The organism is Jiangella gansuensis DSM 44835, from assembly GCF_000515395.1.
GTDB classification, from domain to species: Bacteria; Actinomycetota; Actinomycetes; order Jiangellales; family Jiangellaceae; genus Jiangella; species Jiangella gansuensis.
The window spans coordinates 4736497-4962171 of record NZ_KI911782.1; the positions used below are offsets into that span (position 1 = coordinate 4736497).

General features: G+C 71.2%; 221 protein-coding genes, 4 tRNA genes and 3 pseudogenes (2 of these 228 cut by a window edge). 84 read left to right on the forward strand and 144 right to left on the reverse strand.

Annotated features, from left to right (window positions below; all coding sequences use genetic code 11):
- Positions 1 to 793, reverse strand: the 5' portion of a protein-coding gene (locus JIAGA_RS31750; RefSeq protein WP_169738924.1) for a winged helix DNA-binding domain-containing protein. The gene continues 353 nt to the left of window position 1, outside the view; 793 of the gene's 1146 nt are visible here — the first part of the coding sequence; its start codon is at positions 791 to 793; the stop codon falls past the left edge of the window.
- A gap of 95 nt (positions 794 to 888) precedes the next feature.
- Between JIAGA_RS31750 and JIAGA_RS31755 the strand changes: the two genes are divergently transcribed.
- Positions 889 to 2121: a hypothetical protein gene (locus JIAGA_RS31755; protein WP_051426400.1), complete on the forward strand. Its 1233-nt coding sequence runs from the start codon at positions 889 to 891 to the stop codon at positions 2119 to 2121.
- A 21-nt stretch (positions 2122 to 2142) separates the two neighbouring features.
- Positions 2143 to 2661: an NUDIX hydrolase gene (locus JIAGA_RS31760; protein WP_051426401.1), complete on the forward strand. Its 519-nt coding sequence runs from the start codon at positions 2143 to 2145 to the stop codon at positions 2659 to 2661.
- A 23-nt stretch (positions 2662 to 2684) separates the two neighbouring features.
- Here the strand turns inward: JIAGA_RS31760 and JIAGA_RS0122310 are convergent, their stop codons facing one another.
- On the reverse strand, positions 2685 to 4058 hold the full coding sequence (locus JIAGA_RS0122310; RefSeq protein WP_026877353.1) for an NAD(P)H-quinone dehydrogenase: 1374 nt from the start codon (positions 4056 to 4058) through the stop codon (positions 2685 to 2687).
- A 66-nt stretch (positions 4059 to 4124) separates the two neighbouring features.
- Here JIAGA_RS0122310 and JIAGA_RS31765 point away from each other — a divergent pair, with 66 nt between their 5' ends.
- From JIAGA_RS31765 to JIAGA_RS0122345, 7 genes are all read left to right on the forward strand, one after another.
- Complete coding sequence (locus JIAGA_RS31765; RefSeq protein ID WP_211239795.1) at positions 4125 to 4715, forward strand: signal peptidase II; 591 nt, start codon at positions 4125 to 4127, stop codon at positions 4713 to 4715.
- 56 nt (positions 4716 to 4771) lie between these two features.
- A complete protein-coding gene (locus JIAGA_RS0122320) occupies positions 4772 to 5587 on the forward strand; it encodes a purine-nucleoside phosphorylase (protein WP_026877354.1) in 816 nt (271 codons plus the stop codon).
- 70 nt (positions 5588 to 5657) lie between these two features.
- A complete protein-coding gene (locus tag JIAGA_RS0122325) occupies positions 5658 to 7343 on the forward strand; it encodes a phosphohexomutase domain-containing protein (RefSeq protein ID WP_026877355.1) in 1686 nt (561 codons plus the stop codon).
- A 465-nt stretch (positions 7344 to 7808) separates the two neighbouring features.
- The gene (locus JIAGA_RS34075; protein WP_157553426.1) at positions 7809 to 8459 is read left to right on the forward strand and encodes a helix-turn-helix domain-containing protein; all 651 of its coding nucleotides are present in this window, start codon (positions 7809 to 7811) and stop codon (positions 8457 to 8459) included.
- Positions 8456 to 9436, forward strand: a complete 981-nt coding sequence (deoC, locus tag JIAGA_RS0122335; protein WP_051426403.1) for a deoxyribose-phosphate aldolase — start codon at positions 8456 to 8458, stop codon at positions 9434 to 9436. Before JIAGA_RS34075 ends, deoC begins: the two co-directional genes overlap by 4 nt.
- Before the next feature lie 13 nt (positions 9437 to 9449).
- Complete coding sequence (locus tag JIAGA_RS0122340; protein ID WP_026877357.1) at positions 9450 to 10895, forward strand: aldehyde dehydrogenase family protein; 1446 nt, start codon at positions 9450 to 9452, stop codon at positions 10893 to 10895.
- 40 nt (positions 10896 to 10935) lie between these two features.
- Complete coding sequence (locus JIAGA_RS0122345) at positions 10936 to 11808, forward strand: aldehyde dehydrogenase family protein (RefSeq protein ID WP_026877358.1); 873 nt, start codon at positions 10936 to 10938, stop codon at positions 11806 to 11808.
- A 7-nt stretch (positions 11809 to 11815) separates the two neighbouring features.
- Here the strand turns inward: JIAGA_RS0122345 and JIAGA_RS0122350 are convergent, their stop codons facing one another.
- Entirely contained in the window at positions 11816 to 13021 is a 1206-nt protein-coding gene (locus tag JIAGA_RS0122350; protein ID WP_026877359.1) for an HAAS signaling domain-containing protein, read from the reverse strand.
- A complete protein-coding gene (locus tag JIAGA_RS0122355) occupies positions 13018 to 13353 on the reverse strand; it encodes a helix-turn-helix transcriptional regulator (protein WP_026877360.1) in 336 nt (111 codons plus the stop codon). Before JIAGA_RS0122355 ends, JIAGA_RS0122350 begins: the two co-directional genes overlap by 4 nt.
- A gap of 574 nt (positions 13354 to 13927) precedes the next feature.
- Between JIAGA_RS0122355 and JIAGA_RS0122360 the strand changes: the two genes are divergently transcribed.
- Positions 13928 to 15070 carry a CapA family protein gene (locus JIAGA_RS0122360; protein WP_026877361.1) on the forward strand — a complete coding sequence of 381 codons (1143 nt, stop codon included), beginning with the start codon at positions 13928 to 13930 and terminating at the stop codon, positions 15068 to 15070.
- Here JIAGA_RS0122360 and JIAGA_RS0122365 read toward each other — a convergent pair.
- From JIAGA_RS0122365 to JIAGA_RS0122380, 4 genes are read right to left on the reverse strand one after another with little or no spacing between them, the layout of a single operon-like run.
- The gene (locus JIAGA_RS0122365) at positions 15054 to 17291 is read right to left on the reverse strand and encodes a heavy metal translocating P-type ATPase (RefSeq protein ID WP_026877362.1); all 2238 of its coding nucleotides are present in this window, start codon (positions 17289 to 17291) and stop codon (positions 15054 to 15056) included. The two genes, JIAGA_RS0122360 and JIAGA_RS0122365, sit on opposite strands and share 17 nt — an antisense overlap.
- Positions 17288 to 18250, reverse strand: a complete 963-nt coding sequence (locus tag JIAGA_RS0122370; RefSeq protein WP_026877363.1) for a hypothetical protein — start codon at positions 18248 to 18250, stop codon at positions 17288 to 17290. Before JIAGA_RS0122370 ends, JIAGA_RS0122365 begins: the two co-directional genes overlap by 4 nt.
- 23 nt (positions 18251 to 18273) lie before the next feature.
- Positions 18274 to 18483 (reverse strand): heavy-metal-associated domain-containing protein, encoded by a 210-nt coding sequence (locus JIAGA_RS0122375; protein WP_026877364.1) that lies wholly within the window; start codon positions 18481 to 18483, stop codon positions 18274 to 18276.
- A 35-nt stretch (positions 18484 to 18518) separates the two neighbouring features.
- The gene (locus JIAGA_RS0122380) at positions 18519 to 18830 is read right to left on the reverse strand and encodes a metal-sensitive transcriptional regulator (protein WP_026877365.1); all 312 of its coding nucleotides are present in this window, start codon (positions 18828 to 18830) and stop codon (positions 18519 to 18521) included.
- A 161-nt stretch (positions 18831 to 18991) separates the two neighbouring features.
- Here JIAGA_RS0122380 and JIAGA_RS31775 point away from each other — a divergent pair, with 161 nt between their 5' ends.
- The 3 genes from JIAGA_RS31775 to pta all read left to right on the forward strand — a co-directional run bounded on the left by JIAGA_RS31775 (position 18992) and on the right by pta (position 22022).
- Positions 18992 to 19594 carry a uridine kinase family protein gene (locus JIAGA_RS31775; RefSeq protein ID WP_211239797.1) on the forward strand — a complete coding sequence of 201 codons (603 nt, stop codon included), beginning with the start codon at positions 18992 to 18994 and terminating at the stop codon, positions 19592 to 19594.
- A 71-nt stretch (positions 19595 to 19665) separates the two neighbouring features.
- Positions 19666 to 19881 carry a PspC domain-containing protein gene (locus tag JIAGA_RS0122395; protein WP_051426404.1) on the forward strand — a complete coding sequence of 72 codons (216 nt, stop codon included), beginning with the start codon at positions 19666 to 19668 and terminating at the stop codon, positions 19879 to 19881.
- Positions 19882 to 19955: 74 nt separating this feature from the next.
- Positions 19956 to 22022 carry a phosphate acetyltransferase gene (gene pta / locus JIAGA_RS0122400; protein ID WP_026877367.1) on the forward strand — a complete coding sequence of 689 codons (2067 nt, stop codon included), beginning with the start codon at positions 19956 to 19958 and terminating at the stop codon, positions 22020 to 22022.
- Between the two features lie 110 nt (positions 22023 to 22132).
- On the opposite strand, the gene JIAGA_RS0122405 is transcribed toward pta, so the two are convergent.
- Positions 22133 to 23095 (reverse strand): LLM class flavin-dependent oxidoreductase, encoded by a 963-nt coding sequence (locus JIAGA_RS0122405; RefSeq protein WP_211239798.1) that lies wholly within the window; start codon positions 23093 to 23095, stop codon positions 22133 to 22135.
- A gap of 44 nt (positions 23096 to 23139) precedes the next feature.
- Here JIAGA_RS0122405 and JIAGA_RS0122410 point away from each other — a divergent pair, with 44 nt between their 5' ends.
- Positions 23140 to 24327, forward strand: coding sequence for an acetate/propionate family kinase (locus JIAGA_RS0122410; RefSeq protein ID WP_026877369.1), 1188 nt, complete (start codon positions 23140 to 23142; stop codon positions 24325 to 24327).
- 43 nt (positions 24328 to 24370) lie between these two features.
- Here the strand turns inward: JIAGA_RS0122410 and JIAGA_RS31780 are convergent, their stop codons facing one another.
- Positions 24371 to 25678, reverse strand: a complete 1308-nt coding sequence (locus tag JIAGA_RS31780; RefSeq protein ID WP_051426405.1) for a hypothetical protein — start codon at positions 25676 to 25678, stop codon at positions 24371 to 24373.
- Positions 25679 to 25819: 141 nt separating this feature from the next.
- Between JIAGA_RS31780 and JIAGA_RS0122420 the strand changes: the two genes are divergently transcribed.
- A complete protein-coding gene (locus tag JIAGA_RS0122420) occupies positions 25820 to 26662 on the forward strand; it encodes a DUF427 domain-containing protein (protein ID WP_026877370.1) in 843 nt (280 codons plus the stop codon).
- Here JIAGA_RS0122420 and JIAGA_RS31785 read toward each other — a convergent pair.
- Both JIAGA_RS31785 and JIAGA_RS0122430 read right to left on the reverse strand, forming a co-directional pair.
- On the reverse strand, positions 26613 to 27542 hold the full coding sequence (locus tag JIAGA_RS31785) for a phosphotransferase enzyme family protein (protein WP_051426406.1): 930 nt from the start codon (positions 27540 to 27542) through the stop codon (positions 26613 to 26615). The genes JIAGA_RS0122420 and JIAGA_RS31785 overlap by 50 nt on opposite strands.
- On the reverse strand, positions 27539 to 28897 hold the full coding sequence (locus JIAGA_RS0122430) for an NsdA family TPR-like regulatory protein (RefSeq protein WP_211239799.1): 1359 nt from the start codon (positions 28895 to 28897) through the stop codon (positions 27539 to 27541). Before JIAGA_RS0122430 ends, JIAGA_RS31785 begins: the two co-directional genes overlap by 4 nt.
- A gap of 283 nt (positions 28898 to 29180) precedes the next feature.
- On the opposite strand from JIAGA_RS0122430, the gene JIAGA_RS0122435 reads away from it, so the two are divergent.
- Positions 29181 to 29354, forward strand: coding sequence for a hypothetical protein (locus JIAGA_RS0122435; RefSeq protein ID WP_157553428.1), 174 nt, complete (start codon positions 29181 to 29183; stop codon positions 29352 to 29354).
- A 451-nt stretch (positions 29355 to 29805) separates the two neighbouring features.
- Complete coding sequence (locus tag JIAGA_RS0122440; protein WP_035812867.1) at positions 29806 to 30327, forward strand: hypothetical protein; 522 nt, start codon at positions 29806 to 29808, stop codon at positions 30325 to 30327.
- Positions 30328 to 30705: 378 nt separating this feature from the next.
- Here JIAGA_RS0122440 and JIAGA_RS0122450 read toward each other — a convergent pair whose 3' ends face one another.
- Positions 30706 to 32280 carry an amidohydrolase family protein gene (locus JIAGA_RS0122450; RefSeq protein WP_051426722.1) on the reverse strand — a complete coding sequence of 525 codons (1575 nt, stop codon included), beginning with the start codon at positions 32278 to 32280 and terminating at the stop codon, positions 30706 to 30708.
- Between the two features lie 146 nt (positions 32281 to 32426).
- On the opposite strand from JIAGA_RS0122450, the gene JIAGA_RS0122455 reads away from it, so the two are divergent.
- On the forward strand, positions 32427 to 33101 hold the full coding sequence (locus JIAGA_RS0122455) for an FMN-binding negative transcriptional regulator (protein ID WP_051426407.1): 675 nt from the start codon (positions 32427 to 32429) through the stop codon (positions 33099 to 33101).
- 27 nt (positions 33102 to 33128) lie between these two features.
- On the opposite strand, the gene JIAGA_RS0122460 is transcribed toward JIAGA_RS0122455, so the two are convergent.
- The 3 genes from JIAGA_RS0122460 to JIAGA_RS0122470 are packed head-to-tail and all read right to left on the reverse strand — an operon-like array spanning position 33129 to position 36188.
- A complete protein-coding gene (locus tag JIAGA_RS0122460) occupies positions 33129 to 34460 on the reverse strand; it encodes an aminotransferase class I/II-fold pyridoxal phosphate-dependent enzyme (RefSeq protein WP_026877376.1) in 1332 nt (443 codons plus the stop codon).
- A gap of 39 nt (positions 34461 to 34499) precedes the next feature.
- Positions 34500 to 34853 (reverse strand): cupin domain-containing protein, encoded by a 354-nt coding sequence (locus JIAGA_RS0122465; protein ID WP_026877377.1) that lies wholly within the window; start codon positions 34851 to 34853, stop codon positions 34500 to 34502.
- An 18-nt stretch (positions 34854 to 34871) separates the two neighbouring features.
- Positions 34872 to 36188 (reverse strand): thymidine phosphorylase, encoded by a 1317-nt coding sequence (locus tag JIAGA_RS0122470; protein WP_051426408.1) that lies wholly within the window; start codon positions 36186 to 36188, stop codon positions 34872 to 34874.
- A gap of 43 nt (positions 36189 to 36231) precedes the next feature.
- Here JIAGA_RS0122470 and JIAGA_RS0122475 point away from each other — a divergent pair, with 43 nt between their 5' ends.
- Complete coding sequence (locus JIAGA_RS0122475) at positions 36232 to 36867, forward strand: maleylpyruvate isomerase N-terminal domain-containing protein (RefSeq protein ID WP_026877379.1); 636 nt, start codon at positions 36232 to 36234, stop codon at positions 36865 to 36867.
- A gap of 109 nt (positions 36868 to 36976) precedes the next feature.
- On the opposite strand, the gene JIAGA_RS0122480 is transcribed toward JIAGA_RS0122475, so the two are convergent.
- The 10 genes from JIAGA_RS0122480 to JIAGA_RS0122525 all read right to left on the reverse strand — a co-directional run bounded on the left by JIAGA_RS0122480 (position 36977) and on the right by JIAGA_RS0122525 (position 47810).
- On the reverse strand, positions 36977 to 37933 hold the full coding sequence (locus JIAGA_RS0122480) for a chymotrypsin family serine protease (protein ID WP_026877380.1): 957 nt from the start codon (positions 37931 to 37933) through the stop codon (positions 36977 to 36979).
- Positions 37934 to 37964: 31 nt separating this feature from the next.
- On the reverse strand, positions 37965 to 38360 hold the full coding sequence (locus JIAGA_RS0122485; RefSeq protein ID WP_084469973.1) for a cytidine deaminase: 396 nt from the start codon (positions 38358 to 38360) through the stop codon (positions 37965 to 37967).
- Positions 38357 to 39628, reverse strand: coding sequence for an ABC transporter permease (locus JIAGA_RS0122490; RefSeq protein ID WP_026877382.1), 1272 nt, complete (start codon positions 39626 to 39628; stop codon positions 38357 to 38359). Before JIAGA_RS0122490 ends, JIAGA_RS0122485 begins: the two co-directional genes overlap by 4 nt.
- Entirely contained in the window at positions 39625 to 40761 is a 1137-nt protein-coding gene (locus JIAGA_RS31790; RefSeq protein WP_051426409.1) for an ABC transporter permease, read from the reverse strand. Before JIAGA_RS31790 ends, JIAGA_RS0122490 begins: the two co-directional genes overlap by 4 nt.
- Positions 40758 to 42287 carry an ABC transporter ATP-binding protein gene (locus JIAGA_RS0122500; RefSeq protein WP_026877383.1) on the reverse strand — a complete coding sequence of 510 codons (1530 nt, stop codon included), beginning with the start codon at positions 42285 to 42287 and terminating at the stop codon, positions 40758 to 40760. The genes JIAGA_RS31790 and JIAGA_RS0122500 overlap by 4 nt, the downstream gene beginning before the upstream one ends.
- A 79-nt stretch (positions 42288 to 42366) precedes the next feature.
- Positions 42367 to 43407 (reverse strand): BMP family lipoprotein, encoded by a 1041-nt coding sequence (locus tag JIAGA_RS0122505; protein ID WP_425402771.1) that lies wholly within the window; start codon positions 43405 to 43407, stop codon positions 42367 to 42369.
- 186 nt (positions 43408 to 43593) lie between these two features.
- A complete protein-coding gene (locus tag JIAGA_RS0122510; protein ID WP_026877385.1) occupies positions 43594 to 44697 on the reverse strand; it encodes a hypothetical protein in 1104 nt (367 codons plus the stop codon).
- A gap of 84 nt (positions 44698 to 44781) precedes the next feature.
- Positions 44782 to 45462, reverse strand: a complete 681-nt coding sequence (locus JIAGA_RS31795) for a hypothetical protein (RefSeq protein ID WP_035812871.1) — start codon at positions 45460 to 45462, stop codon at positions 44782 to 44784.
- Positions 45463 to 45523: 61 nt separating this feature from the next.
- Positions 45524 to 47101: an acyl-CoA mutase large subunit family protein gene (locus tag JIAGA_RS0122520; protein WP_035812873.1), complete on the reverse strand. Its 1578-nt coding sequence runs from the start codon at positions 47099 to 47101 to the stop codon at positions 45524 to 45526.
- 133 nt (positions 47102 to 47234) lie between these two features.
- Positions 47235 to 47810 (reverse strand): hypothetical protein, encoded by a 576-nt coding sequence (locus JIAGA_RS0122525; protein WP_026877387.1) that lies wholly within the window; start codon positions 47808 to 47810, stop codon positions 47235 to 47237.
- 190 nt (positions 47811 to 48000) lie between these two features.
- On the opposite strand from JIAGA_RS0122525, the gene JIAGA_RS0122530 reads away from it, so the two are divergent.
- From JIAGA_RS0122530 to JIAGA_RS0122550, 5 genes are all read left to right on the forward strand, one after another.
- Positions 48001 to 49134, forward strand: a complete 1134-nt coding sequence (locus JIAGA_RS0122530; protein WP_026877388.1) for a glycosyltransferase family 4 protein — start codon at positions 48001 to 48003, stop codon at positions 49132 to 49134.
- Between the two features lie 176 nt (positions 49135 to 49310).
- Positions 49311 to 49688 (forward strand): succinate dehydrogenase, cytochrome b556 subunit, encoded by a 378-nt coding sequence (gene sdhC / locus JIAGA_RS0122535; protein ID WP_026877389.1) that lies wholly within the window; start codon positions 49311 to 49313, stop codon positions 49686 to 49688.
- Positions 49689 to 49691: 3 nt separating this feature from the next.
- Positions 49692 to 50144 carry a succinate dehydrogenase hydrophobic membrane anchor subunit gene (locus tag JIAGA_RS0122540; RefSeq protein ID WP_026877390.1) on the forward strand — a complete coding sequence of 151 codons (453 nt, stop codon included), beginning with the start codon at positions 49692 to 49694 and terminating at the stop codon, positions 50142 to 50144.
- Positions 50145 to 50172: 28 nt separating this feature from the next.
- Positions 50173 to 51918 (forward strand): succinate dehydrogenase flavoprotein subunit, encoded by a 1746-nt coding sequence (sdhA, locus tag JIAGA_RS0122545; protein ID WP_026877391.1) that lies wholly within the window; start codon positions 50173 to 50175, stop codon positions 51916 to 51918.
- Positions 51918 to 52670, forward strand: a complete 753-nt coding sequence (locus JIAGA_RS0122550; protein WP_026877392.1) for a succinate dehydrogenase iron-sulfur subunit — start codon at positions 51918 to 51920, stop codon at positions 52668 to 52670. Before sdhA ends, JIAGA_RS0122550 begins: the two co-directional genes overlap by 1 nt.
- Positions 52671 to 52899: 229 nt before the next feature.
- Here the strand turns inward: JIAGA_RS0122550 and JIAGA_RS31800 are convergent, their stop codons facing one another.
- Positions 52900 to 53262, reverse strand: coding sequence for a hypothetical protein (locus JIAGA_RS31800; protein WP_051426410.1), 363 nt, complete (start codon positions 53260 to 53262; stop codon positions 52900 to 52902).
- A 743-nt stretch (positions 53263 to 54005) separates the two neighbouring features.
- Here JIAGA_RS31800 and JIAGA_RS0122565 point away from each other — a divergent pair.
- Positions 54006 to 54347 (forward strand): PadR family transcriptional regulator, encoded by a 342-nt coding sequence (locus JIAGA_RS0122565; RefSeq protein WP_026877393.1) that lies wholly within the window; start codon positions 54006 to 54008, stop codon positions 54345 to 54347.
- A 5-nt stretch (positions 54348 to 54352) separates the two neighbouring features.
- Positions 54353 to 55075: a DUF1700 domain-containing protein gene (locus JIAGA_RS0122570; protein WP_157553432.1), complete on the forward strand. Its 723-nt coding sequence runs from the start codon at positions 54353 to 54355 to the stop codon at positions 55073 to 55075.
- On the opposite strand, the gene pcrA is transcribed toward JIAGA_RS0122570, so the two are convergent.
- A complete protein-coding gene (pcrA, locus tag JIAGA_RS0122575; RefSeq protein ID WP_026877395.1) occupies positions 55051 to 57363 on the reverse strand; it encodes a DNA helicase PcrA in 2313 nt (770 codons plus the stop codon). The two genes, JIAGA_RS0122570 and pcrA, sit on opposite strands and share 25 nt — an antisense overlap.
- A 196-nt stretch (positions 57364 to 57559) precedes the next feature.
- On the opposite strand from pcrA, the gene JIAGA_RS0122580 reads away from it, so the two are divergent.
- Positions 57560 to 58261, forward strand: coding sequence for a YwaF family protein (locus JIAGA_RS0122580; protein ID WP_026877396.1), 702 nt, complete (start codon positions 57560 to 57562; stop codon positions 58259 to 58261).
- A 5-nt stretch (positions 58262 to 58266) separates the two neighbouring features.
- Here JIAGA_RS0122580 and JIAGA_RS0122585 read toward each other — a convergent pair whose 3' ends face one another.
- From JIAGA_RS0122585 to JIAGA_RS0122605, 5 genes are all read right to left on the reverse strand, one after another.
- Complete coding sequence (locus tag JIAGA_RS0122585) at positions 58267 to 59166, reverse strand: hypothetical protein (protein WP_157553434.1); 900 nt, start codon at positions 59164 to 59166, stop codon at positions 58267 to 58269.
- A 26-nt stretch (positions 59167 to 59192) separates the two neighbouring features.
- Positions 59193 to 59618 carry a peptidase inhibitor family I36 protein gene (locus JIAGA_RS0122590; protein ID WP_026877398.1) on the reverse strand — a complete coding sequence of 142 codons (426 nt, stop codon included), beginning with the start codon at positions 59616 to 59618 and terminating at the stop codon, positions 59193 to 59195.
- Between the two features lie 94 nt (positions 59619 to 59712).
- Positions 59713 to 60069, reverse strand: coding sequence for a hypothetical protein (locus JIAGA_RS0122595; protein WP_026877399.1), 357 nt, complete (start codon positions 60067 to 60069; stop codon positions 59713 to 59715).
- A 199-nt stretch (positions 60070 to 60268) separates the two neighbouring features.
- On the reverse strand, positions 60269 to 60952 hold the full coding sequence (locus tag JIAGA_RS0122600; protein WP_051426411.1) for a LuxR C-terminal-related transcriptional regulator: 684 nt from the start codon (positions 60950 to 60952) through the stop codon (positions 60269 to 60271).
- Positions 60949 to 62349 carry an ATP-binding protein gene (locus JIAGA_RS0122605; RefSeq protein WP_157553436.1) on the reverse strand — a complete coding sequence of 467 codons (1401 nt, stop codon included), beginning with the start codon at positions 62347 to 62349 and terminating at the stop codon, positions 60949 to 60951. The genes JIAGA_RS0122600 and JIAGA_RS0122605 overlap by 4 nt, the downstream gene beginning before the upstream one ends.
- A gap of 123 nt (positions 62350 to 62472) precedes the next feature.
- Between JIAGA_RS0122605 and JIAGA_RS0122610 the strand changes: the two genes are divergently transcribed.
- Together JIAGA_RS0122610 and JIAGA_RS34790 are read left to right on the forward strand one after the other, a co-directional pair.
- Positions 62473 to 63819: a PspC domain-containing protein gene (locus JIAGA_RS0122610; protein WP_169738926.1), complete on the forward strand. Its 1347-nt coding sequence runs from the start codon at positions 62473 to 62475 to the stop codon at positions 63817 to 63819.
- The gene (locus tag JIAGA_RS34790) at positions 63816 to 64022 is read left to right on the forward strand and encodes a hypothetical protein (protein WP_157553438.1); all 207 of its coding nucleotides are present in this window, start codon (positions 63816 to 63818) and stop codon (positions 64020 to 64022) included. Before JIAGA_RS0122610 ends, JIAGA_RS34790 begins: the two co-directional genes overlap by 4 nt.
- An 87-nt stretch (positions 64023 to 64109) precedes the next feature.
- Here the strand turns inward: JIAGA_RS34790 and JIAGA_RS31805 are convergent, their stop codons facing one another.
- Both JIAGA_RS31805 and guaA read right to left on the reverse strand, forming a co-directional pair.
- Positions 64110 to 65141 carry a glycerophosphodiester phosphodiesterase family protein gene (locus tag JIAGA_RS31805; RefSeq protein WP_051426412.1) on the reverse strand — a complete coding sequence of 344 codons (1032 nt, stop codon included), beginning with the start codon at positions 65139 to 65141 and terminating at the stop codon, positions 64110 to 64112.
- A 107-nt stretch (positions 65142 to 65248) separates the two neighbouring features.
- Complete coding sequence (gene guaA, locus JIAGA_RS0122625; protein WP_026877403.1) at positions 65249 to 66823, reverse strand: glutamine-hydrolyzing GMP synthase; 1575 nt, start codon at positions 66821 to 66823, stop codon at positions 65249 to 65251.
- A 104-nt stretch (positions 66824 to 66927) separates the two neighbouring features.
- On the opposite strand from guaA, the gene JIAGA_RS31810 reads away from it, so the two are divergent.
- The 4 genes from JIAGA_RS31810 to JIAGA_RS36245 all read left to right on the forward strand — a co-directional run bounded on the left by JIAGA_RS31810 (position 66928) and on the right by JIAGA_RS36245 (position 74113).
- Complete coding sequence (locus tag JIAGA_RS31810) at positions 66928 to 69294, forward strand: OmpL47-type beta-barrel domain-containing protein (protein WP_051426413.1); 2367 nt, start codon at positions 66928 to 66930, stop codon at positions 69292 to 69294.
- A gap of 112 nt (positions 69295 to 69406) precedes the next feature.
- Entirely contained in the window at positions 69407 to 71140 is a 1734-nt protein-coding gene (locus JIAGA_RS0122635) for an ABC transporter ATP-binding protein (protein WP_026877404.1), read from the forward strand.
- On the forward strand, positions 71137 to 72936 hold the full coding sequence (locus JIAGA_RS0122640) for an ABC transporter ATP-binding protein (RefSeq protein WP_051426414.1): 1800 nt from the start codon (positions 71137 to 71139) through the stop codon (positions 72934 to 72936). Before JIAGA_RS0122635 ends, JIAGA_RS0122640 begins: the two co-directional genes overlap by 4 nt.
- Before the next feature lie 772 nt (positions 72937 to 73708).
- The gene (locus tag JIAGA_RS36245; RefSeq protein ID WP_342673668.1) at positions 73709 to 74113 is read left to right on the forward strand and encodes a type II toxin-antitoxin system VapC family toxin; all 405 of its coding nucleotides are present in this window, start codon (positions 73709 to 73711) and stop codon (positions 74111 to 74113) included.
- Position 74114: 1 nt separating this feature from the next.
- Here the strand turns inward: JIAGA_RS36245 and JIAGA_RS0122650 are convergent, their stop codons facing one another.
- The 3 genes from JIAGA_RS0122650 to guaB are packed head-to-tail and all read right to left on the reverse strand — an operon-like array spanning position 74115 to position 78388.
- Positions 74115 to 75683, reverse strand: a complete 1569-nt coding sequence (locus JIAGA_RS0122650; RefSeq protein ID WP_051426415.1) for a succinic semialdehyde dehydrogenase — start codon at positions 75681 to 75683, stop codon at positions 74115 to 74117.
- Between the two features lie 54 nt (positions 75684 to 75737).
- Positions 75738 to 76847, reverse strand: coding sequence for a GuaB3 family IMP dehydrogenase-related protein (locus tag JIAGA_RS0122655; protein ID WP_026877407.1), 1110 nt, complete (start codon positions 76845 to 76847; stop codon positions 75738 to 75740).
- A gap of 26 nt (positions 76848 to 76873) precedes the next feature.
- Positions 76874 to 78388, reverse strand: a complete 1515-nt coding sequence (gene guaB / locus JIAGA_RS0122660; protein ID WP_245597224.1) for an IMP dehydrogenase — start codon at positions 78386 to 78388, stop codon at positions 76874 to 76876.
- Between the two features lie 179 nt (positions 78389 to 78567).
- On the opposite strand from guaB, the pseudogene JIAGA_RS35805 reads away from it, so the two are divergent.
- Positions 78568 to 79914: pseudogene (locus JIAGA_RS35805) on the forward strand (AfsR/SARP family transcriptional regulator); the annotation flags it as partial.
- Positions 79915 to 81904: 1990 nt separating this feature from the next.
- On the opposite strand, the gene JIAGA_RS35810 reads toward JIAGA_RS35805, so the two are convergent.
- Together JIAGA_RS35810 and JIAGA_RS0122675 are read right to left on the reverse strand one after the other, a co-directional pair.
- Positions 81905 to 83296 (reverse strand): FAD-binding oxidoreductase, encoded by a 1392-nt coding sequence (locus JIAGA_RS35810; RefSeq protein WP_026877409.1) that lies wholly within the window; start codon positions 83294 to 83296, stop codon positions 81905 to 81907.
- Positions 83297 to 83384: 88 nt separating this feature from the next.
- The gene (locus JIAGA_RS0122675) at positions 83385 to 83927 is read right to left on the reverse strand and encodes an AMIN-like domain-containing (lipo)protein (protein ID WP_026877410.1); all 543 of its coding nucleotides are present in this window, start codon (positions 83925 to 83927) and stop codon (positions 83385 to 83387) included.
- 169 nt (positions 83928 to 84096) lie between these two features.
- Here JIAGA_RS0122675 and JIAGA_RS0122680 point away from each other — a divergent pair, with 169 nt between their 5' ends.
- Positions 84097 to 84648, forward strand: coding sequence for a hypothetical protein (locus JIAGA_RS0122680; RefSeq protein WP_026877411.1), 552 nt, complete (start codon positions 84097 to 84099; stop codon positions 84646 to 84648).
- 7 nt (positions 84649 to 84655) lie between these two features.
- Here JIAGA_RS0122680 and JIAGA_RS0122685 read toward each other — a convergent pair whose 3' ends face one another.
- Positions 84656 to 85003 carry a VOC family protein gene (locus tag JIAGA_RS0122685; RefSeq protein WP_026877412.1) on the reverse strand — a complete coding sequence of 116 codons (348 nt, stop codon included), beginning with the start codon at positions 85001 to 85003 and terminating at the stop codon, positions 84656 to 84658.
- 52 nt (positions 85004 to 85055) lie between these two features.
- Between JIAGA_RS0122685 and JIAGA_RS0122690 the strand changes: the two genes are divergently transcribed.
- Positions 85056 to 85565, forward strand: coding sequence for a TetR/AcrR family transcriptional regulator (locus tag JIAGA_RS0122690; RefSeq protein WP_026877413.1), 510 nt, complete (start codon positions 85056 to 85058; stop codon positions 85563 to 85565).
- Here JIAGA_RS0122690 and JIAGA_RS0122695 read toward each other — a convergent pair.
- Entirely contained in the window at positions 85555 to 86691 is a 1137-nt protein-coding gene (locus JIAGA_RS0122695; protein ID WP_035812875.1) for a pyridoxal phosphate-dependent aminotransferase, read from the reverse strand. The genes JIAGA_RS0122690 and JIAGA_RS0122695 overlap by 11 nt on opposite strands.
- Positions 86692 to 86787: 96 nt before the next feature.
- On the opposite strand from JIAGA_RS0122695, the gene JIAGA_RS0122700 reads away from it, so the two are divergent.
- From JIAGA_RS0122700 to JIAGA_RS0122760, 13 genes are all read left to right on the forward strand, one after another.
- A complete protein-coding gene (locus JIAGA_RS0122700; protein ID WP_026877415.1) occupies positions 86788 to 87366 on the forward strand; it encodes a 1,2-dihydroxy-3-keto-5-methylthiopentene dioxygenase in 579 nt (192 codons plus the stop codon).
- 235 nt (positions 87367 to 87601) lie between these two features.
- Positions 87602 to 88648, forward strand: coding sequence for a BMP family ABC transporter substrate-binding protein (locus tag JIAGA_RS0122705; protein WP_051426416.1), 1047 nt, complete (start codon positions 87602 to 87604; stop codon positions 88646 to 88648).
- Entirely contained in the window at positions 88645 to 90204 is a 1560-nt protein-coding gene (locus JIAGA_RS0122710; RefSeq protein WP_026877417.1) for an ABC transporter ATP-binding protein, read from the forward strand. The genes JIAGA_RS0122705 and JIAGA_RS0122710 overlap by 4 nt, the downstream gene beginning before the upstream one ends.
- Positions 90201 to 91301 (forward strand): ABC transporter permease subunit, encoded by a 1101-nt coding sequence (locus JIAGA_RS31825; protein WP_084469978.1) that lies wholly within the window; start codon positions 90201 to 90203, stop codon positions 91299 to 91301. Before JIAGA_RS0122710 ends, JIAGA_RS31825 begins: the two co-directional genes overlap by 4 nt.
- Entirely contained in the window at positions 91302 to 92204 is a 903-nt protein-coding gene (locus tag JIAGA_RS0122720) for an ABC transporter permease (RefSeq protein WP_026877418.1), read from the forward strand.
- Positions 92201 to 93256 carry a s-methyl-5-thioribose-1-phosphate isomerase gene (locus tag JIAGA_RS0122725; RefSeq protein ID WP_026877419.1) on the forward strand — a complete coding sequence of 352 codons (1056 nt, stop codon included), beginning with the start codon at positions 92201 to 92203 and terminating at the stop codon, positions 93254 to 93256. Before JIAGA_RS0122720 ends, JIAGA_RS0122725 begins: the two co-directional genes overlap by 4 nt.
- On the forward strand, positions 93253 to 94233 hold the full coding sequence (locus JIAGA_RS31830; protein ID WP_051426417.1) for a nucleoside hydrolase: 981 nt from the start codon (positions 93253 to 93255) through the stop codon (positions 94231 to 94233). Before JIAGA_RS0122725 ends, JIAGA_RS31830 begins: the two co-directional genes overlap by 4 nt.
- Positions 94230 to 95459: an S-methyl-5-thioribose kinase gene (gene mtnK / locus JIAGA_RS31835; RefSeq protein WP_051426418.1), complete on the forward strand. Its 1230-nt coding sequence runs from the start codon at positions 94230 to 94232 to the stop codon at positions 95457 to 95459. Before JIAGA_RS31830 ends, mtnK (JIAGA_RS31835) begins: the two co-directional genes overlap by 4 nt.
- Positions 95456 to 96172, forward strand: coding sequence for an acireductone synthase (gene mtnC, locus JIAGA_RS0122740; RefSeq protein ID WP_026877420.1), 717 nt, complete (start codon positions 95456 to 95458; stop codon positions 96170 to 96172). The genes mtnK (JIAGA_RS31835) and mtnC overlap by 4 nt, the downstream gene beginning before the upstream one ends.
- Positions 96169 to 96828 carry a methylthioribulose 1-phosphate dehydratase gene (gene mtnB / locus JIAGA_RS31840; RefSeq protein ID WP_211239804.1) on the forward strand — a complete coding sequence of 220 codons (660 nt, stop codon included), beginning with the start codon at positions 96169 to 96171 and terminating at the stop codon, positions 96826 to 96828. Before mtnC ends, mtnB begins: the two co-directional genes overlap by 4 nt.
- Before the next feature lie 121 nt (positions 96829 to 96949).
- The gene (locus JIAGA_RS0122750) at positions 96950 to 97993 is read left to right on the forward strand and encodes a putative F420-0 ABC transporter substrate-binding protein (RefSeq protein ID WP_026877421.1); all 1044 of its coding nucleotides are present in this window, start codon (positions 96950 to 96952) and stop codon (positions 97991 to 97993) included.
- Entirely contained in the window at positions 97990 to 99072 is a 1083-nt protein-coding gene (locus JIAGA_RS0122755) for a putative F420-0 ABC transporter permease subunit (RefSeq protein WP_026877422.1), read from the forward strand. Before JIAGA_RS0122750 ends, JIAGA_RS0122755 begins: the two co-directional genes overlap by 4 nt.
- Positions 99069 to 99878: an ABC transporter ATP-binding protein gene (locus JIAGA_RS0122760; RefSeq protein ID WP_084469980.1), complete on the forward strand. Its 810-nt coding sequence runs from the start codon at positions 99069 to 99071 to the stop codon at positions 99876 to 99878. Before JIAGA_RS0122755 ends, JIAGA_RS0122760 begins: the two co-directional genes overlap by 4 nt.
- A gap of 12 nt (positions 99879 to 99890) precedes the next feature.
- On the opposite strand, the gene JIAGA_RS0122765 is transcribed toward JIAGA_RS0122760, so the two are convergent.
- The 4 genes from JIAGA_RS0122765 to JIAGA_RS0122785 all read right to left on the reverse strand — a co-directional run bounded on the left by JIAGA_RS0122765 (position 99891) and on the right by JIAGA_RS0122785 (position 107039).
- The gene (locus JIAGA_RS0122765) at positions 99891 to 100886 is read right to left on the reverse strand and encodes a TIGR03557 family F420-dependent LLM class oxidoreductase (protein ID WP_026877424.1); all 996 of its coding nucleotides are present in this window, start codon (positions 100884 to 100886) and stop codon (positions 99891 to 99893) included.
- A 654-nt stretch (positions 100887 to 101540) separates the two neighbouring features.
- On the reverse strand, positions 101541 to 103526 hold the full coding sequence (locus tag JIAGA_RS33435) for an HNH endonuclease signature motif containing protein (protein WP_026877425.1): 1986 nt from the start codon (positions 103524 to 103526) through the stop codon (positions 101541 to 101543).
- A gap of 228 nt (positions 103527 to 103754) precedes the next feature.
- Entirely contained in the window at positions 103755 to 104978 is a 1224-nt protein-coding gene (mtnK, locus tag JIAGA_RS0122780) for an S-methyl-5-thioribose kinase (protein ID WP_026877426.1), read from the reverse strand.
- A 168-nt stretch (positions 104979 to 105146) separates the two neighbouring features.
- On the reverse strand, positions 105147 to 107039 hold the full coding sequence (locus JIAGA_RS0122785; RefSeq protein ID WP_026877427.1) for a sialidase family protein: 1893 nt from the start codon (positions 107037 to 107039) through the stop codon (positions 105147 to 105149).
- A gap of 148 nt (positions 107040 to 107187) precedes the next feature.
- Between JIAGA_RS0122785 and JIAGA_RS31850 the strand changes: the two genes are divergently transcribed.
- Positions 107188 to 108456 carry a galactose oxidase gene (locus JIAGA_RS31850; RefSeq protein WP_051426419.1) on the forward strand — a complete coding sequence of 423 codons (1269 nt, stop codon included), beginning with the start codon at positions 107188 to 107190 and terminating at the stop codon, positions 108454 to 108456.
- A gap of 30 nt (positions 108457 to 108486) precedes the next feature.
- Here the strand turns inward: JIAGA_RS31850 and JIAGA_RS31855 are convergent, their stop codons facing one another.
- The 3 genes from JIAGA_RS31855 to groES form a co-directional block, all read right to left on the reverse strand.
- Complete coding sequence (locus JIAGA_RS31855) at positions 108487 to 109131, reverse strand: hypothetical protein (RefSeq protein WP_157553442.1); 645 nt, start codon at positions 109129 to 109131, stop codon at positions 108487 to 108489.
- Between the two features lie 92 nt (positions 109132 to 109223).
- Entirely contained in the window at positions 109224 to 110837 is a 1614-nt protein-coding gene (groL, locus tag JIAGA_RS0122800; RefSeq protein WP_026877428.1) for a chaperonin GroEL, read from the reverse strand.
- Between the two features lie 117 nt (positions 110838 to 110954).
- Positions 110955 to 111254 (reverse strand): co-chaperone GroES, encoded by a 300-nt coding sequence (gene groES, locus JIAGA_RS0122805; RefSeq protein WP_026877429.1) that lies wholly within the window; start codon positions 111252 to 111254, stop codon positions 110955 to 110957.
- A 221-nt stretch (positions 111255 to 111475) separates the two neighbouring features.
- Here groES and JIAGA_RS0122810 point away from each other — a divergent pair, with 221 nt between their 5' ends.
- Positions 111476 to 112654: a class I SAM-dependent methyltransferase gene (locus JIAGA_RS0122810; protein WP_026877430.1), complete on the forward strand. Its 1179-nt coding sequence runs from the start codon at positions 111476 to 111478 to the stop codon at positions 112652 to 112654.
- 25 nt (positions 112655 to 112679) lie between these two features.
- Complete coding sequence (locus JIAGA_RS0122815; protein ID WP_026877431.1) at positions 112680 to 113147, forward strand: NUDIX hydrolase; 468 nt, start codon at positions 112680 to 112682, stop codon at positions 113145 to 113147.
- On the opposite strand, the gene JIAGA_RS0122820 is transcribed toward JIAGA_RS0122815, so the two are convergent.
- On the reverse strand, positions 113095 to 113850 hold the full coding sequence (locus JIAGA_RS0122820) for a glycerophosphodiester phosphodiesterase (protein ID WP_026877432.1): 756 nt from the start codon (positions 113848 to 113850) through the stop codon (positions 113095 to 113097). The genes JIAGA_RS0122815 and JIAGA_RS0122820 overlap by 53 nt on opposite strands.
- A gap of 229 nt (positions 113851 to 114079) precedes the next feature.
- Between JIAGA_RS0122820 and JIAGA_RS0122825 the strand changes: the two genes are divergently transcribed.
- Positions 114080 to 115213, forward strand: a complete 1134-nt coding sequence (locus tag JIAGA_RS0122825) for a glutamate--cysteine ligase (RefSeq protein WP_026877433.1) — start codon at positions 114080 to 114082, stop codon at positions 115211 to 115213.
- A complete protein-coding gene (locus JIAGA_RS0122830) occupies positions 115214 to 116398 on the forward strand; it encodes an amidohydrolase (RefSeq protein WP_026877434.1) in 1185 nt (394 codons plus the stop codon).
- A 36-nt stretch (positions 116399 to 116434) separates the two neighbouring features.
- Here the strand turns inward: JIAGA_RS0122830 and JIAGA_RS31860 are convergent, their stop codons facing one another.
- Complete coding sequence (locus JIAGA_RS31860) at positions 116435 to 118063, reverse strand: glycoside hydrolase family 3 protein (RefSeq protein ID WP_211239805.1); 1629 nt, start codon at positions 118061 to 118063, stop codon at positions 116435 to 116437.
- Between the two features lie 80 nt (positions 118064 to 118143).
- On the opposite strand from JIAGA_RS31860, the gene JIAGA_RS0122840 reads away from it, so the two are divergent.
- Positions 118144 to 119445: a cytochrome P450 gene (locus tag JIAGA_RS0122840; RefSeq protein WP_026877435.1), complete on the forward strand. Its 1302-nt coding sequence runs from the start codon at positions 118144 to 118146 to the stop codon at positions 119443 to 119445.
- Positions 119446 to 119465: 20 nt separating this feature from the next.
- Positions 119466 to 120113 carry an HAD family hydrolase gene (locus JIAGA_RS0122845; RefSeq protein ID WP_026877436.1) on the forward strand — a complete coding sequence of 216 codons (648 nt, stop codon included), beginning with the start codon at positions 119466 to 119468 and terminating at the stop codon, positions 120111 to 120113.
- 7 nt (positions 120114 to 120120) lie between these two features.
- Here the strand turns inward: JIAGA_RS0122845 and tsaD are convergent, their stop codons facing one another.
- From tsaD to tsaB, 3 genes are read right to left on the reverse strand one after another with little or no spacing between them, the layout of a single operon-like run.
- Positions 120121 to 121170 carry a tRNA (adenosine(37)-N6)-threonylcarbamoyltransferase complex transferase subunit TsaD gene (gene tsaD, locus JIAGA_RS0122850; protein ID WP_026877437.1) on the reverse strand — a complete coding sequence of 350 codons (1050 nt, stop codon included), beginning with the start codon at positions 121168 to 121170 and terminating at the stop codon, positions 120121 to 120123.
- 9 nt (positions 121171 to 121179) lie between these two features.
- Positions 121180 to 121647: a ribosomal protein S18-alanine N-acetyltransferase gene (gene rimI, locus JIAGA_RS0122855; RefSeq protein WP_026877438.1), complete on the reverse strand. Its 468-nt coding sequence runs from the start codon at positions 121645 to 121647 to the stop codon at positions 121180 to 121182.
- A gap of 10 nt (positions 121648 to 121657) precedes the next feature.
- On the reverse strand, positions 121658 to 122314 hold the full coding sequence (tsaB, locus tag JIAGA_RS0122860; protein WP_026877439.1) for a tRNA (adenosine(37)-N6)-threonylcarbamoyltransferase complex dimerization subunit type 1 TsaB: 657 nt from the start codon (positions 122312 to 122314) through the stop codon (positions 121658 to 121660).
- 96 nt (positions 122315 to 122410) lie between these two features.
- Between tsaB and JIAGA_RS0122865 the strand changes: the two genes are divergently transcribed.
- Positions 122411 to 122650 (forward strand): hypothetical protein, encoded by a 240-nt coding sequence (locus tag JIAGA_RS0122865; RefSeq protein ID WP_157553444.1) that lies wholly within the window; start codon positions 122411 to 122413, stop codon positions 122648 to 122650.
- Positions 122640 to 123086, forward strand: a complete 447-nt coding sequence (locus JIAGA_RS0122870) for a PIN domain-containing protein (RefSeq protein WP_051426421.1) — start codon at positions 122640 to 122642, stop codon at positions 123084 to 123086. Before JIAGA_RS0122865 ends, JIAGA_RS0122870 begins: the two co-directional genes overlap by 11 nt.
- A gap of 11 nt (positions 123087 to 123097) precedes the next feature.
- Here JIAGA_RS0122870 and JIAGA_RS0122875 read toward each other — a convergent pair whose 3' ends face one another.
- The 6 genes from JIAGA_RS0122875 to JIAGA_RS0122900 all read right to left on the reverse strand — a co-directional run bounded on the left by JIAGA_RS0122875 (position 123098) and on the right by JIAGA_RS0122900 (position 128533).
- Positions 123098 to 123826 (reverse strand): pentapeptide repeat-containing protein, encoded by a 729-nt coding sequence (locus tag JIAGA_RS0122875; RefSeq protein ID WP_084469985.1) that lies wholly within the window; start codon positions 123824 to 123826, stop codon positions 123098 to 123100.
- Positions 123823 to 124299 carry a tRNA (adenosine(37)-N6)-threonylcarbamoyltransferase complex ATPase subunit type 1 TsaE gene (gene tsaE, locus JIAGA_RS0122880; protein ID WP_084470422.1) on the reverse strand — a complete coding sequence of 159 codons (477 nt, stop codon included), beginning with the start codon at positions 124297 to 124299 and terminating at the stop codon, positions 123823 to 123825. The genes JIAGA_RS0122875 and tsaE overlap by 4 nt, the downstream gene beginning before the upstream one ends.
- On the reverse strand, positions 124299 to 125456 hold the full coding sequence (locus tag JIAGA_RS31865) for an alpha/beta fold hydrolase (protein ID WP_211239806.1): 1158 nt from the start codon (positions 125454 to 125456) through the stop codon (positions 124299 to 124301). Before JIAGA_RS31865 ends, tsaE begins: the two co-directional genes overlap by 1 nt.
- Complete coding sequence (gene alr / locus JIAGA_RS0122890; protein ID WP_425402792.1) at positions 125453 to 126637, reverse strand: alanine racemase; 1185 nt, start codon at positions 126635 to 126637, stop codon at positions 125453 to 125455. Before alr ends, JIAGA_RS31865 begins: the two co-directional genes overlap by 4 nt.
- Positions 126638 to 126740: 103 nt before the next feature.
- Positions 126741 to 128177 (reverse strand): bifunctional ADP-dependent NAD(P)H-hydrate dehydratase/NAD(P)H-hydrate epimerase, encoded by a 1437-nt coding sequence (locus JIAGA_RS0122895; protein WP_026877445.1) that lies wholly within the window; start codon positions 128175 to 128177, stop codon positions 126741 to 126743.
- Positions 128174 to 128533, reverse strand: coding sequence for a holo-ACP synthase (locus tag JIAGA_RS0122900; RefSeq protein ID WP_026877446.1), 360 nt, complete (start codon positions 128531 to 128533; stop codon positions 128174 to 128176). Before JIAGA_RS0122900 ends, JIAGA_RS0122895 begins: the two co-directional genes overlap by 4 nt.
- A gap of 74 nt (positions 128534 to 128607) precedes the next feature.
- On the opposite strand from JIAGA_RS0122900, the gene JIAGA_RS0122905 reads away from it, so the two are divergent.
- Positions 128608 to 129126 (forward strand): GNAT family N-acetyltransferase, encoded by a 519-nt coding sequence (locus JIAGA_RS0122905; RefSeq protein WP_026877447.1) that lies wholly within the window; start codon positions 128608 to 128610, stop codon positions 129124 to 129126.
- 1 nt (position 129127) lies between these two features.
- Here JIAGA_RS0122905 and glmS read toward each other — a convergent pair whose 3' ends face one another.
- Complete coding sequence (glmS, locus tag JIAGA_RS0122910; protein ID WP_026877448.1) at positions 129128 to 130975, reverse strand: glutamine--fructose-6-phosphate transaminase (isomerizing); 1848 nt, start codon at positions 130973 to 130975, stop codon at positions 129128 to 129130.
- A gap of 71 nt (positions 130976 to 131046) precedes the next feature.
- Between glmS and coaA the strand changes: the two genes are divergently transcribed.
- Complete coding sequence (gene coaA, locus JIAGA_RS0122915) at positions 131047 to 131994, forward strand: type I pantothenate kinase (RefSeq protein ID WP_026877449.1); 948 nt, start codon at positions 131047 to 131049, stop codon at positions 131992 to 131994.
- Between the two features lie 49 nt (positions 131995 to 132043).
- On the opposite strand, the gene JIAGA_RS33440 is transcribed toward coaA, so the two are convergent.
- The 5 genes from JIAGA_RS33440 to JIAGA_RS0122940 all read right to left on the reverse strand — a co-directional run bounded on the left by JIAGA_RS33440 (position 132044) and on the right by JIAGA_RS0122940 (position 136904).
- On the reverse strand, positions 132044 to 133036 hold the full coding sequence (locus JIAGA_RS33440; RefSeq protein ID WP_169738927.1) for a GNAT family N-acetyltransferase: 993 nt from the start codon (positions 133034 to 133036) through the stop codon (positions 132044 to 132046).
- A gap of 74 nt (positions 133037 to 133110) precedes the next feature.
- Positions 133111 to 134457: a phosphoglucosamine mutase gene (glmM, locus tag JIAGA_RS0122925; RefSeq protein WP_026877450.1), complete on the reverse strand. Its 1347-nt coding sequence runs from the start codon at positions 134455 to 134457 to the stop codon at positions 133111 to 133113.
- A gap of 96 nt (positions 134458 to 134553) precedes the next feature.
- Positions 134554 to 135030: a 30S ribosomal protein S9 gene (rpsI, locus tag JIAGA_RS0122930; protein ID WP_026877451.1), complete on the reverse strand. Its 477-nt coding sequence runs from the start codon at positions 135028 to 135030 to the stop codon at positions 134554 to 134556.
- Positions 135031 to 135038: 8 nt separating this feature from the next.
- The gene (rplM, locus tag JIAGA_RS0122935) at positions 135039 to 135482 is read right to left on the reverse strand and encodes a 50S ribosomal protein L13 (RefSeq protein WP_026877452.1); all 444 of its coding nucleotides are present in this window, start codon (positions 135480 to 135482) and stop codon (positions 135039 to 135041) included.
- 270 nt (positions 135483 to 135752) lie between these two features.
- Positions 135753 to 136904 (reverse strand): citrate synthase/methylcitrate synthase, encoded by a 1152-nt coding sequence (locus tag JIAGA_RS0122940; protein WP_026877453.1) that lies wholly within the window; start codon positions 136902 to 136904, stop codon positions 135753 to 135755.
- A gap of 77 nt (positions 136905 to 136981) precedes the next feature.
- On the opposite strand from JIAGA_RS0122940, the gene JIAGA_RS0122945 reads away from it, so the two are divergent.
- Positions 136982 to 138250, forward strand: a complete 1269-nt coding sequence (locus JIAGA_RS0122945; protein WP_035815035.1) for a citrate synthase — start codon at positions 136982 to 136984, stop codon at positions 138248 to 138250.
- 16 nt (positions 138251 to 138266) lie between these two features.
- On the opposite strand, the gene JIAGA_RS0122950 is transcribed toward JIAGA_RS0122945, so the two are convergent.
- Entirely contained in the window at positions 138267 to 138623 is a 357-nt protein-coding gene (locus JIAGA_RS0122950) for a winged helix-turn-helix transcriptional regulator (RefSeq protein ID WP_026877455.1), read from the reverse strand.
- An 84-nt stretch (positions 138624 to 138707) separates the two neighbouring features.
- Between JIAGA_RS0122950 and JIAGA_RS0122955 the strand changes: the two genes are divergently transcribed.
- From JIAGA_RS0122955 to JIAGA_RS0122965, 3 genes are all read left to right on the forward strand, one after another.
- Positions 138708 to 139811: an NAD(P)/FAD-dependent oxidoreductase gene (locus JIAGA_RS0122955; RefSeq protein WP_035812881.1), complete on the forward strand. Its 1104-nt coding sequence runs from the start codon at positions 138708 to 138710 to the stop codon at positions 139809 to 139811.
- 96 nt (positions 139812 to 139907) lie between these two features.
- A complete protein-coding gene (locus JIAGA_RS0122960; protein ID WP_026877457.1) occupies positions 139908 to 140207 on the forward strand; it encodes a type II toxin-antitoxin system Phd/YefM family antitoxin in 300 nt (99 codons plus the stop codon).
- 29 nt (positions 140208 to 140236) lie between these two features.
- Positions 140237 to 140488 carry a type II toxin-antitoxin system RelE family toxin gene (locus tag JIAGA_RS0122965; RefSeq protein ID WP_211239807.1) on the forward strand — a complete coding sequence of 84 codons (252 nt, stop codon included), beginning with the start codon at positions 140237 to 140239 and terminating at the stop codon, positions 140486 to 140488.
- A 34-nt stretch (positions 140489 to 140522) separates the two neighbouring features.
- Here JIAGA_RS0122965 and JIAGA_RS36250 read toward each other — a convergent pair whose 3' ends face one another.
- The 10 genes from JIAGA_RS36250 to JIAGA_RS0123020 form a co-directional block, all read right to left on the reverse strand.
- The gene (locus JIAGA_RS36250; RefSeq protein WP_026877459.1) at positions 140523 to 142199 is read right to left on the reverse strand and encodes an ATP-binding cassette domain-containing protein; all 1677 of its coding nucleotides are present in this window, start codon (positions 142197 to 142199) and stop codon (positions 140523 to 140525) included.
- Positions 142200 to 142261: 62 nt separating this feature from the next.
- Positions 142262 to 142684: a response regulator gene (locus JIAGA_RS0122975; RefSeq protein WP_051426424.1), complete on the reverse strand. Its 423-nt coding sequence runs from the start codon at positions 142682 to 142684 to the stop codon at positions 142262 to 142264.
- An 83-nt stretch (positions 142685 to 142767) separates the two neighbouring features.
- A complete protein-coding gene (locus JIAGA_RS0122980) occupies positions 142768 to 143457 on the reverse strand; it encodes a response regulator (RefSeq protein WP_026877461.1) in 690 nt (229 codons plus the stop codon).
- A gap of 118 nt (positions 143458 to 143575) precedes the next feature.
- A complete protein-coding gene (locus JIAGA_RS33445) occupies positions 143576 to 145156 on the reverse strand; it encodes a sensor histidine kinase (RefSeq protein ID WP_051426425.1) in 1581 nt (526 codons plus the stop codon).
- A gap of 13 nt (positions 145157 to 145169) precedes the next feature.
- Positions 145170 to 147578 carry an ABC transporter permease gene (locus JIAGA_RS0122995; RefSeq protein WP_026877462.1) on the reverse strand — a complete coding sequence of 803 codons (2409 nt, stop codon included), beginning with the start codon at positions 147576 to 147578 and terminating at the stop codon, positions 145170 to 145172.
- Positions 147578 to 150028: an ABC transporter permease gene (locus JIAGA_RS0123000; RefSeq protein WP_026877463.1), complete on the reverse strand. Its 2451-nt coding sequence runs from the start codon at positions 150026 to 150028 to the stop codon at positions 147578 to 147580. Before JIAGA_RS0123000 ends, JIAGA_RS0122995 begins: the two co-directional genes overlap by 1 nt.
- On the reverse strand, positions 150028 to 152490 hold the full coding sequence (locus tag JIAGA_RS0123005) for an FtsX-like permease family protein (protein WP_026877464.1): 2463 nt from the start codon (positions 152488 to 152490) through the stop codon (positions 150028 to 150030). Before JIAGA_RS0123005 ends, JIAGA_RS0123000 begins: the two co-directional genes overlap by 1 nt.
- Positions 152487 to 153239: an ABC transporter ATP-binding protein gene (locus JIAGA_RS31880; RefSeq protein WP_051426426.1), complete on the reverse strand. Its 753-nt coding sequence runs from the start codon at positions 153237 to 153239 to the stop codon at positions 152487 to 152489. Before JIAGA_RS31880 ends, JIAGA_RS0123005 begins: the two co-directional genes overlap by 4 nt.
- Entirely contained in the window at positions 153239 to 154594 is a 1356-nt protein-coding gene (locus JIAGA_RS33450; protein ID WP_051426427.1) for an adenylate/guanylate cyclase domain-containing protein, read from the reverse strand. The genes JIAGA_RS31880 and JIAGA_RS33450 overlap by 1 nt, the downstream gene beginning before the upstream one ends.
- A gap of 100 nt (positions 154595 to 154694) precedes the next feature.
- Positions 154695 to 155186, reverse strand: a complete 492-nt coding sequence (locus tag JIAGA_RS0123020; protein ID WP_026877465.1) for a hypothetical protein — start codon at positions 155184 to 155186, stop codon at positions 154695 to 154697.
- Positions 155187 to 155368: 182 nt separating this feature from the next.
- Here JIAGA_RS0123020 and JIAGA_RS0123025 point away from each other — a divergent pair, with 182 nt between their 5' ends.
- A complete protein-coding gene (locus JIAGA_RS0123025; protein WP_026877466.1) occupies positions 155369 to 156388 on the forward strand; it encodes a cyclic nucleotide-binding domain-containing protein in 1020 nt (339 codons plus the stop codon).
- A gap of 14 nt (positions 156389 to 156402) precedes the next feature.
- Here the strand turns inward: JIAGA_RS0123025 and JIAGA_RS0123030 are convergent, their stop codons facing one another.
- The 38 genes and pseudogenes from JIAGA_RS0123030 to rpsL all read right to left on the reverse strand — a co-directional run bounded on the left by JIAGA_RS0123030 (position 156403) and on the right by rpsL (position 179789).
- The gene (locus JIAGA_RS0123030) at positions 156403 to 156813 is read right to left on the reverse strand and encodes a hypothetical protein (RefSeq protein WP_026877467.1); all 411 of its coding nucleotides are present in this window, start codon (positions 156811 to 156813) and stop codon (positions 156403 to 156405) included.
- A 34-nt stretch (positions 156814 to 156847) separates the two neighbouring features.
- Positions 156848 to 157750, reverse strand: a complete 903-nt coding sequence (truA, locus tag JIAGA_RS0123035; RefSeq protein ID WP_051426428.1) for a tRNA pseudouridine(38-40) synthase TruA — start codon at positions 157748 to 157750, stop codon at positions 156848 to 156850.
- A 20-nt stretch (positions 157751 to 157770) separates the two neighbouring features.
- Positions 157771 to 158364, reverse strand: coding sequence for a 50S ribosomal protein L17 (gene rplQ, locus JIAGA_RS36255; RefSeq protein ID WP_026877469.1), 594 nt, complete (start codon positions 158362 to 158364; stop codon positions 157771 to 157773).
- Between the two features lie 28 nt (positions 158365 to 158392).
- Entirely contained in the window at positions 158393 to 159406 is a 1014-nt protein-coding gene (locus tag JIAGA_RS0123045; RefSeq protein ID WP_026877470.1) for a DNA-directed RNA polymerase subunit alpha, read from the reverse strand.
- Between the two features lie 91 nt (positions 159407 to 159497).
- Complete coding sequence (gene rpsD / locus JIAGA_RS0123050) at positions 159498 to 160103, reverse strand: 30S ribosomal protein S4 (protein WP_026877471.1); 606 nt, start codon at positions 160101 to 160103, stop codon at positions 159498 to 159500.
- Positions 160104 to 160135: 32 nt separating this feature from the next.
- Entirely contained in the window at positions 160136 to 160534 is a 399-nt protein-coding gene (rpsK, locus tag JIAGA_RS0123055; RefSeq protein WP_026877472.1) for a 30S ribosomal protein S11, read from the reverse strand.
- A gap of 91 nt (positions 160535 to 160625) precedes the next feature.
- Entirely contained in the window at positions 160626 to 161003 is a 378-nt protein-coding gene (gene rpsM, locus JIAGA_RS0123060) for a 30S ribosomal protein S13 (protein WP_026877473.1), read from the reverse strand.
- 197 nt (positions 161004 to 161200) lie between these two features.
- Complete coding sequence (gene rpmJ / locus JIAGA_RS0123065) at positions 161201 to 161314, reverse strand: 50S ribosomal protein L36 (protein ID WP_015883600.1); 114 nt, start codon at positions 161312 to 161314, stop codon at positions 161201 to 161203.
- 69 nt (positions 161315 to 161383) lie between these two features.
- Positions 161384 to 161605, reverse strand: a complete 222-nt coding sequence (gene infA, locus JIAGA_RS0123070) for a translation initiation factor IF-1 (RefSeq protein ID WP_026877474.1) — start codon at positions 161603 to 161605, stop codon at positions 161384 to 161386.
- A gap of 226 nt (positions 161606 to 161831) precedes the next feature.
- On the reverse strand, positions 161832 to 162278 hold the full coding sequence (locus JIAGA_RS0123075; protein WP_084470000.1) for a DUF1707 SHOCT-like domain-containing protein: 447 nt from the start codon (positions 162276 to 162278) through the stop codon (positions 161832 to 161834).
- 73 nt (positions 162279 to 162351) lie between these two features.
- On the reverse strand, positions 162352 to 163158 hold the full coding sequence (map, locus tag JIAGA_RS0123080; RefSeq protein ID WP_026877476.1) for a type I methionyl aminopeptidase: 807 nt from the start codon (positions 163156 to 163158) through the stop codon (positions 162352 to 162354).
- An 18-nt stretch (positions 163159 to 163176) separates the two neighbouring features.
- Entirely contained in the window at positions 163177 to 163755 is a 579-nt protein-coding gene (locus tag JIAGA_RS0123085) for an adenylate kinase (protein ID WP_026877477.1), read from the reverse strand.
- A complete protein-coding gene (gene secY / locus JIAGA_RS0123090) occupies positions 163752 to 165056 on the reverse strand; it encodes a preprotein translocase subunit SecY (RefSeq protein ID WP_026877478.1) in 1305 nt (434 codons plus the stop codon). The genes JIAGA_RS0123085 and secY overlap by 4 nt, the downstream gene beginning before the upstream one ends.
- Before the next feature lie 161 nt (positions 165057 to 165217).
- Entirely contained in the window at positions 165218 to 165667 is a 450-nt protein-coding gene (gene rplO / locus JIAGA_RS0123095; RefSeq protein WP_026877479.1) for a 50S ribosomal protein L15, read from the reverse strand.
- A gap of 47 nt (positions 165668 to 165714) precedes the next feature.
- Positions 165715 to 165894 (reverse strand): annotated as a pseudogene (gene rpmD / locus JIAGA_RS31895) (50S ribosomal protein L30); the annotation flags it as partial.
- Positions 165891 to 166511 (reverse strand): 30S ribosomal protein S5, encoded by a 621-nt coding sequence (rpsE, locus tag JIAGA_RS0123105; RefSeq protein ID WP_026877480.1) that lies wholly within the window; start codon positions 166509 to 166511, stop codon positions 165891 to 165893. The pseudogene rpmD and the gene rpsE, both read right to left, overlap by 4 nt.
- 78 nt (positions 166512 to 166589) lie before the next feature.
- Positions 166590 to 166973 carry a 50S ribosomal protein L18 gene (gene rplR / locus JIAGA_RS0123110; RefSeq protein WP_035812888.1) on the reverse strand — a complete coding sequence of 128 codons (384 nt, stop codon included), beginning with the start codon at positions 166971 to 166973 and terminating at the stop codon, positions 166590 to 166592.
- A 2-nt stretch (positions 166974 to 166975) separates the two neighbouring features.
- Positions 166976 to 167515, reverse strand: coding sequence for a 50S ribosomal protein L6 (rplF, locus tag JIAGA_RS0123115; RefSeq protein WP_026877482.1), 540 nt, complete (start codon positions 167513 to 167515; stop codon positions 166976 to 166978).
- A gap of 19 nt (positions 167516 to 167534) precedes the next feature.
- Positions 167535 to 167942, reverse strand: coding sequence for a 30S ribosomal protein S8 (gene rpsH / locus JIAGA_RS0123120; RefSeq protein ID WP_026877483.1), 408 nt, complete (start codon positions 167940 to 167942; stop codon positions 167535 to 167537).
- Between the two features lie 128 nt (positions 167943 to 168070).
- Positions 168071 to 168256, reverse strand: a complete 186-nt coding sequence (locus JIAGA_RS0123125; RefSeq protein ID WP_026877484.1) for a type Z 30S ribosomal protein S14 — start codon at positions 168254 to 168256, stop codon at positions 168071 to 168073.
- A 1-nt stretch (position 168257) separates the two neighbouring features.
- On the reverse strand, positions 168258 to 168827 hold the full coding sequence (gene rplE, locus JIAGA_RS0123130) for a 50S ribosomal protein L5 (RefSeq protein ID WP_026877485.1): 570 nt from the start codon (positions 168825 to 168827) through the stop codon (positions 168258 to 168260).
- Positions 168827 to 169171, reverse strand: coding sequence for a 50S ribosomal protein L24 (gene rplX, locus JIAGA_RS0123135; protein ID WP_342673669.1), 345 nt, complete (start codon positions 169169 to 169171; stop codon positions 168827 to 168829). The genes rplE and rplX overlap by 1 nt, the downstream gene beginning before the upstream one ends.
- Positions 169168 to 169536 (reverse strand): 50S ribosomal protein L14, encoded by a 369-nt coding sequence (gene rplN, locus JIAGA_RS0123140; RefSeq protein WP_026877487.1) that lies wholly within the window; start codon positions 169534 to 169536, stop codon positions 169168 to 169170. Before rplN ends, rplX begins: the two co-directional genes overlap by 4 nt.
- 7 nt (positions 169537 to 169543) lie before the next feature.
- A complete protein-coding gene (gene rpsQ, locus JIAGA_RS35820) occupies positions 169544 to 169837 on the reverse strand; it encodes a 30S ribosomal protein S17 (RefSeq protein WP_026877488.1) in 294 nt (97 codons plus the stop codon).
- Positions 169838 to 169860: 23 nt separating this feature from the next.
- A complete protein-coding gene (gene rpmC, locus JIAGA_RS36260; RefSeq protein ID WP_026877489.1) occupies positions 169861 to 170205 on the reverse strand; it encodes a 50S ribosomal protein L29 in 345 nt (114 codons plus the stop codon).
- A complete protein-coding gene (rplP, locus tag JIAGA_RS0123155) occupies positions 170205 to 170624 on the reverse strand; it encodes a 50S ribosomal protein L16 (RefSeq protein ID WP_026877490.1) in 420 nt (139 codons plus the stop codon). Before rplP ends, rpmC begins: the two co-directional genes overlap by 1 nt.
- 4 nt (positions 170625 to 170628) lie before the next feature.
- Positions 170629 to 171465 carry a 30S ribosomal protein S3 gene (gene rpsC / locus JIAGA_RS0123160; protein WP_026877491.1) on the reverse strand — a complete coding sequence of 279 codons (837 nt, stop codon included), beginning with the start codon at positions 171463 to 171465 and terminating at the stop codon, positions 170629 to 170631.
- Positions 171465 to 171830, reverse strand: coding sequence for a 50S ribosomal protein L22 (gene rplV, locus JIAGA_RS0123165; RefSeq protein WP_026877492.1), 366 nt, complete (start codon positions 171828 to 171830; stop codon positions 171465 to 171467). Before rplV ends, rpsC begins: the two co-directional genes overlap by 1 nt.
- Positions 171831 to 171863: 33 nt before the next feature.
- Positions 171864 to 172145: a 30S ribosomal protein S19 gene (rpsS, locus tag JIAGA_RS0123170; protein ID WP_026877493.1), complete on the reverse strand. Its 282-nt coding sequence runs from the start codon at positions 172143 to 172145 to the stop codon at positions 171864 to 171866.
- A 17-nt stretch (positions 172146 to 172162) separates the two neighbouring features.
- On the reverse strand, positions 172163 to 172999 hold the full coding sequence (rplB, locus tag JIAGA_RS0123175; protein ID WP_026877494.1) for a 50S ribosomal protein L2: 837 nt from the start codon (positions 172997 to 172999) through the stop codon (positions 172163 to 172165).
- Between the two features lie 40 nt (positions 173000 to 173039).
- On the reverse strand, positions 173040 to 173345 hold the full coding sequence (gene rplW / locus JIAGA_RS0123180; protein ID WP_026877495.1) for a 50S ribosomal protein L23: 306 nt from the start codon (positions 173343 to 173345) through the stop codon (positions 173040 to 173042).
- Entirely contained in the window at positions 173342 to 174007 is a 666-nt protein-coding gene (gene rplD / locus JIAGA_RS0123185; protein ID WP_026877496.1) for a 50S ribosomal protein L4, read from the reverse strand. Before rplD ends, rplW begins: the two co-directional genes overlap by 4 nt.
- Positions 174004 to 174678 carry a 50S ribosomal protein L3 gene (gene rplC, locus JIAGA_RS0123190; protein WP_035812891.1) on the reverse strand — a complete coding sequence of 225 codons (675 nt, stop codon included), beginning with the start codon at positions 174676 to 174678 and terminating at the stop codon, positions 174004 to 174006. The genes rplD and rplC overlap by 4 nt, the downstream gene beginning before the upstream one ends.
- Before the next feature lie 14 nt (positions 174679 to 174692).
- On the reverse strand, positions 174693 to 175001 hold the full coding sequence (gene rpsJ / locus JIAGA_RS0123195) for a 30S ribosomal protein S10 (protein WP_026877498.1): 309 nt from the start codon (positions 174999 to 175001) through the stop codon (positions 174693 to 174695).
- Positions 175002 to 175476: 475 nt separating this feature from the next.
- A complete protein-coding gene (tuf, locus tag JIAGA_RS0123200) occupies positions 175477 to 176673 on the reverse strand; it encodes an elongation factor Tu (protein WP_026877499.1) in 1197 nt (398 codons plus the stop codon).
- A 118-nt stretch (positions 176674 to 176791) separates the two neighbouring features.
- Entirely contained in the window at positions 176792 to 178897 is a 2106-nt protein-coding gene (gene fusA, locus JIAGA_RS0123205) for an elongation factor G (RefSeq protein ID WP_026877500.1), read from the reverse strand.
- A 47-nt stretch (positions 178898 to 178944) separates the two neighbouring features.
- Positions 178945 to 179415, reverse strand: coding sequence for a 30S ribosomal protein S7 (gene rpsG, locus JIAGA_RS0123210; RefSeq protein ID WP_026877501.1), 471 nt, complete (start codon positions 179413 to 179415; stop codon positions 178945 to 178947).
- Complete coding sequence (rpsL, locus tag JIAGA_RS0123215; protein ID WP_026877502.1) at positions 179415 to 179789, reverse strand: 30S ribosomal protein S12; 375 nt, start codon at positions 179787 to 179789, stop codon at positions 179415 to 179417. Before rpsL ends, rpsG begins: the two co-directional genes overlap by 1 nt.
- Before the next feature lie 477 nt (positions 179790 to 180266).
- Between rpsL and JIAGA_RS0123220 the strand changes: the two genes are divergently transcribed.
- The 3 genes from JIAGA_RS0123220 to JIAGA_RS0123230 are packed head-to-tail and all read left to right on the forward strand — an operon-like array spanning position 180267 to position 182109.
- On the forward strand, positions 180267 to 181304 hold the full coding sequence (locus tag JIAGA_RS0123220) for an ADP-ribosyltransferase (protein ID WP_026877503.1): 1038 nt from the start codon (positions 180267 to 180269) through the stop codon (positions 181302 to 181304).
- A complete protein-coding gene (locus tag JIAGA_RS33455; RefSeq protein WP_051426430.1) occupies positions 181301 to 181621 on the forward strand; it encodes a hypothetical protein in 321 nt (106 codons plus the stop codon). Before JIAGA_RS0123220 ends, JIAGA_RS33455 begins: the two co-directional genes overlap by 4 nt.
- Positions 181618 to 182109: a hypothetical protein gene (locus JIAGA_RS0123230; RefSeq protein WP_026877504.1), complete on the forward strand. Its 492-nt coding sequence runs from the start codon at positions 181618 to 181620 to the stop codon at positions 182107 to 182109. The genes JIAGA_RS33455 and JIAGA_RS0123230 overlap by 4 nt, the downstream gene beginning before the upstream one ends.
- A gap of 282 nt (positions 182110 to 182391) precedes the next feature.
- Here the strand turns inward: JIAGA_RS0123230 and JIAGA_RS0123235 are convergent, their stop codons facing one another.
- From JIAGA_RS0123235 to JIAGA_RS0123280, 10 genes are all read right to left on the reverse strand, one after another.
- The gene (locus JIAGA_RS0123235) at positions 182392 to 186303 is read right to left on the reverse strand and encodes a DNA-directed RNA polymerase subunit beta' (protein ID WP_026877505.1); all 3912 of its coding nucleotides are present in this window, start codon (positions 186301 to 186303) and stop codon (positions 182392 to 182394) included.
- Positions 186304 to 186393: 90 nt separating this feature from the next.
- Positions 186394 to 189861, reverse strand: coding sequence for a DNA-directed RNA polymerase subunit beta (gene rpoB, locus JIAGA_RS0123240; protein WP_051426727.1), 3468 nt, complete (start codon positions 189859 to 189861; stop codon positions 186394 to 186396).
- Positions 189862 to 190315: 454 nt separating this feature from the next.
- Positions 190316 to 190711: a 50S ribosomal protein L7/L12 gene (gene rplL, locus JIAGA_RS0123245; protein ID WP_026877507.1), complete on the reverse strand. Its 396-nt coding sequence runs from the start codon at positions 190709 to 190711 to the stop codon at positions 190316 to 190318.
- A 75-nt stretch (positions 190712 to 190786) separates the two neighbouring features.
- Positions 190787 to 191458, reverse strand: a complete 672-nt coding sequence (gene rplJ, locus JIAGA_RS0123250) for a 50S ribosomal protein L10 (protein WP_026877508.1) — start codon at positions 191456 to 191458, stop codon at positions 190787 to 190789.
- Between the two features lie 254 nt (positions 191459 to 191712).
- Complete coding sequence (locus tag JIAGA_RS0123255; protein ID WP_169738929.1) at positions 191713 to 193413, reverse strand: alpha/beta hydrolase; 1701 nt, start codon at positions 193411 to 193413, stop codon at positions 191713 to 191715.
- A gap of 159 nt (positions 193414 to 193572) precedes the next feature.
- Positions 193573 to 194283 (reverse strand): 50S ribosomal protein L1, encoded by a 711-nt coding sequence (gene rplA / locus JIAGA_RS0123260; protein ID WP_026877510.1) that lies wholly within the window; start codon positions 194281 to 194283, stop codon positions 193573 to 193575.
- A gap of 81 nt (positions 194284 to 194364) precedes the next feature.
- Positions 194365 to 194796 (reverse strand): 50S ribosomal protein L11, encoded by a 432-nt coding sequence (rplK, locus tag JIAGA_RS0123265; RefSeq protein WP_026877511.1) that lies wholly within the window; start codon positions 194794 to 194796, stop codon positions 194365 to 194367.
- Positions 194797 to 194875: 79 nt separating this feature from the next.
- A complete protein-coding gene (gene nusG, locus JIAGA_RS0123270) occupies positions 194876 to 195661 on the reverse strand; it encodes a transcription termination/antitermination protein NusG (protein ID WP_245597228.1) in 786 nt (261 codons plus the stop codon).
- 45 nt (positions 195662 to 195706) lie between these two features.
- Positions 195707 to 195955: a preprotein translocase subunit SecE gene (gene secE / locus JIAGA_RS0123275; protein WP_026877513.1), complete on the reverse strand. Its 249-nt coding sequence runs from the start codon at positions 195953 to 195955 to the stop codon at positions 195707 to 195709.
- 77 nt (positions 195956 to 196032) lie between these two features.
- Positions 196033 to 196105 (reverse strand) — tRNA-Trp (locus tag JIAGA_RS0123280).
- 169 nt (positions 196106 to 196274) lie between these two features.
- Between JIAGA_RS0123280 and JIAGA_RS31905 the strand changes: the two genes are divergently transcribed.
- The 5 genes from JIAGA_RS31905 (at position 196275) to JIAGA_RS0123305 (ending at position 200378) form a co-directional block, all read left to right on the forward strand.
- Positions 196275 to 196643, forward strand: a complete 369-nt coding sequence (locus JIAGA_RS31905; RefSeq protein WP_051426432.1) for a hypothetical protein — start codon at positions 196275 to 196277, stop codon at positions 196641 to 196643.
- A 70-nt stretch (positions 196644 to 196713) separates the two neighbouring features.
- Positions 196714 to 197205, forward strand: coding sequence for a hypothetical protein (locus JIAGA_RS0123290; protein ID WP_026877514.1), 492 nt, complete (start codon positions 196714 to 196716; stop codon positions 197203 to 197205).
- 100 nt (positions 197206 to 197305) lie between these two features.
- A complete protein-coding gene (locus JIAGA_RS0123295) occupies positions 197306 to 197938 on the forward strand; it encodes a hypothetical protein (protein ID WP_026877515.1) in 633 nt (210 codons plus the stop codon).
- Positions 197939 to 198058: 120 nt separating this feature from the next.
- Positions 198059 to 199288: a pyridoxal phosphate-dependent aminotransferase gene (locus JIAGA_RS0123300; protein ID WP_425402772.1), complete on the forward strand. Its 1230-nt coding sequence runs from the start codon at positions 198059 to 198061 to the stop codon at positions 199286 to 199288.
- 10 nt (positions 199289 to 199298) lie between these two features.
- Positions 199299 to 200378: an adenosine deaminase gene (locus tag JIAGA_RS0123305; protein WP_211239809.1), complete on the forward strand. Its 1080-nt coding sequence runs from the start codon at positions 199299 to 199301 to the stop codon at positions 200376 to 200378.
- 74 nt (positions 200379 to 200452) lie between these two features.
- Here the strand turns inward: JIAGA_RS0123305 and JIAGA_RS31910 are convergent, their stop codons facing one another.
- Positions 200453 to 201283 carry a PIG-L deacetylase family protein gene (locus tag JIAGA_RS31910; RefSeq protein WP_051426433.1) on the reverse strand — a complete coding sequence of 277 codons (831 nt, stop codon included), beginning with the start codon at positions 201281 to 201283 and terminating at the stop codon, positions 200453 to 200455.
- A gap of 296 nt (positions 201284 to 201579) precedes the next feature.
- Positions 201580 to 202011, reverse strand: a complete 432-nt coding sequence (locus tag JIAGA_RS0123315) for a winged helix-turn-helix transcriptional regulator (RefSeq protein WP_026877518.1) — start codon at positions 202009 to 202011, stop codon at positions 201580 to 201582.
- An 88-nt stretch (positions 202012 to 202099) separates the two neighbouring features.
- Here JIAGA_RS0123315 and JIAGA_RS0123320 point away from each other — a divergent pair, with 88 nt between their 5' ends.
- The 3 genes and pseudogenes from JIAGA_RS0123320 to JIAGA_RS36425 all read left to right on the forward strand — a co-directional run.
- On the forward strand, positions 202100 to 202852 hold the full coding sequence (locus tag JIAGA_RS0123320; RefSeq protein ID WP_026877519.1) for an SDR family oxidoreductase: 753 nt from the start codon (positions 202100 to 202102) through the stop codon (positions 202850 to 202852).
- Entirely contained in the window at positions 202849 to 203301 is a 453-nt protein-coding gene (locus JIAGA_RS0123325; protein WP_051426434.1) for a nitroreductase family deazaflavin-dependent oxidoreductase, read from the forward strand. The genes JIAGA_RS0123320 and JIAGA_RS0123325 overlap by 4 nt, the downstream gene beginning before the upstream one ends.
- Positions 203302 to 203420: 119 nt before the next feature.
- Positions 203421 to 203515, forward strand: a pseudogene (locus JIAGA_RS36425) (winged helix-turn-helix transcriptional regulator); the annotation flags it as partial.
- On the opposite strand, the gene JIAGA_RS34795 reads toward JIAGA_RS36425, so the two are convergent.
- Positions 203511 to 204257 carry a hypothetical protein gene (locus tag JIAGA_RS34795; RefSeq protein ID WP_026877521.1) on the reverse strand — a complete coding sequence of 249 codons (747 nt, stop codon included), beginning with the start codon at positions 204255 to 204257 and terminating at the stop codon, positions 203511 to 203513. The pseudogene JIAGA_RS36425 and the gene JIAGA_RS34795 overlap by 5 nt on opposite strands.
- 53 nt (positions 204258 to 204310) lie before the next feature.
- Between JIAGA_RS34795 and JIAGA_RS0123340 the strand changes: the two genes are divergently transcribed.
- The gene (locus JIAGA_RS0123340; RefSeq protein ID WP_035812897.1) at positions 204311 to 204934 is read left to right on the forward strand and encodes a TetR/AcrR family transcriptional regulator; all 624 of its coding nucleotides are present in this window, start codon (positions 204311 to 204313) and stop codon (positions 204932 to 204934) included.
- A gap of 26 nt (positions 204935 to 204960) precedes the next feature.
- On the opposite strand, the gene JIAGA_RS0123345 is transcribed toward JIAGA_RS0123340, so the two are convergent.
- The 6 genes from JIAGA_RS0123345 to JIAGA_RS0123370 all read right to left on the reverse strand — a co-directional run bounded on the left by JIAGA_RS0123345 (position 204961) and on the right by JIAGA_RS0123370 (position 207504).
- Positions 204961 to 206028 (reverse strand): UDP-N-acetylmuramate dehydrogenase, encoded by a 1068-nt coding sequence (locus JIAGA_RS0123345; RefSeq protein WP_026877523.1) that lies wholly within the window; start codon positions 206026 to 206028, stop codon positions 204961 to 204963.
- A gap of 14 nt (positions 206029 to 206042) precedes the next feature.
- Positions 206043 to 206474, reverse strand: a complete 432-nt coding sequence (locus JIAGA_RS36030; RefSeq protein ID WP_026877524.1) for a MaoC/PaaZ C-terminal domain-containing protein — start codon at positions 206472 to 206474, stop codon at positions 206043 to 206045.
- A gap of 17 nt (positions 206475 to 206491) precedes the next feature.
- Entirely contained in the window at positions 206492 to 206947 is a 456-nt protein-coding gene (locus JIAGA_RS0123355) for a MaoC family dehydratase N-terminal domain-containing protein (RefSeq protein ID WP_026877525.1), read from the reverse strand.
- 94 nt (positions 206948 to 207041) lie between these two features.
- Entirely contained in the window at positions 207042 to 207173 is a 132-nt protein-coding gene (gene rpmG, locus JIAGA_RS35835) for a 50S ribosomal protein L33 (protein WP_221441588.1), read from the reverse strand.
- Between the two features lie 143 nt (positions 207174 to 207316).
- Positions 207317 to 207390 (reverse strand) — tRNA-Met (locus JIAGA_RS0123365).
- A 41-nt stretch (positions 207391 to 207431) separates the two neighbouring features.
- Positions 207432 to 207504 (reverse strand) — tRNA-Thr (locus JIAGA_RS0123370).
- A gap of 260 nt (positions 207505 to 207764) precedes the next feature.
- On the opposite strand from JIAGA_RS0123370, the gene JIAGA_RS0123375 reads away from it, so the two are divergent.
- Complete coding sequence (locus tag JIAGA_RS0123375; protein ID WP_051426435.1) at positions 207765 to 209891, forward strand: alpha/beta hydrolase; 2127 nt, start codon at positions 207765 to 207767, stop codon at positions 209889 to 209891.
- Between the two features lie 107 nt (positions 209892 to 209998).
- Here JIAGA_RS0123375 and JIAGA_RS0123380 read toward each other — a convergent pair.
- A tRNA-Tyr gene (locus JIAGA_RS0123380) sits at positions 209999 to 210080 on the reverse strand.
- Between the two features lie 130 nt (positions 210081 to 210210).
- On the opposite strand from JIAGA_RS0123380, the gene JIAGA_RS0123385 reads away from it, so the two are divergent.
- Positions 210211 to 210705 (forward strand): YajQ family cyclic di-GMP-binding protein, encoded by a 495-nt coding sequence (locus JIAGA_RS0123385; protein ID WP_026877528.1) that lies wholly within the window; start codon positions 210211 to 210213, stop codon positions 210703 to 210705.
- Between the two features lie 11 nt (positions 210706 to 210716).
- On the opposite strand, the gene JIAGA_RS0123390 is transcribed toward JIAGA_RS0123385, so the two are convergent.
- A complete protein-coding gene (locus JIAGA_RS0123390) occupies positions 210717 to 211556 on the reverse strand; it encodes a M48 family metalloprotease (protein ID WP_026877529.1) in 840 nt (279 codons plus the stop codon).
- Between the two features lie 189 nt (positions 211557 to 211745).
- On the opposite strand from JIAGA_RS0123390, the gene JIAGA_RS31915 reads away from it, so the two are divergent.
- From JIAGA_RS31915 to JIAGA_RS0123410, 4 genes are all read left to right on the forward strand, one after another.
- A complete protein-coding gene (locus JIAGA_RS31915) occupies positions 211746 to 213671 on the forward strand; it encodes a 2-oxoacid:acceptor oxidoreductase subunit alpha (protein ID WP_084470004.1) in 1926 nt (641 codons plus the stop codon).
- Complete coding sequence (locus JIAGA_RS0123400; protein ID WP_211239812.1) at positions 213668 to 214726, forward strand: 2-oxoacid:ferredoxin oxidoreductase subunit beta; 1059 nt, start codon at positions 213668 to 213670, stop codon at positions 214724 to 214726. Before JIAGA_RS31915 ends, JIAGA_RS0123400 begins: the two co-directional genes overlap by 4 nt.
- Positions 214727 to 214854: 128 nt before the next feature.
- Positions 214855 to 215781, forward strand: coding sequence for an EamA family transporter RarD (gene rarD, locus JIAGA_RS0123405; RefSeq protein ID WP_026877531.1), 927 nt, complete (start codon positions 214855 to 214857; stop codon positions 215779 to 215781).
- 83 nt (positions 215782 to 215864) lie between these two features.
- A complete protein-coding gene (locus tag JIAGA_RS0123410; protein WP_281172759.1) occupies positions 215865 to 217022 on the forward strand; it encodes an MFS transporter in 1158 nt (385 codons plus the stop codon).
- On the opposite strand, the gene JIAGA_RS0123415 is transcribed toward JIAGA_RS0123410, so the two are convergent.
- Positions 216952 to 217227 (reverse strand): GntR family transcriptional regulator, encoded by a 276-nt coding sequence (locus tag JIAGA_RS0123415; RefSeq protein WP_026877533.1) that lies wholly within the window; start codon positions 217225 to 217227, stop codon positions 216952 to 216954. The genes JIAGA_RS0123410 and JIAGA_RS0123415 overlap by 71 nt on opposite strands.
- A gap of 81 nt (positions 217228 to 217308) precedes the next feature.
- On the opposite strand from JIAGA_RS0123415, the gene JIAGA_RS0123420 reads away from it, so the two are divergent.
- A complete protein-coding gene (locus tag JIAGA_RS0123420) occupies positions 217309 to 217563 on the forward strand; it encodes a hypothetical protein (RefSeq protein ID WP_157553448.1) in 255 nt (84 codons plus the stop codon).
- An 878-nt stretch (positions 217564 to 218441) separates the two neighbouring features.
- Here the strand turns inward: JIAGA_RS0123420 and JIAGA_RS0123425 are convergent.
- The 7 genes from JIAGA_RS0123425 to nuoI form a co-directional block, all read right to left on the reverse strand.
- Complete coding sequence (locus JIAGA_RS0123425; protein WP_035812899.1) at positions 218442 to 219407, reverse strand: polyprenyl synthetase family protein; 966 nt, start codon at positions 219405 to 219407, stop codon at positions 218442 to 218444.
- 77 nt (positions 219408 to 219484) lie between these two features.
- Positions 219485 to 221011 carry an NADH-quinone oxidoreductase subunit NuoN gene (gene nuoN / locus JIAGA_RS0123430; RefSeq protein ID WP_026877536.1) on the reverse strand — a complete coding sequence of 509 codons (1527 nt, stop codon included), beginning with the start codon at positions 221009 to 221011 and terminating at the stop codon, positions 219485 to 219487.
- Positions 221008 to 222534, reverse strand: coding sequence for an NADH-quinone oxidoreductase subunit M (locus tag JIAGA_RS0123435; protein WP_245597229.1), 1527 nt, complete (start codon positions 222532 to 222534; stop codon positions 221008 to 221010). Before JIAGA_RS0123435 ends, nuoN begins: the two co-directional genes overlap by 4 nt.
- Before the next feature lie 11 nt (positions 222535 to 222545).
- The gene (gene nuoL, locus JIAGA_RS0123440) at positions 222546 to 224408 is read right to left on the reverse strand and encodes an NADH-quinone oxidoreductase subunit L (RefSeq protein ID WP_026877538.1); all 1863 of its coding nucleotides are present in this window, start codon (positions 224406 to 224408) and stop codon (positions 222546 to 222548) included.
- Positions 224409 to 224523: 115 nt separating this feature from the next.
- Positions 224524 to 224823: an NADH-quinone oxidoreductase subunit NuoK gene (nuoK, locus tag JIAGA_RS0123445; protein WP_026877539.1), complete on the reverse strand. Its 300-nt coding sequence runs from the start codon at positions 224821 to 224823 to the stop codon at positions 224524 to 224526.
- Positions 224820 to 225659: an NADH-quinone oxidoreductase subunit J gene (locus JIAGA_RS31920; protein WP_084470005.1), complete on the reverse strand. Its 840-nt coding sequence runs from the start codon at positions 225657 to 225659 to the stop codon at positions 224820 to 224822. Before JIAGA_RS31920 ends, nuoK begins: the two co-directional genes overlap by 4 nt.
- Positions 225659 to 225675, reverse strand: the end of a protein-coding gene (nuoI, locus tag JIAGA_RS0123455) for an NADH-quinone oxidoreductase subunit NuoI (RefSeq protein ID WP_026877540.1). 523 nt of this gene lie beyond the right edge of the window; only the last 17 of its 540 coding nucleotides appear in the window; the start codon falls outside the window, past its right edge — the gene reads right to left on this strand; its stop codon occupies positions 225659 to 225661. Before nuoI ends, JIAGA_RS31920 begins: the two co-directional genes overlap by 1 nt.

The window sequence follows — 225675 nt, forward strand, 5'->3', positions numbered from 1 at the left end:
CCGGGGTGAGCCAGGAGGCGATGCCGTCGAGGTCGACCTCGACAATGACGTCGGCGTGGTCGGCGAACAGCCGGCGTGCCGCCGCCGGATCGATGCCCCACCAGCGACTGAAGTCGGTGTGCGTGGCCGGACCGTAGGTGTCGAGGAACCGGCCGATGACCGCGGCCATGGCGGTGTGCTCGTCCGGCTGGGAGTCCCAGGGAGCGTCCGGCAGCCAGCCGCGCGGGTCGGTGAACGTGACGTTGCGGTCTCGGTCTGGACCCGAGCACAGCAGGCCACCGGCCGCGGCCGGCTTGAAGATCTGACCCCAGCCCGACCGCATCGCCTTCTCGACCGCCGGCTTGCGCACCACCCGCAGGACCTCGGCCGACAACTCCTCCCGGGTGAGCACCCGGCCCGGCAGCACCTCGCCGATGACGTCGGTGACCCGGCGCAGGTCGGCACCGGTGATGCCGTGGTAGCGCTCCCAGGCGGGCGTGAGCTTCGGGAACTGGCGTTGCGCGAACGCGGCGACCAGCAGCGGCAGCTCCTCGGCCGGGAACAGGTGCAGGGTGCCGCGCATGCCCCAGGTGCGGACCAGCGTGCGGTCGGTCCACAACGCGGCCGCGGTGTCGCCGAGCGCATACGACGGGGTGCGCACCGCGGCGATCAACTCCGCCGTTGACGCCACTTGGGCATGCAGCCCCACCAGTCGCGACGCGGTGGCGAGCAGCCCCGGCGACGCCTCGGCGACATACTGCCGGCGCAACCGCCACGCCAGCGCCTGACCCCACGAGACCTTCTCCACAGCCACCATCGAACCACGCGGCACCGACAACGCCGAGCGCTGCGATCTTTTGCACAGGACCTGGCCGTGGCAGGACGCCGAAGACCGTGGATGATGGGTATATGTCGAGCGTCTACGACGATGCAGCCCAAGCCCTCCGCAACTCCAGGCTGTATGTCGCCCCGGAGGCGGCACGAGAACTCGAGGACGCCGGCCGTCCCTTCGACCGTTCGGCGCGAGCTGCTGCGGAGCAGACGCTGAGCAATGCGGACACACCCGTTTACATGGCGGTTCTCCCGGCCAGCGCCGAGAATGTCCGCAACGGTCTGCGCGACATGGCTCGAGGAGTCGGTGCTGATGGCACCTATGTCGCCGTGCTTCCGGACCTGCGGGCCAGCATCGACTCTACGGTCCTCAACTCCAGCGCGGTCCAGGAAGCGAGAGATGACGCCACGAACCTGGCGCGCGATGTCACCGGGTTCGTCGACGAGCTTGTCCCTCGGCTGGAGGAGCTCGCGGCTGACGGCGGCGCTGGTGGTGGCGGGGGCGGCGCACCGGCGGGCAACGGCGGTGGCGGGCTGCTTCCCCTGGCCATCCTGGCCGCCGCGGGCGGTGGCGGTTTCCTGCTGTACCGCCGCAACAAGCGCACCAAGGAACGCGCCCAGCTCGAGCAGGTGCGCGGCGCCTTGGAGGAGGACATCACCGCGTACGGCGAGCGGCTGTCCGCCATCGACCTGGACGTGCGCGACGACTCCCGGGCGCCGATCGAGGCGCGCCACGAGTACAGCCGCGCTCTCGACCTCTACGAGAACGCCAAGCTGTACTCCGAGCGTGCGGAGCGGCCCACCGACCTGAAGCCGGTCACCACGGCGCTGGAAGAAGGCCGCTGGCTGCTGGCCTGCGTCGATGCCCGGCTGAAGAACGAGCCCATCCCGGAGCGGCGGCTGCCGTGCTTCTTCGACCCGGGCCACGGTCCGTCGATCGAGGACATCGAGTGGGCGCCGCCCTACGGCGCGCCGCGCACCGTGCCGGCCTGCGCCGCCGACGCGCTGCGCATCAAGAACGGCGGCGACCCTGACGTGCGCATGGTGCCGGTCGGCGACGGCGAGCGGCGGCCCTACTACGACGCGGGGCCCGCGTACGGGGGTTGGGCCGGCGGCTACTACGGCGGCCTGCTGCCCGGCATGCTCATGGGCACGATGCTCGGTTCCGCGATGGCCGGCCCGGTCTACGTCGACGGCGGCGGCGACTTCGGTGGTGGCGGCGACGGTGGCGACTTCGGCGGCGGGTTCGACGGGGGCGACTTCGGCGGCGGATTCGGCGGCGGCGACTTCGGCGGCGGATTCGGCGACTGACCCGGATCCGGACGTAGACGCATGCCGACTCCTGACTTCATCCTGGCCCTGCGCGAGCACGTCGGCCACGACCTGCTGTGGCTGACCGGCGTGACCGCGATCGTCGTCGACGAGGACGGGCGGGTGCTGCTGCATCAGCGGTCCGACACCGGCGAGTGGTCGCTGGTCTCCGGCATCCTGGAGCCCGGTGAGCAGCCGGCGCACGCCGTCGTCCGCGAGGCGTACGAGGAGACGGGCGTGCACGTCGCTGTGGAGCGGATCACCAGCGTGGTCACCGACCCACCGGCGAGCTATCCGAACGGCGACCGCGTGCAGTTCCTCGACATCGCGTTCCGGTGCCGGCCGGTCGGCGGTGAGGCGCGGGTGAACGACGACGAGTCGCTGGCGGTGGCGTGGTTCGCGCCGGACGAACTGCCGGAGCTGTGGCCGCGTCATCGGCAGCGCCTCGAGCATGCGCTGAACGGCACCGGCCCGGACGCCTGGTTCGACCCGCCGCCGTCCCAGGTGATCGACAGGCCCTCGCTACCGCCGGCGGGGTAGCAACCCGCTGTCGATCACGTCGGTCAGGTGCGCAGGTGCAGCCGCCGGGCCGCTTCGGCCACCGACCCGGACAGCGACGGGTACACCGTGAAGGCCCGTGCCATCTGGTCCACGGTCAGGGACGCCTCGACCGCCAGCGAGATCGGGTGGATCAGCTCGCTGGCCCTGGGCGACACGACCACCCCGCCGACGATGATCCCGGTGCCGGGCCGGCAGAACAGCTTCACGAAACCGTCGTGGATGCCCTGCATCTTGGCCCGGGCGTTGGTGGCCAGCGGCAGCTTGACCGCGCGGGCGTCGATCTCGCCGGCGTCGACGGCGGCCTGACTCCAGCCCACGGTGGCGATCTCGGGCGCGGTGAAGACGTTGGCGGCGACGGTCTTGAGGTCCAGCGGTGTGACGGCGTCGCCGAGGGCGTGCCACATGGCCGTACGACCTTGCATCGCCGCGACAGAGGCGAGCATGTTGACGCCGGTGACGTCGCCGGCGGCGTAGACACCGCGGGCGGACGTGCGCGAGACCCGGTCGACCTTGACGAAGCCGCGCTCGTCCAGCGCGACCCCGCACTCGTCCAAGCCCAGGTCCTCGGTGTTCGGCACCGAGCCGACCGCCATCAGGCAGTGCGAGCCGCGCACGGTCCGTCCGTCGGTGAGGCTGACCAGGACGCCGTCGCCGTCGCGCCGGACCGACGCCGCGCGCGACCGGGACAGCACGGTGAGGCCCCGCCGGGCGAACACCTCTTCCAGGACGTAGGCGGCGTCGGCATCCTCTCCCGGCAGGACCCGATCGCGCGACGACACCAGCGTGACTTCGGAGCCGAGCGCGTTGTAGGCGCTGGCGAACTCCGCGCCGGTGACGCCGGAGCCGACGACCACCAGCCGCTCCGGCAGCTCGGTGAGGTCGTAGACCTGCTCCCAGGTCAGGATGCGCTCGCCGTCGGGCTCGGCCTCCGGCAGGATGCGTGGGCGCGCGCCGGTGGCGAGTAGCGCGACGTCGGCGACGAACTCGTGCGCGCCGTCGTCGACGACGACGCGGTCGCCCGGCGCCAGCCGGCCGGTGCCGCGCACGATCTGCACGCCGGCCTTCTCGACCGCAGCCGTCGTGTCGGCCGACTGTGCCTTGGCCAGCTCCAGCACCCGATGGTTGACACGGGCGAGGTCGACGCCGACCGGACAGTCGATGACCACACCGAGTTCGTCGGACTCCGCCGCCTCGGTGACCACCTCCGCCGTCGCGATCAGCGTCTTGCTGGGGACGCAGTCGGTGAGGACCGCCGACCCGCCGACGCCGTCGCGATCGACCAGGGTGACCTCCGCTCCGAGCTGCGCGGCCACCAGGGCCGCCTCGTAACCGCCAGGTCCGCCGCCGAGAATCGCCACACGTGTCACGTGGGCCATTGTTCCCCACTCGCGCCGATCCACCCCGTCGGTGCCCGACACGGCCCGGCATGGCACCCTGTCTTCGTGCCGTCGATACCCGATGACGACGCCGGCGAGGCCACGTCCGACGCCGGCGAGCCCACCGTGCGGCGCCGCAACTGGCGGCTGATCGGCTGGCTCGCCGCCATCACGATCGTGATCACCACGATCGACCAGCTGACGAAGGTTTGGGCGGAGTCCTCGCTGGCCGGCCGCGAGCCCATCGAGATCGTCGGCGACCTGCTGCAGCTGCGGCTGCTGTACAACTCCGGCGCGGCGTTCTCGATCGCGACCGGTATGACCTGGCTGCTCACGCTCATCGTCGCGATCGTCATCGTGGTGGTCCTGCGGGCGTCGGCCCGGCTCGGATCACCGGGCTGGACCGCAGCGCTGGGGATGCTGCTCGGCGGCGCGTTCGGCAACCTCATCGACCGGCTCTTCCGCGACCCCGGTTTCCCGGAGGGTCACGTCGTCGACTTCATCGACTACGGCGGCCTGTTCGTGGGCAACATCGCCGACATCGCGATCACCGGGGCGGCCGTGCTCATAGCGATCCTGACGTTGCGCGGCAGCACCATCGACGGCGTCACGCGGACCCCCGCCTCGGCGCCCGGCGGCACCGACGATCCCTCCTGACGGCTTCGTGCCTGTTCGTGAGTGGCCCTCTGAGCCGCCCGAGGTACAGTCGCCCGGTGACCGACGCCCTGGACGACCCCGGCCCGGCCGCCCGCGCCGCCGCCGACCACCTCGCCGCCGTCACCGGAGTGCCGCGCCATGACATCGCGCTGGTGCTCGGTTCCGGCTGGGGCGGCGCCGCGGACCTGATCGGCGAGACCGTCGCGGAGCTCCCCAGCACCGACGTCCCCGGCTTCGCCGCACCTGCTGTCGGCGGCCACGTCGGCACCATCCGCTCGATCCGGGTGGGCGACACCGGGCGGCACGCCCTGGTGCTGGGCTCGCGCACCCACCTGTACGAGGGCCGGGGTGTACGCGCGGTGGTGCACGGGGTGCGGACGGCCGCCGCGGCGGGGGTCTCCACGCTGGTGCTGACCAACGGCTGCGGCGGGCTGCGCGAGGAGTGGCCGGCCGGCACACCGGTGCTGATCAGCGACCACATCAACCTCACCGCGACATCGCCGCTCGAAGGCGCGACGTTCGTCGACCTCACCGACCTGTACGCCGCCCGGTTGCGCGCCGTGGCCCGCGAGGTCGACCCGTCGCTGCCCGAGGGCGTGTACGTCCAGTTCCGCGGGCCGCACTACGAGACGCCGGCGGAGGTGCGGATGGCCCAGCGCATCGGCGGCGACCTGGTGGGCATGTCGACGACGCTCGAGGCCATCGCCGCGCGCGAGGCCGGGGTGGAGGTGCTGGGCCTCTCGCTGGTCACCAACGCGGCCGCCGGCATCAGCGCGACCCCGCTGAGTCACGAGGAGGTCATCGAGGCCGGCCGCGCCGCCGGGCCTCGCATCAGCGCGCTGCTGGCCGCCGTGGTCGCCCGCCTCGTCTGAGGCGTCATGCCGGGGCAGGCTGGTCGGGGCCCTAGGATCGTGCGGAGCACGAGCGAGAGGACGACTGCCGGTGATGAGCGACGTGATCGACCACGCCCGCGCCTGGCTGGCCGACGACCCCGATCCGGTCACCCGTGCCGAACTGCAGGCTTTGGTGGAGCTGGCGGCGGACAGCGACGCGGAGGCTCAGGCCGATCTGGCCGATCGGTTCGCCGGCTTCCTGCAGTTCGGCACGGCCGGGCTGCGGGGCGCGATCGGCGCCGGCCCGAACCGGATGAACCGCGCCGTCGTCATCCGTACTGCCGCCGGCCTGGCCTCGTACCTGACCGACTCGCGCCCTCCGGTCGGCGGCAGCCGGCACCGGGTGGTCATCGGCTACGACGCCCGCTACGGCTCCTACGATTTCGCCGTCGACACCGCCGCCGTCATGACCGCGGCCGGGATCGAGGCGCTGGTCATGCCGCGGACGCTGCCGACGCCGGTGCTGGCGTTCTCGGTTCGGCAGCTGAACGCGGACGCCGGTGTCATGGTCACCGCGAGCCACAACCCGCCACAGGACAACGGCTACAAGGTGTATCTCGGCGGTCCGGACGGCGGTTCTCAGATCGTCTCTCCGGCCGACGCCGAGATCGCCGCGCGCATCGACGCCGTCGCCTCGGTGGCGTCGGTCCCGCGCGCCGAGAGCGGCTGGACGGAGATCGGCGAGGACGTCGTCGACGCCTACCTGGATTCCGCCGCCGCGGTCGCGGCGGCGGACGGTCCGCGCGGCGTGCGCATCGTCCTCACGTCCTTGCACGGTGTCGGCGGGGCGTCCGTCGTCGAGGCGCTGCGGCGGGCCGGCTTCACCGACCTGCACGCCGTGGCCGAGCAGGCTGAACCGGACCCCGACTTCCCCACCGTCGCGTTCCCGAACCCCGAGGAGGCCGGCGCCATCGACCTCGCGGTCGCGCTGGCCCGCGACGTCGATGCCGACCTCGTCGTCGCCAACGATCCCGACGCCGACCGGTGCGCCGTCGCGCTGCCCGTTCCAGCTCGTGACGGCGGCGGCTGGCGGATGCTGCACGGCGACCAGGTCGGCGCACTGCTGGGCGAGCACCTGGCGGCGACCGGCCGCGGCGGCGTGTTCGCGAACTCCATCGTCTCGTCCCGGCTGCTCGGCCGGATCGCGGCGGGCCATGGCGTGGACCACGCCGAGACGCTCACCGGGTTCAAGTGGATCTCCCGGGTGCCGAACCTGCGCTACGGCTACGAGGAGGCACTGGGTTACTGCGTCGACCCGGAGTCCGTGCGCGACAAGGACGGCATCTCCACCGCCGTGCTGGTGGCCGAGCTGGCAGCGGCCACTGCCGCGGCCGGCCGGACGCTCTGGGACCTCCTGGACGACCTCGCGCTGCGCCACGGCCTGCACGCGTCCGACCAGCTGTCGGTGCGCGTGGACGACCTGTCGCTGATCGCCGGCGCGATGGCCCGGCTGCGTGCCGCGCCGCCGGCGCGACTGGCCGGCTCCCCCGTCACAACCGCCGACGACCTCCTGGCCGGTGACGGCGGGCTACCGCCCACCGACGGGCTGCGCTACCTGACCGCCGACAGCTCCCGCGTCATCGTCCGGCCCAGCGGCACCGAACCCAAGCTGAAGTGCTACCTCGAGGTCGTCGTCCCGGTCACCGGACCGACCGACCTGGCCACGGCACGCGACGAAGCAGCCGGCCGGCTCGCCCAGCTCCGCACCGACGTCAGCGCCTCGCTGGGACTCTGACCCGGGCCGCCGAGTCGACGGCTGGTCCACCGGTTCGGGTTCTCGGTCCTGCTCGTGCCTGGCCCATCGACCTCTGGTCCGGGCGCGTGCAGGTCTGAACGCATCGGCGCGCTCAGACTCTCCCGCGCCGGTGGCGACCGCATGATCCTGACCGGCCACGCGGCCCCGGCCGCGCGACTCGGTCAGCGGCTGGCTGTGAACCGCCACCGTCCCGGATCCGTCGCCAGGAGGTCACTCAACCGCTGACCAGCCGCGCGGGGCCGCATGTCCATAGCAACAGCGTGGCCACTGATGGCGCCAGCGCGCTCAGACCTGCAGCGGGTCGGCATCCATGGTGAGAACCCCGCCCCCCGGGCGCCGACCGCGAGAGCCGCCGCTGTCCACAGGCACCCGAGATCGATGCCGTTGTCCACATTTCGTCTGTGCGCGCCGCCAAGGCCTCGACACGGGTGGTCGAATCGGTCCATGAGCGATGTGACCAGCACTTCAGACTCTCGAAACCCCGAGTTCGCCGGCTCGGACGAGCATACGAGTGATGCTGACCATGACACCTTTCCCTGGCGGGATCGGACCGTCGGAGACGGCAAGGCGGCGCCGCTCTGGACGGGTGGCGACAAGCCGGAATGGGGCCACCCGGCCGTCCGCGAAGGGTCGTTCGTGAATCCGTTGTTGTCGGCAGGTTCGGTGCTGCGTACTGCTCGTGCCTACGCCGGTTTGAGTCAGCGTGAACTCGCGGCGCGGACGGGCCATGCGCAGTCAACCATCGCGCGCATCGAGGCCGGCAGAACGTCGGCGCACTGGCCGGTGTTGTTCAGCTGCCTCGTCGCGTGCGGTCTGACCTTCGGCCTGCTCGCTCCGGACGGCGAGGTGATCGGCCATGAACCACTGGTTGTCGACCGGGACGCAGCGGGTCGCCGGTACCCCGCTCACCTGCGGGTCAGCCGGGTCGGGCACTGGGGGCAACCGTGGCGGTTCCGCCACTACGTTCCGGATGTGCGGGTGAAGACCCCGCCGTTCGCGTATCGGCGGCGACGCCGCAGCGGCGCGCCGAACCCGGTCCTCGCCCGTCGCCGTCTGCGGAGGATGGCACTGCGCGGCCTAGACTCGGCAGGGTGACCGTGCTTTCCGCGCTCGACGACGCGCGCCTGTCCGACATCACCTCCTCGGAGGCGTCGCTGCGGCGCTTCCTCCATGGGCTGCCCGGGGTCGACCAGGTCGGCGCCGAGGCCCGAGCCGCCACGCTGGCCACCCGTTCCATCAAGACCACCGCGAAGCAGTTCGCCATCGACCTCGCCATCTCGATGATCGACCTGACCACGCTGGAAGGCCAGGACACTCCGGGCAAGGTCCGGGCACTGTGCTCGAAGGCGCTGCGGCCTGACCCGTCCGACCGTGACGTCCCGCGCGTCGCCGCCGTCTGTGTGTACCCGGACCTGGTGGCCACCGCGGTGGAGGCCCTGGGCGGCGCCGAGCGGACGGTCAAGGTGGCCAGCGTCGCCACCGGGTTCCCGTCCGGTCGCACCAGCCTCGCGGTCAAGGAGGCCGACACCCGCGATGCGGTCGCCGCGGGCGCCGACGAGGTCGACATGGTCATCGACCGGGGCGCGTTCCTGGCCGGCCGGTACGGTCAGGTCTTCGACGAGATCGTCGCGGTCAAGCGGGCCTGCGCCCGCGACGGCGCGGATGGTGCGCACCTGAAGGTGATCCTCGAAACCGGCGAGCTGGCGACGTACGACAACGTGCGCCGGGCGTCGTGGCTGGCCATGCTGGCCGGGGCCGACTTCATCAAGACCAGCACCGGCAAGGTGGCGCCGGCCGCCACCCTCCCGGTGACCCTGGTGATGCTAGAGGCGGTACGCGACTTCCGCGACACCACCGGGCGCCAGGTCGGGGTCAAGCCGGCCGGCGGCATCCGCACCAGCAAGGACGCCATCAAGTATCTGGTGCTGGTGAACGAGACCGTGGGCGAGGACTGGCTGGATCCGGACTGGTTCCGCCTCGGGGCCTCCAGCCTGCTCAACGACCTGCTCATGCAGCGGCAGAAGCTGCGCACCGGCCGCTATGCGGGTCCCGACTACTTCACGCTCGACTAGAGGCGGCACCACGATGACGAAGTTCGAGTACGCGCCCGCACCGGAGTCCCGCGCGATCGTCGACATCAAGAGCTCGTACGGGCTGTTCGTGAACGGCGAGTTCGTCGAGCCGGTGGACGGCACGTCGTTCAAGTCGGTGAACCCGGCTACCGAGGAGGTCCTCGCCGAGATTGCGCAGGCCGGGGCGGCCGACGTCGACGCCGCCGTGCAGGCCGCCCGTCGTGCTCACGATAAGGTCTGGTCGAAGCTGTCCGGGCGCGACCGCGGCAAGTACCTGTTCCGCATCGCCCGGATCATCCAGGAGCGTGCCCGCGAACTGGCCGTGCTGGAGTCCATCGACAACGGCAAGCCGATCCGCGAGTCCCGCGACGTCGACGTCCCGCTGGTCGCCGCGCACTTCTTCTACTACGCGGGCTGGGCGGACAAGCTGCGCTGGGCCGGCGCCGGTCCCGAGCCGCGGCCGTACGGTGTCGCCGCACAGGTCATTCCGTGGAACTTCCCACTGCTCATGCTGGCGTGGAAGATCGCGCCGGCGCTCGCGGCCGGCAACACCGTCGTGCTCAAGCCGGCCGAGACGACACCGCTGACCGCGCTGCTGTTCGCCGAGATCTGCCAGCAGGCCGAGCTGCCGCCGGGCGTCGTGAACATCGTGACGGGCGCCGGCGACACCGGGCGGTCGCTGGTCGAGCACCCGGGGGTGGACAAGGTCGCGTTCACCGGATCGACGGAGGTGGGCAAGCAGATCGCCCGCAGCGTCGCCGGTACGGCGAAGACGGCCACCCTCGAGCTGGGCGGCAAGGCGGCGAACATCGTGTTCGACGATGCCCCGATCGACCAGGCCATCGAAGGCATCGTCAACGGCATCTTCTTCAACCAGGGCCACGTGTGCTGCGCCGGGTCGCGGCTGCTGGTGCAGGAGTCCGTCTACGACGACGTGCTCGACCGGCTCAAGCGGCGGCTGACCACGCTGCGAGTCGGCGACCCGCTGGACAAGAACACCGACATCGGCGCGATCAACTCCGCCGAGCAGCTCACCCGCATCCGGGAACTGTCCGAGGTGGGCGAGGCCGAAGGCGCCGAGCGGTGGTCGCCCGAGTGCGACCTGCCCGCCCGCGGCTACTGGTTCCCGCCGACGCTGTTCACCGGCGTCAGCCAGGCGCACCGGATCGCCCGCGAGGAGATCTTCGGGCCGGTGCTGTCGGTACTGCCGTTCCGTACCCCGGCCGAAGCGGTCGAGAAGGCGAACAACACGCCGTACGGATTGTCCGCCGGCGTGTGGACCGACAAGGGCTCCCGCATCCTCTGGATGTCGCAGCAGCTGCGCGCCGGCGTCGTCTGGGCCAACACGTTCAACCGGTTCGACCCGACGTCGCCGTTCGGCGGATACAAGGAGTCCGGTTACGGCCGTGAGGGCGGCCGGCACGGTCTGCTGGCATACCTGAAGTCGGAGGCCGCGTGATGGCTGGAGCAGCGACGAGCGAGAAGCGGGGCGTGACCGAGTGACAGAGCGACTCGCGGTGAAGAAGACCTACAAGCTGTACGTCGGCGGCAAGTTCCCGCGCTCGGAATCGGGCCGGTCCTACGAGGTCACCGACGCCAAGGGCCGGTTTTTGGCCAACGCGGCCTGGGCATCCCGCAAGGACGCCCGCGACGCCGTCTCCGCCGCCCGTAAGGCGTTCGCCGGCTGGTCCGGCGCGACGGCATACAACCGCGGCCAGGTGCTCTACCGGGTGGCAGAGGTGATGGAGGGCCGGCACGGGCAGTTCGTCGACGAGGTCGCCGCCGGTGAAGGGCTGGCCCGAGGGAAAGCCGAGAAGCTCGTCGACGAGGCCATCGACCGCTGGGTCTGGTACGCGGGCTGGTCGGACAAGATCGCCCAGGTGGTCGGGTCCAGCAACCCCGTGGCCGGGCCGTACTTCGACTTCTCCGTGCCGGAGCCGACCGGCGTGGTCGCGGTGCTGGCACCGCAGCGCTCGTCTTTGCTCGGGCTGGTGTCGGTGCTGGCGCCGGTCATCGTCGGCGGCAACACCGCGGTGGTGACGGCGTCGCTGGAGCGGCCGCTGCCGGCCATCACGCTGTCGGAGGTGCTGGCGACGTCCGACGTCCCCGGCGGCGTGGTGAACATCCTCACCGGCCGGGTCGGCGACACCGCCCCGACGCTGGCCGCGCACATGGACGTCAACGCCGTCGACCTCACCGGAGCCGCCGGCGACCCCGAGCACGCCCGCGAGCTCGAGCTGGCCGCCGCCGACAACCTCAAGCGGGTAGTGCGCACGCCCGAGGCCGAGCCCGACTGGACCGTCGAGCCCGGTCTGGAGCGCATCACCGCTTACCTGGAGACGAAGACCGTCTGGCACCCCGTCGGCAGCTGAACCGCTGTCATTCCACCGGAGCCGGGACCGGCGTCTCCACCGGAGCCGGGACCGGCGTCTCTACAGGGGCCGGAGTTTCGACCGCGCCCGGCAGCAGGTCGCCCAGTGGCGGCTCCAGAACCGGCTCGGCACAGCTGCCGTCCGGCTCGACGCCGACGGTGAACCGCGGGAACACGTGCTCACCCCACGGGTTGGCTTCGACGAACGTCTGCTCCGGGTAGGCGCCGTCATAGCACTGCTCGACCCAGCCGAGGTCGATCGGCCTCCCGTCCTGGTCGTAGAGGCGGACGTTCTCCAACAGAGTGCCGTCGGCGCCGTAGGCGAAGATGTTCGTCACCGCGACGCCGTCAGTGGTGTAGAAGCCGGGCTCGAACTGGTTGTAGCCGCTGTCCACGTACTCGACCCGCGGAACCGCAAACCCGCCGATCACATTGACGGCTACCAGCAGCCCGCCGACGGCCAGGCCGGCGTTGGCCAGCTGCATCGCCAGCCGCGTCCGGCCCTCGACCTGCCCGTCGACGGTGCGGCGGCCGAGCCACACCGAACCGACCAGCGCGGCCAGGAACACCAGCGCCCCGGTCGAGGCGCTGCTGGTGATGTACGCGACGATCAGGCCGAGCGCCACCGCCCTGGCCACCCACCAGGCCGGACGCAGCGACCGGCCGAATTCGATGGCCGGGGTACCCCATGGCGTCCCCCGCATCCACTGCTCGACCTGCATGAGCAACGACGCGCCGGGGAGCTGGCGCAGTTCGGCCATCGGGTCGTCGCGGCCGGCCACCAGCAGTTGCGCCCCCGCCATCGCCAGCACCCCGGCGACCAAGGCCGGCACCGCGAAGAACGCGGGTGCACCGCTCAGCCCGAGCACCACGTCGATCAGCGACAGCGCCCCGAGTCCGAGCGCCACCACGGTGAAGAACGACACCAGGAACCGGAACAACCGGCGGCCGAACCCAGTGCCCTGGGCCGTGCCGGCCGGCGTCGGCTCCGGCAACCCGGCGGCGGAACGCAGCTCGGCCGCGTATGCCGCCGGCGCTCCCAACCGCTCGACCAGTTGGCCGAGCGTGACGTCGTCGCCGAACTCGGCCGCCACCTGTTCCAGGTGTTCGCGGACGTCTTCGGCGATCTCTGCGATCTCGTCCGCCGGCAGGTCGACGAGTTCCTCGCGGACCGTCGCGACATAGCTCGCGACAGCCGGGTGGGTGGTCCTCACGCCGCCTCCTTCGTGGCTTGGTCGACCAGGTCCGTCAGTACCCCGGCGAACTCCCGCCAGGTCTTGGCCGAGCGCCGCAGCAGGTCCCGGCCGGTGCCGTTGAGGCTGTAGTACTTGCGGTGCGGGCCCTCCTCGGAGGGGACGACGTACGTGGTGAGCGCGCCGGCGCTGTAGAGCCGCCGCAGTGTCCCGTACACCGAGGCGTCGCCGACCTCGGTCAGCCCGGCCGCTCGCAGCCGCCGGACGACGTCGTAGCCGTAGCCGTCCTCCTCGCGCAGCACGGCGAGCACAGCCAGGTCGAGAACCCCCTTGAGCAACTGACTGGTGTCCATGGTCATCCCCTCTCCTGTGCGGAGGACAGTATTACGCGAACCGCAGTACTGCGTAGTCGACACGCCGCCTCGTGAGTAGCCGCGAGCTGCCTGGTCGGCGATGGGTGCCGGGCACCTTTGCAATGAGCACCTATACGCACCAGCCCCGCCGACTCGCCGGACGCCGTGATGGCGGGTGGTTTGGTGGTGCTCTGGCGCCACCAAACCACCCGCCATCGCCCAGCTTCGTACGCCTGCGGCCGCCTAAGACGACCGCCGGCCTGCCGGCGCTGCACGGCTCATGCTGGTCGTCACGGACGAATCCGGCAAAGTCATCCGCCCCATGGAGGTCTGGGACGAGACTCGCGACGGGGGGTGGGAAGGCGGTTCCAGGCGCACCTCGACCTCATCCTCGATCCGCGCGCCGGCGACTGATGGGCCGATCGTTACGGCCTGGCTCGTCCGCCGGAGACCTATCACCGCAGCAGGGCGTGGCGCGACGCTCGCCGCCGCCGATGGGAAGTGCGAGTCGAACAGTTCCGCAACCATCCGCCGCCACCGATCGTGTGAGGCGCCCCGACCATAGGCTCGGGGCATGCGCGGACGCGGGTTGTTGCTGGCGGCGCTCGTCGCCGTCACGGTGGCCGGCTGTGCGGACGAAGCCGGCCCCGACGACGACGCCGGCTCGCCGCCCGCGCCTCCCCCGACACCCACGACCACGCCGACGGCGACGGCACTGTCGCCGCCGCACACACCGGCACCCACCGCAGAGCCGGAGACCGGGCCGGTCACGCTGGCGTTCGCCGGCGACATCCACTTCGAAGGGGTGCTGCGGGCGCGGCTCGACGACCCGGCCACGGCGCTCGCCCCCATAGCCGGCCAACTCGGCGCCGCGGACCTCACCGTCGTCAACCTGGAGTCGTCGGTGGGCAGCGGTGGCACGCCGGAGCCGGGCAAGCGCTACACCTTCCAGGCACCGCCGGCCGCACTGGCCGCCCTGCAGAGCGCCGGCGTCGACGTCGTGACCATGGCGAACAACCACGCCATGGACTTCGGCCCGGACGGTCTGAGCGACACGCTGGCGGCGGCCGCGGCGGCCTGGCCGGGCCTGGACGTCGTCGGGGTCGGCGCCGACGCGGCCGAAGCGTTCGCGCCCGCGATCCGCGACGTCGGCGGCACCACGGTCGCGGTCCTCGGCGCCAACGTCCCCGACGACCCGGGCGCCGACCCGACCGCCCACTGGGCCGCGACCGACACGTCCGCCGGGGTGGCGACGGCGTTGGATCCGGCGCCGCTGCTGAGCGCGGTCGCCCGGGCGCGGGCCGTCGCCGACATCGTCGTCGTCTACCTGCACTGGGGCGTGCAGGGCGACAGCTGCCCGAGCCCGTCACAGACCGCGCTGGCGGCATCCCTCAGTGAGCCCGCGACCGGCGCGGACGTCGTCGTCGGCAGCCACACCCACCGGCTGCAGGGCGCCGGCCGGCTAGGAGCGGACGGCGCCTACGTGGCGTACGGGCTGGGCAACTTCGTCTGGTACACGCAGAGTTCCGACGCCGCCGCGACCACCGGAGTGCTGACCCTCACCGTCGACGACGGCGCGGTGACCGGCGAGGCGTGGGCCCCGGCCCGGATCGGCGCCGACGGACTTCCGGTGTTCGCCAGCGGCGCCGCGGCCGAGCGGTTGACCGCCGACCGCGACGCGCTGCGCGAATGCGCCGGGCTCACCGCGCTGCGGTGAACCGCCGCAGCCGCAGGCTGTTGGACACCACGAACACCGAGGAGAACGCCATCGCCGCACCGGCCAGCATCGGGTTCAACAGGCCGGCTGCCGCGAGCGGCAGCGCCGCGACGTTGTAGGCGAACGCCCACACCAGGTTGCCCTTGATGGTGGTCAGGGTGCGCCGGGCCAGCCGGATGGCGTCGGCCGCGGCGTGCAGATCACCGCGGACCAGCGTCAGATCCGACGCCTCGATCGCGACGTCGGTGCCGGTGCCCATGGCCAGGCCGAGGTCGGCCTGGGCGAGCGCGGCCGCGTCGTTGACGCCGTCGCCGACCATCGCGACGACCTTGCCCTCCGCCTGCAGCCGCTTGACGACGTCGACCTTGTCGGCCGGCAGCACCTCCGCCACGACGTCATCGATACCGACCTGCCGCGCCACGGACTGTGCGGTCGCCTCGTTGTCGCCGGTCAGCAGGATCGGCGTGAGCCCGAGGGCGCGCAGCCGGGCCACGGCGTCCGCGGAGGTCGGCTTGACCGCGTCGGCGACCACGATGACGCCGCGGGCGGCGCCGTCCCAGCTGACGACGGCCGCGGTGCGGCCTTGCGCCTCGGCCCGTTCCATCGCCTCGGCGAGCGACGGCGGCACCGGCTGCGACCACTCGGCCAGCAGACGGGGGCGCCCGACCAGGACCGCGCGGCCCTCGACCACACCCTGTACGCCCAGGCCCTCCAGGTTGCGGAAGTCCTCCACGCCAGGCAGGGCACCCAGCCGCGACTCGGCCCCGTCGGCGATCGCCCGGGCGATCGGGTGCTCGGAGGCGCTCTCCAGCGCGCCGGCGACCCGCAGCACCTCGTCAGGGTCCGCATCGTCGGCAGCCACCACATCGAGCAGCGCCATGGTCCCGGTGGTGACGGTTCCGGTCTTGTCGAGGACGACGGTGTCGACCCGGCGGGTGGACTCCAGAACCTGCGGGCCCTTGATGATGATGCCGAGCTGGGCGCCGCGACCGGTGCCGACCAGCAGCGCCGTCGGCGTGGCCAGGCCCAGCGCGCACGGGCAGGCGATGATCAGCACCGCGACCGCGGCGGTGAAGGCGGCGGCCGCGCCGCCGCCGGTGCCAAGCCAGAACCCGAGCGTCCCCGCGGCCAGCGCGATGACGATCGGGACGAAGATCCCGGAGACCCGGTCGGCGAGCCGCTGCACCTCGGCCTTGCCGCTCTGCGCGTCCTCGACCAGCTTCGCCAGCTGTGCGAGCTGAGTGTCCGAACCGATGCGGGTGGCCCGCACGACCAGCCGGCCGTGCGCACTGACGGTGGCGCCGACGACGGTGTCACCGGGACCCACCTCGACGGGGACGGACTCGCCGGTGAGCATGGAGACGTCGACCGCCGACGCGCCCTCGGTGACGACACCGTCGGTGGCGATCTTCTCCCCCGGCCGGACCACGAACACGTCGCCGACGGCGAGTTGGTCGGCCGGGATGCGCTCCTCGCGGTCGCCGCGCAGGACGGAGACCTCCTTCGCGCCCAGCTCCAGCAGAGCGCGCAGTGCGGCACCCGCCCGCCGCTTCGACCTGGCCTCGAAATAGCGCCCGGCCAGGATGAACGTGGTGACCCCGGCGGCGACCTCGAGGTAGATGTTGCCCTCGCCGTCACCGCGGGAGATGGTCAGTTCGAACGGGTGCTCCATGCCCGGCATGCCGGCCGTGCCGAGGAACAACGCATACAGCGACCAGCCGAGGGCGGCCAGCGTGCCCATCGACACCAGTGTGTCCATGGTGGCGCTGCCGTGCCGCAGGTTGGCCCAGGCGGCTCGGTGGAAAGCCGCGCCGCCCCAGACCACCACGGGCGCCGCGAGCGTGAGCGACAGCCACTGCCAGTAGTCGAACTGCAGGGCCGGGATCATCGACATCGCGACGACCGGAACGCTGAGGACCGCGGTCACGATCAGCTTGTCGCGCAGCGCGCGCACCGGGTCCGGGCGGCCGTCATCGTCGGCGGTCGCACCGGCATCGGCGGCCGGCGGCTCGGGCAGCCGGGCGGTGTAACCCGCGGCCTCGACGGCCGCGATGAGCTGCGCGGTCTCGACGCCGTCGCCGTAGCTCACGCGCGCTTTCTCCGTCGCGTAGTTGACACTGGCCTCGACGCCGTCGAGCCGGTTGAGCCGCTTCTCCACCCGGGCCGCGCAGGACGCGCAGGTCATGCCGCCGATCTCGAGGTCGACGGTGGCGAAGCTCATGAATCCTCCCCGTAGGTCGCGGCGCCGTCGGCGTGCATGGTGAACTCGGCGGTACGCACGACGCCGTCGTGCTTGAAGTCCAGGAACAGGCGGTAGTCGCCGGCCGATGCGGCGGTGGCGTAGAAGGCGATGTCCGGCCCGGGCGCGGTGGTGCCGTCGCCGGGTTCGCCCTCCGGGTGGACGTGCAGGTAGGCGAGGTCGCCGTCGCGCAGCGCCACCAGGTGGCCATAGGCACCCAGGTACGGCTCCAGGTCGGTGACCGGTTGACCGTCGCGGCTGACCGACAGGGTGAGTTTGGACTCCTCACCCGGGTGCAGGTCGCCGTCCAGGGTGACGGTGTAGCCGTCGACCTCGGCGGTGGCGGACGGCGCCGGCAGCGCGGCCGGCTGGTAAGCACCGGCGACGGCGAGGTCCACGCCCAGCACCAGCCCGTCGTCCTCGCCGGCGGGGACGAAGTCGGCGAACAGCTTCCATTCGCCCGGCGTCAGGGCCAGCGGGATGCTCCAGGTGCCCGCGGCGTCGCGGACCGGGTGCACGTGCTGGTAGCCGGTGAGGTCGCGACGGACGGCGATGAGGTGCAGCTCTTCCTCGTGGGACTCGGTGAACGCCGTGACGGCGTCGCCGTCGGGTCCGAGGATCCGGAAGGACAGCGGCGTGGCCGGTCCGGCCGGCAGGGCGGCGGCATCGAGCGCGAATGTGTAGCCGTTCTCGGACACCATGAGTCCTCCGGGCAGGTGGGCCGCCGCTGCCTCGCCGCCGTGGTCGCCGCCACCGTCGTCGTGGGTGTCTGCAGGCTCGTCGCCGTGGGCGTCGGCAGGCGCGTCGTCGTGTTCGGCTTCGGCCGCGGCGGGTTCGTCGTCGACGCCGATCGGCCCGGCCGCGCGGCCGAGGCCGGCGGCCAGACCGAACACGCCGGCCAGGCAGAGTGCGTAGACGCCGAGCTTGGCGGGAGCGTTCATGAGGTGCGCTCCTCGCCCGCGGCTCAGGACCCGGCGAGCTGGTAGCCGGCCTCTTCGACCGCAGCCCGCACAGTGTCGTCCGTCAGTGGAGCGTCACTGGTGACGTCGACCGCGCCACTGGCGAGGTTCACGTCGACCTGGGTGACACCGTCGATGCGGCCCACCTCTTCGCGGACCGAGCTCACGCAGTGCCCGCAGGTCATGCCGACGACGGTGTAGGTGGACGTGGTCATGGCGAAACCCCTTCTGCCGTGATGGTGTGGGATGGTCAGGACCGCACGAGACGGGCGATGGCGTCCGACGCTTCCTTGACCTTGATGTCGGCCTCCGGACCACCGGCCCGCGCGGCCTCGACCACGCAGTGCGCCAGGTGCTCCTCGAGCAACCCGAGCGCCACCGACTCCAGCGCCTTCGTCATGGCCGACACCTGCGTCAGGATGTCGATGCAGTACTTCTCCTCCTGCACCATGCGCTGCAGCCCGCGAGCCTGCCCCTCGATGCGGCTGAGCCGCTTGAGGTAGTCGTCCTTGCGGTTGATGTAGCCGTGCGTGGCGTGTGCATCGGCCGGCGTCTCGGTCATGGCGGTCCCTTTCCTTCGAGCGATACCCACCAGAACCATACCCCGGTGCGGTACCCCTCACTGCTTTGAACCGTACACTACCCCCCTAGGGTATGTCGAGTGGTGTGGCTCACCGGTACGACGCGGCAGGCCGGCCGGGTGGCGTGCCAGACTTGGGGCCCGTGCACCGTGTCGTCCTCCTCGCCGGCCCGTCAGGCAGCGGCAAGTCCAGGCTGGCCCGCGAGAGTGGGCTGCCGGTCCTGAACCTCGACCACTTCTACCGCGACGGCGACGACCCCGACATGCCCCGCCGGCTCGATCTCGGCATCGTCGACTGGGACGATCCGCGCGCGTGGGACGCCGGGCGCGCCGTCGACACGCTCACCGAGCTGTGCCGCACCGGCTCGGCGCGGATCCCGGTCTACGACATCGCGCACGACCGCACCACCGGCAGCGAGCCGTTCACCGTCGGGGCCGCGCCGGTGTTCGTCGCCGAAGGGCTGTTCGCGGCGGAGATCGTGCGCGAATGCCGCTCCCGCGGCATCCTGGCCGATGCCATCGTCCTGCACCGCAAGCCGTGGAAGAACTTCGTGCGCCGCCTCACCCGCGACCTCGCTGAGCGCCGCAAACGGCCGCTCACCCTGCTGCGCCGAGGCCTGGCCCTGCTCCGGGCCGAGCGGGCCGTGCTGCGCCGGCAGCGCGAGCTCGGCGCCCGCCCGGCCGACGCCGCACACGCGCGGGAGGCCCTCAGGGTCGCTGCCGAGTCGCCGTCCGGGATGCCCTGACCGGGGATATCCGGGTCCGCCCATCCTCGAGGGGGACGTTTGAGATGCCGTCCGCGGCCTACCGTTGAGGTATGAGTACAAGCGACTACTACCCCACCGCCAGCCGCGGCGGGTTGGTGCGTCCGCGCGGTAACCGGATGATCGCCGGTGTGTGCGCGGGCCTGGCCCACCGCTTCGGCATGAAAACCCGAACCGTCCGCATCCTGGCCCTGGTGTCGTGCCTGCTGCCCGGCCCGCAGGTGCTGGCCTACATCGCCATGTGGATCATCATGCCCAACGAGGACTGACCACCGCCCGAGCACCTGCGTGACTCGCCGCACAGGACCACCGATCGCCGCGTATCCCGAGATAGCCTCACGAGGTGGTTCGCAGCGTCTACGTGGCCTCGGTGACCGGTGAGACCGGAAAGTCCACCGTGGCGCTAGGCACGCTGGAAGCGCTGACCCGGCGCATCGGCAGGGTCGGGGTGTTCCGCCCGGTGGTGCGCTCCGGCCGGCAGCCGGACTACGTGCTCGAGCTGTTGCTCGCGCACGACGGCGTTGACCTGCCCTACGACGACTGCGCCGGTGTCACGTACGAGGACGTGCACGCCGACCCCGATGCAGCCATGAGCACCATTCTCAGCCGCTACCGCGCGGTGGCGTCGCAGTGCGAGGCCGTGGTCGTCGTCGGCAGTGACTACACCGACGTCGACAGCCCGACGGAGTTCTCCTTCAACGCCAGGGTGGCGGCCAACCTCGGCGCGCCGGTCGTGCTGGTGCTCAACGGCCACGACCGCACCGCCACCGACCTGGCCGCCGTCGCCGAGCTGGCGACCTCGGAGCTCGCCGCCAACTACGGCACCCTGGCCGCGGTGGTGGCCAACCGGGTGCCGCCGGCGGCCCTCGACGACGCCCGCGCGGCGCTGAGCGGGTACGGCCCGGCGTTCGCCCTGCCGGAGGAGCCGCTGCTGTCCGCGCCCACCATGGGCGATCTCGTCCAGGCCGGCGGCGGCGCGCTGTTCCGTGGCGCCCCGGAACGTCTCGGCCGCGAGGTGAGCGGCCTGGTGGTAGCCGGGATGACGTTGCCGAACGTGCTGGACCGGCTGGCCGACGACGCCGTCGTCATCACTCCGGCCGACCGCAGCGACGTGCTGCTCGGGGTCCTGCTGGCGCACGCGTCGAAGACCCTGCCGACGCTGGCCGGCATCGTGCTCAACGGCGGATTCGACCTGCCGCCGCAGGTGGTGCAGCTCATGGACGGCCTGGACCTGGAGCTGCCGATCGCGACGATGCCCGGCGACACCTTCGGCACTGCGACCCGGCTGGCGGCGGTCCGCGGCCGCCTCACCCACGGCGCCACCCGCAAGGTGCAGACGGCGCTGGCCCTGTTCGACCGGCACGTCGAGGCCGGTGACCTGCTGGACCGCCTCGACGTCACCCGCAGCAGCGTCGTGACGCCCCTGATGTTCGAGCACGACCTCATCGACCAAGCGAAAGCTCAGCGCCAGCACATCGTGCTCCCCGAGGGCGAGGAGGAGCGGGTGCTGCGGGCCGCCGACACGGTGCTGCGCCGCGGCATCGCCGAGCTCACCTTGCTGGGCCGCCCTGACGACGTCCGCGCTGCCGCCGACCGGATCGGGGTGGACATCGGTGTCGCCGACGTCATCGACCCGCGTGAGAGCGAGCTGCGCGGCCGGTTCGCGCACGAGTACGCCCGGCTGCGCGCCCACCGCGGTGTCACTCAGGAGGCCGCCTGGGACCAGGTGGCCGACGTGTCGTACTTCGGCACGATGATGGTGCAGCAGGGTCTGGCCGACGGCATGGTGTCCGGCGCGGCGCACACCACCGCGCACACCATCCGGCCGGCGTTCGAGGTGGTCAAGACACCGCCCGGGGTGTCCATCGTGTCCAGTGTCTTCTTCATGTGCCTGCGCGACCGGGTGCTGGTGTACGGCGACTGCGCGGTCAACCCGGACCCGACAGCCGAGCAGCTGGCCGACATCGCCATCTCGTCGGCGGCCACCGCGGCGCAGTTCGGGGTGGAGCCGCGGGTCGCGATGCTGTCGTACTCGACCGGGGAGTCCGGCACCGGGTCGGACGTGGACAAGGTGCGGGCGGCGACGGCACTGGTTCGCGAGCGCCGGCCGGACCTGGAGGTCGAGGGCCCGATCCAGTACGACGCCGCGGTGGACGCGAGCGTCGCCCGCGCCAAGCTGCCCGGCAGTGAGGTGGCCGGCCGGGCCACGGTGTTCGTGTTCCCCGACCTGAACACCGGCAACAACACCTACAAGGCCGTACAACGCAGCGCCGGCGCGGTGGCGGTGGGGCCGGTGCTGCAGGGTTTGAACCGGCCGGTGAACGACCTGTCGCGCGGCGCGCTGGTACGCGACATCGTCAATACGATCGCGATCACGGCGATCCAGGCCCAGTCGGCGAGGGCCTCGTGAGCACGAGAGCCGCCGGTTGGTGGGCGGATGCCGTCCCCGCCCGCCTCGCTCGTTCCTCGCTCGGACGCCCGCGCCTACCCCTGACGGCATCCGCCCACGAACCGGCTACGCTAACCGCGGGCCAGCGCCAGGATGTCGTTCACCTGCGCCCGCGCGATCTCGACGTCGGGCATCGGGTACAGCCCGACGCTGCGCACACCGGCGTCGTCGAGCGCCTGCAGGTGCGCGGCGGCGTCGTCCAGGGTGCCGACCGGCGCCATCTCGGCCCACCAGTGCGGCGGGATGGTGGCCAGCCCGTCCAGGCCCTTCTCGGCGTAGCGGGCGGCGAGGTCGGCGTGGAACGGCAGCGTGGTGAGGCTGGGCGAGGGGTGGTCGAGCTGCCGGCCCAGCCATGGCGCCATGGTGCGGTACGCCTCGGCGCGTTCCCTGGCCACGCACAGCACGCCGAACACGGCGACGTGGAAATCGTCGGCGCTGCGGCCGGCCTGCTCCAGCGACCAGCGCACGTACGACGCGCCGGCCGGCTCGGCCAGCACCAGGCCCCCGGCAACCCGGCCGGCCATGGCCAGCGACTTCGGCCCGCGCACCCCGGCCAGCAGCGGCGGCGGCTCGGCCGGCGGCTGGTCGAGCTGGACGTCGTCGAGGTGCACGTACTGACCATGCATGGTCAGCTTCTCACCCGCCAGCAGCCGGTCGACCGCGACCATGACCTCTTCCAGCGCGGTGAGCGGGGAGGCCGGACGCACGCCCATCTGGCCCATCCACGACTGCACGCCGTGCCCGATGCCCGGCAGCAACCGGCCCGGGCCGAGCCCGTCGAGGGTGGCGATCTCCATGGCCGTGACGGCGGCGGTGCGCACCACCGCGGGCAGGATACCCACGCCGACGGTGAGCCGTTCGGTGACGCTCAGCGCCGCCGCGGCCAGGCTGGGCCCGGAGGTGAAGAAGCAATCCTCGATGACCCACAGCTGACCGGCGCCGCCCTGGTCGAGCGAATGGGCGACCTCGGTGACGAAGCCGGGTGGGAACGTCCGGTCGAAGCACATTCCGATCTGGAGCTGGTTGCTCGGCATGCCGGCAGACTAACGCTCCCCTCCGACAGGAACGGACGACACCGATGACCTCGACCGTCCTCGTGCTGAACTGCGGCTCGTCGTCGATCAAGTACCAGTTGATCGACCCGTCCGGGCCGACCGTCCTGGCCAAGGGCATCGCCGAACGCATCGGCGAACCGGACGGACGAGTCCGGCACGAAATCGGCGACGACGTCGACGAACGCGACGCCGAGCTGGCCGACCACGCCGCCGCCCTGGACGACATCGTCACGGCGTTCGACGCGACCGGCGGGCTGGCCGAGCGCGACCTCGCCGCCGTCGGACACCGGATCGTGCACGGCGGGGACCGGTTCTCCGAGCCCGTGCTGGTGGACGATGACGTCGAAGAGGTCATCGAGGAGCTGGCGCCGCTGGCCCCGCTGCACAATCCGCCCGGGCTGACCGCGCTGCGGCTGGCCCGGCGCGCGCTGCCGGACCTGCCGCACGTGGCGGTCTTCGACACCGCGTTCCACCAGAGCCTGCCGCCGTCGGCATACACGTACGCCCTGGACCGCGAGCTGGCCTCGACGCACCGGGTGCGCCGGTACGGTTTCCACGGCACGTCGGTGTCCTACGTCAGCCGCGAAGCCGCTCGGTTGCTGGAGCTGAACCCGGACGATGCCAACCTCATCGTGCTGCACCTGGGCAACGGCGCGTCCGCGACCGCGGTGCGCGGCGGCCGCTCCGTCGACACGTCGATGGGGCTGACCCCGCTGGAGGGCTTGGTGATGGGCACCCGCGGCGGCGACGTCGACCCCGGGGTGCTCACATACCTGCACCGCGAGGCGGGGCTGTCGGTCGACGAGCTCGACGAGATGCTCAATCGCCGCAGCGGCATGCTGGGCCTCGCCGGCGCGAACGACATGCGCGAGGTGCACCGCCGCGCCCGCGCCGGCGACGAGTCCGCCCGGCTGGCCCGCGAGGTGTACTGCCACCGCATCCGTCGTTACGTGGGCGCCTACCTCGCCGTTCTCGGACACGCGCACGCCATCGTGTTCACCGCCGGTGTCGGCGAGAACGACTCCTGGGTGCGGTCGCACGCGCTGGCCGGGATGCGCCGCCTCGGCGTCGAGGTCGACCATGTCCGAAACTCCTTCGTCAGCAGCCGGGCGCACGTCATCTCCCCCGACGGCGCCGACGTCCGGGTGATGGTGGTGCCGACCAACGAGGAGCTGGAGATCGCGCGGCAGGCGGCCGAGCTCGTCGGCTGACCGCCCCCGCCCCCAGCCCGTTGATCTTGGAGTTTCCGCGGATTCACCGCCCGATTTGCCCGATTGATTCCGCGAGAACTCCAAGATCAACCGGCTGGGCGCGGCGGATGCGGTAGCGCAGCACCAGGAACGGCAGGCCGAACACCGAGAACGCGTGGTCGGCACGCAGCTCGTCGCCGTCGGGGTACACGTCCAGCGTCTCGCCGAAGCCCGTCACCGCCAACGACGTCAGCTCGCCACGATCGTCGTCGACGAAGGTCAGGTAGTGACCCGGGTGTGCCAGGTCGCTGCCGCTGGTGAGGACGAGCCCGCCGCCGGCCCGGTTCCGCGGCTCCAGGGTGGCGGTGAAGTTCGACTCCGGCAGCGGGAATCCGACGCTGACGTAGCCGCGGCCGTCGTGGCGGTAGGTGGTGTAGACGCCGACGTAGATGGGCGCGTCGTCGTCGGCGTAGGAGCGGATCCAGCCCCGCACCAGCGGTGCGTCGTCACCGCGGTCGACGGTGTCGATGCGACTGACCACGCCGCGCAGCGCCTGCCGCTGGTTCATCGGGACGTTGGCCTGGCCCAGTGGCCGGGCCATCAACGCGCTGTAGAGCAGGTAGCCCGGCCGAACCCACATCCGCCACTCCGGGACGATGTCGAGGGTGAACCGGGTGGTGTGCTCGTAGAACTCGCGCACGAGCGGATGGACGAAGGCCGGATCGAACTGCGGCCCGGCGAGGTCGGCCAGAGTGTCGACGATGCCGACGTCACGGGCGTCGCGGGTGTAGGCGCCGCCGGTCCGGTCGGCCAGTTCACGCATGTAGTCGGTGCCGACGTAGCGCCCCCGCGCCGCTAGCGGGACGACGAACGGCAGCGCACCCGCGTCGGCACGCTCGGCCAGCAGCGTCACCTGAGGGTTCCGGAACAGCGCCGCCGCGGTGACCCGGTAGGCGACGACGGCGGCCGCGGCGGCCACCGCCGGCGAACTGCCGTACCGCCCCAGCGCCCGGCCGGCGAGCAGCCCGACCACCGGCCCGAGCAGCACTTTCTGCGGCCGCACGCCGAGCGCACCCGCCACGGACCCGGCAGCCAGCGCCACCCGGGACGCCGGCTGCCGGGCGACGGCGCCCGCGACCCAGCCGGCCGGTGCCGCGATGGCAGCGCTGGCGAGGATCCGATGTGGGAGCACCGGGATCTCGTCCGGCCGCTGCCGTCGCCGCGCGACCAGCTCCGACGCGCCCAGGACAGCCGCGCCGGCCAGGGCGGCCAGGCCGGTTGAGCGCCGGCCCCGGCCGGCACCGAGGGCCGCGCCGGCCAGCGCTCCGAGCCCGGCGGCTGTCGTCACCTGCTCGACGAGCTTCGGCGCCACGGCTCACCTCCGACGGGTTCGGCTGCGGCCATGCTGTCACGCGTTGCGGTTCGCCGGCCGACCGGTGGCGCCCACCGGTTCGCACCAGTAGTCGGGCGGACGTGCGTTGACGTGGCGCGACGCCGGCCGGATAGTGGCCGCATGGGCATCCGGGTCAGCGAGGAGCTGGTGCGCGGCTGGAGCGAGCTGCGCTACGAACCGACCGCCAAGCGGGTCCGGGCCCGCGTCGGAGGGCAGACGTGGGTCGACTCCACCCGGGCCGTGCTCGTGTGGGAGCCGGGCCGCATCGTGCCCTCGTACGCCGTCCCGGACTCCGACATCGACGCCGACCTGCTGCCTGCGCTGCCCGGCGACGCCCCGTTCCACCCGGTGTCGGTGAGCGCCGGTGGTCCGCCGGTTCTCGACCCTCGAACGGAGTTCGCCGCCCACACGTGTGCCGGCGAGCCGCTGTCGCTGCGGCGACCGCAGCCAGACCGCGCCCTGGTGCTCGACGGCGCCGGCTTCCGGCCCGCGGACGCCGGCCTCGCGGATATGGTCGCCCTCGACTTCGCGATCTTCGACGAATGGCTGGAGGAGGACGAGCCGATCGTGGGCCACCCGCGCGACCCGTTCAAGCGCATCGACGTGCGCCGGAGCGGACGGCGCGTGGTGGTCGGGGTCGGCGGCGTGACGCTGGCCGACTCCACCCGTGCCCAGGTGCTGTTCGAGACGTGGCTGCCACCGCGGTTCTACCTGCCCCGCGACGACGTCCGCATGGACCTGCTCGAGCCCAGCACCACCCGGACCACCTGCGCGTACAAGGGGCACGCGGCGTACTTCTCGGCCACCGTCGACGGACACACCCATCGCGACCTCGCCTGGACCTATGCGCATCCGCTGTCCGACGCCACGCAGGTCTGCGACCACGTCGCGTTCTTCAACGAGCGGGTCGACGTCAACCTCGACGGGGAACCGCTGAGTCGCCCGGTGACGCCTTGGTCGTGACGATGCGCCGCCAGTGCCACGGGCGCTCGCCGGCTCGCCCGCGCAGGCAGGCGACGCGCCGGTCCGCTTCCGCCCGGGCGGCCGCGCCGCTGGCCGCGTGCTGCAACATGTACGAGCAGGCGCGCAGCTCCCGGATGTCCCGCAGCGTCTCGTAACCGGCCCAGGCGGTGACGTCGTAGCCGTAGGCGTCGCAGAACTGCCGGTAGCCGACGGCGTCGAGGGTGCCGAACGACGTCATACGCACCGCAGTGGACACCAGGTCCCACTCCGGCGGGCCGACGGAGAACCGCTCCAGGTCCACGATCCACGCGGTACCGGTGCCGTCGACGGCGACGTTGCCGGCCCAGGCGTCGCCGTGCACGACACCCGCGTCGCGGCCACCGGGCAGCTCGGCGTGCCTGGCCTCCAGGTCGTCGGCGTAGGCGAGCAACCAGGCGCGGTCGGCCGGCGACACCGTCGGCGCGGTGGCGATACGATCGCGCACGCGGACGAACGGCGCCAGCGGCGGCAGCCGGAAGTCCGCCGGCGGCTCCAGCGCGTGCACGCGCCGCAGGACCTCGGCCACCTGCAGGTTCTCCGCATCGTGGTGGTCGGGTAGCTCCACCCAGAAGGTGACGGGCGCGCCGTCGACCTCGACCGGCTGGGCCACCCCGGTCAGCGCCCGAACGGCCGGTAGCCCGGCGCGTTCCAGCCAGCGCGCGACCCGCACCTCGTTGCCGGCGGACCCGCGCTGTCCGGGCCGCCCGACCCGGGCGACCACGCCACCGCGCAACCGGTAGACGGAGTTTTCGGCCGAGCTCACCAGGCAGGCGCCGGCGGCGTCCAGGCCGGCGATGCGGCAGGCGCGGAGCAGAACGCGACCGGAGCCCTCCGCCGTCACGACGCCAGGGCGGTGGTGAGGCGGTGCCGCAGCTCGGCCACCTCGGGGCGGTCGGCGTGCGCGCTCGCATAGTCGCGCAGCTCGGCGAGGTCCATCGCGGCTCGGCGGGAGTGCAACCGGCCGGCGTCGGCGACGGCGGCCAGGCCGATGTGGGCCGCCTGGTCCGGGTCGCCCGCCGCCATGGTGAGGGACGCCAGCTTGGTCTGCGACATCGCCCGCGACCGCACGTAGTCGGCGGTGTGCCCGTCGATCGCGGCGCGCAGCCGGCCAGCCGCGTCGGTGCGGTGCCCGAGGACCGACAGGTCGAACAGCGCGTGGCCGGTGTCGCCCGCATGCTGAGCGGCGTCGTAGTAGGCCATCCACGCCGGGTCGCCAGCCGGGTCGGACTCGGAGAACGCCTCGTCGGCCAGGCCGACCGCCCGCAGGGTCTCCTGCCGCCGGCCGAGCTTCGCCAGCGCCCTGGCCCGGGCGGTGTGCAGCATGGCCCGCTCGGTGGCGGTGAGCCGGTCGGCGCGGACCAGTGCGAGCTCGGCGTAGGTGAGGCCCAGGTCGGCTTCCCCGCGCCAGATCTCCTGCCTGGCCAGCGACGAGAGCACCTTGGCGCGCAGGTGCCAGCTACCGACCTCCTCCGAGCACGCGAGCGAGAACTTGAAGATCTGCCGGGCGTCGTCGTAGGCGCAGGCGTCGAAGGCCATGTGCGCGGTCGCATGGCCGAGCAGGCCGACCGCCTCGTGCAGCTCGACCCTGACCGGGCCGGAACTCTGCGCGTTGAGCAGCTGCGCGAACCACCGCAGTTGGGCGTTGGCGGCCTCGCGGACCCCGACACCGCCGTGGCTGTGGCCCCAGCTGATCAGCAGGTCGGCGGCGCCGCGCACCTGCTCGATCTCGTCGCGCCCCACCCGCTTCGGTGCGTCGCTGGGGCGCAGCGGCGCGAGCAGGTCGAGCAGCACGGACGGCGACGCCAGCGCACCGACCCCCACGAACGCGGCGCGCAGGAACTCCTGCCGCTTCACGTCCGGCCCACTCTCAGGGTGGACGGCGAGCAGCTCGCCCCGGTTCTCCGGCCGCCGGGTGTCGGTGAGCCGCCGGGTGTTGACGAAGCCCAGGTCACGATCAGAATCCACTCCGAGTACCGCTCGGAGGGCTTCCCGGTAGTCCGCCTGAGGCCACCGGATGACGCCCCGCTCGAGCTTGCCGATGTAGTTGTCGTCCAGCTCGTGGACCCGCCCGGTGGTGCGGTGCAGATAGGCGTTGACCAGATCCGCGAGTTCCTGACGTGACATCGCGGCTCCGGGCACGTCAGGGGACGGCGAGCTCTCGCGGGCCTGACGCAGGTGCTCATTCGCTTCGCGCACGATGTCTCCACGTAAGCGGGGACGAACATATTGGCATTCTCGGCGGATTGCAGTCAGGAGTTCCGGAGGTTCCCGAACCATCCCTACTCGCCTCCCCCGATGATCCCACCTCGATGCCCTACTGATCACCCAAATGAGACGAAATGATCGGAGCACGAGTCATGGCCGGTGCCTTACTCCCGATTCGACACCGTTCATGGATGCCGTGACTTGAGGCGGGTTGCCGGAAGACCACCCCGACCCGGCAACCCGCCGAAGAACCTCACGGAGAGGGTTGGCCATCATGCTGCGCCGGGACACCGAATACGTTCTGACCTGGAACGCCGCCGACCACAGCTGGGAAGCTCGCCCCATCCGGCGTGAGGGTAGCCGCATCGTGCCGCTGGGCCCGGCCGCAGGGGAGGGCCGGGCCGCGGCGGTCGTTCCGGACGCCGCCCGCATCGGCTGGGACGACTGATCCTGACGGCAATTCCACCGCCATTCAGATTGACAATTGGTCCGAATTGTCACGCTTTTCCGCTGCTTCGCCACCGGCTTGCCGGACCGTCCCCAGCATGACATCGGTGCAATTCCACCGTATTGCCGGAAGAACTGACCGAACGGATGATTGCCGTATCCCGGCCTTCCGGTCGCGCTCCCGCCCGGTCCTTCCCGCGAGCGCCGCGCCCACCACGCCCCGAGGTTCCCTGAGTCGCCCCTGACGCCTGCGGGGGCACTCGTACGCCGAGGACCGTACGGCGAATGACGCCGCTGGGCTGACGACCTGCGTACGTCCGCGTCCATACCGTGATGCCACCGATCGACGCAGATCGGGCGGGCCGCCGGAGCGGCAACTCCGGCGGCCCGAGAAGCAGACCGGTCCAGTCCCGGACATCGGTTCAGGCGCTCCTCGCGAAGGATGGTAGATCATGCAGGCGACCACTCCCGGCCCTCGACAGACCCAGCCGGCCCCCGCGCGGCGGTCCCCCGCCGGACGACCCGACCCGGCAGCGGCCATCACCCGGTGGCTGTCCCGGCACAGCGTCCAGGCGCTCCAGATCAGTCTCGGCCTCGTCTTCCTCGCCTTCGGCGTCCTGAAGTTCGTCCCGGGTGCCAGCCCGGCGGAAGCCCTGGTCGAGCGGACCATCGACACGCTCTCGCTCGGCCTGGTCAGTGGTCAGGCAGCGGTGGTCGTGACCGCCGTCGTGGAGTGCTTCATCGGCCTCACCCTCATCACCGGTGTGCTGCTGCGGACCGGTCTGGTGGTGCTCGGCGGCGCCTTGATCGGCATCATGTCGCCGCTGGTGCTGTTCGCGGGTGACCTGTTCGCTGACGGGACACCCACGCTGGAAGCCCAGTACGTGGCCAAGGACATCGTGCTGGCCGCGGCCGCCCTCGTGGTGACCGCGAAGGCTCTCGGTGCCCGGATGACCCCCGAGCGAGCGGCCTGACGCCGCCGACGCCACTCACCCGCAGCGCCGGGCTCGCCACTCGCGAGCCCGGCGCTTCGTGTCGCGCTAGTCGACCGAGAGATCCCGAGTGCGACGCGGGCCGTTCGTCTGCGCATCGCCGCCAGCGGCCTCGGCCGCCGGCGCGCTACCGCCGACGGGTTCCGGCGCCTGCTCCGGCTGCGACAGGCCGAGGAGATAGCCCGCCCCCAGCGTCCTGAACACCATGCAGTCCACGGTTCCAGTCGCGTGACGACGACACATCGACCCAGCAGCGGATGAACCACGTACGCCGCTGGGCGTAGGGGTACTCCCGTACGGGTCCTCCCGGAGGCCCCGGACCGCTTCGTACGGAGGCCCCGCGACGCCGGCGCCGCGCGGTCAGAGCGAGCCGTGGACGACCTCGCCGCCGAGCACCGTCGCCAGCACGGGGATCGCGGCGATCTCGGACGGGTCCGCGTCGTGTGGGTCGGACCCGAGCACGACGAGGTCGGCGAGCGTCCCGGCGGCGAGCCGGCCGGCGACGTCGTCGAGGCGGCACGCGTAGGCGCTGCCGGTGGTGTAGGCGGCCACCGCCTCGGCGACGGTGACGGCCTCGTCCGCGCCCACCGGTGCGCCGCCGGAACTAGCCCGCTCGACCATGAACTGGATGGCCCGCAGCGGTGCTCCGTCGGCCACCGGGCGGTCGGAGCTGCCGGCCAGGGTGACGCCGTGGTCGAGGAAGGAGCGCCCGCGGTACATCCAGCCGCTGCGCTTCTCGCCCATGATCGTCGAGTAGTCGTCGCCGAAGGCATGCAGGAAGGTCGGCTGCACCACGGCGGTGAGGCCGGCGGCAGCCAGCCGCGGCAGCTGCTCGGGCCGGACCAGCCCGCAGTGCTCCACCCGGTGCCGGGCCTCCGGCCGCGGGTGTGCCGCCTGCGCCGCCGTCACCACGTCGATGGCCTGGTCGACCGCGGCATCGCCGATGGCGTGGATGGCCAGCTGCCAACCGGCCCGGTGCGCGTCGAGAACCAATGCGGCCAGCTCCGCGTCGTCGAACAGGAGCTGGCCGGTGCCGCCGTCGTCGTCCTCGTAGGGCTCGGTGAGCGCGGCGGTGCGTGCCATCATGCCGCCGTCGAGCCACATCTTGAGCGCACCGATGGACAGCATGTCGTCGCCCAGGCCGGTGCGCAGGCCGAGGTCGACGGCGCGGGCGATGCCGTCGGCCGGGTCGGCGCCGGACGGGCGCAGCAGCGAGGCGGGGATCATGGCCTGCACGCGCACGGGCAGCCGACCCTGTTCGCGCGCGGCCTGGTACGCGGCCAGCTCGACCGGCGAGAACCCGGCCAGGTCGGCCACGATGCCGGCGTCGGCACACGTCGTGACACCTTGGGAGAGGCACTGCCGCCCGGCCGCCTCGATCGCGTCGACCAGCTCCGCCACGCTGTACGGCAACCGGCGCGAGCGAGCCAGCTCCATGGCGCCCTCGGTCAGCAGGCCGATGGGCCGCCCCGCATCGTCGCGGACGACACCCTCGCCGGCGGCGGCGAACTCCTCCTCCGTCACCGTGTCGAGGACGGCGTTGGACACCAGGCAGGCATGGCCGGATGCGTGCGTCATGAAGATCTTGCGACCCGGCGCGGCCAGCTCGAGGTCGTCCCGGGTCAGGTGACCACCGAGCGTGCGCTGGTCGTAACCGGCGAGGTCGACCCAGCGCCCGTCCGGGGTCGCCGCGGCCGCCTGCCGGACGGCGTCGAGGACGGCGTCGCGGGTGCGCAGCGCGGACAGGTCGGGCATCCCGGAGGCCAGGCCGGTCCAGCTCAGGTGGGTGTGGGCGTCGACGAAGCCGGGCAGCACGGTGGCGCCCCCGAGGTCGACGCTGCGCCGCGCCGGCAGCCCGTCGACCTCCTCGTCCAGGCCGACGATGCGGCCGCGCCACACGCCGATGCGCGACGCGGCCGGGCGCGCCGGGTCCATGGTCCGCGCCCGGCATCCGGTCACCAACAGGTCGAGCTCCACCGCGCCTCCATCGGCAGTCCGTGCGTGAACGGCACGAGTCTGGCAGTGTGACAGCCGTTGCGTTACGGTCACTATAGGCGTACTAGTACAGTTCAGGAGGACCGATGCAGACGCCGCGCCACTTCCGCGCGGACAGCCCGGCCCGCGAGGCCCGGCTGATCCGCGAGAACCCTTTCGGCCTGATCGTGAGCGCTGGCACTCCTGGCGAGAACGCTGCCGCGGCGCCGGTGGCCACCCACGTGCCCATGCTGCGCCGGCCCGGCCCCGGCGGCCCGCCCGCCGACGACGAGCCGTTGGCCGGCGGCAGCATCATCGGGCACCTGGCCCGGGCCAACCCGCAATGGAAGACGCTGCTCCCCGGGCAGCCGGTGCTGGCGGTGTTCCTCGGCCCCGACGGCTACGTGTCGCCGACGGTGTACGACGCGGCTGCGAACGTCCCGACCTGGAACTACGCCGCCGTGCACGTCACCGGCACGATCCGGCTGATCGACGACCGCGACGAGGCACTGGCGGTCATCCTGGCCAGCATCGACGCCACCGAGGCCTACGCCGGCACCGGCTGGGACCGGGGCGAGTCCATGGGCTACGTCGAGCAGCTGCTCGGCGGCATCGTCGCGTTCGAGATCACCGTCACCGACGTCCGCAGCACGTTCAAGCTGAGCCAGAACAAGCCGGCGGAGACGCAGCAACGGGTGCGCGCCGCCTTCGCCGCCAGCGACCACGGCCGCGATCGCGAAGTCGCCGCGCTCATGGCCGACGTGCTCGACCTGCCGGGCTGAGCCGACGGGACGATCAGGGCCCTCCGATCACGCCAGCTGGGTCAGCCGCGACGGTGCCAGCACCGCGGCCAGGTCGCCGGCCAGCCGCCGTGCCTCCTCGGCACCGAGCGTCGACGTCGTGATCCGGACGAACGGGTCGCTGCGCAGGCGGTGCGGCTCGCCGGCCCGGACCGCCCAGCCGAGTTCCTGCAGCCGCTGCACGACGGCGATCTCGTGCGCCACCGGCACACAGACGTTCAGCCCGGAGCGGCCGCGGGCCACCACGCCACGTTCGCCCAGCGCCGTCAGCAACCCCTCCCGGCGCTCTCGGTACACCTGGGCCGCGGACCGGGTGGCCGAGCGGACGCCGTCGTCGCTCCACAGCTCCACCACCAGCCGCTGCAACACGTGACTGACCCACCCGGCGCCGACCAGCTGGCGCTCCGCCACGCGCCGTGAGGTGCGCTGATCGGCCAGCAGGAACCCCACCCGCAGGTCGGGGCCGAGCACCTTGCTCGTGGTGCGCACGATGGCCCAGGCCCGCCGGCCGGCCGCTACGGCCACGTACGCGGCGCCGGCGATGAGGGAGGCGTGGTCGTCCTCGATCACCAGGACTTCGGGATGCCGGTCGAGGAGCCGGCGCAAGTCGCGGGCGCGCCGGGCGGAGACGGCCGCCCCCGTCGGGTTCTGGGCCCGCGGCGTCACGACGAACGCCGCGACCCGCGTCTCCAGGGCCGCGGCGAGCGACGCAGTCACCGGGCCGTCGTCGTCGACCGCCACCCCGACCGGCACCATGCCCATGGCCCGCACCAACTCCAGCACACCGGGATAACCGGGGTCCTCGACGGCGACCCGGTCGTTCGGCCGGGCCCTGCTGCCCAGCACCCGCTCCACACCGTCCATCGCGCCGCCGACCACGCCGATCGGTCCGGCACCGGCGCGCACCGACGCCGGGACGTCGTCGAACTGCTCCTCGGCGACGGCGGCCAGCTCCGGCAGCACCGTCGGGTCGCCGTAGCGGAACCGCGGCACGCTCATGCGCGACAGCGCGGTACGGGGGTCGGGCAGCAGGTCAGGGGCGGGGTTGCCGTCGCTGAGGTCACGCACCCCCGCCGCGACCCGGCCGAACTGGCGAGCCTGCGGCGCCGAGCGGACACCCACCCTGGTGGCGCGACCCGCCTCGCTGGTGACGACGCCGCGCAGCCGCAGGTCGCGGTAGGCCGCCGACACCGTCGACGGGCTCACCCCCAGGCCGGCGGCGAGACCGCGCACCGACGGCAGCGGTTGCCCGGGGGTCAGCTCGCCGCGTTCGATCGCGCTCTCGACGCTGTCGGCGATGTCGCGCGAGGTGCGGCCGGCGATGGCGGGCTCGGCTGCCATGCCGCCAACTGTACTGGTACAGCAGCGCCCGGCCGGCCGTTACTCCTCGCGGTGCACCAGGTCCGGCCCGAACGCCGGCATGCAGACGGCGACGTACTCGGCGCCCTGCGGACCGGCGAGATACCGCACCCGCCGGCCGGCCGGGGTGACCACCGCCTCACCCGCGCCGACCTCGGTCCGGCCGTCATCGTGCTCGACGACGACGCTGCCACTCAACACGAGCGTGATCTCGTCGAACTCCGGTGTCTGCGCCGGCTCGTCCCAGCCGGGCGGCGCTGTCATCCGGGCCACCGAGACGCTGGTGCTCTCGGTGGCGACTCGGCCCACGAACTCCTCGATCAGCTTGCCGCCCGGCACCGGGATGCGGGTCGGGGCGTCGATGTGTCGCACCATGAACGCGAGCGTACGCCGTCAGCCGATGCGGTCGATCACCAACGGCGGCAGGTCCGGCCGGGCGCCCTCGGGGGCCACGACGTACGCACCCTCCAAAGCCTCCAACGCCCGGTCGAAGCGGGCCGGCTCGTCGGTGTGCAGGGTCAGCAGGGGCTCACCGGCCCGCACCGAGGCACCGGGCTTGGCATGCAACTCCACCCCGGCCGCCGCCTGCACCGGCTCGTCCTTGCGCGCCCGGCCGGCTCCCAGCCGCCAGGCCGCGACACCGACCAGGTAGGCGTCGAGCGTCGTCAGCACACCGTCGGCGGGAGCGAGCACGGTGTGCGTCTCACGCGCCTCCGGCAACGCGGCATCCGGGTCGCCGCCCTGCGCGGCGATCATGCGCCGCCACACGTCCATGGCGGCGCCGTCCGTCAGCGCGTCGGCCGGATCCTTGCCGCCGTCGAGCCCGGCCGCCGCCAGCATCTCCCTGGCCAGCCGGACGGTCAACTCGACCACATCCTCCGGCCCGCCGCCCGCCAGCACCTCCACCGACTCTCGCACCTCCAGGGCGTTGCCGGCGGTGAGCCCGAGCGGGGTCTCCATGTTCGTCAGCAGAGCCACCGTGCGCACCCCGGCATCGGTGCCCAGCGCCACCATCGTCTCGGCGAGCTCACGCGCGGATTCGACGTCCTTCATGAACGCGCCGGAACCGACCTTGACGTCCAGCACGAGAGCACCGGTGCCCTCGGCGATCTTCTTGCTCATGATGGACGAAGCGATCAGCGGGATCGCCTCGACCGTGCCGGTGACGTCGCGCAGCGCGTACAGCTTCTTGTCCGCCGGTGCGAGGTCGTCGCCGGCCGCGCAGACGACGGCACCGGTGTCGCGCAGCACACCGAGCATCTCGTCGGCCGACAGCGACGCCCGCCAGCCCGGGATCGACTCCAGCTTGTCCAGTGTGCCGCCGGTGTGCCCGAGACCGCGCCCGGACAGCTGCGGCACCGCGGCGCCGCAGGCCGCCACCGTCGGGGCCAGCGGCAGCGTGATCTTGTCGCCGACGCCGCCGGTGGAGTGCTTGTCGGTGGTGGGCCGGCCGACGCTCGACCACTCCATGCGCCGGCCGGAGCGGATCATCGCATCGGTCCACCGGGCGATCTCACGCCGGGACATCCCGTTCAGGAGGATCGCCATGGCCAGCGCCGACATCTGCTCGTCAGCGACGACACCACGCGTGTACGCGTCGACCATCCAGTCGACCTGACCGTCGGACAGCTCGTCCCGGTCGCGCTTGGCCCGGATGACGTCGACGGCGTCGAACGGCTCCGGCGAGTTCGGGTTCGCTGGTGCGGACATGCTGGGATCATCGCACCGATCGGCCCGCCGTACGCTGGCGGGCATGACCCGGACCCGACAGACCTACCTCGAGGCCGCCGAGACCGTGCTCCTCCTGCTGCGGGACCCCGCGGTGGCGGCGGCATGGGACACACCCAGCGCGCTGGCGTCGTTCCAGGTGTCCGGGCTGGCCGGGCACCTCGCCGGCCAGATCCTCGCCGTCCCCGGGGTGCTCGCCGCACCGGTCCCGGACGAGCCCCCCGCGGCGCTGCTCGACCACTACACCCGGGCCTCCTGGATCGGCGCCGACCTGGACTCCGACACCAACGTGGCCATCCGGACCGCCGGCGACGACCACGCCGCCGACGGTCCCGCCGCGCTTGCCGAGCGGACCGCCGCGACGCTGGAATCCCTGCGCCGGACGCTCCCGGCCGAACGGCCCGACCGGGTCATCCACCTGACCGGCCGGTGGTCGCTGTCGCTGGACGACTACCTGACCACCCGGCTGCTCGAGATCAGCGTCCACGGCGACGATCTCGCCGTCAGCGTCGGCGTGCCCACCCCGCCCCTGGCCGACGACGCCCTCTACCCGGTGTTCGCGCTGCTGACGAAGCTGGCGGTGCGCAAGCACGGCGCCCCCGCGGTGCTGCGCGCCTTCAGCCGCGCCGAGCGCGCCCCGTCGTCGATCGCCGCGATCTGATCGCCGTCGGAAACCGAAATGATCACGTGGCGTTGGGGTACACCCGCATCACCATGCATGCTTGCCTGGTGACGCGGGAGCACCCATGGTCCACGTGATCATTTGGGGCTCACAGGAGGCGGACGCGAAGGGACTCCAGAACGGCGCCGATGGGGTTGCAGTACGTGAGGCCCTGGCCGTTCTCGCCGCCGTACTCGCTGCCGGCGAAGAGCAGCCCGATCGCCTCCCGGGTGTCGGGACGGTACACGACCGAGCCGCTGTCGCCGCCGGCGGAGAACCCGGTCGCGGCGGCCCCGGTGACCTCGATCTGGTCGTCGAAGTCGATGACGCCCGACGGGTACTGCACGCTGATGCCGTCGAGTTCGATCGCGCTCACGCGGCCCCTGGTGAGCCCGGTGGTGCGGCCGGCCTTCTCCACCTCGAGATCGTCGATGACGGTGCTCCAGCCGGTCAGCTCACCGGCGGGGTGCACGGCCTCGACCTGGACGCCGTCGTCCAGCTTGGCGGTGGCGGCGTCGACGAGGTTGGGGCGGTCCGGGTCGAGCGTCACGGCGAGGTCCAGGGCGCCGATCCGGTCGTCCGGTGCGGCGCCGCCGTCGGCGGTCCCGGGCTGGACGACGACGTCACCCGCCGCGCCGCGATCGGAGTCGGCCAGCACGTGGTTGTTCGACAGGACGGCCACCACCGAGCCGTCGCCGTCGGCGGGCGTCACGAACGCGCCGATGGTCCCGGCGCTCACGTCCAGGTGCGAGATGGACAGCCCGGGTCGTAGTGGGCGGTGTCGTCCCTGCAGCTCACCGGGATCCCACTGCAATGCCCGCACCATGCCGACGTCGCGTACGTCGCACTCGTCGCCGGCCAGTTCGCGGCTGGCGTCGGCGATGCCGCTGGCCAGCTCGGACTGCCCGAACGTGCGGACGGCGACGCCGTAGGTGCCGGAGCCGAGCACGCAGATGCCGGTGGCGACGCCGCCGACGGGTTCGCGCGGCGGTTGCAGTTGCTGATGCAGCACCACCGTCCGGCGCCGCAGTTCTGCCTTGATCTCTCGCGCCGTCTCGATCCGCATCGCCCCACTCTAGGGCGACATGATCACCGGGTCACGGTAGCTGTTCGGGTCCGAACGCCTGCGGCAGCATCCGGTCCATCGTCAGCACGCCGCCGGGTGTCTCGACCAGGAGCTCGGGACCGCCGTGCTCCCACAGCAGCTGCCGGCACCGCCCGCACGGCGTCGTCAGCCGGCGTTCCGCCCCGCCGACGCAGGTGAACGCCACGAGGCGGCCTCCCCCACCGGCCACCAGGGAGGACACCAGCCCGCACTCGGCGCACAGGGTCACGCCGTAGGCGGCGTTCTCGACGTTGCAGCCGGTGACCACCCGCCCGTCGTCGACCAGGGCGGCCGCGCCCACCGGGAACGACGAGTACGGCGCGTAGGCGCGGGCGGCCACCTCGACGGCCGCCGCCCGCAACGCCTCCCAATCGATCGCGGCGGTCACCGTGCCTCGCCGCGCCGATATCGCAGGCCGTCGGCCGCGGGTGGTCGCAGGCGTTGGGTCGCGCTCGCGAGCACCACGAGGGTCACGATGTACGGCGTCATCGACGTGAATTCGGTCGGCAGCGAGTCAGCGAGCGCCCAGACGGCCACGGCCACGCCGGAGAGCACCAGCAGCACGCCAGCCAGGACGTAGCGCCCGGCCAGGACGTCACGCAGGCCGATGGCCGCGAGAATCATGGCCACCAGCAGCACGAGAGCCAGCACCGCCAGCGACGACGACGCCCGCAGCCGCACCGCGTCGGAATAGCCGAACAGCCCGGCACCGGTGGCGAGGCCACCCGGCCGCCAGTTGCCGAAGATCATCGCGGCCAGGCCGATGTATCCGCGCCCGCCGGTCTGCCCCTCGCGGTAGCCGCCCGTGAACAGCACCAGGAACAGCCCGCCGAGGCCGGCCAGGGCACCGCTGACGACGACGGCCAGGTACTTGATGCGGTACACGTCGACGCCGAGGGTCTCGGCTGCGAGCGGGTTCTCGCCGGCTGACCGCCACCGCAGGCCGAGCGCCGTACGCCACAGCACGAACCACACCAGCGGCAGCAGCAGGACGCCGATGACCGCGAAGACGGTCAGGCCGGTGGTGAGGCCGTGCAGGACGCCCGCGGCGTCGGACAGGACCGGGACACCGGTGTCCTCGAGCCTGCCGAGGAGGTTCGGCCCGGAGGAGAGGACGGGGACGTCGAACGTCGCCGGGCCGGAGCTCATCTGCGGCGACTGCGTCGGGCCGCCACCGGAGTCGTTGCCGACGTAGACGCCTTCGGAGAGGAAGCGCACCAGGCCGGCAGCGACCAGGTTGATCGCCACACCGCTCACGATGTGGTCGACACCGAAGGTCACCGTGGCGACGGCGTGAAGCAGACCGCCCAGCGCACCGCCGATGACGGCGCCCGCGAACGCGCCCCACGGCCCGGCGTGCCAGCCGCCGAAGCCGGCGCCCCAGGTGCCGAGGATCATCATGCCCTCGAGGCCGATGTTGATGACGCCGGCGCGCTCGGCCACCAGTCCGCCCAGGGCGGCCATGGCGATCGGCAGTGCGAGGATCAGCATGGCCCGAGCGGTACCGCTGCTGGTCAGGACATCCTGGTCGGTGATGACCCGGACCAGGGACAACGCCACGAAGCCCAGCGCCGCCACCAGCAGCACCCGGCGCCAGCGGGAACCCGCCGGTTCGCTCTCCGGCCGCCGCATGATCATCTGGGTGAGGCTCGTCACGACGACACCTCCTCGGTCACCGTCTGCGGATCTTCGACCCGGGCCCGGCGCTCCTCGGCCCGCAGCAGCCGGCGTCGTCCGACCTCGTCGACGATCACCACACAGAGCACGATGATGCCCTGCATGATGACGACGGCGGCCGGCGGAATGCCCTCGGACTGCAGCCGCGGCCCGGCGCGGTCGAGGAAGGAGAACAGCAGCGCGGCGCCGGCGATGCCGAGCGGGCGGTTGCGGCCCAGCAGCGCGACGGCGATACCGGTGAAGCCGTAGCCGGCCACGAACGACTCGCCGGAGAACCGGAACGACTCGCCCAGCAGCTCCGGCAGCCCGACCAGCCCGGCGAGAGCGCCGGACAGCAGCATCGCCTTGATGGTCATCGCGCCGGCGGAGACACCGTTGGCGGTGGACGCCGACGGGTTCAGGCCGCTGCTGCGCAGTTCGAAGCCGAACCGCGTCCGCGACAGGACCACCGCCATGACGATGCCCACCAGGATGGCGACGAAGACGAAACCGTAGACCGGCCGGCGTGGCTCCTCGAGGCCGAGCAGGCCGAAGAGCTCGTTGATGCCGGGGACGCGGCCGGACTCCGGCAGCTCCCGGCTGGACGTGTTCTCGCCCGCGCCGAGGTCCGGGTCGGCGAACGGCCGGCGGATCAGGTAGGCGGCGATGCCGATGGCGATCGAGTTCAGCATGATCGTCGAGATGACCTCGCTGACACCGCGGGTCACCTTGAGCACGGCGGGAATCGCCGCGTAGGCCGCGCCGGCCAGCATCGCCACCACGATGATCACCAGGACGTGCAGCGGGGCCGGCAGCACGACAGCGGCACCCACACCGGCCGCGATGACGGTCGCGATGCGGTACTGCCCCTCCACGCCGATGTTGAACAGGCCCATCCGGAACCCGACGCTGACCGCGAGCCCGGACAGGAACAGCGGAGCCGCCCGGTTGATCCACACGCCCAGCGAGTTGGCCTGGGCCGTCGGCGACTCACCGAAGTCGAACAGTGCCCCAAGCGCCGCGAGCGGGTTCTCCCCGATGATCAGGATGAACAGCGCCGTCACAAGCAGGGCGACACCGAGCGCCACCACGGTCGGAGCGAATCCGCGCGCCCATGCGACGACCCGCGTCATGCCTTCTCCTCCAGCGCCGCGCCGGTCATGTACGAGCCGAGGATCTCCGGAGTGACCTCGGCCGGGTCGAGTTTCGCGACGAGCCGGCCGCGCAGCACGACGTAGAGGGTGTCGGACAACCCCAGCAACTCCTCGAGGTCGGCCGAGATGAGCACCGTGGCCAGGCCCGCCGCGCGAGCGTCGCGGATGCGGTCCCAGATGGCCGCCTGTGCTCCGACGTCCACGCCGCGGGTGGGGTGAGCCGCCACCAGCATCGCCAGGTCGGTGCTCATCTCCCGGCCGATGACGAGCTTCTGCTGGTTGCCGCCGGACAGTGCGCCGGCCAACGTCTCGGGGCCCGGAGCGCGCACGTCGTACTCGTCCATGACCCGGCGGGTGTCGGTGCGAGCCGCGGCGGGGTTGATCCAGAACCGGCCGCCGAACGGTGCCTGGTCCTGGTGCCCGAGCATCCGGTTCTCCCAGAGCGGCGCTTCGAGCAACAGCGCCTGCCGGTGCCGGTCCTCCGGAACGAACCCGATGCCGGCACGGCGGCGGCGCTGCGCCGGCCAGTCGGTCATGTCCTCGCCACCGAGCTGGATCGTCCCGGCGCTGGGCTTGCGCAGCCCCATGATCGCCTCGACCAGCTCGCTCTGGCCGTTGCCCTCGACGCCGGCGAACCCGACGATCTCACCGCGGCGGACCAAGAAGCTCACGTCCGACAGCAGGTCGAAGCCCTCGTCGCTGGTGACGGTGAGCCCGTCGACGCGCAGCGCCACCACGTCGGCCACCGTGGACTCGCGGGTCTCGGGCGTGGGCAGCTCGCTGCCCACCATCAGCTCGGCCAGCTGCCGGGGCGTCGTGGCCGACGGTTCGACCGTCGCCACCGTCGTGCCGCGGCGGATGACGGTGATGGTGTCGGCGACCTTGAGAACCTCGTCGAGCTTGTGGCTGATGAACACCACGGCCAGGCCCTCGGCACGCAGTTCGGCGAGGTTGGAGAAGAGGGCGTCCACTTCCTGCGGCACGAGCACGGCCGTCGGCTCGTCGAGGATGATCACCCGGGCGCCGCGGAACAGCACCTTGGCGATCTCGACACGTTGCCGGTCGGCCACGGACAGCTCCGCCACCAGCCGGTTGGGGTGCAGGCTCAGGCCGTAGCGCCGCGAGAGCTCGTCGATGCGCTCGCGCGCCGCCGCGGTGTCGAGCCGGCCGCCGCCCTTGCGCGGCTCGGCACCCAGGACGATGTTCTCGAGGACCGTCAGGTTGTCGGCCAGCATGAAGTGCTGGTGCACCATGCCGATGCCGGCGGCGATGGCGTCGTTCGGGCTGTGGAAGTCGACCGGCGCGCCGTCGACCCGGATGGTTCCCTCGTCCGGGCGGTGCATGCCGTAGAGGGTCTTCATCAGGGTCGACTTGCCAGCGCCGTTCTCACCCACGATGGCGTGAACCTCGCCGCGCAGCACGGTCAGGTCGACGTCGTGGTTGGCGACGACTCCCGGGAAACGCTTGGTGATGCCGTCGAGTTCGACGACGGGTTCCGCGGTCACGGTGCTCCCTCCGACACACACGTCGCCGGGCCGCCCGGGCAAATGCCGCGGGCTCCCGGCGACGTGGCCACGGCTCGCGTCACTCGGTCGGGCTGACCTCGATCTCACCGTCGATGATCTGCTGCTTGTAGTCGTCCAGCTGATCGGTGATGTCGTCGATGAACCCACCGCTGGTGGCATAGCCGACACCGTCGGAGGACAGGTCGTAGGCGGTGGACTCCAGCGAGCCCTCCTCGAGGTACGTGTTGATGCTCTCGAACACCGCGTTGTCGACCCGCTTGAGCATGGACGTCAGGATGTGGTCCTGCAGCTCCGGGTCACCCGCGGTCTCCCACTGGTCGGAGTCGGTGCCGATGGCCCACGCGTCGGCAGCGGCCGCCGCCTGGAACGTGCCGATGTTCGACTGACCGGCCGGCGTGTAGATGATGTCGATGCCGGACTGGTACATCGCCTCGGCGGCCACGCGGGCAGCCGCGGCGTTGTCGAAGCCGCTGGGGTCCTCACCCGGGGCCAGCCGCTGATCCTGCACCTGGATGGCCGGGTCGACGGCGGCGACACCCTGCTTGAAGCCGGCGGCGAAGGCGTTGATGACGGCGCCCTCGTTACCACCGACGATGCCGAGCTGGCCGCTCTCGGACTTCAGCGCGGCGGCGACACCCATCAGGAACGAGCCCTGCTCGTCCGCGAACGTCATGACGGCGACGTTCTCCAGCTCGCTCGGCCCGCCGTCGATGCGGACGAACTGGACGTCCGGGTACTCCGCGGCGACGGTGTCCATGTCGGCGCCGAACGCGTACCCGATGCCGATGACGGGGTCGTGGCCCTCGTCGGCGAGCTGCCGCAGCAGGTCGGCGCGGTTCGAGCCGTCCTCGTTCGGCGACAGCTCCTGGAACGTGATGCCGAGCTCGTCCGCGGCGCGCTCGATGCCGGCGGCAGCGGAGTCGTTGAACGACAGGTCGCCTCGGCCACCGACGTCGAAGGCCAAGCCGACGCTGGCATCCTCCGAACCGCCGGTCTCCGACGTGCCGGCGTCGCCGTCGTCGTCGCTCGCGCAGCCCGTAAGCATCACAGCCGCGGCAGCGAATCCCGCGGCGAGTTTCATGACCCGACGCACGGGCATGCTCCCTTCGATCACCCGGCTCAGCCTGCTGAGCCCGAACGCGTGGATGCTATCCGCATACCGAGACTCCGGCGAGCGCCGAACGCCGTCGTTACCAGAACGAGAGTGAACTGCCGACCTGCCGTTTTCCATCTCGCCGCACCTGGGCAGGTTTCGACCGCTGCCCGGCGGGGCATTTCGTCAGGTTCAGCCGTCGCCCTGCACGACGGACTGCACCTCGGCGACCGGGACGTTGACCGTGACGCTCTGCTCGAGCGCGTCGAGGTCACCGCCCACCTCAGTGCCGTCCTGGTCGACGCCTTCCCACGTGGCGTTCCAGAACGTCGACGCCGTCACCGGGTAGCCGCCCGGGTACGCCACGGAGGCCCGCGAGAACGACACGGTGCATCCGGCGGTGTCCGCGACGCCCGGCTGCCATTCCTGGACGGCCAACGGAGGTGCGCACTCGCGTGAGCCGGCCGGTGAGGCGAGCGACAACCCACCGGTCGTGGCGGTGACCTCCGCCCACACCGGGGAGCCGACGATCTCGGCCCGGACGCTCAGCTCGCCCTCTTCGCCACCGACCGACTGCGGGTCGGTGACCCAGAACCACGTCGGCAGGTTCACGAACGTCGCACCGGCCGGACCGTTGGTGATCTTGGGATTGCGGTCGATCTCGGGCGCGGGGATCTCCAACACTTCACGCGCCTCGATAGCCAGGTCCTCCGGATCCACGTATGGAGCCGGAGGGTCGACTGTGACCTCCCACGCGTCGAGCACGATGGGGATCTGTCCGAGCCAACTGCCTCCGTCATGGACGTCGGTGTACCCGAGTTCTACGAGTAGCGGCCAGTCGTTGTCGCCCACACATTCCGGCGTATAGAACGTCACATCCGTACCTGCGGCTTCCAGCGCGACCTGCTGTTCGAACCACTCTCGACTGGGGAGACTGTAGTACCACCCGGCGCCGGTGCCGGACGAGCCTAGCGACGCGACGTACTCGTCACGCCACTCGAGCATCTGCTCGGCGTCGGTTCCGTCGGCGGCCATGACGGAGTCACCGCCCAGTTCCCAGCCGTCGTAGGAGAACTGTTCCCACCAACACAGAGCTGGAACCGAGATGGTGTATCCGCCGCCGCCGTCGGGGGCACCGTCGCCGGAGAAGACGACCTGGACTTCGACCTCATAGCCGGTGCCGGTGTTGCCACCACCGCCATCGTCGCCATCTCGCGCCTGTGCCGGAGCGGTCGTGCCCACCGCAAGGATCATCGCCGCGCCGGCCGTGAGACCGGCTCGTGCCAGCTTGGACATCAGTCCCGCCACTCCATCGGGTTCGCGGTCACGGATTTCGCAGGATACCAGGCGACAATGCACCAGTCGCCGGCAAATCGGGCCTCATGAGCACGCCGTGGCGCCCTTCTGAGTCGAGTTCGACACCAGCCAGCGGCCGTCGACGTTCTCAACCGTCAGCACCTGCCGCTCCACGGCGTCCAGCGGTTCCGGCTCGCCGCGCACGTACTGCACCCAGTTCGCCATGGTGATGCAGGCATCGACCTCGGCGGTGGTGCCGTCGACGGAGACGTCGCGTACCTCGATGACCGTGGGCTCGCCGACGGTCACCCGCTGCTCCAGCACCGACTCGGCGGAGTACTGCACCAACCGGCCGAGCTGCGGGTTGGTGGCGGACTCGGCCAGCCGGGCGGTTTCGGGGTCGGCGCCGAAGAGGATGGCGTCCCAGGCGGCCATGAAGCGGCCGACGACCTCGAGGACCGCTTCCTCCTCTGCGGTGGCGTCGCCGGGGATCTCGACCGGCAGCTGCGGCGCCAGTTCGATGACGCTCTCCTGGCCGTCGGGCAGGAACGGCTGGGTGAAACCGTCGCTGGGCTCGGTGGCCGGGGGCTCGTCGTCGCCGCGGGGGGTCTCGGCCGGCTCCGAGTCGGTGGGGTCCGCGTCGGCCGGCGTGGATTCGGTGGTGGTCGGATCGGACAGCCCGGCCGGTTCCTCAGCGGGTGACGAGCATGCCGCCAGGGCGGCGACAGCCGTCAGCGTGGCGAGTTTGACGCCTCGTCGGCTCATGCGTCCCCTCCGTCGGTTGCCGGCCAGGCACATCGTACGAGGCCTGCGCCGCGGCAGAGGATCAGATGCCGGCTGTGGGCGTGTACGTCCCCCACACCTCGCGTAGCACGTCGCACACCTCGCCGACGGTCGCGCTGGCGGCCAGGGCAGCACGCATCGGGTCGAGCACGTTGTCCTGGCCGGACGCCGCGGCGCGCAGCCCGTCGAGGGCCCGGTCCACGGCGGCGGCGTCGCGGGAGGCGCGCAGCCGCGCCAGCCGGTCGGCCTGCGCGGCCTCGATTGCGGGATCGACCCGCAGCGGCTCGTACGGTTCCTCGTCGTTGGTGACGTAGCGGTTGACGCCGACGACGGTGCGCGCGCCGGCGTCGATCTGCTTGGCGATGTCGTAGGCGGACTGCTCGATCTCGTTCTTCTGGAAGCCGCGTTCGATGGCCGCGACGGCGCCGCCGAGGTCCTCGACTCGCGTCATGAGGTCGACGGCGGCGGCTTCGAGTTCGTCGGTGAGCGACTCGACGGCGTACGACCCTGCGAACGGGTCCACCGTGTCCGTGACGTCGGTCTCGAATGCAAGTACCTGCTGGGTGCGCAGCGCCAGCCTGGCCGCCTTCTCGGTCGGCAGCGCGATGGCCTCGTCGTAGGAGTTGGTGTGCAGCGACTGGGTTCCGCCGAGGACCGCCGCCAGCGCCTGCACCGCGACCCGGACCATGTTCACTTCCGGTTGCTGTGCCGTCAGCTGCACTCCCGCGGTCTGCGTGTGGAACCGCAGCATCTGCGCCTTCGGATTGGTGGCACCGAACTCGTCGCGCATCACCCGTGCCCAGATGCGCCGGGCGGCCCGGAACTTCGCCACCTCCTCCAGCAGGGTGGTGCGGGAGACGAAGAAGAACGACAGCCGCGGGCCGAACTCGTCGACGTCCAGGCCGGCCGAGAGCGCCGCCCGGACGTACTCACGCGCGTTCGACAGCGTGAACGCGACCTCCTGTACAGGCGTCGCCCCGGCCTCGGCCATGTGGTAACCGGAGATGGAGATGGTGTTCCAACGCGGGATCTCGCGGTGGCAGTAGGCGAAGATGTCGCTGGTCAGCCGCAGTGAGGCGGCCGGCGGGAAGATGTAGGTGCCGCGGGCGATGTACTCCTTGAGCACGTCGTTCTGGACCGTGCCGGTGAGCCGGTCGCCCGGCACGCCCTGCTCCGCCCCGACCAGCTGGTACAGCAGCAGGAGCAGCGCGGCCGGCGCGTTGATGGTCATGGACGTCGACACCTCGCCCAGGGGGATGCCGTCGAACAGCACCCGCATGTCCTCGATGGAGTCGATCGCCACGCCGACCTTGCCGACCTCGCCGGCCACGACGGGCGAGTCGGAGTCGTAGCCCATCTGCGTCGGCAGGTCGAACGCGACCGAGAGACCGCCGGTGCCGGCCTCGACCAGCTGGTGATAGCGGGCGTTCGATTCCGCGGCCGTGCCGAAGCCGGCGTACTGGCGCATCGTCCAGGGCCGCCCGGTGTACATGGTCGGGTAGACACCGCGGGTGAACGGGTAGCCGCCCGGCTCGCCGAGCCGTTGTTCGGCCGGCCAGCCCGCCAGGTCCCGGGGCCCGTAGACCGGCTGGATGGGCAGGCCGGATTCGGTCGTGCTCATGGCCACCTCCTCGTCGCCGGCGATGAGCCCACGGTAGTGACCCCGCGACGGTGCCGGGTGGTGACTTTGTGCACACGAGCCGTGCACGTGATTTTCTGCACACCGGCGTAGGCCGGCCCCGCGGCGGCCGGTGTCAGCCGAGCTGGTGCACCGTGGTCTCGTTGTCCGCCTCGACGACGAGGAACCGCTCGCCCCGCCCCACCCGGCGGCCGAGCGGGACGCGCTGCCGGCCACGGTCGAGCGGACCGGTGTAGACGTCGGTGTGGTGCACCCGGTAGAGCGGGTCGAGCCGGTGCAGGGCGACATCGACGTGCGCCGGGCGGCGCAGCACGAGCACGATGCTGTTGTCGCCGGCTTCGTACGCGGCGGCGCCGACGATCCGGGTGTCGCGGTTGGGCGCGGTGACGACTTCACGCACCTGTGCCACCAGCAACGACGGGATGGGCGCGAGGCCGTCGACCACCCTCAGCGTGGGGTTCTGCGCCTTGAGCGCGGCGATCATGCGCTCGCGTTTCGGCCCGGTGACCGCCCGTCCGAGCGCCAGGATGTCGATGCTGGAACCGTCGACGCCGTATCGGACCCGCTCGGCGTCGGTCTCCTCACGGACGACCATGCCGGCCTCGCGCAACGCCCGACCCAACTCGTCGAGAACGCGGACCCGCTTTCCGACGAGTAGGACACGTGCAGGAGTCCCGATCTCGGTCGTCACGCAGTACTCCCCTTGTCGACGTCACCACCCGCCGTCTCCTCGATCTTGCGGGCTTTCGTCACTCAGAGTCACGGTCCATCTCTGATGCTGAGACCGTTGCGTCTCGAAACTGTTGCCCGGTCGCCAGAGCGTCATCCGCCATTCATGCCGGTCTCGCCGATGCGCCACCGGGCGCCTCCACCGTGGAGTCATGCGGGTAGCGATCGTCGCGGAGTCGTTCCTTCCCCAGATCAACGGGGTGACGAACTCGGTCTGCCGAGTCGTCGAACACCTCACCCGGCATGGCCACGCCGCGCTCGTCGTCGCACCTGGCGAGGGCGTGACCGAGTACGCCGGACAGCCCGTGGCGCGGGTGCCGTCGTTTGCCCTGCCCGGCAACGACGACAGCATCGTCGGGCTCTCCACCCGTCGCCGGGTCGGGCGCCTGTTGCGCGACTTCGAGCCCGACGTCGTCCATCTCGCCTCACCGGTGTGGCTGGGCAAGGCGGGCATGAGCGCGGCAGCCAGGCTCGGGCTACCGACGGTAGCGGTCTTCCAGACCGATGTCGCCGGGTTCGCCCGCGGCTACCGACTATGGCGCACCATCGGCGACGACGCCATCTGGGCCTGGCTGCGGCGCATCCACGAACAGGCGGACCTGACGCTGGCGCCGTCGTCCGCGACGCTCGCCCAGCTGGGCCGGCACGGGATCCCGCGGCTGGCGCGGTGGGGCCGCGGCGTCGACCTCGTCCGGTTCCATCCGGCGCACCGTGACGAGGACCTGCGTCGCGAACTGGCACCGAACGGCGAGGTCATCGTCGGCTACGTGGGCCGGCTGGCGCCGGAGAAGCAGGTCGCCTCGCTGACGGCGTTGCGCGATCTCCCCGGCATCAAGCTGGCCATCGTGGGCGGCGGGCCCAGCGAGGACGCGCTGCGCACTGCGCTGCCCGACGCGGCGTTCCTGGGGTTCCGCACCGGCGAGCCGCTCTCGCGCGCCTACGCGAGCTTGGACGTCTTCGTGCACACGGGACCGGCCGAGACCTTCTGCCAGGCCGTGCAGGAGGCGCTCGCCTCCGGGGTGCCGGTCGTCGCGCCCAACGCCGGCGGCCCGATCGACCTGATCGACCACGGCTGGTCCGGCTATCTCGTCGACACCGGCGACGGATCGGAACTGCGGGCCGCGGTGGAACGGATCGCCGCCGATCCGGTCCGGCGGGTCCGGATGGCCGCGGCCGCCCGGGAGTCGGTGTACGGCCGATCGTGGGACGCGGTGTGCGATCAGCTCCTCGGCCACTACACCGCCGCGATGGCCCGGCAGGCCCAGCGTGCGGCGCCGGCGGCGTAGGATCTGCGGCGGCTTAGGGTAGCCTCAGTGAGACATCTCACTGCTGATTCATGGCCCTGAACAGGTCAGACGTGAGATTAGCCACGGACTGACGGTCCCCGGCAGGGCTACCATGAGCCACGGCCGGAGCCGTGGATGCGCCGGCACTCGCCGACACATCGGAAGGCAACAGATCCGTGCCCAAGGCACCAGCTGGCACGCTCTACCGCGGCCGCGAAGGCATGTGGTCATGGGTGGCCCACCGGGTCACCGGAGTGGGCATCTTTTTCTTCCTCTTCGCGCACATCCTCGACACCGCGCTCGTTCGCGTGTCGCCGGAGGCGTACAACGAGGTCATCGCGACCTACAAGAACCCGATCGTCGGGCTGATGGAGGTCGGCCTGGTGGGCGCGGTGGTGTTCCACGCGTTCAACGGCCTGCGCATCGTCCTGGTCGACTTCTGGTCCAAGGGTCCGCGCTACCAGCGGCACATGTTCGTCGCGGTCGGCGTGCTGTGGGTGGCCCTCATGGTTCCGTTCGTCATCCGTCATCTCTCGCACGTGTTCGGAGGCTGAGCGATGACCACGACCATCCCCTCGCCCCGGTCGCCACGCACCACCCGGCGGCTGCGCGGGCGCACCAACACCGAGCTGTACTCGTGGCTGTTCATGCGGGCCTCGGGCGTGCTGCTGCTGATCCTGGTCTTCACGCACCTGTTCGTGAACCTCATGACCGGCGACGGCATCAACGCGCTGGACTTCGCGTTCGTCGCCGGCAAGTGGGCCGACCCCGTGTGGCAGGTGTGGGACCTCGTCATGCTGTGGCTGGCGATGATCCACGGCACCAACGGAATGCGCACCGTCATCAACGACTACGCCGAGCGCGACCAGGTGCGGATGTGGCTCAAGATCGGCCTGTACACAGCCACCACCATCACGATCGTGCTCGGCACGCTGGTCATCTTCACCTTCGACCCGTGCCCGCCGGACGCAGCCGCCGACCTGCTGCCGTCGTTCTGCTCGGCTTCATAGCCGTCCCCGCTGTTCAGAGAGGCAAGTCATGCAGACCCACAAGTACGACGTGGTGATCGTGGGCGCCGGTGGGGCCGGGATGCGCGCGGCCCTCGAGGCCGGCCAGCGCGTACGCACAGCCGTCCTGACCAAGCTGTACCCGACCCGGTCGCACACCGGCGCGGCCCAGGGCGGCATGTGCGCCGCGCTGGCCAACGTCGAAGAGGACAACTGGGAGTGGCACACCTTCGACACCGTCAAGGGCGGTGACTTCCTGGTCGACCAGGACGCCGCCGAGGTGATGGCCAAGGAGGCCATCGACGCCGTCCTCGACCTGGAGAAGATGGGGCTGCCGTTCAACCGCACCCCGGACGGGCTCATCGACCAGCGCCGCTTCGGCGGGCACACCCGCAAGCACGGTGAGGCCGCCGTCCGCCGCTCCTGCTACGCCGCGGACCGCACCGGCCACATGATCCTGCAGACCCTCTACCAGCAGTGCGTCAAGCACGACGTCGAGTTCTTCAACGAGTTCTATGTCCTCGACCTGCTGTTCACCGAGGTCGACGGCGTCCGGCGCACCGCCGGCGTGGTCGCCTACGAGCTGGCGACCGGCGAGATCCACGTCTTCCAGGCCAAGTCCGTCGTGTTCGCAACCGGCGGCGCCGGCAAGGTCTACAAGACGACCTCCAACGCGCACACGCTGACCGGCGACGGCATGGCCATCGCCTACCGGCGCGGACTGCCGCTGGAGGACATGGAGTTCTTCCAGTTCCACCCGACGGGCCTGGCCGGCCTGGGCATCCTGCTGTCCGAGGCCGCCCGCGGCGAGGGCGCGATCCTGCGCAACAGCGAGGGCGAGCGGTTCATGGAGCGCTACGCCCCCACCCTCAAGGACCTGGCTCCCCGCGACGTGGTCGCCCGGGCCATGGCCAACGAGGTCCGCGAAGGCCGCGGCTCCGGCCCGAACAAGGACTACGTACTGCTCGACCTCACGCACCTGGAGCCGGCGCACATCGACGCCAAGCTCCCCGACATCACCGAGTTCGCCCGCACGTACCTCGGTGTCGAGCCCTACACCGAGCCGGTGCCCGTCTTCCCCACCGCCCACTACGCGATGGGCGGCATGCCGACGACGGTGGACGCGGAGGTGCTGGCGGACAACGACCACGTGGTGCCAGGGCTGTACGCCGCCGGAGAGGTCGCCTGTGTCAGCGTCCACGGCGCCAACCGGCTGGGCACCAACTCGCTGCTGGACATCAACGTGTTCGGCCGCCGGGCCGGGCTGGCCGCGGCCAAGTTCGCGGCCACCGCACCATGGGTGGAGCTGCCGTCGTCGCCGGCGGACGAGACGGTGGCACTGCTGGACGGAATCCGCGACCGCGCCGACGGCGAACGCGTCGCCGTGCTGCGTCGCGAGCTGCAGGAGACCATGGACGCCAACGCCCAGGTCTTCCGGTCAGAGGCGACCCTGAAGCAGGCGCTGTCCGACATCCACGCACTCAAGGCCCGCTACCAGAACGTGTCCGTGCAGGACAAGGGCCGGCGCTTCAACACCGACCTGCTCGAGGCCGTCGAGCTCGGATTCCTGCTCGACCTGGCCGAGGTCATCGTCGTCGGCGCCCTGGAGCGCAAGGAGTCGCGCGGCGGCCACTTCCGCGAGGACTACCAGAACCGCGACGACGTCAACTACATGCGCCACACCATGGCGTACCGCCAGGACTCCGACGGCGCTGTTCGCCTGGACTTCAAGCCCGTCGTCATCACCCGTTACCAGCCGATGGAGCGCAAGTTCTGATGACTGCTGCTGTCGCCGACGCCCCGGCCGCCGGAGCGGTGCCGTCCTTCGAGGTCACCATGCGGCTGCGCCGCTTCAACCCCGAGGCCGACACCGAGCCGCGCTGGGAGGACCACACGGTCACCATGCACGGCACCGACCGCGTGCTGGACGCCCTGCACAAGATCAAGTGGGAGATCGACGGCTCGCTCACGTTCCGCCGCTCCTGCGCGCACGGCATCTGCGGCTCCGACGCCATGCGCATCAACGGGCGGAACCGGCTGGCCTGCAAGACCCTGCTCAAGGACCTGCCGCTGAAGAAGCCCATCACCGTCGAGCCGATCAAGGGCATGACGGTGCTGAAGGACCTCGTGGTCGACATGGACCCGTTCTTCGAGGCCTACAAGTCGATCATGCCGTTCCTGATCACGTCCGGCAACGAGCCCACGCGCGAGCGTCGCCAGTCGCCGGAGGACCGCGCCCGCTACGACGACACCACCAAGTGCATCATGTGCGCGGCCTGCACCTCGTCCTGCCCGATCTACTGGACAGACGGCCAGTACTTCGGACCCCAGGCCATCGTCGGGGCGCACCGGTTCATCTTCGACTCCCGCGACGAAGGCGCCGAGCAGCGGCTGGAGATCCTCAACGACCGCGACGGCGTCTGGCGCTGCCGCACCACCTTCAACTGCACGGACGCCTGCCCGCGAGGCATCGAGGTGACCAAGGCGATCCAGGAAGTGAAGCGGGCGCTGTTGTTCCGCCGCGTCTGACCCGCACCCGAGACTGCTTCGTTCGCCTCGCGCTACTCCCGCTGCTGGGTCACCTGATCTCCGTTGTGTCGTCTGATCCTCCGCGCCGGGGCGATCAGGTGTCATGCCGACGGGCTGTGCGATCGCTTCGTCGCCTGATCGCCTCCATCATGTGGACGCCAATAGATCAGCTGACAGTGCCAGGCGAGTTTCGCCCGTTACGTCGTCTGATCATCAGTACCGGTAACGGCTAGGGCGCACGCCAGCCCCGGACGGTAAGAGCCCGAACCAGCGTCGAACCCACCATGGTGGCCCTGCTCCGGACCGCGAATGAGGTAAACCGCAACATGGTTCGGCGATCGAGGACGATCTCGTTGGCCCGATCGAGATCAGCGTCCCACGCGGTCACGTCCATGTGTGGCCGCCCGTCGACCTCGACTGCGAGGTCGTACTCCTCCCAATAGGCGTCGAGGAAGTAGCGACCGTCGTTGTGCCGGAGTACGCGCTGCCGTGCAGGCTCGGGCAACTGGAAGGCCCGGACGATCTGGGCGAACTCTCGCTCGGGCAGGGACGCGATGCCTCCGGCGGCGTCCTCGATGGTTTCCTCGATCAAGGCGTGGCGCAGGCATGGCCCGCGACTTGGCAATGCACCTCGCAACTGCGCCGGTGACACGAGACGCTGCTGAACGACGGCGAGAATGATGGCCCGCGCCTCGCCGTCGCAGACCGTCGAACTCGGCAGCTGTGAGACCGGCCAACGCCGATCTCGGTGGCGCGGCCTTCAACGCGACCAATTGCCGCTGGACGCGACCGAGCGGCCCGTTGTGCGACACGAAGACGTCGCGGCCCACTCGCTGCCACCGCCGCGTACGCACCTCGCGCTGCACGAATCGCGCGAACTCGGGTGGTACGTCCCGTCGATGAAGCACTCCGCCGTGGTCAGCGACCAGGCGAGCGAACTGCTCGTCGTCGAATCGTGCGGGGACATGTGCGGCTGTCACGGCAGCCAGGTTTGTCGTTGTGCTCCCTGCGTCCCAGGGGCAATCGCGGATTTGTGGACGACCTCCGAGGACCAGGTCGCCCTGTGGATATCGGCCTTCTCCCGCAGCCTGATCCGGCGACGTCACAGCGGCAAACGATCAGGAGACCTAACGCCGCGTCCTCCAGCGTTCTCACGCCTCGATGTCGCCTGATCATCGCGCGTCCACATGCTGGAGTCGATCAGGTGCCTCAACGGCCCAGGCGCCGCTGGCCCCATGCACCTGATCGTGCGCGTCGGGTTGATCAGGTGACGCAACGGCGATCAGGTGACCAAGCCGGGGTGGCTACTAGGCGGTGTCTGGTAGCATGCGACGCATGGTACCTGGCGATGGCCAGATCATGAGCAATCTCCGGCGCGGAGCGTTGGAGTACTGCATCCTCGCGCTCATCCGTGACGAAGAGCGGTACGGCCTCGACATCGCCCGCGAGCTGGCCGATGGCGTGCTGATGGCCGGCGAAGGCACCCTGTACCCGCTGCTGGCGCGGCTGCGCAAGGGCGGGCTGGTGGCGTCGTCGTGGCAGGAATCCGAATCCGGGCCGCCGCGCCGCTACTACCGGCTGACGCCTGACGGGCGCGCCGCGCTGGACGCGTTCGAGAAGACCTGGCCGCCGTTCCGCGACGCCGTCGACCGCGTCGTCGCGCCGGGGCGAGGGTGACCGCCATGGAGGAGCCCATGCTGACCGCCGCGCAGCACCAGCGCATCGACCGCTATCTGGCCGAGCTGTCCGGCGCACTCGGCGACCTGCCCGCGACCGAGCGCGAGGACGTCGTCGGTGGTGTCCGGGAGCACATCCAGGCGGCGCTGGCCGACCGCTCCACCGTCACCGACGCCGATGTGGACCAGGTGCTGCGGGCGCTGGGCGACCCGCTCACCATCGCCGCCACTGCCACCGGCGGCCGGGACGCTCCGATGCCGGAATCGGAGCGAGACGTCCCTGTCTTGCAGCGTGACTGGATTCCTGGCGCCGTGGTGGCGACATTGCTCCTCGGCCCGCTGATCCTGCCGTTCTTCGTCTCATTCGGCGGGATCCTCCTGCTGCCTCTGCTCCTGGTGGTCAGCTGGGCCGTGCTCTGGATTTCACCGCTGTGGACGGCATTGGAGAAGCTGGCCGGCTCGTTCCTGCTGCCGGCACTCGGCACGTCCCTCCTGTTCGGGCTCATCGGAGTCGGCTCCACCGAGACGTGCATGAGTTCCAGCTCCACGAACGGTGACACGAGCGAAGTGTGTACCACCGACGGCGGGGTGCTCGCTCCGGCCGCGGCCTGGGCCGTCCTCGTCGCAGCAGCCGTCGCGAGCATCGCCACCGCCGTCGTGCTCTACCGGAACGGCCGGCGGCGAGCCCAGATGAGGGGCGAGCGTCAGAGCTTCTCGACCGGGGCGTAGCGAAGCAGCAGGGTCTTCATGCCGGTCTCACCGAAGTCGACCGTGGCCTGGGTGTGCTCGCCGGAGCCGGACGTGGCGACGACGGTGCCTAGGCCGAACGCGTCGTGGGTCACCCGGTCGCCCGCAGACAGCATCAGAATGGGCCGCTTGCCGACACCAGCCGAGCGGCCGCTGACCGGCTGCCGGCGCGGAGGCGGCGGCGTGGTCCACTTGACCTGGTCGGCTTCGGTGCGCCGCCAGTCCATGAGCTCGTCGGGGATCTCACTGAGGAACCGGGACGCCGGGTTGTGCGCCGGCGAGCCCCACGCACTGCGCAGCAGGGCACGAGACAGGTAGAGCCGCTCGCGTGCCCGGGTGATGCCGACGTAGGCGAGCCGGCGCTCTTCCTCCAGCTCCTGGGCGTTGCCGCCGAGCGAGCGCTGGTGCGGGAAGACGCCGTCCTCCATGCCGGTCAGGAACACCACGGGGAACTCCAGGCCCTTCGCGGTGTGCAGGGTCATCAGCGTGACGACGCCCTCGTGGTCGTCGCCCTCGGGGATCTCGTCGGCGTCGGCGACCAGGCTGACCTGCTCGAGGAACCCGGTGAGCGAACCGTCGGAGTCCTCACCGGCCTCGTACTCACCGGCGACTGCGACCAGCTCGCGCAGGTTGTCGAGGCGGGTCTCGTCCTGGGGGTCGTCGGACTCCGACAGCTCCACCGCATACCCGGTGCGGTCGAGCGTCGCTTCCAGGACGGCGGCCGGTCCGACGCCGTCGTCGGCCAGGGCTCGCAGTTCGTCGGTGAGCTCGACGAACGCCTCGATGGCCTTAACCGACCGGCTGGCGATGCCGGGAGCGTCGGCGGCCCGGCGCAGGGCCTGCCCGAACGTGATGCCGTCGCGCTGGGCCAACGCCTCGACCATGGCTTCGGCGCGATCGCCGATGCCGCGTTTGGGGACGTTGAGGATGCGCCGCAGCGACACGGTGTCCTCGGGGTTGGCCAGGAACCGCAGGTAAGCCAGCGCATCGCGGATCTCGCGCCGCTCGTAGAACCGGGTGCCGCCGACCACCCGGTAGGGCAGGCCGACCCGGACGAAGATCTCCTCCAGCACCCGTGACTGGGCGTTGGTGCGGTAGAACACCGCGATGTCGCCGGCCTTGGCCAGGTCCTCGTCGGAGAGCCGGTCGATCTCGTCGGCGACGAACTGCGCCTCGGCGTGCTCGTCGTCGGCCACGTAGCCGACGATCTTCGCGCCGTCGCCGCTGTCGCTCCACAGTCGCTTGGCCTTGCGGCCGGCGTTGCGGGCGATGACGGCGTTGGCCGCGGACAGGATGGTCTGTGTGGAGCGGTAGTTCTGCTCCAGCAGGATGACCCGGGTATCGGGGAAGTCGGACTCGAACTGCAGGATGTTGCGGATCGTGGCGCCGCGGAAGGCGTAGATGGACTGGTCGGCGTCGCCGACGACGCACAGCTCGGCCGGTGGGACGGCCGGCGCGTCGGCATCGGCTTGCACGCCCGTACCGACCAGCTCGCGCACCAGCACGTACTGCGCGTGGTTGGTGTCCTGGTACTCGTCGACCAGGACGTGCCGGAACCGGCGGCGGTAGTTCTCCGCGACCTCGGGGAAGGCCTGCAGCAGGTGCACCGTCGTCATGATGAGGTCGTCGAAGTCGAACGCGTTGGCCTGGGTGAGCCGGCGCTGGTACAGCTCGTACGCCTCGGCGATCATGCGCTGGTGGTGGTTGTCGGCCTTGGCCAGGGCCGTCTCGTAGTCGATGAGCTCGTTCTTGAAGTTGCTGACCTCGTAGCTGAACTGCCGCGGCTGGTAGCGGCGCGGGTCGAGGTCGAGCTCGCGGCACACGAGTGTCATGAGCCGTTGGGAGTCGGCTTGGTCGTAGATGGAGAACGACGACGTGTAGCCGAAGTGCTTGGCCTCACGGCGCAGGATGCGCACGCAGGCGGAGTGGAACGTGGACACCCACATGATGGAAGCGCGCTTGCCGACGAGGTCGGCCACCCGCTCCTTCATCTCACCGGCGGCCTTGTTGGTGAACGTGATGGCCAGGATGGACCCGGGGTGCGCGTTACGCTCCCCCAGCAAGTAGGCGATGCGGCGAGTGAGGACCCTCGTCTTGCCCGAACCCGCCCCGGCGACGATGAGCAGCGGCGACCCCGCGTGCGTGACGGCCTCGCGCTGCGGACCGTTGAGACCGTCCACCAGCGCCTCAGGGTCCCGGGACCGTCGCTTCGCCGGCTTCTGCGGCACGTCAGCCGTGGTCAGGGTGAGGTCGTCGAAAAGGGCGCTCATGGCCGGCCTGTCACACTCGCCTTCCTGGTAGTTCAGCGCTTGGCCCACCCAGCCTATGCCCGACCGCCGACAGAGTCGGTCCGAACACGCTTACGAACGCCAGGTCGCGGACGATGCCTTCGCCCGGACCGATTGGAGGGCGGCCGTGGGGGCATGACGCGGGCCGGCGAGGGAATGACCCTGGGCGGGAGTGGTGATGCTGGTCGCCGGGTTCTCGCCGTACGGCACCTCCCACCAGGTGGTGTCGGCGGTCCTCGTCGCGCTCGCGGCTTGGCTGGTGGTCCGCGGCCGAACCCGGCGCGACACGCCCGCGGCGGACCGGCTCAGCAAGGCATTCGCCGTCGTCTTCCTCGCGGTGACGCTGCCGTTGCAGGTGTACTTCAACCTGCCGGCCCGCTTCGACGTCGGGCTCTCCCTGCCGATCCAGCTGTGCGACCTCGCCTGGCTGGCCGCGATCCACGCGCTGTTCACGCACCGGCGCTGGTCGGTCGCCCTGACCTACTACTGGGGTCTCACTCTGAGTGTCCAGCCCATCCTCACCCCTGACCTCGCCGCGGACTTCCCCGAGCCCGGCTTCGTCCTGTACTGGGCGATGCACGGCCTCACGGTGCTGGCCGCAGTGTTCCTGACGTGGGGGCTCGGGCTGACCCCGGACTGGCACTCGTACCGCCTGGCCGTCGCGGCGACCGCGGCGTGGGCGGCGACGGTGTTCGCGTTCAACCTGGCGGCCGACACCAACTACGGCTTCCTCAACGACAAGCCGGATTCGGCGTCGATCCTCGACCTGTTCGGCCCATGGCCGTGGTACCTCGTGGTCGAGGCGGTGCTCCTCGCCGGGGTGTGGGCGCTCATCACCTGGCCGTGGACGGCGAGGACACGGCGACCGGCCGCCGCGTGAAACCGTCAGCGCAGCTCCGCGCGTGCCTGGGCGACCTGCTCGTCGAGCCGGGCCCGGTAGGCGTCGAAGCGGTCCTGGTGCTGCGCGATCAGCTCGGCCTGGTACTCCGCCTCGACCTCGGACCACACCGGGATCAGCCCGGTGGACTCCTTGCAAGCGACGTCGGCCGTGGCGGTGGCGATCTCCTCGGCGCTCGCGGTGTCGGTGCGCCACCAAGTGGGGTCGTCGTTGGCGTCCATCGGCGCGTCGTACCGGTACCCGGCCTCGGCCATGCACGCCGACCACGCCCGGAACGCCTCGACAACGCGGGGGTCGGCCATGGCGCCGTGCCACGCGTCGGCCTGGACCTCCGACACCAGTTCCTCACCGGCACGTAAGGCGGCCTCGTCACCGGCTGTGGTGGCGGCCTCGGCCTGGTGCAGGCAACCGTCGGGAGCGCCGTCACCGGAGCCCACCAGCGCCGCGAGCTCGGGCTCGGTGTGCGACGCATAGAACTCCTCGCGCACGTCCGTGGTGTCCGGCGGGTGGTAACCGTGGCGCGCGGCGACGTCGGGGTCGGTGACGGAGTAACGGCGCTCATGCCGAGCGGAGGCGTCGTCGGCAACGGCCCGAGTGAACGGGAGCGGGTGGGCGTCGGCGGCATCGAACCCGCGCGCCTCGAAACACGCGATCACCGCGGCCTCGGCGGCCTGCCCCAGCACCTGGTCCTCCGCGGCCGAGAAGGCGTAGGCATCCAGCGGCAGCACGAGTGTGCCGGCCGGCGGGCTCGCCACCGAGTTCGCCGCTCGAGCGGCCGGGGCGGGGTCGGCGGGGACGGCGACGTCGTCGTCACCCTGGGAGCCTGCGCACGCGCCCATGGCAAGCAGCAACGGCGCGGCGAGCAGAATCGCGGAACGCGGGGTCATGCGGTGGCCTCTCGCCGGCGCCACCGTCAGCCGCACACCAGGGGCTTCTTGTGGCACCAGTTGAACGATGCGTTGTCGTTGTACGTGTCGCCGAGATTTCGCCACGTCAGCGGCGGCACGTCGTCAGCGGGGCCAGCATAACCGGAATTGAAGTAAACGCGCGCGGTGAAGTAGCCGTCGCGGTTGTTGACCGATGCGGCATTGTTCTTGACGCCGAGACCAGCGCCCTTACCGGGCGCAATATAGGCGTAGCGGGACAGATCCGGGACCCGATAGCGGAAATCGTGGTTCGCACCGCCGAGACCGGAGTTGTAGTAGAAGCACAGCTCGAGGCCCTCGCAACCACCGTCGTGCTCGGCGGCCGACGCCGGGGACGTCGCCACTCCCGCGAGCAGCACCCCGGACACGGTCAGCGCCGCGCCGATCCTGCTCAAGCGCCTCTTGAGGGTCACACGGGCCTCCTGTTCCGCGCCGGCCCCGCACCGGCGTCATCGGCTGCGTGCACACAGTATCGATGAACGCCGCCGACGCTGAAACGGCCCAGGGTCAGCGCCAGAACACCGCGACGACGACGTTGGCGGTGGTGAGTCCGAGCAGGGCGAAGAACATTCCGTCGGCAATGCTCGGCCGACGGCGGTTGATCCAGCACAGCACGGTGACGACCAGGGCGACCAGAAGTTTCACGCCGATCTTCGCGTGGTCGATGTCCTTGTCGAGCGACGAGATCGCCTCGGCCATTCCGACCATCGCCAGGCCGGTGACCACCTGCGTGAGGGCGCCGTGGAGCATCGCCATGTTCACCACCCGGCCGTCTCGGGCGCTCATTTGCACCATCAGCCCACCGAGCAGGCTGGCCAGTCCGAAGAAGTGCAGGACCAGCACGAGGTCGTAGACCAGCTCCATGATCACCTTTCTCGCGTCCGAGACCGGCCCACAGACTACTACGCCGCGTCGTACACAGGGTCGCCGGCCTGGCTCCGCGACGACGCGGCGGCGTGCACCCCCAGGCGTTCTCCCGCTTCAGCAGGCAAGCATTCCTGGTGGAGCGGGAACACCCATGGTCCACGTGATCATTTCCGGCCACGCCGGTGGTGGGGAGCGGTCAGACGAGGCGGCGGTCGGTGGCCCAGCGGGTGAGCTCGTAGCGGTTGGAGAGCTGGAGCTTGCGCAGCACCGCGGACACGTGCGTCTCGACCGTCTTGACCGAGATGAACAGCTCCTTGGCGATCTCCTTGTACGCGTAGCCGCGGGCGATCAGCCGCAGTACCTCGCGTTCGCGCTGGGTGAGGCGGTCGAGGTCATCGTCGACGGACGGCGCCTCGGTGCCGGCGAACGCGTCGAGCACGAAGCCAGCCAGCCGTGGCGAGAAGACGGCGTCGCCGTCGGCGACCCGGCCGATCGCCGCGACGAGGTCGTCGCCGGTGATGGACTTGGTGACGTAGCCGCGGGCGCCGGCGCGGATGGTGCCGATGACGTCCTCGGCGGCGTCGGAGACCGACAGCGCGAGGAACCGCACGCCCGGGGCCTTCGGGTGCACCTGCCGGATGACCTCACCGCCACCGCCGCCGGGCAGGTGCACGTCGAGCAGCACCACTTCGGGCGTGGTCTCGAGGATGACCTGCACCGCCTCCGCGGTGTCGGCGGCCTCGCCGACGACGTCGACCGACGGGGCCTGCGCCAGCTCGGCGCGCACTCCGGTACGGAACATCGCGTGGTCGTCCACGAGGACGACCGTCACCGGACCGGCGTCGGCCGGCCTGCCCTCGTCTGGCCTGGTCTCGCTCACGTGGATCTCCTCGTCGACAGTCGTACCTCGGTGCCCTCGCCGGGCGCGGATCGGATGGTGGCCTCGCCGCCGTGCCGCTCCATGCGCCCGATGACCGAGCGTCGCACACCGAGGCGGTCCTCCGGGACGGAGTCGGGGTCGAAACCGGCGCCACGGTCGCGGACGAAGACCTCGACGCCGTCGTCGCCGGCCTCGACGAAAATGTCGATCTTGTCCGCGCCGGAGTGCTTGGCGGCGTTGACAGTGGCTTCGCGGGCGGCCTTCAGGATGGCGCGGGCGGCGTCGTCGATCTCCGCGTCACCGACAGTGACCACTTCGACCGGGGTTCCGAAGGCGTCCTCGACCTCGGCGGCCATCTTGGTCAGCGCGGCCGCCAGCGACGAGCCGTCGTCGACGAGGTCGCTGTAGAGCCACGCCCGCAGGTCGCGTTCCTGGCTGCGGGCCAGCCGGACGACGGCGCGCTGGTCGTGTGCCTGCTTCTGGATGAGCGCCAGCGTCTGCAGCACGGAGTCGTGCAGGTGAGAGGCCATGTCGGCGCGTTCCTGCGAGACGATGCGGGCGCGCCGCTCGGTCTCGAGGTTGCGCCAGAGCTTCCACAGCCACGGGCCGGCGATCAGGCCGATGCCGACGAGGATGACCAGCACGCCGCCGATGGCGTCCATGGTGGCGTCGAACTGGCCCTGGCCGACGAGGAACACCACGACGCCCGCCACGACGACACCGGCGCCGGCCACCACCCGCATGACGGCGATCCAGCCGCCCTTGCCGGTGAGTGCGGCCAGCCACGGGACGTTCGGCGACAGCGCCGAGAACCGCTGCCGCTCCTGCTCGTCGGCGGCCCGCCACACGAGCGTCAGCCCTGCCGCGGCCAGTACCAGCGGCAGGAAGACACCCGGGCTGACCCCGAGCGGCGTCTGCTGCACCAGCAGCCACACGCCCGCACCGAGGACGACAAGCGCGGCCAGCTGCCCGAGGTCGCCGGTGCGCTGGGCCAGCGTGCGGCGCCCCCGTTTGCCAGTGCGGGTGGCCGCCGCGATGCCTGCCGGCGCTTCCTCGTCCGCTTCCCGTGCGACGGCCTGGTCGAGCGGGGTGAAGATCCACAGCGCGAGATAGAGCACGACGCCGAACCCGGAGACCGCGCTGAGCAGGCTGAACGCGATGCGTACGGCCAGTGGCTGCACCTTGAACTGGGCGGCGAGCGCGACCGCGACACCGGCGACCATGCGGCCGTCGGAGCGCCGGGCGAACTTCGGCGGCACGTCGGGGTCGGGGGCGGCGCCGGCGGCGCCCGCTCGCGGGGACCCGCCCATCCCGGCCCGGCCGGCGCTCCCCGTGTCCGGGCGTGCCGGGGCACCGGCGGCCGGGTGGGCAGCCGGAGGCGTCGGCACAGTGCTCATGACATCGATACTCACACGCGTGGGCGCGCGCCGCCATGAGGGACGACCCGGAGATCGGACCAGGGGCTGGTTCGGGGTCATCCCCGATGGCCCATGGCCCATGACGGCGGCATCATCGATGTCATGAGCAACGTGCCACCTGCCCCGCCCGCCGCGGAGCCGCAGCCGAGCGTCTCCGACGAGTTCCGGTCCCTGCGCCGCAGCCGGTCCGACCGTGTCGTCGCCGGCGTGCTCGGCGGCCTCGCCCGCCGGCTGGGCATCGACCCCGTCGTGCTGCGGGTGACCACCGTCGTGCTGGCCATCTTCGGCGGGGTCGGCGTGCTTCTCTACGCCGTGGCGTGGCTGCTGGTCCCGGCCGAGGGCGAGGACGGGTCGATCCTCGAGCAGGCACTGGGACGCGGCGAGGGCCGCAATCCGGGTACGACGCCGCTGGCGCTGCTGCTGGCGGTGGTCGGACTGATCTCGGGTATCGGCATCATCGCCGGCAACTGGGACGGCGGTGTGCTGCTCTTCCTCGCCGGCGCGGGTCTGTTCGTGCTGCTGCGCCGTCGCGACGACGACGGGCGCGACGACAGGCGCGTCGGTGAGCCGGCCGACCCGCAGCAGGCGTGGTTCGACGCACCCGGTGCGGCCGGCTACTCCCCGGCCGGAACGGCCGCGGCCGGCACCGGTGGCAGCCAGCAGGTGACCGCCCCGGTTCCGTCGGCGTCCACCAGCTCCGGCCCCGACGCCGGCACCACCCCCGATCTGGCGCCGCCCGGGACCGTCCCGACGACCGGTTGGCCGGACGGCCCGGACTGGGGTCCGCCGCCCCCGGTCGACCACCCCGAACCCGAAGCACAACCGCCGGCACCGGCCAAGCGGCGCTCGGCGCTCGGACCGATCACCGTCTGCACCGCCCTGGTGACCGTCGGCGTGCTCGCCGTCAACGACGCCTACTGGGCCGACTACCCGCCCGCGCTGTACATCGCGGCGCCGCTGGGCATCGTCGCGCTGGGTCTGCTGGTCGGGGCCTGGTACGGACGCTCCCGCGGACTCATCGCGCTGGGCATCCTGCTGATGCTGGCGCTGGTACCGGCCACGTGGGCGTCACAGTGGAACTACGACAACGTCGGCAACGCCACGTACACCTACGCGACCGCCGACCAGGTGCCCAGCGAGCCGCAGTCGTACGGCGCCGGCTCGATCCACTACGACCTGTCCGGCCTGACGCTGACCGCCGCCGACGAACCGGTGCACCTCTCCGTCGAACAGGGTGCGGGCGACCTCACCATCACCGTTCCGCGCGACGCCGACGTCACCGTGAACGTCTCCAGCGGAGCCGGAGACCTCAGAGTGCTCGGCGAGAACCGCGACGGCGTGGGCCAGGAGATCATCGATCTGATCGACGAGGGACCGGACGGCCCCGGCGGCGGCGAGATCGTGCTCGACGTGGAATTCGGCTTCGGCAGTGTCGAGGTGACCCGATGAAGCGCCACGACACCGATGTCACCTCCCTCGTTTTCGGACTTCTCTTCCTTGGAGTGAGCGCTATGTGGCCGTTCGTGCACTACGACGTGCTCGGCCTGTCCGGCCTGGAAGTCGCCATGCCGGTGCTGCTGGTCTCGATCGGCCTGGCCGGCCTGCTGGCCTCGCTCAGCAAGCTGCGCCGCGAGCGCGACCCGGAGCACTGACGCACGGCGGTCCCGCACCAGGCGTTCTCCCGCTTCATCAGGCAAGCATTCCTGGTGAAGCGGGAGCAGCCATGGTGGACGTGATCATTACGAGGCGTAGGCGGCGAGGTAGTCGGCGCGGGCCGCGACCGCCGTGTCGGGGTGGTCGGTGAGGATGCCGTCCACCCCGGCCACGAGGAAGACGCCCAGCTCGCCGTGAGCGTCGCCGTGCGTCGCCGCCTCGGGTCCGCGGCGCCGGTCGGCCGGCAGGAACGAGTTCTCGTTGCGGAAGCTCCAGGCATGCACCGCCATGCCGAGGGCGTGCGCGTCGGCCACCAGCCGGCCGGGTGGGCCCAGGCGGCCTTCCGGGTCCCGGGGCACCACGAGCGATTTGTGCACGCCCAGGGCCGAGGCGTACGTCGACACCTCACGCAGCCCCGTCGGGGTCAGCAGGTCCGCGTACCGGCGGCCGTCCTCGGCCCGTTCCCAGTCGTACGGGCGGCCGGTGATGTCGACCTTCTGCACCAGCGGGACCGACGTCCGGGCGGCCAGCCGGCGCAGGGCCGACGGCTCGCGGCTCTGCACCTGGATCGGCACGCCGGCGCGCTCCAGCCGGAACCCGCGCAGGGCGTCCAGGAGGGCGTCCTCGATCGAGAGGCCACGCTCGGCCAGGTAGGTCGGGTGCTTGAGCTCCGGGTACAGCCCGACCGCGCGACCACGGCGACGCCCGGCGTCCACGGCCAGCCGCACGACGTCGTCGAACGTGGGGATACGAAGCCGGTCGTAGGTCTGGTTGGCCGGCCGCAGCGCCGGGATGCGCTCCCGCGCCCACAGCGACCGCACCTCGTCGAGGGTGAAGTCGTCGACGAACCAGCCGGTCAGCTCGCGGCCGTCGACCAGCCGGCGACGCCGGCGGCCGGCGAACTCCGGGCGCTCGGCGACGTCCGTCGATGCCGACAGCTCAACGTCGTGCCGGGCGACGAGGACGCCGTCGGCGGTGAGCACGAGGTCCGGTTCGATGTAGTCGGCACCCTGGTCGGCGGCGAGCTGATATCCGGCGAGCGTGTGCTCGGGCCGGTATCCGCTCGCGCCGCGGTGCGCGATGACCAGCGGGCGCTGGCGGGCGAAGGTGTCCGACATGCGGCCAGGCTAAAAGCGCGCCGTGTCGGGTCGACCACACCGATCCGAATACGGCGTGACGTACACCCCAACGCCGCGGCGCAACCGGACAGCAGGGACGTACCCGGTCACTCCCACTCGATGGTGCCCGGCGGCTTGCTGGTGACGTCGAGGACGACTCGGTTGACCTCGCGCACCTCGTTCGTGATGCGGGTGGAGATGCGCTCGACGACGTCGTAGGGCAGCCGCGACCAGTCGGCGGTCATGGCGTCTTCGCTGGACACCGGCCGCAGCACGATCGGGTGACCGTAGGTGCGCCCGTCGCCCTGCACTCCGACCGAGCGGACGTCGGCCAGCAGCACGACCGGGAACTGCCAGACGTCGCGGTCGAGACCGGCCGCTGTGAGCTCGGCGCGCGCGATGGCGTCGGCCCGGCGCAGGACGGCCAGCCGCTCGGCGTCGACGGCGCCGACGATGCGGATGGCCAGCCCGGGGCCGGGGAACGGCTGCCGCCAGACCATCTCCGGCGGGAGGCCCAGCTGCTCGCCGACGGCACGGACCTCGTCCTTGAACAGGGTGCGCAGCGGCTCGATCAGGGTGAACTGTAGGTCGTCGGGCAGCCCACCGACGTTGTGGTGGCTCTTGATGTTGGCCGTGCCCTCGCCGCCGCCGGATTCGACGACGTCGGGGTACAGCGTCCCCTGGACGAGGAACTCAACGGAGTCGGCACCATCGTGACCGGCTCTGGCGACGATGTCGCGCGCGGCCTGCTCGAAGACGCGGATGAACTCGCGGCCGATGATCTTGCGCTTCTCCTCCGGGTCCTCGACACCTTTGAGCTGCGTGAGGAACCGGTCCGCGGCGTGGACGACGTGCAGGTCGACGCCGGTGGCAGCGACGTAGTCGCGCTCGACCTGCTCCGACTCGCCCTCGCGCATGAGCCCGTGGTCGACGTACACGCAGGTGAGTTGGTCGCCGATGGCGCGCTGCACGAGCGCGGCCGCGACCGCGGAGTCGACGCCGCCGGAGAGCGCGCAGATGACCCGCTTCTCTCCGACCGTGGATCGAACCGTCTCGACGGTCTCTTCCACGATGTTGACCATGGTCCACGTGGGCCGGGCGCCGGCGATGTCGTAGAGGAAGTGCTCCAGCACCGCCTGGCCGTGTTCGCTGTGCAGCACCTCCGGGTGCCACTGCACGCCCGCCAGGCCGCGCGCGGTGTCCTCGAACGCCGCGACCGGGGTCTCCGGGGTACCGGCCAGCACGGCGAAGCCGGCCGGCGCCTCGGTGACGGAGTCGCCGTGGCTCATCCACACGTTGGCACCGGAGTCGACCCCCTGCAGCAGGACGCCGGTCTGCTCGACGCTGACCTGGGTGCGGCCGAACTCCGACGTGCCGGTGCGCTGGACGGTGCCGCCGAGCGCGCGCGCCATGGCCTGGAAGCCGTAGCAGATGCCGAAGGCCGGCACCCCGGCCTCGAACAGCGTGGGATCGACCGCGGGCGCGCCCTCGGCGTACACGCTGGACGGCCCGCCCGACAGGATGATGGCCTTCGGCTGCCGGGCCAGCATCTGCTCGACCGGCATGGTGTGCGGGACGATCTCGGAGTACACCCGCGCTTCGCGCACCCGGCGCGCGATCAGCTGGGCGTACTGGGCGCCGAAATCGACGACGAGAACGGTGTCATGGGAAGTGTCGGCCACCTGCCCGAGCGTAGTGCAGACCTTGGCAGGAGGAGGCACCTCCGGTAGGGTCACCAGCGGTATTTACGGCCTGGACCGTAACCATTCTTCTGGAGGTTCCGCCGATGCGCCGTCGCCCGATCCTCACCGCGATCGCCACCGCTGCCCTCGCCGCCACGCTGGCCGGCCCGACACCCGCCGGAGCCGGGCCTCACTCCGTCGCCGGTCCCGACCCGGCGCAAGCCGCGCCCGAAGCCGCCGGAGGCGACCCCGTTTCTCTGGGCACGCCGCTCAACGACGTCAACCTGATCGGCGGCGCCGTCACCACCACCGCCGACGGCGTCCCGACCGTCTACGGCGTCACCACCGGCGAGCCGGCCCGGCTGACCGCGGCCGACGCCCGCACCGGCGAGATCCTGCTCACCACGCCGTTGCCCGGCGCCAGCTCGTCGTACAGCGTCGTCCCGACCGAATCCGGCGACGTCTACATCAGCGCCAACTCCAACGGCCGCCTCTACCGGCTGCCGCCCGGCGCGGACGCCGTCGAGGACCTCGGCCAGGTCGCAGCCGGCCAGACGTTCGCCTGGGACATCACCGAGGGCCCGGACGGGCGCATCTACGGCGTCACCTATCCCGGCGCCCGGCTCTACGCGTTCGACCCGGCCACCGGCGACTTCCAGGACTACGGCGCCGTCGCCGCCGACACGCAGCAGGCCCGCACCATCGCGTCGTACGGCGGCAAGCTCTACGTCGGCACCATGACCCGGGCACACCTCTTCGAGATCGATCCGGCCACCGGTGACAGCCGGGAGATCGACCTGCCCGCGGCCTCCAACCCGGAGAACGAGCTGACCTCGGTGTTCGACGTCAACGTGGCCGGCGACGCCCTCTACGTGCGCATCGGGACCGATATCAAGTACTCCCCGCTCTACGCCTACGACCCCGCCACCGGGGCCTGGGGCGCGTCACTGGACACCGTCGCCGGACTCGAGCTGCCGGCCCCGGGCCCGGGCGGCGAGCTCTATGTGATGCGGAACAACGCCCTCACCGCCTGGGACCCGGCCACGGGGACCGCCACCGAGACGCCGCTGCGCTACGAAGGCCGCGTCTACAACTACCGGGGCGTGGGCTGGGTGGACCTCGGCGACCCGGAGTGGCCCGGCCTCACGCTGACCGGCTTCTTCTGGCGCGGTGAGCTGTGGAGGTACAACCCGCAGACCGGCCGCGGCGAGGTGGTGCCCACCGCGGTTCCCGGCGAGCCGATCGAGATCGTGTCGCTCGAGCCGGCCAGCGGCGGCGGCGTGTGGGCCGGCGGCTTCCTCGGCGGCTTCGGGCTCGTCGACATCGAGACCGGCACGTCCCGGTTCAATCGCTTCTCCCAGACGGAGTACCTCTACGACGACGGCGAGTCCGTCTTCGTCGGCGCGTATCCCGACGCCCGCGGCTACCGGTACGACCCGGACGCGGCGTTCAACGACCCCGACTACGCGCCCGGCGCGCCCGGCACCCCGGTCAACCCGGTCAAGCTGTGGGACTTCAAGCAGCACACGCAGAACCCGCAGGACCGGGTGTTCGCGATGCTGCCGGTCGGCGACACGGTGCTCGCGGCGACCGGCCCGAAGGGCTCGACGTTCGGTGGCTCGCTGGCGGTCTCGGACCTCGCCACCGGCGAGACGCGCTTCCTCGACGACCTCTCCCCGGACCGGGCGCTGACGTCGCTGGCCGCCGACGACGACGCGACGGTGTACGCGGGCAGCTGGGTCTACGGCGGCACCGGCAGCCCGGCACCGGTCCAGGACGAGGGCACCGTGCTGGCCTTCGACCCGGCCACCGGGGACGTGCGCTGGCAGACCTCCCCCGTCGAGGGCGCGCCGAGCTATGTCGCGACGATGTTCGACGCCGCCGGCCGGCTGTGGACGCTGGCCGGGTCCACGCTGGCCGAGATCGACCCCGAGACCGGCGCCGCCCTGCGCACCGTCCAGCTCGGCGACCCGATCGCACCGGGCCGCAGGACCTGGCCACACCAGGCCGGCATCATCGAGCCGGTGCCCGGGGCCGACGCACTCTACGTCTCCGTCGGCGGCCGGCTGTACCGGGTCGCGGGTGAGTCCGGCTCCGTCGAGGATCTTGGCGCGTTCCGCTACTCGTCGTTCACGGTCCTCGACGACGGCACGCTGGCGATGGCCTCCGGGCCGGAGCTGCTCCGCTGGACCCCGCCGGCACCGGACGTCACGGCGCCGCAGGTCACGGTGGACGTGACCCACGTCGACGGCGACTGGCGGCCCTACCTCGAGATCACCGCCGACGACGGCGACGGCAGCGGCGTGGCGTCGGTCGAGTACCGCCTGGACGGCGGTGCGTGGACGCCGTACTCCGAGCCGGTGCGGCTGCGGCCCGGACGGCACACCGTCGAGGTCCGCGCGGTGGACGTTGCCGGGAACACGACGACGGTGACCGAGCGGATCGTGGCGCGGCCCGACCCGACCCGGTGATCGAACGGGCGCTGCTACCCGCCCGGGGTAGCAGCGCCCGGCCGGTCAGGGGAGGCGAGCGGGCGGAAAACCAGGTGCACCCTGTCGGTGCCGGTTCGTACTGTTGGATCTCGTGCGCGCCCTTCCCTTCGCCGACCCCGGCATCCCTGACACCAGCTCCCGCGGCAGGTTCCTGGCCTGGCTGGCGCGGGCGCAGTGGCGCACCCTCGTCGTCGGCGCGTTCTTCGGCATCACCTGGATGCTCTCCCAGGCGCTGATGCCGTGGGCCATCGGTCACGGCATCGACGGCATCATCGCCGACGACACCTCCTCCACCGCTCGCTGGGCCGCGCTGGTCGCCGCGCTGGGCGTCATCCAGGCGCTGGCCGGGGTGGCACGGCACCGTGCGTCGGTGGCCAACTGGCTGTACGCGGCGTTCCGCGTCATCCAGCTGGTCACCCAGCACACCGCCCGCACCGGGCCGGCCATCCCGAAGACCATGCCCACCGGCGAGGTCGCGGCGACGGTCTCCAGCGACTCCATGCACATCGGCCACGCCATGGAGGTCGTGCCCCGCTTCGCCGGTGCCATCGTGTCCTACGTCGTCGTGTCCGGCATCGTGCTGACCACATCGGTCCCGCTCGGGCTCATGGTGCTCATCGGCGTGCCGGTCCTGGTGCTCGCCATGGGCCCGCTCATCCGGCCGTTGCAGGAACGGCAGCGCAAGCAGCGTGAGGCGCTCGGCGACCTCACCGCGCTCGGCGCGGACACCGTGGCCGGGCTGCGGGTGTTGCGCGGCATCGGCGGCGAGCGGGTCTTCACCCGCCGGTACACCGAACGGTCCGAGACCGTCCGCGGTGCCGGCGTGAAGCTCGCGAGCACCCAGGCGCTGCTCGACGCGGTCCTGGTGCTGCTGCCGGGCATCTTCCTGGTGCTGCTCACCTGGGTGGGCGCCCGGCTGGTGCTGGACGGCACCGTCGAGCCCGGCGCGCTGGTCGCCCTGTACGGGTACGCGTTCTTCCTGCTGATGCCGGTTCGCACCGCCGGTGAGATGGCGTTCGCCGTCACCCGCGCGTTCGTCGCCGCTCGCCGGGTGCTCGCGGTGCTCGCCGTCGAACGCGAGGTTGTCGACGGCACCGCCGTCGTCACGTCCCCGGCACTGTCCGGCACGACGGACGCGGCGCCGCCCGCTGCGCTGGTCGACGAGGTCACCGGTCTGCGAGTCGAACCCGGCTCGCTCACCATGCTGGTGTCCGACGAGCCGACGTTCACCGCCGCGCTGGCCGACCGCCTGGGCCGGCTGGTCCCCGACAGCGGTGTCCGGCTCGGTGGCGTCCCGCTCGACGAGCTCCCGGTCGAGGCGATCCGCCGCCGGGTCGTCGTCAGTGACCCGGAACCGACGCTGTTCACCGGCACCCTGCGCGGCGGCCTCGACCCACACGGCCGGCACGACGACGCCGCGCTCACCGCCGCCATGCGGGCCGCGTCGGCCGGCGACGTCCTCGAGACCCTGCGCGACGGCCTCGACTCCTTGGTCGAGGAGCGCGGCCGGTCGCTGTCGGGTGGTCAGCGCCAGCGCGTGTCGCTGGCGCGGGTGCTGGTCGGCGACCCCGAGGTGCTGGTGCTGGTCGAACCCACCAGCGCGGTCGACGCGCACACCGAGGCCGCCATCGCCCAGCAGCTGCGCGGCGCCCGGGCCGGGCGCACCACCGTCGTGGTCACGGCCAGCCCACTGATGCTGGCCGTCGCCGACACCGTCGTCTGGTTCGACGACGGCCGGCCGGCCGCCAGCAGCACCCACGACGACCTCATGAGCACCGTCCCCGCCTACCGCCGCACCGTCACCCGAGAGGAGGAGCCCGCATGAGCACGGCGCCGACCACGGCCCCGACGGCGAGAAGTGCCTCGACCGCCCTACCGGTCTCGTCGCCCGCCGAGGTGCGCCAGGAGGCTCGCCTCCTGTTCCGCCGGCACCGCAGCGCGCTGTCCATCGCGCTCGGTGTGCACGTGCTGGCCGCGGCCGCCGGCCTGGCCGGCCCGTTCCTGCTGGGCCGCATGGTCGACGGCGTCACTCAGGGCACCAGCACCGCCCGCATCGACGTGCTGGCCGCCACCCTGGCCGGATTCATCATCGTCCAGGCGCTGCTCACCCGGGTTGCCATCAGGCGCTCGCTGGTGCTCGGCGAGCAGGTCTTCGGCGAGCTGCGCGAGTCGTTCATCGCCCGGGTCCTGCACCTGCCCCTGTCCACGGTCGAGCGGGCCGGCACCGGCGACCTGGTGGCCCGCACCACCGGCGACATCGACGCGCTGTCGCGGACCGTGCGTTTCGCGGTGCCGGAGATCCTGGTCGCCCTGGTCACGACGGTGCTGACGCTCGCCGCGGCGGCGATCGCGGGCCCGCTGGTGGCCGCCGGCGCCATCGTCGGGGCGCCGCTGCTGTTCCTCGGCACCCGCTGGTACCTCAAGCGGGCTCGCGACGGCTACCTGTGGGAGCGCGCGTCCTACGCGACGCTCAACGGCACGGTCACCGAGACCGTCGACGGCGCCCGCACCATCGAGGCGCTCGGGCTGGCCGGCGTGCGCATCACGCGCATCGACGACGACCTGCGCGAGGCGTACGCGGCCGAGCGGCGCACGCTGTACCTGCGCAGCGTCTGGTTTCCGACCGCCGAGATGGCCTACGTGCTGCCCGTCGTGGCGACGCTGGCCTGGGGCGCGTGGCTGGCCTCGAACGGGCACGCCACCGTCGGCCAGGTCACCACGGTGGTGCTCTACATGGTGCAGATCGTCGACCCGGTCGACCGGCTGGTCTCCTGGCTCGACGAGCTGCAGGTGGGCATGTCCTCGTTCGCGCGGGTGGTCGGCATCGGCAACGTGCCGCCGGATCGGTACCCCACCGGCGCGCAGCCCGACGGCGACGACATCCGCGCCGCCGACGTCCGCTACGCCTATGTCGAAGGGCAGGACGTGCTCCACGGGGTGTCGCTGGACTTGAAACACGGCGAACGGCTGGCCATGGTCGGGCCGTCCGGCGCGGGCAAGTCCACCCTGGGACGGCTGCTGGCCGGCATCCATCCGCCACGCACCGGCCGGGTCGAGGTCGGCGGCGTCCCGCTGGTCGACCTCGAGGTCGACCAGCTACGCCGCGAGGTCGTCCTGGTCACCCAGGAACACCACGTGTTCGTGGGGACGCTGCGGGACAACCTGGCGCTGGCCGCGCCCGACGCGTCCGACGACGAGCTGCGGCGCGCCCTGGCCGCCGTCGACGCCCTGGAGCTCGCCGACGCCCTGCCCGAGGGCCTCGACACCGTCGTCGGCTCCGGCGGGCATCCGGTCGGACCGGCGTTCGCGCAGCAGCTCGCGCTGGCCCGCATCGTCCTCGCCGACCCGCACACGCTGGTGCTCGACGAGGCCACGTCGCTTCTGGACCCGCGGGCGGCCCGGCACCTAGAGCGGTCCCTGTCAGCGGTGCTGCACGGACGCACGGTCATCGCAATCGCGCACCGCCTGCACACCGCACACGACGCGGACCGGGTCGCCGTCGTCGAGGGCGGTCAGATCGCGGAGCTCGGCTCGCACGACGAGCTGGTGGCCGAGGGCGGCGCCTACGCAGCGCTCTGGGAGTCGTGGCACGGCACCCCCGCCCCGGCCGCCCACAAATGATCACGTCCACCATGGGTGTTCCCGCTTCACCAGGAATGCTTGCCTGCCGGAGCGGGAGTTCGCCTGCCGCTGGCCGCCTGGCCGCGTGCGACGGTTGCCCGGCTGGAGGGTTGCCGTTGGGGCGCGGCGGACCGATGGTGCGGTTCGCGCCTTGGTACGCGACATCGCTCCTCGAACCGGGACAAACTGGACTCTCGAGCGATGAGTTCGCGTGCCAAGGCGCCGATATCGCGTGCCAAGGTGCGCGAGCGACTCCGCCCCAGGGCATGGGACGGCGCCTGCGAGAGTCCCGCGGCCAGTCGGTCACCCCCGCCCGCATGCGTCGTCGCCGGGGTCACGTAGCGGGCCTTCGGGTCACGTCCTCGCCTCGAAGGCCGTACCGGACGGCGAGAACGCCAGAGTCCGACCGCGTCGCGTGTGACGTGACCCGAAACGGTGCCACAGTAGGCGCGGCAACCTGGTCTGCGAGCCACCACCGGGAACGACGATGTGAAGCTCGCCGAGTGTGCGACGAGGCAGGCAATCGGCTCCCCGGACGTGACGCCCACGGATGCGTCAGAAGAGCCACAAATGATCACGTCCACCATGGGTGTTCCCGCTTCACCAGGAATGCTTGCCCGGTGAAGCGGGAACTCACCACACCGCTGGAAGCGAACCGCTAGCAGCGCTAGTTGTCCTGACGAAGCCGCCGACGCGGCCCGGACCATCGCCGCCCGGTCCGCGGTCACGGCCGAGGACGTCACCGCCGCACTCGACGAGATCCGCGAGGCGCGTGGGTGATCGTTCTCGACACGTCCGCACTGGTGGAGTTCCTCGTAGGCGCCGATGCCGTCGCAGAGCGGGTCCGCGCGGCCGTCTCGTCGGCGAGCAACTTGCCGCGCCCCATGCCGTCGACCTCGAGTGCGCGTCGACCCTGCGTGACCTGGTCCGCGGCGGCAAGCTGCCAGCCGCCGAGGCACGGCGTGCCCTAAACCTGATCGGCCAGATGAATATGCGGCGCTACGAGCACACCGCCCTGTTGCCGCGCATCTGGGAACTGCGGGACAACCTGCGGCCCTACGACGCGGCCTACATCGCCCTCGCCGAAACGCTGCAGGCCGACCTCGTCACCGTGGACCGCACACTCGCGGCGGCCCCCGGCACACGATGCCGGATCCGCGACCTGCGTAGCGCCTGAGTCAGGGGCGGCCGAGGCGGCGCATGACACGCAGGGACCTGGTCATCAGCTCCGCGAACGTGTCGTAGTCCATGCCCGGCAGCGGGGTGATGCCGTGGCCGCGCTGCACGGCGATGGCCTGTGTCTCGGTGTAGCGCAGGATGCCCTCACGGCCGTGCCGGCGGCCCAGCCCCGACCACCCCACGCCGCCGATCGGCAGGTCGTGGCTGCCCCACGCGGCGGCGTAGCCCTCGTTGACGTTGACGACGCCGGAGCGCAGCCGCCGGGCGACGGCCAGTCCGCGGCGCACGTCCCCGGTCCACACGCTGGCGTTGAGCCCGAACGGGGTGTCGTTGGCCAACTCGACGGCCTCGTCGTCGCTGCCGACGGTGTGGACGGCGACGACGGGGCCGAAGGTCTCGCCGTCGGCGGCCAGCATGCCGGGCCGGACGCCGTCGAGCACCGTGGGCTCGTGGAACCAGGGACCGAGGTCGGGCCGGGCCCGGCCACCGGCCAGCACCCGGGCGCCCTTGGCGACGGCATCGCCGACGTGCGCGGTGGCCTTGTCGAGCTGGGCCTGCGACATCAGCGAGCCCATGTCGCGCGAGTAGTCGAACGCCGCGCCGAGCCGCAGCCCGTCGACCCGGGCCAGGAAGCGCTCGAGGAACGGCCCGCGGATGGGGGCGGCGACGTAGAGGCGCTCCATCGACATGCACAGCTGCCCGGCGTTGGAGAAGCAGGCACGGACGGCGGATTCGGCGGCCCGGTCGAGGTCGGCGTCGTCGAGGATCAGCATCGGGTTCTTGCCGCCGAGCTCCAGTGACGCGCCGACCAGCCGCTCCCCCAGCCGGGCCGCGACGATCCGGCCGGTGGAGGTGGAACCGGTGAAGGAAACGTAGTCGGCGTGTTCGACCACCGCGCCGCCGATGACGGGGCCGTCGCCGGACACGATCTGCCACAGCGCTTCGGGCAATCCGGCCTCGATGGCGATGGACCGGGCCAGCAGTGCCGTCAGCATGGCTTGCTGGTCCGGCTTGTGCAGCACGGCGTTGCCGGCCGCGAACGCCGGCAGGCAGTCGGAGATGGCCAGCGTCAGCGGGTAGTTCCACGGCGAGATGACGCCGACGACGCCCTTCGGTCGGTGCGCCTCCACCGCCCGGGTCAGCCCCGGGATCAGCCCGACCCGGCGGCGCTCGCGCAACACCTGCGGCCCGCGCGCGGCCACATAACGGGCGGCCAGCGCGACGTCCGCCACCTCTTCGAAGGCGTCGCGGCGGGCCTTGCCGGCCTCGGCCTGCACGAGGTCGGCGATCTCGGCACGCCGGTCGAGCACGAGGTCGTGGATGCGCCCGATGATGCGGACCCGCTCGACCACCGGCCGGGCGGCCCAGCCGTGCGCGGCGTCGCGGGCCGCGGCGGCCGCCGTCGCGACGTCCTCGACGGTGGAGACGGGCACTTCGGCGAGCGGTTGGGCGGTGAACGGCGCGACGGTGGCGGCCCGTTCGGCCCGCGGCCGGGCGACCACGCCGTCGACCAGTTGGTCGAGGAGATGCTGGTCGACGACGCCGTCGACGCTCACGGTGCTGCTCATCGCGACCAGCCTACGACCTGGACGCGCCACGTGATCGCCGATGCGGGCGGCGGGTCAGCGCAGGACGGTGACCTCGACCCGCTGGAACTCCTTGACCTCGGTGTACCCGGTGGTGGACATGGCACGGCGCAGCGCACCGACGAGGTTCATGGAGCCGTCGGCACGGTACGACGGGCCGCCCAGGATCTCCGTCAGCGGCCCGATGGTGCCCACCTGGACCCGCTCGCCGCGCGGCAGCTCGGGGTGGTGGGCCTCGGAACCCCAGTGCCAGCCGCGGCCGGGTGCCTCGGCGGCCTGCGCCAGCGGCGAGCCCACCATGACGGCGTCCGCGCCGCAGGCGATGGCCTTGGCGATGTCGCCGGAGCGGCCGATGGAGCCGTCGGCGATGACGTGCACGTACCGGCCGCCGGACTCGTCGAGGTAGTCGCGCCGGGCGGCGGCGACGTCGGCCACGGCCGTCGCCATGGGCACCGTGACACCGAGCACCGAGCGGGTGGTGTGCGACGACCCGCCGCCGAACCCGACCAGCACCCCGGCCGCACCGGTGCGCATCAGGTGCAGAGCCGCCTGGTAGGTCGCGCAACCGCCCACGATGACCGGCACGTCGAGCTCGTAGATGAACTGCTTGAGGTTGAGCGGTTCGGCCCGGCCGGAGACGTGCTCGGCGGAAACCGTGGTGCCGCGGATGACCATGATGTCGACACCGGCGTCGAGGACGGCCTGGTGGTAGCGCTTCACCCGGGGCGGCGACAACGCGCCAGCCACCGTCACGCCGGCCTCGCGGATCTCGCGCAGCCGGTCCCCGATGAGCTCCTCACGCACCGGAGCGGCGTAGATCTCCTGCAGCCGGTTGAGAGCCTTGCCCTCCTCGAGGCCGCTGATCTCCTCGAGCAGCGGCTCGGGGTCCTCGTAACGGGTCCACAGGCCTTCGAGGTCGAGCACACCCAGACCGCCGGCCTGTCCCAGCGCGATGGCCATGGCCGGCGACATGACGGAGTCCATGGGCGCGGCCACGAGCGGGATCTCGAACCGGTAGGCGTCGATCTGCCAGTGCGTCGACACCTCCTCGGGGTCGCGGGTGCGACGCGACGGCACGATGGCCACGTCGTCGAAGGCATACGCTTGGCGGCCACGCTTGCCGCGGCCGATCTCGATCTCCGCCACCCGCACAGGCTATCGGACGGTGGGTTTCACCGGCGCGAGGCGTAGTTCGGAGCCTCGACCGTCATCTGGATGTCGTGCGGGTGCGACTCCTTGAGCCCGGCCGAGGTGATGCGGACGAACCGGCCGCGCTCCTTCAGCTCCGGGACGGTGCGCGCGCCGGTGTAGAACATGGACTGCCGCAGCCCACCGATGAGCTGGTGGGTCACGCTGGCCAGCGGGCCCCGGAACGGCACCTGCCCCTCGACGCCCTCGGGGATGAGCTGGTCGTCGCTTGCGACATCGGCCTGGAAGTACCGGTCGCGCGACCCGGTGGTCTCGGCGCCCCGCTTGCGCAACGCACCCAGCGACCCCATGCCGCGGTAGGACTTGAACTGCTTGCCGTTGATGAAGATGAGCTCGCCCGGGCTCTCGGCGACGCCGGCCAGCAGCGAGCCGAGCATGACGGTGTCGGCGCCGGCCACGAGCGCCTTCGCGATGTCGCCGGAGTACTGCAGCCCGCCGTCGCCGATGACCGGGATGCCGGCCGGCTTGGCCGCCCGTGACGCCTCGTGGATGGCGGTGACCTGCGGGACGCCGACCCCGGCCACCACGCGCGTGGTGCAGATGGACCCCGGCCCGATGCCGACCTTGATGCCGTCGGCACCGGCGTCGACCAGCGCCTGCGCGCCGGCGCGAGAAGCGACGTTGCCGCCGACGATGTCGACGTGCGCGGCCGCGGGGTCGGCCTTGAGCTTGCTGACCATCTCCAGCAGCAGGCTGGTGTGACCGTGTGCGGTGTCGACGACCAGGACGTCGACGCCGGCCTCGACGAGCGTCATGGCCCGTTCCCACGCGTCGCCGAAGAACCCGACGGCGGCCGCGGCCACCAGCCGGCCCTCGGCGTCCTTGGTGGCGTTGGGGAACTCCTCGGACTTCACGAAGTCCTTGACCGTGATGAGGCCCTTGAGCCGGCCGGCGTCGTCGACCAGCGGCAGCTTCTCGATCTTGTGCTTGGCCAGCAGCGCGAACGCGTCGTCGGACTTGATGCCCACCGGACCGGTGACCAGCGGCATGGTGGTCATGACCTCGCGGACCCGCCGCTGGTCGAACTCCGTGGTCGGGATGAAGCGGATGTCGCGGTTGGTGATGATGCCGAGCAGGACGCCGTCGTCGTCGGTGACCGGCAGACCCGAGATGCGGTACTGCCCGCACATCCGGTCCATCTGCGTCAGCGTGGCCTCAGGGCCGATGGTGACCGGGTCGGTGACCATGCCCGACTCCGACCGCTTGACGAGGTCGACCTGGTGGGCCTGGTCCTCGATGGACATGCTTCGGTGCAGCACGCCCAGGCCGCCCTGCCGGGCCATCGCGATGGCCATCCGCGACTCGGTCACGGTGTCCATGGCGCTGGACAGCATCGGGATGCTGACCGAGACGTTCCGCGACACCTTCGATCTGGTGTCGACCTCGCTGGGGATGACGTCGGACTCGCCGGGCTGCAGCAAGACATCGTCGAAGGTGAGACCGAGCGGCGCGAACAGCTCAGGCACGGCGGACTGCATGGGGTCCATGACACTTTCCTGGCTCGGAGGAGGCGGTGGCTCCATGGTATGGCCGACAGCGACCGCCGTACCACCGACTCCCGCGACGCGGCGACCGGAGACCTGCGCAGGACGCCGCGGCCTCTTCCACCTGCGCTGTCGTAGGCCTATGATCCGCTCACGGACATACGGGGGGCGTCATGATCCGTGGATCTGGGCCGAGCCTGTCACTCTTCGTGCTGGGGCCGCTGCGGGCCGAGCGGCACGCCATCGACCTGGACCTGGGCGGACGCCAGCAGCGGGCGGTGGTCGCCAGGCTGCTGCTCGCCCGAGGTGACGTCGTACCCGTCGGACAGCTCGTCCACGCGTTGTGGGGTGATCGCCCCCCGGCACGCTCGACCGGCGCCTTGCAGGCGCACATCTCGCACCTGCGGCGAGTGCTCGAGCCCGATCGTGCGGCCCGCGAACGCGACGGAGTCATCACCAGCGCCGGCCCGGGCTACGCACTGCGGATACCCGAGGATGCAGTCGATGCATGGCGGTTCGAGCGGCTGGTGGCCGACGCCGTCGGTTCGCCTGATCCGGCGGCGGCGACGCTCACACTCAGGACCGCGCTGGCACTCTGGCACGGACCGGCCCTCGCCGACTACGCCGAGGAACCCTGGGCCGAGGCCCACGCCCAGCGCCTCACGCATCTGCGCGACGTAGCCCGGGAGCAGCTCGTTGCGGCGCGCCTGGCGTCCGGCGAGACCGCCGTGCTCATTCCGGAGATCGAGACGCTCGTCACCGAGCAGCCGCTCAGCGAGGAGCGCTGGCGGCTGCTCGCCCTGGCCTTCTACCGCGCCCATCGTCAGGCGGACGCGCTCGCCACCCTGCGTCGTGCCAGGTCCACGCTCGCCGACGAGCTGGGTGTCGACCCCGGACCCGCGCTACGGGCGCTCGAAGCCGACCTGCTGCGCCAGTCCCCCACCCTCGATGCCCGACGGCCGCCGGAGACGAAGCCGGAGCAGGTCACCGTCGCGGCACGGCCGAACCGACCGCGCGTGGACCGGTTCGACGAACTCATCGACCGCGACCGCGAGCTGGCCGAGCTGAGCGCGTGCTTCGACGAGGCGATCGCAGGACACGCCCGGCTGGTGTTGATCGAGGGCACGACGGGCATCGGCAAGAGCAGGCTGCTCGCGGAGGTCCGCCGTCTCGCCGCCGAACGTGGCGCCCGGACGCTGGCGGCACGTGGCAGCCAGATGGAGAAGGAGTACGGGTACGGCGTCGTCCGCCAGCTCTTCGAATCGGCGCTCGCCGATCCTCGGCGACGCGAGCAGGCCCTGTCCGGCGCGGCCGCGTCGGCGCGCGCCGTCTTCGACACGACCACGCCGCACCAGGAACGGCACGACAGCTCCTTCTCGGTGCTCCACGGTCTGTACAGGTTGACCGTCAACCTGTGCGCCGGCCAGCCGGTCGTACTGGCCGTCGACGACCTGCAATGGTGTGACAACGCCTCGTTGCGATTCATCGCCTACCTCGTTCGCCGGCTCGAAGGGCTGCCTCTTCTCGTCGTCGCCACGGTGCGGAAGGCCGAGAAGGAGCCGGGTATCGAGCTCCTCGACGAGCTGAGCGACGACCTCGTCGCGACACCGATCCGGCCGGGCCCCCTGACCGTGGCCGGTGTCGGTGATCTGGTGTGCCGGCGGCTCGGCGATGCGGCGGACGATCGCTTCGTGCGTGCCTGTCACGCCACCACGAACGGCAACCCGCTGCTGGTCCGGCAGGTGCTGCGTGCCCTGCAAGCCGACCGGATCCCGCCTGATGCCGCGCATACCGACACCGTGACCGCGATCGGCTCCCGCGCGGTGTCGAGCATGGTCCTGCTGCGGCTGCGGCGGCTGCCGGGCTCGCACACCGCGGTGGCCCAGGCGATCGCGGTTCTCGGCGAAGGAGCAGCCGTGCCGGCCGTCGCCGCTCTGGCCGGCCTGCCGGAAGCCGACGTGGCGGTTTCCATCGCCGCGCTGGTCCGCGCTGAGCTGGTCCGCGACGCAAACCCGCTGGGCTTCGTCCACCCGGTCATCGGAGAAGCCGTCTACCGCGACGCGTCCTCCGCCCATCGTGCGCTTCAGCACGAGCACGCAGCCAGAGTCCTCGACGCCATGGGAGCCACGCCCGAGCAACTGGCCGCACACCTGCTGAAGGTGCCGAACCGGGGCGACGCGTGGGTCGTCGACGTCCTGCGCCGGGCGGCTTCGGAGGCCGCCGAACGGGGCGCACCGGACAGCGCCACGGCCTATCTCGTCCGAGCATTGGCCGAACCGCCCGGGCGGGACACGAAGCCACACGTGCTCCTGGAGCTCGGCCGGTTCCAGGCCATGCACGACGGTGCCGGCGCCGTCGGTCCGCTCGAACAGGCCTATGCGACGCTGGAAGATCCCGAGGCGCGGGCAGCCGTCGCGCAGACCCTGACCCGTGCTCTCGTCTTCGTCGGCCCGGCTGGACGGCCGACCTCCTTCGCTCTGCGAGCCGAGGCCGCCCTGCCACCCGAGCTCGCCGACGCGCGACAGGGTCTCGTGGCACTGCGGAGGATCTCGGGCTTCATGCACGGCCTCGACCGTCGCGCCTACGCGATGGAGCAGCCGAGGCCGGCCGGCGACGGGCCGGGAGCCCGGATGCTCGCGGCGGATCTCGCCTGGGAGACGCTGATCGCCGGCGACGACCGTTCGCGCGCGACAGAGCTCGCCCGGTTCGCACTCGCCGACGGTGTCCTGCTCGACCACGACGCCGGACTGACGTGGATCCTCGCGGCGATCGTCCAGGACATGTCCGAGGCGGGCGGGACCCACGTCTGGGACGAAGCCCTCGCGGTCGCACACGCTCGAGGCTCGGTCTTCGACGCCCTGGCGGCCCGACTGTGGCGCGGCTTCCTGCTCTGGCAGCAGGGCGACCTGCGTGAGGCCTATGACTCGTTCGTGTTCAGCACCGAACAGAGCCGTGTGTGGGGGTCGTCCATCGGGCTCCCGTACAGCGAGACGTTCATGGTGGGTGTCGTCCTGGACCTCGGGGACGTGACGGCGGCGCGAGTCCTTCTCGAGCGGATCCGTGACCATCCTCGCGTCGGCGACGGGCTACGCCTGTTCGCCGAGGCCGAGGCCGCCGTGCTGCTCGCCGAGGGCCGCGATGCCGAGGCCCTCGGCGTGCTCGACAGGTCAGCCCACCTGATGCCGAGCGTGGTGAATCCGGTGTGGCGGCGATCCCGCGCTCTTTGTGCCAGGGCGCTGGCCGGGCTCGGCCGGACCGCCGAGGCCGAGGCACTCATGGAGGACGAGCTGACGCGAGCGCGACGGTGGGGCACGCGGCGGCTGATCGGCACGACGCTGCGGCTGCTGGGCGAGGTGCGCGGCGGTGCGGGCGTGCCCGCCCTACGCGAGGCCGTGTCCGTGCTCGCCGCGTCCGATGCACGGATGGAGCTCGCCCGAGCGCGTCTCTCCCTCGCCACAGCGCTCGGGTCGTCCGCGGAAACCGTCCCGCTGCTGGCTTCCGCCCCCTCCGTCACGCCGGCGGAATCGGGTGGTTGGCCACCACCAAGCCCCCGGGATCGACGGCCGCCCGGACGGCTCGTAGCCGCGGCCATGCCGCCTCGTCATACGCCCGCTGCGCGTCGGACGGGGTCTCGGTGAAGTTGAGGTAGGTCGCTCCGCTCGCGTACGGCGACATCGCGGCCATCAGGTTGCCCGCGTCGATCGTGCCCTGGGCCGCCTGCTCGGGTGTCGCCGCGATGGTGACCCCGAACAGGAGAAACCGGCCGTCGAGCATCGGCAATGCACCTGCGCCCGGGTGCGGCCGGGACAACGCACCGCCGAGTTGCCGGAGCTCGGCCATGAGGAGCGTCGAGCCGGAGTCCGGTCCCGCGGCGGCGAGAAAGGCGTCGACGCCCGCAGCGGGCAGTTCGGCCAGCATCGAACTGTCCGAAACAGCCGGGGTGGGTCCTTCCGGATCCATGTGCAGTCGCACCAGCGACGCGGACGGCACGGTCGCGAACGTGTCCAGCTCCGGTCCGAGCGCGCGCAGCGGCTCGAGGATCGCGGCGGCGCGCGCGTCGTCCGCGAGCACGGCGCCGTTGATCATGGCGAGCTGCCTGCCCCTGACCGGCTCCGGGATCTCGGGGAACGGCGGCAACTGCAGGATGCGGAACGACGTCGTGACGGCGTCCGGCGCCTCGGCGGCCCACTCCGCCCACCGGGGCAGCACACGCGCGGCCTGCGTCCAGTCGAACACGAGCATGCCCGCGTACGCGGCGGCGATGGGATAGAGCCGGAACTCCAGCGCGGTGACGATGCCGAAGTTCCCGCCGCCGCCGCGAAGCGCCCAGAACAGCTCGGTCTCGTGGTCGGCGTCGGCACGTAGGTGGGACCCGTCCGCTGTCACCAGCTCGACCGCCGTGACGCTGTTGGCCTGCAGGCCCAGTTCGCGTGCGTACCACCCGAGCCCGCCGCCCAGGGAGTACCCGACGATGCCGACATCGGGCGAGGAGCCGTGCAGCGACGCCAGGCCGTACGGCGCGGTGGCGTCGACCGCGTCGAGCCACAGGGCACCCGCGGACACCCGGGCGGTCCGGGCGTCGGCGTCGACCTCCACTCCGGTCATCCCGGCCGTGCGCAGCAGGACGACGTCATCCAGGTCGCCGGTGAGCGCGCCGGCGTTGTGGCCGGTACCCTGCGGCGCCACCCGCAGGCCGGCGGCGGCCGCTGCCCGGACGACCGACGCCACCTCGGACGCGTCGGCCGGGTAGGCCACGGCGGCCGGCCGCTGCTGGACGGCGACGTTCCACGGCATGCGAGCGGCGTCGTAGCCGGGATCGCCGGGCAGATGCACGGCTCCGCCACACGAGTCGCGCAGTGCCGACGCGTCGGTGAGCTTGGGAAGGGTCGAGTCGGAAGTCATGGAGTCCCCCTGGTACGTCGTAGGCCGGCTCCACCATCGACCCCTCCCCTTGGCGGCTACTTGCGACCGACTTGCCGGCGGTGCCGGGTCACCACCGGTGGGCGACGTCGATCACCAGGCGCGACCCGCCGCCGGGCCCGTCCAGCGTGAACACCCGGAAAGGCAGCCGCGCGCGCACGCCGAGCCCGATGGTCGTCCGGCCCTCGAAGCTCCCGGCCCAGGCGACCTGCCGGAAGGTGCGCCAGCCGGACACGGAGACGAGCTCGCGCCGGTCGGCGGGGCGGTACGTCGCGTTGCCGGCGTTGTCGTGGGCCGGCGCGATCGCGACCACTTCCAGGAACGCGCCGCCACGCAACAGCACCGGGCGGCCCGACCCGTCCATCGTGACCGCCCGGACGTAGCGGACGGCGTAACCGTCGGCGTCGCCGGCGAAGTCGAGGACGAGACGGTCGAAGCAGGCGTGCCGGCCCGCCCGGACGTCGGAGAGCGGCGCGGTCTCGGTCGCGCTCGCACGTTCCGGCAGCGACCCCCAGCGAATGCCGCAGTACGGTGCGGCCGAGGCGGCCGGAGCGGTCAAGAACGCGACCCCGGCGGTCAGTAGTGCGATGACGATGGCGATGGTTCGTCTCATGACGCCCCCCTTGTGCCCGTTGGTGATGACAAGGACGCCCGACCGGGCACTCGGGTTGACACATCAGCCGAAACGTTATAAATAGGGCCGCCGCTACGCAGGCTCGCGTAGCCGCGAATACGCAGCAGGGCCGACGACGGCGACGACCGGGGCCCGCGAGGCTGACGGCATGACGATCACCACACGCACTGAGAAGCGCGCGGGCGCTCCGGACTCCCGCCGGCCGTGGCGGTTGAGCGGCCGGCTGCGCAAGGGCGTCCTCGTCGTACACATCCTGGCGGCGGGCGCATGGGTCGGAATCGACGTCGTCATGGGCGTCTTCGTCTTCACGGCGCTGGCCAGCGACTCCGACCAGACGAAGGCGCTGAGCTATCAGGCGCTGGAGGTGTTCGCCGTCTGGCCGATGACGATCGCCGGGATGCTTTGCCTGGCCAGCGGGATCGTGCTGGGCCTGGGCAGCAAGTACGGGCTGGTGCGGTACTGGTGGGTGGCGCTGAAGCTGATGTTGAACGTGCTGCTGTCGACCCTGGTGCTGGTGGCGCTGCGGCCGGGCGTGCAGGAGGCGGCGGAGCAGGGCCGGCGGCTGGCGGCAGGCGAGCCGGTGTCGGTGCAGGCGAGCGACCTGGCGTTCCCGCCGATCGTCTCGCCGACGCTGCTGGTGGTGGCGTTCCTGCTGTCGGTCTACAAGCCCTGGGGCCGCATCCGCCGGTCGCCGCGATGAGCAGCGGTCACTCCGCCGCTGACTGGTCGAAGACGTGCATGACGTTGCCGGCCGGGTCGGCGAACGTCGCCGTCTGACCGCCGGGCATGTCGATCGCCTCGCCCAGCCAGCGCAGCTCAGAGCGTTCCTTCATGAACGCCCGGACGTCGTCGACCTCGTAGAACGGGCCGGACTGCCACCGTTCGTCCGCGTCGACCGGCACGTCGAGCATCAGCTGGACGTCGGTGCCGGGCAGGGCGAACGCGACGGTGGACTCGCCTTCCCGCCAGGCCTCGTCGAGGCCGAGCTGGTCGCGGTAGAAGGCCAGCGCGGGAGCCAGCTCGGGCACGGAGACATAGAGATACGTGAGCTTCATGCGCACAACGTAACCTCGTTACGGAATACCGTCAACGTGTTACGCTGCAGGCATGCCAGAGTGGGTTCCGGTCCCGGGTTCGGCGAAGGCCCGCCTCATCGAGGCCGCCCTGCACGAGTTCGAGCAGGCGGGCTACGCGGCAGTCGCCGTCACCGACCTCGCGGCGAAGGCGGGCGTCACCACCGGGTCGCTGTACCACCACTTCGGCTCGAAGCTGGGCCTCTACACAGTCGTCCGCGACGACGTCGAGAAGCGCATCACCGACCGCATGGAAGGCGCAGCCGCCGCGGTCGGCGGCACCGGCCGAACGGCCGTCCGGGCAGCCGTCCTGGTCGCGTTCGACGCCGCGGCCCGGTTCGGCACCTGCCGGCTGCTCGGCGAGACCACAGCGGCCGACCGCCCCGATCCCATCCGGCTGACGCTGGAGGCGCTGCTCCCCGACGACGCCGGCACCGCCGCCGTCGTGCTGGCCGCGGCCTGGCGAGCCGCGCTGCTGGAGACCGCCGGCGGCGCACCGGCCGCCGCGGGCCGCCGAGCCCTCGAGTTCCTGCTCAGCGGCTGAGGCGGCCCAGGCGCTCGACGGCCTCCTGCAGGACCTCGTCGCGCTTGCAGAAGGCGAACCGGACCAGCGACCGGGCGGCGTCGGGGTCGTCGTGGAATGCCGAGACCGGGACGGCGGCGACCCCGGCCAGCTCCGGCAGCCGCTGGCACAGCTCGACGCCGTCGTCGAAGCCGAGCGGTACCGCGTCGGCGACGACGAAGTACGTGCCGCGCGGCACCGACACCTCGAAGCCGGCCGCCCGCAGCCCGTCGCACAAGAGGTCGCGCTTGGCCCGCAGGTCACCGGCGAGCGTCCGGTAGAAGTCGTCGCCCAGACCCAGGCCCACCGCCACCGCGGGCTGGAAAGGCCCGGCGTTGACGAACGTCAGGAACTGCTTCACCGCCCGGACGGCCGCGACGAGCTCGGCCGGGCCGTGCAACCAGCCGACCTTCCAGCCGGTGACCGAGAACGTCTTCCCGGCCGAGGAGATGGTGATGGTCTGCTCGGCCAGGCCGGGCAGCGTGGTCATCGGGAGGTGGACGCCGTCGTCGTAGACCTGGTGCTCGTAGACCTCGTCGGTGACGACGACGGCGCCGTGCTCGCGTGCCAGCGCCCCGATCAGCTCGAGCTCGGTGCGGTCGAACACCTTGCCTGTCGGATTGTGCGGCGTGTTGACCAGGACCACTCGGGTCCGCGGGCCGAACGCGGCCCGTAGCTCCGCCTCGTCGAGGGCGAAGCCGGGCCAGCGCAGCGTCACGGTCTTGCGGACGGCGCCGGCCAGCGCGATGGACGCGGCGTAGGAGTCGTAGACGGGGTCGAAGGTGACGACCTCGTCGCCGGGCTCGCACAACGCCAGGATGGTGGCCGCGATGGCCTCGGTCGCGCCGGCCGTGACCAGCACCTCGGCGTCGGGGTCGACGTCGAGGCCGTAGAAGCGCTTCTGATGCTGGGCCACCGCTTCGCGCAGCACCGGGACGCCGGGGCCGGGCGGGTACTGGTTCTGACCGCCGTGGATGGCCTCGCTGGCCGCGTCGAGCAGTTCGCGCGGTCCGTCGGTGTCGGGGAAGCCCTGCCCGAGGTTGATGGCACCGGTCCGGGTGGCCAGCGCGGTGATCTCGGCGAAGATCGTGGACGTGAACGGGCGCATCCGCTCTACGAGGGCTGGTCGGCGTGGTGGCACGGGTTCACGGTAGCTCACGGCCGTGCCGCACAATGGTGGGTGACATCCCGCGAGGAGGACACCGTGAGCCGCTTGACCGTGTGGAACGACACCGACCCCAGTACCCCCGTGCTCGACACCACCGACGCGGCCGCGATCACCGCCGAACTGGCCGCCCTGGGCGCCCGGTTCAGCCGCTGGGAGATCCAGGAGCTGCCCGACGACCCCACCCAGGACGACGTGCTGGCTGCGTACCGTTCCGAGATCGACGACGTCATCGCCAAGGAGAAGTACACGCTGGTCGACGTGCTGCGGCTGGACCCGGCGCAGGACGACTACGACGAGAAGGCCCCGGCCGCCCGGCAGAAGTTCCTGCAGGAGCACCAGCACGACGACGACGAGGACCGCTTCTTCGCCTACGGCTCCGGCATCTTCTACCTGCACGCGGGCGGCAAGGTGTTCGCCGCGTTCTGCGAGGCCGGGGACCTCATCTCCGTCCCGGCCAACACCACGCACTGGTTCGACATGGGTACGAACCCCGAGTACATCTCGGTGCGCTTCTTCCACGACGAGGACGGCTGGGTCGGCGACTTCACCGGCAGCGACATCTCCAGCCGGTTCCCCACCTACGACGAGATCGCCGCCACCCCCGTCGGCGGCTGAACGCGGGCCATCGCGGCCGCGGATCACGAGGCATACAACACCAGGCGTTCTCCCGCCTCACCAGGCAAGCATTCCTGGTGAGGCGGGAGTAGCCATGCCGAACGTGATCAATGGGGAGCACCGGGTCAACGCGGTCATTCGGGGCGCCCACCAGAGTGTGAGACGGCGGTCTCGTATGATGGTCGCTGCCGCGCGCCGTGGCGCTGCCGCCGATCCGACCCGAAGAGGACACCCCATGCGCATCAGTGCTCGCTCCGCCCTGGCCGGAACCGTCCCCGCGGTGCTGCTCGTCACCATGGCGGCCTGTTCCTCCGACTCCGGGTCCGGCTCCGGCGACGGTGGCGGCAACGGCGGCGAGATCGTGCTCATCACCCCCACGCCCATCGGCTCGAACAACTTCCTGCAGTTGGCCCGCGAGGGCGCCGAGGCCGCCGGCGAGGCCAACGACGTCGACGTCGAGGTGTACGAGAGCACCGACCCGGCCAGCATCCAGCAGAACATCGACGCGGCCGTCCGCGACCGCGTCGACATCGTCGTCGGCGTGTCGTTCAGCGTGCAGGACCAGTTCGCCACCTCCGCGATCGACAACCCCGACCAGCAGTTCCTGCTCGTCGACGCCTGCCCGGACGAGCAGCCGGCGAACCTCTCCTGCGCGGTCTTCCGCGAGCACGAGGCCAACTATCTGGCCGGCGTCGAGGCAGGCCTGCTCACCCAGAGCGGCGCGGTCGGGGCCGTCGCCGCCGTCGACGACCCGTTCGTGCACCGCTGGATCGACCCGTTCTTCGCCGGCGCGCAGAGCGTCAACCCGGCCGTGACCACCACCGTGCAGTACGTCGGTGGCGACAACCCGTTCGGCGACGTCGCCCGGGCCAAGGCTCAGGCCGAGATCATCGCCGGCGGCGGCGCCGACTACGTGAACGCCGCCGCATCCGGCGGCAACTCCGGGGTGTTCGAGGCCGCGGCCGAGAACGGCATCTTCGCCTTCGGTGTCGACACCAACCAGTGCCCGCTGTCCCCCGGTGTCATCGTCGACAACTCCCTCAAGCGCGTCGACGTCGCGCTGCAGTCCGCGGTCGAGGAGATCCTCGGCGGCAACGCCGGCGGTTTCCAGTCGTACGGACTGGCCGAGGACGGTGTCGGTCTGACCGGCCTGCAGGAGGGCGTCGAGGACAGCGAATGCCTCATCGCCGACCACCCGGAGATCCTCGAGCAGGTGGCGGCGGTCCGCGACCAGATCGTGTCCGGTGAGATCGTCGTCGCGGACCCGGTCGAGGCGGGATGACCAGTCCCGCCGTCGAGCTGGTCGGCATCGGCAAGCGGTTTGGCACGGTCGTCGCCAACGACGACGTCCACCTCACGCTGCGCCGCGGCGCCGTGCACGCCGTCATGGGCGAGAACGGGGCCGGCAAGTCGACCCTGATGTCCGTGCTCTACGGGCTGTACCGGCCCGACAGCGGGCACATCGTGCGCGACGGCCGGCGGGTGGAGTTCACCAGCCCACTCGACGCCATCGCCGAGAAGCTCGGCATGGTGCACCAGCACTTCCGGCTGTTCGAGTCGATGACGGTCGCCGAGAACGTCGTGCTCGGTCAGGAGCCGCGCCGGTCCGGCTTCGGCCGGCGCGGCCTGATCGATCGCGACGCCGCCGCGGCCAGGGTGCGTGACCTGGCCGAGCGCTACGGCCTCGTGGTGGACCCGCGGGCCCGGGTCGGCTCCCTGTCGGCGGGGGCACGGCAACGCGTCGAGATCCTCAAGGCGCTGCACCGCGAGGCGGAGGTGCTCATCCTCGACGAGCCGACCGCGGTGCTGACGCCGGGCGAGGTGCGCTCGCTGTTCTCCGTCATCCGCCGGGCCGCCGACGACGGCGCCACCGTCGTCCTGGTGACCCACAAGGTCCACGAAGTGCTCGACGTCAGCGACGAGGTGACGGTGCTGCGCGACGGCAGGGTCACCGCCCACGTGCACACCGCCGACACCACTGCCGGTGAGCTGGTCACGGCCATGACCGGCCGCGAGGTCGTGCCGGCCCGCAACACCGGCACGGGGGAACCGGGCGAACCGGTGCTCCAGGTCGAGCACCTCGCCGTCAGCGACGGCGAGCGCACCCTCGTCGACGATGTGTCACTGACGGTGCGCCGCGGCGAGATCGTCGGCATCGCGGGGGTGTCCGGCAACGGCCAGCACGACCTCGTGGCGACGCTGCTCGGCACGCACCGCGCCGCCGCCGGGACCGTCCGGATCGCCGGTCACGACGGCACCGCCGTGTCGGTGCGCGACCGGCGGGCTCTGGGGGTGGCCGCCATCCCCGAGGACCGGCGCGGTGAAGGGACCGCCGTCACGCTGTCGGTCGCCGAGAACCTGGCCCTGGGCCACCACCGCACCCCGCCCATCGGCTCCAGCCGTGGACTGCGCCGTGGCTGGATGTCCGGCCGGGCCGTCCGCGACTCGGCGCGCCGGCTGATCGCCGAGCACGACATCCGCACCGCCTCCGAGCAGTTGCCCGTGGGCACGCTGTCCGGCGGCAACGCGCAGAAGCTGGTGGTCGCGCGCGAGCTGGCGCACGAGGCGCCCCTGCTGATCGCCGAGCAGCCCACACAGGGCGTCGACATCGGCGCCATCGAGGCGATCCACCGCCGGCTCATCGAGTACCGCGACGCCGGCAACGGCGTCCTGCTGGTCTCGCACGAGATCAGCGAGCTTCTCGCGCTGGCCGACCGGATCCTGGTCATGCTGGGCGGCCGGGTCGTCGCGCACTTCGACCGGTCCGAGGCGACCCCGGAGAACATCGGCGCGGCCATGTCCGGCGCCGCGAGCACCACCTCGGCGGTGACGCCATGACCGGCACGGCCACCACCGATCCGGCCACCGAGCCCGCACCCGCCGGCCGGCCGAGCCTGCTGCGCACCGCCGTCCGGCACCCCGCTCTCGTGCCCGTCGGCGCCGTCGTCGTGGCCGTCCTGGTCGGCGCCGTCGTCATGCTGGCGTCGGGGATCGACCCGATCCGCGCCTACACGGCCGTCATCGAGGGCGCGCTGGCCACCGACAACCTCGACTACACGCTCTCGGTGTTCGCGCTGATCTGCGGCATGGCGCTGGTGTTCGCCATCCCGCTGCGGATGGGCGAATACAACCTCGGCGGCAACGGCCAGGTGGTGCTGGGCGGCATCACCGCCGCCGCGGTGGGGCTGTACGCGCCGCTGCCCGGCGTGCTGCTGGTGGCCGTAGCGATCCTGGCCGGCGCCGCCGCGGCCGCGGTGTTCGCGGCCATCTCCGCGCCGTTGTCGGAGCGGCTGCGCATCCCGGTCATCATCTCCACGCTGTTGCTGTCGCCGATCGCCGTCGCGTTCGGCTCGTACCTGGTCCGGTTCCGGATGACCGACACCGGCTCCGGGGTGTCCCAGACGCCGCGGCTGCCCGACGCCGCGCACCTGGGGTCGCTGGGCGACCTGCGCTACGCGAACGTCGGGCTGATCCTGGTGCTGCTGGCGCTGCTGGCGTTCTGGCTGGTCGATTCCCGGACGGCGGTCGGCTACGAGTTGCGTACGCTGGGCGCCAGCCGGCGGTTCGGCGCGTACGGCGGCGTGCACATCGGCCGGCTGAACCTGGGCGCCATGGCCGCGGCCGGCGCCGTCGCCGGTCTGGTCGGCGCGATCATGGTGCTGTCGCCGCCGTACCGGTTCATCGACGGCGCGCTGACCGCGCCCGGGTACACGTTCGCCGGGGTGGCCGCGGCGCTGCTGGCCGGTGGCCGCCCCGCGCTGCTGCCGCTGACCGTCGCGGTCTTCACGATCCTGCAGGTCGGCGGCTCCGGCATGGAACGCGACGCCGACGTGCCGCGGCAGCTGTCCGACGTGCTGCAGGCGGTGGTCATCATCGTCCTTGCGCTGCGGACGGTGGTCGAGGCACGACGCGCGCGAGCGGGGAGGTCCGGGTAGATGAACGTCCTGGAATGGGGCTTCGTCGCCGCGGTGCTGACCGCGACGACGCCGGTCCTTCTGGCGGCGCTGGGCGGTGCACTGTGCGCCCAGGCAGGCGTGTTCAACATCGCGCTCGAGGGCCAGATGCTGTGGGGCGCGTTCGCCGCCGTCGTCGGCTCGCACTACTCCGGCAACGCGTGGGTGGGTGTCGGTCTGGCGCTGGTCAGCACCGCAGTGTTCTCCGCCATCCTGGCGGTCGGCTCCCCACGGTGGGCGGCCGATCCGATCATCCTCGCCATCGGCATCAACCTGCTCGCGGTCGGGCTCACCGGCTACGGCATCCGGGTGCTGTTCGACGTGTCCGGCACGTTCTCGCCCGACGGTCTGCAGGGTCTGGACCGGATGTCGTTCCTGTCCGATGTCCCGGTGCTGGGCACGGTGCTCGGACGGCAGTCCCCGCTGGTGCTGCTGGCCATCCTGCTGGCGCTGGGCCTGGCGTTCTGGGTGAACCGCAGCGCCACCGGGCTGCGGTTGCGCGGCGTCGGTGAGCATCCGGAGGCCGCCGGCAGCCTCGGTGTCGACGTCCAGAAGTACCGCACGACGGTGGTGCTGGCCGCCGGTGGGCTGTGCGGGCTGGCCGGGGCACAGCTCTCGCTGGGCAACGTCACCGTCTTCACCGAGAACATGACGGCCGGCCGCGGCTGGATCGCCGTCGCGGCGGTGATGCTGGCGGCGAACCGGCCGGCCTGGGTGCTGGCCGCCTGCCTCGGCTTCGGCGCCGCCGAGGCGTTCGGGTTCCGTCTGCAGGGTGTCGGCGCGCCGCAGCAGCTCGCCGACGCCGCGCCGTACATCGTCACCTTGGTCGTGCTGGTGGCGACCCGGCTGCGCTGGCTGCGCCGGACCAGGGAGGTGGCCGTATGACGCTGCCGAACCCGATTCTCGACCGGTCGGTCGTCCTGGCCGACGACGGCGGCAGCGTCGCCGTCCTCGACCGCCGGGTGTTCCCGGCCGAGACGTCCTGGGTGACCTGCAGGACGCCGCAGGACGTCGCCGCGGCCATCCGCGACATGGTGACGCAGTCGTCCGGGCCCGCCTACGCCGCGGCGGCGGGGATGGCGCTGGCCGCGCACCAGGCCGCCGGCCTGCCGCTGGCCGACGCGCGCGATCGGCTGGCCGCGGCCGGTGCGGCGCTGGCGACCGCCCGGCCCACCAACAGCCATCCCCGCATCGTGGTGGAGGGCATCCTGGCCGCCACGGCAGCGGCCGGTTCCACCGACGAGCTGGTCGAGGCCGCCGTCGACGCCGCCCGGGCCGCCGACGACGAGTACCGCAGCCGCAGCCGAGCCCTCGGTGCGGCCGCCGCGGACCTGCTGCCCGACGGAGTCCGGGTGCTGACCCACTGCTGGATGGACGGCTACCTCATCGAGCTGGTCCGCGCGGCGCACGAACGCGGCCGGCGCTATCGCTGGGTGGCCACCGAGACCCGCCCCTACCTGCAGGGCGCCCGGCTGACCGCGCACACGCTGGCCGAACTGGGCCAGGACGTCACGCTGATCACCGACTCGATGGCCGCCGCCGCGCTGGCGCCGGACTCGACGCTGGGCCGCGTCGACGCCCTGGTCACCGCCGCCGACCGGGTCGCCATGGACGGTTCGGTTGCGAACAAAGTCGGAACGCTGGGGCTGGCCGCCGCGGCCCGGCACTTCGGGGTCCCGTTCTACGCGCTGGTACAGGCGCCGGACCCCACCACCGCCACCGGCGCGGACATCGTCGTCGAGGAGCGCGACCCGGCCGAGGTGTTCGCCACGCTCGGCCGGCGCACCGCATCGCCGCTGCTTTCCCAGGCGTGGTACCCGGCCTTCGATGTCACACCGCCGGAGCTGGTCACCCGCATCGTCACCGACCGGGGGCCGTTCGCTCCGGACCGGCTCGCGGACTACTCGACGCACGACCCCACCCCAGGAGAGGCATGAGCGAGACCCGTCACGTCATCTACGACACCGACACCGGCATCGACGACGCGCTGGCACTGCTGTACCTGGCCGGCCGGCCCGACGTGGATCTCGCCGCCATCACCACGGTCTACGGCAACACGCCGATCGACGCGGTGGTGCCGAACGTCGGGCACGTGCTCGAGCTCGCCGGGCTGCCGGACGTGCCGGTGGCGGTCGGTGCCGCGGGCCCGATCGTGGGCGAGGCACGGATCGCCTCGCACGTCCACGGCGTCGACGGGCTCGGCGACGTCGTCGCGGACAAGACCCCGCCGCGGAACATCGTCGACGGCAGCGCCGCGCAGTACCTCGTCGATCTCGCCCGCGAACGGCCCGGCTATTACGACCTGTTGCCCGTCGGCCCACTCACCAACGTCGGGCTGGCCCTGGAGATCGAGCCAGAGCTCCTGACGCTGTTCCGCTCGGTCGTGATCATGGGCGGCTCCGGACCGTTCCCGCCGCTGGGCGTGACCCAGATGGTGGACGCGAACATCCACAACGACGCCGAGGCCGCCCGCCGGGTGGTGCATGCACCCAGGAACCGGCTGGTCAGCGTGGGCGTGAACGTCACCGCGACGACCGTCGTCGACGAGGCCGCCGTGGCCCGCCTGCACGCGTCGGGCACCACCTGGGGCGAGTTCTCGGCCGCCGTCCTGGAGTCGTACATGAACTTCTACCAGTACGCCTGGGGACGCCGGGTGTCCCCCGCGCACGACGGCCTGGCGGCCGGGCTGCTGCTGCAGCCGGACTGGATCACGGCCAGCCGGACCGGCCCGGTGGACATCACCTCCGACGGCTTCTTCGTCCGGGCGCACCTGATGGAGACCGCCGACGGCGACCCGGTGCCCTGGCTGGCCGAGCCGACGCCGGACACCGTCGTCGTCACCGACGTGAACCGCGAGGCGTTCCTGGACGACTTCCTCGGCATCCTCACCACCGGGGGCGAGCCGACCCGGTGACCGCGACGTATCCGCTGCTCGAGGCCGGCGACGTCGTCGACTACCTACGACGGTGCGGTCTCGACCGGCTGCTCGGAGACGGCCGCGCGGAGGTCCGCGACGTCACCGGCGGCAACATGAACCGGGTCTTCGTGGCGCGGGCCGGCGGCCGCGGCGTCGCGGTCAAGCAGGCACCGCCGTGGGTGCAGGTGGCCGGTCCGGACTGGCCGGCCAGCCCGGACCGCATCGCCGCCGAGGCCCGCGCGTACGGCTACCTCGCCGGCCTGGTGCCGGACATCGTCCCAGTGGTTCACGCCTTCGACGCGTCGTCGTACGTGCTGGTCATGGAGGACCTGTCGGACCTGCGGGTGCTGCGCGACGTGCTGGTCGAGGGCGTGGGTGCGGCGGCTGCCGGTACGGCTGCTCCTGGCGAGCCGGACGCCGTCGGCCTCGGGGAGGCGGTCGGCCGGTTCGTCGGCGAGCTGACGTTCGCCACCAGCGACCTCACCATGACGGCGGCGGAGCGGGCCGCGCTGACCGCCGCCGCCGTGAACCCGGACCTGTGCCAGCTCACGCTCGACGTCCTGCTGGACGAGCCGTACCGGCCGCACGAGCACAACCGGTTCGACCCGGCCCTGCGCGCCGACGTCGAGGCGATGTACGCCGACGACGCGCTGAAGGTCGCGGTGTCCGAGCTGCGATCGGTGTTCCGCAGCCGGGCGGAGGCGCTGATCCACGGTGACCTGCACACCGGCTCGGTCATGGTCGGACGGCGAGACGGCGCGGCCGCGGTGAAGGTGTTCGACCCGGAGTTCTCGTTCGTCGGCCCGATCGGGTTCGACCTGGGCCTGTGGTGGGCGAACCTGGCCATCGCCGCCGCGGCGGCCCGGGCGAGCGGCCGCACGGACCTCGCCGACGCCCGGCAGGCCGCGGTGCGGGCCAGCTGGGACGCGTTCGAGCGGGTGTGGCGCTCGCGCTGGCCGTCGCGCGTGGACACCGCCTTCGCTGACGGCTACCTGGACAGCTGGTTGGCCCGGATCCGCCGCGAGGCCGTCGGTTTCGCCGGTATCGAGGCGGTGCGCCGGGTGGCCGGGTACTCGCACGCCGCCGACCTGACGACCCTGCCCGACGACGTGCGCGTACCGGCTCAGCGCCGGGTGCTGCGCGCCGCCGTCCGGTGGATCACCGAGCATGCCGCTGCTACGTCGGCGGCCGACCTTCCCAACGTCCCGACGGAGGAACCGTGACCGTATCCATCCGCGCGCGCACCGTGGTCCTCGACCTGGAGGGCACCACCAGCGCGGCCGGCTTCATCCTCGGCGACCTGTACGACTACGCCCGGCCGCGGCTGCTGGGCTGGCTGCGCGACCACGCCGACGACGAGGCCGTGTCGGCTGCCCGGGCGCAGACGGTCGCCGACGGCGGGCTTCCCGCCGACGCCAGCGACGAGGACGTCGTCGCCGTCCTGCACGCCTGGATGAACGACGACGTGAAAGCCACCCCGCTGAAGACCCTGCAGGGCCAGATCTGGGCCGAGGGGTTCGCCCGCGGTGAGATCACCTCGCACTTCTTCGACGACGTCATCCCGAAGCTCCGGGTCTGGCACGCGGCAGGGGTCGGGCTGGCCGTGTTCTCGTCCGGCTCGGTCACCTCGCAGCGGCCGTGGTTCGCCCACTCACCCGACGGCGACCTCAGCCCGCTGATCACCGCCTACTTCGACACCGTCAACGCCGGCCCGAAGAAGGTGGCCACGTCGTACGACGCGATCGCGGCCGCGTTGGCGGTCCCTGCGGCGGAGCTGGTGTTCTTCTCCGACCACCCGGATGAGCTGACGGCGGCGACGGCGGCCGGCTGGCAGGTGGTGGCGTTCGCCCGGCCCGGTGAGCCGTGGGGGTCCGCCGACTTCGGCGCGGCGCCGGTCGTAGCGTCGTTCGACGAGGTGGAGGTGACCCTGCCGTGAGCGAGCCGTTCCTGCCGCCACAGTCCTCCATCGACCGCGCGGGCGCCGAACTGGCGGCCGAGGCGGCCCGGTTCGCCGGGCTGGGCTGGATGCGCGGCACCTCCGGGAACCTGTCGACGGTGCTGAACCGCGACCCGCTGCGTCTCGCCGTCACCGCGTCCGGCCTGGACAAGGGTGAGCTGACGTACCACGACGTCGTGGTGGTGGACGCGGACGGCGCGTCGGTGCCCGGCCAGCGGCGCCCGGATGCCGTCCCCTCCGCCGAGGCCGGCCTGCACGCCCGGATCGCCCGCGTGACCGGCGCCGGCGCGGTCATCCACGTGCACGCCATGGCCGCGGTGCTGGCCGCCGAGTACTGGCCGGAGGGTGTGCTGCTCAAGGACCTCGAGATGCTCAAGGGCATCGGGCACCTCGCCCACGACGAGGAGGTCGTCGTCCCGGTCATCCCGAACGGCCAGGACATGGTGGCCGTCGGCGACGCCTTCGAGGCGGCCCACGTTCCTGGCGTCCCGGGTGTGCTGCTGGCCCGGCACGGCTTCTACGGCTGGGGCGCCGACCTGCGGCAGGCCCGCTGGCACGTGGAGATCCTCGAGTGGCTGCTGCGGTTTCAGGTGGCGCTGCACACGGGGAATGACTCCGGGGGTGCGCGCACTTAGGATAGGTGGAGCCCCGGAGCATCACTTGTGTTCCGACGTGTCTGCCCGGTGAGTGGGTAGCTGGTTCGGCGGTCGGCCTTGACCGTCTCCAACGGATCCTTCCTGCTTCGATGGAGACCCCGTGGCGACATCCCCGCACCGAACGCCTCACGCTGCCCGCCGGTCCGCCCGCGCCGCGGCCGTGCTCCTGACCGGCGCTGTGGCTGCCGTCCTGGCCGGCTGCGCCGACGACGGCGACGACGCCGACCCCGCTGCCGCGAACGGGGACCCGCCGGGCGGCGCCGCGCTGGCCGAGCCGATCGCCGTCGACAACTGTGGTTTCGAGATCACCGTCGACGAGCCGCCGCAGCGGGTCGTCACCATCAAGTCGACCTCGACGGAGATGATGCTCGCCCTCGGGCTGGGCGACCGCCTGGTCGGCACCGCATTCGCGGACGGCCCGCTGCCGGACGAGTACTTCGGCCAGCTGGACGACGTCCCCGTCATCTCCGACAACGTCCCCGGCCAGGAGGCGCTGCTCGACGTCGAGCCCGACTTCGTCTACGGCGGCTGGGAGAGCAATTTCGCCGTCGACACGGCCGGCGAGCGTTCCTCGCTGGCCGACTTCGGCATCACCACCTACGTGTCCCCGGCGGCCTGCCAGGATCCCGCCTACCAGCCGGACCCGATGACGTTCGACGAACTGTTCGCCGAGATCCGCGAAGTGGCGTCGTTCTTCGGCGTCAGCGACCGGGCCGACGAACTGGTCGCGGAGCAACAGGTGCTGCTGGAGCAGGTGGCCGAGCCGGGGGCCGGGCTGACCGCGCTGTGGTACAGCTCCGGCGAGGACGCGCCGTTCGTCGGCGGCGACATCGGCGCACCGGCCATGATCATGCGCGAGCTCGGCGTGGAGAACATCTTCGCCGACCTCGACGCCACCTGGTCCAACGTCAGCTGGGAGCAGGTCATCGACCGCGACCCGGACGTCATCGTCCTGGTCGACGCGGCCTGGAACACCGCCGACAACAAGATCGAGATCCTGGAGAGCAATCCCGCGACCGCCGCGCTGCCGGCCGTCGCCGAACGGCGCTACCTGCGGCTGCCGTTCCCCGCCTCCGAGGCCGGGATCCGCAACGCGCAGGCCGTCGTCGACCTCGCCGGGCAGCTGACCGAGCTGGGACTGTGAGCACGACCGCGGATCCCGGGACGACCACGCGGCCGGCACCGCCCGCGTCGTCGTCCTCACGGGGCGCGGCGCGGGTCCGGACGGCCGCCTGGACCGCCGGCATGACGGTCCTGCTGATCGCCTCGATCACGCTGGCCGTCGTCATCGGCTCGGCCGACATCCGTCCGCTGGACGTCTGGCGCTCCATCGGGGACCACCTCGGGCTGACGTCGTCGTCGTTGTCGCAGCTGCGCGACGGGATCGTGTGGGAGCTGCGGCTGCCCCGGGTGCTGACCGCCGCCGCCGTCGGCGCCGCCCTGGCCCTGTGCGGCGCCGTGATGCAGACGCTGACCCGCAACCCGCTGGCCGACCCGTACCTGCTGGGGCTGTCGTCCGGTGCGTCGGTCGGCGCCGTGCTGGTGTTGGTGCTGGGCGTCGGCTGGCTGGGGCTGCCGCTGGCCGCGTTCGCCGGCGCGTTGCTGGCGCTGATGGTGACGTTCGCACTGGCCAACCGGCGCGGTGAGCTGGCGCCCACCCGGACGGTGCTGGCGGGGTTGGCCGTGTCGTACCTGTGCTCGGCGGCGACGTCGTTCGTCATCTTCTGGTCCGCCACCGGCGACTCCTACCGCGAGATCCTCAGCTGGCTGCTCGGTTCACTGGGCGGGGCGTCGTGGACCGACACCGCCATCGTGACGGTGGCGGTGCTGGTGGTGAGCACGGCGCTGGTGTCACGCAGCCGGACGCTGGACGCGTTCGCGTTCGGCGACAGCACCGCGGCGACGCTGGGCATCGACGTCAACGTCACCCGGTGGACACTGCTGACGCTGGTAGCTCTTCTGACCGGTGCCGCGGTCGCGGTCAGCGGTGCCATCGGGTTCGTCGGCCTGATGTTGCCGCACGCCGTCCGGTTCGTCGTCGGCGCCGGGCACCGCCTGGTGCTGCCGCTGTCGGCGCTGGCCGGCGCCAGCTTCATGATCTGGGCCGACACCCTGGCCCGTACCCTGTTCGACCCGCGGGAGCTGCCGGTGGGCGTGGTCACCGCGTTCCTCGGCGCACCCGCGTTCGCCGTCCTGCTCCGCCGCCGGAAGGTAGGCCGATGACCGTCACCGAGACCCCTGTCCTGCGTACCGTCGCACCGGTCGCCGAGGCGCCGCCGCTGCGGGTGACCGACGTGTCCTGGTCGGCGGACGGCACGCTGATCGTCGACGGCGTCAGCCTGGCCGTCCGCCCCGGCACGCTGACCGGGCTGCTCGGCCCCAACGGGTCGGGCAAGAGCAGCCTGTTGCGGGCAGTCGGCGGCACCAACCGGCCCGACGGTGGTGTCGTCCGGCTCGGCGACGACGATTTGCTCGCGATGCGACGCCGCGACCGGGCCCGCCGGGTCGCCGTCGTCGAACAGGAATCGACGACGGACGTGCCGCTGCGGGTCCTCGACGTGGTGCTGCTGGGCCGCACCCCGCACCGTGCCAGCGACGCCGACGACGCGCTCGCCCTGGACAGCCTGGACACCGTCGGGATGCGCGACCTGGCCGACCGCGACTGGCACACCCTGTCCGGCGGCGAACGGCAACGGGTGCAGCTGGCCCGGGCGCTGACCCAGCAGCCCAGCCTGCTGCTGCTGGACGAGCCGACCAACCACCTCGACATCCACTACCAGCTGGCGCTGCTGTCGTTCGTCCGCGATCTGGGTGTCACGTCGCTGGCCGCGCTGCACGACCTCAACCTGGCCGCCGCCTACTGCGACGACGTCGTGCTGTTGCAGCACGGCCGGGTCGCGGCGGCCGGCGCGCCGTCCGAGGTGCTGGTGCCCGAGGTGATCCGGGCCGTCTTCGGCGTCGATTGCGACGTCCACCCGCATCCGCGCACCGGCCGCCCGGTGCTGACGTTCTTCCCGCTAGGGACCTGACCGCGGGCGCTCTCAGGGGGTGAGTTTCGGCAGCACCTCGCGGCCGAACGTGTCGATCCAGGCGCGCTGGTCCGGGCCGGCCTGGTGGAGGTACACCTGGGTGGCGCCCAGGTCGAGGTAGCGCTGGATCTCCTGCCGGTGCGCGTCGAGGTCGGCGGAGATGTGCACCCGCCCCTCGAAGTCCTCGGGCCGCACCATGCGGGCAAGCTGTTCGAAGTCGTGCGGCGAGCGGATGTCCGCCTTGGAGAAGCGCATGCCGCCGTTCGGCCATTCGGCGACGGCCTGGGCAGCCGCGTCGTCCGGGTCCGGAGCCCACGACAGATGCACCTGCACGATCTTCGCCAGCTGCGCCGGGTCCTTGCCGACCGACCGGGCGCCCTCGTCGAAGCGGGCGAACAGGCCGGCCACCTTCTCCGGCGTGGTGGCCACGGTGATCATGCCGTCGCAGGTGGCGCCGGCGCGGCGAGCGGTGACCGGGCCGGACGTCGCCACGAAGACGGGCGGCGGCGCGGCCGGCATGGTCCACAGCCGGCTGCGTTCCAGCGTGAAGAACCGGCCGTCGTGGCGGACGTCGCGGCCGGTGAAGAGCTTCTGGATGATCTCGATCGCCTCGAACATCCGGGCGATCCGCTGCGGCGCCTCCGGCCAGTACCCGCCCACGACGTGCTCGCTGACGGCCTCGCCGGATCCGATGCCCAGCCAGTGCCGGCCCGGGTACAGCTGCTCCAGCGTGGCGGCGGCCTGCGCGACCAGCGCCGGGTGCCAGCGAAACGACGGACAGGTGGCGCCCACGCCGACGCTGCCGCGGGTGCGCTCGGCCATAGCGGTCATGACGTTCCAGACGAAGCCGGCCTGACCCTGATGTGGCGTCCACGGCTGGAAGTGGTCGTCAGCCATGACGCCGTCGAACCCGGCTTCCTCGGCCGCGACCGTCAGTGCGACCACCTCCGACGGCGCGAACCGCTCCAGCATCGCCGAGTACCCGACCGGCGCCAGTCGTGCCGTCATGTTTCCCTCTCATCCAGCTCATCGCGCGACGGGACGTCGGCGCTCGCATCGCGATCCCAGCGCGGCGGCCCCGAACGATCTCGGATCGGAGATGGCGCCATGATGACCTAATCCAACCGCATGCCAACAGTCATCTGTCGAGCGTCCCCAGCGTGGACCCGTATCGAGCCGGCGGCCTTGTACTCGATGTCGGCGACAGTCTCGTGTGGGCAGCTGCGGAACACAGTGAGGCGAAGCACTTGGTCTTGACCAGGCCGGGCGCTACGGGATGCTTTGCCCCCTGACCACAACACGCTGCGCCACGGCGTGACACCAGATCGGTGCCGCCCAGCAGGTGTTGAGGTCCGGTGCGGTGAGGCCGGGGTTCAGCAGGTCCGGATGCCATTGCCCGCGGCAGGCTCCGCTTATGCCCAGACCGCGCATGAGCCGATCTACGGTGCAGGTCGCCACCTCCTGGCCGCTCCAGAGCAGCCTGTGGGTCATTTGCGGCGGCTGTCGAGGCCTTCCGGGCGCCGGTGTCGCGTCGGCCTGGTTCAGCCGGCGCGGCATGGTCTCCGGCCCGCTTCTAGCTGTCGGCCCTCGCCTCGGCCAGTGCGATGGCCCCCGCCGGGTAGTCGTGCTGATCGCAGCGGGGCCTCCGCAGCGTCCACTTCTTCACCGCAGAGAGGATCGTCTTGGGCATCTCCTGGACCAAACCGGAGCGATTCCACACACGTGAAAGCTCACGACGCGGTCAGTACGGTGGCGTGTCGTCCGGATCGGGTGGCTGGCCGGCGCGGTCGCTCTGGTCGCCGGCGGTGTCATGGTGGTCGGCGTCGTGGGGTGGTTTTGCGGTCGGGCTGGTGGGGCCAACTGGTTCGGGTGGTTTCCGGTAGGTGTGTGCCCGGTGGGGCTGGTCCACACGGTGGTGCCGTCGGGCTGCTGCTGCACGCGCCAGCGGCCGCGGTGTTTGAGCAGGTGATGGGTCCGGCACAGTGGCTGGCAGTTGCAGGCGGTGGTGGGGCCGCCGGCGGCGTGGGCGACGACGTGGTCGATGTCGCAACGTGTCGCGGGGTGGTGGCAGCCGGGGGTGCGGCAGGTTCGGTCGCGCAGGATGACGTGGTCGATGAGTGCTTGGGTGGGTCGGTAGCGGGTGTGGCCGTGGTCGAGGTACCGGCCGCTGGCCGGGTCGGTGCCCACCCACTGCCAGATCCCGGCCGCGGCCAGATGCCTGCCGATGTGGGCCGGGATCGGGCCGTAGCCGTCCAGGTGCGCAGGTTCGTCGCTGAGCCCGGCCAGTGACCCGAACGCGAACGTCACCTGCACCGCCACCGCCCGCCCCTGCGCCGACGCGAGCGGGATCGCCACCCGCCCCCGCGACGAGGAGGAGCCGGCCACCCCCGGCAACGACGCGCCAGCCTCGCCCGTGCCTGGTGGTCCCGCGGTGTCCGGCGGCGGAGGCGTAGCCCCGGCACCGGCCGGTGAGAGGTCCAGCCACGTCCCGGGCGTGTCGTCTCCACGATCGCAGCGGCAGGCACAGCCGAGCCGATGCATCATCCCCGTCGCGGACGTGCCCGGGACCGTGGACACGACCGGATCTGGGCCCCCACGCGGGGTCGGGTTCGGGTTCGGGTGTGGGCCGGGGCCGATGTGTTGGATGTCCAGCGCCGCCCACGCCAACGCCGCGAGCGCGTCCGCGCGACACTGCGCCACCGTACGAACCGGCTGGCGTCCGGCGCCACGGTCACCACGCTTCAGGGTGCCGGCCGCGGCATCCAGGACCGTCTTCACCGCCATCGCATCCTCCGCCGGCAAGAACGCCTGCAGATACGCCATCGCATCCGCCGCCGGCGTGATCGTCACATCACGACGCTCCCGCGCTTCCCGGCACCGCTGCTCGGTCTGGACCGGCGCCAACTCGTGCAACAACTGCTGGGTGCGGCGCCGCAGCGCCACCGAGTCCAACGCCGCCGCCACCGGCAACACCGCCGCGTCCACCCGCCGCCGCACCTGCTCGTCCTGTCCACCCAACTCGCCGGTGATCACCTTCGCGCGACGCTCATCGATCAGCCCGCCCGCCAGCGCCTGCTGGGTGGCGGGAAAGTCCTGCACCAGTTGCACCGCGTGCCCGATCAGGTTCTCCGCCTGCCGGGCCGTCGTCACCGTCCTCGCGGCGACCTCGACCGCGGTGTTCGTGACCGGATTCACCGATCGATACCCACACCGTTCGGGTTGCAGTTCCGGGCGGGCGGTCAACTCCGCCAACGCCGCCGCCTGCTGTGCCTGCGCCCAAGAGATCAGCCGGCCCCACCCCGCCACAGCCTCCACCACGTCATACGTCGACACCGCCCGCACCTGCACCGCCGCCAGGACCTCGGCCAGCTCCGGCCCCGGCGACACACCCTCGACCGGCACCCTGCCGTCGACGTCACCGTCGGCGGCGTCGTCGTCAACGGCCGCGTCGTCGTCGAGCAGGGCAATCAGCGCGTCGTCGAGAACCCCGTCCGGCAACACGCCACCAGCCACATCGGCGTCACCGTCGGGCAGCTCGTCCGGGTCGAAACTCACCCATGCCCCGGTCCGCGGATCGCAGGCCACCAGACCCGCCGCCGCGGGATCAGCGTCCCGCAACGATCCACCCAGACCACCGTTTCCGAACATACGAACGACCCTAACAGCACCCACCGACAACATCTCCGGAGCAAGCTTCCCCGAACGGAACCAGCGCACTGTGACGCGGCCCGGAACCCACTACCCCAGCCACGCAGCCAGACCGGCCCATCCGATCCCCCGCACCGACACCACCCGCAGCCCCGGGCTCCACCCGGACGAATCAACCCACCGCGGCGGGTCCTCGACTCCCCGCCCTGGCCACCCGGCCCGGCTGCCTCATCGGGTCGCTGTCCCACGCAGTACGGCCAGGGCCGCCGCGCTGAGCCGGGCTACGTCGGCGTCGTCGTTGCGGAGGACGGCTAGACCGCGGGCTGCCCGCAGCACACCGCGGGCGGCGCCTTCGCGCGGGCCCTCGTCGAGCGTCTCGATGTCGCTGACCTTGGCGAAGCCGACGATGCGACGCACGGCTTTCGCGGCGGCGTAGCCGGCGGCGTCGTGGCGCACTTCGGCGAGCAGTAATTCCAGCATGTCGTCGCCCCAGACCCGTGGGTCCAGGCGCCGCGGCCACAGCGCCCGCAGCTCCGTCTCGAACGCCCGCCACAGCCGCTCGGGCAGCTCTGCCAGGAGTACCGCCGCTCGCGCGTCGTCGCCCAGAGCCGTGGAACGGGCCGCGGCCAGCAGCAGGTTCGCCCATACGGCGCCGAGGTCGAACGCGATGGGCCCGTAGAAGCCGAACTCGCTGTCGAACGCCCGCACCGACGCCGGCAGTCCGTCACCGGCGGCGCGGACGAACACCGAACCGGTGTGCAGGTCGCCGTGGATGAGCGCCTGCGCCCGGGTCATGAACGCGAACTTCAGCAGCCCGATCTCGCGCAGCAGCTCGCGGTCGGAGCGCAGCGCGTCGACGTCGGCCTTGTTGGCCGGCAGCACCCGGTTGTGCTCATGGTCGATGTACGGTTCGGTGAACACGAGATCCTCGGTGATCTCGCACAGTTCGGGGTTCACCGCCGCCGCGACCACCCGCTTCTGCTCCAGCGGATCCAGTCCGAGCACCGAGGTGCCGAACGCGACCCGGGCGACGTAGCGGCCCAGCTCCGCGGCGGCGTACTCGTGCGGCCGGCCGGCGTTGAGCTCGCCGCGCCAGACCACGTGGTCGGACAGGTCTTCGATGGCCAGCACGTAGTGGGCCCGGTCGAAGTGGTACAGCGCCGGGACGTGCCCGGGGTCGATCGCCTGGTGGCGGCCCAGGATGAGCGCCTCGCGGGCTGAGCGCTCCCGTGTCATCGGCCAGGACGGGTCGGTGCGCACGTGCGGCAACGACTGCTTGAGCACCAGGGACGCGCCGTGGGCGTCACGCACGACGAAGACCAGGTTGAGGTTGCCGTCGCCGACCTCGACCACCGGCTCCAGCGCGCCGACGTCGACACGTCCGGCCAGCTCCGGCACCGACGCCAGGTACGCCGGGACCGTCTCGGCGCTCAGGTTCTGCCAGTCCGGCATGCGGTCTCCTCCTACGCTCGCACCGATCTGCCGTATGACGGTACGACGCCGGCTCGACGGAAGACTCGGCAGTAGGCCACCAAACACCGTGACGGGCGGTCCGGGGGTGTCCCAATTCCGCCGAACCGCCCGTCATCCTGCGTGCCGAGCTGCGCTACACGCGGCCGCTCAGCTCCGCGGCTCGCGCCGCGTCTGGTCCAGTGGCAGGTGCACGAGGGCCGACCCGCCGGGCGCGGCCTCACCGTTGGCCAGCGCCGCGACCTCGGCCGTGGTGGCGGCCCGGTCGAGGAACCAGACCTCGTCGACGGCACCGAGGAGCTGGTTGGCTCCGTCCAGTCGCTGCGCGACGTGGAGACCGGCGGTTGCGTCGGCGGTCACCGAGCCGGGGATCGCAGCGGTGGTGGCCGCGGCCACGCCGTCGACGTAGAGAGTGATCGCGTCCGCGGAGCGCACCAGCGCGACGTGGTGCCAGGCGCCGTCGGCGAACGCGCCGGGAGCGGCCAGCGAGGTCGACGACAGGTCGGTGTCGATCAACGCGCGGATCCGGCCGGCACCGGGCTCCAGCCGCACCCAGAACTGGTTGCGATTGCCGCCGACGCCGAACGCCCACAGCAGCGACTGGTCGGACTGCGCGTCGCTGCGGAACCACGCCGCGGCGGTGAACGGTCCGTCGCCGACATCGAGCCGGGACGTCATCGGGACCGCGACATGCTCGCCCGTGGTGAACTCCAGCGCACCGGCGACGACACCGTCGACGGCATCCGGCGTACCCGTCACCACACCGTGCTGGTCGCCCCCGGACGCATCCGGTGTGATCACCGGCGGCGGGCCGGGTATCACGCGGTCCAGCAGCGGGGTCGGCACGCTCGCGTAGGTGATGCGCTCGTAGGTGCCGGAGTCGCCGTTCTCGTAGAGCACGCCGAGGGTGCGCCGGTTGGCGTCGACCAGGTCGGAGTACGCGGCCGGCCCGTCGTGCAGGGTCAGGCCGTCGCGCCAGGTCGCACCGGCGTCAAAGCTGTAGCGCAGGGTGAGGTCCCGCCGGGCGGACGGGTCGGCCGGGCCGGAATACACCAGCCGGTCGTCCTCGCGGGGCAGGCGCAGCACCGAACCCTGCACCACCGGCGTCACCAGACCCTCCACCAGCTGGTACGGCGCGTCGAAGGACTCGCCGCCGTCGCTGCTGGTGGTGGAGCCGCGGGTGCCGACGCTGCTGCCGTTCTGGTCACGGGCGTTGAAGTACAGGGTGCCGTCGGCGAGCTCGGTGACGGTGTTCTCGTTCGGGTTGAGCACGCCGTTGAGCGGGGTGTCGATGCCGCCGATCCGCCAGCTCAGGCCGCCGTCGTCGCTGTAGAGCGAGTGCGCGCCGTAGTACTTGGCCTCCTGGCCGGTGTCGCTGGAGCCGGGAGCCGGGCTGGTGGAGTGGTTCGCGGGCGCGACGAGCCGGCCGGCGTGCTCACCGTGCTCGAGTGCGATGGCGTGCAGCGGACCGGTGGCGTACCAGCGCCATTGTGGCAGCTTCGTGTCGGCGGTGATGTCGACCGGCTCGGACCAGCTGACGCCGTCGTCCGTGCTGCGCTGGACGAAGACCCGGCGGCTCTGCTCGGCCGTGACCTCGCCGCGCATGATCTCCGCCTCTGAGGCGTCGCCGGCGTTGTGCGTGCTGAGCAGCACGATGTCACCGGTGGCCGGGTCGACGACCGGTGTGGGGTTGCCGAACACGTTGACGCCGTTGTCGCCGACCACCTGCAACGACCCCCAGGTGCGGCCGCCGTCGGACGAGCGGCGCAGCACGAGGTCGATGTCGCCGGTGTCGCCGCCACCGGCGACGCGGCCTTCGGCGAAGGCGAGCAGAGTGCCCTCATCGGAGCGGATGATGGCGGGGATACGGAACGTGTCGTACCCCTCGGTACCTGACTCGAAGACCACTGTCTGGCGGATGCCGCGAGTTTCGGCGGCCCCTGCCGCCGGACCAGCCGCGGCCAGGACGGTGGCTGGGAGCGCGGCGGCCAGCAGTACAGCGCTGGCTGCCACGATGCTGCGCGGGCGAGCCGATGTCACCACGAGAATCCTCCTTCGTTGGAGCCGTCCCCGTGGAAATTCATCCCACATCACATATGGGATATGTGTCAAGAATGTGTCCGTGCCCTTGACTGTCCGGACTCGGACTTGTTCTATATCCGACATCCCACTCATCTCAACGGAGGCCGACATGACCCAGCTGAGCCGACGACGTACGCTCGCCCTGGGCGCGGCCACCGCCGCGGCAGCCGGCACTGCCTGGGCGGGCGCCACCCTTCCCGCCGGTGCTTCACCGGCCCAGGCGAATTCCGCGGCCGGCGCCGGAGGCCGGCGCCCGGTCTGGACTCAGCTGCCGGACGTGCCCGCCAACACCACCGACTGGCACGACGCCATCCCCGTGGGCGAGCCGTACTGGGGCGCGCTCGGACTGGCCGGCCCGCTCGCCGGCGCACACGGCGACCACCTCATCGTCGCCGGCGGTGCGAACTTCCCCGAGCCCGCCCGCACAGCCACCAGGGCGAACACGCTGGGCAAGGTGTACTGGACCGACGCGTTCATCCTGCATCGCGGCCGCGACGGTGAGTACCGCTGGCTCGACACCGACCTGCACCTTCCCGATGCCGTCGGCTACGCCGCCACGATCAGCACCGATGACGGCGTGCTGGTGATCGGCGGCGAGGGATACCGCGGCGGTCCCGGCGGCACCGCCCAGCGCCCGGTCGAGCTGTTCGCCGACGTCTACTACCTGCGCTGGAACGCCACCGGACGGACGCTCGAGCGTGAGAACCTCCCCGACCTGCCGCGGCCGATGTCGTACGCCGTCGCTGGAATCGTGGATGACGTCGTCTACGTCGCGGAAGGCGCCGACTTCGTCGCCCTTGACCTCGCCCGGCCCGATCGCGGCTGGACCACGCTGCCCACCTGGCCGGGCGACCCGCGCACGGTCGCCGTCGGCGCCGCCCAGGACGGCCGGTTCTACCTGCTCAGCGGGCGCGCCAAGCACGCGGACGGCAGCTGGACGCTCTACCGGGACGCCTACGCCTACGAGCCGCGCCGCCGGACCTGGCGGCGGGTGGCCGACCTGCCGTGGTGTGTCACGGCCGGGCTGGCCCATCCGGTCGGCCGCACCGGTCTCGTCGTGGCCGGCGGCGACCGGGACGTCGACCGCTGGAACCTCATCCAGCACCATGCCGCGCTGCGCGACGCCGCACCGGCCGGATCGGCCGAGTGGACCAAGCACAACGACATCGTCAGCTGGATCTACGACCACCACACCGGCTTCAACGTCGACCTGCTGCGCTACGACACCCGCCGCGACCGCTGGCAGGCCGACGGGCACTTCCCAGGCCCGCCGCCGGCAACGACGCCCGCGGTCGACTGGGACGGTGACCTGGTGGTCGTCAGCGGAGAGATCGGCCCCGGGATCCGCACGCCCCGGGTCTGGTCCGTCCGGTTCTAGCGACCAGGTAGGCCGGCCCGCGGCCGCCGCTCAGCCTTCCCGTCCTTCCCCGTCCGGGTTGAGCGGCGCGCCGTCGCCGTCGGCCGGCAGGTCGCCGCGTTCGACGGACTCGCCGCGGTCGCTGTCACGCTCCGGCGGGAACAGCTCCTCGAGCTCGTCCGTGGTGGGCGGGTGCGCGTCAGCGACGGCGTCGGCCAGCGCATCGCGGTCCACGACGTCGACACCGGCGCTGAGAGCGACCGCGGCACCGTCGTGCACGACGACGTACTCGTGCTGATCGCCGCTGACGCGGTACCACCCGATGTCGTCCGCGGTGCACTCGACGTCTCCCGAGGCGTCGGCCGAGGCTCCAGCGGTGGCGAGTGGCCGCAGCGGGCAGTCGGTGTCGGTCATGCCGCGCGGGTCGACCGTCAGCATCGCCAGGCCGCTGTCGGGCGACACGTACGCGGCGTTGTAGCCGGATTCGCCGTAGGGTCCGATGGACTGCCAGGCCGGCGTGAAGCCGTCCAGCGAGACGGCATAGATCACCTCCGGCGCGACCCCGATCTCCGCGGCTCGCTCGGCCAGCACGTCGTCCGGCGCAGGGCTCGCCGCCGATTCCTCTCCGCAGGCCGCGGCCGGCCCGGCAGCGACGAGAAGGACCAACATGTACGCGATACGGCGTCGGGACGTCACGCCCTCATCTTCTCAACGCACCGAAAAAGTGAACGGCCCGGGCACCCCAGCGGGGCACCCGGGCCGTCGGTGTCGAGCCGGACGAGCCGGACTCAGTGGCCGTGGCCGTGACCGTGGCCGCCGACCGGCTCCTCGTCCTCGGGCTTGTCGACGACGAGCACCTCGGTGGTGAGCAGCAGGCTGGCGATCGACGCGGCGTTGGCGACGGCCGAACGCGTCACCTTGACCGGGTCGAGCACACCCTCAGCGAGGAGGTCGCCGTACTCGCCGGTGGCGGCGTTGTAGCCGTGGCCCGGCGTGCCGGACTCGACCTTCGCCACGACGACGTAGCCGTTCTCGCCGGCGTTCTCGGCGATCCAGCGCAGCGGCTCGGCCAGCGCGCCGCGGACGATGCCGGCACCGGTGGCCTCGTCACCGGACAGCTCCAGCCCGTCGATCGCGGACCGTGCGTGCACCAGGGCGGCGCCTCCACCGGAGACGATGCCTTCCTCGATGGCCGCGCGGGTTGCCGAGACGGCGTCCTCGATGCGGTGCTTGCGCTCCTTCAGCTCGACCTCGGTGGCCGCGCCGACCTTGATGACGCCGACGCCACCGGCCAGCTTGGCCAGTCGCTCCTGCAGCTTCTCGCGGTCCCAGTCGGAGTCGGTGTTCTCGATCTCCGCCCGGATCTGCGCAACCCGGCCGTCGATGTCGGCCTGCGAACCGCCACCGTCGACCACCGTGGTGGTGTCCTTGGTGACGACGACCCGGCGAGCCGAGCCGAGCACCTCGAGCCCGACCTGGTCGAGCTTGAGGCCGACCTCTTCGGCGACGACCTGGCCGCCGGTGAGCACGGCGAGGTCCTGCAGGATCGCCTTGCGGCGGTCGCCGAAGCCCGGCGCCTTGACGGCGACCGAGGTGAAGGTGCCGCGGATCTTGTTCACGACCAGCGTGGACAGCGCCTCACCCTCGACGTCCTCGGCCACGATCAGCAGCGGCTTGCCGGCCTCGACGACCTTCTCCAGCAGCGGCAGCAGGTCGCTGACGGACGAGATCTTGTTCTGGTGGATCAGGATGAGCGCGTCCTCGAGGACGGCCTCCTGACGCTCCGCGTCGGTGACGAAGTAGGGGCTCAGGTAGCCCTTGTCGAACTGCATGCCCTCGGTGAACTCGAGCTCGGTCCCGAAGGTCTGCGACTCGTCGACCGTGATGACGCCGTCCTTGCCGACCTTGTCGAAGGCGTCGGCGATGACCTCGCCGATGCTCGGGTCCTGCGCGGAGATGGCCGCCACCGAGGCGATGTCGGACTTCTCGTCGACCGGCCGCGCCGACTCGACCAGAGCGGCCCGGACGGCCTCGACAGCCGCGTCGATGCCGCGCTTGACGGCCATGGGGGAGGCGCCCGCGGCGACGGACTTCAGGCCACGGTGGACCATGGCCTGAGCCAGCACCGTCGCGGTGGTGGTGCCGTCACCGGCGACGTCGTTGGTCTTGGTGGCAACTTCCTTGGTGAGCTGCGCACCGAGGTTCTCGTACGGGTCGTCCAGCTCCACCTCGCGGGCGATGGTGACGCCGTCGTTGGTGATGGTGGGCGACCCGAACTTCTTGTCGAGGACGACGTTGCGGCCCTTGGGGCCGAGCGTCACCTTGACGGTGTTCGCGAGGGCGTCGACGCCGCGCTCCAGGCTCCGGCGCGCGGCCTCGTCGAATTCGAGGATCTTGGGCATGGGGAAAACCGGTCCCTTTCGATGTCTGACGGGCCGAACGACGAGAGAACGCCCCAACCCGATCGGCGGAATGGCCGTCAGGTCAGGGCGTCGTCACTCACATGAATGACCGGAGCGTCACTTCTGCACGATCGCGAGCACGTCGCGGCCGGAGAGGATCAGCAGCTCGTCGCCGCCGTACTTCACCTCGGTGCCGCCGTACTTCGAGTAGAGCACCACGTCGCCGACCTTCACGTCGAGCGGAATGCGCTTCTCGCCGTCCTCGTCCCAACGGCCCTCGCCAACGGCGACGACCTCGCCCTCCTGGGGCTTCTCCTTGGCGGTGTCAGGGATGACGAGACCGGACGCCGTGGTCTGCTCCGCCTCCAGCGGCTTGACCACGATGCGGTCCTCGAGTGGCTTGATGGAGACCGACACTTGTCTGACCTCCCCTTTCGCGGGATGTCACGAATGATTGCTTGTGGACCGGCCGCATGCCGCCGTCGTCGCGGGTGCCGGCGGAAGGACCGTTGGCACTCTCATGGTGAAAGTGCCAAGACTCAAGGTAGTCCGTTGCTTAGCACTCGGTCAAGGCGAGTGCCAAGAGCGCACGTGGAGTACGGCGGCCGACGGGCTGGGCGCTGTGCGAAGGTGACCCGGTGGACCTCGACAGCCTGCGCACGCTCGCCTCGCCGGCCGGGTCCGCCCTACTCGCCGACGCGACCGCGGCGTACGGCCGGGAGGACGAGTTCGCGCTCGGCACTCGGCTGCGCCGCGACCATCCTCCCGAGTTGGTAGCGGCCGCCCTCACCCAGGCCAGGCTGCGCGCCCGCGCGTCGGAGAAGTTCGGCCCCGCGGACGCCGCACGGATGTTGTTCACCGTCGACGGCTACGAACAGGCCACCCGGGCCGGGGTGGCGCGGCGCCGGGCCGCCCGCATCACGGGCGTGCTCGGACCCGGTGCCAGGATCGCCGACCTGTGCTGCGGCATCGGCGGCGACCTCATCGAACTCGCGCGGGCCGGGCTGGACGTCACCGGCGTGGAAGCGGATCCCCTGACTGTCGCGGTCACGCGCGCCAACGTGGCGGCGCTGGGCCTGACCGCGACGGTCGTCGAAGGTGACGCCGTCGCCCTCGACCGCTCGGGGTTCGACGCCGTGGTCTGCGATCCGGCCCGCCGCACCGTCCGCGGCCGGGTGTTCGACCCGGACGCCTACCGTCCGCCCTGGTCGTTCGTCCTCGAACTACTCGCGTCGACGGCCTGCGTCAAGGTCGCGCCCGGCATCCCGCACGCACGCGTCCCCGCCGGTGTCGAAGCGGAGTGGGTGTCCGAGCGCGGCGAGGTCAAGGAGGCGGCGCTGTGGTCGGGCGGGTTCGCCGGAGACGGCGAACGGATCCGGCGGCGGGCGACGCTGCTGCCGTCGGGGGCGACCCTCACCGACGCCGACGACCCCGGTGCCGACGTCCGCGAACCCGGCGATTACCTCTACGAGCCCGACGGCGCGGTGATCCGGGCCGGGCTGGTGACGGCCGTGGCGGACGTCGTCGGCGGCGGCCTGATCGACTCCACCATCGCGTACGTGACCGCCGACCAGCACGTCCCCACGCCGTTCGCCCGCGCTTACCGCCTCACCGACCGGCTGCCCTACGACGTCAAGGCGCTGCGCAGGTACGTCCGCGAGCACGGCATCGGCACGCTGACGGTCAAGAAGCGCGGCGTCGACGTGCTGCCGGAGCGGTTGCGGGCGGCGGTCCGGCCCCGCGGCCGCGCGGCGGCGACGTTCGTCGTCACGCGGGTCGCCGGCCGAGCCGCCGTCCTGGTCGCCGAGCCGGTCTGACCCGCACTGCGGCAGACTCGTACGCATGGCGGGCAGACGGAGCGCGGGCATCGTGCTGTGGCGCAGCGGGCCGTCCGGCGTCGAGGTGCTGCTCGGGCACATGGGCGGCCCGTTCTGGTCCCGCAAGGACGCCGGCGCCTGGTCCATCCCGAAGGGCGAGTACGACGACGGCGAGGAGCCCGCGGCCGCCGCACGCCGGGAGTTCACCGAGGAGCTCGGCCTGCCGGTTCCCGACGGCGACCTGGTCGAGCTGGGCACGGTGAAGCAGTCCGGCGGCAAGACGGTGACGGCGTGGGCGCTGGCCGGCGATCTCGACCCGGCCGACGTGGTGCCGGGGACGTTCGAGATGGAGTGGCCACCGAGGTCCGGGCGGCGCCAGGCCTTCCCCGAGGTCGACCGCGTGGCCTGGTTCGACCTGGACACCGCCCGGGAGAAGATCGTCAAGGCCCAGGCGGCGTTCCTCGACGCGCTTCTGGAGACTCGTCCACGCTAGAGCGCAATCCAGCCACCGCTTCGAGCATGCGGTCGACATGGTTGCCGTAGACGGCGTCGACCCCGGTCGGGACCAGCCGGGCCAGCGCCTGCCGGCTGTGCGCGTCCCAGCCGAACGCGTACACGCCCGCGTCGTGGAACAGCCCCACGTAGAGCTCGGTCCAGTCCAGCCAGTGCAGGTTGACCGCGTCGATGCCGCGCGCCGACAGCGTGGCGGCCCGGTGGCGGACCCCGTCGGCCATCCGGCTCACTCGCGTCGAGTCGACGAGCCGGACGTCGTCGGCCCGAGCCCGCCAGCTCGTGACGAGGTCGAGGTCCGGATGGCACAGCCACAGCCGGCCGGGGACGTCGTCGCCGGCCGCCCGGGCGATCTCGACGATCCGGCCGAACGCCGCCGGGTCCTTCACATCCAGGGAGAGCTCGAACCCGGTGCCGCACACGGCGTAGAGCTCGTCGAGGGTCATGACGTGCGCGGGCAGGTCCGCCCGGGGCAGCTCGCTCATCGGCCGCCGCCGTGGCCGCCGGCCGACGACGCCGTCGTGGTCGAGTGCGACCTGCCCGTCGGCGGTCAGCCAGGCATCGCTCTCGAGGCCGGTCGCGCCCTGCCGCAGCGCCACCTCGAACGCCTCGCGGGTGTTCTCGCGTTCCTGCGCCATCGCGCCGCGGTGGGCGAACGTGATGGGTGGAACCAGCGGGGCGAACACCCGTCGATCATCGCAGGCTGCGCGGCCCGCGTCTTGTCAGTGCTCGGACCAGGGTGCGAAAATGGATCTTCACCAGCCCACGGGTGCGAGTCACGCTCCCCGGCCTCGCGCCGTGACTCCCACTCTCGGCCGAGCGATGCCTCCAGTCAATTCATGCCATCACTTTCTGTCACAAATCACGTGAGACTGGGCATTCCGTAAATGCCGGAAGACATGTCACACTCCGGGCATGCAGATTCCTTTCACGCCGTCCGATAGCAGCAGTCTGGGTGTCGAATGGGAACTGCAGCTGGTCGACACGCAGACTCGTGAACTCACCTCCGGCGCGGTCGAGATCCTGGAGGAGCTGCGACCTGCCGGTGCGGACGAACACCCCAAGGCCAAGCACGAACTCCTGCAATCGACCATCGAGGTGGTCACCGGCGTATGCGGCACGGTCGCCGAGGCCCGCGCCGACCTCACCGAGACCGTGCGCACCGTCGCGACCGCCGCGCAGCGTCGCGGGCTCGGTCTCATGTGCGCCGGGACCCACCCGATCAGCAACTGGGCGAACCAGAAGATCAGCCCGAAACCGCGGTACGAGCAGCTGGTCGAGAACCTCCAGTGGCTGGCCCGGCGGCTGCAGATCTTCGGCGTGCACGTCCATGTCGGCGTCCGGGCACCGGCGAAAGTCATCCCGATTGTCAATGCGCTGACCACGTACGTGCCGCACTTCCTGGCCCTGTCCGCGTCCTCGCCGTACTGGGTCGGGCACGACACCGGACTGGCGTCGTCGCGCAGCAAGGTGTTTGAATCGCTGCCCACCGCCGGGCTGCCCTACCAGCTGTCCGGCTGGGACCAGTTCGAGAGCTACATGGACACCCTGATCACCACCCAGACCATCGAGTCGGTCCGCGAGGTGTGGTGGGACATCCGCCCGCACCCGGACTTCGGCACCGTCGAGCTGCGCATCTGCGACGGACTGCCGACGCTGGACGAGGTGTGCACCATCGCAGCGCTCGCCCAGTGCGTCGTCGAGCGGCTGGACCGGGAACTCGACCGCGGCTACACCCTGCCCAGCCCCAAGAACTGGGTGGTGCGCGAAAACAAGTGGCGGGCGGCCCGGTTCGGCCTGGACGCGGAGATCATCGTCGACGATCAGGACACCGTGGTGCCGCTGCGGCAGGCATTACTCGATTTGGCCGACGACCTCATGCCCATTGCCCGTAGACTGTCGTGCGCTGACGAGCTTGCGGGCATTGAACGCATTGTCTCGCACGGCGCGAGCTACCAGCGGCAACGGACAACTGCAGAGGCGAACGGCGGTGATTTGACGAAGGTCGTCGACAGCCTCTTGGAAGAGATGGCGACGGGGTTGACATAAGTGGCCTTTGACTGGCTTGCGAGCTGGCTGGACCTTCACACCGACGAACTGATCGCGCTGCGGCGCACGGTGCACGCCCGGCCGGAGCTCGGCCTGAACGAGCACCACACCACCGACCTGCTCGTCCGGCAGCTGCGACGGTCCGGACTCGAGCCCCAGGTGCTGCCCAGCGGCACCGGCGTCGTGGTCGACATCGGTTCCGGGCCACGCACCGTCGCACTGCGCGCGGACATCGACGCGCTGCCGCTCCCGGACCTCAAGGACGTCCCCTACCGATCCACCGTCGACGGCGTCTGCCACGCCTGCGGGCACGACGCGCACACCGTCATGGCACTCGGCGCCGCGATGGCACTGGCGAAGGTGCCGCAGCTACCCGGCCGGGTCCGGGTCATCTTCCAACCGGCCGAGGAGATCATGGCCGGCGCCCGCGAGGTGCTCGCGGCCGGTGCCCTCGACGGCGTCGAGCGGGCCTTCGCGCTGCACTGCGACCCGCGGCTGCCGGTCGGGCAGGTCGGCATCCGTCCAGGACCCATCACCGCCGCCTGCGACCTGGTCGAGGTGCGCATCGGCGGCCCCGGCGGGCACACCGCCCGGCCCCAGCTGACCGTGGACCTCGTCGACACACTGTCGCGCATCGCCGTCGACACTCCGGCCCTGCTGGCCCGCCAGATCGACGTCCGGTCCGGGTTCTCCCTGGTGTGGGGCGCCATCCAGGCCGGCGGCCCGCCGAACGCCATCCCGTCCGAGGGGATTCTGCGCGGCACCGTCCGGGTGCTCGACCACTCCGCCTGGGCCGACGCGGAGAAGGTGGTCCGCGGCATCGTCCACGACATCGCCTCGTCAAGCGGCGCCACCGTAGACGTGCACTACGAACGCGGCGTCCCGCCGGTGGTCAACGACGAGTCGTGCGTGCGCCTGCTGCGCAGCGCCGTCACCGCCGAACTGGGCGAGTACGCGCTCACCGGCACCGAGACCAGCATGGGCGGCGAGGACTTCGCCTGGTACGGCGAACGGGTTCCGCTGGCGCTGGCCCGCATCGGGGTCCACGGCAGCGGTCTGGCGAAGATGGGCGACCTGCACCAGGGCGACTTCGACATCGACGAGAAGGCGCTGGCCTACGGCGTGCGGGTCATGGTGAGCACGGCCCTGACCGCGCTGGCGTCGTCCGCCTCGCCGCGCCCCTGACGCGGCGAGGCGGGACCCCCGGCGCGCCGGTGCCGGTCAGCCCCCGCCGCAGCCCTCCCGCTCGACGCCGTCGATGGGAACGGGGAGCGTGCCGCCGGCCGGGGCAGCACCGCGCAGCACGTCCACCAGCGCCCGGAACGCCCCCGGGGTGCGGCCGTACAGCGCGATGCGCACCGGCGCGTCGCTCGCGCCGAGCCCGTAGGGCGTGTCCAGCGCCACCACGACGTCTCCGGAGCCGGGATCGGTACCGCCCAGCAGCCGCACCACCTCGCCACCGGCTCCGACCGTCAGCCCGGCCGCTTCGGCCGCCTCGGTGAACCGGGCCCGGTCGGTGTCGGTGCCGCCGGCCACCTGGATCGTCCCGCCCACCAGCGGGCCCTCGCAGGCGCCGGAAACCACGGTCACGCCGGCCAGGGACTCCTGGTACGACAGGTCGCGGTTCGCGCCGACGGCGTCCGCGGCCGGCGCGGCGCCCGCGGCGGCTTGGTGCAGCATGAGCGCCACCCCGCGGGTCGCGGCCTCGGCCAGCCGCTCGGCCGGCAGCTCACCGGTGCCGACGGCGTCGACGATGGCCTGGTGTGCGGCTCGGGTGTCGGCCGGCATGAGCACGACGTCCACACCGGCGGCCAGCGACGCCACCGCCGCGGCACCGGAACCGTAGCCGTCGCTGATGGCGGCCATGTCCTGCGCGTCGGTGACCACGAGGCCGTCGAACCCCAGCTCGTCGCGCAGCAGGCCGACAACGGCCGGCGACAGCGACGACGGCACACCCGGCTCGACGGCCGGCACATCGATGTGCGCGACCATGACGGCCTCCGCACCGGCCGACACGGCCGCCTGGAACGGGACGAAGTCGCGGGCGCGCAGCTCGTCGAGCCCGGCCGTCTGCACGGGGAGTTCCTCGTGGCTGTCGGCCGGCACCGAACCATGGCCCGGGAAGTGCTTCGTCACCGCGACGATGCCCGCCTCGGCGTAGCCGGCCAGCGACGCCGACACGATCTGCGCCACCAGCGCCGGATCGGAGGAGGCGGAACGACTGCCGATCGTGGGGTCGTCGGGGCCGGTGGTGACGTCCGCGTCCGGTGCGAACACCATGGTGAGGCCCATCGCCCGCAGCTCCTCGCCGCTGGCCCGCGCCGCGTCGGTGGCCAACGCGGTGTCGCGGGCCGCGCCGAGCGTCATGTACGCGGGGAACTCGGTGGCCGGTTCCCGGATCCGGGCGACCGTTCCGCCCTCCTGGTCGATCCCGATGATCACCGGATAGTCGCGGTCGCCGGCCTGCTGGATGGCGGCGGTCGCCTGCATGACCTGGTCCGGCGACTCGATGTTGTCACCCATCAGGATGACCCCGCCCAGGCCCAGCTCCGCGATGAGGTCGACCGGCGGCTCGAGCCCGGCGTAGCGGGCGACGATGACCTGCCCGGCCTGCCGTTCGACCGGCATGTCGGCGACGATGCGCGCGGCTTCGTCGTACTCGGCCTGGGTGGGTCCCCAGGCCAGCGGCGGCGGTGTCGTGGGGGTCGGGCTCGGGGTCGAGGTGCCGGTCGGGCTCGGCGGCGGCGCGCTGGTGTCGCCGTCGGTGGGCTGGGTAGCCGGCCCGGAATCGTCGCCGGAACAGGCCGTCAGTGCGAGGGCGCCGACGAGGAGGAGGAGCAGGTGCCGCATTGGCGCCAGTCTGCCACGCTCGCCAGGTCGAACGAGGCGCGACGCTGGCGGTCGCCGGCGCGGGCTCGTAGCGTCGGAGCATGCGCCACCGCCAGCTCCCCGTGGTCGGTGACCTGGTCGCGTTCCAGGCCGACCGGCTGGGGTTCGTCGCCGCCGTCCAGCACGACCAGGGCGACATGGCCTGCTACCGGCTCGGCCCGTACCCGGTGTGGCAGCTCAACCATCCCGACCACGTGCGCTCGGTGCTGGTGTCGGACGCCGAGCGGTTCCGTAAGGGCATCGTGTTGCAGCGAGCCCGCGTGGTGCTCGGTGACGGTCTGCTGACCGCCGAAGGTGACGTTCACCGGGAGCACCGCGGAATGGTGCAGCCGGCCTTCCACTCCCGGCGCATCGACGGCTACGCCACGGTCATGGCCGACCGCGCCGCGTCCATGTCGGCGTCCTGGCGCCCGGGCGTCCCGGTGGACGTGCACGCCGCCACCGTGCGGATGACCCTCTCGACCGCCGGCGCCGCCCTGCTCGGCACCGACCTGGACGCCGACGTCGCCACCGTCGAAACCGCGCTCGCCGACCTGCTCAGTGCGTACAAGCTGGCGTTCCTGCCGTTCAACGAGCGGCTGCAGGCGCTGCCCGTCGGCCCGTTCCGGCGGCTGCGCCGCGGCCGGGAGGCGCTGCACAGCCTCGTCGACCGGATGGTCACCGAGCGGGAACGATCCGCGCACGACGGCGGCGACCTCCTGTCCGCACTGGTCCAGTCCACCCCGGACGGGAACGGGCACACGGCGCGCCGGATGGTGCGCGACCAGGCCGTCACCCTGCTGCTGGCGGGGCACGAGACGACGGCGAACACGCTCGCGTTCGCGTTCCACCTGCTGGCCCAGCATCCGTCGGTGCAGACCCGGGTGCAGGCCGAGGTCGACGCGGCGGGTTCGGACGACGACGATTCCGGGCGGTACCCGCTGTGCCGCGCGGTCGTCGCCGAGACGCTGCGGCTGTACCCGCCGTCGTGGATGATGGGACGTCAGGCGACCGCCGACCACGAGCTGGGCGGCCACGTCATCGCCGCCGGCGATCTCGTCGTCCTGCCGCAGTGGGTGGTGCACCACGACCACCGCTGGTGGGCACGTCCCTACGCGTTCGAACCGCAGCGGTGGCTCGGCGACGGAGATCACGACCGGCCCAGGTGGGCGTTCTTCCCGTTCGGCGCCGGGCTGCGCCGGTGCATCGGTGAGGGCTTCGCCTGGACGGAGGCGGTGCTGGGGCTGGCCGCCGTCGTCCGGCGCTGGTCGCTGCGCCCGGTCCCCAAGCGGCCGCTGCGCCTCGACCCGCTGATCACCCTGCGCCCGCGCGGCGGCCTCTGGCTGATCCCCGAATCCCGATGAGCGGCGACTAGCGTGGCGGCATGGATGCTGTGATCTTCGACCTCGACGGTGTGCTGGTCGACTCCGAGCAGGCGTGGGACGAGGTACGCCGCGGCGTGGTCGCGACCCACGGAGGCGCCTGGACCGGCGAGGCCACCCGCGCCATGCAGGGCATGAGCACCCCGGAGTGGGCCAGGTACCTGGTCGAGGAGCTCGCCGCGGACCTCACCGCGGACGAGATCGCCGAGGTGGTGGTGGCCGAGATGGCCCGCCGGTATGCGGCCGGGCCGCCGGTGCTGCCGGGTGCGGTCGAGGCGGTGCGAGCGGTCGGTGCGGCCCGCCCCGTGGCCATCGCCAGCTCGTCGCCGCCGGTCCTGATCGGCGCGTTCCTGGAGTTCGCGGAGCTGGACGGGCTGGTCGCGGTGGCGGTCTCCAGCGAGCAGGTGGCTGCCGGCAAGCCCGCGCCGGACGTGTACCTCGAGGCCGCCCGGCGGCTCGGCGTCGACCCGGCCCGCAGCGCCGCCGTCGAGGATTCCACCAACGGGCTGCGCGCCGCGCACGCCGCCGGCATGACCGTCGTCGCCGTCCCGAACCCGCACTTCCCGCCCGACCCGGCTGTCCTCGCCGAGACCGCTGCCGCCGTGCTGGACGACATCGGTGAGCTGCCCGCCGTCGTCGACCGGCTCTAAGCCGGCTTCACGACACCAGGACCTCGGTGACCGGAAGCGACGAGTCGGAGGCGAAGTCCAGCGACGACGGCGGCAGCCCGCGCTCGACGACGGCAGCGCCCAGAGCCGCGATCATGGCGCCGTTGTCGGTGCACAACGAGAACCGCGGCTGCCGCAGCTCGATGCCGGCCGCGGCGCACCGTTGCTGGGTCAACTCGCGCAGTCGGGCGTTCGCGGCCACGCCGCCGGCGAGCACCAGCGTGGCGATGCCGCGTTCCTGACAGGCGAGCACGGCCTTGCGGGTCAGCACGTCGGCGACGGCCTCCTGGAAACCGGCCGCGACATCGGCGACGGGAACCGCGTCCCCGGCCCGCTCGGCCGACTCGACCCACCGCGCGACAGCGGTCTTGAGCCCGGAGAAGGAGAAGTCGTAGCGGTGCCGGTCCAGGTCACGCTGGCTGGTAAGGCCGCGTGGGAACCGGATCGCCACCGGGTCACCGTCGAGGGCCGCCTTCTGGATGCTCGGACCGCCCGGGTACGGCAGTCCGATGAGCCGGGCCACCTTGTCGAACGCCTCGCCGGCCGCGTCGTCGAGGGTCTGCCCGAGCAGCTGCGCGGCCGTCGCGATGTCGTCCACCTGCAGGATCTCGGTGTGCCCGCCGGACACCAGCAGCGCCACCACGGGCTCGGTCAACGGGCCGTTCTCCAACTGCTCGGCGGCGACGTGCCCGACCAGGTGGTTCACCCCGTACAGCGGCTTGTCCAGGGCCACCGCGAGCGCCTTCGCCGCCGACACCCCGACCATCAGGGCGCCGGCCAGCCCCGGCCCGGCGGTGACGGCGACGGCGTCGACGTCGGTGAGCTTCGCGCCGGCATCGTTCAGTGCCCGGTTCAGCGTGGGCACGATGGCCTCGAGGTGTGCCCGGCTCGCCACCTCGGGCACGACGCCGCCGAAGCGGACGTGCTCGTCGACGGAACTGGCGACGGCGTTGGCCAGCAGTGTGGTGCCGCGCACGAGGCCGACACCGGTCTCGTCGCAGGACGTCTCGATGCCGAGGATCAGGGGCTGGTCGGTCACGGTGACCGATTATCCCGGCAGCCGCTTGCGCAGCACGAGCCCGTCCCGGTGTCCGGCGTAGTAATTGCGCCGGACCGCGATGGGCTCGAAGCCGTGCCGCTGGTAGAAGGCCTGCGCCGGGTCGTTGTCAGCACGCACCTCCAGCAGCAGTTCGGCGGCGCCGCGCCGGCGCGCCTCGGTCTCCAGAGCCTCCAGCAGCCGCGTCCCGACGCCGGCGCGTTGTGTGGACGGGGCGACGGCGATGGTGAGGACGTCGGCGGGGTCACCGGCCAGGGCCGGCGCCGCCAGCCCGGCATAGCCGACCACCTCGTCGCCGGCCTCGGCCACGACGTACCAGCGGGTCTCCGGTACCCCGGCGAGTTCGGACCAGAACTGCTCGGCGCTCCAGGGCGGGTCGCCGGCGAACAGCTCCTGCTCCAGCGGCGCCACGGTCTCGATGTCCCACCAGCGCATCGGTCGCAGCCGGACGTCGACCACGCGACACCCCCTAGGTGAGCACGCTCTTGCGAGCCGCCGGTGGGGTGGCGTCCGGCCGGCGCAGGTACAGCGGGTCGGGCGGCAGGATCTCAGCGGCCTTCTCGACGACGACGGCGGCGAGGTCGGCCGCGGCGGGGTACTCCGGCTCCAACGCCCGCTCGAACGCGTCCGGGTACAGCCGCGCGCCGGCACCGGCCGCGGGCAGCACGGCGCCCACTTCGGCGGCCACGGTGGCGGCAGACCCAACCTGCGGCCCGGCGGTGCGGCAACCGGACGAGTCATAGGCGGCCCAGTACACCTCGCGGCGGCGCGCGTCGGTGGCGACGACGAACGCACCGCCCGGCGCTCGGGCGGCGACGGCGCCGTACGCGACGACGTCGAGGCCACAGACCCCGTGCACCGGCAGGCCGAGCACGGCGCCCATGGTGCGGGCGGCCGCCAGGCCGACCCGCAGCCCGGTGAACGGGCCGGGCCCGACTCCGACGGCGATGTCGGTGAGGTCGCTCCGGCCGGCGCCGGCGTCGGCGAGCACCGACGTGACCAGAGGCATCAGCAGTTCGGTGTGCCGGCGCGGGTCGACCGTGGTCGCCTGCGCCAGCACCCGCTCGCCGTCGCGCAGCGCGACGGTCACCGCGGGAGTCGACGTGTCCATGGCCAGCAACAGCACGCGACTACCCTACGTCGACCCGCCGCTACATCGGCGGCCGCGCCCGCACACACTGATGGCACGGAAGCAGTGCGGCACGTATCCTGTGCTCAGGAGGTGGCGATGACGAACGTGACTCTGAAGCTCGACGATGATCTCCTACGACGGGCGCGGATACGTGCTCTCGAGCAGGGCACGTCGGTCAACGCCGTGATTCGGCAACGCCTCGAGGAATTCGTCGGCGACAAGCCCCGCGACGCCAGCCTGCGGCGCTTCCTCGAGCTGGCGAGCGGCTCGCACTCAGGAAGCGGCGAAGAGGGCCGGACGTGGCGGCGAGACGACCTCTATGACCGATGACCTGACGGCGGCGCTCGCGGGCCGCAGCCGCATCTTCGTCGACACCAATGTCCTCGTGTACATCTACGACGCTGACGAGCCACACAAGCAGCGGACGGCCACGAAGGTTTTGGCCGAGATGGGCGGCGAGCGCGCCGTACTGAGCGCCCAGGTCCTGAACGAGTTCTACGTCACGGTGACCCGCAAGCTGAGGAAGCCGCTCGACGAGCCTCGCGCCCGGGAGGCGGTCGACGTCCTCAGCCAACTCGACATCGTGCCGATCGACGCCGGTCTCGTGACGGCCGGGGTCGCCCGGTCGCAGCAGTCACAGCTCTCGCTGTGGGACTCGCTCGTCGTGGAGGCGGCGAGGCGGGCCGGCTGTACGGCCGTGCTGACGGAGGGTCTGAACGCGGGCGCAGTGTTCGGTGGTGTGCGCGTGATCAATCCGTTCGCCTGACCGCCGCGGGGTCAGCCGTCGACGACGATGCCGAGTTGGCCGAGGATGGCCGCGGCCTGGGTCGGGCTGATGGTCGCACCGGACAGCAGGTGGGCGTCCTGCCAGGAGAAGTCGCCGAGGTCGGCGCCACGCAGGTCGGCCCCGTCCAGCTCGGCCGCCCGCAGCAGGGCACCGCGCAGCCGCGACTCGGTCCACACGGTGTCGCGGAGATCGGCCCCGGACAGCACGGCGTCGTCGAGCCGCAGGCCGTCGAGTTCCTGGCCACGCAGGCTGATGCCGTGCAGCCCGGCCAGCATGAGGTTGCAGCGGCGGAACGTGCAGCCCAGCCCGCGGGACTCGTCGAACCGGGCCCCGACCAGGCGGCAGCCGGTGAACGCGGCGCCGGCGATCATGGTGCCGCGCCAGGCCGTGTTGGCGAGATCGACACCGTCGAAGGTGGCGTCGGAGACGTCGCCGTAGGAGAAGTCGGCGCGGGCGGCCGACCCGCCGGTGAACGTGGCGCCGTCGAGGACCGCCCGGCGCAGGTTGGCACCGTCGAGCGTGCACGCCTCGAACGTCGCACTCAGCAGCGTGGCGTTGGACAGGTCTGCCTCGGCGAGGTCGCAGCGGCGGAACACCCGTGGCTGCGGTGCCGGTTCCGCCAGCAGCTCGGACAGGTCCTGCCCGGCCAGATCGGCGTCGAGCAGTTCGCCACCGGCGGCCAGCCGCTCGGCCACGGCAGCGCCGACGGCGTCGCTCATGCCGCCACCGCCACGGTGAGCTCCTGCTCGTCCCACCGGTCGCCGACGGCGGTCACCCGCACGTGCCGCACCTCGCCCTCGTCGGCGGCGTGTGAGCGATCGATGTGGATCTCCAGGCGGTCACCGGCCAGACCTTCGGCCACGCCTTCGCCCCACTCGACCAGCGTGACGGCCTCGTCGAGGGTGGCCTCGAGGTCGATGTCCTCCAGCTCGTCCCAGCCACCCAGCCGGTAGGCGTCGACGTGCACCAACGGCGGCCCGTCGACCAGCGACGGGTGCACCCGGGCGATGACGAACGTCGGCGACGTGACCGGGCCGCGAACCCCCAACCCGGCGCCGACCCCCTGGGCCAGCGTCGTCTTTCCGGCGCCGAGATCACCGCCGAGCAGCACGAGATCACCGGCGCGCAGCACAGCGGCCAGCCGCTCGCCCAACGCCGTCATGGTGTCCGCGTCGGGTACGTCGAGGTGGATCACCGGTTTCCCTTCCCACGTTTCGGCCGCTTGGCGGCGGGTGCCGGCCGCTTGACCGCAGCGACCCTGGTGCTGGTGCGGCGTGGCGCCCCCGCGCCGCGGCGGACCCGGGCGACGAGGTCGCGCAGGCCCTGGGTGACGAGTTCGTGCCGTTCCAGCACGACCATGTGCCCGGCATCAGTGGCCTCGATGTACTCGACGTCGGTGAGCGACTCGGCGAGCTCGCGGCCGTGCCGCACCGGAGTCATCTGGTCGTGTTCGGCAGCCACCACGAGAGTCGGGACCTTCGACAACGCCGGCAGGGCACCGGCGGCGCCGAGCTCACCGAAGAGCGGGAAGAACGTCGCGACGACGTCGAACGGCACGGCCGCGTTCATCATGGCGGTGAACTCGACCAGCCGCGGCGAGCCGCCCTCGGCGAACGCGTACCTGCGGGTGAGCACGTAGGCGAGGTCGCTGCCCATGCGCCGGCCGTGGTCGACGAGGTGGGGACGGCGCGCCAGCACCGTGACCGCGCCGGGAGCGGCCCGCCCGGCCAGCTTGCCGAGGTATCCGGGCAGGCCCAGACCCGACACGTCGAGCTTCTGGCCGCTGGTGGCGATGAGCGCGACACCGACGACGCGGTCGCCGAACAGTTCCGGCCGGGCCTCGGCCAGCGCCTGCAGCGTCATGCCGCCCATGGAGTGACCGACCAGGATCACCGGCCCGTCCGGCGCGACGGCGTCGATCACCTGCCCGAGGTCGGTGCCCAGCCGCTGGAACGACAACTCGGAGTCCTCCGGCAACGGGCCGGAGCGGCCGTGCCCACGTTGGTCCCAGAACACCAGCCGGGCGCTGCCGCGCAGGTCGCGACGCTGGAAATGCCAGGCGTCCTGAGTCAGGGCGAACCCGTGGCAGAACACCAGCGTGAGGCCGTCACCGGCCTCGCCGGCAGCGTCCACCTCGACGTACAGGGCGACGCCGTCGTCGGTGGCGACGACCCGCGGCTCACCGCGCAGCGTGCCGAACGGCTCCGCCGCATGCGGGTCGTCCTTCTTCAGCGACCGGCCCATGACGTAACGCTCGGCGGCGAAGCCGACGGCCGCACCCGTGGTGGCCACGCCCAGCCAGGTGCCGATGAGGCCGGCCGCCCGGCCGGCGGCGACGAGCCTGCTCACCGGGGCTCCGCGAGGTCGGCGCCGACGTACACGCGCGGCAGCCGCGGCGCGAACCGGGTGACGATCTCGTACGAGATGGTGCCGCAGGCCCCGGCCCAGTGCTGTGCCGACGGCTCCCCTGCCGCCGGGTCGCCGAAGAGCACGACCTCGTCACCGGCGCGGGCATCGTCGTCACGCAGGTCGACCACGAACTGGTCCATGCACACCCGGCCGGCCACCCGCCGGGTCACCCCGGACACCAGCACTGGAGCACCCACGCCGGCCGAGCCGCCGGAACCGTGCCTCGGCACTCCGTCGGCATAGCCGAGCGGCACCAGCGCCAGGGTGGACTCACGATCGGTGCGGTACAGGTGGCCGTACGAGACGCCCTGACCGGCCGGGACGCGCTTGACCAACGCCAGCCGGGCCCGCACCGACATCGCCGGGCGCAACCCCACGTCGGCAGGAGTGACCGCCTGGGGCACCGGTGACAGGCCATAGGCGGCCAGGCCGACCCGGACCAGGTCGAAGTGCGCGTCCGGCATGGTCAGAGCGGCCGCGGAGTTGGCCAGGTGCAGCACCTCCGGCCGGGCACCCTGCCGACGCGCCAGCCCCACCGCCTCGTGGAAGGCCGCGCTCTGGCTTGCGTTGGCCGGGTGCCCGGGCTCGTCGGCGCAGGCCAGGTGCGACCACAGGCCGACAACCTCCACCAACCCTTCGGCCTGGGCTTTCAGCGCCGTCTCGACCAGTTCGGGCCAGGCAGTCACCGGAGCACCGGAGCGGCCCAGCCCGGAGTCGAGCTTCAGATGCAGCCGGGCCGTGCGGCCGGTCTCGCGCGCCGCCGCGGCGATCTCGGTGACCGCCCACGGCGCCGACGCGGAGACGTCGACGTCGGCCGCCAACGCGTCGGCCCACCGCTCGCCCGGTGCCGACAGCCACGCCATCAGCCGGCCGGTGACCCCGGCCGCCCGCAGCGCCAGCGCCTCCGCCAGCACCGCGGTGCCCAGCCAGGTGGCCCCGCCGGCCTGGGCGGCCCTGGCCGCGGGCACCAGGCCGTGCCCGTACGCGTCGGCCTTCACGACCGTCATGACCGCGGCCGGGCCGACCCGCGCGGACAGCTCCGCCACGTTGTCGCGGATGGCGGCGAGGTCGACCCGCACCTGAGCGTGCGGCACCGGACCCCGGCCGTACTCGTCGGTCACCACGGCCTCGATTCTGTCAGCCGGCGCCGACAACGGCCCGCCCAGCCCTGATGGCGAGCCGGCCGGAGTTCGTGCCGCCAGCGACATCCGTCAACGACGCCCGTCAACGACGCAGGTCCCGGAGTACCGCGGGCAGCTGCTCCAGGACGTCGCCGGCGCTCGGGTACCCGCTGACCTCGGCGGCGCGCCGGCCGGCCAGGCCGTGCACGTAAGCGGCGGTGCTGCCGGCGTCGAGTGGGTCCGACCCGGCGGCCAGTAACGATCCGGCCAGCCCCGCCAGCACGTCACCGGTGCCGGCGGCCGCCAGCGCGGCAGTGCCCGTGGGGTTGGCGCGCACCCGCCCGTCCGGCGCCACCACGAGCGTCGTCGCGCCCTTGAGCAGGACGGTGGCGTTCCAGCGGTGCGCCGCCTCGCGGGCGTGGTGGAGCCGGCGGGCCTCCACGACGGCGCGGTCGACCCCGAGCAGGCGGGCCAGCTCTCCGGCATGCGGGGTCAGCAGCGCCGGGCCGGCGAAGCGGTCCGGCAACCACCGCAACCCGTCGGCGTCCACCAGCACCGGCAGTCCGGAGTCGAGGGCAGCGGCGACCTCCTCGCCGCGCCCCTCCCCCAGCCCGGAACCGACCGTCCATGCCTGCACCCGGCCGGTCTCGGCGACCGAAGGGCCGGCGATGGTCTCCGGCCAGCGCGCCCGCACGGCGGTGGCGACGGCGTCCGGCCCGGCGTAGCGGACCATGCCGGCACCACCACGCAGCGCGCCGCCGACGGCCAGCAGCGCCGCACCCGGGTACCGATCGGAACCGGCCAGCACGCCGACGACGCCGCGCGAGTACTTGTCCGACGCTCTGCCGGGGTCGGGCAGCAGCGCCGCGACGTCCACGTCCTCGAGCACGGTCGCCCGCGCCTCCGGCAGGTATGGCGTCAGCCCGATGTCCACGGCGTGCACCGCACCGGCAGCGGCCGCCGCCGGGTCGACCACCAGCGCCGTCTTCCCGGTGCCGAAGGTCACGGTGACGTCGGCGACCACATGGGCGCCGGGTGTCTCGCCGGTGTCCGGGTCGACGCCGCTGGGAAGGTCGACCGCGACGACCAGCCCGGCCTCCTCCCGGGCCCTGGAGGCGAGGTCGGCGGCCAGCGGGTCCAGCCCGCCCCGTCCGCCGATGCCGAGGATGCCGTCGAGCACCAGGTCGGCGCCGGCCAGCGCGGCCCGGACGCCGTCACCGTCGGTGGCGTCGACCACCCGGCCGCCGGCGGACCGGAACGCCTCGAGGCCCTCGGCATGGACGCGATCGGGCCGCAGCAGGACCGCGTGCACCTGAGCGCCGCGACGGGCCAGCCGCGCACCGGCCCACAGCGCGTCGCCGCCGTTGTTGCCGCCACCGGCGAGCACGGCGACGCGAGCGCCGTACGGCCCGCCGAGCATCCGCGCGCAGGCAGCGACCAGGCCGGCGACGGCACGCTGCATCAACTCGCCCGCGGGCAGCGTGGCCAGCAGGGCGTCCTCGGCGGCACGGATCTCCTCGACGGTGTGGACGGCCCTCACGCCGGCCCTCCTTCCAGCACGACCATGGCCGACGCGACGCCGGCGTCGTGCGACAGCGACAGGTGCACCGTCCGCACCCCCAGCGCGTCGCAGCGCGCACGCACCGAGCCGCGCACCTCGAACCAGGGGCGGCCGTCGTCGTCGCTGACTACCTCGGCGTCCTGCCAGAGCAGACCGGACGGCGCGCCGAGCGCCTTGGCGAGCGCCTCCTTCGCGGCGAACCGGGCCGCCTGCGACGCTATGGAGCGGGCCTGCTCACCGGCGGTGAAGACCCGCCGCGCGAACGCCGGCGTCCGCTCCAGCGTCTCGGCGAACCGCCGGACGTCGACGACGTCGATTCCCACGCCCACGATCACCCGCACCACACTAGGGGGTTGCAGCGCGGAGGTTCCGCATGCCGATACCGGACGACCGACCTACACTCGCGCGTATGGGCGAATTGAGTCTCGTGGGCGGAATGGCCGGCGAGCACGTCGTCCTGCGGCCGGTGGGCGCCGATGACGTCCCGGTTCTGCTGCACATCATCAGCACCCCCGAGGTCAAGCAGTGGTGGGACGCCGCCGACCTCGAGGAGGGCTGGCCGCTGTCGGACGGGTCGGCCTCCACCAGGTTCACCATCCTGGCCGGCCGCCGCATCGCCGGGCTCATCCAATACTGGGAGAACGACGACCCCCGCGACCGGCACGCCGGCATGGAGATCTTCCTCGACCCCGACCTGCACGGTCGCGGGTTGGGCCGCGACGCGATGCGCACCCTCGCCCAGCACCTGTTCGACGAGCGCGGCCACCACCGCATCGTCATCGACCCCGCCGCCACCAACGAGGTCGCCATCCGCTGCTGCGCCGCCGTCGGTTTCCGCCCGGTCGGCATGATGCACCAGCGGGAACGGCACACCAGCAGCATCCGCGACGGCCTGGTGATGGACCTGCTGTCCTCGGAGTTCGGCTGACCTACTCGACCGTGACGCTCTTGGCCAGGTTGCGCGGCTGGTCGACGTCGAAGCCGCGGGCGCTGGCCATCTCGCAGGCGAACACCTGCAGCGGCACCGTCGAGACCACCGGCTGCAGCAGCACCGGGCACTCGGGCACCCGGATCAGGTGGTCGGCGTACGGCACGACGTCCTCGTCGCCCTCCTCGGCGATGACGATGGTGCGCGCGCCGCGGGCCCGGACCTCCTGGATGTTGCTGACGATCTTGTCGTGCAGCACCGAGCGCCCCTTCGGCGACGGGACGACGACGATGATCGGCACGTTCTCTTCGACCAGGGCGATCGGGCCGTGCTTGAGCTCGCCGGCGGCGAAGCCCTCGGCGTGCATGTAGGCCAGCTCCTTGAGCTTCAGCGCCCCCTCCAGCGCCACCGGGTACCCGACGTGGCGGCCGAGGAACAGCACCGAGGTCGCCGAGGCGAGGTCGCGGGCCAGCTCGCGCACCGGCTCCATGGTCTCCAGCACGACGTCGACCTTGGCCGGCAGGTCGGCCAGGTCGCGCACCACGGAGCGGATCTCGTCGCCCCACTTGGTGCCGCGGACCTGCCCGAGGTACAGCCCGACCAGGAAGCAGGCGATCATCTGCGTCAGGAACGCCTTGGTGGAGGCGACCGCCACTTCGGGGCCTGCGTACGTGTAGAGCACGGCGTCGGATTCCCGCGGGATGGTGGCGCCGTTGGTGTTGCAGATGGCGAGCACCCGGGCGCCCTGCTCGCGTGCGTAACGCAGCGCCATCAGGGTGTCCATGGTCTCACCGGACTGGCTGATGGCGATGACCAGCGTCTGCCGGTCGACGACGGGGTCGCGGTAGCGGAACTCGCTGGCCAGCTCGACCTCGCAGGGCAGCCGGGTCCAGTGCTCGATGGCGTACTTGGCCACCATGCCCGCGTGGTACGCGGTGCCGCAAGCGACCACCACGACCTTGTCGACCTCGCGCAGCTCCTCGTCGGACAGCCGCATCTCGTCCAGCGACAGCAGGCCGTCGTTGCCGACCCGTCCGAGCAGGGTGTTGGCGACCGCCTTGGGCTGTTCGGCGATCTCCTTGAGCATGAAGTAGTCGTAGCCGTCCTTCTCGGCGGCAGACGCGTCCCAGTCGACGTGGTAGCGCTTCTCTTCGACGACGTCGCCGTAGAAGTCGGTGAGCGTGACGTCGTCGGGGGTGATCTCGACGATCTGCCCCTCGCCGACCTCCATGGCCTCGCGAGTGTGCGCGATGAAGGCGGAGACGTCGGAGGCGAGGAAGTTCTCGCCCTCACCGATGCCGACGACGAGCGGCGAGTTGCGGCGCGCGGCGACGACCCGGTCGGGCACCTCGGCGTGGACGGCGAGCAGCGTGAACGCTCCGTCGAGCCGGCGGCAGACCACGCGCATCGCGTCCACCAGGTCGGCGCCCCCGGCGACTTCGGACGCGAGCAGGTGCGCGACGACCTCGGTGTCGGTCTCGGAGGCGAACCGGACGCCGGACTCCTCCAGCTCGGCACGGAGCCTGGCGAAGTTCTCGATGATGCCGTTGTGGATGACGGCCACCTGACCGGACTCGTCCAGGTGCGGGTGAGCGTTGCGGTCGTTCGGCGAGCCGTGCGTGGCCCACCGGGTGTGCCCGAGGCCGGTTCCCGAAGTGGGCAGCGGCCGTTCCTCGAGCGCCTTCTCCAGATTGGCCAGTTTGCCGGCGCGCTTGGCCGAGGCCAGTGCGCCGTCGGCGACGACGGCTACCCCGGCGGAGTCATAGCCGCGGTACTCCAGTCGGCGCAGCCCTTCGACGACGACGTCAAGCGCCGGCCGGTGCCCTGCGTATCCCACGATGCCACACACGGCGGCCAGAGTAGCCGGAGTCGGCCCCGAGTAGCGCATCGCCCGCACAAGTCGGCCAGAATGAGCCCACCATGCCTGTTGTCCACGACTCCTCGCCGTTCGTCGACCTGTCCCGCGCGGACTGGGCCCGGCTGCGTGACGAGACCCCGCTGTCGCTCACGGCGGCGGAGCTGGAAGAGCTGCGCGGCCTCGGCGACTTCGTCGACCTGGACGAGGTTCGCGAGGTCTACCTGCCCCTGTCGCGACTGCTCAACCTGCGGTTGCGAGCCGCCGCCCGGCTGCACGAGGCCACCACGACGTTCCTGGGCGGCTTCGCCGAGCGGACACCGTTCGTCATCGGCATCGCCGGATCGGTCGCCGTCGGCAAGTCGACGACGGCCCGCTTGCTGCGGCTGCTGCTGGCGCGCTGGGCCGAGCACCCGCGGGTCTCGCTGGTCACCACCGACGGGTTCCTGTTGCCGAACGCCGAGCTGTCACAGCGCGGACTGATGCAGCGCAAGGGCTTCCCGGAGTCCTACGACCGGCGCGCGCTGCTGCGTTTCGTGTCGGCGGTGAAGTCCGGCGAGCCGGTGGTGACGGCGCCGGTGTACTCGCACCTGACGTACGACATCGTCCCCGACGAGGAGATCACGGTCGAGAGCCCGGACATCCTGCTGATCGAGGGGCTCAACGTGCTGCAGCCGGCGCGGCCCCGCCCGGACGGCGTCTCCGGCCTGGCGGTCAGCGACTTCTTCGACTTCTCCATCTACGTCGACGCCTCGCCGAAGGACGTCCGCCGCTGGTATGTCGAGCGGTTCCTGCGGTTGCGTGAGACCGCGTTCCAACGGCCGGAGTCCTACTTCCGCCGCTACGGCGACCTCGACCACGACGCGGCGGTCAAGCAGGCCGAGCAGCTGTGGGACACCATCAACGGCCCCAACCTGGCGCAGAACATCCTGCCCACCCGCGGCCGGGCCACCCTCACCCTCTCCAAGGGCCCGGACCACGCCGTGCGGCGCATCCGCCTACGCAAGATCTGAAACGATCACATTCAGTAGGCGTGCACCGGGTGGGCGCGTGCGGCAGCCGTCAGGCCGACTTCTGGTAGCCCGCGGACCAGCCGGCAACCCGGTAGCCGAGCGTCTCGTTGATGGCGATCATGTGAGCGTTGGAGTCGGCGTTCCAGGTCCAGACAGCCTGGACGCCCGGCCGGTCGGCCAGTAACGCGCGCACGTTGGCGGCCTTGACCAGGAGGCCGAGCCGATGACCCCGGTGCGCCGGGTCGACGATGGTGGTGTCCTGGAAACCACACTCGTCGCTGTCGACGGAGAGCGTGATCACGGTGAGGCCGGCCATGCTGCCATCGGGTGCGAAAGCGGCGGCGTTCCAGGAGCCACGCCGCATCCGCGCACGACGGGCCTCTCCGGTGCGGATGCGGGCCTCGTCCCACACCTCTGCCTCGTACTCGAGGTCGCCGAGCGGCGCGTCGGTGCTCAACCGCGCCTGCAGGCGCGCGTACTCGTCGAGGTACTCGTCCGGGACGTTGTCGCGCCAGGTGACGATGCGGTAGCCGGCGGCGTACGGGCGCGCTGCCTCCTCCGCCGCCGTGATGGCGTCGAGGTCGAACGGCGGACGCTGCACACGCGAGATCTCGGTGATGCGGCGACTGAAGCCGTTCTTCTCCGCGAACGCGGTGCCGGAGTTGGCCGGCGCACCGGCCGGACCCTCGAGGTACGTGAGCAGGCTGGTGCGCCCGGCGGCCTTGGCGGCGTCCTCGATCTCCTGCAGCAGTGCCGAGCCGATGCCACGGCGCCAATGCCCGGGCCGTACGTAGATCTCCGGCTCCCCGAGCGTGAGGTTGTCGCGCAACGGCAGTCCCAGCAGCGCGGCACCGACGGCCCGTCCGCCGTCCTCGGCCAGCCACAGGCGTGACCCGTGCTGCTCGGTGCCCTCGTAGATGACCTTCAGCTCGCGTTCGAGCCAGTGCGGGCCACCGGGATAGTCGGCTTCGCGCGCGGCTGCGTAGACCTCGTACCAGGCCGCGAAGTCGTCGTCAGGAGCATTGATCGGTCGGATCTGCACGAGTCGAGCGTCGCCGTTCAAGCGGTCGTGCCGCAACAGGTTTTCCGATCGGCCGCGACCCGACGCCGGCGACGTCAGAGGGCGAGCTCGGCCTGCACGGTGGCGGCGAGCCGGCGCGCGACGGCGTCGGCCTGCTCCGCGGTGGCCGCCTCGACCATAACCCGCACCAGCGGCTCGGTGCCGGACGGGCGCAGCAGAACCCGGCCGGTGTCGCCCAGTTCTGCCTCCGCCTCCGCCACGGCGGCCCGGACGCCTTCGTCGAGCGCGACCCTGCCCTTGTCGACGCCCTTGACGTTGATGAGCACCTGCGGCAGCCGCTGCACGACGGAGGCCAGCTCGGCCAGCGACCGTCCCGACGAGGCGACCTGGGCGAGCAGGTGCACCGCGGTCAGCACTCCGTCGCCGGTGGTGGCATGGTCGAGCATGACCACGTGGCCGGACTGCTCACCGCCGAGCGAGTAGCCACCGGCCTTCATGGCCTCCAGGACGTACCGGTCGCCCACGGCGGTGTCGATGACCTCGATTCCCGCCGAGCGCATGGCCAGCCGGAAGCCCTCGTTGGACATGACGGTCGCCACCACGCTGTCGCGGCGCAGGGTGCCCTGAGCCCGCATGGCCAGCGCCAGGACGGCCAGGATCTGGTCGCCGTCGACCACCTCGCCGGTGTTGTCCACCGCCAGGCAGCGGTCGGCGTCACCGTCGTGGGCGATGCCGACGTCGGCACCGGCCGCGACGACCTCGGCGGCCACCACGTCGAGGTGGGTGGAACCGCAGTTGTGGTTGATGTTCAGCCCGTCGGGCTCGGCGCAGACGGTGATGACGTCCGCGCCAAGCCGGCGCAGCGCCTCGGGGGCGGCCCGATACGCCGCACCGTGCGCGCAGTCGACGACGACGCGCAGGCCGTCCAGGCGGGTCGGTGCCGTGCCGACGACGTGCGAGATGTAGGTCTCGACACCTTCCGGGTGGTCGCGCACGCGGCCGACCTCGGCGCCGGTGGGCCGGTTCCACGGCTCACGCAACCGGGCCTCGATGGCGTCCTCGATGGCGTCGTCGAGCTTCTGACCACCCTTGGCGAAGAACTTGATGCCGTTGTCGGGCATTGGGTTGTGGCTGGCCGACAGCATGACGCCGAGGTCGGCGTCGAGCATGCCGGTCAGGAACGCGACGGCCGGTGTAGGTAGCACGCCGACCTTGAGGACGTCGGCGCCGGCGCTGGCCAAGCCTGCCACGACGGCGGCCTCGAGGAACTCGCCGGAGGCGCGTGGATCACGGCCGACCACAGCCACCGGGCGCCCGTTGCCGAACGAGCCGGTCTCGCCCAGGACGTGCGCCGCGGCGACGGAGAGGTCGAGGGCCAACTCAGCGGTGAGATCGGAGTTGGCCAGGCCGCGCACGCCATCGGTGCCGAAGAGACGGGCCACGGAGTCTGCTCCTTGCAGAGAGAACGGTGAGGAAACACCAACGGCCCCGGAGCCGTGCAACCCCCGGGGCCGTTGAATTCGCGCGGGAAGCGCGGATCAGCGCTTGCTGTACTGAGGAGCCTTACGGGCCTTCTTCAGTCCGGCCTTCTTACGCTCGGTGACCCGGGCGTCGCGGGTGAGGTAGCCGGCCTTCTTCAGCGCCGGACGGTTGTTCTCGGTGTCGGCGGCGTTGAGCGCCCGGGCGATGCCCAGCCGCAGCGCGCCGGCCTGACCGCTGACGCCGCCGCCGTCGATGCGGGCGACGATGTCGTAGCTCTCCGACAGCTCCAGGTCGACCAGCGGCGAGCTGACCAGCTGCTGGTGCACCTTGTTCGGGAAGTACGCCTCGAGGGGGCGGCCGTTGATGGTCCAGTTGCCGCTGCCCGGAGCGATCCGGACCCGGGCGATGGCCTGCTTGCGCCGGCCGGTGGCGGCCGCGGGCTCGATGGCCGAGGTGCGCGACGGCGCGGACTCGGACGTGTAGCTCTGCGGGGTCTCTTCGGTGTCGAGCTGGTCGACGGTGGTCTCAGTCATGTCCTCACTCACTGCGCGACCTGGCCGATTTCGTACGGCACGGGCTGCTGGGCCTGGTGCGGGTGCTCCGGGCCCGCGTACACCTTCAGCTTGGACAGCATCTGCCGGCCCAGGCTGTTGTGCGGGAGCATCCCCTTGACGGCCTTCTCGATGGCGCGACGCGGGTTCTTCTCGAGCAGCTCTTCGTAGGTGGTGGAGCGCAGACCGCCCGGCCGGCCGGAGTGCCGGTAGTCGATCTTCTGCTCGCGCTTGTGGCCGGTGAGCGCAACCTTCTCCGCGTTAACGACGATGACGAAGTCACCGGTGTCGACGTGCGGCGCGTACACAGGCTTGTGCTTGCCGCGCAGCAAAGTCGCGGTCTGGCTGGCGAGCCGGCCGAGCACGATGTCGGTGGCATCGATGACGTGCCACTGGCGCTGGACATCGCCGGGCTTGGGGCTGTACGTGCGCACGGTCGTAGGCCTTCGCTTGGTCGAGAGGATGAATCTGGTCAGTGGCTGGCGTGCCGCGCTCCGGTACGCACAACGACACGACAGAATACCCGTCGCCGGGCCACATGGTCAAAACACGGGCTCATGGGAGCTCGCGCTGCATCTCATACTGCCGTACCGAGTCGAGCGTCCATCCGGTGGCCCCGAAGAATTCTCGCCCGTTTCCGCGCCCACTCACACTCCATGATCATCAAGGCTTTTCCCGGCCCTGGCCGTATCAACTCTCGATGATCATGGCAGACGCGCCGGGGGCGGCGGGCCGACGTAGCGGGCGGCCGGCCGGATGATCTTGGTGTCGGCGGCCTGCTCCAGGATGTTCGCGGCCCAGCCGACGACCCGAGCGACCGCGAAGGTCGGCGTGAACATCTCTCGCGGCAGCCCGCACTGCTCCATGACCACGCCGGCGTAGAACTCGACGTTGGTGTGCAGTTCGCGGTGTGGCTTCAGTTCGGCCAGGATCGCCTCGACCTGCCTCTCCACCTCGACGGCGAATTCCACGAGCGGACCGCCGAAGCGCTGCGCGATCCCGCGCAGCATCCGCGAGCGAGGGTCCTCGGTGCGGTACACCGGGTGCCCGAAGCCCATGATCCGGTCACCGGCGAGCACCCGTTCGCGGACCCAGGGCTCGATGCGCTCCGGCGTCCCGATGGCGTCCAGGGAGTCCAGCGCCCGGCTGGGGGCGCCGCCGTGCAGCGGGCCGGACAACGCGCCGACGGCGCCGGCCAGGCAGGCCGCGACGTCCGCGCCGGTGGATGCGATGACGCGGGCGGTGAACGTGGAGGCGTTGAAGCCGTGGTCGATGGTGGAGATGAGGTACTGCTCGATGGCGCGCGCATGCTCGGGCGCGGCTTCCTGGCCGGTCAGCATGTACAGGTAGTTCGCGGCGTGCCCCAGGTCCTCGCGTGGCTCGACCGGGTCCAGGCCGTGGCCCAGCCGGTACAGCGCCGCGAGCAGTGTCGGGGTGACGGCGCAGGCCAGCAGCGCGTCGGTGCGGCGCTGCTCGGGGTCGAGGTCGAATACGGGCCGGAACCCGGCAGCCGCACCGGTCAGCGACAGCGTCGTGCGCAGCCCGGCCATCAGACCGGCGCCGGCGCCAGAACCGGCACGCACGATCGCCGGCAGCGCAGCGGCCACCGTGTCCGGCAACCGTCGCAGCGCCGCCACCCGGGCGGCGAACGCCTCGCTTTCCGCCGCCGGGGGCAGCCGGCCGATGACCATCAGGTGCCAGACGTCCTCGAACGTGCGGGCCTCGGCCAGCTCGACGGCCGAGTACTCGCGGTAGTGGTAGAAGCCCTCCCGGCCGCGGACGTCACCCAGCGCCGTCTCCGTGACGACCACGCCGGCCAGCCCGCGCGGGACCTGGATCGAACCCGATGCCGTCATGACGATCTCCTCCCATCAATGGTTGAAACCAATGGTAGATATATTGATTTGCGTCAATGTCGATCGGAGGCGCGGTCATGGCCGAGGGACGTCGGCTCACCACCCGGCAGGTCGCCGTCCGGCTCGGTGTGAAGCCGGCGACGGTGTACGCCTACGTCAGCCGCGGGCTGCTCGCCAGCCGTCGCGGACCCGGCGGCCGAGCCAGCACCTTCGACGCGGACGAGGTCGAACGGCTGGCCCAGCGCGGCCGTGGGCGCTCCGCCGACGACGGTGACGGTGCGGGCCGCGGGGCCACGCGGCTACGGCCCGCCGCGGCCGCCTCCGGGCCCACGTACAGCGGCATCACGCTCGTCGAACCGGAGCGGCACTACTACCGCGGCGTCGACGCGCTGACCCTCGCCGACGGCTACCGGTTCGAAGAGGTCGCCTGGTGGCTGTGGACGGGCACCATGAGCCGCGAGGCGCGCTTCACCCCGCCGCCAGAGGCGGTGGTGGCGGCCCGGCGATCCGGCGACGCGCTGCCGCCGCAGAGCGGGCTGGTCGACCGGCTGCGGGTGGCGTCGGTGGCCGCGGCGGCCACCGATCCGCTGCGCTTCGACCTCGCCCCGCGCACGGTGGCCGGAATCGCCCGCGGCCTGGTGGCGACGTTCGTCGACGCCCTGCCACCGCGCACCGCCACCGCCGGCAAGGACCCCGCCGCGATTCTGGCCGAGCGGATGTGGCCCCGGCTCACCGCCCGGCCGGCCAGCCAGGCCGCCACCGAGCTGCTGGACGCCGCGCTGGTGCTGCTCGCCGATCACGGACTGGCCGCGTCCAGCGTCACCGCGCGGGTGGCGGCGTCGGCGCGGGCCCACCCGTACGCCGTCGTGTCGGCGGGGCTGGGCGCACTGGAAGGACCCTTGCACGGTGCGGCCAGTGGACTGGCGCACCGGATGATCGTCGACGTGCTGGAGCACGGCGCCGACGCCGTCGTCGCCGAGCACCTGCGGGCGGGCCGGCGGCTGCCCGGGCTGGGTCACCGGCTCTACCCGGGCGAGGACCCGCGCGCCACACTGCTGTTCGACCGGCTCGCCGGCCTCCCCGGCGCGCAGCGTGCGCTCGCGGCGGCCCGGGAGGTCGTGGACACGACCGCCCGGCGCTTGCCGCTGCACGCGAATGTCGACCTGGCCCTGGCCACGCTGTCCGTGGCCGCGGACATGCCGCCGGACGCCGGGGAGACGATCTTCGCGATCGCCCGGACCGCCGGCTGGATCGCGCACGCCCTGGAGGAGTACGACGAGCCACCCCTGCGGGTACGTGTCACCGGCCGCTACGAAGGTCCGCCGCCACCCCAGCCGCTGCCGTGACGCACGCTAGACGACGTCAGTCGTCGCCGTCCGGCAGGTGGCGCACCGCCCAGGCCGAGATCTCGTCGAGCGCCGGCATCAGCGCCTGGCCTCGTTCGGTGAGCTCATAGGAGACCGACACCGGCGGCCCTTCGTCCACGTGGCGCCGCACCAGTTGCTGGTCGGCCAGCTCGGCCAATCGGTCGGCCAGGACGGAGTCGCTGACCCCGTCGATGGCGCGGGACAACTCACGGAACCCGGCCGGGCCGGCACGCAAGCTGCCCAGCACCACAGCGCTCCACCGCTTACCGAGGATGGTGAACGCCCGGGTAAGCGCCGCATCGGCGCGCACACAGGCCTCGATGGCCGGCTCGCTGTGGACTCTCGCAGCCATACCGGAATACTAGCGCGAGCGATGTTGCTTCGATTTTCGAAGCCGCTACGATTCAGCTTGTAGCTTCGACATTGAGGGGAACTCGTGACCGAGAACAAGAACGCGGCCCACCCGAGCGTCGTCGTCCTGGGCGGCGGCTTCGCCGGGATCATCGCGGCGAAGGCACTCGACGACATCGCTGACGTGACGCTCGTGGACCCGTCCGACACCTTCCTGCACAACCTGGCATCGTGGCGGGCACTGGTCGATCCGGCCTGGCTGGACCGGATCTTCTTCCCGTACGAGCGGCTGCTGAGCCGAGGCCAGTTCCTCCGCGACCGCGCCGTCGCCGCCGACGGCCACCGGGTCGCGCTCGCATCGGGCCTCGAACTCACACCCGACTACCTCCTGCTGGCCACCGGGTCGTCCTACCCCTTCCCGGCCAAGACCGACGAGCCGGACGCCGGGCGGGCTCGGGACCGGTTCCTCCGGGCGCACCAGGACCTGCGCGCCGCCGGCGATGCCCTCGTCGTCGGTGCCGGCGCCGCCGGACTCGAGCTGGCCGGCGAGATCAAGACGCATTTCCCGGAGAAGCGTGTGACGGTGGTCGACCTCGGCGACGACATCCTGCCCGGACCGTACAGCCAGGAGCTGCGTGAAGAACTGCGCCGGCAACTGGACAAGCTCGGCGTCGAGCTGGTGCTCGGCAGCCCACTACAGCAGCTCCCGGACACGCCGGCCGCGACCGCCGGGCCCGTCCGGGTCGTCACGGAGTCCGGCGAAGAGATCACCGCAGGCATCTGGTTCCGCGCCTTCGGCGTCGTGCCGGCCACCGGATACCTGACCGGGGCGCTCGCCGCGGCCCGCGACGAGGGCGGCTACCTCCGCGTGGACGACCAGCTGCGGGTCGTCGGACACGACCACGTATTCGCCCTCGGTGACATCGCCGACGCCGACCGCAACATGGCCGCCGTCGCCCGCATCCAGGCCGAGCTGGTCGCGGCGAACCTCCGTGCCGTGATCACCGGTGCCGGCGCAACCGCCGGATACCAGCAGCTACCCCCGCTGGTGGCCATCCCGCTCGGCCCGGAGGGCGGTGCCGGCCAGTTGCCCGGCACCGACGGCATCGCCGGGCCCGAGGTGATCGCGGACGTCAAGGGCCGCGACATGCTGGTGCACGCCTACGACGACCTGTTCAACGCCGGCTGAGCCGATGGTCATGTTCCTTCGCGGTCGCCGGGCGTCCGCGAAGGAACATGACTGGATAGGTTCAAATTCTGACCAACGTAAACTATTATCTAGACCATGACCGCAGCAGCCACGCCAGTGCCCATGTCGGAGGCGAAGGCGCACCTGTCCGACCTGGCCCGACGGGTCCGCACGCAGCACGAGCGATTCACCTTGACGCGCAACGGTGAGCCGGAGGCAGTGCTGCTGTCGATCGACGATCTCGACGGGCTCGAGATGACCTTGGAGATCCTCGGGGACACTGCCGCGGTCTCACGCATCTCGGCCAGCCTCTCCGAGCTCGAATCCGGTGAGCCGGGCGCCGACCTCGAAACCGTCCGAGCCGAACTCGCTCGGCGCCGCGTCGCCGGACGATGAGTGACGCTCGGCCATACACCGTCCGATTCATGTCACCGGCCCGGAAGGCCATCGCGAACCGCCTCCCCGAGCCGGTGGCCGCCGCCGTCCTCGAATTCTGCGCCGCGGCCCTCACCGCCAACCCGCACCGCGTCGGCAAACCTCTCTTCGGCCCGCTTGCCGGATGCTACGGCGCCCGACGCGGCACTTATCGAGTGATCTACCGCATCGACGATGACACCCACACGGTGCACGTCCTCGATGTGGACCACCGTGCCGACGTCTACCGTACGAACCGCTGACACCCGCTGCCGCGGCAGCGACTCGGCGCAGCCGTCACCGCACGCGTGAGACGCGACGCTCGTCCCAGACCGGCTCCGGCGACTCGTACACCGCCCCGCTGGCGCCGAAGACCAGATAGCGGTCGAAGTCGCGGGCGAACCAGCGGTCGTGCGTGACGGCCAGCACCGTTCCCTCGAACGCGGCCAGCCCGTCCTGCAGCGCCTCGGCCGACACGAGATCGAGGTTGTCGGTGGGCTCGTCCAGCAGCAACAACGTGGCGCCGGACAGCTCCAGCAGCAGGATCTGCAGCCGGGCCTGCTGACCACCGGACAGCGACTCGAACGGCTGGTCGCCGGCGCGGGCGAGTTCGTAGCGGTCCAGGGCCCGGCTGGCTTCCTCGCGCGGCATCCCGGCCCGCTGGCCGTCGCCGCGATGCAGGATCTCCACCAGCGTCCGGCCCACCAGCTCGGGGTGGTCGTGGGTCTGGGCGAACCAGCCGGGCCGGACGCGGGCGCCCAAGCGGGCGACGCCGGTGTGCGCCACCGGCGCGATGGTGACGTCGTCGACGGGACGGTGCTCGGCCTCCGGGTCGGTGCCCCCGGCCGCGAGGAGCCGGAGGAAGTGCGACTTGCCCGAGCCGTTCGAGCCGAGCACCGCGACCCGCTCGCCGTACCAGACCTCGAGGTCGAACGGCTGCATCAAACCGGTCAGCTCCAGCGACTCGCAGATGACCGCGCGCTTGCCGGTGCGCCCACCGCGCAGCCGCATGCGCACGTTCTGCTCACGCGGGATCGCCTGGGGCGGGCCGGCCTCCTCGAACTTCCGCAGCCGGGTCTGCGCGGCCTGATAGCGCGAGGCCATGTCGGAGTTGCTGGCGGCCTTCTGCTTGTACATCAGCACGAGCGCTTTGAGCTTGGCGTGCTCTTCGTCCCAGCGCCGGCGCAGCTCCTCGAGCCGGGCGAAGCGCTCGCCCCGGGCGTCGTGATAGCTGGCGAAGCCGCCGGGATGCACCCAGGCGGTGTTGCCGGCGGCGCCCAGCTCGACCGTGACCACCTGGGTGGCGGTGCGCGCCAGCAGCTCGCGGTCGTGGCTGACATAGAGCACCGTCTTCGCCGACTCCACGAGCCGGTCCTCCAGCCAGCGCTTCGCGGGCACGTCGAGGAAGTTGTCCGGCTCGTCGAGCAGCAGCACCTCGTCCGGTCCGCGCAGCAGCGCCTCCAGGACCAGCCGCTTCTGCTCGCCGCCGGACAGGGTGGACACGTCACGCCATCGGCACCGCTCGAACGGGATGCCGAGCGCGGCCGTGGTGCAGACGTCCCACAGCACCTCGGCCTCGTAGCCGCCGGCGTCGGCCCACTCGGCCAGCGCGGTGGCGTAGGCGAGCTGGGTGGGTTCGTCGTCGCGGTCCATCATGGCCAGCTCGGCGGCGTCGACGGCGGCGGCCGCCGTGCGTACCCGCGGCGGCGCTACCGACAGCAGCAGGTCCCGGACGTCCTGGGCGCCGGTGGCCACGAACTGGCGCATGACGCCGAGGCCGCCGCTGCGGGTGACGGCGCCGCCGTGCGGCGCGATGTCGCCGGCGACGATGCGCAGCAGGGTGGTCTTACCGGAACCGTTCGCGCCGACCAGCGCGACCTTGGCGCCGTCGCCGACCCGGAACGAGACGTCGTCGAGCAGCACCCTGCCGTCGGGCAGGGTGAAGGAGACCGAGTTGAGGTCGACGTGGCCCATGAGTTCCAGTCTCGTCCCAGCGGACCCACCGGTCGAGGGGTTTTCGCGCCGGCCGCGAGCGCTCAGGAGAAGCCGGGGGGCTGATCGCCGGACATGACCGCGACCAGGACGTCGGGGGTGAGGTCCTCCTTGTTGACGTACGCCCGGGCGCCGCACGTCCTGGCATCGCGGGGCAGGTCGGCGGCCGGATAGGTGGACATCAGCACTACCACCGTGCCGGGTGCCGCCGCCAGCAGCCGCCGGGTTGCCTCGATGCCGGAGACCCCGGGCAGGTTGATATCCATGAGCACCAGCTCCGGACGCAGCGCCGCCGCCTGGTCGAGCGCGTCCTCGCCGCTGGTGGCCTCCCCGACGACACGGAACCCTGGGGTGGCCCCGACGACGAACCGCGCCACGGACAGGAAGGGCTGCTGGTCGTCCACGACCAGGACGCCGACGGCGGCGGGCGGTGCCTCGGCGTGGGGGCTCTGGGCGGAACCGGCCATGGGTCCATGATCCCTCGCACCGCGTGCCCCGGGCCAACCTGCCGACACCCCTTCCCGAGGTGGTGCTGGCACCCCCGGACCGGTCAGCCGCGCAGCGCGGACAGGTACATCAGGACGGCCGTCACCCGGCGGTGGACGTCGGGCTCGGTGGAGAGCCCCAACTTGGCGAACAGGGCGTTGATGTGCTTCTCGACCGCACGCTCGGTAAGGAACAGACTGGCGGCGACGCCCGCGTTGCTCTTGCCCTGCGCGATCTGCTCCAGGACCTCGCGCTCGCGCGGCGTGAGCGCGGCGAGCGGGTCGCCGGGCGGCCGGGCACCGGCGACCAGCACCTCGACCACCTTCGGGTCGACGACGCTGCCGCCGCGGGCCACCTCCCGCACCGCCTCGGCCAGCTGGTCGGGTTCGCTCACGCGTTCCTTGAGCAGGTAGGCGCGCCGCTGGGAGCCGCCGGCCAGCAGCTCCAGCGCGTAGGCCGGCGCCGCGTACTGGGACAGGACGACGACGCCGGTGGCGGGCGCGGTGCGCCGCAGCTGGCTGGCGGCGCGGATGCCCTCGTCGGTCGAGCTGGGCGGCATCCTGATGTCGGTGACGACGACGTCCGGCTGGTGCTGCTCGACGGCGGCCAGCAGGCTCGGCAGATCACCCGCCGCCGCGACGACCTCCAGGTCGGGATAGAGGCCCAGGACGCGGCGCACGCCCTCGCGGACCAGTAGCGCGTCGTCGGCGACGACGACGCGGACCGGCCGGGTCGGTACGTCCGGCGGAGCCATCGCATCGGCCACGGTCGGAGCGTACCGGGAGATCGCCGTCATCAGGCCCGATCCACCGCCGCCAGCCACAGCAGCTGCCCCATATCGGCAACGAGCATGCGGCGACGCGTCGCCGTGTTCATGGGACGGCCTCGGCCACCGGCAGCGAGCCGCGGACGACGGTGCCGCGGCCCGTTGCACTGGTGACGGTCAGCGCGCCGCCGAACGCCCCGAGCCGGTCGCGCATGTTCACGAACCCGTGGCTCTCGCCGGCAACGGCCTGGTCGAAGCCGGCGCCGTCGTCACTGACCTCGAAACCGAGCCCGGCCGAATCCTCGGTGATCCGCACGGTCACCGACGCGCCGTCGCCGGCGTGCTTGCCGGCGTTCTGGATCGCCTCCAGGCAGCAGAAGTACACGGCGGCCTCGGCGTCCGGCGGGTACCGGCGACCGGTGCCGGCCTCGACCCGCGTCGGAACCGGCGCCCGGTTCGCTGCGTTGCGCAGCGCCTCGCCCAGCCCGTGCTCACGCAGCAGCGGCGGGTAGATGCCGTGTGCCAGGTTGCGCAGCTCGGTCAGGGTCTCCTGCACATCGGTACGCAGCTCATCCAACAGCGCCGCCACGTCACCGTCGGCGAGCCGGCGGGCCAGCCCGAGCTTCACCGCGAGGGCCACCAGGTGCTGCTGAGCGCCGTCGTGCAGGTTGCGCTCGATCTGCCGTCGCGACGCATCGGCGGTGGCGACGATGCGGGCCCGCGACGCCTGCAGCTCCTGGTTGCGCCGCGTCAGCTCCTCCAGTGAGGCCTGCAGGGCGGAGTCCAGCCGCACGTTGTGCAGGGCCAGCCCGACCTGCCGGGCGAGGTCGGCCAGCGCGCGGTCGTCGTCCTCGCCGAACGGGCGGTCGTCGGTGGACCGACTCACGACCAGCAGGCCGAGCAGCTGGCCCAGGTGCGTGACGGACGCGATGCGCACGGACCGGCGACCGGGGTCGCCGGCGCCCGCGAGCACCGTCGGCAGCCACATCGCGGCCCACGCATTGCCGGACACTCGGGCCCGGCTCACCGCGGCCAGTTCGGCGCCGGCCAGCCGCAGCCGGGCCCGGCCGCGCTCCGGAACCGACACGGTGCGCTCGAGCTCCCCGTCGCTGCCGGTCCACACCTCCGCGCCGAGCGGGCCGAGCGTGGCCCGCAACGTCTCCGCCAGCTGCAGCAGGAGCTCGTCCATGGGCACCGCGCGGGTCATCCGGGACCCGAACGTCTCCAGCGCCGCCGACGCCGGACGGGGTTGGGCGCCGGCCCACTGCCGGGCCAGCTCGCGCAGCCGGACCCGGACCGGCTCGGCGAGCACGACCGCCGTCAGGGCCGCCACCATGGACAGGGCCAGCACGCCGTGGCCGTCGTCGTCGACCTCCTCGCCCAGCCCGATGACCACGACGAGGTAGACGGCCAGCACCATGAGGAGCAGCCCGCACAGCACGACCGACGGGCCGAAGACGGCACCGGCCCGGTGGCGCAACCTCGGCAACGCGACCGCGACGGCGGCCACCGGAACCGCCGCCAGTCCGAGCAATACCCACGGCATGAGCCGGTCCGGCAGGTCGATGAGCGCACGCAACGCCCATGCCGAGGCGGCGGCCGTCACCGTCACGACCACGGCCCAGGCGACCCACAGGGCGGCGTCGCGCCGGCTCCGGCCACGGGTCGCCGCCAACGTCGCGTTCATCGCGTCACCTCGCTCACTCGGCTCTCAGGACGGTTCCGACCCGCATCGACGCCGCCCGCCGCGACGGCCAGGCGGCCAGCAGCGCCGCGGCGACCAGGGCCGCCGGGATCAGCAGGAGCACCGCGGTCAGCGCCATGGGCGCCACGTAGAACACCGGCGTGGTCTCGGCCACGTACCGCCACACCGTCCGTCCCAGCGCCACGCCCAACGGGATGCCGGCGGCCAGGCCGGCCAGCGCCAGCACCGTCGCCTGCGTCATCACCACGCCTCGGCACTGCCCACGAGTCAGGCCCAGGGCCCGCAGCACGGCCAGCTCGTGCCGGCGCCGCCGGACCGCCGTCGCCAGGGCGTGTCCGACCGCTCCGAGCGCCAGAACCGCCAGGAACGCGGCCAGCGCCGTCGGGAGCGCCCGGATGTGCTGCAGCTCCGTGATCTCGGGTGGAAGCTCCGGCGGCGCCACGAAGACCTGGTCCCCGCCGGGGAACGTCGCGGCCACCGCCAGCAGGCCGGGGACGACGGAGTCCGGGTCCGCTCCGGGCTCCAGCGCCACGAAGCCGGCGCGGAAGCGGAAGCCGTCGAACAGCTCGTCGTACGTGGCAGCGGTGACCAGGCCGCCGTCGGTGTAGACGTTGTGCGCCAGCTGCGGCATCAGCGCGATACCGACGACGGCCAGCCGCATGCTTCCAGCGGTCCCGGTCAGCTCGACCGTGTCGCCGACGCCGAGGCGCAGTCCGCGGGCCGACGCCGGGCCGATCACGACCTCCCCGGCGGTCGCCGGCAGCCGCCCCTGAGACACGACGAACGGCAGCGGTTCGCCGATCGGGTCGATGGACAGCACCGCGAGCTGCCCGTCCCCGTCCCCGGCCGCCGCGACGGCGGAGCGGGTGTCGTTGACACCGGCCACCCCGGGCACCGCGGCGACGGCGTCGAGCAGGTCCCGCGCGGGCACCAGCTCGGCGTCGTGCTGGCCGACGAACAGCTCGAGGTCGTGGACGACACCGACGCGCTCCGGATTGGCCGCGGCGTCGTCGACCCCGCTGGAGAACGTGAACGCCGCCAGCACGCCCAGGACCCCGACCGCCGAGCCGAGCAGCGCCGGCCGCACCGGCAGCGACGCTCGGCCGCGGCCGGGCTCGAGCGCGAACCGGGTGCCCACGACGACGGCGACCGGCAGCCCGGCTCGCGCCGCGACGGCCGCGATCGCGGACCGTCGCGCCTGCGCCGGTCGCGCCGATGCACGTAGCGCCACGGTCGCGGCGGCCAGCGCGCCGAGAACGACCAGCACCGGCGCGGCGAGCAGGCCGAGCAGCAGCACCAGCCCGTCGACGTCGATTCCCGGCGTGGGCTCGGCCCGCGCCGCGGTGCCGATGGGGAACCATCGCGATGCGACGACGGCGGCCGCGGCGGCGATGACCGCGCCGGCGGTCGCGGCCAGCGCGGGCCCGGCGACCGCCGCCCGGCGCGCCTGGCCCGGCCCCATTCCGAGCGCGCGCAGGACCTGCAGGTCGGTCACGGTCGAGGCGGTGAGCCGCGCCACCGACTGACCGATCAGGACGACGGCCACCACAGCGGCGACGAGCGCGAAGAGCCGCAGGCCATCCGCTTCGAAGCCGGTGACGTCACGCTGGTGGCTGCCGAACTGCTCCTCCATGTCCCAGACGTCGATGTCGCTGCGGCCGGTCGCCGCCGCCAGCGCCGCCCGGAAACGCGGCACGGCGCCAGCATCGTCGTCCAGCCGGACCAGCGCGTTCGTGCGCACCAGGTTCTCGGTGCCCAGCAGGTTCCGCGGGTACTCGGACAGCAGGCCGGGCGAGAACACGATCCCGCCGGTGCTGCCGGGCTCATCGCCGAACCACGCCGACCTGACCACCCCGACGACACTCACCGTGAGCTCCGGGCCGGTCGCGGCAGCCGGCTGGGCTCCGCGGGCATAGGCGTCGACGGCCTCCGGAGTGTGCATCCTGATGGTGAGGGTGTCGCCGACCCCGTGACCCCAGTGGTCGGTCCAGGCCGGCGTCACGACGGCCTCGTCGGCTCGAGCGGGGTCCGGCACCCGGCCGGCCAGGACCACCGGCCGTTCGATCGTCCGCATGGCGGCGTCGTCGTACATCGGCGGCAGCTGCGCCGCCATGGCCTCGGGCGGCACGCCGACGACGTCCACCCCGGCCAGCCACATCACCGAGAGCGCCTCGACACCGGGCAGCTCGCGGACCGGGTCCCAGTCGAACCCGGGCGTGTTGGGCAGCACGATGACCGTGGCCGGCAGCGTCCGCTCCAGCAACCGGTCGACGGCGCTCTCGCCTCGGCGTGCCCCGGCCACCGCCGTCATGACCGTCCCGGCGGCGAACGCCACCAGCAGCGCCAGCACCAGCAGCGACCGCCACCGCCGGCGCAGGTCCAGCCGGAGCCAGGCGGCGCTCATCATTCCGCCCTCAGCACATGGCCGACCCGCAGCGATGCCGCCCGCCGCGCCGGCAATGCCGCCAGCACGACGGCCATGAACAGCGCAGACAGCGCTGCCGCGACGGCCACCCCCAACCCGGGCGGCGTGACGTAATGCGCCTGCAGCGCCGCCGCGACCGCGCGCCAGACGGTCCGGCCGAGAGCGAACCCGAGCGGCACTCCGAAGGCCACCCCCACCAGGGCGAGCACGACAGACTGCGCGCCCACGGCGACCCTCGACTCTCCCGGTGTCATGCCCAGCGCGCGGAGCACGGCGAGCTCGCGGCGGCGCTGCCGCACGGCCGTCACGAGGCCATGACCCACGGCCCCGGCGGCGAGCAGCGCGACGCAGCCGCCGAGCGCGACAGGCACCGACTGCATGAGCCGCAGCTCCGTCGGGCTCTCGAACTCGAACGGGCGGATTCCGTAGGTCTCGTCCGGGACCGCGGTCGTCAGGGCCGGGACGACCGTTGCCGGATCGACGCCCGGCTCCACCCCGATCTCCGCGTACTCGAAGAGGAACGCGTCGTCGAACAGTGCGGCGTACGTGGGTCCCGCCACGACGACTGTCGCGCCGAACTCGGGGTCCAGGACACCGACACCGACGACGTCCAGCTCGGCCGCACCATCGGTACCCGCGAGCGAGAGGGTGCCGCCCGTGCGCACGTCGAGCGCATCCGCGGCGGCCAGCGAGACCAGGGCCTCACCCGTGCCGGCCGGCATCCTTCCGTCCGGCACCAGGTAGCCCAGCGGCTCACCGGCGGGGCGGAACGAGAGCACCATGACCTGCATGCCCCCGACGTCCGCCAGCTGCCCGCGGATACCGTTCACCCCCCGCACCCCCGGTACCTCCGCGAGCGCCGGGAAGACGTCCTCCGCCGATGCCAGAACGCCTCGATCGAAGCCGACCCAGGCCTCGACGTCGTGCACGACGCCGAACCGGGCCGGGTTCTCCGCCGCGTCCCGGGCGGCCGCCGAGAACGTCAGCGCCGCCAGTACCCCGGTCACGCCGATCACGGCACCGACCAGCGCGGGCCGCACCGGTGCGGCCACCCGCCCGCCCGTGCGCTCCAGAGCGAATCGGACGCCCAGGACGACCGGCAGCGGGAACCGGGCACGCGCCACCGCGTCCAACACCGGCGACCTCCGCGCCGGTGCTGGCAGCGCGGCCGGCCGGCCCAAGGCGAGCGCGGCCGCCGCCGCGGCAACCACCAGCGGAGGGACCAGCAGGCCCAGCACCAGTACGGCCGGGTCGACGCTGAGCCCCGGAGCCGGCTCGTGGAAGGACGCGGAGCCGAGCGGGAACCACCCGGAAGCGGCCACGGCACCGGCGGCGCCGAGCACTGTCCCGGCCGCCGCGGCCATCGCCGGCCCGGTAGCGGCCGCGCGGGCGACCTGACCGCGCGTCATACCGACGGCAGCGAGCACCCGGAGCCCGCCCATCGCCGAGGTGACGTGACGGCTGATCGATCCGCCGACCAGGAAGACCGCCGCGACCGTGGCGGTGCCGGCCACGACGTACAGCGCGGCCGCCTCGAAGCGGAGGGTGTCGCTGATGGCGGCCGCGGGTGTGATCAGATCGTGGACCGCGATGTCAGGACGCCCGGTAACCCGTGCGAGGTCGGCCCGGAAGTCCGGTATCGCGTCCGCACCGTCGGTCAGCCGGACCAGGGCGCTGACGGACGCCAAGCCCTCCGCGCCGAGGAAGTTGTGCCGATAGGCGGCGAACAGCCCGGCCGACGGCACCAGGAACCCGGGAGCGTCCGGCTCGTCGCCGAACAGCGGTGACCGGATCACGCCGACGATCGTGGCCTCGACCACGGGCCCCTCCGCGGGTGCGCCGGAGTTGGGCTCCAGCCCGGCCGCGATGGCGGCGTCCTGTTGCTGGAAGGTCAGGATCCAGAGGCCGGTCACCAGGTTCATGCGCGCATCGCCGGGCACCTGGCCCGTGTCCACCTGGCCAGGTGAGTAGAGGCCCAACTCGACGGTGTCGCCGACCGACCTCCCGAACGTCCGCGTGAACGCCGGCGTCACGACCACCTCGTCCGGCCTGACCGGGTCGGCGAGCCGGCCCTGGAGGACGACCGGGCGCTCGAGCGCGTGCATGGTCTCCGCGTCGGCGGGCGGCAGCATGAACGAGTTCCTTCCCAGCCGGCCGTCGATCTCGAAGCCGGTGCCCACGAGCCGGCCGAGAGCCTCGACGCCGGGCAACTCCCGCACCGGCGCCCAGTCGAAGTCCGGTGTCGCTGGCGCTACGAGCACCGTGGCCGGCGTCGTGACGTCCTGGAGCCGGTCCATGGCGCTGGCACCGCGCCGCGCGCCCGCGACCGCCGTCATGACGATCCCTGCGGCGAACGCCACCAGCAGCGCCAGCACCAGCAGCGACCGCCACCGCCGGCGCAGGTCCAGCCGGAGCCAGGCGGCGCTCATCATTCCGCCCTCAGCACATGGCCGACGCGCATCGACGCCGCCCGCTGCGACGGCCATGCGGCCAGCAGGTTCGTGGCGACCAGAGCCAGTGGGACAACCAGCGCCAGGGCGAGCGCTGCCACCGGTGCCACATAGAACAGCGGCGTGGTGTCCGCCACGTACCGCCAGAGCGTGCGGCCGAGGGCCAGACCGAGCGGGATACCGGCGGCCAGGCCGATCAGCGCCAGCAGGCTGGCCTGAGTGAGCACGATGCCGCGCGACTGCGGCCGGGTCATTCCCAGCGCCCGCAGCACGGCGACGTCCCGTCGGCGGCGGCGCACCGCCGTCGCCAGCGCGTGCCCGACGGCGCCGAGGGCGAGCACGACCAGGAACGCGGCCAGGAAGACCGGCAGGGACCGGATCTGGCGAAGTTCCGCGACCGGGGCGGGCAGCTCGGGCCGGCTCAGTTCACCGCCCACGCCCACGTCGCCGGGATCGGCCCCGGTGGCCGCCGCTACAGCCTGCGCGACCGCCTCCTCCAGGCGGGGCGCCACGATGGCGGGATCGGCGCCTGCCCGCAGGGCCAGGAACAGCAGGTGGTACTTGAACGCCGGCGAAATGTCGTCGTCGGGGTCGAACAGCGTGTCGTAGCCCGCCGCCGTCACCCAGCCGCCGTTGACGTAGTTGTTGTGGCCCTCCGGCACGAAGGCGATGCCGGTGACGGTGAGATCCCGCTCGCCGGCCGTGCCGGTGATCCGCACGGAGTCGCCAACGGCGGCCCCGACCGCGTCCGCGCTGTCGGGGGCGATGACCACCTCGGCCGGTCCGCCGGGTGCGCGGCCCTCCGTCAGCACGAGCGGCCACGGCGCGCCGGAGGAGTCCAGGGTGAACAGCGTGACCGGCACCCGGTCGATCTCGCCGACCGCGATCCGGGTGTCGTTGACCGCTTCCACATCGGGGTCGGCCGCCACGACCGGCACGATCGCGTCCACCGGCGCGGAGTCCTCGCCGGAGAAGCCGACAAACGCTTCGAGCTGATGCACCTGGCCGAACCGGGCCGGGTTGGCGGCGGCGTCGTCCACCCCTGCCGAGAACGTGAACGCGGCCACCACACCCACCACGCCGGTCACCGCGCCCACCAGGGCCGGCCGGACCGCCACCGCCTGCGCACCCCGGCCGGGCTCCAACGCGAACCGCGCGCCGACGACCACCGGCACCGGCGCGCCCAGCCGCGCCGCGGCCCCCGCCACCGCCGACCGCCGGGACGTCGGCGACCGCGCCGACCGGAGCGCCAGCCAGGCCGCGGCGATCCCGCCGGCGATCACCAGCAATGGGACCGTCAGCGCTCCAGTCAGCAGAACGGGCACGTCGATCGAGATCCCCGGCGCCGGCTCCAGCAGCGAGGCGGTGCCGATCGGGAACCACCGCGACGCCACCACGGCGGCGGCGACACCGACGGCCGTTCCGGCCAGTCCGGCGGCGGCGGGGCCCAGGGCGGCGGCGAGGCGGGTCTGCCGCTCGGTCATCCCCACCGCCCGCAGCGCCTCCAGCGCGGCTACGGTCGACGCCGCGTACCGCGCGACCGACTGGCCGATCAGGAACACCGCGGCCACGGCGGCCGCCGCCGCAAAGCCCAGCAGAGCCTCCGCCTCGAACCCGGTGGTCCCGCTGGCCCGCCGGCCCTCCTCGACGAGGTTCATTTGATCGATGTCGGTGCGTCCGCTGACCCGGGCCAGCCCGGCTTTGAACGACGACAGGCTCGCCTCGCCGTCGTGGAGCCGGACGAGAGCGTTGCGGATGCCGCCATCGGACGCGCCCATCAGGTTCGGCGCATAGCGCGCGTAGAACCCTGGCGACGGCACGATCGTGCCCTGCTCGTCCCCGACGCTGTCGGAGTACCACGGCGACCGGATCACTCCGACGATCCGCGCCCGGACCGTCGGCCCGTCGAGCACCGCCCCGGTTAGGTCGTCGGTGAACGCCAACGCGTCCTGCGTCTGTGGCGTGTAGAGCCGCAGCGTCACAGTGTCGCCGACACCGAGCCCGAAGGCCGCGACGAACCGCGGCGTGACGACCACTTCGTCGGCGCGGTCCGGGTTCGCGAGGCGACCCGCCAGCGTGACCGGCCGCTCGACAGTGCGCATGTTCTCGTCGTCCGCCGGCGGGAACGCCCACGGGTCCGCGCCGTCCGGTAGCTCCTCGATCACGAACCCCGTGTACGTGAGGACGAACGTCGTCAGCGCCTCGACCTCGGGCAACGAACGCACCGCGTCCCAGTCGAAGCCGGGCTGGTTGGGTAGCACGGCCACCGTGGCCGGCAAGGTCCTGGCCTGCAGGCGGTCGACGACACTCGCGCCGCGCCGCGCGCCCGCTGTCGCGGCCATGACCGTGCCGGCCGCGAGTGCGACCAGCAGCGCCATGACCAGCAGGGATTTCCAGCGACGCCGGAAATCCAGCCGGGACCACGCCAGCACGGACGTCACGGCGACACGTCCTCCACCGGGACCGTCGCCGCGCGGACGCCGTCGTCGGCGCTCGCCACCGGGCCGATCGGGACGCCGCCGCCGTCGTCGATCCGCCCGTCGCGCATCCGCACCACCCGGGACGCACCGGCCGCGACGTCTGCGGAGTGGGTGACCATGAGGATTGTCTGCCCCTCGCCGTGCAGCCGGCGGAACAGCTCCAGGATCTCCGCGCCGCCCTCGCTGTCCAGTGCCCCGGTGGGTTCGTCGGCCAACAGCACCGCCGGCTCGTTGACCAGCGCCCGGGCGATGGCGAGGCGCTGCCGCTGGCCGCCGGACAGCACCGACGGGACCTGCTCGGTCCGATCGCCCAGGCCCAGCAGGTCGAGCAGGTCACGAGCGCGCGACTCGGCGGCTCGGCGGCGCAGCCCGCCGAGGATGGCCGGCAGCGCGATGTTGTCCAGTGCCGAAACCCCTTCGAGCAGGTTGAAGAACTGGAAGACGATGCCGACGTGGTGCCGCCGGAACCGGGCCAGCCAGTTCTCGTCGCGCCCGCTGACGACGAGGTCGTCGACGACCACCTCGCCCTCGTCGGCCTGGTCGAGTCCGGCGAAGATGTTGAGCAGCGTGGACTTACCGCATCCGGACGGGCCCATCAAGGCGACGAACTCGCCGCGTTCGACCCGCAGGTCGACCCCGCGCAGGGCACGCACGGGGGCGAGCTCGGCCTCGAACGTGCGGCGGACACCTCGTGCCAGCAATGCCGTCATCAGCTGTACTCCTCCACCTCGTGGGTGTGGTGCTCGGGTTCCGGCGTGGGTACCACCCGGCACGCGGTCACGGCGGCGTCGCGGCCCTTGACCCGGACCGGTGCCAGCCGCTCGAACGCCCATGCCGGCGCGCCGGCCGCGGTGGCCTCGCTCACCACCGTGGTGCCCGCCGGGCGGGCGAGGTCCTGCAGCCGCTGGGCCAGGTTCACGGTGTCGCCGACCAGCGTGTACTCCAGGCGCTCGTCGCTGCCGAGCAGCGCGGCCGCTACATCGCCGGTGGACAGCCCGATGCCCAGGCCGAACGGCTGGAGGCCCTCCGCCGCCCACTCGGCGTCGACGGCGGCCTGCCGGCGATGCATCTCGGCGGCGGCGCGCAGCGCCCGCTCGGCGTGGTCGGGCTGCGGGAACGGCGCACCGAACACGGCCATGACAGCGTCGCCGACGTACTGCATGACCGTGCCGCCCTGCTCGAGGATGGCTCCGTTCATGGCCCGGCGATGCGCGTTGAGCTGGCGGGCCAGCGTGGTCGGGTCGGTCCGCTCGGCGATGCCGGAGTAGCCGCGTACGTCGGACATGAGGACGGTGACGACGAGCCGCTCGGTGCGGCCGACGGCGCCGGGGTCGCCGCGCAGCTTCTGGGCCAGGCCCGAGGGCAGCAGCCGGGTGAGCGTCTCGCCCTGTTCCTCCCGCTCCAGGATGGCCCGGTGCAGGGTACGCAGGCGCTCCAAGGCGCCGCGGACACCTGCGCTGGCGTCGCGGGCCAGGTGCAGGAACAGGTCCTGGACGGCATGGTCGACGGCTTCCGGCGTGCTCTGCAGCGTGGCCGCGATGGCCTTCACGGCCCGGCCCTGCGCGACCATGGTGAGCAGCCGTTCCTCGTCGGGCGAGAGCCCGGTGCCGCCGCGCGCGGGGGTGACGAGTGCCTGCACGATCTCCGGGTCGAGCATGGAACCCCCCGCCGCGACCTCGCGGACCGCCCGGGCCAGCCGGTCACCGTCCGCCACCCGCTCCTTGAGCAAGTATGCGTAGCCTGCTGCGCCTCGGGCCAGCAAAGCGACCGCGTACTCCGGGTCGTCGTACTGCGACAGCACGACGATCCCCGTCCCGGGAAGACGCTTGCGGACCTCCTTGGCGGCCTCGATCCCCTCATCGGCGAAGCGCGGCGGCATCCGGATGTCGGTCACGACGACCTGCGGCCGGTGCTCGACGGCACGGGCGACGAGCGAGTCGTAGTCCTCCGCCATCGCCACCACGTCGACGTCGCCGGAGACCCGCAGCAGCGCCCGGACGCCTTCACGGACGAGCAGGTTGTCGTCCGCGAGGAGCACGGTGATGCGTGCGTCGGCCGAGGTCATGCGACCATGACACTCCTGCCGGCGCGTTTGCACTAGTGCGGCAGCCACCCGGAACCGCCCGGGTGCCAGCATCCCCTCCCCGACGCCGAGCCGGGGCGCTCTATGTGAAGCGGCCCGGCGCCCCGAACGTCACCGCGCCGACGATCCACCCGGTGAACAGGCCGTACCCGGCGCCGGCGGCCGCCGCCTGGAAGGCGCCGAGCACTGTCGGGTCGCTCTGGATGATCGCCGCCAGCAGGCCGGCGACAGCTCCGGCGAAGATGTACGCCGACCACCCGGTGAGCAGCTGCGCGGCGCCGCCGCGCGTGCGCGAGACCCGAGGTCCGGTGAGGACGGCCAGGAAGACTGCGGTGAACACGACGACCAGGATGGCGCGCAGCATGGCGGCCAGGATGTCCCGGGCCGGTAGGTCGGCGGCGAAGTTCCAGGACGGCCAGGCCAGGAGCTGCAGGAACCAGTCGAGGGCGCCCGGGCCGGTGGCGTTGTCGCGGGCCCAGTCGCCGTACGGCGGGCTGCCGAACACGAGAACCAGCACGAAGGCCGCGAGCACACCGGCCGCGGTCGTGCTCCGATACTTCGTCAGAACTCCCATATCGGGACGAATACCCCGGCCCACCTGCAGCAAACCGGCTGTCGATCAACAGCCACCGTACGCCGGACGGGTGCCAGCACCCCCGCCGACGTGCCGGTCTGCACCCTGCCCGAGAACCCGTCCGGCTCTCTACCGTGGCATCAGGTTCGATCGCCGGCACCGGCAGGAAGGGACTGATCGACATGTCGACGACCCGCATCGAAGCCTCGGCGGCCTCGCTGTCCTGGATACCGTCCGAAGCCGTCACCGGGCTGGCGAAGGCGGCGTTCGAGACCGGCTTCGCGCACTACGACCCGCCGCCACCGGAGACCGTGGGCGACCTCGAGGAGCTGCGCGCGGACGACCGGTTCCGCTACGCCAACGTGCTGTCCGGCTGGGCGGACGTCGAGGACGGCCGAATCGTCCGGGCCGGCTACTCCGCCACGTCCGGGGTGCTGATGGGCTCGACGACGGTGCGCATCGGGCGGCTCGGCGCGACGTTCGCCGCGATCGCGCTGCCGGACCTGCGCCGGGAGCCCCAGTACCTTTCCGACGGGAGCGTCCGGCTCGTGCAGACCTGCGGCGGCCGGACCGCGCTGCCGGCGCCCCGCGCCGTCCCGCACCCGCCGTTCGTGAAGCTGCAATCGCCGCTGGTCTGGACCACGCTCGCGTTGACGCTGCACCCCGACGGCTCGTCGACCGTGCAGCTTCCCGGCGCGAGTGCCTTCCCGCGTCACTGGATCTACGACGCGTCCGGCGCGCTGACGCTGAAGTCCGGCCTCACCGACTACTCGGCGTGGGCGGCGCACTCGTTCGGCACTCGCACGCCGTGGGGTGACGAGGACTCGCCGGCCCTGACCGTGGCGGTGGAGACCGCCGGCGAGCGGACACTCTCCCGGCTGCTCATGACCGGCACGCAACCGAAGATCCGCACCCTGGACGCGGACGAGATGCTGACTCTGCAGGGTGAGCCCGGCGACGAGCTGTACCTGCTGTTGGACGGCGTGCTGCGGGTCGATGTCGACGGGCACCGGCTCGCAGAGGTCGGCCCCGGCGCCGTGCTCGGCGAGCGCGCCGTCCTGGAAGGCGGCCGGCGCACGTCGACGCTCACCGCGGTCACACCGGTGCGCGTCGCCGTCGCGCCCGCCTCGGCCATCGACCGCGGTCGGCTGGCGGAACTGGCCCGCTCACACCGCCGCGAGGACGTCGTCGCGCCGGAGTGACCCCGTGCGCTGGCCTACTCGATGCCGTGGCGGCGCAGGATCGCCTCGATGTCGTCGAGCTCGGGATCGGCGGCCGAACCCTTGGACCCCTTCGGCTGCCGCTTGGGCGCCGGGTCGACCGCACCCTTCGGCGCCGGGCCAGACTCGGCGACGGCGCCGGAACCGCGGCCCTCGAGCTTCTGCCCGCCGGCGAACAGCACACCCGCCAGCGCCAGCATGCCCACGCCCACCCAGGCCAGCGGCGAGAAGACCAGACCCACCACGAAGCCGACGATGCCGACCGCGGCAGCGCCCATGAGCAGGAACCCGCCGGCGGCCAGCTGCAGCGACGCGGCCCAGCCCTTGGTACGGGCCTGTCGCGCGGACAACACCACCAGACCAAGTCCGACGGCGGCTACGGCAATCTCGATCGCGTCGGTGAACACTCCTCCAGGTTACGCGGCCCGTCCGCGTTTTCCCTCAGGGATGTCCCCCAGTTCTGGGGGTTGACCCATCGCTTCGCGGCGTGCGTACGGCCCGGGCGGTGCGGGCTCGCGCGGCCAGGTCGCCGTCCGGCGGATACCCGACGGCCTCCAGGGTCAGGCCATGCGGTGCGACGACGCCGACACCCGGGTCCCGTCGGCCTCCGGACAGCACCGTCGCCGGCCAGTCGACCGGACGACGCCCGTCGCCCACGAGCAACAGCGCACCCACCATCGCCCGCACCTGGTTGTGACAGAACGCATCGGCCTCCACCATGGCCGTCACCACGCCGTCGGCGCGGCGTTGCCACCGCAGGGTGCGCAGCTCGCGGATCGTGGTGGCGCCCTCCCTCGGCCGGCAGTAGGCGGCGAAGTCGTGCTCACCGAGCAGGCCGGCGGCGGCGAGGTTCATCGCCTCCACGTCCAGCGGGCGGTCGTGCCAGAGCACGTGCCGACGCAGCAGCGGGTCGGCACCGAAGGGCGTGTCCGCGACCCGGTACCGGTAGCGGCGCCAGATCGCCGCGAACCGGGCGTCGAACCCGTCCGGCGCCACGGACACCCCGTGCACTCGGACATCCGGCGGCAGCACCCCCGCCAGCCGGCGCAGCAGCGCAAGCTCGGGCGGGCGGTCCGACCGCCCCGGGACCGCATCCCACGCGGCAACCGGCAGGTCGACGTGGCAGACCTGGCCACGTGCATGCACCCCCGCGTCGGTACGCCCGGCGACGGTGAGCCGCGGCGGCTCGATCCGCAACACCCGGCCCAGCGCCTCCTCCAGGACGCCCTGGACGGTGCGCCGCCCAGGCTGCGTCGCCCAGCCGGAGAAGTCTGTGCCCTCATACGCCAGGTCGAGCCGGACACGCAGCAGCCCGTCGATTCCCTCGGAATCGACGGGCTGCATGGTGATGACGGTGCGAAGGCTCAGGCCTTGTCGGCCTGGCCCTCGGCGTCGTCCTCCGCGGTCGTGTCAGCGCTCTCGGCGGTGTCCTCGGCGGATTCCTCCGAGCCGGCGGCCTCGTCGACCGCGGCCACCGACGACGTGGACTCGGTCGTCGCTGCGTCGGCAGGCGCGTCGGTGACATCGGCGGTGGCAGCCGGAGCAGCCGTCGATGCGGCCCGCCGGGTCGCGCCCGTCGCCTCCGCCACGACCTGCTCGGCCAGCGGCTCGACCAGCTCGATGACGGCCATCGGAGCGTTGTCGCCCTTCCGCGGACCGATCTTCACGATCCGGGTGTACCCGCCGTTGCGGTTCTCGTAGCGGGGACCGATCTCCGAGAACAGGACGTGCACGATGTCCTTGTCGCGGATGGTGCTGAGCACCTGCCGGCGCGCGTGCAGGTCGCCACGCTTTGCCTTGGTGATCAGTCGCTCGGCCACCGGGCGCAGCCGACGAGCCTTGGCCTCTGTGGTGGTGATGCGGCCGTGCTCGAACAGCGCCGTCGCCAGGTTGGCGAGAATCGCGCGCTGGTGAGACGGCGAGCCGCCCAGACGAGCACCCTTGGTGGGGGTGGGCATGGTGATCGTTCTCCTGTGTGGGTGTCGGTCAGTACTGCTCGTCCTCGGCGAAGGACTGGTCGTCGTCGCCGTAGCTGTCGACGGCCGCGGCCGGGTCGAAGCCCGGAGCGCTGTCCTTGAGGCCCAGGCCCATCGTCACGAGCTTGGCCTTGACCTCGTCGATCGACTTCTGGCCGAAGTTGCGGATGTCGAGCAGGTCGGCCTCGCTGCGGGAGACGAGCTCACCCACGGTGTGGATGCCCTCACGCTTGAGGCAGTTGTACGAACGGACCGTGAGCTGAAGGTCCTCGATCGGCAGCGCCAGGTCGGCGGCCAGCTGCGCGTCAACCGGCGACGGGCCGATTTCGATGCCCTCGGCCTCGACGTTGAGCTCCCGCGCCAGCCCGAACAGCTCCACCAGGGTGCTGCCGGCGGAGGCGAGGGCGTCCCGCGGCCGGATCGACGGCTTGGTCTCGACGTCGACGATGAGCCGGTCGAAGTCGGTGCGGCCCTCGACCCGGGTCGCCTCGACCTTGTACGTCACCTTCAGCACCGGCGAGTAGATCGAGTCGACCGGGATCCGGCCGATCTCGGCGTCGGCGCGCTTGTTCTGCACGGCGGAGACGTAGCCGCGACCGCGCTCGACGGTCAGCTCCATCTCCAGCTTGCCCTTGCCGTTGAGGGTGGCGATGTGCAGATCCGGGTTGTGCACCTCGACACCGGCCGGCGGCGCGATGTCGGCGGCGGTGACCGCACCCGGGCCCTGCTTGCGCAGGTACATGACCACAGGCTCGTCATGCTCCGACGACACGACGAGACCCTTCAGGTTGAGGATGACGTCGGTGACGTCCTCCTTCACACCCGGAATGGTCGTGAACTCGTGCAGCACTCCGTCGATGCGGATCGAGGTGATCGCCGCACCGGGGATGGACGACAGCAGGGTCCGGCGCAGCGAGTTGCCGAGCGTGTAGCCGAAGCCCGGCTCGAGCGGCTCGATGGTGAACCGAGCGCGCTCGTCGGAGATGGACTCCTCGCTGAGGCTCGGACGCTGGGTGATGAGCACGATGACTTCCTCTCCGCGACGCCCGCTATATGACTGTCGCGACTAGGCGGATGGCCGTGGCCGGCGAACTCGTCCGGCCACGGCCTCGGGGTTACTTCGAGTAGAACTCGACGATGAGCTGCTCCTGCACCGGCGTGTCGATCTGCTGCCGGGACGGGAGCTGGTGAACCAGCACGCGCATCTGGTTCGGGATGACCTCGAGCCACGCCGGCACCGGACGCTCGCCGTGTGTCTCGCGCGCGATGATGAACGGGGTGGTCTCCTTGGACTTGTCCCGCACGTCGATGACGTCGTGGAGCGCGACCTGGTAGGACGGCACGTTGACCTTGCGGCCGTTCACCAGGAAGTGGCCGTGGACGACCAGCTGGCGGGCGTGCCGGCGGGTGCGAGCCAGGCCGGCCCGGTAGACGACGTTGTCCAGCCGCGACTCCAGCAGCTGCAGCAGCACGTCGCCGGTGCGGCCCTGACGCCGGTTGGCTTCCTCGTAGTAGCGGCGGAACTGCTTCTCCAGCACGCCGTACGTGTAACGAGCCTTCTGCTTCTCGTGCAGCTGGAGGCGGTACTCGCTCTCCTTCTGCCGGCCGCGGCCGTGCTGGCCGGGCGGGTACGGACGGCGTTCGTACGCCTTGTCCGCGCCGATCAGGTCGACGCCGAGCCGGCGCGACTTCTTCGTGAGTGGACCGGTGTAACGGGCCATGGTGGCTTATCTCCTCGCAGGGTGGGTCGGGGTCAGACGCGACGGCGCTTCGGCGGGCGGCAGCCGTTGTGCGCCTGCGGGGTCACGTCCGAAATGGACCCGACCTCGAGGCCCACGGCCTGCAGCGAGCGAATCGCGGTCTCCCGGCCCGAACCCGGACCCTTGACGAACACGTCGACCTTGCGCATGCCGTGCTCCTGAGCACGACGGGCGGCCGCCTCGGCGGCCATCTGCGCGGCGAACGGCGTCGACTTACGCGAGCCCTTGAAGCCGACCTGGCCGGCGCTGGCCCACGCGATCACGTTGCCCTGCGGGTCGGTGATCGAAACGATGGTGTTGTTGAACGTGCTTTTGATGTGCGCCACGCCGTGAGCGACGTTCTTCTTCTCCTTGCGGCGCACCTTGGTCTGACGACCCTTGGCTGGTGGCATGTGTGCGGTACTCCTGTCCGAAAGTCTGTCTGAGGTCAGCGATGCCCGACCGAAACCTGGCCGGCGTCACTCGACGCCGAACTACTCAGGCTCACTTACCGGCCTTCTTCTTGCCGGCGACGGTCTTCTTCCGACCCTTGCGGGTACGGGCATTGGTGTGCGTGCGCTGACCCCGGACCGGGAGCCCGCGGCGGTGCCGGATGCCCTGGTAGCTACCGATCTCGATCTTGCGACGGATGTCGCCCTGCACCTCGCGGCGCAGGTCGCCCTCGATCTGGTAGTTGGACTCGATCCAGTCGCGGAGCTTGACCAGCTCCTCGTCACCGAGATCCTTGACGCGGACGTCAGGGCTGACGCCGGTGTTCTTCAGAGTCTCCAGCGCTCGGGTACGGCCGATGCCGAAGATGTAGGTGAGTGCTACCTCCAGGCGCTTGTCGCGCGGGAGGTCGACGCCGACGAGGCGTGCCATGCGGTTGGTCCTCACTGTCGTTCGCGGAGGTGTCTGGCGCACCGCGTCTCGGGCCGGCAGATTCGCCGTCGAGCCCCGGCCTCCGCCCGGGGGTGCTCCCGCGCCGCCGTCAGCGCCGTTGCCGGCGCGTCGGGCCACTCGGGGTGCAGGTGCGTTGTCCTGAGGTATTCAGTTGTGGTCGGGCGAGCAGGTGCTGATCAGCCCTGACGCTGCTTGTGCCGCAGGTTCTCGCAGATCACCATGACCCGGCCGTGACGGCGGATCACCTTGCACTTGTCGCAGATCGGCTTGACGCTCGGCTTGACCTTCATCGGGACTCTTTCGTGGACGTATGCCGAGAGCGTGGCAAACACTGCCGAGCCGGCATCTGTTGTCAGCGGTTACTTGTAGCGGTAGACGATGCGACCGCGGGTCAAGTCGTACGGGCTCAGCTCCACCACCACGCGGTCCTCGGGGAGGATCCGGATGTAGTGCTGGCGCATCTTGCCTGAAATGTGGGCGAGCACCTTGTGGCCGTTCGAGAGCTCGACCCGGAACATGGCGTTCGGGAGAGCCTCGGTGACCGTGCCCTCGATCTCGATGACCCCGTCCTTCTTCGGCATATCCTCCGCACTTCTTCGGTCTTCTCGTCCGTCGCTTCGGCGCGCACCACCGCCAGAAGTCCGTGGGGACGGGCGGCGAGCTGTCACGTTCGCCCTGCCGGCTCCGTGAACGGAACCGACCAGCCGCGGGCACAACGAAACAGACCACAGTGGGCCGACGAACGATTGTACGTCACCCGGCCTATCAGGCGCCAATCGACTCAGCCAAGCCGACGCGCCAGCGGTGTCAGCGCCGCCCGCTGGAACGATACGCCAGCTCGAGCAGGCCCAGGGTCATGCCCCAGGGGCCGGCCACCCAGATCGGCCAGAAGTACTCCGGGCCCCCGGTACCGATACTGACGAAGAGCCACACCATGAGGTTGATGGCCACCACGATGCCGTAGAACCACCACGCGGCAGTGAGCACGCCGCGCCCGGCACGCCGCCCCAGGCTCGGGCGCTGCTGCGGGGGTGCCGACACCGGCCGCACCAGCCCGGCCGCCGGCGACCGCCGCACCGGCAGATCGTTGATGAGCCGGTCGAGGTCACGGTACGTCCTGGCCGCGTAGGTCGCCTCGACCCGGGCCATCAACTCGTCCTGGTCGAGCCGCCCCTCGCCGTGGGCGTCTCGAAGGATCTCCGCGATGCGATCGCGGTCGGCGTCACTCGCACGCATCTCGAACCGCTCGGCCATGCCCCCAAGTATCCGCCGCTTCCGGCCGGATGCCTATCGGGGTAACCCCCGAATGCCCCCTGACCCCCCGAGGTCAGCGCACCGTCGCCGGGGTGTCGACACCCATCGCCGACAGCCGGGCCGCGCCACCGTCGCGGGCGGTCAGCACCCACGGGCCGTCCGGCGTGATCGCGATGCTGTGCTCGACGTGCGCGGCCCACGAGCCGTCGTCGGTCTTGACGGTCCAGTCGTCGTCGAGGACGTGCGTCTCGGGCCCGCCGAGGGTGATCATCGGCTCGACCGCCAGGCACATGCCGGGAACGAGTTTCGGACCGCGCTGCCGGGTCCGGTAGTTCATGACGTGGGGATCCTGGTGCATGGCGGTGCCGATGCCGTGCCCGCCGTACTCCTCGACGATGCCGTACTCGCCGCGCGACACGATGCACTTCTCGACGGCGGTGCCGATGTCGCGCACGCGCCGGCCGGCCCGCATGGCGGCGATGCCGGCCCACAGGGCGTCCTCGCAGTCGGCGATCAGCTTGGCGACCTGCTCCGGCACCTCACCCACGGCCACCGTCACCGCGGCGTCGCCGTGCCAGCCGTCCAGCACCGCGCCGAAGTCCAGCGAAACGATGTCGCCCTCGCGGAAGGGGAGGGCGTCCGGGATGCCGTGCACGACCACGTCGTTGACGGACACGCACACCGTCGCCGGGAAGCCGTGATAGCCGAGGAAGTTCGACGTGGCGCCGCGTGCGGCCAGCTCGCGCCGGGCGATGGCGTCCAGATCCAGCGGCGTCGCACCCGGCACGATGGCCGCGCGCATCGCCTCGTGGATCTCAGCGACCACCAGCCCGGCGGCGCGCATGCCGTCGAGCTCGGCCGGCGTCTTGATCTCGATCACCGCACGCCACCTGCCAGATCAGTGCTGGGGCGGCTGGGAGATGGCGTCGGCCACCCGTGCCGCGACCTCCTCGACGCTGCCCAGACCTTCGACCTCGAAGACCAGGCCGCGGTCGCGGTAGACGGCGATCAGGGGCGCGGTCTGCTCCAGGTAGACCTCCTGGCGGCGCCGGATGACCTCTTCGCTGTCATCGGTGCGGCCTTCCTCCACCGCGCGCTTGTGCAGGCGCTTCACGACCTCGTCGACGTCGACCGTGAGGACGATGACGTGGTCGAGTTCGGTGCCCTGCGAGGCCAGCGTCTGGTCGAGGAACTCGACCTGCGACAGCGTGCGCGGGAAGCCGTCCAGCAGGAAGCCCTCGGCGGCGTCGGGCTCGGCCAGCCGGTCGCGGACGAGGTCGTTCGTGAGCTCGTCCGGCACGTACTCGCCACCGTCGATGTACTTCTTCACCTCGACGCCCAGCGGCGTCTGGGCCGCGATGTTGGCGCGGAAGATGTCACCGGTCGAGATGGCCGGCACGCCGAAGCGCTTGGCCACGAGCTCGGCCTGGGTACCTTTGCCCGCGCCCGGCGGGCCCATGATCAGAAGCCTGGTCACCGCAGGAACCCCTCATAGTTGCGCTGCTGCAGCTGGCTCTCGATCTGCTGCACGGTCTGCAGGCCGACACCCACCATGATCAGGATGCTGGTGCCACCGAACATGTTGTTGAACGACTGGCCGCCGTCGGCCGGGTTGAGCACGTTGAACGCCAAGAGTGGCAACAGTGCCACCAGAGCCAGGTAGATGGCGCCGGCCGACGTGATGCGGTTGAGCACGTAGGCCAGGTACTCCTCGGTGGCCCGGCCGGCGCGGATGCCCGGCACGAAGCCGCCGTAGCGCTTCATGTTGTCGGAGATGTCCTTCGGGTTGAACGTGATGGACACGTAGAAGAACGCGAACCCGACGATGAGCAGGAAATAGAAGGCGATGTACAGCGGGTGCGTGCCGGCGGTGAAGTTGTCCTGGATCCACAGCGCCCAGCCGGACGTCTGGTTGAACTGCGAGGCCAGCAGCGGGATGTAGAGCAGGGACGAGGCGAAGATGACCGGGATGACACCCGCCTGGTTGATCTTGAGCGGGATGTACGTGGCCGAGCCGCCGTACATGCGCCTGCCGACCATGCGTTTCGCGTACTGCACCGGGATGCGCCGCTGTGCCTGTTCGACGAAGACAATGAGCGCGACCACGATGAGCGCGACCACGAGCACCAGGCCGAAGATGCCCCAGCCCCGGCTGGTCTGGACGCTCCAGAACAGGCTCGGCACGCTGGCGACGATCTGGGTGAAGATCAGCAGCGACATGCCGTTGCCGACGCCCCGGTCGGTGATGAGCTCGCCCAGCCACATCACCACGCCGGTACCGGCCGTCATCGTGATGATCATGATGGCGGCGGTGGCCAGCGAGTCGTCGTGCAACACCTCTTCGGGACAGTTCGGGAAGAACTGCCCGCGGCGGGCGAGCGTCACGATGGTGGTCGACTGCAGCAGCGCCAGGCCGATGGTCAGGTACCGCGTGTACTGCGTGATCTGCGCCTGACCGGAGGCGCCCTCCTTGCGCAGCGCCTCGATGCGTGGGATCACCACTGTCAGCAGCTGCAGGATGATGCTGGCCGTGATGTACGGGATGATGCCGAGGGCGAAGACCGCCAGCTGCAGCATCGCACCGCCGGAGAACAGGTTGAGCATCCCGTAGATGCCCTCGTTGCCCGCAAGGTCGACACACGTGCGCACGGCCGGCACGTCGACACCAGGTGTGGGCAGGACCGAGCCGACGCGGAAGATCGCGAGGATGCCCAGCGTGAACAACAGTTTCTGGCGCAGGTCTGGGGTACGGAATGCCTGCGCGAACACTCTGAGCACTTCAGGGCCTCCTGCGTGACCGACGGCGAGGTCGATGCCGGCACGGGTGGTACGGACGGACTAGACGTTAACACCGCTCCTGGCCGACGGACGAAGGCGCCTGCGGCCCGGTGGACCGCAGCGCGCCTTCGTGAACCGCCGGTCCGCCGGCGACGCGAACCTTAGAGTTCGGTGACGGTGCCGCCAGCAGCGGTGATCTTCTCCTTGGCGGTAGCGGAGAACGCGTTCACGTTCACTCGCAGCGCAACGGAGATGTCACCGGTGCCGAGGACCTTGACCGGCTTCCCGGACCGCACAGCACCCTTGGCCACGAGGTCGTCGACGGTGACGTCCCCGCCCTCCGGGTACAGGGCCGCGAGCTTGTCCAGGTTGACCACCTGGAACTCGACGCGGAACGGGTTCTTGAACCCCTTGAGCTTCGGCAGCCGCATGTGCAGCGGCAGCTGACCACCCTCGAAGCCCGCCGGGACCTGGTACCGGGCCTTCGTGCCCTTCGTACCGCGCCCGGCCGTCTTGCCCTTCGACGCCTCACCACGACCCACGCGGGTCTTGGCGGTCTTGGCGCCCGGGGCGGGCCGCAGGTGGTGCGGCTTCAACGGCGAGTTGCCCATTAGTTCTTCGGCCTCCTCTGCTGTACATCTTCGGTCTCAGCGGAGGAGATTGCTTCGACCGTGACAAGGTGCGCCACCGTCCGGACCATGCCCCTGATCTCGGGACGGTCGTCCTTGATGACCTCGTGCCCGATTCGGCGCAGGCCCAGCGAACGAAGCGTCTCGCGCTGCGACTGGTTGCCGCCGATCTGGCTCTTGACCTGCCGGACCTTCAGCTTGCCGCTCACCCCGACACCCCCGCAGCCTGAGCACGCAGCAGCGCCGCCGGCGCGACGTCCTCGACCGGCAGACCGCGCCGTGCGGCTACCTGCTCCGGACGCTCCAGCGACCGCAGCGCCTCGACCGTCGCGTGCACGATGTTGATCGCGTTCGACGAGCCGAGCGACTTGCTCAGCACGTCGTGGACGCCGGCAGCCTCCAGGACCGCACGGACCGGACCACCGGCGATCACACCGGTACCGGGCGAGGCCGGGCGCAGCAGCACCACGCCGGCGGCCTTCTCACCCTGGACCGGGTGCGGGATGGTCCCCTGGATCCGGGGCACCTTGAAGAACTGCTTCTTGGCCTCCTCGACACCCTTGGCGATGGCCGAGGGCACCTCCTTGGCCTTGCCGTAGCCGACGCCGACCGTGCCGTCGCCGTCGCCGACGACGACCAGGGCGGTGAAGCTGAAGCGCCGGCCACCCTGCACGACCTTGGCGACGCGGTTGATGGCGACCACGGTCTCGATGTAGTTGGTCTTGTCCGCACCGCCGTCGCCGCGACGGTTGTCGCGATCGCGACGGTCACGACGATCGCGGCGCTCGCCACCGGCACCGCCACCGCGGCGCTGGGGTTCAGCCATGATGTCCCTCTATCCTCTCGAGTTCTCCGGCCGAGACACGCTTCTCAGTCGAGGCCGGAAATTTCTTGGTCGCAGTCCTCAGAGCTTCAGGCCGCCCTCGCGGGCGCCCTCCGCCACCGCGGCCACCCGGCCGTGGTACTGGTTGCCGGCTCGATCGAACACGACCGACTCGACACCTGCCGCCTTGGCGCGGTCGGCGATCAGCTCGCCCACCTTGCGCGCCTTGGCCGTCTTGTCGCCGTCGAGCGTCCGCAGGTCGGCCTCCATGCTGGTGGCCGACGCGAGCGTCCGGCCAGTGGTGTCGTCCACCACCTGGGCCACCATGTGCCGCAGCGACCGGCTGACGACCAGACGGGGACGCTCGGCGGTGCCGGAGATCTTCTTCCGCACCCGCAGGTGCCGGCGGTTGCGCGCCGCGGCCTTGTCGCCCTTGCGGACGCGTTGGTTGATCGCGATGCCCATGCCTACTTACCAGCCTTTCCGACCTTGCGCCGCACGCGCTCGCCTTCGTAGCGCACGCCCTTGCCCTTGTACGGCTCCGGCTTGCGGATCTTGCGGATGTTCGCGGCGATCTCGCCGACCTTCTGCTTGTCGATGCCCTGCACCGCGAACTTGGTCGGCGACTCGACGGCGAAGGTGATGCCCTCCGGCGGCTCGACGACGACCGGGTGGCTGAAGCCGAGCGCGAACTCCAGGTTCTGGCCCTTGGCCGTGACCCGGTAGCCGACGCCGACGATCTCGAGCTTCTTCACGTAGCCCTCGGTCACGCCGGTGACCATGTTGGCCACCAGAGTCCGGGTCAGGCCGTGCAGCGCCCTGCTCTCGCGCTCGTCGTCAGGACGGCGCACCTCAAGCGTGCCGTCGTCGGACCGCTCGACGTCGATGACGTCGGGCAGGGTGTGGTTCAGCGTGCCCTTCGGCCCCTTGACCGTGAGAGCACGGCCTTCGACCGTGACCTCGACGCCCGAAGGCACCGGGATCGGGAGCTTGCCGATACGCGACATTGATCTGGCTCCTTTCCCGTCACCAGACGTAGGCGAGGACTTCCCCGCCCACGCCCTGCTTGGCAGCCGCCTGGCCCGTCAGCAGGCCTTGCGACGTCGAGATGATGGCGACGCCCAGCCCACCGAGAACCTTCGGCATGTTGGTGGCCTTGGCATAGACCCGCAGACCCGGCTTGCTCACTCGCCGGATACCGGCGATCGAGCGCTCACGGGACGGCCCGTACTTCAGGGTCAGCTCGAGGGTCTTGCCGACGGCACCCTCGGCCGGCTCCTGCACGGAGAAGCCCGCGATGTATCCCTGCTGCTTGAGGATCTCGGCGATGTGCACCTTGATCTTGCTGTGCGGCATCGCCACGGTGTCGTGGTGCGCCGAGTTGGCGTTGCGCAGACGGGTGAGCATGTCTGCGATCGGGTCGGTCATGGTCATGTGTGTGGTTGCCGCTTTCCCGTCGTGGTTTCCGCGTCACCGGGTTCGATCCCCGGCTCCGGCGGACCTGTGACGATCCGATGGGTCTGGCCGCCTGTCAAGCGTGGCGGGTTACCAGCTTGGCCGAACTACCAGCTAGATTTCGTCACGCCCGGCAGTTCGCCGCGGTGCGCCATCTGGCGAAGGCAGACACGGCACAGGCCGAACTTGCGGTACACCGAGTGCGGACGGCCGCACTTCTGGCACCGCGTGTACGCACGCACGCCGAACTTCGGCTTGCGCTGGGACTTGTTGATGAGCGCCTTCTTGGCCACGTCAGTTCTCCTTGAACGGGAAGCCAAGCAGCTTCAGCAGCGCCCGACCCTGCTCGTCGTTGGTTGCCGTGGTGACGACCGTGATGTCCATGCCGCGCACCCGGTCGATCCGGTCCTGGTTGATCTCGTGGAACATGGACTGCTCGTTGAGACCGAACGTGTAGTTGCCGTTGCCGTCGAACTGCTTGCCCGACAGGCCACGGAAGTCCCGGATACGGGGCAGCGCGATGGTCACCAGGCGGTCCAGGAACTCCCACATACGGTCGCCGCGCAGCGTCGCGTGCGCGCCGATCGGCATGCCCTCGCGCAGCTTGAACTGCGCGATGGACTTGCGGGCCTTGGTGACCGACGGCCGCTGGCCGGTGATGGCCGACAGGTCGGCGACGGCGCCCTCGATCAGCTTCGCGTCACGAGCAGCCTCGCCGACACCCATGTTGACGACGACCTTGGTCACCGTGGGCACCTGCATGATGTTCGCGATGTCGAACTGCTCACGCAGCGCCGACACGATCTCCTCGCGGTAGCGCTGCTTGAGCCGCGGCAACGCGCGGGTCTCAGTGGTGGTGGTCATCAGATGTCCTCACCGGTGCGCTTCGCGTACCGGACCTTGTTGCCGTTGTCGTCGATGCGGTACCCGACGCGGGTCCCCACCGTCTTCTTCTTGCCGTCGACGTCGGCCTCCACGGCCAGCTGCACGTTCGACACGTGGATCGGCGCCTCCTGGTGCACGATCCCGCCGGACTGCTGCGTGCCGCGGGCGGTCTGAGTCGGCTTCGTGTGCTTGGTGATGCGGTTGACACCCTCCACCAGCACCCGCTCGTCGCGCGGGTAAGCCGCGATCACCTTGCCGACCAGGCCCTTGTCCTTGCCGGCGATGACGACGACCTTGTCACCCTTCTTGATCTTCATGCTCACAACACCTCCGGAGCGAGCGAGATGATGCGCATGAAGCGCTTCTCGCGGAGCTCACGGCCGACGGGCCCGAAGATGCGGGTGCCGCGCGGGTCGCCGCCGTCCCTGATGATGACCGCCGCGTTCTCGTCGAAGCGGATGTAGGAGCCGTCCGGACGGCGGCGCTCCTTCACGGTCCGCACGACCACGGCCTTGACGACGTCACCCTTCTTCACGTTCCCGCCCGGGATGGCGTCTTTGACGGTCGCCACGATGACGTCCCCGATTCCGGCGTATCGCCGACCGGAGCCACCGAGAACACGGATGCACAAGAGTTCCTTGGCACCGGTGTTGTCGGCGACGCGCAGTCGCGACTCCTGCTGAATCATCTCGCTCCTACTTCGCCTTCTCGAGGATCTCCACGACGCGCCAGCGCTTCGTGGCCGACAGCGGACGGGTCTCCATGACCAGCACGCGGTCGCCGATGCCGGCGGCGTTCTGCTCGTCGTGGGCCTTCAGCTTGCTGGACCGGCGCACGACCTTGCCGTACAGCGGGTGCTTGAACCGGTCCTCGACGGACACGACCACGGTCTTGTCCATCTTGTCGCTGACCACCAGGCCCTGCCGGGTCTTCCGGTAGCCGCGGCCAGCCGGCGCCTTTCCCTGCTGGGTATCGGTGCTCTGGTTCACGTTCTCTTCCTTGTTCGCGGGGCTCACTCGGCACCGTCCTCACTAGAGGCGGCGGCCTTCTTGGCGGCCCGCTTCGGAGCTGCCTTCTTCTCCGTGTCGGCTTCGGCCTTCGACGGCTTCGCCTTCTCGGCCTTGTCGACCGGAACGACCGCGACGATGCCGAGCTCGCGCTCACGCATCACCGTGTAGATCCGAGCGATGTCCCGCCGGACAGCCTTGAGCCGTCCATGGCTCTCCAGCTGACCCGTGGCGCCCTGGAACCGCAGGTTGAACAGCGACTCCTTGGCCTTGCCGAGCTCCTCGACGAGTTCTTCGTCGGAGCGCTCACGCAACGACGCGGCGTCCAGGTTCTTCGAACCGATCGCCATCACACTTCACCTGCCTCGCGCGAAACGATGCGAGCCTTCATCGGGAGCTTGTGGATCGCGCGCGTGAGAGCCTCGCGAGCCACCGTCTCGTTCGGGTAGGACAGCTCGAACATGACCCGGCCCGGCTTGACGTTGGCGATCCACCACTCCGGCGAACCCTTACCGGAACCCATGCGGGTCTCGGCCGGCTTCTTGGTCAGCGGACGGTCCGGGTAGATGTTGATCCACACCTTGCCGCCACGGCGGATGTGCCGGGTGATGGCGATACGAGCCGCCTCGATCTGGCGGTTGGTCACGTAGTGGCCCTCGACCGCCTGGATGCCGTACTCGCCGAACGCCAGGGACGTGCCGCCCTTGGCCATGCCCCGCCGCTTCGGGTGGTGCTGCTTACGGTGCTTCACCTTGCGAGGGATCAGCATGGTCTCAACCTTCCTGTCCGGTGCTGGCGGCAGGAGCCTCGGCCACCGGTGCCTCGGACGCGGGAGCCTCGGCCGGCGCGGCGGCGGGAGCGTCGGTGCGCTCACCACCGCGGCCACCCGGCCGACGACGCTCCGGACGGCGGCGCTGGCCCTGCTGAGCACGGGCCTGTGCGGCCTGCTCGGCAGCGCGCTCGGCGCGCGAGCCGCTCACGTCACCCTTGTAGATCCACACCTTCACGCCGATCCGGCCGAAGGTGGTGCGGGCCTCGTAGAAGCCGTAGTCGACGTCCGCGCGCAGCGTGTGCAGCGGCACCCGGCCCTCGCGGTAGAACTCCGACCGGCTCATCTCCGCGCCGCCCAGACGGCCCGAGCACTGGATCCGTACGCCCTTGGCGCCGGCGCGCATGGTGGTCTGCAGCGCCTTGCGCATCGCGCGGCGGAACGCCACACGTGCGCTGAGCTGCTCGGCCACACCCTGCGCCACCAGCTGAGCGTTGATCTCGGGCTGCTTCACCTCGAGGACGTTCATCTGGACCTGCTTGCCGGTGAGCTTCTCCAGCTCCGAACGCAGCCGGTCAGCACCCACGCCACGGCGGCCGATGACGATGCCCGGCCGGGCGGTGTGGATGTCGACGCGGACGCGGTCGCGAGTGCGCTCGATGTCGACGTGCGAGATGCCGGCGCGCTCCATGCCTTCGGTCATCAGCTTGCGGATCGCCACGTCCTCGGCGATGTAGTCGCGGTAGCGCTGACCCTTGGTGGTGCTGTCGGCGAACCACCGGCTCTTGTGGTCGGTGGAAACGCCGAGCCGGAACCCGTGCGGGTTGATCTTCTGACCCACTAGCGGGCCCCTCCCTTCGCTGCGGCGAGCGACGCCTTGTCGTCGACGATCACCGTGATGTGGCAAGTCCGCTTGTTGATGCGGCTGGCGCGGCCGTGCGCCCGGGGGCGGAACCGCTTCATGGTCGGACCGTCGTCGACGAAGACCTGCGCGATGACGAGCGTCTCGCGCGGAGTACCGGCGAGGTCATCGGCGTTGGCGATCGCGCTCTCCAGCACCTTGCGCACCGGGACGGCGGCGGCCTGCGGCGCGAACTGCAGCAATGCCGACGCCTCGTCCGCGTCCATGCCACGGATCAGGTCCACCACACGGCGCGCCTTGCTGGGCGTGACGCGGACGAACCGCGCTTGAGCCCTGGCTTCCATCGTTACTCCTCAGCTGTCACTTCGTGGTGGACGTCACCGGCGACGGGCGCGGCGGTCGTCCTTCTCGTGGCCCTTGAACGTGCGCGTCGGCGCGAACTCGCCGAGCTTGTGGCCGATCATCGCCTCGGTGACGAACACCGGGACGTGCTTGCGGCCGTCGTGCACCGCGATGGTGTGGCCGATCATGTCCGGCACGATCATCGAGCGACGGGACCAGGTCTTGATGACGTTCTTGGTGCCCTTCTCGTTCTGAGCATCGACCTTCTTGGCCAGGTGCTCGTCGACGAAGGGGCCCTTCTTCAGGCTGCGCGGCATCTGTTCTGACTCCCGACTCAGCGCTTCTTGCCGGTCTTGCGGCGGCGGACGATCTGACGGTCACTGGGCTTGTTCTTCCGGCGGGTCCGACCCTCGGGCCGGCCGTTCGGGTTGACCGGGTGGCGTCCACCGGAGGTCTTACCTTCACCACCACCGTGCGGGTGGTCGACCGGGTTCATGGCGACACCACGCACGGACGGGCGCTTGCCCTTCCAGCGCATCCGGCCGGCCTTGCCCCAGTTGATGTTCGACTGCTCGGCGTTGCCGACCTCGCCGACGGTGGCGCGGCAGCGCACGTCGACGTTGCGGATCTCACCGGAGGGCATACGCAGCTGCGCCCAGGTGCCCTCCTTGGCGACCAGCTGGACGCTGGCGCCGGCGGACCGGGCGATCTTCGCGCCGCCGCCGGGCCGCAGCTCGATGGCGTGGATGACGGTACCGACCGGGATGTTGCGCAACGGCAGGTTGTTACCGGGCTTGATGTCGGCGGAGGGACCCGCCTCGACCAGGGCACCCTGGGCCAGCCGGTAGGGGGCGAGAATGTAGCGCTTCTCGCCGTCGGCGTAGTGCAGCAGCGCGATTCGCGAGGTGCGGTTCGGGTCGTACTCGATGTGCGCGACCTTCGCCGGCACGCCGTCCTTGTCGGCCCGGCGGAAGTCGATGACCCGGTACTGACGCTTGTGCCCGCCACCCTGGTGTCGCGTGGTGATCCGGCCGGAGTTGTTGCGCCCGCCCTTCTTGGGCAGCGGCCGTACCAGCGACTTCTCCGGCGTGGACCGGGTGACCTCGACGAAGTCGGCGACGCTGGAGCCACGCCGGCCCGGTGTCGTCGGCTTGTACTTTCGGATTGCCATTCGTCGTAACCTCGGTAACTCGTGTCCGTTCGGCCGGCCGTCAGCCGACCGGGCCGGAGAAGATGTCGATGCGCTGACCCTCGGCGACCGTCACGATGGCCCGCTTGGTGTCCGGCCGCTTGCCCACGCCGAAGCGCGTGCGGCGACGCTTGCCCTGACGGTTCTGCGTGTTCACGCCGGTGACCTTCACGTTGAACACCTTCTCGACCGCGATCTTGATCTCGGTCTTGTTGGCGTCGGGGGCGACGACGAAGGTGTACTTGTTCTCGTCGAGCAGGCCGTAGCTCTTCTCGGAGACGACCGGCACGATGAGGATGTCGCGCGGATCCTTGCGGATGGTGCTCACTTGGCGTCCTCCCCCGTCGACGTGGTAGCTGCGTCCTGCTGGGTGCCGCCCAGGAACGCGTCCAGGGCACCCTGGGTGAAGACGACATCGTCGGCGCACAGCACGTCGTAGGTGTTGAGCTGGTCGGCGACGAGCAGGTGCACCTGCGGCGCGTTGCGCAGGCTCTTCACCGCGAGCTCGTCACCGCGCTCGACGACCACCAGGACGTTCTTGCGCTCGGTCAGCGCGGCGAGGGTCTTGAGCGCCGCCTTGGTGTTCGGCGTCTCGCCGTCGACGATGCCGGTGACCACGTGGACGCGGCCGTGCGAGGCCCGGTCGGACAGCGCACCGCGAAGCGCCGCGGCCTTCATCTTCTTCGGGGTCCGCTGTGCGTAGTTACGCGGCTGCGGGCCGTGCACCACGCCACCACCGGTGAACTGCGGCGCACGGATGGAACCCTGGCGGGCCCGGCCGGTGCCCTTCTGGCGGTACGGCTTGGCGCCACCGCCGGACACCTCGGCCCGGGTCTTCGTGGAGTGCGTGCCCTGACGGGCCGCGGCCAGCTGAGCCACCACGACCTGGTGGATCAACGGCACGTTGACCTGGACCTCGAAGACCGACGCGGGGAGCTCGACAGTGCCGGCCTTCTTGCCAGCGACGTCGAGAACGTCAACGGTGCTCACTTGGCCGCTCCCTTCGAAGCCGTGCGGACGAAGACCAGACCGCCGTTCGGGCCGGGGACGGCGCCCTTGAGCAGCAACAGGCCCTTCTCGGCGTCGACGGCCTGGATGGCGACGTTCTGAGTGGTGACCCGCTCAGCGCCCATCCGACCGGCCATGCGCTGGCCCTTGAACACGCGACCCGGGGTCGCGCAGCCGCCGATGGAGCCCGGCGAGCGGTGCTTGCGCTGCACACCGTGCGAGGCGCGCAGACCGCCGAAGCCGTGGCGCTTCATCACACCGGCGAAGCCCTTGCCCTTGGACGTGCCCGTGATGTCGACCTCCTGGCCGGCCTCGAACACCTCCACCGTCACCTCCTGGCCGAGCGTGTACTCGGACGCGTCCGAGGTGCGCAGCTCGGCGATGTGTCGGCGCGGCGTCACGCCCGCCTTGTCGAAGTGACCCTGGGCGGGTTTGGTGACCTTGCGCGGGTTGGGCGCGCCGAACCCGAGCTGGACCGCGTCGTAGCCGTCGGTGTCCGGCGTGCGGACCTGCGTCACGACGCACGGCCCGGCCTTGACCACGGTGACGGGGACGATGCGGTTGTTCTCGTCCCACACCTGGGTCATGCCGAGCTTCTCGCCGAGCAGGCCGCGAACGACACGCTGTGGCGCTCCAGTCGTTTGAGTAGTCATCGCTGACGCGTCCCTTAGAGCTTGATCTCGATGTCGACGCCGGCCGGCAGGTCGAGACGCATGAGCGAGTCAACCGTCTTCGGCGTGGGGTCGATGATGTCGATGAGCCGCTTGTGCGTACGCATCTCGAAGTGCTCGCGGCTGTCCTTGTACTTGTGCGGCGACCGGATGACGCAGTACACGTTCTTCTCGGTAGGCAGCGGCACCGGGCCTGCGACCTGCGCACCCGTGCGCGTCACCGTGTCGACGATCTTCCGCGCCGACGTGTCGATGACCTCGTGGTCATAGGCCTTGAGCCGGATGCGGATCTTCTGTCCCGCCATGGCTGCTTGTCGTCCTCACTCTTCGTACTGCTAAGACCCGATCTGAACCAACACTGAGCTGCTGCTCCGCCGACCCCCGCGGTCGGGCGTGTCGCGCTTTTGAGCGCACCGCACATGCGGCTTACACGCTGGTCATCGGGGTTTGACGGCCGGTCCGGCCACGCCCTTGGCGGGCACTGCCGACCCTTCGGAGTTCTTCGTCACCGGGCCCGGTTCTCTGACCGGGCCGGAGCACGCATGGTGCAGACGTCGCCCTCCGCCGAGCAACCTGAACAGTATGCCAGATCAGATTGGCTGGAGCCAATCCTGGAGGGTCATGCAAGAAACCGACGGGCGACGGTGGGCCGGAGGTCCACCTGAGCGCTCGGTCCGGCCCGATGTCGACCGGAGAGAGTTCGCGACCCTTGCATGACCCGACTTCTGAACTGGACTGCGAAGCGAGGGGCGACCGGAACGGCCGCCCCTCGCTGCGTTACTACTTGAGGATCTTGGTGACGTTACCGGCACCAACGGTCCGGCCACCCTCGCGGATGGCGAACTTCAGGCCCTCGTCCATGGCCACCGGCTGGATCAGCTCGACGGACATGCTGGTGTTGTCGCCCGGCATGACCATCTCGGTGCCCTCGGGCAGCGTGACGACGCCGGTGACGTCCGTGGTCCGGAAGTAGAACTGCGGACGGTAGTTGTTGAAGAACGGCGTGTGACGGCCACCCTCGTCCTTGGACAGGATGTAGACCTGCGCCTCGAAGTTGGTGTGCGGGGTGTTAGTGCCCGGCTTCACGGCCACCATGCCGCGCTCGACGTCCTCGCGCTTGGTACCACGCAGGAGCAGACCGACGTTCTCACCGGCCCGCGCCTCGTCCAGGGTCTTCCGGAACATCTCGACCGCGGTGACCGTGGTCTTCTGGCCCGGGCCCGGACGGATGCCGACGAGCTCGACCTCCTCGTTGGCCTTCAGCACACCGCGCTCCACACGACCGGTCACGACGGTGCCGCGGCCGGTGATGGTGAAGACGTCCTCGATCGGCATCAGGAACGGCTTGTCGGTGTCACGCACCGGGTCCGGCACGTTCTCGTCGACGGCCTCCATGAGGTCCTCGACCGACTTGACCCACTCAGCGTCGCCCTCGAGCGCCTTCAGCGCCGAGACCTTGATGACGGGGACGTCGTCGCCCGGGAACTCGTACTCCGAGAGCAGCTCGCGGACCTCGAGCTCGACGAGCTCCAGGATCTCCTCGTCGTCGACCATGTCGGCCTTGTTCAACGCCACCAGGATGTACGGCACACCGACCTGACGGGCCAGCAGGACGTGCTCCTTGGTCTGCGGCATCGGGCCGTCGGTGGCGGCCACCACGAGGATCGCACCGTCCATCTGCGCCGCGCCGGTGATCATGTTCTTGATGTAGTCGGCGTGACCGGGAGCGTCGACGTGAGCGTAGTGACGCTTCTCCGTCTGGTACTCCACGTGCGCGATGTTGATGGTGATGCCGCGCTGCTTCTCTTCCGGGGCCTTGTCGATGTCGTCGAACGGCGTCGCCTCGTTCAGCGCCGGATACTTCTCGTGCAGCACCTTGGTGATGGCAGCCGTCAGAGTGGTCTTGCCGTGGTCGACGTGACCGATGGTGCCGATGTTGACGTGCGGCTTGTTCCGCTCGAACTTCGCCTTAGCCACTGTGGGGTCCTCCTGTTGGGACTTCGTACGTTGCCGACTCCCCGCTGTGCGGTGTGTTCGGCTGTCTGGTTCTGGTCGGGTTCTCTCGATGGTGCAGCGGGCCGAAGCCCCGCAGAGATTACTCTCCCCGGACCTTCTTGATGATCTCTTCCGCCACGTTCCGAGGAACCTCAGCGTAGGAGTCGAACTGCATCGAGTAGCTGGCCCGGCCCTGGGTCTTGCTGCGGAGGTCACCGACGTAGCCGAACATCTCCGACAGCGGGACCAGCGCCTTGACGATGCGCTGGCCGGCACGCTCCTCCATGGCCTGGATCTGACCACGGCGGGAGTTGAGGTCACCGATGACGTCACCCATGTACTCGTCGGGCGTGGACACCTCGACCTCGAACATCGGCTCGAGCAACACCGGGTCGGCGCGCCGAGCAGCTTCCTTGAACGCCATCGAACCGGCGATCTTGAACGCCAGCTCCGAGGAGTCGACGTCGTGGTAGGCGCCGTCCTGCAGCGTCACCTTCACGTCGACCAACGGGAAGCCGGCGACGACACCGAACTCCATGGCCTCCTGGCAGCCGGCATCGACCGACGGGATGTACTCCCGCGGGATGCGGCCACCCGTGACGGCGTTGACGAACTCGTAGCCCCCGTCGCCGTCGCCACCCGTCGGCTCGATGTCGATGATGACGCGGCCGAACTGGCCCGAGCCACCCGTCTGCTTCTTGTGCGTGTACTCGACCTTCTCGACCTTGCGGCGGATGGTCTCGCGGTAGGCGACCTGCGGCTTGCCGACGTTCGCCTCGACCTTGAACTCACGCTTCATGCGGTCGACCAGCACCTCGAGGTGCAGCTCGCCCATGCCCGAGATGACGGTCTGGCCGGTCTCCTCGTCGGTGCGGACCTGGAACGTCGGGTCTTCCTCGGCCAGCCGCTGGATGGCGGTACCGAGCTTCTCCTGGTCGCTCTTGGTCTTCGGCTCGATCGCCACGTGGATGACCGGCGCCGGGAACTTCATCGACTCGAGGATGACCGGCTTGCCGGAATCGGAGAGCGTGTCACCGGTGGTGGTGTTCTTCAGACCCATCACCGCGACGATCTGACCCGCGCTGGCCTTCTCGATCTCCTCACGCTTGTTCGCGTGCATCCGGTAGATCTTGCCGATGCGCTCCTTGTTGCCCTTGGTGCTGTTCAGCACCATGGTCCCGGCCGTCAACGTGCCCGAGTAGACCCGGACGAACGTGAGCTTGCCGAGGTGCGGGTCGGCCATGATCTTGAACGCCAGCGACGACAGCGGAGCATCCTCGTCCGGCTCACGGGTGATGACCTCGGCCTCGTCGTTGACCGCGTGGCCCTCGACCGCACCGACGTCCAGCGGCGACGGCAGATACCGCACGACGGCGTCGAGCATGGGCTGTACGCCCTTGTTCTTGAACGCCGAGCCGGTCAGCACCGGGGTCAGGTTGCCGGCGATGGTGGCCCGGCGGATCGCGGCGATCAGCTCGTCGCGGTCGGGCTCCTTGCCCTCGAGGTAGAGCTCCATCATCGCCTCGTCGTTCTCGGCGATGGTCTCCAGCAGCTTGTCGCGCCACTCGGCCGCGGCCTCGGTGTGGGTGTCCGGGATGTCGACGGTGTCGTACATCTCGCCCAGCGGCGTCTCAGCCGACCAGACCATGGCCTTCATGTCGACCAGGTCGACGAGGCCACGGAAGTCGGCCTCGGCGCCGATCGGCAGCTGCAGCACCAGCGGGGTGGCCTTCAGCCGCGACACGATCATGTCGACGCAGCGGTGGAACTCCGCGCCGGTGCGGTCGAGCTTGTTGACGAAACAGATGCGCGGAACGCCGTACTTGTTGGCCTGGTGCCAGACGGTCTCCGACTGCGGCTCGACACCCGCGACGCCGTCGAACACGGCGACCGCGCCGTCCAGGACGCGCAGCGACCGCTCGACCTCGACCGTGAAGTCGACGTGGCCGGGCGTGTCGATGATGTTGATGGTGTGGTCGTCCCACTCGCAGGTGGTGGCAGCGGAGGTGATGGTGATGCCCCGCTCCTGCTCCTGCTCCATCCAGTCCATGGTGGCTGCGCCGTCATGGACTTCACCGATCTTGTAGTTGATACCGGTGTAGTACAGGATCCGCTCGGTGGTCGTGGTCTTGCCGGCGTCGATGTGGGCCATGATGCCGATGTTGCGGACCTTGGCCAGATCGAGCTTGCGGAGGTCGGTCGCCATGTGCGTTGAGTTCGCTTCCTTGTGTGGTCTCGTCGACTCGACCGCGACTACCAGCGGTAGTGCGCGAAGGCCTTGTTCGACTCGGCCATCTTGTGGGTGTCCTCGCGCCGCTTCACGCTGGCGCCCAGGCCGTTGGAGGCATCGAGGATCTCGTTCATCAGCCGCTCGGTCATGGTCTTCTCACGACGCGCGCGGGAGTAGCTGACCAGCCAACGCAGAGCCAGCGTGGTGCTGCGGCCGGCGCGCACCTCGATCGGCACCTGGTAGGTCGCGCCACCGACGCGGCGGCTGCGGACCTCGAGGGTCGGCTTGACGTTGTCGAGAGCGCGCTTCAGGGTGACGACGGGGTCGGTGCCGGTTTTCTCCCGGCAGCCCTCCAGGGCGCCGTGGACGATGCTCTCGGCGACCGACTTCTTGCCGTCGACGAGCACCTTGTTGACCAGCTGGGTGACCAGCGGCGAACCGTAGACCGGGTCGACGACGACCGGCCGCTTCGGAGCGGGGCCCTTACGCGGCATCAGCTCTTCTCCTTCTTCGCACCGTACCGGCTGCGTGCCTGCTTGCGGTTCTTCACACCCTGGGTGTCGAGCGAACCGCGGATGATCTTGTAGCGGACGCCGGGCAGGTCCTTCACACGGCCGCCGCGCACGAGCACCATCGAGTGCTCCTGAAGGTTGTGACCGACGCCCGGGATGTATGCGGTGACCTCGATCTGGCTGGTCAGCTTGACGCGGGCGACCTTCCGGAGAGCCGAGTTCGGCTTCTTCGGCGTGGTGGTGTACACACGGGTGCACACGCCGCGTCGCTGCGGGCTGCCCTTGAGCGCCGGGGTCTTGTTCTTGGCGACCTTGTCCTGGCGGCCCTTGCGGACCAACTGCTGGATCGTAGGCACTACGTCTCCGTGTCCTTTGCTGTGTCGAACTGCCTCGACTGGTCTGGTTTCCGGGTTACACACCGGCCGTTCGCCGTTGTCGGCGCAGGTCACGGGTGCCTTGTCGCGACCCCCGCGGTCGGGCGTGTCGGCCCGGTCCCACGCCGCACGATCGCAGCTCCCGATCGGTGTGGTCGGTTGATCTGTCCGGTATGCGCCAGCGTGTGACGCTGGGCGCGCCGGATTGCCCGGAGCAGTCCAGGCACGAAGATTGAGGTTACCTGGTCAGGGGGACCCAGGTCAAAGTGGGCGCCTACCGAAGAACTGGGGCGCGATGATGGCACCGTATCCCACCGCACCCCGCCGGTCACGCCCGCACGCCGTGCGTCGTTTGAAAGCGACGCGACGGGCACGCTCGTGGCGCCTTCTCGACGGCTCTTCGCAGTTGTTCCGGTGGTGGGCGTCACATCGGGGGATCGGGAGGCACCTACAGGAGGTATGAAGCATGCGCCTGGCTCGGCGCGGGGCGGCGCGGTCCGCACGGCCGCCGACGCCCTCGAGGAGCTGTCCGCGGCCGCCCAGGAGGAGTTCGACCAGCTCGGGCGGCGCGCTCGTGACGACGTCGCACGCATCACCCATGCCATCACCGCCGCTGGGCCACAGCCCGGCAGCGCCGGCCTGACGGCGGCCCTCGGCGACCTCGCGGTCGAGATGGACCACATCCTCGACACCGCGGCCGACCAGGTCACCGCCGTGCTGGGCGCTGAGGCCGATGCCCTCGCGGCGCTGCTCAGCCCAGCCGCCTCGCTGCCCGCCGTTGCTCCGGACGGGGCGGTCGCCCCACCGGCGGCGGCCGGCGGCGTCGCCGCTCCCCCGGCGGCCGAGCCGAGATTTCTCGCTCCCGACATCTCCTCGGCACCCACCGGCCAAGGCCACGTCACCGGTCCCCCCGGCGAGCCGGGCGACGCGCCGCCGCCCCTGCCGGACCTCAGCGACATCGAAGCGGCCAAAGGCACCCGGGAATGGGCCGAGGCCGTCGTCGAGCGCTACCCCCGCCTCACGGTCGACGAGGTCCTCGCCATCTACGAGTACACGACTGCTCACGGCGTGCGGCGCATCAACGGGTATCTGCGTGATCCCGCGCACTTGCCGCTTGCTGATCGCGCCGAGCTCGAACAGTTGATCGCCAACGCCGTGTCCGGGCTGTCCAAGCTCCCGCCCCGCCCTGGCGTTTCGTTCCGCGGCACCGGACTCCCCGACGACGTCCTCGACGACTGGGTGGAAGGTCAGGTGGTCACCTACGCGGCTTTCACGAGTACGTCCGTCGATGCTGCCGTTGCTGAGAGGTTCCGCGGTGGCCGCAATGCGTTCATCACCATCACCGGCCGCACCGGCGCCGACATCCAGCAGCTGTCTGAGTATGGCACCGAGGTGGAGATCCTCTTCAAACCGGCTGCCCAGTTCTATGTTGTCGCACGAAGATGGGACGATGCCAAGCAGTGTTGGCACATCGCGGTACGTGAGGTGAAGTCGTGAGCTTCGACTGGGACGAGTTCGAGAAGATGACCGACGAAGAGCAGGCGGCGTACATGGAACGCGTCCGGGACGCTGCCTTGAAGGAGGCCGAAGGCAAGACGTTCGCGCCTGGAGACCTGGGCCTGGAGAAGGCGGCCTACGACGAAGCACCGAGGAGCGTCGGCAGGATGATGCCCGACGGCACTATCCACTACTACACCGACGAGGAAAAGCGCGCGCGAGCGGAGAAGGCCAAGCGCAAGGTAGAGGCAGAGAAGCGCGCCAAGGCCGAGTCGGCTCGTCCGGACCCAGAGGACGAGGGGAACCCGCCAGGATGACCGAGTCGCCGCTCGCAGGGCTGCTCACTGCGTTGGAGAAGCTGCCGCCCGCGCCCGGGCTCACCTACCGCGGGCTCGCCGCCGGCGCCGCGCCCCCGGACGGGACGCTGGTGACCCAGGGACTGACCGCCACGTCCCGCGACCCGCGCGTCGCCACCGAGAACTTCACCGCGGCCGGCGTGCTCGCGGTCGCGGGGCACCACGGTCGGGATCTCGGGTTCTTCGCGCAGAACCCGGCCGAAGCCGAAGTGGTCTTCCTGCCCGGCACCGTGTTCCGGCCGGTGCGGGCAGTCACCCTCGACGACGGGCAGCCCGTGGTGTTCGTCGAGGAGCTCCGCCCGGACGCAGCTGAGCCGGCCCCGCCGGCCGGGCTCCCGGCGAGCACCGACGAGCTCGTCAGCAGAGTCCGCGACGAGGTTGACGCCGCCCAACGGCGCCCGGCGGTCACTGTCACCAACCCGGGCAAGTTCGCCGGCGACCTGCGCTGACGCCCGCCCAGCCGCACCTGGGCATCGGTGTTCACCCGCCTTCGCCTCGGAGTGTCCCATCGCCGCTCACGCCGGTGCCGAATCTCGCCGCGACGTCGATAGAGCGGATCCGACGTCAATAACCCCTGCGGTGCTGCGGCGCCGGGCACCCGGGTCCACGCACGACTGCGGCCCTTGAGGTGCCCGCCGGGTTATCGAAGTGGGCACACAGTAAACCAGCGGCGCCGCCGTCCCTCACGCGGACGGCGGCGCCGCTGGTCAGTCAGACTCGGCTCGCGAACCTCAGTTGTACGAGCCGAAGTCGTAGTCCTCCAGGCGAACAGCCTCGCCGGAGCCCTGGCCGAACTCGTAGTCGGTGTAGTCGGCGCCGTAGTCGACCATGGAGTACATGGCCGCCTTGGCTTCCTCAGTCGGCTCGACCCGCAGGTTGCGGTAGCGGGGCAGACCCGTACCGGCCGGGATGAGCTTACCGAGGATGACGTTCTCCTTCAGACCGATCAGCGGGTCGGACTTGGCGTTGATGGCCGCCTCCGTGAGCACCCGGGTGGTCTCCTGGAACGACGCCGCCGACAGCCACGAGTCGGTGGCCAGCGACGCCTTCGTGATGCCCATCAGCTGCGGACGACCCGAGGCCGGCTGACCGCCCTCGGCCACCGCACGACGGTTCTCCTCCTCGAAGCGGGACCGCTCGACCAGTTCACCGGGGAGCAGGTCGGTGGTGCCGCTCTCGAGCACCGTGACCCGGCGCAGCATCTGCCGCACGATGATCTCGATGTGCTTGTCGTGGATGGACACACCCTGCGACCGGTAGACCTCCTGGACCTGGTCGGTCAGGAAGACCTGGACCGCCCGCTGGCCCTGGACCCGCAGCACGTCGTGCGGGTCGGCCGTACCGGAGTGCAGCAGTTCGCCGACGTCGACGCGGTCGCCGTCCTGGACACGCCACTGGGCGATGCCCGGGGCGCGCCGGTTGGTCCACTCGAACACACGGCGCGACAGCGGGAAGGACTGCTCGTCCGTGCCGTCGTCGGGGACGATGACGGCGTGGGCGCCCTTCGCGTCCTCCTCGATGCGGATCCGGCCGGAGACCTCCGACAGCGGAGCCTTGCCCTTCGGGGCACGCGCCTCGAACAGCTCGACCACACGCGGCAGACCGTGCGTGATGTCCTCACCGGCGACACCGCCGGTGTGGAACGTCCGCATGGTCAGCTGGGTACCGGGCTCACCGATGGACTGCGCGGCGATGATGCCGACGGCCTCGCCGACGTCGACCAGCTTGCCGGAGGCCAGCGACCGGCCGTAGCACATCGCGCAGACGCCGGTCTTGCTCTCGCAGGTCAGGACGCTGCGCACGCGGACTTGCTCGATGCCCGCGGCCGCCAGGCGGCCGATCTCGACATCGCCGAGGTCGTCACCGGCCGACGCCACCTTGGTGCCGTCCGCGGCCAGGACGTCCTCGGCCAGCGACCGCGCGTACACCGACGTCTCGACGTGCTCGTCGACCACGAGCTTGCCGTCGACACCGGCCGCCGCGATCGGCAGCGCCAGACCACGGTCGGTGCCACAGTCGACCTCGCGGATGATGACGTCCTGCGACACGTCCACCAGACGCCGGGTGAGGTACCCGGAGTCGGCGGTACGCAGCGCGGTGTCGGCCAGACCCTTACGAGCACCGTGCGTGGAGATGAAGAACTCGACCACGGACAGGCCCTCGCGGAAGCTCGCCTTGATCGGCCGCGGGATGGTCTCACCCTTCGGGTTGGCGACCAGTCCACGCATGCCGGCCAGCTGCCGGATCTGCATCCAGTTACCACGGGCACCGGAGGTGACCATGATGTCGATGGCGTTCTCCGAGGTGAACGACTCGCGCATCGCCACGTCGACGGCGTTCGTCGCGTCGGTCCAGATGTCGATGAGCTCCTCGCGCCGCTCGCCATCGGAGATGACACCGCGGGCGAAGTTGCGCTCGACCTTCTCGGCCTTGGCCTCGAAGCCCTCCAGGATCTGCGCCTTCGTGTCCGGCGCCACGACGTCGTCGAACGACACCGTCACACCCGACCGGGTGGCCCAGTGGAACCCGATCTCCTTCAGCGCGTCCAGTGTGGACGCGACCTGGATCTTCGGGTAACGCTCGGCGAGGTCGTTGACGATGCTGCCCAGCTGCTTCTTGTCGACGACGGCGTCGACGAACGGGTAGTCCCGCGGCAGCGCCTCGTTGAACAGCGCCCGGCCCAGCGTGGTGCGCAGCGTCAGCGGCTGCCCGGCTTCCCAGTCCTCGGGGACCTCGAAGCCCGCCGGCGGCACGACGTCATTCACCCGGATGGTGATCGGCGCCTGCAGCGACAGCTCACCGCGGTCGAACGCGGCGATGCCCTCGGCGACGGATGAGAACGCCCGGCCCTCGCCGATCTGGTCGCTGCGGTCGGAGGTCAGGAAGAAGATGCCCAGCACCATGTCCTGCGTCGGCATGGTCACCGGCCGGCCGTCGGCCGGCTTGAGGATGTTGTTGCTGGACAGCATCAGGACCCGGGCCTCGGCCTGCGCCTCGGCGGACAGCGGCAGGTGCACCGCCATCTGGTCGCCGTCGAAGTCGGCATTGAACGCCGTGCAGACCAGCGGGTGGATCTGGATCGCCTTGCCCTCGATGAGCTGCGGCTCGAACGCCTGGATGCCGAGACGGTGCAGCGTCGGCGCCCGGTTCAGCAGCACCGGGTGTTCGGCGATGACCTCCTCCAGCACGTCCCAGACGACCGGGCGGGCCCGCTCGACCATGCGCTTGGCGCTCTTGATGTTCTGCGCGTGCGACAGGTCGACCAGCCGCTTCATGACGAACGGCTTGAACAGCTCGATCGCCATGCCCTTGGGCAGGCCGCACTGGTGCAGCTTGAGCTGCGGGCCGACGACGATGACCGAACGGCCCGAGTAGTCGACGCGCTTACCCAGCAGGTTCTGACGGAACCGGCCCTGCTTGCCCTTGAGCATGTCGGAGATCGACTTCAGCGGACGGTTACCCGGCCCGGTGACCGGGCGGCCGCGGCGGCCGTTGTCGAACAGCGCGTCCACGGACTCCTGCAGCATCCGCTTCTCGTTGTTGACGATGATCTCCGGCGCACCCAGGTCGAGCAGCCGCTTGAGGCGGTTGTTCCGGTTGATCACGCGGCGGTACAGGTCGTTGAGGTCGCTGGTGGCGAACCGGCCACCGTCGAGCTGCACCATCGGGCGCAGGTCCGGCGGGATCACCGGGACCGCGTCCAGCACCATGCCGCGCGGGTCGTTGCGGGTGGTCAGGAACGGCGACACGACCTTGAGCCGCTTCAGCGCGCGGGTCTTCTTCTGACCCTTGCCGGTGCGGATCAGGTCACGCAGCTTCTCCGCCTCGGCCTCGAGGTCGAAGGTCTCGAGCCGCTCCTTGATCGCCTGGGCGCCCATGCCGCCGCGGAAGTACTGACCGAAGCGGTCGCGCATCTCGCGGTAGAGCATCTCGTCGCCCTCGAGGTCCTGGACCTTGAGGTTGCGGAAGCGGTCCCACACGGCGTTGAGCCGGTCGATCTCGGCATCCGCGCGCTTGCGCAGCTGGCTCATCTCCCGCTCGGCCGACTCCTTGACCTTGCGGCGAACGTCGCCCTTGGCGCCCTCGGCCTCGAGCTCGGCGAGGTCGGCCTCGAGCTTCTTGGCCCGCGCCTCGACGTCGGCGTCGCGGCGCTGCTCGACCTGCTTGCGCTCGACGTCGATCTGGCCCTCTAGCGAGGACAGGTCGCGGTGGCGCGCCTCCTCGTCGACCGAGGTGATCATGTAGGCGGCGAAGTAGATGACCTTCTCGAGGTCCTTCGGCGCGAGGTCGAGCAGGTACCCGAGCCGGGACGGCACACCCTTGAAGTACCAGATGTGCGTGACCGGCGCGGCCAGCTCGATGTGCCCCATCCGCTCCCGGCGCACCTTGGCGCGCGTGACCTCGACGCCACAGCGCTCACAGATGATGCCCTTGAAGCGGACGCGCTTGTACTTGCCGCAGTAGCACTCCCAGTCGCGGGTGGGGCCGAAGATCTTCTCGCAGAAGAGCCCGTCCTTCTCCGGCTTGAGGGTGCGGTAGTTGATGGTTTCCGGCTTCTTGACCTCGCCGTGCGACCACTCACGGATGTTGTCGGCGGTCGCGAGGCCGATGCGTAGCTCGTCGAAGAAGTTGACGTCGAGCACGTGTGTCCTTCTCTCAGATGTCGTCGTCAGGTCTTACGGGTGTGGCTGGCGGACGTGGGAGGCCGTCGCGAGGCGGCCTCCCACCACCCGTCAGACCTCTTCGACGCTGCTCGGCTCGCGCCGTGACAGGTCGATACCGAGTTCTTCAGCAGCGCGGAAGACGTCTTCGTCGGTCTCTCGCATCTCGATCTGGGAACCGTCGCTGGAGAGCACTTCGACGTTGAGGCACAACGCCTGCATCTCCTTGAAGAGCACCTTGAACGACTCGGGAATCCCCGACTCGGGGATGTTCTCACCCTTGACGATGGCCTCGTAGACCTTGACCCGGCCGGGAACGTCGTCGGACTTGATGGTGAGCAGCTCCTGCAGCGCGTACGCCGCGCCGTAGGCCTGCAGCGCCCAGACCTCCATCTCGCCGAAGCGCTGGCCGCCGAACTGCGCCTTACCACCCAGCGGCTGCTGGGTGACCATCGAGTACGGACCCGTGGACCGGGCGTGGATCTTGTCGTCCACATGGTGGTTGAGCTTCAGGATGTACATGTAGCCCACCGCCACCGGCTTCGGGAACGGCTCACCGGACCGGCCGTCGAACAGCTGCGCCTTGCCGTCGCCGCCCACGAGGCGGACGCCGTCGCGGGTCTTCAGCGTGGAGGCCAGCAGGCCGGCGATCTCGTCCTCGCGGGCACCGTCGAACACCGGTGTCGCCACCTTGGTGTTGGCCGGCGCCTCGGCGGCACCGATCCCCCGCAGGCGGGTCTTCCACTCCTCGTCGTCGCCCTCGACCTGCCAGCCGGTCTTGGCCACCCACCCGAGGTGGGTCTCCATGACCTGGCCGAGGTTCATCCGGCTGGGCACACCCAGCGGGTTGAGGACCATGTCGACCGGGGTGCCGTCCTCGAGGAACGGCATGTCCTCGACTGGGAGGATCTTGGCGATGACGCCCTTGTTGCCGTGGCGGCCGGCCAGCTTGTCGCCGTCCTGGATCTTGCGCATCTGCGCGATGTAGACGCGGACCAGCTGGTTGACGCCCGGCGGGAGCTCGTCGCCCTCGTCGCGGTCGAACACCCGCACGCCGATGACCTTGCCGGACTCGCCGTGGGGCACCTTCAGCGAAGTGTCGCGCACCTCGCGCGCCTTCTCGCCGAAGATGGCCCGCAGCAGCCGCTCCTCCGGCGTCAGCTCGGTCTCGCCCTTGGGCGTGACCTTGCCGACCAGGATGTCGCCGTTGGTGACCTCCGCGCCGATCCGGATGATGCCGCGCTCGTCGAGGTCTGCGAGGACCTCGTCGGACACGTTCGGGATGTCGCGGGTGATCTCCTCCGGGCCCAGCTTGGTGTCGCGGGCGTCGACCTCGTGCTCCTCGATCTTGATCGACGTGAGGACGTCGTCCTGGATCAGGCGCTGGGAGATGACGATGGCGTCCTCGTAGTTGTGCCCCTCCCAGGACATGAACGCCACCAGCAGGTTCTTGCCCAGCGCCATCTCACCGAGCTCGGTGGACGGACCGTCGGCGATGACCTGGCCGGCCTCGACCCGCTGACCCTCGTCGACGATGGGCCGCTGGTTGATGCACGACCCCGCGTTGGACCGGCGGAACTTGGCCAGCTGGTAGGTCTGGTAGGTGCCGTCGTCGGCCATGATGGTGACGTAGTCGGCCGACAGCTCGGTGACCACGCCGCTCTTCTCGGCCAGCACGACGTCGCCGGCGTCCTCGGCCGCGTGCGACTCCATACCGGTACCGACCAGCGGCGACTCCGAACGCAGCAGCGGCACGGCCTGGCGCTGCATGTTGGAACCCATGAGCGCACGGTTGGCGTCGTCGTGCTCGAGGAACGGGATCATCGCGGTGGCGACGGACACCATCTGCCGCGGCGACACGTCCATGTAGTCGACCTGGTCGCCCGGGACGGTCTCGATCTCGCCGCCACGCTTGCGGACCAGCACCTTCTCCTCGGCGAAGTGGCCGTCCTCGGCCAGCTGCGCGTTGGCCTGGGCGATGACCCGGCGGTCCTCCTCGTCGGCGCTCAGGTACTCGATGTCGTCGGTGACCCGGCCGTCGACGACACGGCGGTACGGCGTCTCGATGAACCCGAAGGCGTTGATGCGACCGTAGGTGGCCAGCGAGCCGATCAGACCGATGTTCGGACCCTCCGGGGTCTCGATCGGGCACATGCGGCCGTAGTGCGACGGGTGGACGTCACGGACCTCCATGCCGGCGCGCTCACGCGACAGACCACCCGGACCCAGTGCGTTGAGCCGGCGCTTGTGCGTCAGCCCCGCCAGGGGGTTGGTTTGGTCCATGAACTGCGACAGCTGGGAGGTTCCGAAGAACTCCTTGATCGCGGCCACGACCGGCCGGATGTTGATCAGCGTCTGCGGCGTGATGGCCTCGACGTCCTGCGTGGTCATGCGCTCGCGGACGACGCGCTCCATGCGGGACAGACCGGTGCGGACCTGGTTCTGGATGAGCTCGCCGACCGTACGGATGCGCCGGTTGCCGAAGTGGTCGATGTCGTCGACCTCGACCGGGACCGTGAGCTCGCCGTTGGTGAGCTCGGTCTCGCCGGCGTGCAGCCGCACCAGGTAGCGCAGCGTGCCGATGATGTCGTCGATGGTCAGCGTGCTCTGGTCCAGCGCCAGATCCAGGCCCAGCTTCTTGCTCAGCTTGTAGCGGCCGACCCGGGCGAGGTCGTAGCGCTTGGGGTTGAAGTAGGCGTTCTCCAGCAGCTGCTGGGCGGCCTCACGCGTCGGCGGCTCACCCGGGCGCATCTTGCGGTAGATGTCGAGCAGCGCCTCGTCCTGGGTGGTGGTGTGGTCCTTCTCCAGGGTGGCGCGCATCGACTCGTAGTCGCCGAACTCCTCGAGGATCTGCTCGTTGGTCCACCCCATGGCCTTGAGCAGCACCGTGACGTTCTGCTTGCGCTTGCGGTCCAGGCGGACACCGACCATGTCGCGCTTGTCGACCTCGAACTCCAGCCAGGCACCGCGGGACGGGATGACCTTGGCCGTGTAGATGTCCTTGTCCGACGTCTTGTCGAGCGTGCGCTCGAAGTAGACGCCCGGGGACCGCACGAGCTGCGAGACGACGACCCGCTCGGTGCCGTTGACGATGAACGTCCCCTTGGGGGTCATGAGCGGGAAGTCACCCATGAAGACCGTCTGGGACTTGATCTCGCCGGTCTCGTTGTTGATGAACTCGGCGGTGACGAACAGCGGTGCGGAGTACGTGAAGTCACGCATCTTGCACTCGTCGATGCTGTTCTTGGGGTCCTCGAAGCGAGGATTGGAGAACGACAGCGACATGGTCGCCGAGAAGTCCTCGATCGGGCTGATCTCGTCCAGGATCTCCTGCAGCCCCGAGGTCGAGTTGACGTCGGTGCGCCCCTCGGCCCCGGCGGCGGCCACTCGCGCCTGCCAGCGCGAGTTACCGAGGAGCCAGTCGAAGCTGTCTATCTGAAGGGCGAGAAGGTTCGGAACCTCGAGGGGTTCGCGAATCTTGGCAAAGGAAATGCGACGCGAGACGGAGCCAGCAGTGGTGGTAGGCGTGACGGCCAACAGGGGTCCTTCCGAGGGCACACGGTCGGAATGCAAGCGCGGTCCTCAACCCACACGGGCAGCATCGGCGAAGGGCAGCGCAAAGCTGCAGTCTAACCCAAAGGGCACACTGCTGTCGAGTGGTTCGCCACTCTGCCCGTCGCTCTCCCTGGCATCTCCCACCTCTGTGCCCCCTCAGCATCTCGTCAGGAGGTCGCCCGCGTCAAGCACCGACGCCCGCGATGTGGTCGTTTTCTCCCCTTGACGACCGTGTTCACCGTGGTCAGAGCCAGATGTCGACGATCCCGAACAGTTGTCCAGATCCATTCTGGCCGGCGCGCCGGTCGCCGCGAGGCCCAGCCGACGGCAACCGTGCCGCGCCCCGGGCCAAGCCGACAGAGAGCCGAAACGGCCGGGTCCGGCACCCCGCGTGGGGATGCCGGACCCGGCCGTAGAGAGCTGTCGAGTGGTCAGAGACTCACTTGATGCTGACAGTGGCGCCGGCGCCCTCGAGGGCCTCCTTGGCCTTGTCGGCAGCCTCCTTGTTGACCTTCTCCAGCAGCGGCTTCGGAGCGGCCTCGACGAGGTCCTTGGCCTCCTTGAGGCCGAGCGAGGTGAGCCCGCGGACCTCCTTGATGACCTGGATCTTCTTGTCGCCGGCCGACTCGAGGATGACGTCGAACTCGTCCTTCTCCTCGGCGGCGGCCTCGCCGCCACCCGCACCACCGGCGGCCGGAGCCGCGGCAGCGACGGCGACCGGAGCGGCCGCGGTGACCTCGAAGGTCTCCTCGAACTTCTTCACGAACTCGGAGAGCTCGATGAGGGACATCTCCTTGAACGCGTCCAGGAGCTCCTCGGTGTTGAGCTTCGCCATGGTGGCGGGTTCCTTTCTCTGGTCGGCTGATGCCGGTTGTCGTACGGGCTCGGGGTCTCGTGACGACCCCCGGGGTCAGCCCTCGTTCTGCTCCGCCGCCGGGGCATCGGCCTCGGCGGGCGCGTCGGCGGCGGCCTCGGCCGGCGCCTCAGCCGTCTCGGCGGCAGCCTCGGCAGCGGGCTCCTCCGCGGCGGGGGCCGGCGTGCCGGCACCACCCGCGAGGATGCTGGGGTCGGCCTCGGCCTTCTGCCGCAGCGCCTCGACGACGCGAGCGGTCTGCGCCAGCGGGGCGGCGAACAGCGACACCGCGTTCTGCAGCGACGCCTTCATCGCACCGGCCAGCTTGGACAGCAGAACCTCACGCGACTCGAGGTCGGCGAGCTTCGTGATCTCCTCGCTCGAGAGCGGCGCGCCCTCGAGCAGGCCGCCCTTCACGACGAGGACGGGGTTGGCCTTGGCGAAGTCACGCAGGCCCTTGGCGGCCTCGACCGGGTCGCCCTTGACGAAGGCGATGGCCGACGGACCGGTCAGGTACTGGTCGAGCCCATCGATCCCGGCCTCTTTGGCCGCGATCTTGGTCAGCGTGTTCTTCACCACGGCGTAGGACGCGTTCCCACCGAGCGACCGACGGAGGTCCGTCAGCTGCTTGACGGTGAGGCCGCGGTACTCGGTCAGCACGACCGCGTTGCTGGAACGGAACTCGTCCGCCAGATCCGCGACCGCGGCTGCCTTGTCAGGCCTCGCCATGCGGCTCCTTCTGCAGATGGTGGTGCCGGCGAGCCCACGGACATGAAAAACGCCCCGGCGCAGGCGCGGGGCGGCGGTCACACCGGCAGAAGCCGATGTCGACGTTCACTCTCACCTGCGCGGGCCGCCCACATGGCTGCGGGACCTTCGTCACGATCGACTGGCGACCGTGAGACCGGCGGTCTTTGGCACGATGAATCATACGGGCCTGGCACGCGCGACGCCAAATCCGCCCCACTTCTGGAGAGGGGAGGTCAGCCCAGAGGGCCGGTGGCCTGGTCGGCTCGGAAGGAGTGGACCATGTTGCGCAATTCCTCGGTCCGCTCATCCGGCCAGTTCTCCGGCGGCGCGACGGCCAGCCAGGCGTCGACGAGCTCGCCGCCGTAGTTGTGCCCGTGCCCGGCCGGCACCGTGGCCGAAAGGGCCATGTCGGCGGTGATCTGCCAGAAGGTGACGAACGGATACCAGTCGAGGGTGGGCAGCACGTCCGGACCGTGCTCTTCGTCGATCCACTCCGGCCGGCTGAACATCAGATCCCACGACCACAGCGTCACCGGGTCGGAGGCGTGCTGCAGGAACAGCACCGGCGGTGCATCGTCGTCGAAGTCCAGGTCCAGCGGTTCCTGCCAGCCGCCCCAGAACTTCACCTCGCCGCCACCCTGGTACACCGGCAACCGGGACGGCGAGCCGGGTTCACGCTCGGCGGTGAACGTGGTGCGCAGGTCGTGGTGGTCCGGCGATCCGACCCACAGCGCGCCGTCGACCTTGCTCTGCAGGTCCTCCAACGAGTCGAACGCCGCGCCGCTGCCCATGGCGCCGAGGCTCTCGCCGTAGACGATGAGCTTCGGGCGGTCGTCCTCCGGTAGCTCCGCCCAGGCGGCGTGGACCGCGTCGAACAGTGCCGTGCCGGCGAGACGTACCTGCTCCTGGTCGGCGACGAACGAGATCCAGCTGGGCAGATACGAATACTGCACCGCGACGATCGCGGAGTCGCCGTTGTAGAGGTACTCCAGCGCGTCGGCGGCTGCGCCGTCCACCCAGCCGGTGCCGGTGGTGGTGACGACGACGAGCACCTCGCGCTCGAAGCCGCCGGCCCGTTCCAGCTCACGCACCGCCAGCGACGCCAGGCCGGCCGGCGTCTCCGCGGAGTCCATACCGATGTAGGCCCGGACCGGGTTCATGGCCGGCCGGCCGTTGAACCGCGTCAGCTCACCGACGGTCGGGCCGGACGACACGAACTCGCGTCCCTTGCGTCCCAGCGAGTCCCACGACACGAGCGACCCCGGACCGCCGGAATGGCTGGTGCTGGTGGGGGCATTGTTGCCGGCCTCGGTCTCCATGTTGACTGCGGCGAACGCGTCATTGGCGACGCCCAGCAACGACGGATAGAGCAGTCCGGTCCACGACCAGAACGCCAACCCCGTGACACACAGCACCGACGCGACCAGCGCCGCCAACGGCGGCACCCACCGGGCGAAGAACCGGCGCAGCCGGCGGGACGCACCACGGATCAGCCGGCCGGCTGCCAGGAAGACGATGAAGATGGCACCGGCCACCAGCAGGAGCAGCAGATAGTGGTTGGGCCCGGGGCTCGGCACGCCCATGAGCGTGCGCAGCTCGGTCTGCCACCCGGCCGTCGACGTCAGGTACCACGCCGCCGCGCCGGACGTCGTCACCCCCAACGACCACCACGCGATCAGCCGGACCCGTCGCGACGGGGCGAGCAGCGCCGGGCGCACCCGGCGGAGCACCAGGCGAACGACCCATGCGATCAACACGCCCAGCGCGTAGCCGATGGTGGCGGTGAGACCGCTCACCATGGCCTGGTAGATCCAGGTGCGTGGCAGCAGGGACGGCGTGAGCGACCAGCAGAAGAAGCAGGCGGCACCGATGATGCCGCCGAAGTCGGGTGTCAGCCAGTTCAGGAACCGGCCGAGTAGGGGGATGCGGCGCACGGACGGGAGCGTGCGGCCTCGCATCACTGCCCGGTCGAGCAGTTGCGTCACCGACACCACGCCCTGGGCACATGACAAGGCGACCGCCGCGTGCAGCCAGGCTGTCTCGCGGCGGTCGCCAGTCGGTGAGCCGTCAGCAACGGCTCACCGGTGTGGTGCTCATGCGTCAGCGGACTCCGCCGCCCGGACCTTGGACGGGTCGAGCGGGATGCTCGGGCCCATGGTGGTGGTGAGGGCCGCCTTGCGGATGTACCGGCCCTTGGACGCGGACGGCTTGAGCCGGTGGACCTCGTCGAGGGCGGCAGCATAGTTCTCGGCCAGTGCCTGCTCGGAGAACGAGGCCTTGCCGATGATGAAGTGGAGGTTCGAGTGCCGGTCAACGCGGAACTCGATCTTGCCGCCCTTGATGTCGGACACGGCCTTCTCGACGTCCATGGTCACGGTGCCGGTCTTCGGGTTCGGCATCAGGCCTCGCGGGCCGAGCACGCGACCCAGCCGGCCGACCTTGCCCATCATGTCCGGGGTGGCCACGACGGCGTCGAAGTCCAGACGCCCGCCTTGGATCTCCTCGACCAGCTCGTCGCCGCCGACAATGTCGGCGCCGGCCGCCTTCGCCTCCTCAGCCTTGGGGCCGACGGCGAAGACCAGGACCCGAGCGGTCTTGCCGGTGCCGTGCGGGAGGTTGACGGTGCCGCGGACCATCTGGTCGGCCTTTCGCGGGTCGACACCGAGCCGGAGCGCCACCTCGACGGTGGAGTCGTACTTGGTGGTCGACGTCTCGCGGGCCAAACGGACGGCCTCGAGCGGGGTGTAGAGCCGGTCGCGGTCGATCTTCTCCGCCGCGGCGCGGTAGGACTTGCTGCGCTTCATGTTCTCTCCCTGTGTTCCGGAGTCGTGGTGCGGACCAAGCGCTGGCCCTCCCACTGGTCACCGCGGGTGCGGCGACGCGGTTCAGTCGGCGACCGTGACACCCATCTGCCGGGCGGTGCCCGCGATGATCTTCTCGGCGGCGTCGAGGTCGTTGGCGTTCAGGTCGGGCATCTTCTGCTCGGCGATGGCCCGCAGCTGCTCGCGCGTGATGCTCGCGACCTTGGCGCGGTGCGGCTCGCCGGAGCCCTTGTCGATACCGGCGGCCTTCAGGATCAGCCGGGCCGCGGGCGGCGTCTTGGTGATGAAGGTGAAGGACCGGTCCTCGTAGACCGTGATCTCCACCGGCACCACGTTGCCGCGCTGCGACTCGGTAGCCGCGTTGTACGCCTTGCAGAACTCCATGATGTTCACGCCGTGCTGGCCCAGCGCGGGGCCCACGGGCGGCGCGGGGGTCGCCTGGCCGGCCTGGATCTGGAGCTTGATCAGGCCTGCGACCTTCTTCTTCGCTGGCATTCCTCGGGTCCTTCGTCGTGATTGGGTCGTTGATCTACCCGTTGTCCCGGCATGCTCCGGACGGAGCGCGCGGGGTACGTCAGAGCTTCTGGATCTGGTTGAACGAGAGCTCGACGGGGGTCTCGCGGCCGAATATCTCCACCAGACCCTTGATCTTCTGCGAGTCGGCGTTGATCTCGTTGATGGTGGCGTGCAAGGTGGCGAACGGTCCGTCGACGACCATGACGGAGTCACCGACCTCGAAGTCGACCACCTCGACCTGCTTCTTCTCCTCGGCAGGCTTGGCCTGCTCGGCCACCTGCGGCGCCAGCCAGCGCTCGACCTCGTCCAGGCCGAGCGGGATGGGCTGGTGCGCGTGGCCGACGAAGCCGGTGACGGCGGGGGTGTTGCGCACCGCCGACCAGGACTCGTCGGTCATGTCCATCCGGACCAGCACATACCCCGGGAAGCGGTTGCGCTTCACCATGCGGCGCTGACCGTTCTTGATCTCGGCGACCTCTTCGGTGGGCACCTCGATCTCGAAGATGTAGTCCTCCATGTTGAGGCTGCCGATCCGGTTCTCCAGATTGGCCCGGACGCGGTTCTCCATGCCCGAATAGGTCTGCACCACGAACCAGTCGCCCGGCTTCGACCGCAGTACCCGGCGGAACTCCGCCAGCGGGTCGCTGTCCTCGGCCTCGACGGCCTCATCCTCGCCAGCCTCAGCGCCCTCGGCCTCGACAGCGTCGGCGTCCTCGGACTCGGCCGTGCCGGCGCCCTCGGCCGCGACGGCCTCGTCCTCGGCGGCAGCGTCAGCCGGACCGGTGTCGCCCGTGGGCTCCTGACCGGTCTCGATGTCCTCGATGGTCGACTCGTGCTCGGACACGATGTGCGCTTCTTCCTCCTGGATTGGGCTGACCGCGCCAGCGGCTCAGCCGAAGACCTCGAACATCGCCCAGCCCAGACCGAGGTCCAGCAGGGAGATGATCGTGATCATGATCGCGACGAAGACGAGGACGACAGCGGTGTACGTGAGCAGCTGCTTGCGGGTCGGGTAGACGACCTTGCGCAGTTCCGCCACGACCTGGCGGACCCACAGCGACAGCCGAGCGAACGGCCCACGCCGCCGTGGCGGCCGGGGACGCTCGGGTGTAGCGGTCTTGCCGCTGGTCTCCGTCACGTGCCTACCTCGCTCGTGTTCTCGTACGCCGCCTGGTCCGGGCGTCGTCGTCGATCAGGCCGCAGGCTGCGGCCGCGCAGGGCAGGAGGGACTTGAACCCCCAACCGCCGGTTTTGGAGACCGGTGCTCTACCAATTGAGCTACTGCCCTTCGGGAGGACGTTGCGATCTCCGGCCGGAGACGTGCCTGGGCACACTTCGGCCGGGGGTCGGACGACCACCCAAGGAAGAGAGTGTACGGGGTCCTGCCCGTCCGGGTCGAACTCGCTGCCGAGACGGCCGGAAAGCCGTACGCATCGAGTTTACATCGCGATCATCGCATGCTCGATGACGGACGGTTCCTCGGCGTGCCCATCGCCTCCCCCGACGGAGCTCCGTACTGGCCTGCCCACAACCGGCTCTGGGAGCGGGTCCTCACGTTCTCGCTGCGCGCCGGGCACGACGCCGTCTTCTGCTGTCCGCTGCAGCCCGCCGAGCTGCGGCTTCCGGCACCCTGGGCCATGCTCGACTGCTCCGACGCCGAACTACGCCGCCGCCTTCGGGCGCGTGGCTGGACGGCGGAGGCCCGCATCGAGGAAGCGGTCGCCGATGCCGTCGACTGCCGCGCCGCGATCACCACCCGGTTCGACACCGAGAGCTCGAGCCCGGACGCCGTGGCCGCCGCCATCGCGGCCTGGGCCCGGCCCTGATCGCTGGCGCTCACCGGCGCGACTGCCTAGGGTCGTCGTAGATCAGGGCGGGCGGAGACGGAGACCGGTCATGAGCGCGACGGCGGACGGCGCGGCATCGGGCGACGACGACGGCTCGCCGGGCGCCGCGGAGTCGCCGCCGGACGACATCGTGATCGCGACCCGGCTCATGTACGTCGGCGCGACCCTGTCCGCGCTGCTGGGGCTGATGCGCGCCGTCGACCCCGACACGTTCCGCGACACCGTCGCCGCGCCAGGGAGCATGTCCGGTGACAGTCAGCTGGCCGGCTACGTGGTGTTCGCCTTCGTCACGGCCGGGATGTGGCTGCTGGTGGCGTGGGGATGCCGGCGCGGCCGCCGTTGGTTCCGCGTCGCCGGGACGTTGTTCGGCGCGTTCTACGTGGTCACGACGGTCGTGGCACTGTTCCAGGTGCCGCTGAACCTCGCCACCGTCGTCAGCGTCCTGATGGCCGCAGTCGCCGCCGTCGTGCTCTGGCTGCTGTGGCGGCCCGACTCCAGCCGCTGGTTCGCCGGCGGCGTGTCCGGGGCGAACTTGCGATAACAACGCGCCAACATCCTGGCGCAACCATCGTCGCAGGTACGCACCCCCGGATAGGGTGCTGAGCCAGGAAAGCACCTGTCGACACAATGGAGACTCGACTATGAGCGGCACCACGCCTCCCCCGGGGTCCGACCCGGGCGAGGAGAAGAATCCGTACGCCCAGCCGGGCGACCAGGGTCCGTCGCAGACGCCGCCCTGGGCTCCGGCCGGCCAGCCGCCGAGCCAGCCTCCCGCCTGGAGCGGCCCCGCAGCCGGCGGCTGGGGCGACCCGACCGCGGGTGTCCGCCCTGAGCCGCCGCAGCCCATCCTCACCGCGGCCAAGCTCATGTACGTCGGCGCGGCGCTGTCGGCTCTGTTGCTTCTGTTCACGTTCCTCAGCCGCGGTGCCATCCGTGACGCGGTGGAGGACAGCGACACCGGCCTCTCCGCGGACGAGGTCGACGCCGCGGTCAACCTCACCATCGGCATCGGTGTGGTCGTCGGGCTGATCGGTATCGGTCTGTGGCTGTGGATGGCGGCGGCGAACAAGGCCGGCAAGTCCTGGGCCCGAGTCGTCGCGACCATCCTCGGTGGCCTGAACATCCTGTTCACGCTGTTCTCGCTGAGCGGTGGCGGCGGCCTCAACCTGATCGTCAACGTGCTGCAGATCGCGCTGGCGGCGTACATCCTCTATCTGCTGTACCGGCCGGAATCCAGCCAGTACTACGCGGCGGTCAGCGGCTCACGTCGCTGACCCCGTCCGGCCGCAGCCTCGGCCACGACCTCGGCGCAGTTCCGGCCGAGGTCGTGGCCGTCGTCATCTACGGTCCGGATTGAGGAACCCCTTGGCGCGGGGCGGGACGGTGATGCCAGGATGGACGGCATGATCTCGCCCGCGCCCGCCGGCGCCGCCAGCCGTCGTGTCTCCACCCGCATCGGCTCCATCACGGAGTCCGCAACGCTCGCGGTGGACGCCAAGGCGAAGGCGCTGAAGGCGGCCGGCCGCCCGGTCATCGGCTTCGGCGCCGGTGAGCCGGACTTCCCGACGCCCGACTACATCGTCGAGGCGGCGGTCGCGGCCTGCCGCGACCCGAAGAACCACCGCTACACCCCGGCCGGCGGCCTGCCCGAGCTGCGGGAGGCCATCGCCGTCAAGACCGCGCGCGACTCCGGCTACCAGGTCGAGCCCGCCCAGGTCCTCGTCACCAACGGCGGCAAGCAGGCCGTCTACCAGGCGTTCGCCACCATGCTCGACCCCGGCGACGAGGTTCTGCTGCCCGCGCCGTACTGGACCACCTATCCGGAGTCCATCTCCCTGGCCGGTGGGGTCCCGGTCGAGGTGCTCGCCGACGAGACCACCGGCTACCGCGTCACGGTCGAGCAGTTGGAGGCCGCCCGCACGGAGCGCACCAAGGTGCTGCTGTTCGTGTCGCCCTCCAACCCGACCGGTGCGGTGTACTCGCCCGAAGCCGTCCGCGAGATCGGCCGGTGGGCCTACGAGCACGGCATCTGGGTCCTCACGGACGAGATCTACGAGCACCTCGTCTACGGCGACGCGACGTTCTCGTCCATCGTCACAGCCGTCCCGGAGCTGGCCGACACCTGCGTCGTCGTCAACGGCGTGGCCAAGACCTACGCCATGACCGGCTGGCGCGTCGGCTGGATGATCGGCCCCAAGGACGTCGTCAAGGCCGCGGCGAACCTGCAGTCGCACGCGACGTCCAACGTCGCCAACGTGTCGCAGCGGGCCGCTCTGGCCGCCGTCTCCGGCGACCTCGCCGCGGTCGCGACGATGCGCGATGCATTCGACCGCCGCCGGCGCACCATCGTCTCGATGCTGAACGAGATCGACGGCGTCTACTGCCCGGAGCCGGAAGGCGCCTTCTACGCCTACCCGTCGGTGAAGGGAGTGCTCGGCCGCACCATCGCCGGGCGCACGCCCACCACCAGTGCCGAGCTCGCCGAGATCATCCTCGACGAAGCCGAGGTCGCGGTGGTGCCGGGCGAGGCGTTCGGGCCGAGCGGGTACCTGCGCCTGTCCTACGCACTCGGGGACGACGACCTCGCCGAGGGCGTCGGGCGCATCCAGCGGCTGCTCGGCTGAGCCCACCGCGGTGACGCTGTCCGAGACCGCACCCCAGGCCCGCCAGCGGGCCGGCCGCGACCTGCGCGCGCTGCCGAAGGCGCACCTGCACCTGCACTTCACCGGGTCGATGCGCCACTCGACGCTGCTCGACCTCGCGGACGAGCACGGGGTGCGGTTGCCGGACGCGTTGCGTGAGGACTGGCCGCCGGTGCTGTCCGCGGCCGACGAGAAGGGCTGGTTCCGCTTTCAGCGGCTCTACGACCTCGCCCGCTCGGTGCTGCAGACGGAGGCCGACGTGCGCCGGCTGCTGCTGGAAGCCGCACAGGATGAGGCCGCCGAGGGTTCCGGCTGGCTGGAGATCCAGGTCGACCCGTCCGGCTACGGCAGCAGGTTCGGCGGCATCACCGCGTTCACCGACCTGGTCCTCGACGCCGCCCGGCAGGCGTCCACGTCGACGGGCGTCGGGATGGCGATCGTCATCGCGGCCAACCGCACCCGGCATCCGCTCGATGCCCGCACCCTCGCCCGCCTGGCCGCTCAGTACGCCGGCCGGGGCGTCGTCGGGTTCGGGCTCTCCAACGACGAGCGCCGCGGCGTGATCGCCGAGTTCGCGCCGGCGTTCGCGATCGCCAACCGGGCCGATCTGCTGTCCGTGCCGCACGGCGGGGAGCTACGCGGCCCCGACAGCGCCCGGGCCTGCCTGGACGACCTCGGCGCGAATCGGCTCGGGCACGGCATCCGGTCGGCGGAGGACCCAGCGCTGCTGGAGCGCGTCGCCGCGGCCGGTGTCACGCTGGAGGTCTGCCCGGCCTCGAACGTCAGCCTCGGCGTCTATCCCACCGCCGCGGACGTCCCACTACGGACGATCCGCGCCGCCGGTGCTCGGGTCGCCCTGGGCGCCGACGACCCCCTGCTGTTCGGCTCGCGACTGCTCGAGCAATACGAGACCGCCCGGCACGTCCACGGTTTCGACGACACCGAGCTGGCCGGGCTGGCGCGCGGCTCGATCGAGGGCTCAGCCGCCCCGTCGGACGTTCGCCGGCGCCTCCTCGACGCCGTCGACGCCTGGCTTGCCTCCGATCCGGTCCCGCCCGCGCACCCGAAATGATCACGTTGCCCATGGGTGTTCCCGCTTCACCAGGAATGCTTGCCTCGTGAAGCGCGAAGAGTCCTCCGGGCGGATCACACCGGTGCCGGAACCGCCGCGGCGACCGGAGCTGCGGACGTCGTCGACGCCGTCGTCGTGACATCGCCGAGCTCGTCGAGGATGCCGGGGACGCCGTCCCGCACGAACCACTCGGAGCCGTAGGCCCGGTCGAAGTCGGCCACTGGGATCGCCGCCGGCGAGACCTGGCTGGCGTGCGCGGCGATGGCAGCCCGCTTGACCTCCAGCTCGGCCGGCGTGGCGGCGAGCCGCAGCGTGACGTCGTCGCCGGGGATCCCGTACTCCATGCCGGTGGCACGCGCCGCCGCCTGCACCAAGTGTGTCGCGGCCTGCAGGTGGTCGCGGTCGACGGTGGACTGATAGCCGGCGATACCCGTCAGGCGGGCGGCCGCGGCACCGATCCGGTGCGCAGCCACGTGGTCCGGATGGCCGTAGATGCCGCGGTCGTCGTCGTGCACGATCGCCTCGGCGCCCTCCTCCTCGATCAGCGCGGCGATCCGGCGGGCGACACGGTCCGGGTCGGCGGCGGCGAGCGCGTCGGGGTGGACGTTGTCGGCGGCGCCGGGCAGGCCGGAGTCACGCTGGCCGAGAAGCACCAGCCGCTGCGCGCCGAGCAGGCCGGCTGCCTGCTCCAGTTCGGCCACGCGCCGCTGCGCCATCGTCTCGCCGGGCGCGAGCGGGACGTACACCTCGCCGAGTTCACCCAGGGTGGCGGTCACGAGGACGACCCGGGCGCCGGCGTCCGCGAGGCGTCGCATCGTCACGCCGGTGAAGATGGCTTCGTCGTCGGGGTGCGCGTGGAGGACGAGGACGGTGCGCCCACTCAGGGGCGAGGAGTTCGAGAACATCGCTGCCTGCTGTCAGCCATGGGCCATGACGGCCCCGGGGTGGTCGTCGGAGAAGTCGAGGACGGATCAGCGACGACAACAACAGCAGGGCATGCCGACGGCGGCCAGGACGGCCACACGGTTCGGCATCTCGATCACGAGCGGAGAGTCTGCCACATGGGCACGGCCTTGTGCACCCGTTTCCGCGAGGCTCGCTCAGGACTTCTCCCGCACACGGCAAGCATTCCTGGTGGTGCGGGAGGACCCATGGTGAACGTGATCATTTCGGGCTGGGCGGGGCAAGGCCCGGGACGGGGTCAGGCGTCGGTCAGTTGGGCCTCGGCGGCGCGGCGGTCGTAGTCGTCTCGGGCAGCGGCGATCTCGGCCTGGTGCTCCTCGGTCCAGGTGACGAGCGCTTCGATGGTGCCGTACAGGGTGGTGCCCAGCGGCGTGAGCTCGTAGTCGACGCGGGGCGGCACGACGGGGTGCACGGTGCGCCGGACCAGGCCGTCGCGCTCCAGTTGGCGCAGCGTCACCGTGAGCATCCGCTGGCTGATGCCGTCGATCTTGCGCCGCAGTTCGGTGAAGCGCAGGCTCCGGCCGTCCAGCAGCGCGACGACCAGCAGCGACCACTTGTCCGCGATGCGGTCGAGGATCTGCCGGACGTCGCAGTCCTCGCGCGGGTCCCACAACTGGCAGTCGTCGGTATGCGCGGAGTGACCGGGTGACTTCGAAGTGCCTTCTTCCATGGTCGTCAATAGTGCCCGATGATGCTGTTAGTTACAAGACGGAACTGACGGCATCCCTGATAACCAGAAATGGGAGAGAAGGAACCACATGAACAGGTTCGACACCACGAAGGCCGTCATCACCGGCGGCACCCACGGCATGGGTCTGGCCATCGCTCGCGCGCTGGTGGACGGCGGCGGGGAGGTGGTGGTGACCGGCCGTAACGAGTCGACCATCGAGCAGGCCCGCACCGCGTTGGGGCCGGCGGCGCAGGTAGTCCGCTCCGACGCGGCAAACCTCGATGACATCGACCGGCTCGGCGACGTCGTCGAGCAGCGGCTCGGCCGGCTGGACGCGGTCTTCGTCAACCACGGCATCGCCGAGCTGGAGCCGCTGGAGGAGGTGACCGAGGCGTCCTATGACCGGCACTTCGACATCAACGCGAAGGGCTCGTTCTTCACCGTGAAGCGGCTCGCGCCCCTCGTCGTCGACGGTGGCGCGTTCGTGTTCACGACGGTGGCCAACGACCGGGTGTTCCCGGGCATGAGCGCCTACTCGGGCTCGAAGGAGGCGCTGCGTGCGTTCGCCCAGGTGCTGGCGGCCGAGTTCCTCCCCCGCCGGATCCGGGTGAACTCGGTGGCACCGGGCTTCATCAAGACGCCGACGATGGGCGTGGCCGGGATGTCGGCCGAGGACCGGGCGGCGTTCGAGAAGCAGGGTGACGAGATGACGCCGCTGCGCCGCCACGGCACGGTCGAGGAGGTCGCGGCCGCCGCGCTGTTCCTCGCCTTCGAGGCGACGTTCACCACCGGGGTCGAACTGCCGGTCGACGGCGGCTTCGCGCAGGGAATCGCCGCATGACCGGCACGAACGGCGCGAGCGACGTCATCGACAGCCCGGACCGCTCCGTCGCCGATCACGTGCACCGATACCTCGCCACCGACGGCCGGGACGGTTACCTGGAAGGTGGGGTGCCCAACCTCGTCCTCACGGTCACCGGCCGCCGCAGCGGGCGGCGCTACCGCACCGGCCTCTTCTACGGCACCGACGGCGACCGGTACGTGCTGGTCGCCTCCGGTTCGGCCATCACAGACACCCATCCGTCGTGGTACCTCAACCTGGCCGCGAACCCCGAGGTCGAGGTGCAGATCAAGGGCGAGCGGTTCGCCGCGACGGCACGCACGGCGAGCGGGGAGGAACGGACCCGGCTGTGGCGGCTCATGACGACGCTCGCCCCCGTCTTCCACTCCTACGCGGCCGAGAGCCGGCGCGAGATACCGGTCGTGGTGCTGGAGCGAACAGCGTCATGACGGCCCCGGGCGCTGCTGCACTCCCCGTTCCTCTCTGCCGGTGGAGTGCAGCAGCGTCTCGGTGACGGACCCGCCGTTACAACGAGTTGCACCGTGCCATCGACGGCATCAGCCAGCAGATGCTCACCCGGGCGCTGCGGCGCTGGAACACGACGGCCTGGCGTCCCGGACCGTCCTGCCCACACTTCCGCCGGGCGTGGAGTACCAGCTCACTCCGCTCGGGCGGAGCCTCCTGACGCCGCTGTCGCTGGCGGACTGGGCCGTTCGGCACCAGCCGGAGATCGACGCGGCGCGAGCCCGCGCGCGGGCAGCCGGATGAGCGAAACGCCGTAGGCGACGAGCCACACCACCCACAGCAGCCAGCCGGCCAGGCCGAGCAGACCGAACCCGCCGCCGTGCTCCATCACCAGCGGCGTGAGACTGGCCGAAGCGAACAGCAAGGCGGCCGCCACCAGTCCCAACGCGGTCTGCCACGGCCGGATCAGCCCGCCGCGCAGGCCACCGATCGACAGTCCGGCCAGGGCGACGGCGAGGAACGTGCTGTTGAGGGTGAACACGCCGTCGTGGAAGGCCCAGAGCAACGGGACGGCGTCCGGGTCGTCCCCGGCGACCTCGGCCAGGGTGAGCCGCAGCGCGATCACCCCGACCATCGTGCAGTTCTGCAGAATCACGCCCGCGAATCCGACCAGCGACCATGCCTCGCTGCGCGAGCGCTCACCGCGCCACAGGACCGCGCCTGCGCCCGCCCCGAAGACGGTGGCCAGCACCCAGGCCGCCGGCGTGAACACCGAACCGAACTCGACCGCGCCACCCTCGGCGGCGAAGAATTCGACGACCTCGTCGACCGGGGACCCGGGCGACGGCATGCCCGCGGGCACCAGGATGGTGGCGTTGGCGAGGAAGATGATGGCGCCGAAGCCGATGGCGGCCAGACCGGCCAGCCGTGCGAAGGGCACGGAACCCAATTTGGTTTTACGCTCCATATAATCAATATAGCGGACGGAAGATTATGACGGAGACAGGACGACGCCGGTATGACTCGCTGCGCCGCACCGTGCAGGCTCAGCAGACGCGCAAGGAGATCGCCCGCGCCGCCCGCGAACTGTTCGTGACCCAGGGCTGGGCGTCGACGACGGTGCGGGACGTCGCCCGCGAGGCGGGAGTCTCGGTGCCCACGGTGTACTCCGCCTACGGCAACAAGGCCGGGCTGACGCTGGCGCTCGCCGACGCCGCCGACCTGGCCGCCGAGACGGCGCGGTACCTCGACGACCTGGAGGCCGCCGACGACGACCCCCGGCGTCAACTCGCCGTGATGGCCGGCTATGACCGCCGGCTGTACGAGCGGGCCGGCGACGTCATCCAGCTCGTCCGGGAGGCCGGCCGCACCGAGCCGGAGCTGGCCACGGCCTACCGCGACGGCCGGCGACGAGCCGACGACGCCCGGCGGCAGGTGTTCTCGGGCTGGCCGGCCGGGACGTTGCGCGTCGGCCTGGACGTCCCCACCGCGATCGACATCTACGCCGCCCTGTGCACCATCGACGTGTACGTCACGCTCACCGACGAACGAGGCTGGACCCCGGACCGGGTCGAGACATGGTGGACTCAGGCACTGGCCCGCGAGCTGCTGGCCTGATCAGGGGCGCTCGTGAGCCGGAGGTTCTACAACGCGCAGCCGACGAGGGTCGGCTCGGGCACCAACGTGACCCCGAACGTCGCGCGGACGCCGTCGCGGACCTCGCGGGCGAGCTCCAGCAGCTCCGTCGTCGTCCCGTCGCCGCGATTCGTCAGGGCCAGGGTGTGCTTGGTGGACAGCGAGACGTCGTCGAACCGCCCGGCGTAGCCGCGGTCGAAGCCGGCGTGCTGGATCAGCCATGCGGCGCTGGTCTTGACCCGCCCGCCCGCGGCCGGGAACCGCGGCGCCGCGGCGGGCAGCGCGGCCACCTGGGCGTCGTCGAGGAGCGGGTTGGTGAAGAACGAGCCGGCACTCCACGTGTCGTGGTCGTCGGCGTCGAGCACCATGCCCTTGCCGGCCCGCAGCGCCAGCACCGCGGGGCGGACGTCGGCCAGCCGCGCTCGCTCGCCCACCGCCACGTCGAGCCGGCGGGCCAGTTCGGGGTAGGCGACGGGTGCGCCCAGATCGCCCTCGCGCAGTTGGTAGCTGACGGACAGGATCACGTACCGGTCCGAGCCCTTGAAGCGGCTGTCACGGTAGGCGAAGCGGCAGTCGGCGTTGGCGAAGGTGCGGATGCGGCGGTCCTGGCGGTCGTAGGTGCGGACCTGCCAGATCGTCTGCGCCACCTCCTGACCGTAGGCGCCGACGTTCTGCATGGGAGTGGCGCCGACCAGGCCGGGGATGCCCGAGAGGGCCTCGATGCCCGACCACTCCTGATCGACGGCGTACGCGACGAGGTCGTCCCACGACTCGCCGGCCGCTGCGGACACCAGGATGCCCCCGCACGCGGCCAGCGCACCGGAGTCGCAGGACGCGGAGGTGTCGGCCTCGACCCCCCGGGTGGCGACCCGGACCACCGTGCCGTCGAAGCCGGAGTCGGCGACCACCAGGTTCGAGCCGCCGCCGACCAGCAGTACCGGCTCGCCGCGCTCGTCCGCGTCACGGACCGCGGCCACCAGCTCGTCCTCGGTGGTCGCCTCGACGACCCGCTTGGCGGGGCCGCCCAGACGGAGCGTCGTCAAGGCGGCGAGGGGGACGTCGAAGGTCTCGCGCATGGCCTGCTCCAGGGTCAGGACGCCGGCGGCGCGGACGGGGCTGCCGGCGGCCGGCACAGCGCGCGGGCCTGTGTCAGGACCTTCTGGTCGTCGACGCGGACGGTGATCTCGAGGGCGACGACGCCGTCGTCGCGCACCTCGGTGACGGACGCGGCCACCCGGACGGCCACGCCGGTGTCGTCGTCGGGGACCACGACCGGGCGGGCGAAGCGGACGCCGTACTCGATGACGGCGGCGGGGTCGCCCAGCCAGTCGGTGAGCAGCCGGGCCGCCAGGCCCATGGTGAGCATGCCGTGCGCGATCACGCCGGGCAGCCCGACGGAGGTGGCGACGCGCTCGTTCCAGTGGATGGGGTTGAAGTCGCCGGACGCTCCCGCGTACCGGACCAGGTGCTCGCGCGTGATCCAGTACGTGTGGTCGGCGACGACCTCGCCCACGGCGAGCATCTCGGTCACCCGCTCAGTCACGCGTCCCCCTCACCGGAATCCTCCGGGCGTACCAGCAGCGTTGCCAACGAGACACAGATGCCGGCACCTTCCGCGTCGCGCACCTCGGAGAGGATCTTGAGCAGGTCGTTCCCGGCGACCGAGCGGACGCCGTCGAGCCGCGTGGTCGTTTCCAGCCGGGTGCCGACCCGCAGCGGCTGGGCGTAGGTGAAGCGCTGGTCGACGTGGACGACGCGGGCGAACTCGATGCCGAGGTCGTCCATGAGGATGTCGACACCGTCCATGACCGGGATCATGGCGAACGTGGGTGGCGCGACGACGTCCTGGTGCCCGTACTCGCGGGCAGCCTCGGTGTCGACGTACACGGGGTTGGTGTCGCCGATCGCCTCGGCGAACTCACGGATCTTCTCCCTGCTCACTTCGTAGAGCTGGGCTGGGTAGACCCGTCCGACGACCGAAGGATCAATGGGCATGCGCTGACGTTACCGCCACCGCTGGACGACACCGACGGGCGACCCAAGCAGTGGGACCGTCGTGAGCGCGATGCGGCGACCGCTCCGGCGAGACTCAGCGGGTCTCGCGGTGGACGGTGTGCGTGCGGCAGCGCGGGCAGAACTTCTTCAAGTCGAGCCGGTCGGGGTCGTTCCGCCGGTTCTTCTTGGTGATGTAGTTGCGCTCCTTGCACTCCGTGCAGGCCATGGTGATCTTCGGGCGAATGTCAGCGCTCTTGGCGGCCACGGGTGCCTCTTTCGATGACGTCTTGGATCGTAAGAACCTTGCAAGGGTAACCGACCAGGCCATGTCGTACCGAATCGGCGACGTGGACCGCCCGGCCGGCGCGGTAGCGGGGGCGGGACTCGAACCCGCGACACAACGATTATGAGCCGTTTGCTCTAACCACCTGAGCTACCCCGCCAAAGGGAGTCGGCGCCGCGCGAGACGGCGCACCCTCACCAGAGCCCCAATACGGAATCGAACCGTAGACCTTCTCCTTACCATGGAGACGCTCTGCCGACTGAGCTATTGGGGCGTGCGCCAGATGAGAGTACACAACCTCGGGCCGTAGCGCGAAATCGCCCGGCAGGCAGCGCGCTCGGCGCCGTGACCCGGCTCAGCACCGCGGCCGTAACGCATCCGCCCCGCCGCCCCGCCGTCATGCGCAGCACGCCGTGCAGCCGGCAGGACCGTCGCGATGGGCTCCGGCGAACCCCCAGGTCAAGCTGTGCGACGTCCCGCGACACGCGATCGTTGACACTCGGTTGACCGATCGTCTCGGCTACGGTCAAGCGGGTGAGCACGCAGACCCCCGACCACATGACGATCACACCACAGCCATCGCGCGCGAGGCGCCTGCGCGACCGCCTGGGCAAGGTGTCGTCCCGGCCCCGGCCCGGCTGGCGAACCGCGGCGCTGTTCCTGTCGCTCGTCACCGCGGCGATGCTCGGCTGGAGCACCTGGGACCAGTACCTCCCCGGCACGGGAACGATCATCGCGTGGCAGCTCGCGATGGACGTCGTGGTGGCCTTCGTCGCCGGCGGCGCCGTCACCGGAGTCGCGTTCGTCACCCTGGGACGGGTACGCGCGCTCCCGTGGCTCTACGTGTGGTCGCTGGCGGCGTGCCTGGTCGTGCTGGGGACACTCGGTGCCGGGGCGAGCCAGCGGGGTTGGTACGCAGCCGTCGCCGTCATCGTCATCGGCGGTTCCGCCTTCGGTGGCGCCTTGGGATGCCTGCTCGCGCGGCGACCGGCATGGCGATCGGCACCACGAGACCGGCGGGTGTGGGCGCTCGGCGCGGCCGTTGCGGTCCTGCTCGTTCCGCTCGCCTGGCTGCTCACGGCGGGCCAGGACCGCCCGGGCGTCGACGACGAGACCGCCGGCGCCGCGACCGTCGCCGGACCGGACCCGGCGGCACCGGGCCCGTTCGCCGTCGAGACGCTCGTCTACGGCAGCGGCGACGACGCTCGGGCCTCGTACGGCCCGTCGGTCGACGTGCGGACGCCGACGGTGGACGCGTCTCGCCTCGTCGGGGGCTGGGACGACCGCCGGCGCTCACTCTGGGGCTTCGACGCGTCCAGCCTCCCGCTCAACGGCATGGTGTGGCGCCCCGCCGGGGCCGGCCCGTTTCCGCTGGTCCTGATGGTGCACGGCAACAAGAGCAGCGCCGCGTCCTCCGAGGCGGGGCTGGGATACCTGGGCGAGCTGCTGGCCAGCCACGGGTTCATCGTCGCCGCCATCGACCAGAACTTCTTCAACACCGGCGTCATCGACCGTGCGGGCGGGCTCACGGGCGTGAACGCAGCCCGTGGCTGGCTGGTGCTGGAACACCTGCGGGTGTGGGAGGAGTGGAACGCGACGGCCGGCAACCCGTTCACCGGGACCGTGGACACCGAGCGAATCAGCCTGATCGGCCACTCTCGGGGCAGTGAGGCGATCGCAGTCGCGGCCCACCTGAACGACCTGGAACATCTCCCCGGGAACGCATCGGTCCCGTTCGACTACGGCTTCGGCATCCGGTCGCTGCTGGCCCTCGCACCGACCGATGGCCAGTACCTTCCCGACGGCGAGCCGATCCGGCTCGACGACGTCGACTACCTCGTACTCCAGGGCTCCCACGACGCGGACGTGACCGGCTTCGGCGGACTCGACCAGTACGACCGCGTGTCGTTCACCGGCGGCGGGCGGCGGATCAAGGCCGCCCTGTTCATCGGAGGCGCGAACCACGGCCACTTCAACACCCGGTGGGGAAGCCATGACGTGGGCAACGGGTTCCCCAAGCTCTTCCTCGACACGGACGCACTGATCCCGGCGGCGGACCAGCGGCGCATCGCCCAGGTGTACGCGACGTCGTTCCTGCGCACGTCCCTGATGAGCGACGACACGTACGCCGACCTGCTCCGGGATCCCCGCGCCGCAGCCGGCTGGCTTCCCGGCGGGACGTACGTCAACCAGTTCGCCGATTCCGAGACGGACCTGGTCCCCGCCCCGGCGCCCGGCGAGAACACGGCGCCGTCGTGGGAACTGAGTGCCGGCGAACCGAGCCGCACCGTGGATCTGGACCCCGGCACCGACACCACACCGGCGACGGCGCTGGTGTTCGACGCCGTCGTCAGGGCCTCGGACGAGGCTGCCGCGGCTGAGCTGACGGTGCGGCTGACGGACGCCGCCGGCCGCACGGCCGTGCTCCCCGCCGATCAGGTCGTCGAGCTGACCGGCACGGTCGAGGCGCAGTACCTGAAGAGCCGATGGATGCACAGCAACCCCGTCGACAGGGCGGTGCCCCAGACATACCGCGTGCCGCTTGCGAGCTTCAGCACCGAGCCGGAATTCGACGCCACGGACGTCCGGGCTGTCACGTTCACGGCCGAGAACGCCGCGGGCCCGGTGCTGATCGACGACATCGGGCTCGCCCGGGGGTGACGGCACCGGGCGCAACCTCGGCCGCGGGTTGCGCCCGGGAACGGCGAGAGGGCTGAACCCACACGTGAGTTCAGCCCTCTTCGAGTGCCTCGATGCATCGCATCGGGTGGCAGGTGCAGGATTCGAACCTGCGTAGGCTGTGCCGGCTGATTTACAGTCAGCTCCCTTTGGCCGCTCGGGCAACCTGCCGCGGTTCCGAGCCTACGACCCGGACCGGTGAGAGGATACATGAGCGCGGCCGGCGTCGGACAATCGGCGCGACGACCACGAGTCGTCCGGCATCGCGGTGCGCGTCAGGGCAGACCCGAAGGGAGCGATCGTGGCAAGCGAGTCCTCGTTCGACGTGGTGAGCAAGGTCGACCGGCAGGAGGTGGACAACGCCCTGAACCAGACGGTCAAGGAGATCTCCCAGCGTTTCGATTTCCGGGGCACCGGCGCTTCCATCCGCTGGCTCGGCGAGCTGGCCATCGAGATGGAGGCCTCCGCCGAGGACCGCGTCAACGCCGTCCTGGATGTCTTCAAGGACAAGCTGATCAAGCGCAAGGTCTCGTTGAAGGCGCTGGACGCCGGCGACCCACGCAGCTCCGGCACCGTCTACAAGATCACCGCCACGCTGCAGGACGGCCTCGACCAGGACCAGGTGAAGAAGATCACCAAGGCGATCCGCGACGACGCGCCGAAGGGTGTGCGCACCCAGGTGCAGGGCGACGAGGTGCGCGTGTCGTCGAAGAAGAAGGACGACCTCCAGGCGGTCATGTCGATGCTGCGCGAGCAGGACTTCGACTTCGCGGTGCAGTTCGTGAACTACCGCTGAACGGCTGGGCGTCAGCGGCGGTAGCCGGCTCGCTGCTCCAGCCGGGCGACCCGCTCAGACATGGGCGGGTGGGTCGCGAAGAGACGGGCGATGCCGGTCTGCTGCAGCGGGCTGGCGATCATGAGGTGGCTGGTGGCCACGATGTCGCGTTCGGGCGGCAGGACCAGGGTGCGAGTGCTGGTGTCCAGCTTGCGCAGCGCACCGGCCAGGCCCAGGGGGTCGCCGGTGATGCGGGCGGCTTCGGCGTCGGCGTCGTATTCGCGGCCGGGGCTGACGGTGAGCCGGACGATGGCCGCGGCCACCGGCCCGAGCACGACGAGGAGTGCCCGCCCCACCGGGCCGAGCCGGGCGTCCGCGCCACCGAACAGGCGCAGCCCGGCCGCGACCATGACCACGCTGGCGGCCGCTCCGGCCAGAGTGGAGACGACGGTGTCGCGGCGGCGGATGTGGGCCAGTTCGTGCCCGATGACACCGCGCAGCTCCCGCTCGTCCAGTAGTGCGAGGATCCCCTCGGTGCAGCAGACGGCGGCGTGCGCGGGGCCGCGGCCGGTGGCGAACGCGTTGACGGCGCGGGTGGGGCTGACGTAGATCCGCGGCATGGGCACCCTGGCCGGCGCGGTCAGTTCACGCACGATGCGGTAGAGCGTGGGCTGTTCGGCCTCGCTGACCGGGTAGGCGCGCATGGCCCGCAGCGCGATGGCGTCGGCCCGCAGGTAGACATAGCCGTCGAATGCCAGGACGGCGACGGCCGCGACGGCGAGCCCGGCCGGGCCGAACCACGACCCGACCAGGAGCCCCACAGCCGACAACGCCACCAGCAGCGCAGCAGCCTTCACACGATTGAGATGCACGTCCACCTCTCGGGCGTCCGCCGCGCCCACAACGGCAGCCCTCTTGGTCACCACGGTGAACGCACCGCGGACCGGCGAGGTTCCGCCCGGGCCGCCGGACCCGTGGTGGAGAGCCCCACCGCTCGCCGGCGACGAGAGATCTCTCACGCTTCGGACGGCGAGACGGGACTTCGCGAAAGTCGCCGTAGCATGGATGGTCGGGATCGACGAGGAGACACACCCGTCGCGGGGAATCAAAGGAGGCGTCGACACACGGTGACGGTGAAGCACGTACGCGAACTCGACCGTGTGGTGATCCGTTTCGCTGGTGACTCCGGTGACGGTATGCAGCTGACCGGCGACAGGTTCACCGCCGAGACCGCCTCGTTCGGCAACGATCTCTCGACGTTGCCCAACTTCCCGGCCGAGATCCGGGCACCAGCGGGGACACTACCGGGCGTTTCCAGCTTCCAGCTGCATTTCGCCAACTACGACATCCTCACGCCGGGCGACGCGCCGGACGTGCTGGTGGCGATGAACCCGGCCGCCCTGAAGGCCAACCTGCCCGACGTTCCCAAGGGCGCCACCATCATCGTCGACACCGGCGACTTCACGGCACGCGCGCTGAAGAAGGTCGGCTGGGACTCCAACCCTCTCGACGACAACACCCTCAGCGCCTACAAGGTGCACGCGCTCGACCTGTCCGGCATCACCATGGAGGCGCTGGCGCCGTTCGAGCTGTCCCGCAAGGACGCTTCCCGGTCGAAGAACATGTTCGCCCTGGGGCTGCTGTCCTGGATGTACGGACGCTCCATCGACGGCACCGTGCGGTTCCTGCAGGAGAAGTTCGCCAGCCGCGAGACCATCCGCGACGCGAACATCGCCGCGCTCAAGGCCGGCTGGAACTACGGCGAGACCACAGAGGAGTTCGCCGTCTCCTACGAGGTGAAGCCGGCCGCCATGCCGGCGGGCACCTACCGCAACATCACCGGCAACTTGGCGCTCGCGTACGGGCTGATCGCCGCGGGCCGGCAGTCCGGCCTGCCGGTGTTCCTGGGCTCCTACCCGATCACGCCCGCCTCGGACATCCTGCACGAGCTGTCCAAGCACAAGCGTTTCGGCGTGCGCACGTTCCAGGCCGAGGACGAGGTCGCAGCCATCGGTGCCGCGCTCGGCGCGTCGTTCGGCGGCGCCCTGGGTGTGACCACCACCTCCGGTCCCGGTGTCGCGCTGAAGGGCGAGACAGTGGGCCTGGCGGTGTCACTGGAGCTGCCGCTGATCATCGTCGACGTGCAGCGGGGCGGCCCGTCGACCGGCCTGCCCACCAAGACCGAGCAGGCCGATCTGCTGCAGGTGCTGTACGGGCGCAACGGTGAGTCGCCGGTTCCGGTCGTCGCCGCGTCCTCCCCCGTGGACTGCTTCGACGCGGCCATCGAGGCCGCCCGTATCGCCGTCACCTACCGGACCCCGGTGTTCCTGCTGTCCGACGGTTATCTCGCCAACGGGTCGGAGCCGTGGTCCGTCCCGGACGTCGACACGCTGCCGACCATCGACCCGGACTTCGCGCACGAGCTCAACTACGACGGCGAGGGCGAGCGTGCCTTCTGGCCGTACCTGCGCGACCCCGAGACGCTGGCCAGGCCGTGGGCCGTCCCGGGCACGCCAGGGCTGGAGCACCGCATCGGCGGCATCGAGAAGCTCGACGGCCCGGGCACCATCTCGTATGACCCCAACAACCACGACCGCATGGTGCGGCTGCGCCAGGCGAAGATCGATGGCATCGCCGGCGTCCCCGACCTCGAGGTCGGGGACCCCAGCGGCGAGGCCAGGATGCTCGTGCTGGGCTGGGGGTCCACCTACGGCCCCATCGGGGCGGCGGTACGACGCGCCCGCAAGGCCGGCAACAACGTCGCCCAGGCGCACCTGCGTCACCTGAACCCCATGCCCGCCAACACCGGCGACGTCCTGCGGTCCTACGACCGCGTCCTCGTGCCGGAGATGAACCTCGGCCAGCTGGCCCTGCTGCTGCGCGGCAAGTACCTCGTCGACGTCGTCGGGTACAACCGCGTACGCGGGCTGCCGTTCAAGGCCGAGGAACTGGCCGAAGTGATCGTTGAGGAGGTGGGGTCGCTGTGAGCGCGCCCGTCGAACTGGGACTGCCCGGCCTGGCCGGGGTACCCACCGCCGATGCACCGCAGACGAAGAAGGACTTCACCAGCGACCAGGAGGTCCGCTGGTGCCCCGGCTGCGGCGACTACGCCGTGCTGGCGGCCGTGCAGGGCTTCCTGCCCGACCTCGGGCTGGCCCGCGAGAACATCGTGTTCGTCTCCGGCATCGGCTGCTCCTCGCGCTTCCCGTACTACATGAACACCTACGGGATGCACTCGATCCACGGCCGGGCGCCGACCATCGCCACCGGCTTGGCCGCGGCCCGCCCCGACCTGTCCGTGTGGGTCATCACCGGTGACGGCGATGCGCTGTCCATCGGCGGCAACCACCTGATCCACGCGCTGCGCCGCAACGTCAACCTGACGATCCTGCTGTTCAACAACCGCATTTACGGGTTGACGAAGGGCCAGTACTCCCCCACCAGCGAGCAGGGCAAGGTCACCAAGTCCACCCCGATGGGGTCGCTGGAGGCACCGTTCAACCCGGTCTCGCTGGCGCTGGGCGCCGAGGCCACGTTCGTGGCGCGCACCATCGACTCCGACCGCAAGCATCTGACGTCGGTGCTGAGCGCGGCCGCCGCGCACCGCGGCACGTCGCTGGTGGAGATCTACCAGAACTGCAACATCTTCAACGACGGCGCGTTCGAGATCCTCAAGAACCGCGACAGCCGCGACGAGGTACTGATCCGCCTGGAGCACGGCGAGCCGGTCCGGTTCGGCGCCGAGGGCCAGCACGGCGTGCGGCGCAATCCGGCCACCGGCGCGCTGGAGGTGTGCGGCGGCGACGACCCGGGCCTCGTCGTCCACGACGCGACGGCCGACGACCCGACGCAGGCGTTCGCGCTGTCCCGGCTGGCTGACCCCGGCACACTGGCGCGCAGCCCCATCGGCATCTTCCGCCAGGTGCAGCGGCCGGCGTACGGCGACCTCATGAACCAGCAGCTCGACGAGGCCGTCACCGCTCAGGGTGAGGGCGACCTGCAGGCGCTGCTGCGCGGCAAGGACACCTGGACGGTCAGCTGACCCATCCGCATCCGGACGGCCGGCGACGCGATGGCGTCGCCGGCCGTCGGTGGTGTTGGGACGGTCTCGCCATCTCGCGTCATGAGCGAAATATCGGTTGGATGCTGGGGCGGTCGTAGCATGCTCGGGTGAACCCATCCCGGTCCGGCGTCGCGTACGGCTTCGGTGCCTACGCCATCTGGGGGCTCTTCCCGCTCTACATCAAGCTGCTCGACCACGTCGGCGCGGCCCAGATCCTGGCCCACCGGATCGTCTGGTCACTGTTCATCGTGCTCGCGCTGCTCCTGATCGGCCGCAACCTCCGCCGCCTGCGCACCCTCGGCCGCCGCGCTTACGGGCTACTCGCCCTGGCGGCCGCGCTCATCTGCGTCAACTGGGGCGTGTACATCTGGGCGGTCAACAGCGACCAGATCGTCGAGACCTCCCTCGGATACTTCATCAACCCGCTGGTGACGGTGCTGCTCGGGGTCCTCGTGTTCGGCGAACGGCTGCGCCGTCTGCAGTGGCTGGCGATGGGCCTGGCCGCCGTCGCCGTCGTCATCCTGACCGTCGACTACGGGCGGCTGCCGTGGATCGCGCTGGCGCTGGCGTTCTCGTTCGCCACGTACGGTCTGGTGAAGAAGAAGGCCGACGTCGACGCCGTCGCGAGCCTCGGCGTCGAGACCGCCGTGCTGTTCCTGCCGGCGCTGGCCTACCTGCTCGTCCTCCAGGCCGACGGATCGGCGGCGTTCGTCGACGCCGGCTGGGGCGACAGCCTGCTGCTGATCGGCTGTGGGATCGTGACGGCCACGCCGTTGCTGCTGTTCGGCGCGGCCGCGGTGCGGATCCCGCTGACGACGCTCGGCACCCTGCAGTACCTCACGCCCACCCTGCAGTTCCTGCTCGGCGTCCTCGTCTACGGCGAGACGGTACCGCCGGTGCGCTGGGTCGGTTTCGCACTGATCTGGCTGGCTCTGGCCATACTCACCGTGGAAGCCCTGCACCGGCGCAACTCCCGGCTGCGAGAGGCCCGGATGGAGGCCGCGGCCGCCGCGCGGGTGGCCTCAGGGAGCTAGGGCCGGCGCCGCGACCGGCTCTGCGTCGATGATGGCCGACAGGAGATCCTTCGACGTCGTGAGCTCGTCGATGCACCGGCGCCATCGCGGCCTGGATGACCGCCTTCACCGCCGGCGAGGCGATCGGTCCGCTCGTCGGCGGGCTGGTGCTCGAGTTCCTATGGTGGGGAGCCGTCTTCCTGATCGGCGTCCCGGTCATGGCGGCGCTCCTGCTCGTCGGCCGGGCGCTACTTCCCGAGAGTTCGGCGCGCCTCCCCGGACGGCTGGATCTCCTGAGCGCTGCCCTGCTGACGGCGACCGCACTGCTACTGGTGTACGGGGTGAAGACCGCGGCTGCTGGCGTCGGTGCCGGGCCCCTCGCCTGGTGCGCCGCCGGCGTGGTGGCCGGCGCCGCGGTTGCCCGGCGCCAGCGGGGCACTGCGGATCCGCTGATCGACCTGCGACTCTTCCGGCTGCCCGCGTTCAGCAGTGCACTGGGCGTACAGCTGCTGGCGGTGGCCGCGACGGCCGGGTGTCCGTTCCTGGTGATCCAGCACCTCCAGTCGGTCGCCGGGCTGTCGCCCCTGGCGGCCGGCCTCGCGACCGTCCCGTCCGTCGTCCTCGGGATCGCCGGGGCGCTACTTGCGCCGCGGCTGGCGCGGCGGTTCGGCGCTGCCCGCGTCATCGCCGGCGGCCTGTTGATCGCCGCCGCGGGCGCGGCCTCGCTGGCCGTCGCCGCGCCATGGGGAGCACTCGCCTGGACCTTGGCGAGCTTCACCGCGCTCTATGTGGGCGTCACTCCTACCCTGGCTCTCACCACGGAGCTGATTGTGTCCGCCGCCCCGCCGGAGCGGGCCGGCACCGCCTCCAGTGTCGCCGAGAGCGGTGCGGAGTCCGGCCTCGCCGGTGGCATCGCCGTCATAGGGACCGTCGCCATGGCTGCCTACCGCAGCCGGTTGGAGGCCGGCGCACCAGAGGGGCTGCCCCGGCGCGTTCGACGCGGCCGCCGAGACCGTCGGGGGTGGCGTCGAGGTGGCGCACGATACGCCAGGCGAGACCGGAACGCTCCTGCTCGACGCGGTCGAGCACGCGTTCACCAGTGCCTTGCAACTCGCCGCGGCGGTGGGCGCCGGCCTTCTGCTGGTGGCCTGCGCCGTAGCCGCCGTGGTGCTGCCGACGCGCCGCACGTCGTCAAGCTGACGACACGGGCGTGTCGGGCCCGGCGTCGGGTGCGACGAACGTGCCCTTCCCGTGGACGGTGAGGATGCGTCCCTGGGCGCGCAGCTCCACCATGGCGCGCCGCACGGTCAGGTAGGCGACGCCGTACTCGCCGGCCAGCTCGCGCTCCGGCGGCAGCCGCGCACCGGGCTGCAGCTCGCCGGCGTCGATGCGGGCGATGATGTGATCGGCGACGGCGACGTACAGCAGCTGGTGCCCCGCTGGCTTGAACTCGGGAACGTCGCTCATGGACACAACATAGGAGCTCTACTGACCTGCACAAAGACACTGAGCTATGCAAAGCAATGCAGTGCCACTTAAAGTATGCGGATGCACGAGGATCACCTCACGGGCTGGCTGGTGTGGAGCCGGCCGCCGGGACAGCTCCTGGACGAGATCGTCGTCACCAACAGCGATGGGAGGACCATGGCGAACCGGCCGCTTCCCTACGGCACCACCGGCACCCGCAGCTGGGACATCATTCTGCGGCAGCTCGGCTTCCAGCGGCTCGGCGCCTGGATGCCCGCGACCGGCGGCTACACCTGCCGCGTCGAGCACCGCCCGCTGCACGACCTCGCCGCCTGAGCTGCGCGCCGGTCTCAGCTGGGCCAAGACTCCATCCCGCGGCCCGGAAATGATCACGTCCGGCATGGGCGTGTTCGCTTCACCAGGAATCCTTGCCTGCCGAGGAAGGAGAACGCCTGGTGTGATTCGGCCAACCTGCCGCACCCAGCCCACGCGGGACACCACGGAGGCACTGGCGCTGAGAGCCACCGGCCAGCTGGACCTCGATAGCGCGCCACGGCCTCGATACCGCGATCCGCGGAGCGGGACGGGATCAGCCCGATAGGCACGGCAGCGGCTATCGACGTCGCTGCGCGCAAATCGAGGTCGGCGCCCGAGCGGATCCGAGCGGCGCGGTGCCTGCCGCCGGACAGCGGGGCGCCGATCAGGCTGGCTGCACCTCCGGGCGTTCTCCCGCCGCGGCAGGCGTGCATGCGTGGGAAGCGGGACGACCCATGCCGAACGTGATCATTTCCGGCTCTTCCGGCGCATCCGTGGGTGCCACCGGCCTGGCTCGCTGCACGTGCAGCGACCGTAACGTCGTCGTCCCCGGGTGGCGGCTGAGGCAGATGGCCGCGCCCGCCCGCCTACTGCGCACCCTTTCGGGTCACGTCACTCGCCACGCGGTCGGACTCTGGCGTTGTCGCTGTCCGGTACGGCCCCGAGGCGAGTGACGTGACCCGCAGGCCCGCTATGTGACCCTCCGGCGACGACTCACGGGGCGGGGGCGGATGATCGGCCGGGACCGGGCGACCGGGTGGCCGCGGACTCCTGCACGCGCCTTACCGCCGCGGCAGGCATGCATGCGTGGGGAGGCGGGAAGACCCATGCCGAACGTGATCATTTCCCGCCGCAGGGGAAGGGAAGCAAGCGGGACGACGGCAGCGGGTCACGGAGGGTCAGGACATGCGGGTGACGACGCTGTCGCACAGGGCGTGCAGGGCCTCGCGGGCCGGGACGGCCGGCAGGGACTCCAGCGCGGCGCGGGCGTCGTCGGCCCAACGGCGGACGTCGGCCTCCGCCTCGGCCATGGCCGGGTGTTCCCGCAACAGCCGCAGCGCTTCGGCGTGGTCGGCGTCGTCCACCACCGGGCCGGAGATGAGCGACAGCAGCCGCTCGTCGCCGGGGCGGCCCGACCGGCGGGCGTACAGCACCGGCAGGGTGGCCACGCCCTCGCGCAGGTCGGTGCCGGGCGTCTTGCCCGACAGCCGCTCCGACCCGACGATGTCGAGCAGGTCGTCGGCGAGCTGGAAGGCCATGCCGATGCGCTCGCCGAACTGCCCCAGGACCTCGACCTGGGACGGGTCGACCCCGGCGTGCAGCGCGCCCAGCCGGGTGGACGCCGCGATCAGCGACGCCGTCTTGTCCGACAGCACGGACAGGTAGTGCGCCACCGGGTCTTCGCCCTCGCGCGGGCCCAGGGTCTCGTGCAACTGACCGTGCACCAGGCGCTGGAACGTGCGCGCCTGGATGCGCACCGACTCCGGACCGAGGTCGGCCAGCAGGTCCGAGGCACAGGCGAACAGGAAGTCGCCGGTCAGGATGGCGACGGTGTTGTCCCAGCGCGCGTTCGCGCTGGGGGCACCGCGGCGCAGCTGCGCATCGTCCATGACGTCGTCGTGGTACAGGGTGCCGACGTGGGTGAGCTCGACGACGACGGCCGCCGGTACCACCTTGGGTGCGTCGATGTCCCCGAACCCGGCGGCCAGCAAGGTGATGAGCGGCCGGAACCGCTTGCCGCCGGCCTGGGTGAGGTGCCGAGAGCTCTCGCTGAGCACGGCGTCGTCGGACTTCACCGCCGCCAGCAGGCGGGCCTCGACGTCGTCGAGGCTCGCGCTGATGGACGCCTCCAGCTCGGCGTCCATGGACGGAATGCCCAGACCGATGCTCAACCCAGCCCTCCCCTCGGTACCGGACCCGTCAGCCCGGCAAGAGAATCACTTTAACGAACGAAGATGGACGCCTGCTGCGCAAGGTCCAGCAGCGGCCCCGGCACGATGCCCAACAGCAACGTCGCCGCCGCGCCCAGCGTGATCCCGACCGTGGTCCACAGGCTCGGCACCGCCACGCTCGGGCCATCCGGCACCGGATCGGAGAAGAACATCAGCACGATGACCCGGACGTAGAAGAACGCCGCCACCGCACTGGCGATCACACCGACGATGACCAGTGGCGCCGCGCCACCGTCGAGCGCCGCGGTGAACACCGACAGCTTGCCGACGAATCCGCTGGTGAGCGGAATACCCGCGAACGCCAGCAGGAACAGCGCGAAGGTCGCGGCCAGCACCGGCGACCGCTTGCCCAGTCCGGCCCACTTGGCCAGGTGGGTGGCCTCGCCGCCGGCGTCGCGCACCAGCGTGACGACGGCGAACGCGCCCAGTGTGGCGATGCCGTAGGTGGCCAGGTAGAACAGGATCGCAGCGGTGCCGCTGGAGTCGGCGGCCACCAGTGCGGTCAGCACGAAACCGGCGTGCGCGATGGACGAGTACGCCAGCATCCGCTTGATGTCGGTCTGCGTCAGCGCGACGACGGCGCCCACCAGCATGGTGGCGATGGCGACCGCCCACAGCATCGGCTGCCAGTCCGTTCGCAGCCCACCGAAGGCGACGTAGAACAATCGGATCATGGCACCGAACGCGGCGAGCTTCGTGCAGGCGGCCATGAACCCGGTGATCGGGGTCGGCGCGCCCTGGTACACGTCCGGCGTCCACGAGTGGAACGGCACCGCACCGACCTTGAACAGCAGGCCGACCGCCATCAGACCGACGCCGGTGAGCAGGATGCCGTCCTGCCCGACGTTGGCGGTGAGCGCCTCGGAGATCTCGCCGAACCGCAGCGTGCCGGCGTAGCCGTACACGAACGCCATGCCGAACAGGAAGATCGCCGACGAGAACGCGCCGAGCAGGAAGTACTTGAGCGCGGCCTCCTGCGAGAGCAGCCGGCGGCGCCGGGCCATACCGCACAGCAGGTACAGCGGCAGCGACATGACCTCGAGCGCCACGAACAGCATGAGGAGGTCGTTGGCCGCGGGGAACAGCATCATCCCGCCGACCGCGAACAGTGCCAGCGGGTACACCTCGGTCTGCAGGGCGCCCTGCCGGACCAGGACTCGCTCGTCCTCACTGCCCGGCAGCGTCGACGCGGCCGGGGCGAACGCGTCGCCGCCGCCCTCGAGCCGCCGCTCGGCGAAGAAGCCGACACTGATGATGGCCAGCACCAGGATGGTGCCCTGCAGGAACAGCGCGGGGCCGTCGACGGCGACCGCCCCGACGGCGCCGATCAGTTCGGTGCCGGCGAGCAGGATGATCTGGACCAGCGCCGCCACCAGCGCCACCAGCGCCAGTCCGACCTGGACCGGGTGCCGGACCCGCCGCGGCGCGAACGCCTCGATCAGCACACCGACGACGGCGGCGCCGAAGACCGTGATGAGCGGCGCGAGCTCGACGTACTCCAGGGTCGGCGCGTTCACCGGCCAGTCCCTTCCTCGACGGGTTCAGCGACAGGTGCCAGGGGCTCCGGCTGGTCGATGTCGACCTCGACGAGCGTCGGTTCGACGGCGTCGTCGATGACGTCGACCAGCGGCTTGGGGAAGAAGCCCACCAGCAGGATGAGGGCGATCAGCGGGGCCACCACGACCGTCTCGCGGGTGCGCAGGTCGGCCATGCCTTCAACCGCGGGGCGGACGGGACCGGTCATGGTGCGCTGGTAGAGCCAGAGGATGTACAGCGCGGCCAGCACGATGCCGACGGTGGCCACCACAGCCGCCGGGCGGTAGCGCAGGAACGTCCCGGAGATGACCAGGAACTCCGACAGGAACGTCGACAACGGCGGCAGCGCCAGTCCGGACAGACCGGCGAACAGGAACACCCCGGCCAGCTTCGGCGCCGGCTTCTGCACACCGCCGTAGTCGCCGACCTGACGCGAACCGCGCCGGCTGATCATGAACCCGACGACGACGAACAGCGCGATGGTCGACAGGCCGTGGTTGACCATGTAGAGCGTCGAGCCTGCCGCGGCCTCCCCGGTCAGCGCGAAGATGCCCAGCACGATGAAGCCGAAGTGGGAGATCGACGTGTAGCCGATCAGTCGCTTCATGTCGGTCTGGCCGATGGCCAGCAACGCGCCGTAGACGATGCTGACGACCGCCAGCACAACGATGGCGGGCGCGAACTCCCGCGAGGCATCGGGGAACAGCGGCAGCACCAGCGCGATCATGCCGTACGTGCCGACCTTGTCGACCACGCCGGACAGGAACGCCGCGTTCGACGGGGTGGCCTCGGCCGCCGCGTCGGGCAGCCAGGTGTGGAACGGCCACAGCGGCGCCTTGATCGCGAAGGCGATCATGAAGCCGAGGAACAGCCAGCGCTGCGCGCCGGCGTCGATGTCGAGCGCCACCAGGTCCGGGATGAAGAACGACGCGGCACCGGCGTCGACCGACTGGACGTACAGCCCGATGACCGCGGCCAGCATGAGCAGGCCGCCGACCAGGTTGTACAGCAGGAACTTCACGGCCGCGTACCGGCGCTGCGGACCGCCGTACATGCCGATCATGAAGTACAGCGGGATCAGCATCGCCTCGAAGACGATGTAGAACAGCAGCAGGTCGCGCGAGAGGAACGCGGTGAGCGTCAGCGCCTCGACGGCCAGCAGCAGCGCGAAGAACGCCTTCGGGTCGCGCTTCTCGTCCTCGGCCTCACGCCACATCGCCAGCGCGACGATGGGCGTGGCCAGGACGGTCAGCGCGATCAGCGCGACGCTGATGCCGTTGACGTCCAACGCCCACGAGGCCCCGAACTCCGGAATCCACTCGTAGGTCTCCGCCTCGACCCCGAGGTCGACGTCGAAGAGGAAGTGGACGCTGATGAGGGCGCCCACGATCAGCGTCACCAGCGCGGCGCCCAGCGCGACCTGCTTGGCGAGCGTCCCGCGCCCGGTCGGCACCAGGGCGGTGAGCACCGCCCCGAGCGCGGGCAGCGCGATGAGCGTGGTCAACCAAGGAAAGGTCACGGCAGCCTCACCAACAGCATGGCCAGCACGACGATGGCGGCACCGCCGAGCATCGTCACGGCATAGGAACGGACGAACCCGGTCTGCCAGCGCCGAAGCCGGGCCGACAGCCCGCCCACGGCGGTGGCCGTGCCGACGACGGCACCGTCGACTCCGCGGTTCTCGATGTAGACCAGCGAACGGGTCAGGTACTGGCCCGGCCGCATGAACACCGCCTCGTTGAAGGCGTCGCCGTACAGGTCGCTGCGGGCCGCGACGGTGAGCGCATTACCCGCCGGCACGTCCTCGCGGACCGCTCGGCGCCCGTACATGACCCACGCGGCGGCGACCCCGGCCGCGACCGTGGCCAACGTGATCGTGATGAGCAGCGCCAGCGGCATCGGCAGGTCGTGGTGCTCCTCGCCGGTGACGGGTGCCAGCCAGTCGACGATGTCGGCGCCGAGATACAGCAGCCCGAACCCGCCGACGACCGACAGCGCGGCCAGGACGATCAGTGGGACGGTCATGACGCGCGGCGACTCGTGCGGCGGCTCACTGTGCTGCCAGCGCCGGCTGCCGAAGAAGGTCATCAGCATCAGACGTGTCATGTAGAACGCCGTGATGCCGGCACCGAGCAGCGTGCAGACGCCGACGATCCAGTTGTCCGCGAACGCCGCCTCGATGATCTTGTCCTTCGAGAAGTACCCGGCGAACGGCGGGATGCCGATGATGGCCAGGTAGCCCATCGCGAAGGTCACGAACGTCACCGGCATCATGATCCGCAGCCCGCCGTAGCGGCGCATGTTGACCTCGTCGTGCATGCCGTGCATCACCGAGCCGGCTCCGAGGAACATGTTCGCCTTGAAGAAGCCGTGCGTGAGCAGGTGGAAGATGGCGAACGCGTAGCCGGCCGGGCCGAGCCCCGCCGCCAGCGTCATGTAGCCGATCTGGCTCATGGTGGAGCCGGCCAGCGCCTTCTTGATGTCGTCCTTGGCGCAACCGATGATCGCACCCATGAGCAGCGTGATGGCACCGATGACGACGACGGCCGTGCGTGCGTCCGGAGCGAGGTCGTAGATGGCCGCGGAGCGCACGATCAGGTAGACGCCGGCGGTCACCATGGTGGCGGCGTGGATGAGCGCCGACACCGGAGTCGGGCCCTCCATGGCGTCCAGCAGCCAGGACTGCAGCGGGAACTGCGCGGACTTGCCGCAGGCGCCCAGCAGCAGGAAGAGGCCGATGGCGGTGAGCCAACCGGTCGACGCGCCGTCGGCGGAGGCGAAGACCACCTCGAAGGCCGACGACCCGAAGACCGCGATCATCGACGCGATGGCCAGCACCATGCCCATGTCGCCGACCCGGTTGACGACGAACGCCTTCTTCGCCGCGACCGCCGCCGACGGCTTGTGCTGCCAGAAGCCGATCAGCAAGTACGACGCGAGGCCGACGCCCTCCCAGCCGATGAACAGAATCAGGTAGTCCCCGGCCAGCACCAGCAGCAGCATGGCGGCCACGAACAGGTTCAGGTAGCCGAAGAACCGGCGCCGCCGCTCGTCGTGCTCCATGTAGCCGATCGAGTAGACGTGGATGAGCGAGCCCACGCCGGTGATCAGCAGCACGAACGAGATGGACAGCTGGTCGAGCAGGAGGCTCACGTCGACCTGGTAGCCGCCGGCATTGAAGTACTCCCACAGCTGGACGGTGAACGCCCGCTCGGTCGCACCCTCGCCGAGCATGGCGACGAACAGCACGACGCCGATGACGAACGACGCGGCGGAGGCCGCGGTGCCGATGAGGTGGCCGGCGCGGTCGGTGCGACGTCCGCCGAGCAGCAGTACCGCGGCACCCACCAGGGGGAAGGCGATGAGCAGCCAGGTCAGGGAGAAGACACCGGAGGCCTCGACGGCCGTCTGGCCACCGCCGTGTCCGGCCTCCGCGGCGAGCGTGGTCGCCAGCGTGCTGAATGTGGAAGTCACGTATCCCTCACTCGCCCCGTCACAGCTTCAGCAGGCTGGCGTCGTCGACCGACGCGGACCTGCGAGTCCGGAAGATCGTCACGATGATCGCCAGTCCGACGACCACCTCCGCCGCGGCCACGACCATGACGAAGAACGCCACCATCTGGCCGTCGAGGTTGCCGTGCATGCGGGCGAAGGTGACGAACGCGAGGTTCGCGGCGTTCAGCATCAGCTCCACGCTCATGAACGCCACCAGCGCGTTGCGCCGGGTCAACACGCCGGCCGCGCCGATCGAGAACAGGATGACCGACAGCACCAGGTAGGGCGTCGGGCTCATGCGCGCTCACCTCCGGTGGTGTCGTCGCCGTTGCCGACGCCTCCGCCGCTCGGGTCGCCGGCCGGTTCCTCGGTCTCACCCTCGGCCGCGACCTCGATGTCCGTGGGTGTCGGCCGGTGCCGGAACTCCTCGGTGGAGCGGGCGACGCCGCGTGCCACCAGGACCCGGTTGATCGACGCCTCGCTGGGAGTGCCGTCGGGCAGCAGGGCCGGGGTGTCGACCGCGTTGTGCCGCGCGTAGACGCCCGGCACCGGCAGCCCGGCCGCGTCCTCGGGCCGGCCCTCCCGGAACCGCCTGGTGGCCAGCTCGCGCTGGGTCGGGCGGTTGAAGATGCGCTCGCGGTGGGTCAGCGTCATGGCGCCGACGGCGGCGGTGATGAGCAGCGCCGCGACCACCTCGAAGGCCCACACGTAGGTGCCGAAGATCAGGTCGGCGATACCGGGGACGTTGCCGTCCGGGGTGGCCTGCGCCATCCCGGCCGGCTCCTCGGGCAGGCTGGCCCGGCCGGTGACGGCGGTCAGCAGCACCACCACACCGAGGACCACCAATACCGCCGCGGCGCGCTGGCCGCGGATCGTCTCGACCCGCGAGTCGGAGGAGTCGATGCCGACCAGCATGATCACGAAGAGGAACAGCATCATGATCGCGCCGGTGTACACGACGATCTGCACGACGCCGAGGAACGGCGCCTCCTGGGCGATGTAGAACACCGCCAGGGTGACCATCGTGACGGCGAGCGACAGCGCACCGTGGACGGCCTTGCGCGCGAACACCAGGCCGAGTGCGCCGAGGACGGCGAACGGCGCCAGGACCCAGAACAGGATCTCCTCGCCCATCACGCCCCCTCAGCGG

Excerpts from the sequence above, each read along its gene's own strand:
- rpmC (WP_026877489.1), bottom strand. The coding sequence starts at position 170,205 with ATGGCGATCGGTTCGAAGAACCTGGACGCCGCGTCGTTGCGTGAGCGC.
- JIAGA_RS0122610 (WP_169738926.1), top strand. The coding sequence starts at position 62,473 with ATGAGCAACGTGCCACCTGCCCCGCCCGCCGCGGAGCCGCAGCCGAGC.
- JIAGA_RS0122995 (WP_026877462.1), bottom strand. The coding sequence starts at position 147,578 with ATGAGCGCCGCCTGGCTCCGGCTGGACCTGCGCCGGCGGTGGCGGTCG.
- JIAGA_RS0123020 (WP_026877465.1), bottom strand. The coding sequence starts at position 155,186 with ATGGGAGTTCTGACGAAGTATCGGAGCACGACCGCGGCCGGTGTGCTC.
- JIAGA_RS0122685 (WP_026877412.1), bottom strand. The coding sequence starts at position 85,003 with ATGAAGCTCACGTATCTCTATGTCTCCGTGCCCGAGCTGGCTCCCGCG.
- JIAGA_RS0122710 (WP_026877417.1), top strand. The coding sequence starts at position 88,645 with ATGACCAGTCCCGCCGTCGAGCTGGTCGGCATCGGCAAGCGGTTTGGC.
- JIAGA_RS0122375 (WP_026877364.1), bottom strand. The coding sequence starts at position 18,483 with ATGACCACGTCCACCTACACCGTCGTCGGCATGACCTGCGGGCACTGC.
- rpsS (WP_026877493.1), bottom strand. The coding sequence starts at position 172,145 with ATGCCGCGCAGCCTGAAGAAGGGCCCCTTCGTCGACGAGCACCTGGCC.
- JIAGA_RS0122825 (WP_026877433.1), top strand. The coding sequence starts at position 114,080 with ATGCAGATTCCTTTCACGCCGTCCGATAGCAGCAGTCTGGGTGTCGAA.
- rpsI (WP_026877451.1), bottom strand. The coding sequence starts at position 135,030 with ATGACTGAGACCACCGTCGACCAGCTCGACACCGAAGAGACCCCGCAG.
- groL (WP_026877428.1), bottom strand. The coding sequence starts at position 110,837 with ATGCCCAAGATCCTCGAATTCGACGAGGCCGCGCGCCGGAGCCTGGAG.
- JIAGA_RS0123325 (WP_051426434.1), top strand. The coding sequence starts at position 202,849 with ATGACCGGCACGAACGGCGCGAGCGACGTCATCGACAGCCCGGACCGC.
- nuoK (WP_026877539.1), bottom strand. The coding sequence starts at position 224,823 with ATGAGCCCGACGCCCTACCTGGTGCTGTCGGTCATCCTGTTCTCGATC.
- JIAGA_RS0122310 (WP_026877353.1), bottom strand. The coding sequence starts at position 4,058 with ATGGCCCACGTGACACGTGTGGCGATTCTCGGCGGCGGACCTGGCGGT.
- JIAGA_RS31755 (WP_051426400.1), top strand. The coding sequence starts at position 889 with ATGTCGAGCGTCTACGACGATGCAGCCCAAGCCCTCCGCAACTCCAGG.
- JIAGA_RS0122585 (WP_157553434.1), bottom strand. The coding sequence starts at position 59,166 with ATGACCCCGCGTTCCGCGATTCTGCTCGCCGCGCCGTTGCTGCTTGCC.
- JIAGA_RS0123300 (WP_425402772.1), top strand. The coding sequence starts at position 198,059 with ATGGACGGCATGATCTCGCCCGCGCCCGCCGGCGCCGCCAGCCGTCGT.
- JIAGA_RS0122965 (WP_211239807.1), top strand. The coding sequence starts at position 140,237 with ATGTCACCGGCCCGGAAGGCCATCGCGAACCGCCTCCCCGAGCCGGTG.
- JIAGA_RS33450 (WP_051426427.1), bottom strand. The coding sequence starts at position 154,594 with ATGACCTCGGCCGACGCACGCATCACCGTGCTCCTCGCGGACGACAAC.
- JIAGA_RS0122720 (WP_026877418.1), top strand. The coding sequence starts at position 91,302 with ATGAACGTCCTGGAATGGGGCTTCGTCGCCGCGGTGCTGACCGCGACG.
- JIAGA_RS0122460 (WP_026877376.1), bottom strand. The coding sequence starts at position 34,460 with ATGGCAGCCGAGCCCGCCATCGCCGGCCGCACCTCGCGCGACATCGCC.
- rpsK (WP_026877472.1), bottom strand. The coding sequence starts at position 160,534 with ATGCCACCAGCCAAGGGTCGTCAGACCAAGGTGCGCCGCAAGGAGAAG.
- JIAGA_RS31825 (WP_084469978.1), top strand. The coding sequence starts at position 90,201 with ATGACCGGCACGGCCACCACCGATCCGGCCACCGAGCCCGCACCCGCC.
- JIAGA_RS0123230 (WP_026877504.1), top strand. The coding sequence starts at position 181,618 with ATGACCGAGTCGCCGCTCGCAGGGCTGCTCACTGCGTTGGAGAAGCTG.
- truA (WP_051426428.1), bottom strand. The coding sequence starts at position 157,750 with ATGCAGCCCGTCGATTCCGAGGGAATCGACGGGCTGCTGCGTGTCCGG.
- JIAGA_RS0123320 (WP_026877519.1), top strand. The coding sequence starts at position 202,100 with ATGAACAGGTTCGACACCACGAAGGCCGTCATCACCGGCGGCACCCAC.
- mtnK (WP_026877426.1), bottom strand. The coding sequence starts at position 104,978 with ATGCCGGACTGGCAGAACCTGAGCGCCGAGACGGTCCCGGCGTACCTG.
- JIAGA_RS31790 (WP_051426409.1), bottom strand. The coding sequence starts at position 40,761 with ATGACGCGGGTCGTCGCATGGGCGCGCGGATTCGCTCCGACCGTGGTG.
- JIAGA_RS0122690 (WP_026877413.1), top strand. The coding sequence starts at position 85,056 with ATGCCAGAGTGGGTTCCGGTCCCGGGTTCGGCGAAGGCCCGCCTCATC.
- rplQ (WP_026877469.1), bottom strand. The coding sequence starts at position 158,364 with ATGCCCACCCCCACCAAGGGTGCTCGTCTGGGCGGCTCGCCGTCTCAC.
- JIAGA_RS0122380 (WP_026877365.1), bottom strand. The coding sequence starts at position 18,830 with ATGACCGAGACGCCGGCCGATGCACACGCCACGCACGGCTACATCAAC.
- JIAGA_RS31805 (WP_051426412.1), bottom strand. The coding sequence starts at position 65,141 with ATGTCGGACACCTTCGCCCGCCAGCGCCCGCTGGTCATCGCGCACCGC.
- rpsM (WP_026877473.1), bottom strand. The coding sequence starts at position 161,003 with ATGGCACGCCTCGTCGGCGTCGACCTCCCGCGCGACAAGCGCCTGGAG.
- JIAGA_RS0122395 (WP_051426404.1), top strand. The coding sequence starts at position 19,666 with ATGAGTACAAGCGACTACTACCCCACCGCCAGCCGCGGCGGGTTGGTG.
- JIAGA_RS0122595 (WP_026877399.1), bottom strand. The coding sequence starts at position 60,069 with ATGGAGCTGGTCTACGACCTCGTGCTGGTCCTGCACTTCTTCGGACTG.
- JIAGA_RS0122950 (WP_026877455.1), bottom strand. The coding sequence starts at position 138,623 with ATGGCTGCGAGAGTCCACAGCGAGCCGGCCATCGAGGCCTGTGTGCGC.
- JIAGA_RS31915 (WP_084470004.1), top strand. The coding sequence starts at position 211,746 with ATGGATGGTCGGGATCGACGAGGAGACACACCCGTCGCGGGGAATCAA.
- JIAGA_RS0123340 (WP_035812897.1), top strand. The coding sequence starts at position 204,311 with ATGACGGAGACAGGACGACGCCGGTATGACTCGCTGCGCCGCACCGTG.
- JIAGA_RS0122725 (WP_026877419.1), top strand. The coding sequence starts at position 92,201 with ATGACGCTGCCGAACCCGATTCTCGACCGGTCGGTCGTCCTGGCCGAC.
- JIAGA_RS0122435 (WP_157553428.1), top strand. The coding sequence starts at position 29,181 with ATGCTGCGCCGGGACACCGAATACGTTCTGACCTGGAACGCCGCCGAC.
- JIAGA_RS0122470 (WP_051426408.1), bottom strand. The coding sequence starts at position 36,188 with ATGTCCGCACCAGCGAACCCGAACTCGCCGGAGCCGTTCGACGCCGTC.
- JIAGA_RS0122760 (WP_084469980.1), top strand. The coding sequence starts at position 99,069 with ATGACCGTCACCGAGACCCCTGTCCTGCGTACCGTCGCACCGGTCGCC.
- JIAGA_RS0122940 (WP_026877453.1), bottom strand. The coding sequence starts at position 136,904 with ATGACGGCATCGGGTTCGATCCAGGTCCCGCGCGGGCTGGCCGGCGTG.
- JIAGA_RS0122520 (WP_035812873.1), bottom strand. The coding sequence starts at position 47,101 with ATGAGCACGACCGAATCCGGCCTGCCCATCCAGCCGGTCTACGGGCCC.
- rplL (WP_026877507.1), bottom strand. The coding sequence starts at position 190,711 with ATGGCGAAGCTCAACACCGAGGAGCTCCTGGACGCGTTCAAGGAGATG.
- JIAGA_RS31905 (WP_051426432.1), top strand. The coding sequence starts at position 196,275 with ATGCTCGATGACGGACGGTTCCTCGGCGTGCCCATCGCCTCCCCCGAC.
- JIAGA_RS33435 (WP_026877425.1), bottom strand. The coding sequence starts at position 103,526 with ATGTTCGGAAACGGTGGTCTGGGTGGATCGTTGCGGGACGCTGATCCC.
- JIAGA_RS0123025 (WP_026877466.1), top strand. The coding sequence starts at position 155,369 with ATGTCGACGACCCGCATCGAAGCCTCGGCGGCCTCGCTGTCCTGGATA.
- JIAGA_RS0122705 (WP_051426416.1), top strand. The coding sequence starts at position 87,602 with ATGCGCATCAGTGCTCGCTCCGCCCTGGCCGGAACCGTCCCCGCGGTG.
- pcrA (WP_026877395.1), bottom strand. The coding sequence starts at position 57,363 with ATGAGCGCCCTTTTCGACGACCTCACCCTGACCACGGCTGACGTGCCG.
- JIAGA_RS0122405 (WP_211239798.1), bottom strand. The coding sequence starts at position 23,095 with ATGCCGAGCAACCAGCTCCAGATCGGAATGTGCTTCGACCGGACGTTC.
- JIAGA_RS31860 (WP_211239805.1), bottom strand. The coding sequence starts at position 118,063 with ATGCGGCACCTGCTCCTCCTCCTCGTCGGCGCCCTCGCACTGACGGCC.
- JIAGA_RS34075 (WP_157553426.1), top strand. The coding sequence starts at position 7,809 with ATGAGCGATGTGACCAGCACTTCAGACTCTCGAAACCCCGAGTTCGCC.
- rplN (WP_026877487.1), bottom strand. The coding sequence starts at position 169,536 with ATGATTCAGCAGGAGTCGCGACTGCGCGTCGCCGACAACACCGGTGCC.
- JIAGA_RS0122815 (WP_026877431.1), top strand. The coding sequence starts at position 112,680 with ATGGCGGGCAGACGGAGCGCGGGCATCGTGCTGTGGCGCAGCGGGCCG.
- infA (WP_026877474.1), bottom strand. The coding sequence starts at position 161,605 with ATGCCGAAGAAGGACGGGGTCATCGAGATCGAGGGCACGGTCACCGAG.
- JIAGA_RS0122565 (WP_026877393.1), top strand. The coding sequence starts at position 54,006 with ATGGTACCTGGCGATGGCCAGATCATGAGCAATCTCCGGCGCGGAGCG.
- JIAGA_RS0122440 (WP_035812867.1), top strand. The coding sequence starts at position 29,806 with ATGCAGGCGACCACTCCCGGCCCTCGACAGACCCAGCCGGCCCCCGCG.
- JIAGA_RS0122695 (WP_035812875.1), bottom strand. The coding sequence starts at position 86,691 with ATGCGCCCGTTCACGTCCACGATCTTCGCCGAGATCACCGCGCTGGCC.
- JIAGA_RS34790 (WP_157553438.1), top strand. The coding sequence starts at position 63,816 with ATGAAGCGCCACGACACCGATGTCACCTCCCTCGTTTTCGGACTTCTC.
- JIAGA_RS0122370 (WP_026877363.1), bottom strand. The coding sequence starts at position 18,250 with ATGAACGCTCCCGCCAAGCTCGGCGTCTACGCACTCTGCCTGGCCGGC.
- JIAGA_RS0123425 (WP_035812899.1), bottom strand. The coding sequence starts at position 219,407 with ATGGACGCCGAGCTGGAGGCGTCCATCAGCGCGAGCCTCGACGACGTC.
- JIAGA_RS0122765 (WP_026877424.1), bottom strand. The coding sequence starts at position 100,886 with ATGACGGCACGACTGGCGCCGGTCGGGTACTCGGCGATGCTGGAGCGG.
- rplA (WP_026877510.1), bottom strand. The coding sequence starts at position 194,283 with ATGAAGCGCAGCAAGTCCTACCGCGCCGCGGCGGAGAAGATCGACCGC.
- JIAGA_RS0123075 (WP_084470000.1), bottom strand. The coding sequence starts at position 162,278 with ATGGCCGAGCGGTTCGAGATGCGTGCGAGTGACGCCGACCGCGATCGC.
- JIAGA_RS0122975 (WP_051426424.1), bottom strand. The coding sequence starts at position 142,684 with ATGGCCGGTTCCGCCCAGAGCCCCCACGCCGAGGCACCGCCCGCCGCC.
- JIAGA_RS0122410 (WP_026877369.1), top strand. The coding sequence starts at position 23,140 with ATGACCTCGACCGTCCTCGTGCTGAACTGCGGCTCGTCGTCGATCAAG.
- JIAGA_RS0122945 (WP_035815035.1), top strand. The coding sequence starts at position 136,982 with ATGGCCGAGGGACGTCGGCTCACCACCCGGCAGGTCGCCGTCCGGCTC.
- JIAGA_RS0122420 (WP_026877370.1), top strand. The coding sequence starts at position 25,820 with ATGGGCATCCGGGTCAGCGAGGAGCTGGTGCGCGGCTGGAGCGAGCTG.
- JIAGA_RS0122340 (WP_026877357.1), top strand. The coding sequence starts at position 9,450 with ATGACGAAGTTCGAGTACGCGCCCGCACCGGAGTCCCGCGCGATCGTC.
- JIAGA_RS0122905 (WP_026877447.1), top strand. The coding sequence starts at position 128,608 with ATGGGCGAATTGAGTCTCGTGGGCGGAATGGCCGGCGAGCACGTCGTC.
- rplV (WP_026877492.1), bottom strand. The coding sequence starts at position 171,830 with ATGGAAGCCAGGGCTCAAGCGCGGTTCGTCCGCGTCACGCCCAGCAAG.
- rpsG (WP_026877501.1), bottom strand. The coding sequence starts at position 179,415 with ATGCCGCGTAAGGGCCCCGCTCCGAAGCGGCCGGTCGTCGTCGACCCG.
- JIAGA_RS0123315 (WP_026877518.1), bottom strand. The coding sequence starts at position 202,011 with ATGGAAGAAGGCACTTCGAAGTCACCCGGTCACTCCGCGCATACCGAC.
- JIAGA_RS0122870 (WP_051426421.1), top strand. The coding sequence starts at position 122,640 with ATGACCGATGACCTGACGGCGGCGCTCGCGGGCCGCAGCCGCATCTTC.
- JIAGA_RS0122450 (WP_051426722.1), bottom strand. The coding sequence starts at position 32,280 with ATGGACCCGGCGCGCCCGGCCGCGTCGCGCATCGGCGTGTGGCGCGGC.
- JIAGA_RS0122530 (WP_026877388.1), top strand. The coding sequence starts at position 48,001 with ATGCGGGTAGCGATCGTCGCGGAGTCGTTCCTTCCCCAGATCAACGGG.
- JIAGA_RS31795 (WP_035812871.1), bottom strand. The coding sequence starts at position 45,462 with ATGAGCCGACGAGGCGTCAAACTCGCCACGCTGACGGCTGTCGCCGCC.
- JIAGA_RS36030 (WP_026877524.1), bottom strand. The coding sequence starts at position 206,474 with ATGCTCGCCGTGGGCGAGGTCGTCGCCGACCACACGTACTGGATCACG.
- JIAGA_RS0123355 (WP_026877525.1), bottom strand. The coding sequence starts at position 206,947 with ATGCCCATTGATCCTTCGGTCGTCGGACGGGTCTACCCAGCCCAGCTC.
- JIAGA_RS31880 (WP_051426426.1), bottom strand. The coding sequence starts at position 153,239 with ATGACGGCATTGCTGGCACGAGGTGTCCGCCGCACGTTCGAGGCCGAG.
- JIAGA_RS0122455 (WP_051426407.1), top strand. The coding sequence starts at position 32,427 with ATGCAGACGCCGCGCCACTTCCGCGCGGACAGCCCGGCCCGCGAGGCC.
- JIAGA_RS0122570 (WP_157553432.1), top strand. The coding sequence starts at position 54,353 with ATGGAGGAGCCCATGCTGACCGCCGCGCAGCACCAGCGCATCGACCGC.
- JIAGA_RS0123220 (WP_026877503.1), top strand. The coding sequence starts at position 180,267 with ATGAAGCATGCGCCTGGCTCGGCGCGGGGCGGCGCGGTCCGCACGGCC.
- JIAGA_RS0122505 (WP_425402771.1), bottom strand. The coding sequence starts at position 43,407 with ATGCCCGTGCGTCGGGTCATGAAACTCGCCGCGGGATTCGCTGCCGCG.
- rplO (WP_026877479.1), bottom strand. The coding sequence starts at position 165,667 with ATGGGCAACTCGCCGTTGAAGCCGCACCACCTGCGGCCCGCCCCGGGC.
- JIAGA_RS0122360 (WP_026877361.1), top strand. The coding sequence starts at position 13,928 with ATGCGCGGACGCGGGTTGTTGCTGGCGGCGCTCGTCGCCGTCACGGTG.
- JIAGA_RS31830 (WP_051426417.1), top strand. The coding sequence starts at position 93,253 with ATGAGCGAGACCCGTCACGTCATCTACGACACCGACACCGGCATCGAC.
- JIAGA_RS33445 (WP_051426425.1), bottom strand. The coding sequence starts at position 145,156 with ATGAACGCGACGTTGGCGGCGACCCGTGGCCGGAGCCGGCGCGACGCC.
- JIAGA_RS0122540 (WP_026877390.1), top strand. The coding sequence starts at position 49,692 with ATGACCACGACCATCCCCTCGCCCCGGTCGCCACGCACCACCCGGCGG.
- JIAGA_RS31760 (WP_051426401.1), top strand. The coding sequence starts at position 2,143 with ATGCCGACTCCTGACTTCATCCTGGCCCTGCGCGAGCACGTCGGCCAC.
- JIAGA_RS0122510 (WP_026877385.1), bottom strand. The coding sequence starts at position 44,697 with ATGTCCAAGCTGGCACGAGCCGGTCTCACGGCCGGCGCGGCGATGATC.
- sdhA (WP_026877391.1), top strand. The coding sequence starts at position 50,173 with ATGCAGACCCACAAGTACGACGTGGTGATCGTGGGCGCCGGTGGGGCC.
- JIAGA_RS31850 (WP_051426419.1), top strand. The coding sequence starts at position 107,188 with ATGACCCAGCTGAGCCGACGACGTACGCTCGCCCTGGGCGCGGCCACC.
- rpsE (WP_026877480.1), bottom strand. The coding sequence starts at position 166,511 with ATGGCTGAACCCCAGCGCCGCGGTGGCGGTGCCGGTGGCGAGCGCCGC.
- JIAGA_RS31920 (WP_084470005.1), bottom strand. The coding sequence starts at position 225,659 with ATGGGCGAGGAGATCCTGTTCTGGGTCCTGGCGCCGTTCGCCGTCCTC.
- JIAGA_RS0123415 (WP_026877533.1), bottom strand. The coding sequence starts at position 217,227 with ATGAGCGACGTTCCCGAGTTCAAGCCAGCGGGGCACCAGCTGCTGTAC.
- rplC (WP_035812891.1), bottom strand. The coding sequence starts at position 174,678 with ATGACTACTCAAACGACTGGAGCGCCACAGCGTGTCGTTCGCGGCCTG.
- rplP (WP_026877490.1), bottom strand. The coding sequence starts at position 170,624 with ATGCTGATCCCTCGCAAGGTGAAGCACCGTAAGCAGCACCACCCGAAG.
- JIAGA_RS0122675 (WP_026877410.1), bottom strand. The coding sequence starts at position 83,927 with ATGAGACGAACCATCGCCATCGTCATCGCACTACTGACCGCCGGGGTC.
- rpsD (WP_026877471.1), bottom strand. The coding sequence starts at position 160,103 with ATGGCCCGTTACACCGGTCCACTCACGAAGAAGTCGCGCCGGCTCGGC.
- rplK (WP_026877511.1), bottom strand. The coding sequence starts at position 194,796 with ATGCCAGCGAAGAAGAAGGTCGCAGGCCTGATCAAGCTCCAGATCCAG.
- JIAGA_RS31910 (WP_051426433.1), bottom strand. The coding sequence starts at position 201,283 with ATGTTCTCGAACTCCTCGCCCCTGAGTGGGCGCACCGTCCTCGTCCTC.
- JIAGA_RS0122680 (WP_026877411.1), top strand. The coding sequence starts at position 84,097 with ATGACGATCACCACACGCACTGAGAAGCGCGCGGGCGCTCCGGACTCC.
- JIAGA_RS0122840 (WP_026877435.1), top strand. The coding sequence starts at position 118,144 with ATGCGCCACCGCCAGCTCCCCGTGGTCGGTGACCTGGTCGCGTTCCAG.
- rplF (WP_026877482.1), bottom strand. The coding sequence starts at position 167,515 with ATGTCGCGTATCGGCAAGCTCCCGATCCCGGTGCCTTCGGGCGTCGAG.
- JIAGA_RS0122640 (WP_051426414.1), top strand. The coding sequence starts at position 71,137 with ATGAGCACGGCGCCGACCACGGCCCCGACGGCGAGAAGTGCCTCGACC.
- JIAGA_RS0123295 (WP_026877515.1), top strand. The coding sequence starts at position 197,306 with ATGAGCGGCACCACGCCTCCCCCGGGGTCCGACCCGGGCGAGGAGAAG.
- JIAGA_RS0122845 (WP_026877436.1), top strand. The coding sequence starts at position 119,466 with ATGGATGCTGTGATCTTCGACCTCGACGGTGTGCTGGTCGACTCCGAG.
- JIAGA_RS31810 (WP_051426413.1), top strand. The coding sequence starts at position 66,928 with ATGCGCCGTCGCCCGATCCTCACCGCGATCGCCACCGCTGCCCTCGCC.
- rplR (WP_035812888.1), bottom strand. The coding sequence starts at position 166,973 with ATGGGCATCGCGATCAACCAACGCGTCCGCAAGGGCGACAAGGCCGCG.
- JIAGA_RS0122550 (WP_026877392.1), top strand. The coding sequence starts at position 51,918 with ATGACTGCTGCTGTCGCCGACGCCCCGGCCGCCGGAGCGGTGCCGTCC.
- JIAGA_RS36250 (WP_026877459.1), bottom strand. The coding sequence starts at position 142,199 with ATGGGCCACGTCGACCTCAACTCGGTCTCCTTCACCCTGCCCGACGGC.
- JIAGA_RS0122475 (WP_026877379.1), top strand. The coding sequence starts at position 36,232 with ATGACCCGGACCCGACAGACCTACCTCGAGGCCGCCGAGACCGTGCTC.
- JIAGA_RS0123000 (WP_026877463.1), bottom strand. The coding sequence starts at position 150,028 with ATGAGCGCCGCCTGGCTCCGGCTGGACCTGCGCCGGCGGTGGCGGTCG.
- JIAGA_RS0122960 (WP_026877457.1), top strand. The coding sequence starts at position 139,908 with ATGACCGCAGCAGCCACGCCAGTGCCCATGTCGGAGGCGAAGGCGCAC.
- rplB (WP_026877494.1), bottom strand. The coding sequence starts at position 172,999 with ATGGCAATCCGAAAGTACAAGCCGACGACACCGGGCCGGCGTGGCTCC.
- fusA (WP_026877500.1), bottom strand. The coding sequence starts at position 178,897 with ATGGCGACCGACCTCCGCAAGCTCGATCTGGCCAAGGTCCGCAACATC.
- JIAGA_RS0122465 (WP_026877377.1), bottom strand. The coding sequence starts at position 34,853 with ATGGTGCGACACATCGACGCCCCGACCCGCATCCCGGTGCCGGGCGGC.
- JIAGA_RS0122980 (WP_026877461.1), bottom strand. The coding sequence starts at position 143,457 with ATGGCTCCGCCGGACGTACCGACCCGGCCGGTCCGCGTCGTCGTCGCC.
- JIAGA_RS0122875 (WP_084469985.1), bottom strand. The coding sequence starts at position 123,826 with ATGAGCGACGCCGTCGGCGCTGCCGTGGCCGAGCGGCTGGCCGCCGGT.
- rpmJ (WP_015883600.1), bottom strand. The coding sequence starts at position 161,314 with ATGAAGGTCAAGCCGAGCGTCAAGCCGATCTGCGACAAGTGCAAGGTG.
- guaB (WP_245597224.1), bottom strand. The coding sequence starts at position 78,388 with ATGCAGTCCGCCGTGCCTGAGCTGTTCGCGCCGCTCGGTCTCACCTTC.
- JIAGA_RS0122580 (WP_026877396.1), top strand. The coding sequence starts at position 57,560 with ATGCTGGTCGCCGGGTTCTCGCCGTACGGCACCTCCCACCAGGTGGTG.
- coaA (WP_026877449.1), top strand. The coding sequence starts at position 131,047 with ATGCCTGTTGTCCACGACTCCTCGCCGTTCGTCGACCTGTCCCGCGCG.
- JIAGA_RS0122650 (WP_051426415.1), bottom strand. The coding sequence starts at position 75,683 with ATGAGCAGCACCGTGAGCGTCGACGGCGTCGTCGACCAGCATCTCCTC.
- rplE (WP_026877485.1), bottom strand. The coding sequence starts at position 168,827 with ATGACCACCACCACTGAGACCCGCGCGTTGCCGCGGCTCAAGCAGCGC.
- JIAGA_RS0122365 (WP_026877362.1), bottom strand. The coding sequence starts at position 17,291 with ATGAGCTTCGCCACCGTCGACCTCGAGATCGGCGGCATGACCTGCGCG.
- JIAGA_RS0122480 (WP_026877380.1), bottom strand. The coding sequence starts at position 37,933 with ATGCGGATCGAGACGGCGCGAGAGATCAAGGCAGAACTGCGGCGCCGG.
- JIAGA_RS0122355 (WP_026877360.1), bottom strand. The coding sequence starts at position 13,353 with ATGGACACCAGTCAGTTGCTCAAGGGGGTTCTCGACCTGGCTGTGCTC.
- rpsH (WP_026877483.1), bottom strand. The coding sequence starts at position 167,942 with ATGACCATGACCGACCCGATCGCAGACATGCTCACCCGTCTGCGCAAC.
- rpmG (WP_221441588.1), bottom strand. The coding sequence starts at position 207,173 with ATGGCCTGCACGGAGTGCAAGGAGCGCAACTACATCACCAAGAAGAAC.
- JIAGA_RS0123290 (WP_026877514.1), top strand. The coding sequence starts at position 196,714 with ATGAGCGCGACGGCGGACGGCGCGGCATCGGGCGACGACGACGGCTCG.
- rpsJ (WP_026877498.1), bottom strand. The coding sequence starts at position 175,001 with ATGGCGGGACAGAAGATCCGCATCCGGCTCAAGGCCTATGACCACGAG.
- JIAGA_RS35810 (WP_026877409.1), bottom strand. The coding sequence starts at position 83,296 with ATGACTTCCGACTCGACCCTTCCCAAGCTCACCGACGCGTCGGCACTG.
- rplJ (WP_026877508.1), bottom strand. The coding sequence starts at position 191,458 with ATGGCGAGGCCTGACAAGGCAGCCGCGGTCGCGGATCTGGCGGACGAG.
- JIAGA_RS0123345 (WP_026877523.1), bottom strand. The coding sequence starts at position 206,028 with ATGCGCGAGACCTTCGACGTCCCCCTCGCCGCCTTGACGACGCTCCGT.
- JIAGA_RS0123420 (WP_157553448.1), top strand. The coding sequence starts at position 217,309 with ATGCACGAGGATCACCTCACGGGCTGGCTGGTGTGGAGCCGGCCGCCG.
- JIAGA_RS0122605 (WP_157553436.1), bottom strand. The coding sequence starts at position 62,349 with ATGAGCACTGTGCCGACGCCTCCGGCTGCCCACCCGGCCGCCGGTGCC.